Here is a 230,686-nt window from a genome sequence, read left to right as displayed (position 1 = left end):
AATATTGATTAAGATCTAATTAACACGGATATTTTTCATACTAATATCTCTTGCCATAAATCCTTTTCTCCAATGAACACTAAAGCTTAGCTCTCTCCCATGCTGTAGAGCCAAAATAATGACAGCGAGTGCCAAATATAAGTGGTTTTTAAATGTTTTTTTTCAAGGTAACATCAAGCTACCTTGACTAACAGCGACGCATTTATGTTTAAAAGAAAAAGAAGCGGTGGGCTCACTTATATTGCCCAAGGAACCAAACTGACGGGAGAAAGTGAATTCAGCGCCGAGGCATTAGTCTCTGGTGAAGTTTATGGTGACATCCAATCCACAAGTAACATCACCATTGAACAAGATGGCCTAATCGATGGCGTATTGAATTGCCAAGAACTGCGAGTATCAGGCACCTTTCGTGGAAAATTAAACTGCAATAAGCTCAATATAACCAGTACTGGCGTTGTTGACGGTGAAGTGGCTTGTCAATCAATGGAAATTTTTGAAGGCGGCCAGTTTATAGGAATGCGTGTTCGTGACGAAATAGCCTTCTTACCCGCCTCTTCAGTAGACAAACAAGAAGCCGTTAAACCAGCACAAATTGAAGATGCACAATTATCCACTAACTGATGATGAGCTAAGAACTAAGTTTATAAAACAACAAGGCTTTATAAACTTAGTTTTTATATTATTAGTTGTTTTAGCTCTATACTTTTATAGATTGGATATTTATCCGCTTCAATTAGCTCTATTGACCAAAGCCAACCTTTGATACTCGCGCAGTAGCGCCATAAACTCGTCCGCAGGCCTATCTAAAGCATCTGTAGCGATATAAAGATGAAAACCTAAATGACTGCCCAATATACGGCATCGATGGCCAAACATAGCCAGTACGCCTTTATAACGACTATCGTCTTCAATAAAAGGGGTGAACTCTTCACTCATTTGGTTTTCTAATGTCGATAGATCTTCATCTTGCGCCGACGCAGTCATCAATAGCGGCCTTTGCTCCGTCAGCAACCCCGAAGCTAAGCGCAATGAGATGCAGTCTAAGATTGGACCTATTAATTTCAGTTTTATCCCTACATAGGGCAAAGTGAGTGTCTCCACGCCTTGAATCACCCTTGGCTGATCAAATCTTTGAATATTATCCCAATCTATTTTAACCTCACCACGGCGATGAAAGTAGCGGATCCCATCGGGATCAATACTTACCGTCACTTCAGGTTCAAATATCTTAGAGACACCGAGCACCGCTGAAATAGCACCAAAAGCGAAACACACAATACCAGGTGCAAATAGATGGCTACCGTTAATAAAGAGTCCTATCCCGATAGTAAGCCCAGTGATACCGGCAAACGTCAGCGTAAATCCATTACGTTTATTCTCGGGTTTAATGAGCAGCGGTTCTAAATTCAATACTTCCAAAGTGGTGTCTACTATAAGTTGATTAACATAAAATGACTTTAGAGCCATCTGTGGCTCGTCGGGATGACGAGTAACAATCTCGCCAAAATATCAGGCCTTAATATTCACTCCCGACGGTAAGATGAGTAGCCTTACTATGGATTACATCGCGACTCAAATTACACGCTTTAGTTTAAACCAAAGTAAACCGAGATACTCGTGGATAGCACGCTGTGACGATAACAAACTTCCAGCATCAAAATACCACCAATAGGTTTTTCGTTGAGCGAAATCCGTCGGCGCAGCTGTTACATTTAATCCAGCATGTTCAAATATCGCCATAGAACGCGGCATATGACTTGCTGAGGTCACCAAGCGAAAAGGCGCATCCACCACTTCCCATTGCATATACTGTGCTTCTTCTATGGTGTCTTTTGCTAGCGGAAACTTAATAATAGAATTTGGGTTGACTCCAAGCTCTACCGCAGCATCAAACATAACATCGGCATGGGCTCTTTTGTTAGTCCCTCCGCTCCAGCCGCTGACCACCAGCTTACAGTCTTCACCTAAAGAGAGTTGTCTTATCCCTTCACTCAAACGGGCCAATGCAGTATTTGATAACTGTTGCACCGCAGTATGATTGTCAGCCTCGTCATGACCGCTGCCTAACACCATCACTAAGCAACCTTTACCCATAGGCTCATTATTCACAGGGTACATATCTTCTAGCGGGGCTAATAGTGCGTTGCTGCCCATGCTGCTGCACAGAATAATTAATAAACCACCCGCCATCGCTAACAGGCTTTTTGCCAACTTTCGATTACGGATCACAACAAAACTAAGGACAATAAAGATGATCACCAAGGGCACTGGCATAAATAGCTGAGAAACGATCTTCTTTAACAAAAACATGGGATAAAACCAGAAAGGATTAAACAGAACTGTAAGCTTAGCATGCTTCTCAAGTGGTAAGGTTAGCGATTATTCTTGGCCGTCACCTTCAAAAAGGCAACATAAAGCATGTAGTAAGAGATAAAAAAGCCATATATTCGATATGACTTCGTCGTGAGCTTTGGCGGTAAAACATCGCGCGCTCTATATCTCGTGCTTGCTCCAAAGCCAAGCTGCACCACGAACGCCAGATGATCCGCCATACATATTTTGCACTACAGGCGTTCGACATTCACCGCCAAGCACATATTTAGATAGCAGATCTGGCAGCAATGGATAGAGTGCTTCAATGTTAGAGACACCACCACCAAGCACTATCACATCAGGGTCTAAAATATTAATCACATGGGCCAGTGAACGCGCTAACCTATCGATGTACCGCTCAAATGCCTCTTTAGCAAGTACCTCTCCGGTTTCGACTCTTGCAGCGATTTCAATTCCGCTTGTCGCATCGCCGCCCGCCTGCTTATAGTCACGTACAAATCCGGTACCAGAGATAAAGGTTTCAATACAGTTTCGATTACCACAAAAACAAAGGGTCGAATTAAACTCATCAGCACTCATCCATGGCAGAGGATTATGCCCCCATTCGCCACCAATGCCATTACCGCCACCATGAACTTTACCATTGATGGCAAGCCCTCCTCCGCAACCAGTACCAATAATTACGCCAAAAACCACACCTTTACCGGCTGCTGCGCCATCCATAGCTTCAGACACAGCAAAGCAATTAGCATCATTAGCAACTCGCACCTCTCGGTCGAGGCGTTGACCTAAATCGGCATCCAGTGGATGGCCATTGATCCAAGTTGAATTGGCATTTTTTACTAAACCAGAATAAGGTGATACCACACCGGGGATCCCCACACCAACAGTGCCAGTTTCGCCAAGTTGAGACTCGGCTTCATTAATCAAGGCTTCTATCGCATCTAAGGTCGCCACATACTCTTTGGGCGTAGGGACACGTTTACGAAAAAGCTCTTCGCCTTCGTGGTTCAATGCAACCAACTCAATTTTTGTACCACCAAGATCGACGCCAATCCGTAACATTTAACCCTCTCTCATAATCGTAGTGATCATCATTCTAATGATGATATTGAGGCAACATGCATTAGTGCACAAAGCCCTTAAGCCTATCTTATTGAACGCTATTGTTTACACTCTAATACTTAAAAGCTAACCCTCAAACATATGACTTAAACACTCATGTTTAAATCATATTACCTAGACCCAGTGCGGCGCATAAGCAATAAAGTATGGATTCAAAATATCTGACTTTTGGTTGTAATCCAGTGCGGTTTCACTGCCATATTGCAGCACTTTTCCACCAGCACTCTCTAACACGGCTTGGGCCGCTGCAGTATCCCACTCGCTCGTCAGACCTAATCGTGGATATATATCAGCTTCGCCTTCAGCCAGTAAACAGAACTTAAGTGAACTGCCCACACTCTTCATTTCATGCTCGCCAAGTGCTTGCAAATAAGTCTGTAAACCTGGACTAATATGCGAGCGGCTGCCGACAACCCGTGGCACGGTTTGTTTATCCAAGTCTATTTTAACCAGTGGTCGTTGTGTGCCTGCTTGTTTCAACCAAGCACCACCATCATGACTGCCAAAGTAACATTTATCTAAAACAGGAGCATAAACAACACCTGCTATCGCTCGCCCTTGATGAATAAAGGCGATGTTAACGGTAAACTCACCATTTCGTTTTATAAATTCTTTGGTACCATCCAATGGATCTATTAACCAGTAAGACTGCCATTGCTTTCTTTCATCCCATGCTATGGTAGTTGACTCTTCAGACATAACCGGAATATTCGGCGTTAGCTTAGCAAGTGCGGCAACGATGACGTTATGACTTGCTAGATCGGCGGCGGTAACAGGGCTATCATCCGATTTAACATCAATAGTAAAATCATCTGTCGCATAAACCGTCATAATTGCATCACCTGCAGCGACAGCAATATCGACTATTGATTCCAACCAAACGGGATTGAAAATGGCTGTTTTACGGTTGCGTTGTTCTGCTGACGTTTCTGTTTCAATCCGACTCAAGGTGCTCTCTCTTATGCTTAATATTCCCAGCCGACCATTATGCCATCGACCCAAAACAAAATTTAATAACCAATTGCTCAATCTCGGTCTAAAAGATACTAAGCCAGTCTCATAAACAAAAATAGTGTTAGCGCTATGTTGCATTCGTATTCAATCGCTTTATTCAAATTACATCTCGCGATACCTGCCATTTATCGCCATATCAAGCTTAATAGCAAACTCGCCTGTTGGACTTAGCATCGTTTTGCCACCCGCTTTTGATACTTGTAACTCAATGCCATCATAAATTGAGCTGCCACCGGGAAAATCAGCAAGTTAGCATACAACTGAATTATCGAGACCTCGCTTTTGGGGGCGATAAATCAAATAATTGGTTAGCGTTTGACGTCTTACTGGGCTCTAGTTTGGACGACATTCATTTGCGATCTACTTTTACACTAAAGTAAATTTATTCTTACGGATATAACTCGCACAGTAAACCGGTGATCCATTGATGAGTCTGAGTTTGGCTTGAACGTTGATGCCATGCGGCCACAACCTCAAAATGGGGTAATGGCTCAGGTAATGCGACTTCAACTAATTTATCATTTGGTAACATACGTGATGGTAAAAATGCCAAAATCCCCATTGCTTCGATGCAATCTGGCGCGGCTGAAAAACTCGGTAATGACATAATTATATTACGCTGGAAACCCTTGGCAGCGAACCATTCGTCTGCGGAGCCCTTTAGGCTTGCGCGTGAAGGTGAAATAACTAATTGTGGCGCTGCAGCGATTTCTTTTAAACTAAGTCCCTGATACTTTTCAGCAATGCCCTTAGCGGCAACACAAACATGACGTTCTTCATACAGTAACATTGAAGGGCAAGTTATCGGAATAAACGCTGGAAAGGTTAATGCTAAATCAATCTCACCTGTGGCCATTAGCTGATTTAAATTATCAGATTCAAATCGACGAATGATTATTTTTAAATGCGGGGCCTGCTGTCTAATTTCCACCAGTAAAGACGGTAAAACAGCGCGCATCGCATAATCTGAGGCACTGATTTTATAGACCCCATTTAAGCGTTGTGGGTCAAACTCAGCCACTTCAGTTAATTCACCAATGGCCATTAATATCTGTTGAACTTTAGGGGCTAACTCTTGCGCTTTTGGGGTTGGAACAACACCATGACTGCTACGAATGAATAACCGATCTTGGAATATATCGCGGAGTTTTTTCAGTTGTTCACTCACCGCTTGCTGGGTGATCCCTAACTTAACCGCTGCCTTAGTTAAGCTATGTAATTGTAATAGTGCCGCTAACACCCTTAATTGTTTTATTTCCAGCTTACTGATATCAGCCATACTTGTTTCTCATACACACTTTACTTGATTTTCATTGTACCTAAGCAAGTATATAGTTCAACTCATTCGCCACACCATGATAAAGACCCTAATGAACAATGACATTTTATTCACGCCAACTAAACTCGGCGATCACGTTTTAAAAAACCGTATTGTAATGCCACCATTAACCCGTTCACGTAGTACCCAGCCTCACAATATTCCAAATGAATTAATGGCTAAGTATTATACGCAACGCGCTTCTGCGGGGTTTATGGTCACCGAAGGCACTCAAATTGAACCTCGTGGTCAAGGTTATGCATGGACACCGGGGATTTACTCAGATGAACAAATCGAAGGTTGGAAAATAGTCACTAAATCGGTGCATGATGCCGGCGGTATTATCTTTGCTCAGCTTTGGCACGTTGGCCGTGTTTCACATACCAGCTTGCAACCCGATGGCGCAGCACCAATCGCCCCCTCTGCAATCAGAGCGGATAATGTAAAAGTGTTCATTGAAACAGGTCCTGGTGAAGGGGCATTAGCAGATCCAAGCATGCCACGTGAACTATCAACTCCTGAAGTAAAAGAACTTGTCGCCCTTTATGCTCAAGCTGCTCGCAATGCCATGGCTGCCGGTTTTGATGGTGTTGAATTACACTGTGCCAACGGTTATTTAGTGAATCAATTTATTTCTGAGCACAGTAATAAACGATCTGATGAATACGGCGGAAGTTTAGAAAACCGTTTACGATTCTTAAAAGAAATCACTCAGGCGGTTGCAGATGAAGTGGGTAAAGAGCATGTAGGCGTTCGATTTGCACCACTGTTTGCCACTACTGACGATGTGCGTGTTTATCTTGGTTTAGTTGAAGAAAATCCACATAAAACTTATATCGAAGCCATTAAAACTATCGAAAATATCGGTATTGGTTACCTGTCCTTGGCAGAAGCTGATTGGGAAAATGCACCTGATTTACCTGACGCTTTCTATAAAGACGTTCGTGACACATTTTCGGGCATCATCATGTATGCAGGTAAGTACTCGGTAGAAAAAGCCAAGCACATCCTTAATCTGGGTTACGGTGATATATTTGGTTTTGGTCGTCCCTTTATTGCTAACCCTGATTTGCCCGCTCGCATCAAGAATGAGTGGTCATTCAATGATGCGGACTCGACAACCATGTACGGTGGTACAGAAGTGGGCTATGCCGATTACACTGAATACTCAGCTTAACCCCAAATCAAAACAGTCTGCTAAATGAGCATAAAGCCCATCGTTTAAGAATACTTGAGCCATGCTGCGGACAGATCATAACCCTCAATATTACTGATAATATTGAGGTTTTTTTGTTTAAAAAATAAATGGCATGGATTTATGGATTATTTAAAAGGCCGTACTGATGATAAGGAAAGTAGAAGCACATATCCATCAGCGCCAGAGGTTAACCTCAAACGTAAGCCGAATATATGCAAGCAATTAAATCTTCAGAATAGATATTGAATGTTGTTAATGCTAGAGCGCTTAACAACCTTTACCTCTGCACATAAACCAGCGACGTAATCCTTTCGTCTACCTCATCATCAACGTCCTATTCACTGCTTATGTAATAACAATCAACATTATGAATAATTGAGTAACTAAGTGATCGTTATTAGCGCTTATATTGAATAACAAATCACTCTACACTGTTAGCCTTTAGCGAAATACACTAGAATGCGCTTCATTGACATAAGGGATCCCAATGAAACTCAAATTATTAGCAGGACTTTTTCTTTTCGGTTGTAGCTCAGTGCAAGCAGCATGGTGGGTTGAACCGACAGATTTGGCACTTAGAGCCGACATTCAACTACTTTCTGATACAGGGGTTATTGTCCAACCCATTACCACCTACCCATTGATGTGGGATGGTCTAAAACAAGATTTAGATAAAGCCGAACCAACTCAACTTTCAGATCATCAGCGCAGTGCTTTTGACAGAGTTAATCGTGCCTACGATAAAGATCATCGTGCATTTAGCACCAAAGTTGAACTTGCAGGCGCTACTGACACCACCAGATTTATTGGCTTTGGCCAAGATTATCGCGATAAAGGCGAAGGAACCGTTAGCGCCGAAGTCACCCAGGACTGGTTCAGTGGCCGACTTTCAGCCAGCTATCACGCCGATCCTATTGATGGCAACAGTACCCGTTTAGATGACAGTTTTGCCGCTGTTATGTTGGGTAACTGGATAGTCAGTGCCGGTGCACAGCAAAAATACTGGGGGCCTGGCTGGGACAGTGGTTTAATTCAGACCACTAACGCCAGACCTATGCCTGGAGTCACTTTGAGCCGTAATAACAGCCAAGCATTTGAAACGCCATGGCTCAGCTGGGTTGGCCCTTGGACCTTTACCACCGCATTTAGTCAGATGGAAAGCGACCGTTACGTACCAGAAACTAAACACTGGGGCGCACGCGGTACCCTCAGACCTATCTCAAAACTCGAGGTCGGTTTTTCTTGGACGATGCAATGGGGCGGCGAAGGTTATGGTAATGGCCTAGGCGATTGGTGGGACGGCCTGTTTAATGGCGGCGGAACCGAAAGTGAGCTTGAGAACGGCCAAGAAAACATGTTAGCAGGATACGATTTCCGTTGGTCAGATACCGCCTTTGGTATTCCTTATGGGATCTATTACGAGCGCACCCATGAAGATTTCCATACAGAGAAGAATCGATTAATCAACGCCGCTAATATGGGCGGTATTGACTTTGTATTATCCGACTTGAACACTCGCGTATTCTTAGAATACTCAGATACTAAAGTGTCTTGCGGTATTGACCCGCAAAAGTATAACTGTCTGTACGAGCATGGATTCTACCAAAGTGGCTATCGTTACTATGGCCGTAGCCTAGGTAGCACTTATGATAATGACTCAGAAACATTCGTTATCGGCGGTATTACTCAGCTAGGTGGCGGGCAAAATATTACCAATAAACTACGTTGGTTACGCCTTAATACCGATGGCATTGATAATGGACTACCAGAAGGTGGCAATCCAGTGTCACCCGGTGAATATGAGCGTGTTTACCAATATGACACCAGCTACCATAGACCTTTCTATGAAGGCACTCTAAAAGTGGGTGGAACCGTGAGTTACAGTCAATATGTTACCTCTGGCGGCAATGACTGGGATACGACACTCTATGCAGGTTGGGAACGAAGCTTCTAAGCGCTAACCCTCTTTAGCTTAACCGATACTGATGTCGATGCCTTAAGCTAATATCTGAAAAAGGAGTACACCGTTAAGGTTTACTCCTTTTTAATTGCTTAACTTACTCGACACCACAACCCAACAAGCTTTCACCACACTAGTGGCAATAGCGCGATAATACCTATTTGCCACTCAATGCCTGTATGGCTAACATCACTTGTAACTGCTGCTGCCATGAAGCGCGAATTAAACTGTCATGTTCCATTGATATTTCAGCGAGTATTTTATCAGAACATAAGCCGCTATTCGTCGGCCTGGCAGCCAATGGATGAGGGTGCAGCTTTTGCCAACACTCCGTTGATATAGGGGTAACAGTGCAATGCGATTTGCTGTCAGCCTTACCCATTAAGTTCTGAATATGTCTGGAAAAATCAAACCACGAACAATGTCCATGACCTGCGTAATGATAGACATTGTCGCCACAAGATAAAGCATCACCGCTTAAGCAGTGTTTGTTATCTTGCTTGCGTTCGTTCACGGCTATTTTAACTAATTTAAAAATGACTACCGCTAACGGTTCACACCAGGTTGGACTGCCCCTTTGCGTATCAATCACACTAATTTTATCTGAGCTGCGAAACAGCTGTTGCATCGTTTTGACAAAATTTTGTTGCCATGCGCTGTAAAGCCAAGCTGTTCGAACGATATAGGCCTGATTGCCTAATATTTGCAGCACAGCTTGCTCTCCTCCAAGCTTACTTTTACCATACACAGAAATAGGCGATGGACGATCCTGTTCATCATAAGCCGAGCCTTTATCTCCTGAAAAAACAAAGTCCGTTGAGATATGGATAAGCTTAACCTCGTCTCGCTTACATTGCTCAGCAAGTAACTTAGGCCCCTGAGCGTTAATCTGGTAGGCATTATCAACATCTACCTCCGCTTTATCGACAGCATTATATGCAGCGCAGTTAATCAGCACATCTGGCTTTATGTGTTTAAAAGCAGCATCAATTGAAACGGGATCGCAAATGTCTAACTCTTGATGCGCGAGCAGGTATATTTCATCTAGTTCACTTAAACAGCTCGCCGCTTCAGGTAAAAAACCAAGTAATTCACGCTCCGCGCCAATGTTAATAGATCCTGTGCTTCGATCATAAAACGGACTCACTTTAACCTGCGCACCACTGAGATCCGCGATTAATGCTAATGCATGAGCTAATTGCCCTCTGCCGCCTGTAACCAATATTTTCATAGCACAATGTTCATCGTATAACGTTCATAAAATCTATTTTCATGTATACCTCGATGGCCGACATCATGCCCTGTGTGTAGCGCAGATTGACCATATCAACTTGAGTTTCAATGAGAGAATACATGACAACAAAATGCATTGTTAAAAAAGCTTACTCAATTAAATCAGAGTACTCATCAAGGGATGCATGGCCCCTCGCCGATAGAAAGCACAACAAGGCTTCAGGGCTACGGTTAAGTAACCGTTCAATTGGAAACTCCACCGCCTCTATTATCTCAATGGCTTTTTCAAAGTTGCCTAAGCTAAAAGCGACGTGAGAATCAGAGCCCATAACAAGAAGTCCACCAGCCTCTTTGACAGCATTGGCAATGGCGGTACAGTTTGCTTCACTGCCTTTTCTTGAGGTCAAAAAAGAGGAGTTATTAATCTCTAGTGCAACATTATGTTTGGCAGCGGCTGCAGCTACCTTGTTAATATCGATTGGATATACCGTGTTACCGGGGTGAGTAATAATGTCGACATTACCGCTTTCAATACAGTTGATGAGTGCGCGAGTGTGAACCTCTTTAGTCGATGGTGGAAACACTGGTTCATGAAATCCCGCCAATACAATATCGAGCGTTTGTAAGTAATCGCCAAAAAAGTCGATATCGCCTGCATCATTTTTTATATTCGCTTCAATACCACGTAACACACCGACACCATCAATGATGCGGGGTAATACTCGCATATTAACAAAATGCCAAAAATGAGGAGCATCTGCCATATCAGGCCCATGATCGGTGATGGCAAATAACTTGATGCCTTTCTCTTTCGCAACACGAATATAATCATGCACAGTACTATAAGCGTGAGTTGACGCTATGGTATGAGCGTGGGTATCGACTAGGAATTTCATGATTAATCTCGTTCTAAAAAACAAAAAGAGTAGACTCAAAGTCTACTCTTTTTGCAGTTTTTTCTCTATGTTCTATCGATATAAAAAGTCACTAGCCCTCTTGAGTTAAGCTACCCTCAACCTCTTCCCAACTCTGTCTTTTTCTATAGATTGTCGAAGCGCTAATATCCAGCAGTGCAGCCGCTTTAGGCACATTGCCGCCACAAAATGCAATCGCATCTTCAATGGTCTGCTTCTCGGTGATCCATAGCGGGACAATATCAACTGGCACTGCAGGTGTTGCTACTTGCTCAGAGAAATCCCCCTCAACCTCTGCAACCCCTTTAACCACCGAAGAGGCATCAGCATTAACATCAGCAAAGGTCGTCGAAGCGCTCTGAACTTTAGGCGCGATATGTTTCACATTAATATCCGCGGTGACCTGCACCGGTAACATATCAAACTCAACCATTTCAGCATCATTAAGCACCACCACTTGTCTAATGACATTCTGCAATTGCCTAACATTGCCCGGCCATTGATAATTTTTAAGGCATTGCTTAGTCTCGGCGCTAAAGCCTTTAAACTGCTTGCCCTCTTCCTTGTTGTACTCTTTGAGCAGCTTATTCGCTAGCAGCGAAATATCATTACCGCGCATTCTTAATGGTGGCAGTTCAATTGGGATCACATGTAATCGATAAAACAGGTCTTCTCTAAAACGACCCGATTTGACTTCATCCCAAGGAGTACGGTTAGTCGCACTCACAAAACGGACGTCAACTTTTTCCTCTTTAGTGCCGCCAACGCGCTGAAAAACACCAGTCTGGATAAAGCGTAATAACTTACTTTGCAGATCCAAATCCATTTCGCAGATTTCATCAAGAAACAGTGTCCCCTTGTGGGCGCGAGTTGCCGCACCATCACGGTGTGCTATAGCCCCCGTAAACGCCCCTTTTGTGTGACCAAAAATTTCACTCTCGATCAGGTCTTTCGGAATAGAGGCACAGTTTAATGCGACAAAGGCTTCATCTCGGCGACTACCAGCATGATGAATAGCATCGGCGCAGACTTCCTTACCAGTACCACTTTCGCCCACGATAAAGACAGACGCTTTACTATTGGCAACGCAGTCAATTGTTTTATAAACGGTTTGCATCGCCAACGACTCACCAATAAACCCCAAATAATGAGGTTTGGGTAAACTGCTTTCATATTTAGCCACCAAGTTAACCAGATGTCGTTGCTTAAGGGCATTTCGAACGGTAATCGATAAACGCTTGGCATCGAATGGTTTAACCAGGAAGTCAAAGGCGCCAGCTCGCATAGCATCAACCGCGAGACCAATTGTGCCATGAGCGGTGATCATAATAACGGTAATATCAGGATACTGTTTTTGAACAATATCAAGAATATCCATACCAGACATATCGGGAAGTTTAATGTCTAACACTAACAGGTCCGGTTGCCACTGCTTTAACTCATTTAGCGCATCCTCACCATGATTAACATGAGTAACCTTCGCACCGTCCGCACGTAAGTACTCCGTGTATAGCGCTCCGAGCGACATGCTATCTTCTACGAGTAATGCACTGAACGAGCTCGTTATATCCATATAAACAATCAACCTTTAATAAATTATCAAACCTTAATATGTTGTCATCATCGTATCAATTACGCTAAGAGAGACAAAGGTTAGTGAGTAAAGTCTAGCAGTTATCAGTCAGTTTTCTTACATACTCGCAGATGACGTTACGTTAAACGGGCATTAAACACCTGTAGGGTTTTCTCACCAATATCAATAACATCACTAAGTAACTGGACTACTTGATTAATATCACCTTCTTTGGCACTTAATTCAAGCCCTTTAGCTGCCACGCTTAACGCTTGAGCACCAAAACTGCCCGCACTACTTTTTAATGTGTGCGCCTGTATGTCAACTTCATCTAGATCACATTCACCTAGTGACTGATAGGCTTTTAACAGTGATTTTAATATACCGAGTCGCTCCTCGGCCTCGTTAATAAATACGCTGAACATTCTTGTCATCGCCTCTTCACCGAGCATACTGGTTAACTCTTTAAGCGTGGCTTCATCGAGTAATTGACTATTTATCTCTTCAACAACGTCACTTGCTGAACCCTGATCTCGTCCGTGTTTTTCAGTCAAACTTTGTCCCTCAGTTTGATAACCATCTTTATTCGGCTCTTGACTGATTGTAGACGCAGAACTCGATATTGATGGAGTCCTCTTTGATACGCACTCGATTGGATCTTTATCTGCTTGAGGAGAAGCCGTATACAGAGGGGACTCAGCTCTAACAGGATCATCCCATTCAGCCGCTAAAGATTGACCATAACCGTTCACTTGATGATTAGCTTGGTAAGACACCCGAGTCATCGATGGATCCTTTGTCACCCACCGATTAACCGCTTTAATTAATTGTGCGCGATTGACTGGTTTAGGGACAAAGTCCTTCATGCCCGCATTCATGCATAATTCTACATCCTCTTTTTGTACATTCGCCGTCATTGCGATGATGCGTTGCTGCGGCTTTTGCAGCAAAATATGTTCAGTGGCTTCAATACCATCCATTTCAGGCATTCTCATATCCATTAAAATCAACGCATATTCTTTATTCGCTGCCATAGCCACGGCTTCTTTACCATTATTAGCAATTTCAACTTTAAAGCCTGATTTATTTAATAGCGCGCTGGCCACAATTTGGTTTGCAGGGCTGTCTTCTGCTAACAAAATCGGTAATTGAGTTTGGCTTTCATTCATCAACATATCTTCAGCGCTGCTTAACTCAGTATTAAAGCTGTGATCACCACTGAGCATGCCAAGCATCATGTCTCTGCTTAGTGGTTTATTAACCACTTGCTCAAGGCCCACCTCTGCCAATAATTTTGACGCTTCAGGCACAACCACCGTCATGAGTGCCGCCATTAGCGCCTCATCATAAAGAAATGATTGTTTAATCTCTTTAGCCTGCTCCACTTTGAGATCGACTAAGCAGCGTTCATCAATCAACACTAAATTAAAACGACCTTGCACCTTTAATACATTGAAGATGTTGTCGATGCTATCGACACAAATAGCGGTTACCCCATATTGCCTATATTGTTTGGTAAACAATTCACAATAGGTCGTATTGGGATGTACCAGCAACACACGAGCATGAGCGGGTATATGAGGCGTTAACAGCACTTCGGTGTTGTCCAACTCAAGTTTGACATCAAAACTAAAGCAACTGCCTCGTCCTTGTTGACTCCGTACTGCAATATTGCCTTCCATACGGTTGATAAGTTCTGCGCAAATGGCGAGGCCCAGCCCCGTGCCGCTATAGTTGGTATTGTAGCCATCATGAACCTGGCTGAACTCCTTAAATAACGTGCCTTGTGCTTCTTGGGGAATACCAATACCTTGGTCCGATACAGTACAGCATAACTGCACCTTGCTAGAGGTACCTTCAAGCAACCACATCTCGACAGCCACGCAACCACCGGATGAAAATTTAATCGCATTATCAACTAAGTTTTGTAGCACTTGGCGTAATCGCTGACCATCTCCAATCAGACTTTCGGGTATATTAGAATTGACAAAGCTGGCTAAGGTAACCCCTTTATCTTGTGCTTTAGGTGACAAAATCTGTAGCACTTGACTGACCAGTTTTGCTGCCGAAAAGGCACTTTGCTCTAACAACATCTGCCCAGCTTCAATTTTAGAAAAATCCAAAATATCGTTAATGGTACTTAACAGCGCCGTGCCCGCTTCTTTTGCCGTATTGGCATAGATACGTTGCTCTTTATTCAGCCGTGAATCCAGCATCAGCTCAACGCTTCCCAGCACAGCATTAAGAGGAGAGCGAATTTCGTGGCTCATGGTAGCCAAGAATCGGGATTTTGCTTTACTGCCCTGTTCAGCTTGGTCTTTTGCCAGCTTAAGCTGAGTTTCGTACTCCATACGTCTTGAAATATCACGAATAAACGCGGTCAACAGCATTTCGTCGCCTAACTGCACCGGGATCAAAGTCAGCTCAATTGCGATAGGCTTGCCACTAAAGTCCGTCGCGTGCATTTCGGTGGCATTTTTAATGGCCTTGCCGGCACCCGTGCGACGATACTCTTCTAACATGCCCCTAAACGCGATTTTCGCCTCACCTCTAAACAATAGAGTTTCCATCGATTCACCAATCAAATCAAGCTGATGGGCATGAAACATTAAACAAGCGGAGTCATTTACCTCTTGAATGTTACCGGCAATATCGATGGTGACTAATGCATCTTTACTGCCTTCTAAGGTGGCTAACAAAATAGACTCTGTTCTTTGCGCCGCCACCAGCGCCCGTTTTACATCACTAAGATCTTTGACTAATCCTAAAAACAGTAGCTCGCCATCGAGCATCATTTTTGAGATTGATAGCTCAATGGGAAACAGCTTCCCCTCTTTGTGTTGCGCCAGTAACTCCCGACCTTTGCCGATGATTTTAGCGTCACCACTCTCAAGATAGTTACGGATATAACCGTCATGCATGGGCCGTTCAGATAAAGGTAAAAGTAACGATACATTTTCGCCTAATAACTCACTGTCTTTATAACCAAAAAGGCGGCTAACAGCAGGGTTCACTTCGCTTATCTCACCACGCGTATTGATGATGATATAGCCATCTAATGCGGTGCCTAAAATGGTACTCAGGCGTGTGTTGGCATTCTCTAGCGCATGGGTTTTAATATCGATCTGTTCAACCATCTGATTGAAAGCATGGGCAGCTTGGCCTATTTCATCCTCTGATGTTACCGGTATTTTGACTTGTTTCTCCCCTGCAAACACACGTGTTGAGGCCAATTTCAATTGCTGTAGATTTCGGGTTAAATAGTGACCCAATAACCAAGAGAAAAGCGCAACAAGCAGCATTTCCAACGCGGCAATAAATAGAAATCGTTTGGTGGCATCAGCAATAAAAATATCAAGCTTTGATATTTCAACCCCAAGCTCGACTCTGCCATAAACAATGCCAGACTCGGCGACCATGGCCTCGATATCCAAAATGCCATCATCAACATAAGTCACGCTGCTATCACGCGCCGCTAAATGAGCGCCATCAGTCACTCCTGCGGTCACTAACAGGTCATCTCTATTAAAGACATTCACATACAACACCTGATTAGTTGCAATTAGCTCATTGGCTAAATTACTCAGCGTTGATAAGTCGGTACTGAGCACGGCATCTTTTGCGGCGGCAGCAAACAATAATGCCGTTGATTGAGCCCGTTTTTCTATTTCAGATTCATTAGAGGATTTTAAATAGTCGATACTGGTATACACCAGAAGCATTAACAGCAAGCCTTCAATAATGGCAATGCCAAGAATAGTTTTTAATCTAAAAGACATTAGTTACCCTCCTTTAGCGGAATGGATAACTCACCCAGTTTTAATGCTCTAACATCATCCCAATCACTATTTTGAGCCGCTTTAAATGCACTAAAACCAAGCGTGTCGAGCAGGGCCTGACCTTGCGGCGACGCCGACAAAGCCTCTAGCTCTGCCGTCAATATTTTACGTGTGCTTGCAGACACTCTCGGATGCACAGCAATGGCGTGAGGCGTGTACTTTGGGGTGGTCCAAAGAATGCGTAACTTAGATTTAATTTCAACGGGTAAATTATTGAATGTTCTACCAACGCCGCCACCCGCTTCAAATAACCCCTGTGATACGGCTAAATAGACAGAATCATGCGAGCCAACAAACTTAGCTGTAAAGTCGATATTTCGCTGCTTTAAGTTCGCCCTTGGGATCATACTGGCCGCAAATGCACCTGGCGCGGGAAACGCTATCGTCTTTCCTGCTAAGGCATCCAGAGTGTGATAAGGCCCATCCTTAGCCACCACAATAATACCTTTGAGCTTTTTATCTTTTTCTTTAACAAGAGCCTGATAACCCTGTGATTGATGAAACTGCGCATAATGGTAAGGATTCATATAAGCGATGTCATATTCCCCCCTTGCAAGCCTAGATTCAAAAGTAGGAATGTCGGGCGCAGTTGCAAAACGCAAATCAAGCTTTGCATTTTGCGACACTGCAGCCAACAGCGGCCCCCAAGCTTTAGCGAGTGTACTGGCCGCTTGCTGAGGCACAACGCCAAAGACTAATATGTCCGTTGAGCGACGGCTCTCAACCTCAGCAATACAGGTCTGTGCAAAGCATAGTAGCAAGCTAGCCATCACTATTTTTGAGCCATGCATCAAAAGCCTTTGTTCTCTATAGAAGAGTGAAAACATGCCGTTCCATCCTTGAGCTAAATCTATTTTCATTTTACTAATACCAGCAATAAGTACGCCAAGATTAAGAATAGGCGAAATCAAACAGAGAATTTAAAATCTCTTTCTATGACAAAGACTTATTGTTTATTAATGCTTGACCCCAATATGGAACAGCCATTCGCAATTTGCAACAATCTCAATTGCAAAATAGCACTCAAGGCAGCCACCAAAACCTTTAAAAATGCAAATGATCACTATATACAAATAGATAGCTCAGCTATCGTCGATGATGGCATAGCCTTTGCTTTCTCACTGCATAGCCCAACAATTTTGCGAATTGAGTAATGACAGTGTTGACCGCTTCAGAAACAAAGCAACCGTTTAAAATCATGCTTGTCGAAGATTGTGATAGCGAACGCTGCTTGTTAAGCGCTTTAATCACCGCGATGGGACTCAATAGCGTTGATTTCTCCGATGCCGAATCTGCTATTGATTACCTGAGCGATCACGATATCGATCTCGTTATTACAGATTGGATGATGCCAAACATGAACGGCATCGAGTTTTGCAAAATACTCAAATGCTCAATCAATAACCCGTATACCATACTACTCACCGGGAACAGTGATAATAGCCATATTGTTGAGGGGATAAATTCCGGCGCAGATGATTATGTTGCTAAGCCCTTTAATAGTGCCGTGCTCAAAGCGAGGATCAATGCCGGACTGCGAATAATAGAGATGCAGCGCCAACTGGCACAAAAAAATAAGTCACTCAACCACTTGCTTGAAAAAGAGCAACAATACCTCCGTTTAGTCAAACAAGATCTTGCGTTGGCAGCCCAACTGCAGCAAGCGCTGCTGCCAGACAACGGTCAGCTCAATCAACAATGGCAAGTGACCTGTGAGTTTAAACCTGCACACGACTTGGCTGGAGATATTTTTCAATGCTTTAATATTGACGAGCAGCATATTGGCTTTTATCTACTTGATGTCAGTGGCCATGGTACAGCGGCTTCTATGCAAAGCTTCACCTTGGCACAGCATTTAACGAACAACCAAGATGCCTGGCGAGCATTAGATGTGTGCACTCTCATCAACACGCTTAACAATGAGTTTGATGACCCACAAAATAGCGGCTGCTTCGCGACGATGGTGATAGGCATCGCCAATACTGTCACTGGCGCAGTTGAATTAGTTAACGCGGGTCACCCAGCACCCATTGTGATTAACTCGCAGCAGGCTTACTTTGTCGATAAAACTCAGCTCAACGTTGCGACTCAACTGCCGGTAGGGATCCGTAAGAATGTCCAATATAACAGCAGTTATTTTTCATTAGCACAGCAAGAACATTTATTACTCTATTCCGATGGCATATATGAATGTCGTCATCCAAAACATGGTTTTTTGGGCCAGCCGCGTCTGCTAAAGATAATCAATGATGCCAGAACACTAACGCCAGATTCATTACTGCATCACCTAACCCATAGCTGTGATCTTTGGCAACAGAAGCAAGCTCAGGATGATGTTTCATTAATGCTGATCTCCACACAATCTGCGACCAATAACCCATTCACTTGCCTATTAAACTAATCAAGGAAAGAACATGAATAGCATACAGATCAACCTCAATAAATCCGTACTCGCCAAGCACTCTCTTTGTCTGGAAATAGAGCAGTTTATGTTGCAGAACCACATAAGCTCCTCGCAACGATTTAAGATTGTCACCTGTGTACTCGAAGCTGTCGCAAACGTAATGGATCACGCTAACAATGGATCCGCAGATATGACCCTCATTTTACACAATCGCGATAATAAAGTGATTGTCGACCTGCTGGACCACTCCACATTACATTGCAGTAAAGCACCACAGCAATGCCCTGATACTGATGCTCAGTCGGGTCGTGGTTTATGGATTATGCATAGCTGGATGGATAACGTCAGGGTGCAAAAATCTGTCGCTGGGACTCATCTGCAATTGAGTTTATCAATCCAATGACGCAGGCATATTTACAGACAACACTAAACTCAAGCTCAACATTAGGGAGCAGGAAAACATCGTTGTGCTTTGGATAATCAGTCAAGTCAGTGTCCCGCGCATAACACAACGTATTGTTTTTCATTGTTAAATAGTCAACGACATTAAGCTGTTTCTTACATCACATTGAGTTATTCGCAGATTGCTCATTTTGCTTTGCATATTAAGACTCCCTTCCAAACAGACCCCAGCCAAAACCACTAAAACAGATTAAACCGATTAATAACAACCACTTAAAAGTTGGCACCAGAGTTGCAAATATCTAACCCAATAAAGATGAATGACAAAACAAATCGTTATTTTGTCTTCATTAGCAACGATTCATTAGCAACGATTCATTAGCAACGATTCATTAGCAACCAGCCCAAAGCATATTAAGGAGCTTCCTATGAAATTCTCTCCACTAGCACAGAATAATGCCTGCAAAATCACCTTACCGGTCGAAATGGTGATGACACAGACCCCGACTCTTCGTGCCGCCATTTTGCAAAAAATCAACAGCGGGATGATTCAATTAGTCATCGACTTACATCAAGTGCAATACATCGACTCAAGCGGCCTTTCAGTGTTGATTTCAGCGCTTAAAAAAGTCGAGGAGCAAGGTGGCGAAATAGTATTACTGTCACCCACTGCTGGTGTGCGGGCACTGATAGAGCTGACCCGTCTGCATCACGTTTTTTCTATCTATGAAGATGAAACAGCCGCTATTGACTATATATGCAATGAACTTGTTAGCTAACAAGTCAGGTATTAAGGAAGACGCTATGAACCCCAATCACTGCTTAAACTTATCCGCCACAGTCCAACACTCAGCATTGCCGCAGAATATACAGCTGAGTCCAGTGAGTAAGGTAAAACAATTGAGTGCTTTATCTGGGCTACTCATCATCGCCATAGCGACGGTATTATCGGGATGCGTTCTGCCCCATCACCCAGAAGAAGCAGACATCTGTGACAACATAGAAGATGACATGACCCAATGCCACTTCTACGATAACGACACCCCTTACATGCGCAGCAAAACCAGCGAACGTGCGCCTAAAAATATAACTCAAAGGACAAATGATCCAATGGGAACCACCTGGTTAATGCAAACGGGTCAAGCACAGCAAGCGCTACATTTGCCGCAAAATATTCGTTTATCGGTCGGTGATCGTTTAAACGTGAACGTCTTAAATGGACTCGAGTTCAGTGGTAAAATCGAAGTCAACAACGACGGATATATCTATCTACCCTACCTGCAACCCATTCATGCTAAAGGGCTTGATGTTCAGCAATTATCAGCCGCCATTGCACAACATTTGGTTGAGCAAGACTTTATGCTCAAAGACAGCGTAAGGATAAGTATTACCCCATTAAAGTGGGCGCCAGTGCAGGTCACCGTTTCAGGTGGCGTATTTGAACCTGGACAGCACAAAATCAACAAGAAAACCGATACCGTCATTATCGATGATAGCGGCAGCCACAGTGGCGACCAAGCAGTAGAAAGAAGCATTGCTGCTGCGCTTCGAGCCTCTGGTGGAGTTCGCCCCGACGCGAATATAAGCGAAATTATTGTTATTCGTGATCAGCACAGTTTCAAGCTCGATCTTTCGGGGGTGATCCACGGTTACCCAGTACCATCAATGACCCTCATGTCAGGTGACCATATTCATGTACCACAGCACGATTATTTTGATGATGCACTGGCTAGACCCTCGCAAATAACAGCGCCAGGGATCCGGGTGTTTCTATCTAACCTCACGCAACCAGCAAGCAGTAACTCGCAATCTGCAGTCGATACCGACGCCACTCGTTTTCCCTATGGTACGCGCCTGCTGAGTGGTGCAATAGCGGCAAACTGTGTCGGCGGCGCGCAGTCAACCAATGCCAGTCGACACTTACTGCTGATCACTAAAAATCCCTTAACATCTGAAATGGATGTGATTGAACGCTCTATGGATTCGTTAATTAGACACTCTTGGGAAACGGGCATGAATCCAATATTAATGCCCGGTGACGGCATTGCTTGTTATGACTCACGTGTGACCAATATGCGGGAAATCGCGCGGACTATGACCGAAATATTAGTCCCTGCAACGCTACTTGAATTACTTTAATCGTCCTTAACGGAAAGGAGGCTATGATGGAAAAAAAACAATCAATAAGACCTCTACTGTGGATGAAGCGTTTGTTCGTCGACGGTAGCATGATGCCCATTAAGCAGCGAAAAAGTGCTTATCTGAAGCTAACCTTTACCCTTGTCGCTTGTATTTGGCTACTGGTACTGCTGTTTATTCTCATGACCCCTAGCCGCTATGTAAGCCAATGGACTCTCATTTTACCCGGCGCAGGGGCTGGCGCCGTAGTGAGTTTAGACAGTATTGGCCAAGCCAATAGTAGCGCGAGTTCACCCTATTTAAGCACTGCAATTGACCCTAGAATCAATTACCAGTCAATCGCCACCAGCAAAACCATACTCAATGCTGCGGCCAAAACCATGAACATTAAAAACAGCGCATTTACTAAACCAAAGCTAAAATTGCCAAATCAAACTGGCTTGATGCAGTTCAGCATAAAATCATCCACGGCTCAAGACGCACAACAACGAGCATGGGCGCACTATCACAGCTTACAAGCATTACTGTCGCTGCTGCGTAACGATGAAGTACAGCAACGAGAAGATGCTATCCGCGTAGGTATGGCGAGTTTTGCCAATAAAGTCAGCTTTACCCAAACCAAATTACTTGAGTTTCAGTCGGAGCATGGTCTGGTCTCGCTTGACCAATTTAAAGAGCTAGCACTGACAATGGAGCGCCTAAAACATAGTAAAGTCACCTTGGTATCAGAGTATCAAGGCATTATCGCAAGTCAAAAAATGCTTGAAATACATCTGTCATTGTCACCAAAACAAGCTGCCGGTTTGCTAACCCTTAAAAATGACCAGTTGTTTCAGCAATTACTGGTAAGCTATACCAATGTAACGGCAAAACTCACTGAATATTCAAGTCGATATGGTAAGCGCCACCCACAGGTGGTTACCCATAGAAATGAGCAAAAATCGATACTAGCGGCGATATCAAAGCGCTGTAAAGTACTGCTTGGTTATGCTGATAAACGCCTAATGTTGATGATATCAGTCGATGATCTTGATGGCCGAGCGCAATTAATGCAGCAGCTAATAACACTCGATACTCAGGCCAAAGGACTCAATCGTCGAATTGCCTCGCTGACGCAGCAGATCCATGACTGGGATCACCGTTTATACGACAGTAACGATGATGCTGCAAAGCTAGAAGATCTACAAAGAGAACACCAGGTAGCCACCGCCGTATTCACCTCAGCACTGGCTAAAATGGATGTTGGTAAAGCTGATATATATTCGTCATTTCCTTTGATACAGTTAATGTCGTCACCAACAATGCCAGAGGCATCAGATAAGTTAGCAATATTGTTGGCATTGGTTGGCGGATTTGCCGCATCGATATCATTAATCGCAGGGATGGGAATGTTATGGATCCGCAAGCCTATACTCCAGAAAATTCTGATGAACGACTAGTTTGGTACTCCATCACAGGCACCTACCTATTTTGGTTATTGGGTGCCATGTATGTAGTCGCGCCGGTGATTGGCTGGATTTTATTGCTAAGGTTTGCCAAAAGAATCCTTGTGAACCAGCAGCACTTTGTTGTTTCCAATACGCAAAAATTCTGGATCGCGGCCATGTCGTTGATGTTACTCGCACTGGTCGTTGCGCATCTCACTGAAGGCTTAGGGGTTGCCAAATTAATTAAGTCGAGTATTGGTTGGGCCAAAGGTTGGGCGCTGTTAGCTATTTTTCCTTTAATTGGCTCACTTAATATCCGCCCACAAATCATCTATCGTGCCTGTTGCATCGTCTGTAAACACACCCTTATTCTACTGCCTATTTTTATGCTTGCCTGGCTACTAAAACTACCCACTACGCTCTATACCTCACCCCTGAGTATTATTGGTGGACCTGGACCTGAATTTTTCAGCGTCAGTTTATATGAACTCGATCCAGCAAGTGGGATCCCCAGATGGCGCCTGTTCACTCCGTGGGCACCAGCATTAGGCATGATGGGAAATCTGTTTTTTATCTTTACCACCCAAGAGCAATCAAAGCGGTATCGGTTTTATGGTTTCGCTGGCAGCTTAAGCATGATTTTGTTGTCTCAATCTCGACTTGCGCTGGTGACTTACCTGTTACTCATTGGCTTTTTCATGTTCATACGTTGGTACCGTTCGCCATGGCTGTACTTTGTTGCTAGCCCAGCCCTGCTATTTCTCGGATTCTCTGGCTATAGCGTGCTTGAAAAAGTACAACAAAGTGTCGACGCATTTAAGAACGCACGCGCAGGTTCAACCCGAGTTAGACAAGAGTTGGGCAACATTGCACTCGAACGTTGGGCTAACGAAGCCGTTATTTGGGGTCACGGCATTGTTGAAAAAGGTCCGCATTTAGTGGAATACATGGTCATTGGCTCCCACCATACTTGGTATGGGTTGTTGTTTGTTAAAGGGCTAGTGGGCGCTTTAGCGTTAGCCTCAGCGATGTTAGTCACTTTCATTAGCCTACTGCGTTTTATTTTTAGCAATGCGATTTCAGCCGTAGCAGTTGCCATTCTGTTGCAGATGTTTCTATACACTTTTGGTGAAAACTTAGAAATCCTCGCCTACCTATTCTGGCCAGGACTCATCATTATTGGCATAGCACTGAAACAAAATAAATCCACAAGCTAAAGTGACAACTCCACCCCGCTCTTACCGGCTCTTATCCGTCTTTTATCCTGCTCTCAACCGGCTCTTACCCGCTCTCCCCCGGCTCTATCCCTTTTCCTTTCCGGCCCTCATCCGGCCCCACCCCGCTCTTACCGGCTCTCATCCGTTTCCTTTCCGCCTCTCCCCCGTCTCTATCCGTCTCTATCCGTTTCCTTTCCGGCCCTCATCCGTCTCTATCCGTTTCCTTTCCGGCCCTCATCCGTCTCTATCCGTCTCTATCCGTTTCCTTTCCGGCTCTCAACCGGCTCTATCCCTTTTCTATTCCGGCTCTATCCGGCTCTTACCGGCTTCCATTCTGACTCGCAATATGCAAAATCCACAGACATAACCTGTCCTAACATAGCGGCACACCGATAGCTCTTTCATCCCAACGGATCAATCACAATACACTTCAAACACTTACATTCTTCCAGCGTTAAAGCACAAGGTTGGCACGATATCTGTAACCCTCTGTATATGACAAGAGGAAAAGTCACCTCCAATAACCCTTAGCCAAAGACAATAGATCTAACGCTAAGAGTAGATGACAGATGACAGAAGCAGAGTGTGACGATGCGATTAACAGCTTAATCCTAGCGCCTCTCGAATTGAATAACAGGTGGTTGCATGCAAGCTATTTCACAACTTAAAAGCACCCTAACTACCCTCTTTGGGAGTGCGCTGGGCAAGAGTCTATTTTGGCTCGGCTCCGCTCAAGTACTCGGTCGTATTGTGCGTTTAGGTTCTAGCATTATCATTGCTCGCTTACTCACACCTGAAATATTTGGTCTGGTCGCCATCATTCTCACCAGTTTTGAAGTTATCTGTACTCCCACCCGCAGAATATCATCCGCCGCATTAATACAGATGGATGATGAACAGTTTAACAATGCACTCACCAGTGCTAATCAAGTTAACTGGTTAGCTGCGATTACCGCCTTCGTTGCCATGAGCTTACTCAGTTTGCCGCTTGCTTTCTATTACGATGACTTGCAGCTCATACCTCCTATGATACTCATGGCAACAAGCTATTTACTGCTGCCGCTAGGCATGCTTTACGCCGCAAAGAACCTACGCCTCAACCGAATGAGGGTAGTAGGACGAGCGGTACTTTGGCAGACCGTTTTTGATGGACTGCTCACCGCAACATTGGCTTTACTCGGGCTAGGGATCTGGGCAATTATTTTGCCTAAGATTATTGTGATATTTATTTGGATTGGGGTTCATCGATATCACAATCCCCTTCCCGGGGCTTTATCAAAGACACTCAAATCAGCATCGAGTGCGATTAACGCCGGTCAATGCGAAACGAGTCCCAAAGAGCGTAAGCTGGGTTTAAACCCACAAGCAATTGAGATCTTAAGGTTTGGTATACAGGTAGGTTTAGGTGACTTGGCAATCGCCATGCGCCAGAACATCGATTATATACTTGTTGGCTATTTCCTTGGCATAGAAGCATTGGGGATCTACTTTTTTGCTTTCAATGCCAGTTTAGGCATTAGTCTTGGTTTGATACAAAGCTATGGCACTGCGCTTTACTCGCATCTATGTCAGAAACAATCCAACGATGCTCAAAAAAACACTTCACAGCAGCAAAAGTACTTTCAATCACTCAAGTTTATTATGTTACTCACGGTGCCCATCATTACCGTGCAAGCTGTACTCGCCCCTTTTTACCTGCCGCTAATTTACGGTCAAAAATGGCTTGAAGCCGGCGCACTACCAATTTTTATTTTACTTTGTCTCAGTGGTTTAGTCAGGCCACTTGGTGAAGCCGCTAGCCAATATTTAATTAGCTCAGGACAAAGTCGATTCAACCTTATCTGCAATAGCATTTTTACCTTAGTACTCGCAGTGACGATCACCCTCTGCAGTTTCTCAGGGCTCACAACGGTAGCACTGGGCATTTTGCTGGTGCATCTATTTATGATGCCCGGTTTCACTATTTACTTACAGTTAACCCAAAAGTCTGAACCTGAGCCTGAAGCTGACAACGGCGAGATTACGGTTCAACAAGCCGATGCAGCTTCAGCGGCCATCACCTCAGCTCAAGTGACAGCCAGCCCGCAATCCAGCATTCATAATCCTAATCAACCGACACAGCCGATAACTGTTGGCTCACGGGAGACACGCTATGACTTCTCATAACCCATACCACAAACCTTTGACTGCAAAAGTCTCTGTTGTTATGCCCATCTACAATGTTGAAGCTTTTGTAAAAGACGCGATCAACTCAGTATTGGCACAAGAATTTAGCCACTTTGAACTAATATTGGTCAATGACTGTTCGCCCGACAACAGCCTTGCCCTGTGCCAGTCGTTTAGCGACCCACGTATTCGTATTATTAGTCATGACGTTAATCAAGGGTTGGCTGCCGCCAGAAATACCGGGATCCGCCACGCTATTGGCCGTTACGTCGCTTTTATTGATTCTGACGACATGTGGCACCCTGAGAAATTAGCGCAGCATGTAGAACACTTGGATAATGCGCCTGAAGTGGGCATTAGCTTTTCTCGCTCACTGTTTATTGATTACCAAGGTAATGCCATTAATGTGTTCCAAATGCCACAGTTAACCGATATCAGCGCCAGTGTTCTGCTGTGCCGTAATCCTGTTGGTAACGGTTCGGCTCCCGTATTGCGCCGAGAAACGCTAGCTGATATCCGTTACCAAGCACTGAACAAAAGCCATCCCCATAGTTGCTATTTTGATGAAAATTTTCGTCAATCAGAAGATATCGAATGCTGGTTAAGGATCCTTGCAACCACCCATTGGAAAATGGAGGGGCTACCGGCGCCACTCACCTATTACCGCCTCAATAATCAGGGCTTATCAGCGGACTCCAATAAACAATATGCTTCATGGGAAAACATGATAAACAAAGCCAGTCGCTACGCTCCTGAGTTATTAGCCCAACACGAAAATCGCGCCCGTGCGTATCAACTGCGATACTTAGCGAGACAAGCCATTCGTAATAATGATGGTAAAGAAGCGGTGGTGCGCATAAACCAAGCATTAAAAACATCACCGTCGATTCTTAAGCATGAAACCGGCCGCACCCTGGCAACACTTGCCGCCGCCTACCTGTTAAAGATATTGCCGCGCAGCGTCTATAAAGGCATTGAGCTAGCTGCTCAAGCCGTTCTTGGGCGTATGCAACGTGCACGAATATCTAAAGACGGCGTGACCGCCGAGCTAATGAACAGCTTGTAAAGCAGAGCGACTTTCCTCTAGTAATGGCTTGTAAAAGCCTTGCTAGAGTCTATCTATAGCCATATACCCGTATATCCCCTCTTCAACGCCCAACAATTGCCCTATCAAGCGTCATAAATCGTTTGCAGCACGCGATGCAAGTTGCAAATCGTTTAAAAACACACACGACAAAACCCACCGAAAAACACCGTAAACACATGATTATAAAGTGTATATAAGTATTGGCCTATTACCTGCAGTAACTCTATATAACCTAGATTGATAACCACGATTGATGACAACGAGGCCGATGATGACGAAAATACAAACGCGCGCTCCCCGCACTACGGCATTCGCCATCCGTGTTGTCGATGCACTTGCCGCAATCTTGATGATATTACTCACGAGTCCATTACTTGCTTATGCCATGCTCAGAAGCGCTGCCACGCATAGCCATACGTTTGAATCGGTGTTTATTTCTGGACCTAACAATAGTGTTATCGCGCTATATCAGTTTACTTACGCTGGACACTTTAAATCGCTGCCTATGCTATTGAACCTGCTCAAGGGTGACATCAGCCTACTGGGTAGCAAAATCGAATTTGCATTTGATGCCAAACAAGCTTGCCATCAAACAGATAAAAATTACGCCATAAACCCCGGGATCACCTCGATTGAGCAGATAAACAGTGCCACAGGCCTTGGCTTTGAAGCTGCACACCGCTCTCTCAACAAAGCCCACAGCAGCGTGGTTAACTACATATCAGCACTAGTAAGAGCCCTATTCGTGTTGGTTATCACCGGTATATTTATGCCAAAAACCAAACGTACAACCGCAACAATCTCTGTGTTTGGCATAGCGTTAGATAACTGGACCATGGCGGATCTTTTAAGTGATTTACAGCAACAGTGCCAAAGCGATACTCCATCAGTAATGAAACAATACAGTTTTGTGAATGCGGACTGTTTAAACATCAGCATGAAAAATGACGCTTATCGTCAGTGCTTACAACAAAGCGGGCGCGTATTTGCTGATGGGATGGGTGTCAGGTTGGCTTGCTTAACCAAAGGGCATGCGCTGAAAGACAATCTCAACGGTACCGACATGTTCCCAAGATTGTGCCAGCTCGCCGCCGAGCAGCAGTTGTCTATTTTTCTACTGGGGGGAGCTGATGGAGTGGCCATTGATGCTGCCAGCAATATGCAAAAAAGCTACCCAGATCTAAAAATTGCAGGCACTCATAGCGGTTATTTCAATATGAGCAACAAGCATGCCGACACCAGAGGCAACAACACCAATAACAAAGAGCCTGATAATGATGAAAACAAGGCCGTTGTTGATTGCATAAACCAATCTCAAGCAGATATTTTGTTGGTCGCAATGGGCGCACCACTGCAAGAAAAATGGCTTAAAGAGAACAAGCATCAACTCAACTGCCATGTTGGCATCGGTGTCGGTGGTCTGTTCGATTTCTATTCAAATCGGATCAAACGAGCCCCTTTATGGTTAAGACAAATGGGAATGGAGTGGACCTACAGACTGCTGCAAGAGCCTAGCAGAATGTGGCAACGTTATATCATCGGCAATCCAAGGTTTTTGCGACGTGTTTGGAACGAAAACCGTCAACTGAGGAAAATGCAGCCGACGCAGCCACAAAAGGTAAAGGCTAAAACAAATACTCACTACACCCCAAATTTTGATGCTAAGCGAGCAAATGCACGCCGCGCAGCACATAACTTAGGTCGACGCTTAAACCGCGGCACTAAACGTATGATCGATATTTCGGTATCAGCCACCTTGCTTACGTTACTTATGCCTTTGTTCATTCTCATTTCACTCTGTATCCGCATTGAGTCGAAAGGCGCTGTGTTGTTTTGCCAAACGCGTGCAGGACGACATAACCAACCCTTTACCATGTGGAAGTTGCGCTCCATGTATCAGGACGCAGAGCAAAGACTCGCAGTGATAACAACAGACAATGAAATGCAAGGCGGCGTGCTGTTTAAGATGAAGCGAGACCCAAGAATCACCCTGATAGGTAAGTTTATTCGTAAAGCATCAATCGATGAGCTACCACAACTTTGGAATGTCTTAAAAGGCGATATGTCGTTAGTCGGTCCGCGCCCCGCGCTGTTAAGTGAAGTGAAACAATACAGCCAGCATGATAGAAACAGACTGCTGGTAAAGCCTGGGATCACCTGTATTTGGCAGGTCTCTGGACGCTCAAATATCCCTTTTGAGCAGCAAGTTGAACTCGACATTGACTATATCTACCAGCAATCAATTACCGCCGATGTTTGGCTATTGATTAAAACCATTCCAGCCGTGTTATTTGCTCGTGGCGCATATTAAGGAGCTGACTATGCAAGCAATCATATTCGCTAATCGAAACGGTAATGAACTCGCCCCCTTGAATGCGCATTACTGCCCTGCACTCTTGCCTGTAGGTAATAAGGCCGTGATTGAATTTACCTTGGAAGATTTAGCCGAAGCCCAAATTGACCGAGTGAGAATTGTTATCTCTGCTCAATCTGCAGCAATAGAAAAGCTCATTGGTAATGGCGAGAAATGGGGATTAGACGTTGAGTATTTTTTAAGTCGTGAGCAAGAAGCAGTATCCAACATTCTGCCACGGCTAGCGCTTAACCCAAATGAAGCAATATTGCTGGCGCGAGCCGATATGTTGAGAAGCCCTTGCATCAAATCATTTGTGCAATTTAGCCAACGGATGAGCACTAGCCACGTAGTCGCAAAAATAGCGAACAAAAATGCAGGCCTAATGATGCTCCCTGGCGCCAAGCATTTTACTGAAGATCTCAACTGGCCATTAGCTAATAGCCAAAACGCTAACCAGAGTTCTGAGCAATCGCAAAGTGTCACTCAAATTCTGCACGGCGACTGCTTTATGCTCGATTCTCTGCAAGATTACATGAGTGCCAACCAAGCAATTGCGTCAGCAAAGCTTACAGGCATAACCCCTAAAGGACGATACTTTAGCAGTGCTTCCAAGGTACAGGGTTTTTACCTTGGTGCTAAAACCAAAACCGGCCAACTTAGAATGCACGACGCATGGGGTGTGATAGGTAAAAATACCTGGATAGATGAAAGTGTTGATATGCAGCAAAGCATTATCATTGGCAAAAACTGCTTAGTTGAGAAAGCTTGCAGCCTAAATAACTGCCTTATTTTAGATAATACTTATATTGGTCAAGGGCTCAATGTCAGTAACGCAATTGTCTGTGAAGACTTACTGATCATGCCAGAAAATGGCGGTCACTTAACGCTCACAGACCCGAGTATTATCTCTGACAATAGCAAACTCGCTAACCGTTTGCAGCCACTACTACACGTCTCCACACTGGATAGATTACAAGCATTGGTCATGTTCTCTATCGGTTTGTTTTTTGCCCCGTTATTAATGTTGATATCGCTAATCACCCAGCCTAAGCAACCTTTGATCAGAGAATATATTTTTATCAAAGGTGGAAAAAAAGCAACTTGGCGTTGGAATCTAAGCCCGTTATTTATCGCCCGTCTACCGCAGCTTTATTGGGTATTTACCGGCCGACTAGCCCTATTTGGTGCGACGCCATTTGAGGCAAAAGTACAGACAACTAAACAGCATAACCCAATCGACTTAGCAGCATCATTAGGGCTATACGGCCCATTGCAATTGGTTATCGACGCTGCAGCACCGATAGAAGAGCGTGAATTTGTTGAAGCCGAATACCTTTGTATTAACCAGCGCAGTAAATATTGGTCGTTAGTCAGCATGTCCATATTTACCAAATCTGTTAAACACAAAACACCGATAAACACGGTTAAGCAATAACCATCATTAGCGAGTCATCAACAACTGAAACTAATGTCGATTGATAACGAGTCCCTATTTAGCGCTCACCTAGAGAATATAAGAGAGAACATTATGAAAACGATTATTACTTACGGCACCTTCGATCTATTTCATTTTGGCCATGTACGTCTGTTCAAACGCCTTAGAGCCCTCGGTGATAAGTTGATAGTGGCCGTTTCAACGGATGAGTTTAATGCGTTAAAAGGTAAAGCCGCATTTTTTAGTTACCTGCAACGGGCTGAAATTGTTGAAGCGTGTAAGTACGTCGACATGGTGGTGCCTGAAACCCATTGGCAGCAAAAGGCCAAAGATATCTGTAAACACGATATCAGCATTTTTGGGATGGGAGATGATTGGCAGGGAGAATTTGATGAACTGTCAATACTGTGCGATGTTGTTTATCTAAGTCGCACTGGAGAGATCTCCTCAACCGAGATCAAAAATAGCCTCGCGGCCAAAATGCCAAACAATGACATTAATAAGGTACAAAAATAAGGTACAAAAACAATGCAGAATTCGGATTTACAGTGGGCTAAAGCAGCGACAAGAAAGCTGATCTATAAACTATCAGCGCTTGCGCCTCGAAATGCCAATAAAGCCGTATTTGGCAGCTATAAAGAGCTATTTTCCGATAACAGTAAATACCTTTATAAACACTGGCAACAGAGTCAATTCATCCGCTGCATTTGGATCACTGCTAACAAAGATATTATCAAGCAGCTCCAAGGTGATGGCTGTGAAGTCTATTACCGCTGGTCAATCCAAGGCGCGTATCATGCATTAACCGCCAAATACTATTTTTACAACAGCTATATAGGTGACATCAATCAATGGCTGGCAAAAGGCGCTGTAAAAGTAAACTTGTGGCATGGTCTGCCGATGAAGAAAATTGAGTTCGATATTACGTCAGGCCCAATGGCGAAGGTATTTAATCCAACGTCACGATTTCAAACGTTTATTCAGAGCATGCATGCACATCAACAACGGATTAAACCCGACCTCATGCTCAGCCCCAGCCCGCTAGTTGATAAATTGTTTAACAGCGCATTTAGACTCAAAAGTAGCAACTTACTTCGCTGCGGATATCCCAGAACTGATTACTATCGATTAACCCCACATCAGGCGCAATCCATCAAAACAGGCGTGCTACTAAAAAATGTAAAGTGTAGCGAAAGAGGCGCTGAAATTGAGAGTAAAAGTATTCGCCAAGGCTATCAACAAGTCATTTTGTATGCCCCGTCATGGCGTGATGCTTTTGAAAGTAAGCGCTTTGAAGATGAAACGCCCTATACAGCCGCGTTTAACTGGGAAGCGCTATCAGAACACCTGCAGAAAAATAATCAATTGTTTTTACTGAGATTACACCCGAACGAAGCCGAGCTGGGCAATAATCTTGCAAGTCTACCTAACATATTGAACATCAGTGCGATGGAAGACGTGTATGGCATATTGCATGAAGTCGATTTGTTGATCACCGACTATTCATCACTGTTTATTGATGTACTACCACTGAATATTCCCATCTGTTTTTACCGATTCGATAAAGCGCAATATCAACAAAACTGCCGAGAAATGTATGAGTATTCCAATTCAATGCCGACACTAGGACCAGAGTGCCTGACGTTCAACGAGTTATTACTTCAGATAGAACCTGCTTCAGTTAACGCTCTGACCAATAAATACAGCGCAAACTATCAAACAGCTAACAAGATGCTTTGGGGAGATGAAACCGAATCGTTTAGTGTATTGGAAGAGTGGGTGCAAGCTAAGACGGTTTAAGCCGATCAAGAGCCGGGGGAAAGCCGGGTAAAGACCGAATAAGCTGAGACGGTTTAGGCTGATTAGAAGCCGGTTAAGAGCCGATCAAGAGCACGGGTAAAGCCGAACAAAATGAGAAGGTCAGCATTTATACCGTCGCTTTGCTCTTTTCTAATTTTTACCGTAAGCGAAGCGTTCCGTAGTGACAAAGTCACGTGCCGTGAGGCCGTAGGCTGTTCGTCTAAGATTTTACCGTCTTTGCTAGTTTTTACCGTAAGCGAAGCGCTCCGTAGTGACAAAGTCACGTGCCGTAGGCCGTAGGCCTAAGATTTTACCGTAAGCGAAGCGCTCCGTAGTGACAAAGTCGCGTGCCGTAGGGCCTTAGGCCGTTCATCTAAGATTTTAGGCTTTTTTAGTTTTTACCGTAAGCGAAGCGTTCCGTAGTGACGAAGTCACGTGCCGTAAGCGAAGCGCTCCGTAGTGACGAAGTCACGTACCGTAAGGCCTTAGGCCGTAAGCCATAAGCCGTTCGTCTAAGATTTTACCGTCTTTGTTTCCTATCTTTATCCGATAATATAGGCACAACACCCGTCTCTAACGGCCACTTGATCGCTATATCAGCATCATTCCAAGCAATGATCCCTTCATCACCTGGCACATAGTAATCAGTGCATTTATAGATAATGTCAGCATGCTCACTTAAGGTTAAAAAACCGTGTGCGAATCCTGCTGGAATATACAGTTGCAGGCGGTTTTCAGCTGACAGAATTTGACCCACCCATTGGCCGAAAGTCGCCGAGCCTGCACGAATATCAACGGCCACATCAAAAACCTCTCCGGCGACCACTCGAATAAGTTTGCCTTGGGGATGGTTCTTTTGAAAATGCAGTCCCCGCAACACATCCTTTGCAGAGCGACTCATGTTTTCTTGCACAAAAGTGGGGGCTGTTAATCCTAGCCCCTCAAACAATTTGTCAAACTGAGATTGGCGAAAGGTTTCCATAAAAAAACCACGCTCATCACCGAAACGTTGGGACTCGAATAACAACACATCAGCAATAGCGGTAGAAATGAGTTTCATAATATCTCATGGTAAAAAAACGCGAAAAATAACTAAAGTACAGCAAAAGAAAAACTCGGTGCTAATGTTCAGCAACGAGAGCAACAGTGGCCATCATTAAAATAACACCCATTAAGCACCTTTGCTGCTCGTTATATTTGCATCCTATTATATTTGCATTACTCTAGTTTAATCCATGGAAGGGTATATCCAAATGGCTTGTGTATAAATACGGAGATAAAAAATGCAAATAATCCATCACGGTGCAGTCAACGGAGTCACTGGCTCTTGCCATCAACTTGATATCAACACTCAGTCGAGCATTCTGATTGACTGTGGATTATTTCAGGGCGCTGAAACCGCAGGCAAAAGCGCTATTGAACAACTGCCGATAGAGTTCGAACTCAGCAATATCCAAGCGCTAATTGTGACTCACTGCCATATCGACCATGTTGGCAGAATACCTTACCTGCTTGCAGCAGGCTTTAACAAACCTATCTACGCCACCGTGGCCACAGCAGCGCTACTGCCAATGGTTATTGAAGACGCACTCAAAATTGGTGTGACCCAAAACCACCGTATGATAAAGCTCTACTTAAAAAAACTGCAACAACTCATCACACCGATTGAATATAATCAATGGTTTGCCTTAGAGCTTAACTCCCCTCTCAGCACCAACGCAGTGAATCACGCGAAGCCAGACCATCAAGCCAATACCTATAACCAAGCCAAAGCAAAGTTTAAACCTGCGGGTCATATTCTTGGCTCCGCCTATGTAGAGATAGAGCTATCCAATAGTGCTGCCTCTAAAAATAAGCACACAAATAAGAACAAAGACAAGAGCCAAAACAACAGCCAGAACAAAGCTAAGCACAGAGTGGTATTTTCCGGCGATTTAGGGGCGACTAATACTCCGTTGCTTGCAAGTCCCAAAAGCCCTTATAGAGCGGACACTTTAGTTATAGAGTCCACATACGGCGATAAGAACCATCAAGGACGTAAACAGCGGAGCGAGAGTTTAAGAAAGGTAATAGAAAAGTCTGTTGCAGATAATGGCGTGGTACTTATCCCAGCCTTTAGTATTGGCCGAACACAAGAGTTACTTTATGAACTAGAGCAGCTGATCCATCAATATCAGCATAAGAATGAGATGTGGCAACATATTGAAGTGATTATTGATTCGCCAATGGCCGCAAAGTTTACCGAGCACTACCTACAGTTTAAAGCGCTGTGGGACAACGAAGCTAAACGTAAGCTCACTCAACACCGGCACCCGTTAGACTTCGAGCAGCTTTATACCGTCGGCAGCCATCAAGAGCACCTAACAACAATAGATTACCTTTGTAAACGCAATAAACCGGCGATAGTCATTGCCGCAAGTGGTATGTGTACTGGTGGAAGAATTCAAAACTATTTAGCGAGACTGCTAAGTAATCCTACGACCGATATCATATTTGTAGGTTATCAAGCACAAGGAACAACAGGACGAGAGATCCAAACCTACGGACCTCGCGGAGGTTACTGCACCATAGATGGCAAGAAAATCGCCATTAAAGCCGGAATCCATACCGTCAGTGGCTATTCAGCCCACGCAGACCAACACAACCTAATTAACTTTGTAAAAGGCATGCGCGTTAAACCAACACTCATCCGCATAGTCCACGGCGATAACGAAGCTAAAGCAGCACTCGCCGAGGAATATAAAAAACTACTCCCCAATGCGAAAATCGAAATAGGTGCGAGCGGAGAAGGAACAAGTTGAGAAGGAACAAGTTGAGAAGGTGATAATCGGTTAAGAGCCGATTTAAAGCCGGATAATGCTGAGACGATAGAAGCTGAGACGATACAGGCTGAGATCTACAAACCAAAACGAAGCAAACCAAGACGGTTCGAGCTAAGACGGAGTAAGCCGAGACGATGCAAACCAAGAATACACACAACGTTCAACCTTACAGTCTTTTCTTTTCCGAGCTTTTATCTAAGATTTTAACCGTCTTGGCTCTACCGGATCTGAATCGGTCTTAAACCTGCTTTTAATCATCTCAGCTTTTATCGGCTCTAAACCGGCTCTAAACCAGCCCCTAACCTGCTTCTAACCAATTTTTACCCCTTTAAAAACAAAAAAGGCCAACTCTAAGAATTGGCCTTTAAATAAACTTGAGGACGAATTAAGAAACTAACGGGATAACTTTTGCAGTTTCTTTTATAGAATCCGTCTCTCTTTCTGACACACCTTGTTGCCATACCAAATCGCAGATACCGTCAGTTGGATTAAAGCCTGTCGGCGTAGTAAGCAAAATATCGCGAATCACTTCGTGTTGGAATGCATGACAAGCTTTATCAAGTCTGTCCAATATTAGAGAATATTCACTCCAATCTAAAAATGACTCATTAGCCGTCATAATACGTTCGTGCTCGGTCCCGGTAACATCATCACCAATAAGTAACTCTTCGTAGAGCTTTTCACCTGGACGTAAACCGCTAAACTCAATCGCTATATCACCATCTGGATTAACCTCGTTTCTCACTTCAAATCCACTCAAGCGGATCATCTTCGAGGCTAAATCTACAATTTTTACTGATTTTCCCATGTCTAAAACAAAAACATCACCCCCTTTACCCATAGCACCCGCCTGAATAACAAGTTGCGATGCTTCTGGAATCGTCATGAAAAAACGAGTGATTTCAGGGTGAGTAACAGTAACAGGGCCACCATTAGCGATTTGATTTCTAAATAAAGGGACTACAGAACCTGATGAACCTAGAACGTTACCAAAGCGAACCATGCAAAAACGAGTGTGCTTATTTTCTTTAGCGAAAGCTTGCAATACCAATTCAGCCATACGTTTAGTGGTGCCCATGACATTAGTTGGGCGAACTGCTTTATCTGTAGAAATTAAAACAAATGTTTCGACCTTGGCAGCAATTGCAGCTCTTGCGGTATATAGAGTCCCGAACACATTATTTCGAACCCCTTCCACTACATTGTGCTCAACGAGAGGTACATGCTTGTAGGCAGCTGCGTGGTAGACCGTTTGAACGTTAAAAGACTCCATCACAGCTTGAATTCGATTCTCACGCTGGACCGATCCCATCAGAGGGAAAATAGGTACATCTAAATTAAGTTCTAAAGCAATCGTCCTTAATTCCCTCTCTATCGCATATAAAGCGAATTCTGAGAGTTCAAACAAAACCAATTTAGCAGGTGATTGCTTTATAATCTGGCGACAGAGTTCAGAGCCAATAGAACCTCCAGCTCCGGTTACCAGAACAACTTTGTTGGTAATATTGGCAGACAGAAGATCCTCACGAGGAGAGATCGAGTCCCTTCCAAGCAAATCCTCAATCTCAACTTCTTTAATATCACTGTATAGCTTTTTGCCGTTCACCAAATCAGCCATCGCGGGGATAGTGAGCACTTGAACAGCCAAAGATTCGAGTGTTAACAAAATATTCTGACGCTTACTCCTACTAGCACTTGGGATCGCTAATAGCACTTTAGTGGCTGACTTTTGCTTTATCAGTTTGCGAATAATTGAAGGTGAATGAACATGCACCCCTTGAATAACCGTTCCATGCAAACTTTCATCATCATCGACAAACGCAAAAGGATGATATTCATGGCTCTGCACTAAGGAGCTTAATAGTTGACGCCCACTAACACCCGCGCCGTATATAATCACAGGTTCGCCGACACGCTTGATCCCTGTGCCGACCAACGAGCGAACCATTGCTCGTGAACCACCAATAAAGACCAGCGCGAAAGCCGCGTAAATGAGGGGGAAAGTCCGAGGTATATTGGCTTCAGTATAAAATGCAACCAACACCAGCGTTATCGTCGATACAATAACACCAGAAGCTATAGCGATCAGCGCTTGCAAGCCCATATAACGTAATACCGCACGATAGAGGCCAAACTTAGCAAACACAAATAGACTCACAGGCACAACAAATAATAAAACAAGCCAGTAACCACTATCCGACAAGACAGAAACATCATCTAAACGAACTAATAAGGCAGTCCAAAAAGCAAAGATTAAAAATAAAGAGTCAACCGTCAAGCTCACCATACGCTTTTGAGCACGAGGTAAAGTAAATATGCCTTGCAAAAAGTCCATTTTCCGCCCCAAGTTCATAAATTTCATATTATAAGAGATCTTAAAAAAGATTTATGCTGTTATATAGCATAGACAATGCAGGCGATTTTAACATAATCGTTGTTATACATATACTCATTTAGCAGTACCCGACTAGAGTTCACCTCGGGTCATACCCTTTAACGTATGGTGTTTTTGATTCATATAGTGAAATTTACTAAGCATAATATCTTAAATAGACAATTCTTCTCTAGTATGAATATAAAGAACAGGAATTATCGAAGGTAAATTAACCACATTATAACGGCCAAGATAGAGCTGATGGGGGAATATTTTGACCAGGAGCATACACTGCCCACTTTAGTCATTACTTAAAGGCATAAAAAAACCAACTCATGCTAAGTTGGTTTTTAGTTTTAGAAAAGCTAACTAGAGTAATCCACTCACAAGTTTTTTAAATTCATTACCGAGTTTTTTATCACGAAGTCCATACGCAACAAATGCCTTCATATAACCTAGTTTGTCACCGCAATCATGTGATTCGCCGGTCATATGGAATGCTTCAACGGTATCTTGTTCAATGAGCATATCAATAGCATCAGTTAGCTGTATTTCACCACCCGCACCCGCTGGTGTTTTGGCTAATAAAGCCCATATTTTCTCTGATAATACATACCGTCCCACGACAGCGAGGTTGGACGGTGCGACATCGACAGCAGGCTTTTCAACCATTGCAGTAATTTCAGCCACCTCACCAGGAGCAAGATCAACTCCAGCACAATCTGCAATACCGTATTTATTCACTTCATTCTTTGGGACTGGAGCAACCATAATTTGAGTAGCAGAACTCTCTTTATAACGCGCTATCATCGCAGTTAAATTATCAGTCTTTTGATCAGCTGTATACTCATCTAGAATAACATCAGGCAATACCACTGCAAACGGATGCTCACCGATGCAAGGTTTAGCACATAATACCGCGTGACCTAACCCTTTAGCCTCACCTTGACGCACATGCATAATGGTCACGCCTTTAGGGCAAATAGACTGCACCTCTTCAAGCAACTGACGCTTAACACGCTTTTCTAACGTCGACTCAAGTTCGTAAGATGTATCAAAATGGTTTTCAATCGCATTTTTACTCGCATGCGTAACCAAAATAATCTCAGTAACCCCTGCCGAAATACACTCATTCACAATGTATTGAATCAGCGGCTTGTCAACGATCGGTAGCATCTCTTTAGGAATAGCTTTTGTCGCAGGCAACATGCGTGTACCCAAACCCGCAACCGGAATAACAACTTTCATAAATGATCCAAAAACATGTAATTATATTAAGTAAGTTTTGACTGTTAGCTATCAATGAAGGCAGTTTGAATAAAGACCCAAACGGTAGGAAATAAACTAAAAGCAAAACAAAGGAAAAAGCTTGATGAGTCAGTTGATCTCGTCTAAAAACATTCTTGAGACTAAAAGACCAACTGAGATTGCAATTAAATTAACAGCTTAAACTTCAATTTCAAATAAAAATTTCTATTTATTATAAAACTCGCGGTACCATTTTACGAATTCTGCAACACCTTCTGTTACGCCTACTTTAGGTTTATATCCCGTAGCTTCAAATAAGTCAGCAACGTCAGCATAAGTTTGGTACACATCACCAGCCTGCATCTCTCTAAAGTTCTTCTTAGCTTTAATGCCCAATTCATCTTCAATGGCCTTTACAAAGCCCATTAAGTTAATAGGTGAACCATGGCCTATGTTATAGATAGAGTATGGAGCTGAACTTGTCGCAGGAGAACCTTTCTCCACAGTCCAAGTATTATCTCTACTTGGTATAACATCAGCAATACGAACGACACCCTCAACGATGTCATCTACATGGGTAAAGTCACGCCACATATCTCCATTGTTATTAATGTCTATTGTCTCACCATCCAAAATCTTTTTAGTAAAGATAAACGGCGCCATATCGGGACGTCCCCAACTACCGTATACGGTAAAGAAACGTAAACCGGTTGTAGGTGTATCATACAAATGCGAATAGCTATGGGCCATCAACTCATTGGACTTTTTGGTTGCAGCATAAAGCGAAACAGGATGATCGACGCTGTCAGAAGTTGCAAATGGGGTTTTAGCATTTAAGCCATATACAGAGCTTGAGGATGCATACACTAGATGTTTCACTTCAGTGTGACGACAACCTTCTAAAATGTTCAAATGCCCAACAAGATTGGAATCAGCATAGGCTAGTGGGTTTTCAATCGAATACCTAACACCTGCCTGTGCCGCTAAATGAATAACGCGATCAAACAGCTCATTTTCAAATAACTGTTTAACCGCTACTCTGTCTGCAATATCCAGTTTAATTAATCGAAAATTATCATGTTCGATTCGTTTTAAACGTGCATATTTTAAATTAACATCATAGTAATCATTGATATTGTCAATACCAATAACTTCATGACCAGCGGAAGCTAATTTTTCTGCTACAGCACTACCAATAAAACCTGCTGCGCCTGTGACCAAATATTTCATATCATTATCTCAAAAAATTAATCTGAACCAAAAAGGTCACGAGTATATACTTTAGTTGCCACGTCACTAATCTCATCTACCATGCGATTTGATACAATGACATCGCATGATGATTTAAACTCATCTAAACTCTTAATAACCTTTGAATGGAAAAATTCATCTTCTTCAAGTACAGGCTCATAAACCACGACCTCAATCCCCTTCGCCTTAAGTCGCTTCATAATCCCCTGAATACTAGAAGCTCTAAAATTGTCAGAACCTGATTTCATGATCAAGCGATAAATACCAACGCGCTTAGGGTTACGTTTCAAAATACTATTAGCAATAAAATCTTTACGAGTGGTGTTGGCGTCAACAATCGCACCAATTATACTGTTAGGTACATCTGCATAATTGGCACGTAGTTGCTTAGTATCTTTAGGTAAACAATAACCACCATACCCAAAAGAAGGGTTATTGTAATGCGAACCGATCCGAGGGTCTAAACCTACACCTTCAATTATTTGTCGGGAATCTAAGCCATGACTTTCAGCATAGGTATCTAACTCATTAAAATAAGCTACTCGCAGAGCAAGATAAGTATTTGAAAACAACTTTACAGCTTCCGCTTCAGTCGAGTCGGTAAACAAAACTTCAATATTTTCTTTTAATGCACCTTCAACTAATAGGTTAGCAAATACCTCAGCACGCTCAGAACGCTCACCGACTATAATTCGCGACGGATGCAGATTATCATACAACGCTCGGCCTTCTCGTAAAAACTCAGGTGAGAACATAATATTGTCACAGCCGAATTTTTCTTTCACCTGCTTAGTATAACCTACTGGTACCGTCGACTTAATGACCATTACCGCATTAGGGTTAATCGAGATAACATCTTTTATTACTGCTTCAACTGAAGAGGTATTAAAGTAGTTAGTTTCTACATCGTAATCCGTTGGGGTGGCAATGATCACGTACTGTGCATCGGTATAAGCCAACTTTTTATCAAGCGTAGCGGTAAAGTTAAGCGTTTTATTTGCCAAAAAATCTTCGATTTCCGTATCCGCGATAGGTGATCTTTGCTTATTTAACATATCTACTTTTTCAGGAATAATATCGACCGCAATCACTTCATGTTTCTGAGATAGCAACATTGCGTTTGATAATCCAACATAGCCAGTTCCGGCAACTGCAACTTTCATTATTTTTAATTCCAACTATTTAAATATTCTAAAACATTATTTAGGTTCAACCGCATCACCACTGCCACTGCCAGTAGCCGTCATGATGATATATTTGAAGTAATCTTTAATGGTCAGAGTATCAATCATCTTCTTGTCGGTTTTTGCCAGCAGCTGAGGGGTAGACATATCTATGTTTTGTACTTGTGCTAAACCCGTCACTCCTGGCAACACATTATAAACACCAAGTGCATCACGCTCTTCAATTAACTCTTCTTGGTTAAACAGGTTTGGTCGCGGGCCAACTAAACTCATTTCCCCCTTTACCACGTTAATAAGCTGCAGCAGTTCATCAATTTTAGTTTTGCGGAGAAAATTTCCAAACTTGGTAATAGATGCATTATTTGCAAGGTGGCTGGCTACTGACTTAGTATCAACCGACATAGTGCGGAATTTAATAAGTTTAAAAGGACGCTTATTTCTACCAACTCGCTCTTGTATAAAGATAGGAGAACGGGTGTCAAAATAACCAATAACGAAAACAATAAGTAAAATTGGAAATGTAGCGAGCAGCCCCAGAAAAGCGATGACGAAATCGAGGATACGGATTAAAATATTTTTCATGAATTAATGACTTCTCTTATTTAAATTATGGCTTTCAATAAAAGCATTGGCTGTTTTTTTCATGCTTTCAGTACAATTATAGGGTGGCTCCCAGTTTAACATCTCTTTAGTTTTGGATATATCAACTTGTAATGAACCGCATAAACGTTGCGATATAGCTGGTTTACCAATCAATTTACTCACCAAACCGAACCATGAGATAGGAATAGGTATTAAACGCTTCGGTGCATTTAATGCTTTTGCCATGTTTTCTAATAAACCTGTAGTTGAGATATCTTCATCATCTGAAACTAGAAAAGTTTGATTCCCTGCATTTGGATGATCTACACAAGTAACAATCAGATCAACAAGGTTGTATACTGATACCAAGCTACGCTTATTCTGTTTAATGCCACCCAATGGTAAAGGTAGCCCAATATTTACCCATTTCATCATAAAAGCAAAATTAGCTTTAACCCCTGGGCCATAAACTAATGGAGGACGAATAATCACAACTTCCATTTCTGTTTCTTTTGCTATCCTACGCAAACCAACTTCAGCTTCCTGTTTACTTAATCCATAAGGATCTGTAGGAATAAAGCTATCATCAGGTTTAAAAGGCTTACCTAATTCTGTAGATTCGCCATTAACTTTAATTGAGCTAATAAAAATAAAACGTTTCACACCTGCAGCAGCAGCTTGCCGTGCAAAATTGAGTGTGCCGTAGGTGTTTACTTCTCTAAACTCTTCTAAAGGGTTAGTAGAGTTGTCATTCATAACATGTACACGGGCAGCACAGTGTATAATCTGAGAAACTAACTTCATGGAGGTAGGGTAAATTGTTCGGTCGTTAATATTTAATTTTACAAAGTTATTATTAGCCACACAAGAAGGCTTTTTTCTTCCCCAAACGACAACATCATTAACCTTTAGTAATTCAGCTAATAGCTTTTTTCCTAAAAAACCTGTAGAACCTGTAACTGCAATCATTTTAACTCCTAGGATCCAACTTACTAGCAATAGCTACTAATTTCACCTGTAAAAACTGAGGTAGCATAGCTCTAATTAATGGATATAAAAGCCCCAAAAACGCTAGCAATCTAGGATCATATTTACAGACAGCTTTGAAGCCTATTCGAGCACGATTTATTCCAACCATTACAGTATTTTTTTTGTATGCATTATCTGGTATCCGATACTGGATTAATGTTTTGGGAATATTTGCAAATACAGCATTGTTATTAGCTGCTCGAATCCAGAGCTCATAATCATCCTGTCTGTGGGGGGCTGTTTCACTGTAGCTACCAATCTCTAGAATTTTTGCTTTTCTGAACATTACGGATGGGTGGATAATCGGGCAAGCCCAAATATTTTTCAAAATATCATCATGTGAAATAGGCACTTTTCTAAGCCCTAATATTTTACCAGACTCAGAAATATCTTCTGAAAAGGTTCCAACAATATCAACATTTTCATTCAAGGTCATGAATTTTACTTGTTCTTCAAATCGGTAGTAGGTCGATATGTCATCAGTATCCATACGAGCAACTAAATCATAGTTGCAAAAAGAAAGACCATAATTTAGCGCTTTCGATAAACCAACATTATGTTGTAATGGAAAAACTTTAATATTGAGTAATTCAGCCCAATCATTAATAACTTGATGCAATTCAAAACTAACTTCACCATCTAAAACCAAAACGACCTCATCAGCTCTTAACTTCTGCTCATACAGACTAGTTAAGCACAAATTTAGGTGATTTGATTTCTCGGCATGATATAAAGAAATTAAGACACTAAACGGTGTAACACTCATTAAATACCCATCGTTTTCATTAATAAAACATTGTAAATAGACTGATAATTATTTGACATTATTTCTGCACTTAAATGGTCATATATTATTTTCTTACTAGCGACACTCATCACTTCATAATCTTCAACTATTATTCCTTTAATTTTATCCACCAACTCATTTATATTATTTATTTCAAAAAAAAGTGATGATGATTTATTGAATTGAGCGATCTCTCTGTGTGGAGGAATATTTGACAATATACAAGGGACACCACAAGCCATGGCTTCAAGAACAGTATTGGGGAGTCCTTCCGCTAACGAAGCAGATATAAAATAGTCACTAGCACCTAGATACTCATCTACATTAGCCACTTTACCAACGAGTTCTATGTCTTGAAAATCTAAAATTTCTTTTTCACACTCAGCGTAAAGATGACCATCTCCTAAAAATAATAATTTACTATTTTCTAGATTTGCTTTTTTAAATGCTTTAATAATAAGTAAAGGGTCCTTTCGATTAGATAAATCTCCGACTGAAATAAAAACTCTTTTACCTACATTAATACCAAGCTTTTCTCTAAGTGATTCTTTATCCAAATTCAAAAATCGGTCTAAATCAGTACCATTCTGAAGATGGCATATGTCATATTTATGATTTTCCATCAACATATTAGAAGTAGATAAAGAAACAACTCTAGGCTCATCTACCTTTTTTAGAGAATTGAGATGAAATTTAGCCATTAAATTTCCTTTTATTTTCCCATAAGTCATAGGGTAGTCATAAAAAGGGTAGTTTCTAAGCGTAGCTACTTTGGGTATTTTTAGACTGCCAACCAAACTATCAGCCCGCAAACCTTGAGAATGCACCAAATCTATTTTATTTTCTCGTATAAATTTATTAAGACTTGATTTTGCAAAAAAAACCCCTGCTATTCTAGACAGATTTAATGTTTCAACTCTTACACCTAAACCATCAGTGAAGTGACTTTTAATGCTATCATTTTCAAGTTCTTCAGAAAGTGTCAAGACGATAGGTGTATATCTTGATTTATCTAGATACTTTATAATATAAGATAATTGATTAGTCGGCCCACACCTTTTCAGTGTGCTAACTAGATATAATATTTTTTTCATTTACTTCCTTAAAAAATTGACAATTCATATGGGTACCGCCCAGATTTTATAAATAAATTTAAGTATAAAGTTATAAATGCATAAAGAATTATCACTGTTGTTACCAGTATTTTTTGGCGAAATATGGTTACAAAATATGGTATAAGTATAACTTCTACCATTGCAAAAAAGGTAGAAATCCTTGCTGCTATAACGCCTAAGTCCCAAAATGCGAGTCTTATTCCAACGGCAAGTAAGTAAAACAAAACTAAAGTTGCAAAGTAAGGCACCTTTTTTTCTAATCGTTCCCAAAAAATGAGTATAAATATCAGTACAAAAGAATTTTTCACATTGGTTACATCAAAAAAAGACACTGCGTTTGCATAACTACCATTGGCGGTATAACTGTGGAGTTTACTGGCAAAAAAACCTCCTCCAGGGACTACAGAAAGAGCAATTTGCGATATACCAATAGCCCCCATTAAGAAAGATAAAATATAAGCAATTAAGACCCTTTTTCTTGTAACCTTTATGAAGCTTAATATATATGCAACAGCCACTGATAACGACGCGACATGGAAAACACTAGCAAAAAAAAGTGTAAGCCATATTTTCATATGCTCTTTTTTGTGAATTTGAGCAATTAAGAACAAACATATAGCGGCAGCTACAGCTGAACGAATTTGATTCATATCTCTATAAAGATAAGTATGAACAAAGAAAAGCAGAAAAGTTAAAAAAACGTACTTTGAATAGCGTTTATAGTTATATGCCGCAATACCAACAGAAAGTGATGAAATGACAAAAAACAAAACAATATAACTATCAGTAAAAACCCTTATAACACTATTTATAAGAACATAACCAGGCTCCATAAAGTGTTCACTGATATCATAAACATAACTTCCAAAAACCCATTGATATAGATCCGGCGTTCTTTCCAAAAAAAAGTTGTAATATGATATATCATCAGCTCCAACTCCATTTTTTCGTAAGCCAGCAAACAGAACCAATAACAAAGAACAATAAATGAAAAAGAATAACTTTTTTTCCTTCAAACCTTTTATGAAATGAGAAAAAGAAAGAATTGATAACATTATAAATATAAACACATATGGGAACACTGCGTCGTCCTATAATTACGGAAGGGTAGAAACACTCATTTAATAACACTTCGCCCAAACCGATAAACAGAGCTATAGCTTCTTCCTTTTAAGGAATTAATACAATCTACCCAACCTAAATCATTATTTTCTTTTTCAGCTTTAATGTTGTATTTATCCGCAAAAATCGATAGCGAAACCATCCAAGACACTCTTTCATCAAGCCTATCCGCACTCTCTGATTTAGACTTATACCAGTATGACTTTAAAGAGTTAATAGAATATGGGTTAAATAAGTTCAAACTTTCTAACACTCCTGAATTTAATGCTGTATTTACAATGTCGGAGCATTCGTTTCGTAACCAAATTCCATATTTATTATAAGCTGAGGGTATGTTGTCTAAAGCATTACCGACACCTGGATAAATCTTACCATCTCTTGCCCAGGGGATATTTAATAAATCACCTGGTAATATTTTCAATAATTCCACATACACATAGTCAGTTCTACACTTAGGGTCCAGAGACCACATATAATTAAAAACAGAAGGTTTAGTAAAAATTTGATACAGAGGGACACTATTATCTATAATACTCATACATGCACCAAGTTGCCTTCTCATGTAATGACATTGTCTTTCTATCTCAAAATGCTGCCAATCTTGTTGACGAGGAAAAAGCTTATGGTATTTTTGAAGTTCTATCTGAACCTCTACACCGAACTGTTTTCTCACTGATGAGGAGATAAGCCCAAATTTATCGAAGTCGTTACTCAATAAACCAGAAAGGTCCTTAACTTTAGTGCCTGAATACTCTGCTCTACCAACACTATCTCCGTAACTAGCTGCTATGATACCATCAATACCCTTAGTTTTTGCAACGCTATTCATTGCATGCAAATGTAAAGGTGAAAATTCTGCTCCCATATCTGCAGCTAAATGAATGTTTTCAATTAAACTTTCAGCTGAAAGGGGGAAATGTAATGATTCCCAAGAAAATTGTTTAGCGATTCTTCGTGCGTAAACAACATCCCTAGTAGATTCAACGCCCCAAGTTAAACAAACGACATCACCAGAAAACGCCCCAGACTCCTGGAGTTCTCGTAACAGACCAGCAACTACACGGCTATCCATCCCACCAGAAAGAAGAATTCCAACAGTATTTTTTCCATCAACAAAACTTAAAACCTCTTCTAACAGAAGATTTTTCAAATTGCAGGCTATTTGACTCTGACTTTTATCTAGTTTTCCATGAGATGGTAATTCACAAGGGATAAAATCTTGTTTTAAATAATCAAAACAATGCATCCAAGGCTCTTTTCTAATGCCATCAACCATTGTGTTATCGCCAACAATGTAGTTTTTCATCATAACGCTAAGAACTGACGATGGCTGGATGAAGTTTTCTTTATTCGGATGTAACAGATCAGTTATTTTGCTATAACGATTAACAATATCATTTGTTTGGTAATATTTATAAGCTTTACCCAATGGCTCTAATTTCATTCCAGTCCCCTCCACTCTAATTATGTCCATGTTTTCAAAAACTGATTGGCAACTATCACATGAGAGTGAACATCTTCAGCATATTGCCTTGATTTATAACCTATATCGGTTATTAAGTGTTTATTTGCAAGAATGCGCTCGAGCGTCTTAAAAATATCATCTACATTCGCGTCTATTGGTATCAAAGGTGAATCTTCCAAACCAAATTCATTTAAACATTCAGTCTCCCCTCCACCGACACAAACCTTACCTAACGCTAAGTTATAAACTGAATTCATTCCGTATGAAACCGAATAGGTTTGGTCAATTATCACGTTAGCACGCGCTGTCACCTTCAAATATTCAGCTAATGGTAAATTCCCCACAATGTGTATTTCAACATCATTGGGATATTTTCTCTTAAGTTTTTCCATCGCATCTTTAATTAAATGACTGCCCTTTTCTGCTGCTCTAGTTACACCATGACAAAAAACAACTTTCCCGTGACAGATATTATCCCTATACATCACTTTATTTATATTCATCGGGATTGGAATTGTCTTTTTTTGTTTTTGGTAATTGATATCCCTATACCCTTGAGCATACTCATACATTATTGGGATATAACCATCAATAACATCTAGTAGGTAATCATTGAAACTGCGCCCACTTGTAGAAAGGCTCCATTCAGATTTAACTCTTTTTATTACCTCTTGATAGTGCTGAGGGTACTTAAATCTTTCTTTTAAGAATTGAGCAATTGCAGTATTTTCTGTTGAGCCACCGGCTCCAAGTAAAAATGTTTTACTATTATTCTCGGTAATAAACTTCAGAAAGCTTTTATTTATGCCCAATTTTGTCGGTAATATAACAGGTGATACTAATTGTACTGCATCATAGCCTTCAAATTGTCGATATACCTTTGAAACATTATATAAACGTTCAATTTTCCCCCCGAGCCCTTTTTTAGCACTTCCCCAGTTAATATCGGAGGGTATCTGTTTCCAACCATCTCCGCCAGAGGCTGTAACTACATCTACGCCTATTTCTAATAAGCCTTCAGACAAGTTTTTGTGGAATCCACTGTATTCCCCTAGCAATAATACCTTCATTTTTTAGCGCTCTCTTTTTGCGAAACATATACTCTAAATCAGTACTAGGAGATTAATATAATTATCAAACAGGGCCAAACTAGGCCGACAACCCAAATATTTAAAAAATGCGTTCTGTGAAAGCTATTTTTTATCAACACAGAACATAGTTAGATGGCTCATACCTGTTTTCGAGGTGGCTAACCCGTTAGGTTTATTACCCCTCTCAAACACCTGATAAAAAATAGCTATGATCAATCATCTACCCTGTACTGATTTACAGCATCTATCACCGAACTGATATCTGACTCGCTCATTGTTGGGTCAACTGGTAAGGATAAAACTTGGCGATGAATTTTTTCTGTCAATGGTAAGTCAATATTATTCCATTGCTCATAAGCCAATTGCTTATGAGGAGGAATAGGGTAATGAATCAAAGACTGGACATCCTTCCCTTGTAAATATTTTTGTAATCCGTCTCTGTCACTGCATTGGACAACAAAAAGATGCCAAACGTGGGAATCAACGTCTCCAACCGTAGGCAGTTTTATTTTTGAATTCGTAATTTCATTTAAATAACGACTGGTAATATACTGCCTTTGCTTTGTTTCGGCTTGTAAATAGGGCAATTTAACGCTCAACATGGCGGCTTGTATTTCATCTAATCGACTATTAACTCCTTTGTAAATATTTTCATACTTAATTTTTGAACCATAATTGCCAAGCGCTTTTATAGTATCAGCTAACTCTTGATCATTTGTAGTAACGGCACCTGCGTCGCCTAAAGCGCCTAAATTTTTACCTGGATAAAAACTAAAAGCTGCTGCATGCCCCCAAGCACCACATTTTTTACCTTGGATCATTGCACCATGAGACTGAGCGCAATCCTCGAGAACTAAAAGGTTATTAGTTCTCGCAATTTCCATAATTTCATCCATAGGTGAAATCTGGCCATACAGATGTACAGGTAAAATCACCCTAGTCCTATTAGTAAGAGCCGCTAGAATATTTTTACTATTTAAGTTAAAAGTGTCTTCGTCGGGCTCAACTAAAATAGGTTTCAAACCATTTTCTGTTATAGCTAAGATGGAAGCTATGTATGTATTAGCTTGAACAATAACTTCATCACCAGTCTCCAATTTCCCAAGCTCCATCCAGGCTCTTAGCGTCAAAGTTAATGCATCTAACCCATTAGCTACCCCAACAGCATGTTTAACCTCACAATAGTCTGCAAAACCCAGCTCAAAGCATTTAAGTTCAGAACCTGAAATATACCAACCAGAATCTATAACCCGACTACAAGCATCTTTAAGCTCTTGTTGGTATTGTTGATTTATTTTTTTTAAATCTAAGAATTTAATCATATTGATATACTCTTTAGGAGTATCACCTTTATAAATAGAACTGAAATAGCTAAAACGAATAATAAATTTTTTTAAACAGGGGGTTAAGAATGTATACGATTAACTATGCCCACTTTATTATTGATGCTCCATATGCCCAACCAGAGCCTACGGCTGCAAACAATATAATATCTCCCTTTTTAATTCTCCCAGACCTATGCATTTCATCTAAAAGAATAGGTATAGTTCCACCACTAGTATTTGCATACTTGTCCATATTGGTCATTACCTTATCAAACGGCAAACCAATAATTTCAGCTGTTTTCTGTAAAATCCTTATTGATGGTTGATGAGGAATCATTAAATCAATATCATCAACTTTCAGACCTGTGTCTTCTAAAACCTGATTAATCGCTTTAGGCAATGCTTTAGTCGCAGTATCGAATACTGCCTGACCATTCATTTGGAAAAAATGTAAACCTTGTTCAACCGTTTCTTGAGTTGTGGGTATTTCAGAACCACCTGCTGGAACAGTAAAATTAAACTTTCCCGAACCATCTGTATATAGTCTAGTGGCGAGAAACCCTTCAGTCTCTTTTGTATTTGTTAGCACTGCAGCACCTGCTCCATCACCGAAGAAAACTGCATCACGCCTTGTCCAGTCAGTAATTTTTGAAAATGTGTCAGCACCAATTACTAGTACATTGTCATATACACCCGAGGATATGAAAGCAGAAGCAACGGACATCCCATATAGAAATCCGCTGCAAACAGCCGAAATATCAAAGGCTACAGCGTTAGACGCTGAAATTTTATCTTGAACAATTGCAGCAGTAGACGGCGCAGGTCTATCGGGTGTCGCTGTAGCAACTATAATTAAGTCAATATCATCTTTAGTTAAGCCTGCATTATCTATTGCGCTTAGCGCTGCTTTTGAAGCTAAGTCACTAGTGCATTCGTCCCCTTTAACTATTCTTCGTTCTTTAATGCCTAAATTTTTTTCTATCCAGTCTGGTGTTGTAGATACCATTTTAGACAGTTCTTCATTTGTTAAAATATATTCAGGAGTATAAGACCCTGTACCTAAGATCTTTACATTTCGAACGATTTGTTTCATTTTATTTTACCTAATTTATTATCAAACTTTTCCATTAAAAATTGCGCAGCATTTAAAGGTGTTATTTTACTATCAATAACTTGACGCTCAATTGACTCGCAATCTTCATTATTCAATACTTCTTTCACTTTAATGTCTATCATTTCATGAACAATAGACCACATCCAATTCTTATTTTGTTTTGCACGTTTCTGATTGATATAGCCTGAATTCTCACCAAAGATCCAATATTCACAAATTAAATCCCAAACAGCATCTATATTAATATTCTCAATTGCTGAGCATGTTTGAACTCTTGGTTTCCAAATAGCTTGGGAATTTAAAATAGAAAGTGCGTTTTCGTATTGTAATTTTGATAGGTTAGCGGAAGTTTCATTAGTGCCATCACACTTATTTACTACAACAGAGTCAGCTAATTCAATAATCCCTTTCTTAATACCCTGAAGTTCATCCCCGGAATTAGGCAACCCCAAAACAAGAAAAAAATCAACCATATTAGCTAATTGAAACTCTGATTGTCCAACTCCTACAGACTCAACTAAAACAACATCATATCCTGCAACTTCACAGGCTAATATAGTTTCTTGTGTTTTGCTGGCAGCCCCGCCAAAAAATCCTAATGAGGGGCTTGTCCTGATAAATGCATTCACCTCTTTTGAAAGTGAGTTCATCCGAGATTTATCTCCGAGTATACTCCCTCCATTAATAGGTGAACTAGGGTCTATTGTTATAACTGCAACTTTTTTATTCAAGCCAATTAAGTACATACCTAAAGCTTCGATAAAGGTAGATTTTCCAACGCCAGGTATTCCTGTAATACCAACCCTTATACTGCTACCAGAATATGCAAAAATATTCTCAAGAATTTTTTGAGATAATAGTTTATCTTCAGGAAGAGTGCTTTCGATAAGAGTTATAAGTTTAGATAACACGCGCCTATTCCCAGATCTTAACTGTTGAACATCAAATATAGATTCCAACTATTCATACCTAATATTTGTTGTTTCATTAATACAATCAATTACAGCTCTTGCAGCCAAAGGAATTTTTGTCCCTGGGCCAAATATGCCTTTGACGCCTATATCTTCCAAAAACTTATAATCTTGTTTGGGGATAACACCGCCAACAACGATAATAATATCCGTTGCCTCTAATTTTTTTAATGCCTCGAACAATTCAGGTACAAGCGTCATATGGCCTGCGGCTTGTGATGAAACCCCAATAATATGAACATCGTTTTCAATAGCTTGGTTTGCAACCTCGTCTGGAGTAGAGAATAGAGGTGACAAGTCTATATCAAATCCAACATCAGCAAATGCAGAAGCTATAACTTTTGCACCTCTATCGTGACCATCCTGGCCCATCTTGGCGACAAGCATTCGTGGCCTTCTGCCATGTTTCTCTTTAAACTTATCAATATCAGCACTTATATCCAACCAGTTTTCATCATTTTGAAAAGCAGCTCCGTAAATAGCGCTGTTAATCTTAATCTCCGGTTGATAACGCCCCCAGACCTTTTCTATTGCAGAAGATATTTCACCAACAGTACAGCGACATCGTGCAGCTTCAATAGACAATGCTAATAAATTTCCTTCACCTGTTTGTGCGCATTGCGAAATATTATCTAAGGATTTTAATGCCTCTTGCTCATTTCTTTTATTTCTTAATTCTTTTAAGCCTTCAATTTGCATATTTCTTACTTGGTGATTATCTATTTCCAGCGCATTCACTTCAGTAGGAATATCGGAAATATGCTTATTAACACCAACGATAACATCTTCAACTTTATCAATCTTAGCCTGTTTTTTTGCTGCAGCTTGTTCTATTCTAAGTTTAGGCATACCGGTTTCAATTGCCTTTGCCATTCCCCCTAAACCTTCAACCTCTTGAATTATTCCCCAAGCTTTATCTGCCAATTCTTGAGTTAGAGTTTCCATAAAGTAAGAGCCCCCCCAAGGGTCAATTACATTTGTTATGCCAGTTTCTTCTTGTAAAATAATTTGTGTATCTCTAGCAATTTTTGCCGTAAATTCAGTTGGTAACCCGATAGCCTCATCAAGCGCATTAGTATGCAATGATTGAGTACCACCAAAAACAGCAGCCATGGCTTCTATAGTAGTTCTAGTCACATTATTATAAGGAGACTGCTCAGTCAGTGACCATCCAGAAGTTTGGCAATGTGTTCTCAACATACTTGATTTAGGGTTTTTAGGACTGAATTCATCTACTATTTTACACCAGAGCAAACGTGCAGCTCTCAACTTTGCAATTTCCATATAGAAATTCATTCCGATTCCAAAAAAGAATGATAACCTTGGAGCGAAAGAGTCGATATCTAGTCCTGAAGACAAAGCGGTTCTAATATAATCTTTACCATCAGCTAAAGTAAAAGCTAACTCTAATGCACCATCAGCCCCTGCTTCTTGCATATGATAACCAGAAATAGAAATAGTATTAAATTTTGGCATATTAACTGTGCAATACTCAATAATATCACCTACAATTTTCATTGACTGTTTAGGTGGGTAAATATAAGTATTACGAACCATGAACTCTTTCAAAATATCGTTCTGAATAGTCCCCGATAAATGTTCTTTAGAAACCCCTTGCTCTTCTGCTGCAACTATAAAGTTTGCTAATATTGGTAAGACCGCTCCGTTCATTGTCATTGAGGTAGAAACTTTATCTAATTCAATCCCATCGAAAAGAGTTTTCATATCCTCTACATGATCGATTGCAACCCCTGCTTTACCAACATCGCCCTTAACTCGTTCATGGTCAGAGTCATACCCTCGATGCGTAGCTAAATCGAAAGCAACTGAAATGCCTTGTTGACCTTCTGCTAGATTCTTCTTATAAAATTTATTTGATTCTTCAGCTGATGAAAAACCTGCGTACTGCCGAATTGTCCAAGGTCTTCCTGTATACATGCTAGGCTGCGTTCCACGTACATAAGGAGGATAACCAGGCAAAGTGTTTGAATATTTCAAATCGCTTGTATCAGCTTTAGTATAAAGAGCCTTAATATCAATTTCTTCTGGTGTTCTCCAGATAAACTCTTTGTAGGGGCTTGTTTTTGATTTAGACTTAATTAACTCCTGCCAATCAGCAAGTGTTGTATTTGTTCTTTTCGACATCATATGACTCTGAAAGTTATTTGGAATATATTTCTAACATAAAGGGAACACTGTTTTTTCTTTATGCTAATTAGAAAATGATAATATATGCCCAGCTTGCCCAAATTTAAAACCTAATGTCTCATAGGTATGAATAACAGCTCTGTTTGTCGATGCCGGATGAAAATATACGTAATCTGTGCCTTGTTCTTTCAGGTGATGGGTCATTTCAATAATTAGTTTCTTGTACCAACCTTTACAAGTTGTATTAGAAACAGCAGACAGTACCATTTGAGATGCATTGCAACCTAAATCTTCCCAACTACCTTTCAAATAATTTGCACTAACAAAAGCATCCGGTTGAGTGCTTTTTTCATTTGGAACTAATACAACATCAGCAAAACCTTTAATTGATTCTTCTACATAAGTCGCTAAAAACTTATCTGCTAAATTATTATCAATGGCGGGATCAGCATGTACACGGTCATATTCATTAACCATCATGCTAGCTACACGCTTTAAGTTAGGGATGTCATTTTGAGTCGCTTCGCGAACGTCAAAACGCTCACTTGTAAAGTTAGATATATTGGCACCATAGTAAGTTAACCTAGTTTCAATTAATTTAAATTTTGCTAAGGTTAATGCCTGTAATACTAGGATGTCTTCGCTAGGTATGAACGTAAAGCAGTATTGCCCATGTTCTTTAAAGAAAGATTTTTGAAAAAAAATAATAGCTGCTGCTAATAAATTAACATCACCATGGTCAAATAATATAGCTTGCAGTTTAAAAGTGGGCAGTTGAAAATATTCACTATCCCACTTTAGCTCTTTAACGATAAAGTAATGTATCTCATCTTCCACAATTATTTTTAAAAGTAAACTTTCGTTACTTTCCAACTCAGAGAACAAAGGTTCAAAGACTGTTTTATTCAAAAGTGTCGATGCATCCACATTTCTCAAAAAATTACACTGAGAATAAAAAAACATTTTATCTTTACGTTTTTCAAAAATAGCTTTTGCGTTGCTAATGTCTTCTACTTTATTGTTAACATTCATTATACAAGACCTGCAGACAAATCAATCGAAGTACCATTTAAATAATCTGTATCAATTATGTATTTAACTGTACTTAAAATATCTTTTGGTTGACCGAAACTTTTACTTGGAATTGAATTTAGAATTGCAGGATGAAATTTTTCCGGTACTTCACTGATCATACCAATATCAAAATATCCTAAATTGATATTATTGATAGTTATGCCTTTGGTAGCATTTTCAATGGCAATACTTTTAGCCAAGCCCGACAGTGCAGATTTTGAGGCTGCATATGCACTTGTTCCTGCTACCCCTTTTTGACCAACTACGGATGAAAAATTGATAATTCTACCGTAACCGTTTTCTCTCATTAAGGGTAAAGCACAGTGAATAGCATTAAATGTCCCAATTAGATTGACATTAATCACATTTTTCCATGCGTCTAAATCAGCTTTATGTGCTAAAGCTGAATAATTTATACCTGCACAATTAATTAAGATATTAGTGCCTGTCTCATCATGATTATTAGCGAGCCAATTTCCAACACTTTCAGGGTTGGTGATATCAACTTTTGATAACTGATCAGTAAATTTTGAATCTGGCACTGAGTTATTATATGTACCAACAACATTTAAACCTTCATTAGAAAAATGTTCAAATAGAAACTTACCTATGCCACGAGCCGCGCCGGTGATATAAATCATAATTATCCTTAAATTTTTTATAAATTAGCTATATTGAGTCTAAATGACTATTTTGCTAGTTGAATAAACTCGTCGTAGTTACGAATGTAATCACTCTCTTCGTAGCAGTCACTTGCTAATACAAGTAAAACACAATCATGACTGAAGTCATGCATTTCATGCCATTGCATCTTATCTATGAGTATTCCTTTAGTCTGATTATTCATTACGACTTCTTGCTTTTGAACACCGTCATCCATAATAAACTTGCAGCGACCAGTAATACAAATAGCAACCTGTTTTAATTGTTTATGAGCATGAAACCCTCTAGCAACACCAGAATCTGTTCCCGATATATAATACACTCGCTTGATATCAAAGGGGATATCTTTATGAGCTTCCAAAGCTACCAACCCACCACGTTTATCACCAAGCGATTTAAAGTCAATAATATTAATTAGACTCATACATTCTCCTTAACCATTTCAGCTAAGTAACAGCCATAGCTATTTTTCATCATAGGCTTTGCCAACTCTCTTATTTTAGAAGCTGTTAACCAACCATTATTGAATGCAATTTCTTCTAAACAGGCAATTTTATAACCTTGACGACGTTCTATGGTTTCCACAAACATTGCAGAATCTAATAGTGTTTCATGAGTTCCTGTATCTAACCAAGCAAAGCCACGACCGAGCAACTCCACATTAAGCAAGCCTTTATCCAAATAGGCTTGATTGATACTCGTAATTTCTAATTCACCACGTTCAGATGGTTTAACCTGTTTGGCAATTTCAACAACATCATTATCGTAGAAATAAAGCCCTGTTACTGCATAATTTGATTTGGGCTTTACTGGTTTTTCTTCGATTGAAAGAGCTTTCATATTTTCATCAAAATCTACCACTCCAAATCTTTCAGGATCTTGTACTTGATAACCAAAAACCGTGGCACCACTTTTTTTAGATGCAGCATTTTGTAACATAGGAGAAAAACCTTGCCCCCAAAACAAATTATCACCTAATACTAAGCAAACAGAATCATTACCAATAAACTCTTCACCAATAATAAAGGCTTGCGCTAAACCATCTGGACTTGCTTGAATCTTATAACTTAGGCTTATTCCAAAATCACTCCCATCACCTAATAGACGAATAAATCCATCTAAGTCATCAGTTGTAGTAATGATTAATATATCTTTAATACCTGCAAGCATAAGTACCGATAATGGATAATAGATCATCGGTTTGTCATAAACAGGTAATAGCTGTTTTGATACACCTTTTGTAATTGGATACAGTCGAGTTCCTGAACCACCAGCCAAAACAATACCTTTCATATTAAGCTCCTAAACGTTCACGTTGATAAGAGCCATCTTGCACCCGATGGCACCACTGACTGTTTTCTAAATACCATTCCACTGTTTTTCTTAAACCTGTTTCAAATGTTTCAGTAGGTACCCAACCAAGCTCTCGCTCAATTTTACTTGCATCGATAGCATAACGAATATCATGACCAGGTCTATCAGTCACAAAAGTAATTAACTCTTTGTAATCTGTTTCTTTGGGTACCAACTCATTTAAAATATTACAAAGTGTTTCAACAACCTCGATATTCTGCTTTTCGTTATGACCACCTATATTATAGGTTTCACCAACTTTTCCTTCTGTCACAACTTTATATAATGCGCGAGCATGATCTTCTACGTATAACCAATCTCGAATTTGATCACCTTTGCCATATATTGGTAAAGGCTTGCCTTCTAATGCATTTAAGATAACTAATGGGATCAATTTTTCAGGAAAATGGTAGGGTCCGTAATTGTTTGAACAATTTGTTATAATGGTTGGCAAACCATAAGTTCGCAGCCAAGCTCTGACCAAATGGTCACTCGACGCCTTAGAGGCTGAATAGGGGCTACTTGGCGCATAAGATGTTGTTTCTGTAAATAGGTCTGTTGTTCCCTTTAAATCACCATACACCTCATCTGTTGAGATATGATGAAAACGGAAAGCTAATTTTGCTTCCTCACCTAATACCAGCCAATATTGACGAGTTGCTTCAAGTAAAGTGTATGTGCCGACAATATTAGTTTCGATAAACGCTGCTGGGCCATCAATCGAGCGATCAACATGAGACTCTGCAGCTAAATGCATTATTGCATCAGGTTTATGGTCTTTTAAAACCCTGTCAAGCTCAGAACGATTGCAAATATCAACTTCTTCGAAAGAATAACGAGCTGAATTAGATATGTCTAATAATGATTCCAAATTGCCTGCATATGTCAGTTTGTCTACATTGACCACTGAGCATTTTGTATACTTTATGAGATGACGAATAACTGCAGAACCAATAAAACCCGCACCACCTGTAATTAATATTTTCATATATCTAACTTATCTCAATATTTAAGCATTGTAATAGTATTATTTGTGGCACATGAAACCACGCTATCTCTAGGGATTTCTCCTGAAATAACACACCCGGCCCCAATAACTGAATTATCACCTATTATACTGCCTTTTAAAACAGTCACATTCGCCCCTATAAATACATTATTACCAATAAGAACCGCCTTGCTTTTAGCTTCGGCTGGTATAAGTCTTTTAGTAGGATCTAATGAATGAAAGTTACTATCAAAGCACATAAAGTTGGGTCCAATTAAGGTGTTATCACCTATCGTAATTGTACTAGTATTAGCAATAATAGCTGCATTGTTATTAATACTTACATCAGAGCCTATTTTTATAGCTGAACAGTGTTTATTCGCAGCCATATAAAACTCACCTGTATTGAGAAATGGGGATGTGCGTATTCCTAACATTACAGATTTCCCAAGTTCAATTCTCCCAAAACCAGCTATTCTCGTTTTTTGTGTCAATAAAGGTAACGTTTGAAAGGTAAGCCTAACTGGCATTAATCTTGTGCGAATGTAGAGAAAATAAAACGTAAATAATTTTCGTTTATAAAGAGATAATCGGTTAATTATTTTAAATATCATAATTTTAATAAAGAATGTTCCTACGAGTGAAATATAACATAAATAGCAAGTGCCCCATATAATTTACGACATAAGCATATGACATACCAACTAAGCCATAATTATTAACAAAGTAAACCGATAAACAACAAAAAGTAACAGAAAAGAAAATCTCACTAAAAATAGTAAGCTTAACAGCCCCCCGTGCAATTAGCAGAAACCCACTTAACCAGGAAGCAACTTTAACCACATCACCAATAAGTTGCCATTTAAAAAGCTCAATCATTGGTTTGAAATCATCAGTGAATAGTAACCAGATAATAAATTCACGTAATAAGTAAATAGTAAAAGATAAAACAATCACAATTGGAATAATAATTAAATATCCATTTTTAAGTTCTGTTCTCAACTCAACTTTTGACGTTATCTCCGATAAGCGTGGTAAATAGTAGGTAGATAAAGCAGTCGTCACAACCATCAAGTACATTGAGGATATATACCACATAGACTGCCAATAACCCGCAGCATCCCAAGATAAGTTTTCGCCAATGTAATCACGAATAAATAAGAGTGAAACAGGCACGGTACATGCAGATGTTAATGCGATTGCCGAGTATGAAAGTAACTTTTTACCTTGCTCATTATCGAACTTTTGCTTAAAGTTTTTTATTATAATTAATTTATGTTTACGCAACCGCCATAGCACTGTAATAAAAATTATTGATTGATTTGTTACCAATGCAATCAATGCCCCGTCCAATCCATATAAGGCAACTAATAGTGTCGTGAAAATTAATGCGTAAATACTTTGTGATATGTTAATTGCAATGAAAGTTCTTATTTCTTTTAAACCATTCAATATTGATAGCAGCAATTGATTAATTGTAAAGAAAATAATCGTAAAACCAAAAGTAATGAACACATAACTATATTCATCTGTTTTTAATGTATATTCAGAAATATACTTAGAACCGAAAATCAAAAAAAGACCAACACCCACAGAGCAACACAATACTATTCTTGCAGCTGTACTCCATAGCTTTGGAAGAAGATCACTTTTAACGCCATATTGTGCAGTGTATTTTGTTACACCTGTATTTATCCCGCCCTGAGCTACTGTCATCGCTATTTGTGAGCTATTTTGAAATTGACCGATTAAAGCAATACCTGATGGTCCGATATATATAGAAACAGCTTTATTTATAACTAAGCCTGCTAGTACCTTAATTGCAGTTGCGATGAATGTTAAAAAAGATGTTTTGAGTAAATTCATATTTTATATTCTATTTTATTTTATTTTATTTTAAATATCTTTGAATAAATCGTTGAAAAATAAAGACTCTAGATATTTAGTTCTCATTCACTCCAGCTTTTTAGTTAATCTACTATATGTATTAGGTGTAAATATTATATCCTTGTAAAATTAAATGGTTAGTCCCCTGACTCAACCCTCCTTTATATTGGAGAGGAAATACTAAAAGGAGTTATATCTCTGTAAAAGCTCTAGCCCGTCAAAGATAAGTACATTTCAACACCTTAATATATAAATTAAACGATCGCATATACTAAATGTATAAGTAATAATTACTCATTATCCTTGACTGCCACTTCTGCTGCCAACCCGATTACTGGGCCATAGCAACCAACAGATACATCTTTTAATACTCTACCATCATGCACCATTTGCGGGGCGATTAACGCATTTTCCTAAAAGCACTTCACCTTTCGGGTTATAAACAACGAGATCAATAGAGACTAATGGTGTATTTTTGATAATCGTTTTGAAGGTATTAAAAGGTAACATTACTTTTATTCTTATTAGTTATGACTACAGCAAACCCTAATTGAGCTTTACTACTTTTACATCTTAGCCTATCGAACCCAGCTCAGACACTGTTTATCCCTTTTTAGATAGCGACCTGCCGCTATCTCATATAAACCCCAGGTTTCGCTGTTTTCTGCTTCTTTGTTTTCTTTAGGCAGTCCCAATAGGCTCTTCTTTTCTAATCTTCTTTTTTAACAAAATGTCTTATTAGCACTAGCATTACCGCTAGCATGCCCCCGAGCAATGTACCTAAGACACAAATCAGCGCGCGTTTTGGCCCCGCTTTTTCTTCGGGGACCAGTGCTGGGTCGATTGTTTTAAATACATATTCATCACGGACTTCTGCAAACATAATTGTTTTTGCTTGTTCTTCGATGAGTTTATAAAGAATTGAACGAATATCTGCGACGTTAGTGAGTGCTATTTGCTTATTTAAAAACTCACTACTCCGATTTGCTTCCGCTACATCCCGCTCTTTCATCACTTTATTAATATCTTCAACTAACCAGCTCACCCACTGTTGTGCGATAGCGGGTGATAAATGCTCTACTGAGACCGTAACCATCCCGGTCTCTTTTACAGAGTTAACAGAAATCACTTTAGTGAAGACTTTATATGCCTCTTGCATTGAAGGTTCTGGCTTAAAAGGTGCTTTTACTTCACGAACCCATGACTTTTTACTGACGTCATATAATTCATCATCGTATATTAATCTGTTTTCTTGCATGTTCCATTTATCAACGGCCATTAGAGCAGGTAAAATATTGTGCTTTTGGATAAATTGACTAGTAAATTGGCGTGACTTCATGACCTCTATCGCCATTTGAGTTTTATCAACTCCGCCTCCACGGCCAAGATTAATACCGGCCATACTTGCAAGGCCGCCAAATTGGCCCGCTAACGCACTTAATCCCCCGCCCTGTTCTTCACTTGCTGGTGCTAGCAACGCTTCTGACTTATAGGTATTAGGCTGCATAAGGGCAAAGATTACTGAGCCAATGGCAAAAACGGCAGTGATGGCGATGATTAACCATTTGCCTTGCCAGATGACAGAGAACAGTTCGCGAAGGTCGATTTCGTCGTCGCTTGTAGTTTGAGAAAAGGGTTGATCTTGTGTGTACTTATTCATTTCATTGGACATTTAAAACTTATCTCATTATTTAAGTTTTTGAATACGGTTGACGGAACGTTCGCAAGCTCACTTACAGAACACTTCGTTTACGGTTCTAAGCTAAGATCTGAACGCTGCGCTACGGTTTACGGAACGCTTTGCTCACAGAACACTTCGTTTACGGTTACAGCGTCAAGCTAAGATGATTGATTGCGTACTTTTATACTTTTAATCAATCCCGCTAACATAGCTGATACTCTCTCAGATTTTTCTAATAGCTCATCAACAAAGTCCGATTCAAAGTAACCTATATCTTTACCTATCATGGCCTGTGTCATCAATTCAGCAAGTGATGCTTTAGCAATGTACAAAAAATGTACTTGCTCTTTTAGTCCCTGTCGCTCTATTCCCTCCGCTATGTTCGAAGGAACAGATAAACCAGAACGCGTTATTTGATCTTTGAAGCCCCAATCTCGCAGTTCTTTTGTTTCTAAATAAATAGAACATGAAAGTTGATAGCTAAGTTGCCAGACTTCTAACTTTTGAAATTTCATAACCATCCTTGGTTTTTAAATAACGAACGTTACACTTACTGCTAACAGAACGTTCGTAAGCTCACTCACGGAACGCTTCACTTACGGAAAGAACCTAAAAGTCAGTAAGCGTCAGCGTTCGTCCTGACTTTATAAATTAGCGACTGTGGCGAATGCTACTGCTGTGTTGTATATGATGCTGGTGACTTGGGTCCAAAGCGTTAGGCTGTCTTTGTATTCAGTATCTAACGGTACGATAATAGTATCGCCTGGTTGCAGGCTTGATTCGCTGCTGAACCACATTGAATGACTTGGAAGCATTACTGAACCGTCGGCTTTAATGACATACGTTCTGTCATCATCCGCACGTTCTCTAGCACCACCCGACATAGCAAGATATTGGTCGATGGTTTGGCCGTCTTTGAATCGATGCGTAGCTGCGTGCTGGACTTCACCCATAACCGAAACAGTCTGCTTAGTCGATGGGATGTATAGAACATCTTTATCTTCCAATTGCAGGTCTGCTTGCTCAATGCCTACGGATACAGCAGAGAGATCAACCACTAAACGACCCACTGCTTTAATGGTTTCGAGATCGGTTAACATTAACTGCGCATCGCTGTAATTTACAACGTTACCGTCTTTAGAAACACCACGAGTAGCGATATCACGACGTAATTGGTCAGCAAGCTTTTTAATTTCTAATTGCTCTTGTTGACGCACAGACTCGCGGACAAATACTGATGAAGGTAGGTATGCATATGAAGTAAATCCACCGGCACGATTTAGTACATCAGCTAACGTCTCACCGCGGCGGATATTGTAAGTGCCTGGGAACTTAACTTCTCCACGTATTTCAACTGACTTATTTTCTTGCCAATCAGGGGTTGTCATTACCGTTAAGATATCGCGGCCTTTCAGCAACACATTTTGTTGTGCGTCGCCCTGCAGGGCAAGATCAAGTGCTATATTCTTGTGGTTAATAGAGGAACCATCAGCAGTAGTGAACGTGCTTGTGAGTTCAGCGCGTATTGTATAAGCCCCCTCTTCTAGGCCTCCGGCAGCATTAACTAAGTCTTGAACTCGCGCATTAATGGCAAGAGGATAAATACCTGGGTTATTCACTTTACCGTTGATGGCCACAGCCTGAACACCTGTACCGGCTCGACCTTGGTTATTAAGCTTCATGATCACTGGATAAAGCAATTCACTGCGATTCATCACACTGCTGAGCTTGATTAAATCTCTATCTTCAAACAGGTTGACCAACATCTTGTTGACCTCACCTTTGATTGCGGTGTTTTCGTTTTCTTCAGCTTTACTGTTGATTGCGATACCGCCTAACTCTGAACGGTCGGCAAATTTCTGTTGATTCAGTTGAGAGAAACCCGCTTTAAACAAATCGTTGCCAATAAGTGAGTCACCCGCTAACGATTGTACTTTCTTAACCCGTTCTTTAACTAACTTATTCAGTTCATAGCGGTTCTGAGTCATATCGCTGAAGTTAAAAAAGATGACCTTGTCACGCGGTCGAAGCATTAGGTCTTGAGATGCGACCTTGCCGTTAATCGCTTTAGAGGGCGAGAACTGATAGACTTGAATATCACCCTGCTTATTCATTTCGCGCACTATAATAGCGTACTCTAAATCAGCTGAAACCGTTAAATCGCCCCAAATAGATGGGACTAAGTCACTGACCTTTTGTCCTTCAAACCACTGATACTTTCCAGGTCTGACAACTGCACCGACAACGGTGAGTGCGTCTTCATATTGTGATGCTGCACTTTTCACACGTATTACATCACCTGCAATAGCTGGAGTCGCTTTGCCTTTTTTAGAGGTAAGATCGACATTAACGATGGTTCTAAGGCTATTAGTATTAAATCGCTCTACACTGCTACGTTTTGGATAAGCGCCAGGTTTAATACCCGCCGACATCTCAATAACCTGCGCCATTGTTTCGTGCTTTTTAAGCTCGTAAATAGCCGGACGTCGAACTTCGCCAGTAACGCTGACTAATCCGCCTACCGATGGAATAAATACCACATCACCAGAGCGCAAGCGCATGTCACCAGAGGCATCACCTCGAAGCAACAGGTCGTACAAATCCATGCTGCCGACCAGCTTACCAGCACGTTTTACTTGAATATTACGTAGCGAACCGATTTCATTAACACCACCTGCGACAAATAAGGCTTGAGTAATGGTCGATAGGCTCGAGACCGTATACGAACCCGGCTTATAAGCATCACCTGCAACAAAAATGCGAATGGAGCGAAGTTCGCCCATGGTGATATTTGATTGAATACCAATCATCTGCTTTTTAATGCGTTGGGATAGGGTTTTTCGTAACTGGCTAAAGTTTAATCCGGTTACAGTGATAGGCCCTAGTTCAGGGAATTGTATTACCCCTTCTCTGTTAATGACTAGGTCATATTCCTTGTTATCTTTACCATAAAGCTGAACTTTGATGTTATCGCCTGGACCAACAAGATATTCACTCGGGACTGGCACATCTGATACTGGCGCAAAAGTCGTCGGCTCGCCTGCAAAGAGATCATAACCAAATCGTTTTAGTTCGTTTTTAGCAGCTTCATCTTCAAAAGTAAGTTCTTTGTTTTTATCTTCTTCGTCTGTAGCTCTATTACCCTTACTACGTCCATCACCACGCGGATTTACCAACTGAGGGTTTTCTAACTGTTGTTGGGCAGAGGCTGAGCCTCCTAACATCGATGGACTAATACCATATTGCTTAGCAAGACGTTGTTGTTCTGATGCTGGCAGAGTTTTAAATTGCTCTATCATTTGCGGAGATGGCATTGCCGCTTGTACTTGACCGCTTAAAAGCAGCAAAGCACTTGCGCCAGCTATAATAATTTTTTTGGTTTTATGTAACACCGCGATTAATCTCCGAAGAAAGCAAAAATAATGAAAAAGTCAGCAATCGCTGACTAGCCAGGCCAATTTATAGTAACCCGATGTAATAGAACAAGTGGCCTTGCGACTCAATGGCTGAGCTAACTGACAAAGCTAACGTATAAAGTGTTTAAAGTCGAAAAATCATATTGCTCATTCTTAATGTTCAAGTTTAGTGTTCAAGCCAATAACTGAGCGCACCCGATGTTGAATTTCTTAGGGGAACGCATAAAAAATAACACCGAAATGTAGGATTTTAGGGGTTTTAGACACGCTACCGCCCATGGATTACGGCTTCCAACATGCCCATCCGCGATGCGGACATTCCCAATTCACTGACAAAAACACTTAGCAACTTACGTAAAAACTAAATTAACACTTAAGCAAGTCGCTAAATAAATTTAGAAAAAATAAAAGTTAGGATTTTGTAAAATATCTCTACTCAATCTGTTTTCCCGTTTTTCTAAATTAACTTATTGCTCTCTACCCTTTTACACAACAAATACTAACCCTAGCGTTTAATATTTTTTTACAACTCGGCCACAAAGCTGAATAACACCTCAGAATTGCCTAAGGTCAACAATACCAGCTGTAAATTTTCGTAAATACTATACAGCAATGAAAAGAGTTGAGCAGCAACTCTAAGAACCTGCATTCGCCAAGTGCTCAAACATTCCGCTACCCACGCCATTAAAACTTGCAGTGCTATGTACTGCAACCATGGTCTTGCGTTAAAGATATTGCCTTAGATATCACTCACCACATGACGAATCGCATAAGCGGCACATGTTCGACCGATACATAGCGTCATTCCACTTTGCTTTACAGGTCAAAATATAGTCTCGTACTATAACGCAGGCTTCTTTGTCGCTAGTAACACATAAGTTGTACTTATCGAAGCGCTATAGCCAATCTCCTACAAAAAAAATCGTATTTCACGCACAGAGTTCACACCGCCACTTATGATACAAATATATTCAGTTTGTTATGCTTTTTACTTAAAGATATCAATCTAGACGGGTAACATCAGCTTTATCGACAGCAACCCTTTGTTGCTTGCCCATAATGTCGAAGAGTACAAAACAGCGCTTTTCACCATTTTTCTCTTCGAAAACACCCTCGAGTTCAGCGAAAGGCCCATCGACAAACTTCACTTTATCGCCACATTCAATAGCAGCTTCCGCTGTATTTTGCTGTTCTGAGTCGGTGTTTGGTAGTAACTCGTTTAACCAGCAATGTTCGCGCAGTTTAATGGCTTGAATGATACCGTCATCAACAGCTGTCATCAATTCTTTACAGCCGATGATACGAATAACGCCTCTGGTGCTATGTATACGCGCAACGCTGGTGATTTTAGGATCAAAATGGACAAAGAGATAACTAGGGAACATAGAGACACGACGAACAGTTACTATTCCTTTATGTAACTTTTCTTCAGGGTAGGTAGGGATATAGGTTTCAATTTCTTGAAGTGCTAGATTCTGCTGCGCTCGAACTTCGCCTCGAGGCTTACAATACAACAGGTACCAAGCTTTCATTAAAACCTCTCCAATATTAAACTTAACAATAGTGAACTCCATTCACGGCGAGAGATTCTAGCAAAAACCACTGTCACAATGAAAGTAAATTCTATCTGTTTTTCCAATACTGGTCTCAAGTCTAGCAAGATATAAATGCATTCGCTTTGAGTGGTTATTATCTCAGCAGTCACTTCCTTAAAATTGACTTAAGGCCCCTTAAAAGGGTATATAAGGTGGGCTTTATCGCATTTGGCGCTATTTTTAGCTTCAAATAATAAAAATTAGAATATAAGCCCGTAACAGTGCGATCAAATACGTTACATATAGATGCTGAAGATAACATTTACAGCGAATATATCTCACGCATTAGGTTAAGCTAATTTAAGCAAAACTATTTCTGTGGTTTTTATTAACCCACAGGTAATCACAAGCTGAAGGTGGAAGAACAAATGAGCGGAATAAAACCCCAGGGGACGATGCTTGGGCATCCGAAGGGACTGTTCCTGTTGTTTACAACAGAATTATGGGAACGATTTAGTTATTACGCGATGCGCGCCATTTTGGTGTTATATCTTGTAGATAAAGTACAAGGCGAAGGCGGTCACGGTTTAGGTTGGACGAGTGCAGATGCCCTCTCTCTTTACGGTACTTTTACTGGTTTAGTCTATTTCACTCCTCTTATCGGTGGCTGGTTAGCGGATAATGTGCTTGGTCAACGTAAATCTATCTATATTGGTGGCGCCTTAATGGCCATCGGTCAATTTACTCTAGCTTTCCCCCATAGTTGGATTCCTGGTTCAGAAACTATGGCCTTTTATATAGGTCTAGGCACACTGATTATAGGTAACGGACTATTTAAGCCAAATATCTCTACCATGGTTGGCGATCTCTATAAAGAAGGCGATCATCGTCGTGATGGTGCATTCACTATCTTTTATATGGGTATCAACGTGGGTGCTGCACTCGCGGGCTTTGTTGTTGCTTGGGCTTATACTTCATTTGGTCAAACAGTCATATTTGAAGGACAAGAAGTCTTCATTAACAACTGGCAAGCAGGTTTCTTCTGCGCTGGTGTAGGTATGATTTTCTCTTTGATTATCCAGTACATATTTGCTCAGAAACTGCTTGGTGATATCGGTCGCTACCCTGCTGCTAAAGTTGATAAAGAAAAGTCAGCGGCAAGCGGTATTGTGCGAAAAGAACCATTAACCAAAATTGAACGTGATCGCATTAAGGTGATTATGGTCATGGGTCTGTTCACCATCATTTTCTGGGCGGGTTTCGAACAAGCCGGTGGTCTACTTAACCTATTCACTAACGAATTTACCGACCGATCAATTGGTAGCTTTGAAGTACCAACGACTTGGTTCCAGTCTCTGAATGCTATTTTCATCGTTGTTTTTGCCCCAGTAATTGCTTCTATCTGGATCCGCTTGGGTAAGAACGAGCCTAACTCTCCGGTTAAGTTTGCCCTTGGCTTAGTTCTACTTGCTGTCGGTTTCCTATTTATGATGGGTGCTGTTATGGAAATGGACGGTAGTGCTGATGTTAAGTCAAGCATGTGGTGGTTAGTCGGTGCTTACTTCTTCCATACAATGGGTGAACTATGTTTGTCTCCTATTGGTCTGTCTATGGTGACTAAGCTTGCTCCATTGCGTATTGCTTCGTTACTTATGGGTGCATGGTTTCTCTTTATTGCAGCGGCCAATAAGATTGGTGGTATTGTTGGTTCATTCATCGGCCACGATGGTACTAAAGAAGAACAATTGGCTAACGCCATGGGGATCTTTGCTGGTATAGCAATCACTGCAACAGTTTCTGGCATCATCCTTTACTTCATGGCTGATAAACTTGTTAATTGGATGCACGGCGCTGAAGGCCATGCTGACACTGAAGAAGAAATTCTTGAGCAAGAGATTGCCGTTACTGCAGAGCATGAAGCTATCAAGAGATAGTTAAAAGCCGGATAAGTGTCGAATGAGCTGAGAGCCGGATAAGTGCCGGTTTAAGCTAAGACGGTTAGAAGCCGAGTTAAAGCCGGATGAGCTAAGACGGTTAAAGCCGAGCTAGAGCCGGAAAAGCTAGAAAACAGCAAAGCCAGAAGAGTTTATCTTCTGGCTTTTTGTTTGGGTAAAGAAAATCCGATTGTAAGATGAGAGAAGGTTAAAAGCCGGTTTGGAGCCGAATGAGCTGAGAGTCGGATAAGTGCCGGTTTAAGCTGAGAAGGTTTAGAGCCGGTTTGGAGCCGGATGAGCTGAGAGTCGGATAAGTGCCGGTTTAAGCTGAGATGGTAAGCAGAGACGGTTAGAAGCCGAGTTAAAGTCAAAATCGATTAAGAGATGGTTTAGAGCCGGATGAGCTGAGAAAGTGACAAGCCGATTTAAGCTGAGACGGAAAGAGCGAAGGTCCTGGGAGCCGAAGAGTGCTGAGATGGTAAGCAGAGACGGTTAGAAGCAGAGTTATAGTCGAAAATCGATTAAATGCCGGTTTAGGGCCGGATGAGCTGAGATGGTAAAAGACGGTTTGGAGTCGGTTAAAAGCCGAGTTAAAGCCGAGATAAAAGCCGGTTAGAGCTGGATAGAACTGAGATGAAGTAAGGTTTGATAAAATATTTGAGGTTTTTTGGTTAAGTGAGTAATCTTTTCTTTGTGCGAATAAGGGCGGCTGTCATCATTATTATACTTTCTGTTTCTCTGATTAATTGAACACCTGAATTAGATTCAAGATAGCCGATTTTAATTCCTATTGTTAATTGGGTGATAACTTCAGCAGCTGAAGCCTTTGATATGTATAGAAAACGGATCTGCTCTTTTATTGACTCCCTTTCTATTCCTTCTGCAATATTGGAAGGGATTGATAATCCCGCTCTGGTTATTTGATCCTTAAAGCCGAAATCTCGTGTGTCTTTCGTTAACTCATAAATCGAACAACTGAGCGCACACGATCGCTCCCAAATTTCTAACTTCTTAAATTTCATATTATTCATCCTTGAATACCCATTCCTTATTTTAATCTCAGCTTATTCAGCTCGTAACCTTCTCAGCCTGTATCGTCTCAGCCTGTATCGTCTCAGCCTGTATCGTCTCAGCCTGTATCGTCTCAGCCTGTATCGTCTCAGCCTGTATCGTCTCAGCCTGTATCGTCTCAGCCTGTATCGTCTCAGCTTGAATCGTCTCAGCCTGTATCGTCTTAGCACTATCCGGCTCCAAACCGGCTCTCAAGTCTCTGCTCGAACCGTCTTTAAACCTGCTCTTAACCGGCATTTATCCGGCTTCTAACCGTCCTAGCTTATCCGGCTCGTAACCTTCTCAGCTTGAATCGTCTCAGCCTGTATCGTCTCAGCCTGTATGGTCTCAGCCTGTATCGTCTCAGCCTGTATCGTCTTAGCCCTATCCGGTTCAAACCGGCTCTCAAGTCTCTGCTCGAACCGTCTCTAAACCGGCTCTTAATCGGTATTTATCCGGCATTTATCCGGCTTCTAACCGTCCTAGCTTTCGACCTCAAGACGCCGAAAGCTGAATATAACCGCCTGGGGGGGTGTTGGTGTCATGGATAAGGCCGTGGAATTGGTCGTTCAGCAGTTGTCGTTTGTGTTCACTGACGTTGGTAGATATACACAATTGCTCACCTGGCATCAGGGTTCGAAACTGAATGGAGGGGTTTCCCCAGTTTACCATGCCAAGTTGCAGTGTTTCGGCTAATGCCAGTGGCGACAACCCTTCACTGTTTCGCAGATAACAACGAAACTCTGCGCCAGCTTGGGCTATTGCAACACGGTAATTACTGAGATTGATCACCACGTAAGTCATATCAACGTAAATATCTAAACCGGATTTTAGCATGCGATCATTGAGATAACTTAGCATATTGAAAGGCTCTGCTATCACTGTCGACAATTTGTTCTGATAGCGCTTAAGCTTATGATTGACAAAACTCTTTAGCAAAACACTTGCAAAGGCTGCACGATTATCGTGAGGCTGAAAATGTGCCATATACATCATGATATGGCTATCGTCTAACATGGCAGTATCGATAAAATGGGCACTGACTTCGTTAGTATTAAACAGACTATAATCTATGGCTGCTTTACTGTACTCGATTCGACTTGGCGGGAAGAGTTGTTGCTGTACGCTTTTAGCCGCTTCCTCGCTTTGCTCTAACAGCTCAAGGTTCTGATTTAACTCCATGTAAGACAGCGATTCCAATTCATCAATTTGTAATGACTCCTCCAATGAGCCATTTAAACACTCTTGAATCGCATTTTCGATGAGGTACAGATCCGCTACAGGTTTTACCAGATAATCACTGGCGCCGTTTCTGAGTGCATCAACCACATTAGACATTGCTTGATTGCCAGAAATGATAATAGAGGGGGTACCTGGACGGTATTTATTCATGGCCTTTAGCATTTCTAAGCCGCCAAGGTTTGGCATGCTCAAATCAGCGAGTACAACATCGAAATCTTGTTTTTTAAAACAATTTAACCCTAGTTCGCCATCATCTGCTTCGATAATAATGGCACCTCGGCTCTCTAAAAAAGCCGTAACAATTTTGCGGAAGACGGGATCGTCCTCCACGAACAGAATAGTTAGTTCTTTTAGCGCCATTTGCTGCCCTTAACTCACAACAGCGTAAACTCACATCCTTGTTTGTATGTTTCCGCTTTATGTCGGCTCACTTTTCTATTCATGACCGACAATATAATTATTTACTCAAGTTCCTGCATGTATTCATCAAGTAGATCGTCGTCATCTTCATTTTGAGGAATATCGCCATCATATACTTTGTAATCCATATGCTGAAAATATGCATCCTTGACAAAAATATATGGATCGAGCGCATTATCAACCAATCTCTCCTGATCGATTGCAGATGCCCTTTGGTGCAGGCTTTTAAGACCCCACTTTAGCACTGTCTGCCAAAATGTTAGCTCTGATAAAGGAAAGTATAGATCATCAACCCAATCAGATGCGAGTTCTCTTGTAACATAGGGACCTATAAAAGGCGCCATGAAATAGGGACCGTTAGGAACGCCGTAATAACCTAGCACTTCGTTGAAGTTATCTTGCTTACGTGTCATGCCCATCATTTCAGCAACATCTACCACGCCTAATAAGCCTAAAGTGGTGTTGACGGTAAAACGACCACCTGCATTTGCGGCCCAGCCCCACTTGCCTTGCAACGTATTATTGACAATACTGCTTGGCTCCTCGAGGTTAAGCACGAAATTATTAATGCCACTTTTAACCGGGCGCGGCACATAGTCGTTATAACCATGCGCGACTGGCCGATAAAAATATCGATCCAGATACAAATAGTTGAGATCCCACATGGCTCGGTTAAACCCCTCAATAGGGTCTCGCGGGTCATTGTAGGTGACTGTTACTTCATTACCTTCCGTGGTGTTATCTTCTGCAGCTATGGTAGAAAATCCAACTATCGCCAGAGAAAGCACAATCCATTTACACTTCATAATTGTCTCTTTGAAAAAGGGGCTAAATTTCTTACTGCGACTGTTCGACTAAAGTCTTTTCAGTTTGCTGCCGATACAGTGATAAGACCGCATCATTAAGCTATATCTAACGTTATTAACGATAAATATTATGATTGCCCGAGTAAGACGGCATAGGATACTCAGTACAGCCGCGAGGTCAAACATAATATTGTGATAATACATATCGATTTATTGGCTAAAACAGGACCGACTTTTGGAAAACGTTGTTAACTCAGTTTCAGCTGCTGTAAAAGGGGATAAGGCGTCCATAAATGTGCCGTTATCAGCCAGTTCAACTTCGCTTATTCCTGTCACTGCGACAATGAGCAAAAATGGTACGCTGCTGCAATTTTCAGGACAAACACATACCGTCATACTGGAAACGCCGCATGCTGCACAACTGCTGACTAAAGCGCATTCTTTCCTACTTAATATAGTGCAGCAAAATACGCTTGCCACTAATGCGACCCAGATGCAGTTGCTTACCATAGGTCAATCTCTCTATTTTCCTATGCCTAAGGCGATGTTAGCACTCGCAAACCGAAATAATATTTCTGAACGAAAGCTACTCAATCTTGGCAGAAAAGCTGAGGGGTACTTGTTACCGAATGCCAAAAACCAAGGGACTGAACTGCAGTTTAATAATGGACCCAATCTAACGCTGCTGATGCTAGCCTCGCTACCCGATGGTGAGTACTCCGTCGCCATCAAAACGAAAGAGCAGCAACTGTTACTCAAACTGTCGCCTATTCAAGCTAAGCTCCCCATCAGTTTTGACGGTCAACTTAAGCATAATAACCTGCAGCAAAATGCACACGACTTGGCTCAATCCACAGTGCAAACAGGTAAAGCTAAAACCAATGTTAACTATGAATATCAACAGCTATTCAAACAACTTGAAAATACCCCATTACCCAGAACACTTGCCTCATCACCATTAGAGTCAAAAAGCTCAGCAAGCTCATTGGCTGTGAGTCATAGCAAAAACCAGCCCAATATCCAGAGTCCGTCCACCAATCAAAACCACAACCTTTATTTGGCGTCAGCATTAGCAAAAGCGGGCGGATTGCCAAGAGCATCCGTTAAGCACTGCTCGCCGCTAACAAGCTTGGCAAGTTCACTGTTTAAATTAATACCAAAACTGACCCCTGAATCAATACCATTGTTAAGTGAGCCCAAAAGGCTACAACAAGCACTGTTGAGCCTCACTAAACTCAACGTTGACCCTGCCACATGGAATACGGCACCTACCACCCATATCAGCAGCTTAAGTTTACTGTGCCAGCTTATGCTCGGCCATGCAGCCATAAACCAAGGGTTAAGCCCCGCATTGCAAGACAGGCTGGCGTTATTACAAGCCCAACTTGGACTTTCACCGCAGCTATTGTCATTACTTGAAGCAACGAGCACCCATACCTCTTTGGCAAGTTTACTCAACAACCTAAATCTATATCAGCAGCAATCTGGCACACTCGACGGTGTTAACCATTGGTACTTTGCCTTGCCCTACTCCATCAATCATTATCAAGAGCAGTTTGAAGGCCATTTTGAGCAGGTAGAGGATCAATCTAAACGCAGCGATAAATGGACACTTAGACTCAAATTTAACTTGTCTGGCGGCCCCTTATTGATCACAGCCACTGCGCATGCTGCTGAAACAACAGACCATCAGTTACGCTTATCGGTCGATTTCGCCAGTGATAGTGAGACACTGTTAAACAAAGTAAAATTACTCAGCCCAAGTCTTAGCTGTAAAGTAGAGCAGTTAGGAATATCAATTAGCAGCGTAAACACCCACAAGCAATCGGTACCTGCCACTTTACTTCCAGGTGAGCACTACCTAGTTAAAGTGAAAGTGTAATTATGGCAATAGAAAATTAAAAAGGTGTTAGATGAGTAACCATGAACAGCCAACCAAAGCCGTTGCATTAAAATACGATAAAGGCTCAGCTCCAACGGTATCCGCTATAGCTGAAGATGCATTAGCGCAAGAGATGATTGCTTTGGCTGAAGAAGCTGGCGTTTATATTCATCAAGATGAACACTTATGTGATTTTCTACACAAGCTGGAAGTGGGTGATGCGATCCCTAAAGAGCTCTACTTGCTTATCGCAGAGCTGATCGCGTTTGCTTATGTGCTTGATGGCAAATTTCCAGAGAAATGGAACAACATGCATCAGAAAATAATGGAAGAGGTTTAAAGCTAAGACGGTAAAGTCTTAGACGAACGGCCGATGGCCTTACGGCACGCGACTTTGTCACTACGGCACGCTTCGCTTACGGTAAAAACTAGCAAAGACGGTAAAGTCTTAGATGAACGGCCTATGGCCTCACGGCACGCGACTCCGTCACTACGGAACGCTTCGCTTACAGTAAAAACGAGCAAAGACGGTAAAGTCTTAGATGAACGGCCGATGGCCTTACGGCACGCGACTTCGTCACTACGGAACGCTTCGCTTACGGTAAAAACTAGAAAAGAGCAAAGCGACGGTATAAATGCCGACCTTCTCAGATTGTTCGGCTTTTCCCCTGCTCTTAATCGGCTCTTAATCGGCTCTTAACCGGCTTTAATCAGCTTAAACCGTCTCAGTTTATTCGGCTCTAACCCGGCTTTTAACCGATTCTCACCGTCTTAGCTCTACCGGCCCTTAATCGACCTTTAATCAGCTCTAACCCGGCTTTTAATCAGCTTTTACCGACTCTTACTGTTCTTTCCATGCAAATGGATCAGCAATTCGGCTTCCGCTTTTGGTAGCTCACACTCTTGGATCAGCTCGTCAATTCCAGCGCCAAGACTGACCATTTTCATCGCCCGGGAATACAATCGGGTTTGTGGATCTTGTTGATTGGCTTCGTCAAGTTTGACATCTTGCTGTTGCAGCTTCTTTTCCAGCTCTAGCACTCTGCGACCCACGCCAATAGTGCCACTTCTGAGCTCTTGAAGTTCTCGCTTAACCGCTTCTCTTTGCTTATCGCCATCTTTAACCAATAAGGTTAACGCCTCGACTTTTGTGCGCAGCTTTTCCGCCTGTTTTTGTAAAAACAGGCCGAGCAAGATACAGGTAACGACAAATAATATCGCAGCAGCAATAAGCAGTTCAGTTGTGATCATTAATGGCTCTTTTATTAAAAGGGATTAAAATCTAAGACGAACGCTTCGCATACGGATAACGGAACGCGACTGCGTCACTACGTAACGCTTCGCTTACGGAAAAAGCAGAAAAGCTTAAAACAAAATACAGCTAAGCTCCAGCAAACTTCTTCCATCTCTACTTCATCGTCTTAGTTTGTACTGGCTTTTCCATCTCAGCTTATACCGTCTCAGCCCGAACCGTCTTTAAACCGGCTCTTAACCGATCATCGTCTCAGCACTATCGGCTTTTATTCGGCTCTTTACCGGCTTTCAAGTCTCAGCTCGAACCGTCTTTAAATCGGCTTTTAACCGTCTCTAAACCGGCTTTTATTCGGCTTTCAACCGTCTCTTTACCGGCTTTCAAGTCTCAGCTCGAACCGTCTCTAAACCGGCTTTTATTCGGCTTTTTACCGGCTTTCAGGCCTCAGATCGAACCGTCTCAGCCCGAACCGTCTTTTACTTCATTAAATCTCTGTCAATTCCATCCACTCTTCATCTGACAGTAGCTTATCTAAATCAACTAAGATTAATAGCTCGTTCTCACGATTGCTCACGCCTTGGATAAACTTAGTACTCTCTTCAGTACCCACATTTGGTGCATTATCAATCTCTGAACGGCGAAGATAAACAACTTCTGCAACGCTATCGACCAAAATGCCAATAACTTGCTTTTCAGCTTCGATAATCACAATACGAGTAGCATCATTAACGTCTGCCGAGGCGAGACCAAAACGTGAACGCGTATCGATAACTGTCACTACATTACCACGTAGATTAATGATCCCGAGGACATAGAGCGGTGCACCTGGAACGGGAGCTATGTCGGTATAACGCAGCACTTCTTGTACCTGCATTACATTGATGCCATAAGTTTCGTTATCTAACTTAAAAGTCACCCATTGTAATACTGCATCGTCATTACTGCCTGCTACAGCTGCACTATTTGAACTTTTCATAATCGCCTCAATCAATAGCACTATGACTATCTATTTAAATTTCAGAATAAGCATATCTTTCTATGCACTTCAAACCAATCAATTTAATATCGAAATATTACCGACCTAACCCTTTTATCGGCCTTTGGTCGTATTTCTAAACTGGCATTTTAAAATAATGCCAGCCTACGCTATTTATCTTCAAACTAGCCTTGGCTACCGAGACCTGAATCTAGCATCGCGACCAAAGCTTCTACATTTAAAATGCCACACATTTGCTCTTTAACCACGCCCGCAAGCCAAGGTCTTTTCCCTGCTTGGCTGCGCCAATTAACTTGAGACTTATGAATTTTCACGGTATTGACCAGTGATTCACACGTTAAGCCCCAGTTGCTGTCTTGCAGTACCACGATGTATTTATAGGCAACATTTTGCGCTAATGTTTGATCATACTTTTCAGGCATCACCCAAACACAGGTATCCACTATATTAAGTTGTGCTTCCCGATATTGCTGTACGCCTAAATACCAATGAGGTCGGCCCATCAAATGATTAATACGTTCAATATTGACTATCCCGCCTAAACTCACTAACGGTACCGCTAATGTCAGCCCGGCAACTTTAAAAAATAGCACCTGGAACTCATCATCTAATTGTTCAATCAAGTCTGTAGTGATACTGGCCGCCACTGACGGCGCTGCAGCATGCTTAACTTTTTTGAGATCAATGCTTTCTGCTAATGGGTTGAGGGCTGTTTGTTCTGGTAACGCAGGCTTTTGCGGCTGAAGTATTGTTGCTTGAGCTGAATTAACGATTGTATCTTGATGACTAAGTTCAAGCTTTGGTTCAAATTCAGGTTTTGGCTCTATCTTGAGTTCTAATGCCGACACTGGTGCTAATAACTGAGCTAGCGCTTGCTGATTGATACGTGCTTCAACCTCTACAGGAGCAAACTCTTTACTCTGCGCCGCAGTGTCATTTTGTCGCAGCCGACTTGGCTCAGCACGCAAATGGGAACTGTCTACACTGCTGGTGTCTGTGGCTGCGTCATCAACCGTTGGAGCATCATTAAGCAGTAAAGCGAAATAATCACATACCGCGTCATCAACCATTTTTGACATGGGAAAAATCCTTCGCGAGCAAATAATCAAGTAATCGCTCGTAAGCTTTAACGCCACGGCTGCGCGGTGCATAATGTGAAGCAGGTAAATGACTCAAGCTTGCATCTCTAAATTTAGTGTCTACGGGAATAACATCATCCCAAAGATTGTCATGGTAATCTTGATTCAATTGCAACAACGCTGCGGTACTTGCGCGGGTGCGTTTATCAAACATGGTTGGCACGATGGAATAGCTATATTGGACTTTTTTAGATCGCCCCATAAGGATCATGGTTTTAACCATGCGATCAAGTCCCTTAATCGCTAGATATTCGGTTTGCACTGGCACGATAATATGCTGACTGGCCGCTAAAGCATTCACCATCAACACACCTAACACTGGCGGGCAGTCGATTAATACCACATCATATTGGTCGTCTAACAGCGCGAGAGCCTTCGTTAAAATCAGCCCCATGCCCTCTTGATGACCCAAGCTCCTATCTAAGGTCGCTAATGCCATCGTTGACGGAATTAAGTCGAGTCCAGCAACATTTGTAGGCACAATATAATTGCCTATATTTTGTTTGGTTAAACTTTTATTTGCTAAGAACAGATCGTATAAGGAACAAGGGATCTCCTCACTATCAATCCCTAAATAGTAACCTAAAGAGGCATGCGGATCGGTGTCGACCATCAATACGCGCTTACCTCTTTTGGTAAATACGCCAGCTAAACTAGCAACAGTCGTTGTTTTACCAACGCCGCCTTTCTGGTTTGCTATGGTCCAAATTTTCAAAATGATCCTTATGATGGGTCAGCCATCGCCTTAAGAGGTACTTTAACTCGCACTTAACCGACTGTTACTCTTCTAGCGCTCGAGTTGTGATCCTGATCCCACCATGAGGGAGACTTATCAGTTTCACCCCATCTTCAGCGATGGTTACCCTCTTCGCTTTTACAGGAAGAGTCAGTTGCGGCTCATCAAGTATCACCTCAGCGCCTTTACTATCGGCATCTATTATCGCTAACGGCGGGGTTTCCCCCTTAATATCAACTGCGACTCGGTCTTTGGTAATATTTGTCGCAATCTTGTCGCTATCACTCGCTCGTTCATCGATAGTATTAGCGGTAACCTCTTGGCTTATTTGTTTAGCAATATTCACAGCGCCGAGTTCTGTTGTTGCTGTATTGATCGTGATAGCGCCATTATCTGGTGCAACACTTTCCAAACGAGCGACACTTTCGGCACTACCATCACCTAGCGGCATGGTCGTTATCTCGCCCTTGCGGGCTCGCTCAGCATATGACTGCACAAAAACGGGATTATTCGCCATCCATTGAGCCATAACTTCGGCTTGTTCATCTGGCACCATAAACAAAATTTGACTGTTTTTTAATTCTGTAACTTCACCAACGAGCAACTGATGTTTATATCTGAGTTCCAAATAAAGCGAACCCAAGGTAAATACAGCGATACTGAGTAAAAAGATCAGCAACAATGACACTGTATTAACTGCGCCTTTGATACTTTTTTTACCCCGTAAATGCTGTAATTGACTAGCCATGGAACGTCTCTCTTAGTATCGATTCCGCCATTTGGTCGATGCTAATGGACTTTGTTGAGATACCGCTATTCGTCACAGCCTGAGGCATGCCGTAAACCACACAACTTGCTTCATCTTGCGCCCAGATATTGGCACCTGCTGTTTTCAGCATGCGTGCCCCTTCTCGCCCATCTGCGCCCATGCCCGTTAATACCACTGCTAGCACATCGCCACCAAACACCTTAGATGCTGAGGCGAAGGTTATATCAACGCTGGGCTTGTAATTCATTTCAGGCTTACCAGCCAGCACTTTAATGCGGCCAAAACTGCCACCACGTTCAAGCATCATCTGCATACCGCCTGGCGCCAAATAGGCACAACCCGCACGCAGTTGATCGCCGTTTTGAGCCTCTTTGACCTCGATCTTACATAGGCTATTGAGGCGGGTTGCAAAAGTCGGTGTAAACGCCGCGGGCATATGTTGAATAAGGATGATCGGGTACGGATAGTTTGCCGGCAGTTGGATTAACACTTTTTGAAGTGCAACGGGTCCGCCGGTTGAGGTGCCGATAAGCAACGCTTTGTATTTCTTGCCACTGGCACGCGCAACGACCGTTGAACGGCTACTTGCCCGTTCAGCTACCACTGGTGATGGCGATGAAGCACTCGCTATAATTCCTGAGCGCATAGGCGCTAGCGGTTGCGCCGTGCTAGTGCGTGTTCTTGTAGTAACAGTTTGTGGCCTCACTGCGGGTCTGAATAAACGACGACGCCCTAAGGTTTTAATCCGCTGCTGTAATAATGCAATTGCATCATCTTTATTGGTTGCGATGTCTTCAAAACGCTTGGGGAGAAAGTCGAGCGCTCCCGCTTCAAGTGCATCTAATGTCGCTTTAGCGCCGTCGTGAGTTAATGATGAAAACATCAAAATGGGGACAGGGCGATTGGCCATAATCTGCTTAACGGCAGTGATCCCATCCATGACTGGCATCTCAATATCCATTGTTATCACATGTGGATTAAGCTCGGCAGCGAGTTTAACGGCTTCTGCGCCATTGACTGCGGTACCCACGACTTCAAGCTCTGGATCTTGACTGACTATCTCACTAACGCGTCGTCGAAAAAAACTCGAATCGTCGACAACTAGTACTTTAATGCCCATTTAAATTCCTATAACGCATGGGGTTACTGCTTTGCCACTATACAAAAAGGAATAAGTGAAAGTAGACTTTCTGCTTATTCCCTTATTGAAACGCTAGCTTTTATTGCGAGCGTAGTGCTTTAGTAGTCCTGGAACGTCCAAAATCAGCGCGATACCACCGTCGGAGGTTATTGTTGCCCCCGCCATTCCCGGCGTACCATGTAACAAGGTGCCCAGTGGTTTAATGACCACCTCTTCTTGTCCTATTAATCCATCAACTACAAACCCTATTTGCATCGTTCCCAACTGCACTATCACCACGTGTCCATGTTGTTTGTCACCATGGACTAACGTTGAGCGACTGTGAGCAAGCCAATGCTCTAAATAAAACAGCGGTACTGCTTTATTACGCACGATAACCGTTAATTGGCCATCAACTACATTGGTTTTAGTGAGATCTAAGTGGAATATTTCACTCACGCTAGACAGGGGTAATGCAAATACTTGTTCGGCAACTTCAACCATAAGCGTGGGCATAATAGCCAAGGTGAGCGGCACTTTAATCTCTAAACGTGTCCCTTTACCTTTGAGCGAGTCGATGTAAACCGTACCGTTCAATTGAGTAATACGAGTTTTAACAACGTCCATGCCAACGCCACGACCGGATATGTCCGAGACTTCTACTTTAGTAGAGAAACCGGGGGCAAAAATCAGATTATAAGCTTCTTCGTCAGTCATTCGCGCTGCGGCATCCGCGTCAAGCACACCGCGGCTAATGGCGATATCTTTAAGCTTTTGCGGATCCATTCCCGCGCCATCATCCTCAATTTTCAGTAGGATATGGTCGCCTTCTTGGCTAGCAGAGAGCGTAATAGTGCCTGATCGAGGTTTGCCGCTTGCCTCACGTTCATCTGGCATTTCAATACCATGATCAACGGAGTTTCTGACCAAATGCACTAACGGATCAGCTAACGCTTCAACTAAGTTTTTATCAAGGTCGGTATCTTCACCCACCATAATAAGGTCAATTTCTTTATTGAGGGTACGAGCCAAGTCTCTCACCACACGAGGAAAACGGCCAAAGACTTTCTTAATCGGTTGCATACGCGTTTTCATTACCGCGCCTTGCAAGTCAGCGGTAACCAAATCTAGGTTTGCCAGTGCCTTCGACATCTCTTCGTCATCACGGGAGACTCCAAGGCTCAGCAAGCGATTACGAACCAGTACTAACTCACCGACCATGTTCATTATCTGATCAAGTCTTGAAGTATCGACGCGTACCGTCGTTTCTGCTTGCGGGGTATTAGCCGCAGGCTTAGCTTTGGCTTGAACCACGGGTTTTGGTGCTGGAGCGACCACAGCTGCTTGTTGTGATGTGGTAATGGCTTGCACTACGGGCGCAGAACTTGCTTGTGATGCTTGAGTGACTTCAGTCACCGCTCCTGGACTACTGCCAGCACCATGAAGTTCATCAAGTAAGCGTTCAAACTCATCGTCGCTGATTTCATCAGAATCCACAACGTGCGCGGGTTCTGCTACAACGGCTGGCGCTGAGGGGGCTTTAAACTGACCCGAGCCATGCAATTCATCGAGTAACGATTCAAACTCGTCGTCGGTGATGTCACTAGTACTTGCGCTCGCTACATTAACGCTATCAGCCGCGGCATTCGCGCTAGGGCTATTACCATTGCCATGCAAAGCATCGAGCAAAGCTTCAAATTCAGCGTCGTTGATGTCGTCAATACTGCCGCCACTGGTAATGTCTACTGCCGCTGTAATAGGGGCAACTACGGTTTCGATAATCGTTGCTTCTTCAACATCAGCAGTTGTTTGATCCGCTTGAGCATCCGCTAACTCTGAAGGCAATAATTGCCCTGCACTGAGTGTTTTAAGCTGCGCTAACAAGTTCGGATCCGCTGGAGACTGAGGCTGATCCGCCTGAGTTTCAGCAAACATAGTATTGATGGCATCGACGGCTTGTAAAATAACGTCCATTAAATTAGCACTGACTTGTCGCTTGCCAGTACGCAATAAATCGAAGGTATTTTCAGCTTCATGGCAAACATCTACCATTGGAGTCAAACTGAGGAAACCTGCACCACCTTTTACCGTGTGGAACCCTCTAAAAATGGCATTGAGCAGATCGGTATCGTCAGGGTTATTTTCTAACGTGACTAGTTGTTCTTGTAGAAGCTCTAAAATCTCACCGGCTTCGATCAAAAAGTCCTGCAGTATCTCTTCATCAACATCAAAGGACATTATTTTGACTCCTTTAAAAACCTAAGCTCGAAAGCAGATCGTCAACTTCATCTTGACCCGTCACAACATCCTGACGTTTTTCTGCATTCATAATAGGACCTTCAGCTTCAACATCGAGCAAGGGTGTACTTTCTGCAATTGACGCAGGTTGCTCACCAAAGACGGTTAACATAGAAACCAAGCTACTTTCCACTTCTCTGACGAGTTCAATTACACGACGGATCATTTGGCCAGTTAGGTCTTGGAAGTCTTGTGCTAGTAGTATTTGATTAAGCAGTTCTCTGACTCGACTTGCGTCCGATTCACTTCTATCGACAAATTGTTGAATATCATGGCACAGAGCTTTAAATTCATTTAATGGCAGTTCACGGCGCATGAGTTTGTCCCATGCTGGTTTCACTGCCTGAATATTATCACTTAATGCATTTGCTAAAGGTAAACACTCTTCAACCGCATCCATGGTCTTATTAGCCGCTTGCTCTGTCATCTCGATGACATAGGTCAAACGCTCTTTGGCATCTGGAATTTCGGTATTCGCTAGCTCTACCAAGCGGTTGTCCACTTGAAAGTCTACGATAGCACTGTGAAGTTGGCGCGTTAAACGACCCACTTCATCGAAGAGTTCTTTTTGAATAGGTGAAGCTATTTCTCTCACCAATTCATCGGCTTGTGCTTGCTCGCCATCACGAAGTAACGCGACGAGACTCTCAGCTTGCTCGAGAGTAATGAGCCCTGAAGTATATTGCTGCATTGCTCATCCTTGCTTAACCTAAGCGCTCAAAAATCTTCTCTAATTTTTCTTTTAGCGTTGCTGCAGTAAAGGGTTTAACTACATACCCATTTACCCCAGCTTGCGCGGCTGCAATAATCTGCTCGCGTTTAGCTTCCGCTGTCACCATCAGTACTGGAAGGTGCTTTAAGTTATCATCAGCACGAATCGCCTTTAATAAGTCAATACCTTGCATTCCAGGCATGTTCCAGTCGGTGACGACAAAATCGAAATCACCCTTCTGTAACATAGGTAAGGCTGTCGAACCGTCATCTGCTTCTTGGGTATTATTAAATCCCAAGTCTCGCAACAAGTTCTTGATGATACGTCTCATTGTTGAAAAATCATCAACAACAAGAATCTTCATATTCTTGTTCAAGGTTTCCTCCGCGGAGCTTATTTTTTATGTTCGTTTATTGTTATGTTTGCGTCCAGTGCTTGAGTTTACCTTTGAGTCTTAGCATCGCCTGACTATGGATCTGGCTAACTCTAGACTCACTGACCTCAAGAATGGCCCCAATCTCTTTTAAATTTAATGCTTCATCGTAATACAATGACAATACCAGCGCATCTCGTTCTGGTAATAGCTTTATCCCCGCCACTAATGCTGAATGAAATTCAACTTTAGCTAACGACTCATAGGCTACATCATCTTGGTTATCGTCGTGGTTAACCACATCAACGGCAACGCCTAAATCTTCTATCCCGACCACTTTACCCACAGACACATCATTCAAAATTCTGTAGTAATCTTCGAGCGGCATCTCTAGTCGCTCGGCGATTTCGGGATCACGTGCATCACGCCCAAGTTCTTGGCCTAATTCATCAATCACTTGTGCAACGCGACGTTGATTACGATGTACCGATCTAGGTACCCAATCGCCGCGTCTTATTTCATCTAACATAGAGCCACGAATTCTGATCCCGGCAAAGGTTTCAAATTTCGCGCCTTTACTACCATCAAACTTCGATGAAGCCTCTAACAGCCCCATCATACCCGCTTGCAGTAAATCATCTAACTGCACCGACGCCGGTAAGCGCGCCAATAAATGATGGGCAATTCTTTTTACTAGCGGTGCATACTGTTCAACGATAGAGGTCTTATTATCAAAACGAGTATACGCGGCCGCTTTATTCACCAGACTTATCCTCTTGATAATCAGGACGTTGCACCAATCGTTCAACAAAGAACTCTAAGTGTCCACCTGGTTGAGAAGGTATAGGCCAGCTCAATATTTTATTCGCGAGTCCATGATAAGCAATCGCTGCTGGAGACTTAGGAAACATCTCCACAATCAACTTTTGCTTTCTGACAGACTTACGTAAATTCTCATCGAAAGGTACAGTCGCGACCAACTCAAGGGCAACATCCAGAAATCTGTCTGTTACTTTACTTAACTTGGCGAATAGCTCCATCCCTTCTCGCAAACTCCGCACCATATTGGCGACAATTTTGAAACGGAACACACCGTGTTCGCGGCTCAAAATTTTAATCAATGCATAGGCATCGGTAATCGACGTTGGTTCATCACACACCACAATTAACACATCTTGTGATGCACGAGAAAAACTCAGCACCATGTCGGAAATACCCGCTGCGGTATCCACAATTAAGATGTCAAACTGGGTTTTCATCTCACTAAAGGCACGAATTAAACCCGCATGCTGTGCCTGAGTCAGTTCGACCATAGATTGAGTGCCAGAAGTCGCTGGAATGATCCCAATGCCTTTTGGTCCTCTTAAGATGACATCATCTAATTCGGCATCTCCAGACAAAACATGAGATAAATTTTTATCTGCGCGCAAACCTAGCATCACATCGACGTTCGCTAGACCCAAATCCGCGTCCAAAACCACGACACGTTTGCCCTTTTCTGCTAACGCGACAGCCGTGTTAATTGACACGCTGGTTTTACCAACGCCACCTTTACCACCTGATACGGCGATAACTTTTACTTTTGCATTGTTTGGCTGATTCATCATACGTAAACCGCTTGCTTGATCGGGAGTCATGTTTTTACTCGAATGCATGGGTCATCTCTTGTGACCGTTCACTATTATGTAATGGTTCTAATTGTTCGTTATCTAACACCGCTAATGCTCGATTGGCTAAAGCTAATGTGTCAGCCACTTGCATATCTTCTGGAACGCGTTGTCCATCGGTCACATAACTCAAAGGTAACCCACTTTGGATCAATACACTTAGCGCTGGCGCTAATGACACTGATTCATCTAACTTCGTCAGTACCGCGCCGGAAAGCGGGATACGGGTAAACTGTTTTACAGCATCTTCTAATACGCGACGCTGACCAGTGGCAGACATTACCAGATAACTACGGATAGGTATTCTGCTATTTGCAGTTAAATTATCGAGTTGCTGGAAGAGTCGCAGATCTCGCTGCCCCATGCCTGCGGTATCAATCAAAACCAACTTACGATTTCTAAATTGATACAGAATCTGTTCTAACTCATGAGAATCATGAGCCTGCTTAACTGGACAGCCCATTATTTTGCCATAGGTTGCCAATTGCTCAAAGGCACCAATGCGATAATGGTCCGTGGTAATCAGTCCGACTTGATCTGAGCCATGATGCGCGGCAAATCTGGCCGCCAATTTGGCAATTGTCGTCGTTTTACCCACCCCAGTTGGGCCCACAAATGCCACAACACCACCTTGACGCACAATATCGTCGCCTTGGTTGTCGAGTAAATTCGCTAAACTACGCGGTAAAGAGGCCACTAATTCTGCTGGACTGTAATGTTCACTCAAACTTGACAATTTTTTGGCGATTGCGGGTGAAAACTCAGCTTCAAGCAATTTGCTTTCTAACATTGCGCCGACAGGATCGATACGTTTCTTTTGCTCAGACATTAACGCGCTAACTTGATGAGTCAATAAGCTACGAATTGACGCGAGCTCCTCTTTCATCACGTCCATTTCTGCACTGTTATTTTGCTTTTGAGGACTAAAGCTGTCTGGTGCCCTATTCGGCGTAAATTCTGCCTTAAGCGGTTGCTTAGTTTGCGGAACTTGGGCTTGTAATCCCTTAGCCCATTGCGGCATATCGAGCTCTTCGCTGCGCGTTGCCGATGTTTGCTGGCTCATGCGGCTTTGCTGACGTTCAAGCAGGGCTTGCAGTGAATCGGGAGCCAGCGCTGGCTTAATGCGCGTTTCCGTCTTTATATTCGCCCGCGAACCTAAGGTCACTTTTTCATCGCTAAGGTCGGTAAATGCTGCAGGAGACGGCGCTGCTGCAGGGATCTGTGGTTTTGGATCGTCGTAATCTACCGCCGCGACAATTTCAATGCCGCCAGTCACTTTCTTATTCGACATGATCACAGCGTCTGAACCCAAAGTTTCTTTAACTTGAGCTAGGGCCGAGCGCATATCTTTTGCAAAAAATCTTTTAATCTTCAATTATTCGCCCTCTACTGCCCAACAGCGGATACGATGCGTATCTGTTTTTCATCAGGTACCTCTTGATAAGAGATCACCCTCAGGTTTGGAATCGTATGCTTAACAAATCTTGATAACGTCGAACGTAGCATGCCAGATGTTAATAATATTGCGGGTTGACCGACCATTTCCTGGCGCTGTGTGGCATCAACCAATGACTTCTGCATACGCTCTGCAAGGCTGGGTTCAATATTAGGACCGTCGCCTCCCGTTGCTTGCATAGACTGATGCAACATCTGTTCCAACTCTGGCGCCAAAGTAATGACAGGGATTTCCAGTTCTGGTCCGCTGATCTCTTGTACGATCATTCTCTTTAACGCAATTCGCACAGCGGCAGTGAGCACTTCGGTGTCAGCGCTCTTAGGCCCATACTCTAACAATGTTTGTACGATGGTCTTCATGTCTCTAATAGACACGCCTTCATTTAATAAGTTTTGCATCACCTTAACCACGGTTCCCAGAGGCATTACATCAGGAATAAAGCCATCAACCAACTTAGGTGCGTTTTTAGCCAACATATCCAGTAGTTGCTGAACCTCTTCATAACCCAATAACTTAGAGGCATTATTGGTAAGCAGCTGGCTGATGTGAGTGGCCACTACCGTGGCAGCGTCTACGACGGTATAGCCTAGGGTCTGTGCATGCTCTCTAAGCTCTGGTGCAATCCATACGGCTTCTAAACCAAAGGCAGGATCTGTGGTTTCAATACCATCGAGCTTGCCAAAAACTTGTCCGGGGTTAATCGCTAGCTCGCAATCATGACGAATTTCGCCTTCACCAGATGAAACCCCCATTAATGAGATCCGATACGCGTTAGGCGACAGGTCTAAATTGTCGCGAATATGTACCGCTGGCACTAAAAAACCTAACTCTTGCGACAACTTTTTACGCACGCCTTTAATTCTGCCAAGTAGTTCGCCGCCCTGGCCTTTGTCTACCAGCGGGATCAAACGATAACCGACCTCAAGACCAATGGTGTCAACGTGTTGAACATCATCCCAGCTTAATTCTTTAGGTTGGGTATCACGCTTTTCAACGGGGCCAGTTTTCGCCAACTCCAATGCTCGCTCGCGGTCAGTCTCTTTCTTTTTCTTAATTAAGTAAGCTGAGGCGCCAGCAACAATAGCAAGCGATATAAACACCAAATGCGGCATGCCTGGCACGATACCCATTACAAACATAACCGCTGCGGCAATGGCAAGCGCTTTGGGGCTGTCAAACATCTGGCTCATCATCATTTCGCCCATATCGCCCGATTCATTTTGGCGAGTCACCATTAAGGCGGCGGCAATTGACAACAAAAGACCAGGGATCTGAGCGACGAGACCATCACCAATGGTGAGTAGCGTATAAATTTCGATAGCATCGGAAAAACTAAGCCCGTGCTGCGCCATACCGATGACAAAACCGCCAAGAATATTAATCACTAAAATCATTATTCCTGCAATCGCATCACCTTTTACAAATTTTGACGCACCGTCCATCGCACCATAGAAATCGGCTTCACGGGTCACTTCTGCACGTCTGACACGGGCTTCCTCTTGGCTTAACAGCCCGGCATTGAGGTCAGCATCAATGGCCATCTGCTTACCCGGCATGGCATCTAGCGTAAAGCGAGCACTAACTTCAGAGATACGGCCAGCACCTTTGGTCACTACCGCGAAGTTGATGATAATTAGAATTAAAAACACCACTAGACCCACGGCATAGTTACCGCCAATCACCACAGAGCCAAAGGCTTCAATGACTTTACCTGCGGCATCACCACCATTGTGGCCTTCAAGTAATACCACTCGGGTAGAGGCAACGTTAAGTGCGAGTCGAAGTAAGGTTGCGATCAGCAAGACTGTCGGGAATGCGGCAAAATCAAGTGGACGGTCACTATAAATAGCAACAAGCAACACCACTAAGGCAAGTGCTATGTTAAACGCAAACAGAATATCCAGCAGAAAAGCAGGCATGGGTAACGTGATCATAGCCAATGCGGCTAAAACCAATATAGGGGTACCCAATCCTTTAAAATGTGCGGGCTTTAATTGCTTTAATTGCCCTAGTCTTGCCTTAAGTTCCATTCACCCTGAGTCCAATCTTTGACGCTTGTTAGCTGTATTGCAAAATTAGTACCAATATTAACAAGATCAATCTGCTCACACCATAGAGCGGCGCACACTATAACCTGAAACGAATAACCAAAGAATGGACAACCAAACAACTGACTGTTTATTATACAATTTATAACTGAGAAATGTGAGTTATAGCCGCTAGTGCTTCAACTCATCAGGAATAGGCTGTTTTGTGGGGACGGCATTAGGGCGACGCCCTTTACCTTTTTGGAATTGCCGGAGCTGAAATACATACGCAAGCACCTGAGCAACCGCGGTAAATAGACCTTCCGGGATCTCTTGATCTATTTTAGTCGTATGGTAGATAGCACGCGCTAATGGCGCTGCAGTGACAATAGCAACATTATGCTCTCGGGCTATTTCGCGGATCTTAAATGCCACTTCATCGACCCCTTTAGCCACCACAAAAGGGGCTGTCGATTTAGTCGCATCATATTTAACCGCAACCGCGTAATGTTCGGGATTAACCACAATAACATCGGCATTGGGCACTTCGCCCATCATACGGCGCTGAGCCATCTCTTGTTGTAACTGGCGAATACGTCCCTTAACTTCCGGCTTACCTTCGGTATCTTTATATTCGTCTTTCACTTCTTGCTTGGTCATCTTCAGCTCTTTGCTGTGATTCCAAATTTGGTAGGGAACATCAATGGCAACAATTAAGAATGTTGATGCGCACAGTAAGATGAAAATCCATGAGACGAGATCAAGCGCGTGATAAATATTGCCGGGCAAGTGATCTTGCGACAGCATCAAAATATCATTCAGATAAATATTAAGGACTAAATAAGCCGTTATTGCCACAACGGAGAACTTCGCGATACCTTTAGTCAACTCCACCACAGCTTGCACACCGAACATGCGCTTTAAGCCTTTAGCAGGATTCATTTTACTGGATTTTGGCATGCACGCTTTACCAGAGAAAGACATGCCACCAAGTGCGATGTTGCCCACGAAAGCTATCAGGGCGAGAAATGCAATAAAACCCAACAACGGCGACACTAACTCGTTACCGACCATGCTCCAGATATTCATCATCTGCCGCGTGTCAAAAATCTCTTCACGGGTCATAGTCAAGAGGTTAATCATGATATTACTCATCGCCTTGGCAATGCTCGGCCCAGTCATAACCAAGCCAACGGAGGCTGCAATGAGAACCGCTGAAGTGCCTAAGTCTTTAGAGCGTGCAACCTGCCCTTTGTCTTTGGCCTGTTGCAACTTCCTGGCGGTTGCTTCCTCTGTTTTTTCTTGGCTGCTGTCGTTCTCAGCCATTGTGACTGACCAGAGTGTTATCTTTGAAGCGACAAGGCTTCAAAGTGCAAGGTCGCCAGCCATTAAGGCTTAATCCCTGTATAAGTCCCGCTATTAATACAGCCATTAATTGATTGTGCCTTCTGAATTACACTGCAGCTCTAGTACATTACACAGCAAAATCTGCGTTTCACGCCAAACCTCATCAAAGTGAGCCATGATAGGCGTCAATGTAAGCCATAGAATAAACAGGCCGCTTACCATGGTGACCGGGAAACCAATAGAAAAAATGTTTAATTGCGGTGATGCACGGGTCATGACACCAAATGAGAGGTTGATGGTGAGCAGTGCGACAATAGCTGACAGCGACATCGTGAGCGCCGCGCCAAACATGTAACCGACAAATTCAGTGAACAGCCGATAACTGGCTAAGCTGAGGCCGTTCATCGACACTGGAATGGAGTCAAAACTGGCAACAACCATTTTAATTAAGACAAGGTGCCCATCTACGGCCAGAAATATCAGAGTGGTCAGCAGCAGGAAGAAGTTAGCCACTACGGGGGTCTGTTGACCTGAGCTGGGATCGATCATCGAAGCAAAACCCAAACTGGTTTGCATACCGATGATTTGCCCTGTTAACACAAAGGTCTGCATCAACAATAAAGAGCCAAAGCCCATTGATACACCAATAATGATCTGCTGGAACGTGACAAAAACAGCACTTAATGAAAACAGGTCAATGTTTGGCATTGGAGGTAAAACAGGCACAACGGCAGCGGTAACGGCCAGTGACAGCATTAATCTCACTCGCGAGGGCGTGGTATTGGCGCCGAAAACAGCCATCACCATAAACATACTGGATATGCGTGTTAGTGGCCACATGTAACCGGCAATTCCGCCCATAATAGTATCGAGTAAAATATCCATAGCTACAACACTACGCCTAAATGCCTATTAAGCATCGGAATAACATGTTGTCGTATAGTAGGCATGATTAGCCTATGACCTGCGGGATCATATTCACCATCTGCAAAAAGAACTCCATCATGGTTTGCACCAGCAAATGGCCCATGAACATCAAGCCAAATAACGTCGTCAGTAGACGAGGTAAGAAACTCAATGTTTGTTCGTTAATTGAGGTCGCCGCCTGAAAAACGGCAACAACCAAACCCACAATCAATCCTGGTACAATAATCATCGATACCATGGTGACAATCACGGTAAGGGCTTCTCGAAAGATATCAATCAGGGCTTCTGGAGTCATAAGCTACCTTCAATAAACAAGCGAGAAACTATGGCTGCTAATGTTTCATGGCAGATATCTACAATATTAATGAGCGCCTCTGGGGTCATAGCCTACCTATAATCCGAAACTATTCGCTAACGTACCCATGACTAAGCTCCAGCCATCAACCAATACGAACAGCATGATTTTAAACGGCAAAGAGACAATCATCGGCGACAACATCATCATACCCATTGCCATCAAAATACTGGCCACCACCAAATCTAATACCAAGAATGGCACGAATAACATAAAACCAATTTGGAATGCGGTCTTCAGCTCACTGGTGATAAAGGCAGGAATAATCACGCTCATTGGCGCATCTTCAGGCTCGTTAATATTTTGATAACCTGATATTTCAATAAAGGTATCTAAATCAGTTAAGCGAACCTGCGCTAACATAAAGTCTTTTAACGGCCCTTTACCTGTATTGAACGCCTGATCGATTGGCATTCCCTGTTCAATATAGGGCAATACTGCTTGATCATAAATTTTATCGAACACCGGCGACATAATAAAAAATGTCATAAACATACTGATGCCGATTAGAATTTGATTCGACGGTGCCTGTTGTAGACCAATCGCTTGTCGCAAAATAGATAAGACAACAATAATACGAGTGAATGAAGTCAACATAATGACCGCTGCAGGAATAAAGCTTAACGCTGTCATCAACAGCAAAATCTGCATTGTCACCGAATATTGGGTCGAGCCATCAGCCCCTGTTGACACCGTTACGGCAGGTAAAATCCCCGTTGCAGCAAGGGCCGTCGGTGAGAGCAAAGACAGCGCCAGCCCAACAAACAACATATTCCATTTTATCATTGTGACGACTTCACTTGACGTAATCGATCCGCAAAGGAGACTTTAGGCTGCTCAACTGGCGTGGTGAGTTTATCGACCAAATTGACTTGATGAGGTGTGACGCCGAGCAGATATTGCTGGCCATCGACTTCAACTAACACTAGTTTTTCTTTTTGGCCCAGCGGCGTAACGGCGATGGTTTTTAGCACCCCTTGGTTACTAGGCACTAGATTCAGTCGCTTCACCATATAAGCTAAGGCAAAAATCAGCAATAAAACAACAATTAGGCCTCCCACCATACTGGCAAGCGTAGCAACACTTGAGGGCGCTGCCGATTTCTCTGCTGTAGCGGCAACGCTAGCAAGACTTGCTAATACCATCTGAAAACTCATTACTCATCCTTTCTATTTAAGCTTTTTAATGCGCTCAGTTTGGCTAATAACGTCGGTTAAACGAATACCAAACTTGTCATTGACCACAACCACCTCACCGTGGGCGATTAACGTACCATTGACCATGACATCCAATGGCTCGCCAGCGATACGGTCTAATTCAACCACCGAGCCTTGGTTTAACTGCAGCAAATTACGAATATTGATAAAACTGCGGCCTACTTCCATCGAAATAGTCACCGGAATGTCCATTATCGCATCGAGTTTTGACGCTTCCTCTTGACTGAAATGAGCAGCATCGCTACTAAACTCATCAAGTTCAACTGCTTGTGCTTCTTCAATTGCTTGCTCAGCCATTGCTGCAGCCCAATCATCACCTGTATCTGTACTCATCGACGTATCACCTTATATCTCAGAACGTTCGCGTGGCTTACCTTTATGCGTAACCAACTGCAACTCTGTCTTAGCCGTTTCCGGTCTAGGAATTTTTTCGCAAATCTTTAATGCAAGATTCTCTTTTGTTTTCCCCATCTTACAACGATAAGTGGGAAGATCTTCAACTTTTAAAACAATATATTCAGGCAGTTCAACGGGAATAACATCGCCCGCTTTGAACTCAAGCACTTCACGCAGGGTCAGTTGATGTTCCACCACGGTGGCATCAATACCCACATCTACGTCCATGATCTCATCTCGTAGCGCCTGAGACCAACGCATGTCCGTATCTTGAGTATCACTTTGCACGCCCGCATCGAGTAACTCGCGGATAGGCTCAATCATGGAATACGGCATGGTGATATGAAAATCTCCGCCGCCGCCATCCACTTCGATATGGAATGAACTCACCACCACGACCTCCGTCGGGCTGACGATGTTCGCCATAGCTGGGTTAACTTCAGAGTCGAGATAATCAAACTCAACATCCATTACTGGCGCCCACGCTTCTTTATAATCTTCAAAAATGATTTTTAGCAGCAATTGAACAATACGGCGCTCAGTTGGGGTAAATTCTCGACCTTCAATTTTGGCGTGGAATCGTCCATCACCTCCAAAAAAGTTATCGACCAAGATAAACACCAATCTCGCTTCCATGGTGATCAACGCCGTGCCTTTTAATGGACTAAAGCGCACCATGTTTAAACTGGTCGGTACAAACAGGGTATGAACGTACTCACCAAACTTGAGCATTTGCACACCATTGATCGACACTTCCGCCGCTCGGCGCATCATGTTAAACATGCTAATGCGCAAGTGGCGAGCAAAGCGCTCGTTAACAATCTCAAGCGTTGGCATTCGGCCACGTACAATACGGTCTTGCGAAGAGAAATCATAAGAACGTGCATCAAGCTCGTCGTCCTGAATCATGTCCTCTTCAACGTCATCTACACCGTGTAGTAGCGCATCAATTTCGTCTTGGCTTAATAAATCACTCACGATATTGCCTTTGCCTATATAAAAACGTTTGGTTTACAAAAAGCCGTGCAAACTTACTGCATCACAAAGCCGGTAAATAATACTTTTTCAACCACTTTACGACCAACAATGGGCTGCAAGGTGTTTTGCACATTCAGCAGGGCTAACAAACGCATCTCATCTTTGCCTGCTTGGGTACTGAGTTTTTGCACATCCGCACCACTAAATGTGGTCAGTAGTGCGTCTTCAATCAGTGGAATGTGCTTTTTAATCAATACATCATCGTCCTTACCGCGCACCATCAACTGCACTTTGATTTCAACAAGTCGCGTGCGGCCGTTGCCTGGCAAGTTAAATAAGAACGGTCGTGGCATAGCAGCGTAAAAGGCTTCCCCCTGATTTGCAGTCTCTTCTGCTGCGGTAGGTTGACCCTCCGAGCTCTGTTCAGCATCACCGCTCAATAACATCCATAGCGTCACCGCTATAACAATGAAAAGTGCCACAGCAATACTGCCAAACAAGATTAACTTTTTCTTACTTTTGGGCTCGTCATTAACCTCGAGCTCTAATGATTGTTCTTCTGCCATCTGCTTTCCCTAACTCGAGCATTTATGCCCTTACTTTACAGGTTCAAAGACAACCTATAAAACCAAAATTATAATGTGCGCTATAGGGTACCTGCTTATGCATAATAATCTATACCTGATGCGGCACTAGAAGCTAGATTTGTGCCAACAACTCGATCTTCTGCTGAAATTTCGTCCATTTCAGAGTGACTTTGGCCTTGGCTGTCTCTATCACCTTGGAAAGCTTGTTCATTGCCACCGTTATCTTGAGACACCTGACCATCGGTCAATTGCATACCCTGTTCAGCCAGCATTTCACGTAATCTTGGCATTGCTTGCTCAATTAAATCACGTGTTTGATGTTGTGAGACTTGAAACTGTACTTGGGTAGTATCGCCTTGCACCTGAATGCGTACAATCATGCTGCCAAGCTCCGCCGGATCTAAGCGAATTTCAGCGTGTTGAACACCTTGACTCACCATGGTGATTAATTGCTGCTTCATTACCGGCGAAAATCGCTGGATCATCTCCTGCATCTGTGTGGCTTGGTCCGCATGCTGTTTAAGTGAAAGTTGTATTTGTTGTGGCTCAGCACGGGTTAAACTTTGCTGTATTTGTAAATTATGTGCCTGTAAGCCTGCAGCAGTTTTAATCTCTTCAGTCGATAACGTTGCACTGCCACTGGCGAGATTGGCCTCTAGCCCCATCTGAATGGGCGTTAACCTAACGGAAAGCTCGGCGCCTTTTAACTGCTCTGTCGCGGCAGTCATATTGTTAGCATCGCCCAGCGCAGATTTAGCGCTCACCCCTTTTTCTATCTCAGCTCGTTGCGTTCCGCCCTGCTCTGTAGCTGCTTGCATCGCCGCTTCTTTGCCTAAAATATCTCGACTATCGGCTTTACTCGTTGGGCTTGTCAGTTCATTGCCCGTTTGAACGGCATTGGCGAGTTTAGGATCGTCGTTGACCGCTTGGGCTCTTGCGGCATCGGTTGATGTTGATGTTGATGCTGATGTTGCAGTCAATGGCGCTGATGTGATGGCGTATTGCGATAAAAGCTCACCATCAGCACCCAGTATTTGACTCTGTGCTAATAAATCGTTGAGATCTTGTGCTGGCATATTGCGAAGTGCAACTTCAGAAATACCACTTTGAAAGCTTAACGCTTGCAATATTTCATCAGACATTTCATCGGGTAAGTCAGTGCTCGTATCGGCAGATAAATCCCCCTCTTTAACGCCCTTTTCTTGCGCTATTTGCATATCATCGACTAACGGCAAGGTTTCGCCGTCAGCGGCAACCATCGATTGACTTTCTGCATCGCTGGGGAAGTTATTGGCAAGGTTAATTTGTGCTAGCACTTGGCTAACGTCATCACTCACCTCAGCGTCTTCTGCCTTACCGTTTGACGCTGCTACCGTACTGTTTTGAGTGGTAGCATTTGTTGATGGGGTGTCAGTGTTACCTTGCTCATTTTTGTGCTCTGCATTTGGCGCAGGATCCATTTGGCTGGCTTTTTCTAAGGCTGCTGAGAAATTGTCGCCATCGGCATTAAGTTCAGGCTGACTGTTAGGGCTCACCTTTTTTGCAGCACTGGCATCAGCGCTACTGAGTAATATATTGGTCATCTGCTGCATAACTTCTCCGTCAGCGTTGCCTTAACAAGCACAAAGTGTCTATCTTATTCTGCTATGAGTCTGATATTAGGCGTCAAAATATCGGCTTGATACTTGGCTTTCATTACCATACTTAGCAATTATAATGCCAACAAAAGTGACAGAGGAAAAACTATCGACGGGATTTTTGGTAAAACTGTTGCGATGCAAACTCGTCTACCATTTTTTGTTCTCTACGTTGCTCTGCAAGTTGTGCTGCATCGGCTTTTTTAGCCAGCAATAACTCTACCGCCTTACGTTTTTGTTGTTTCTCTTGCCAATAGCTTTGACGGTGTTGTTGTTGAGTGAGCGCTTCTTGCACCGTGTTAACTTGCTGCACAATGGCGTTATCAATTTGGCGCACAAACTGGTGGAACTGATGGTAATAGCTCGCGCTAATTTGTTTTCCTTGCTGCAGCTCCATCTGTTTCATGTAATCTAAACGATAGTCCTGCAGCGCTTTTAATTGCGTTTGCCTACGCTGCAGCTCTAACTGAGCGGTACGCAGTTGTAGCGATGCTTGCTCTTCCGCATCTTTAGTGAGCTTAAGTACGGTAAGAAGTGGATCCACTTTAGCCATTTTAGTATTTACTCATCAGCGCTAGACATGACATTGTGCACCGAGTTGACTCAACATTAACTCACTACTTTCGAAGGTAATGGTATCTTTCATGGTTTGTCGCAAAAATGCATTCATCGCAGGTTGCAAGCGGATAGCGTTATCGATACGAGGATCGCTTCCCTGAGTGTAAGCACCAATTGAAATCAGATCTTTATTCTGTTGATAAAGCGAATACACCTGCTTAACACGGCGCATAGCTTCTAAATGCGCGGTGCTAATCACCATAGGTGCAACACGGCTAATTGACGCTTCAATATCAATAGCAGGGTAATGCCCTGAATCCGCAAGCGAGCGTGACAACACAATATGGCCATCAAGAATGGCGCGCGATGCATCAGCGATTGGATCTTGCAGATCATCGCCCTCGGTGAGCACGGTGTAAAACGCCGTTATTGAGCCTTGCTTGCCGCCGCCGTTTCCTGCGCGTTCAACAAGTTTGGGGAGTTTAGCAAATACTGAAGGCGGATATCCTTTCGTCGCAGGGGGTTCACCCACCGCTAACGCGATCTCTCGCTGCGCTTGAGCATAACGGGTTAGGCTATCCATCAGTAACAGTACGCTATAACCCATATCACGAAAATACTCGGCAATTCGAGTCGATGTTTCACAAGCACGAAGTCGCATCAGGGGCGAAGTATCAGCAGGCGCTGCCACCACGACTGAGCGGGCACGTCCTTCTGGCCCCAAGATCTCTTCGATGAACTCTTTGACTTCTCGGCCACGCTCGCCCACTAACCCCACCACAATAATGTCAGCGTTAGTGCCTCGCGTCATCATGCCTAACAGCACACTTTTACCCACACCAGAACCGGCAAACAAGCCCATTCGTTGGCCTTTACCGACGGTCAACATCGAGTTGATCGCGCGAACACCAACATCGAGTGGCTCACTTATCGCTCGCCTTGCTAGTGGATTGATTGCGGTTGTATGTGTAGGGGCTTTTTGATCGGTTTGTAGATTGCCTAAACCATCTATTGGTACGCCACTGCCATCGAGCACTCGCCCTAACAATGCCAAACCCACACTCAGGCCAGACTGCTGACCCAATGGCGTCACTTTAGCGCCAGGCAACACACCGTTGAGTTCTTCGATTGGCATCAGGTAAAGTAAATCATCGTCAAAACCAATCACTTCAGCGACTAAATCACCCGTCATGGTTTCGATGGAGCAAAGACTGCCAACCGAAGCCCGACAACCCGTTGCTTCGAGCGTCAAACCCACCACTCGCACGAGTTGCCCGCTGGCTTCTGCTACAAAAGGGTTAATTTTTTTGTGGTGCTGCGCCAGTTTACTGCGCAGTCGGTGTTGGCGTGTTGGCATGTTCACCTTCGGTTACTGGAGGCTGATCTTGTGAGGGCTGTACCGTCGCAGTGGCGACTTCTGCAGCCGCTGCGGTTTGACTGCTCAGACGCTGGTTAAGTAACGCCTCTTCTTGTTGCTCTTTGCGCTGCAACAGATCTTGTTGGCTTTTCTCTAGTTCAAAAAATACATGCTGAATACGCGTATCCACGGTCATATCAATATGGCTACGGAGACTATGGATGATGCAATCACCTGCCGATAAACTGGGGTCGGCTTCAATGTCCCATCGGTTGCGTTCCAATTGCGCAGCAGTGTATAAATCGGTGACTAAAGATTCATCGTCTGGTGACAATCGAATATTCACTTTCTGCTCTTTGATCGGCAGTGAGTCAACGCCTTGACGCAGCGCGCTCAAAATATGCTCAGGATGCGTTTTAAGCTCATGACCAATCACCGCTTTAGCCAAGCTCATTGATGTCGACAACAGCTCTTTTTCAATTTCAGTATCTAATATACTCAGCGGCTGTTCAAATTGGGTGAGTAATGCTTCGAATCTTTGTAGTATCTCAGCAGATGCCTGCAGACCCGCTTCATAACCTTGCTCTTGTCCCTGCTCAAAACCTTCAGTATGGCCTTGCTCCAGTCCCTCTAAGCGGCCCTTTTCAAGCCCTTCGGCATGGCCATTTTCTTGACCCTGTACAAAGCCTTCTTGCTCGGCGTGAGCACGGATATCTTCAATTTCGGTCAGCGTTGGCGGTAAAATCGCTTCAATTTCGGTCTCATTGTCTACGTCAACATGCAAGCCATGTCGACCAAACATATTCAGCGATGAGCTATCAATCTCTTCTGTAATATCGGGAAGGTCCCAATGACCAAACTCATCAGTGGTATTGACGGTTACCCCTTTGGGCTCTTTAGGATCAGCCATTATAAGAACTCTTCACCACTGCCGCCACCGAGCATCAACTCACCACTTTCACTCAGACGTCGTGCAATTGATAAAATCTCTTTTTGAGCAACTTCCACTTCACTAATTCGAATTGGACCCATCGCCTCTAAATCATCACGCAGCAGTTCAGCGGCACGTTTAGACATGTTACTCAGTAACTTCTCTTTGAGTTGATCATCTGTGCCTTTTAGCGCCTTCATCAACACATCTTGCTGCACTTCTCTAAGCAATACCTGAATGCCCATATCGTCCACATCGCTTAGGTTTTCAAAGACAAACATTAAGTCTTGGATCTGCTGTGCCATCTCTTCATCAGACTCGCGCATGGTTTCCATCAAGTGACTTTCAACGCCAGTATCGAGGTAGTTCATAATGTTAGCAGCCGCTTTCAGGCCACCCATCTTGGCGGCTTGTGCGCCACCTTGGCCAGCAAACTGTTTCTCCATAATATCGTTAAGCTCTTGCAGCGCGGCAGGTTGCACCTCTTCGAGGTTGGCAATACGCATCATTAAGTCTAAACGAGTATTTTCTGGGAACTGGGCAAAAATTTCTGCCGCTTGGTCGGGCTCAAGATAAGACAACACAATCGTTTGAATTTGTGGGTGCTCATTTTGGATAATGGTCGCGACTTGACGCGCGTCCATCCACTTAAGTGAATCGAGACCTTTAGCCCCACTGCCCATAATAATCTGTTCGATAAGATTGCCGGCTTTATCTTCGCCAAGCGCAGCAGTAAGCGCCTTACGCACAAACTCTTCACTGTTAAAACCGATAGAAGAGTACTTTTGGATGTCATCCAAGAATAGCTTATGCACGCCAATGACTTTCTCTTGTCCAAAATCTTGCATGGCTGCCATTGCCATACCCACCTTTTGTACCTGCTTAGGCTCAAGGTGTTTCAAAATAGAAGCTGCATCACTTTCACTTAGGCTCAGGAGCAATATGGCCGTTTTTTCAACACCCGTTAAATCTTGAGCTTTAAAACCTGCAGCAGGCGCAACGGTTTTGCCCTCTACACCAATATTATTTGTCATCTTCTAATAACCAATTTTTCACGACTTGAGTCGATAGTTCAGGTTCATTCGCGACAATGGCGCGGATGGCTTTAATCATGTCATCATCTTTATGCAGATCGGGGATTAAAATCGACCCATCATCGGCATAACTGTATTCAGCTTCGGGTCGCTCGAGCATGCCTAATGTGTCTGCGGCATACTGATCTTCAATCTCAGCAAGCTCATCACCCACCTTTGGCTCGTCAAGCATTTTGGCGCTATCAGGGTAAACAATACGTTTAAGCATCGGGCTGATAACAAACACCACAATAACCAGCGCAACTAAAGTACCCAAGCCCAACTTCACTCCACGCCAGAACCAAGGTTGTTCCCAAACTTCAACTGCTGGAGCATCTTCAATGAGTTGGTCCATAAACGGTACGGTAACCACTTCAATCATGTCGCCACGTTGAGTATTAAACCCTACAGCACCTTCAAGCAAGCGACGAATGTTAGCCAATTCTTGCTCGGTGCGTGGCACTCTGGTCACACTGCCGTCTTCGGCAACTGGGGCGTTTTTAAAATCAACGGCAACCGACACACTCACACGTCTTAACGTGCCTACTTGTTGGCGGGTATGGCTAATCGTTTCATTGAGTTCATAGTTTCTGGTGGCTTCTTTATGGTTGCTACCAGATCTAACCGAGGTCGATTCGCTAGCAACTTCTTGTGGGATATCCGCGTTCATTGGCGGTTGGTTAGACAGCGCCCCTGGAATACCGCCACTGGTGTTACCATTTGAATTATTTTCCACCACCATTTCACTGCGCAGTGCGGGTAAATCGGGGTTGTAGCGCTTAGCGGTTTGTTCTACGGCGGTAAAGTCCATGCTAACGTCCACTTGAGAAGTAAAGTTCTCAGGCCCCAAGATTGGCATCAAAATAGACTCAACCTTGTTACGATACTCAGACTCTTTTTGCTGAACAATTTCGAGTTCGCGGCGCGCAATAGCCGATACGCCATCTTGACTGCCGGAATTAAGCAAGCGACCGTTTGCGTCTGTCACAGTGACTTTATTCGGTTCTAAGTTGTGTACCGCTGACGCCACAATATCGACAATAGAGTCGACCTCTTCTTGGCCAAGGCCGCCACGTCGGGTACTCACTACCACTGTCGCACTCGGCTTTGAGCGATTGCGAGCAAATACGTTTTCTTTTGGTAAGGCTAAGATAACTTTAGCGCGGCTAACACTTTTTAACTCTTCGATGGTTCTTGCAAGGTTTTGTTCTTGGCTATGTTTAAGGCGGGCTTGTTCCATTCGCTGGCTCACGCCAAACCCACTGTCTTTACTTAAATAGTCGTCATTTGTAGCGGCTTGATCTAAACCTGCGCGGCTTAGCATCATCTTCACATCTTGATATTTGTCTTCTGGGATCTTAACCACATCACCTTGGATCTGGTATGGGATTTTATTCTTATCAAGTTCATCGAGTACTTGTACCATCTCCTGGGTATTCATTTGCCCCAAAGGACGATATTCAGGCTCTTGCGCCCAAATCATCACAAAAACAGCCAATGCCAAACAGATCGCTAATGCCAAGATCATGGTCACTTGGCGTAACATATCGATATTACCAATAGAGCCCATCACACCAGATTTATGTTCCTCTTGAACGCCACCTGATTGTCCACTGGTTGCGACATTTGAACCTGTTCCTACGACCATTTCTGTACTCACAATTGCTACCTGCTGTTAGTTTAGGCCTAAACAGGCATACTCATAATGTCTTTATAAGCTTGTACCAGCTTATTTCTTACTTGCACTGTTGCCTCAAAAGCAACGCTAGATTTCTCACGCGCAATCACGGTATCAGATAATGTCACTGTGGTGTCGCCCATATCAAGGCGAGTGGCCAAATTACCTGCATTCGATTGAAGTTCGCTCACATTTCCAACAGCTTGAGAAAGAAGTTGCCCAAAATCAGCGCCAGAAGTGTTATTCACTTGGCGAGCAATACCTGTTTGGATCCCAGGTGAGCCAATTTGGCCGTTAAGTGACTGCATCTCTTGCAGTAAAGAATTAGCGCCGATTTGCATTACTATCTCCCAATGTCGTTTTCTTGACGAAAAACTTATATTGAACTAGATAAAGCAGTAATCGTGCCAGTATTTAAATTAACGGTGAAAAACGGATAGAGCTAAGACGGGACAAGCAAAGACGGACGCTTCGCTTACGGGAAAAGCAGGAAAAGCAGGAAAAGCAGGAAAAGCTTAAAACAAAAAGCAGCCAAGATTCAAACGAAATACCTCTAGGTATCCAACAAAGTTCTTCATCTCTGCTTAAATCGTCTCAGCTCGAACCATCTCAGCACTACCCGACTTTAAATCGGCTCTTAACCGATTCTCATCGTCTCAGCTTGAACCGTCTCAGCCCTATCCGGCTTCTATCCGGCTCTTAACCGATTCTCATCGTCTCAGCTTGAACCGTCTCAGCCCTATCCGGCTTCTATCCGGCTTCAAACCGGCTCTTAACCGATTCTCATCGTCTCAGCCCTATCCGGCTTCAAACCGGCTTCTATCCGGCTCTTAACCAGCTCTTAACCGATTCTCACCGTCTCTGCTTGAACCCGCTATTAAGCCGGTATTTGAATCCCGGAGTCGCGCATTTTGGCCATTTTATAACGTAAAGTTCGAGCACTGATCCCCAGTTTTTCGGCGACGGCTTTACGGCTGCCATTACACTGAGTCAAGGTTTCTAGAATTATCACATGTTCTTGTGCTTTAAGTTCAGTCCCTAAACCGTCAAGCTCAGTGGGCTTTTCCTCTTCGACAGGAAATGACTCTGCGTTAAGTGAAATATCGCAATTATCGATAATAATATCAGCGAGGGTTATTTCGTTAGAAATATTTAAAATCAGCGCACGTTGTACCACATTGTCGAGTTCGCGCACATTGCCTGGCCAACGATGAGTTAACAACCTCCGCGACGCACATTCAGCCAATACCGGTACTTCGGTTTTATTCATCGCTAAAGAGTGACGATTAATAAGGTGTCTTGCTAAGGGTAAAATATCCGCGGGACGTTGATTTAGCGCTGGCCAAGTTAGCGGAAAGACATTGATCCGATAATAAAGATCTTCTCTAAACTCTCCCGATGCCGCCAACGCTTTTAAATCACGGTTTGAGGTCGCCAATACTCGTACGTCTAGCTTAATGGTCTTACGGCCACCGAGTCGCTCCACTTCACGCTCTTGCAGCACTCGCAGTAACTTAGCTTGCAAGCCCACTTCCATCTCTGAAATTTCATCAAGCAGTAGCGTGCCGCCTTGTGCTTGCTCAAATTTACCTGGGCAGGCTTGATAAGCCCCCGTAAACGCACCTTTTTCATAACCAAAAAGCGTTGCTTCAAGCATGTTCTCAGGAATTGCGGCGCAGTTTATCGCGACAAAAGCCCCTGTAGAGCGATTGCTGTGCTGATGAATATAACGCGCCAAGACCTCTTTACCACTGCCACTTGGGCCCATGATCATCACTGATGCATCTGATGCTGCCACTCGCTGAGCCAGAGATAGCAGGGCTAAACTCTTTTCGTCTGCGACAACGGGTGTGCCCTCTGTCGATTTAGCGGGCAAGTATCTTGATACTTGGTTAAGCAGCACTTCGGGTGAAAAAGGTTTAGCCAGATAATCGACGGCGCCTAACTTCATCGCATTGACCGCGTTATCAATCGTTGCGTAAGCCGTCATCAATAACATGGGCACTTTAGGGTGATTATGCTGCAGGTAATTAAGCAAGCCTAAGCCGCCAATCCCTTCCATTTGCACATCGCTTATCACCATATCAAATGAGTCACTTTTTAATGCCAAAATGCCGGCTTCAGCCGATTCAACATCGACGCATTCATATTGCGCTAGCATCAGCGTGTCTAATAGAGCTTCTCGTAATGAAGCATCATCTTCAACTAACAGTAATTTACCTTCAGACATGCCCTTAAGCTCCTACGACTGATTCAGTGATATTGGCTTTAGCCACTAAAGGGAATTTAAGCGAGGCGGTACAGCCTTCACCAACATGACAACTCAACTGCATCATGCCACCATGATTATTCACCACTGATTGCACCACTGCCAACCCAAGCCCCGTGCCTTGTGGCTTAGTGGTAAAGAAGGGTTCAAGCACTTGTTGCTGCATATCGGCATCTAACCCTTTACCGTTATCGATCACATCAACATGCAGTGCTGTGGCCGTATCGTAGGCCTTTATCTCTATCTTGGTCGCGCCAGCTTCAATGCTGTTCACCACCAGATTATTTATCGCAGAACTTAACGCTGAGTCATTTGCGCGAATGCCCTGTGTCGAATGATTGATAAAATCCAGCTGGCAGCCTTTTTGCGCCGAGATCGGTTGGCAGTTATTCAATACGCTATCAATCACCTCTTCAATAGAGACAATCACGTCCAGCTCCTGCTTGCGGCCTTTTGCCATTAGCAGCATATCGTTAACTTGGTGCTCTAACTCGTTGAGTCTATCGACCAGCTTTCCCTGAAAGCGCTTTCTTGCGGTATCGGAAATTTTAGGGTTGGCAAGATTAGAGGCATACAACAAGGCGGCACTCAATGGCGTACGCACTTGGTGTGCCAGTGTAGCCACCATTTTGCCTAATGCTGACAACCTTTGTAGATGTGACAAATTCTTTTGCAATAAACGTGTTTCAGTCAAATCAGTTAACACGATAAGCTGACCTGGTTCTGGCGTTAATGGCGTAATTGCCAGTTTAACGCGGCGCCCATTACGCAGTGACACTTCATGACCATCATCATCTTTAGGTGAGAAAGCCTGATTGATCACTTTAAACCAGCGTAGCCCTTCTAATGGACCGCCAAGCAACTCAATGGCTACCGGATTTGCGTCTGTCACAATACCATCACCATTGATGATCACTACGCCAGATGGCATCGCCTGCAGAATATGATCCATACGATTGGACATATTTGCGGCTTGCTGAACGTCGACCTGTTGTGGACGATAGCTTGTTAGTGCATCAAATTGTGGCTGAGGGACTGCGGACATTATAACTCCGTCAAAAAAACTGCATTTGATGGGGTGAAGCAGGTTTTGTGCCAACTTGGAAAGGAACGAGGAAAGCAGAATAAAGCTAAGACGAAACAAGCTAAGACGAACGGCCTTCGGCCTTACGGTTAAAAAACGAATAGAACTAAGACGGAACAAGCAAAGACGGACGCTTCGCTTACTGTAAAGCGGGGAGAAAGCTAAGACGAACGCTTCGCTTACGAGAACAGCAGGAAAAGATTAAAGCAAAAAAACAAAAAAAGCCAGAAGCTATGCTTCTGGCTTTCTAATTTTAAATCGGTGCATACAATTAGCGTGGCTTTAATCGTCTTGGCTTCACTGTCGCTTGTACCATCTCTGCACTATCCGGCTTTAAACCGGCTCTTAACCGATTATCACCATCTCAGCACTATCCAGCTCTAAACCGGCTCTTAACCGATTATCACCATCTCAGCACTATCCAGCTTTAAATCGGCTCTTAACTGATTTCCACCATCTCAGCACTATCCAGCTTTAAACCGGCTCTTAACCGATTTTCACCGTCTCAGCTTGTACCATCTCTGCACTATCCGGCACTATCCGGCTTTTAATCTTTACCTAAACCGTATTTACGCATCTTCTCAACGAGCGTTGTACGGCGAATACCGAGCATTTCAGCAGCGCGGGCAACCACATTATCTTGCTGATCTAATGCTTGTCTAATCATGTCGATTTCAAGCTCTGCCAGCAGATCTTTTAGGTTAACCCCTTCAGGAGGCAGCTCACTTGGGAAACGAGACTCTGGTATATCAATAGGCTCGTCATCATTAAAGATAGAGGCTAGGGCATCACGCTCAAGTTCCTCTTCACTAACTTCTATACAATATTCTGGTACATCAATATGACGATACTTAATCGGTAAGTCATTAACATCAACCAGTCCACCGGGGTACAAGATGGTTAAGCGCTCAACTAAGTTGGATAACTCACGAACGTTACCAGACCATGCATGCTCTTTAAGCGACTCGATGCCTCTTTGAGTAAAACGCACTCGGCCACGGCCTTCGTTATAAACTCGGCTAACCAGTTCTTGCAGTAATAATGGAATATCTTCTTTGCGTTCACACAAAGCAGGCATTTCTATTGGAAACACATTCAAGCGGTAATAGAGATCTTCTCTAAAGCTCCCCTCTTCAATCATGTTTTCAAGATTTCTATGTGTCGCCGCAACAACTCGAACGTCAGCCGCAATAGACTTACTGCCACCCACACGTTCAAATACTCGCTCTTGTAATACACGTAGCAGCTTAACTTGCATTTGCAGCGGCATGTCGCCTATTTCATCCAGAAACAGAGTGCCTTTTTCTGCTAATTCGAATCGACCTTTACGGGCACTAATTGCACCGGTAAATGAGCCTTTCTCGTGGCCAAACAACTCGCTTTCTAACAGTTCTGCCGGTATTGCACCACAGTTAACTGGAATAAACGGTCCATCGCGACGCTCTGAAATATAATGAATATTTCGTGCTACGACCTCTTTACCTGTACCTGATTGCCCAAGGATTAACACTGTGGCTTCAGAACTGGCAACTTGGCTAATGAGGTGGCGCACGTTGGCGATACCTTCACTGCGGCCAACGAGGCTGCGAAACAGTTTTGTTTGATTGGCACTAGTAGGCACATCAGCTCGCTTCACTTGGCCAAAAACTTGGCAGAAGTGAAGTAACTCAGTGAGCTGAGGATAATTTAGTGGTTCTTCGATACAGCCAAGAATATTCGAGGCTTTAACATCGGCAACGTCACCCAGCAGCAAAAATGGCTGCCACGGAAGCGCTCCAGCCAAAGACTGAATAAGTTCTTTTGATTGAGCTTCAGCGGGCAAAACAATCGCACGAAAACGCGCTTGTTTTGTATACAACTCAAGTTTGTCGAAACCGACTAACTCGACTTGCTCACCTAAAAACTCAAAAACACATGACAAGCGATTAATTCGCTCTGACTGGTTACCGACAAGTAGAATTCGTTGATCTTTTTGCATCATTCCGAAGGCCGTTAGGCTTATATGTATCAGCGCATTAATTATTAGTGTTAGTTGCTTATTATTTAAAGCCGGTAGCTTCTCTCAAAGAAATACCTTTAAATTCACTACCAAACTGAATAGTGTATTATCGGCTCGCTATAAGCAAGCCTCTGATGAAGTTTATGATAAACAGGATCTGTTTTGCTTAAAAACTCAGCACTCGTTAATTTAACCACGACAATTTTTTGGCAGAAGTCAAAAAGGAGTGGCTCGCCACTCCTTTTTCGGTGGAAATTACATAGCACCGGCATGTGAATCGATATGGTGCTTATCGGCGGGAATTGCGTCCCAACCTTCTTTAATCGTTCGAATAATGTTACTTACATCGTCCAAAGCATTGACATCGTTATTCACATTTGCTTCGGTAATACGACGTAACATGAAGTCATATAAGTCGCTAAGGTTCTTGGAAATATCAGCACTAGCATCCATGTTCAGGCTGTTATTTAAGCCTGTAATAATACCTATAGCCTTACCAATATAAAGACCTTTATTCTGTATATCATTATTTTCAATCGCATAACGACTTTGCGCAATACGCTGCAGCGCCCCGTCAAACATCATCTGAATAATGCGATGTGGTGTAGCGATTGAAATTTCATTGTCTAATGAAACCTTGCGATATGATTGAAGAGAACTTCTCATTAAAACCTACCTATTTTCATCTATAGCTTTGTAAACATTTAGCTGCCGTTTGCTTTTACGTCCGGCGTACAATAATGCTTGACGATGTTCCTGGATGACTTTTGCTTGCGCCTCAAACGATTGAGTGAGTGCCAGCTGCTTTCTTAATTCAGGTTCATCTTCATCCGTTAGGTTAGCAAAAATGTTCGTGAGTAAAAGTTGACGCTTCCCGACTAACGTCTGCAAGTATGATACCAACTCATCGGTTGATTCATCTTCAGCTGGGGTTTGCTTAAGAGTTGCTAGCACTTCTGCTAGTTTAAAGTTTAATTCTGATAAATACTGCAAGCAAAACTCCTAAAGCAACTTACGATTGGATAACGACACCCGGTAGAGAGCTCAACCGATCAGAAAGACTAGAACTCTGTTGATTTAGCTGGCCAACAATGAGATCCATTGCATTAAACTGTTTAAATAGGCGCGCTTGCAGCATTTCCATTTTCAATGAAAAGGATTCTCGTTGATCATCTAATCTATGTTTATCACTGGTCAATGCGTTGTTGCGACTATCGATTGAACCGCCAGATTTAACATAACCATCCACCAGCTTATCTAAGCTATTGGCAATACCTGTATCTGGGGTAGAAAATAGTCCTGACACTAAGTCCATGTCTTCAGCAATTACTTTATCAAGCTTAGTATCATCAATCGACATTTTACCGAAACGGTCGACTTCGACACCTATATCATACAGAGCAACGGTTTCACCATCGACATCGACGCGATTGCTGATCATATTACGCATTTGCGATTCGATCGAACGGATCATTGAATCACCTTGAAGCGCAGCAGCTTCTTTTTTATCAACATCGTAATTCGACAGCTTATCGATAGAGTCAATTAAAGTGTTATAGGCTTCAACAAAAGCTTCAACATTCTCTTTTACCGCTTCATTATCTTGCTCTATTTTAAGAGTTGAAGTCTTAGTTAAGTCTGCATCCGTTAAGGATAGGGTCACGCCAGTGATTGCATTTTTTACCTCATTACTTTGAGAGGTAACTTTTTGACCATCGATATAAACCACTGCATTTTGAGCGGCTTGCAAAGTTGATAAGTTTGCGCCACCAAACATATTATTGAGATCGCTGCCGACGGTGTCTGTTGCTGTGATATTGACTTGATTATCAAGCCCCGACTCATCAGAGCTAAATATGAGTCGACTGCCCCCGTCACTGGTAATAATTGTGGCGGTAACACCAGAGTTATCAGATGCGTCATTTATTTTTTTTGCGATAGTTTCTAACGAATCAGTTGCCTCGACAGCCACTGAAAATGATTCACCATTAACTGATAGGTCAAGAGAGCCTTGTCCAACAGGTAATGTTGAGTCTGCGACATTAGCTCCTGCAACTTTATGGAACTTTGCCAGCTGTTCGACTTCAATTTGATAACTGCCCGATTGCGCATTCTCGTCGGCTTTAGCGGTAAAATAGCTGCTGTCACCAGTAGACACTTTTCTGATATTTAATGCAGCTGGGTCGCTGAGCTTTTTAAGCGCGTCTTGGAAACTTGAAAGCTGGCTCTTTAATGTCCCTATTGCTGAGACCTTTGAGTCAATCGTTTGCTCTTTTTTATCAAATATGGCTTCTTTAGGTATTTTTTCGGCATCAACTAACACATTAACAATCTTGTTAATGTCTAACCCTGAACCAATACCTGTTGCTGTTAATGCCATACTTATCTCCTAGACAACATAAAATTTTATTGACACTTCATTTACGCCTCAGTTTCAAGCAAGAATCCTGCCACTTCAGCGAGTTTCTTAGCTAACTGTAGCGCCTCCTCATTGGGGATCTGCCGGAGCACATCACCTGACTCAATATCCATCACACTCACCACATTTCGGCCTGAATGTTCATCGACTTTAAATGCAAGTCCTTTTCGCATTAACGACATCATATCGGTAAGTTCGGCTGCAACAGCTGTTAATTCTTCAGTTTTGTGTTGCTCGCCCTTTTCGGTTTGTTGTACTTCCTCGACATTTTCAGCCTTAGACACCATTAGTGCGCTTTCGTTTTCCAACGTTTGGGACGGTTCCGTAACAGGCTTACTGGGCGCGATACTAGCCGTTGCTGCATTATTGGAACCAGCGAAACTTACATCCATTGTCATACTTCACCTCCGCAAAAGTTATTTAGAATTCTTCCACTTACCATTTTATTTTGAATTACAGATACAACAAAGGGAGATCCATATCGAATCTCCCCTTAAACCATCTATACGTTAACTAGCCATATTAAAGGAGAGATAGCGCAACTTGTGGTAGTTGGTTTGCCTGAGCCAGCATAGCTGAGCCTGTCTGCTGTAGTACTTGGTTCTTGGTCATCTCTGCGGTTTCTTTAGCAAAATCCACATCAACAATACGACTCTTTGCATCAGCCACGTTCGCCTGAGTATTAGCACTGTTGCTAATATTGTGGCTCAATTGGTTTTGCACCGCACCCAATGCAGAACGGGCGGTGTCTACCGCTTTAAGCGCAGTATCAACGTCGCCAAGTCCTGCTGCTGCCGTAGAAGCGGCAGGAACAAAAGTACTCATATCCGCAACTACGACACTCGTAGATTCAGCGGCAGTATGCCCAGTTTGGAAAGCCATAGTTTGGCCTGATAATTTAGTCTCACCAAACGCGGTGTTTGTACCAATTGCAGCAATTTCAGTTTTGAGAGCAACAAATTCAGCGTCTAACGCTAGTTGATCGCTGGCAGATAACGAGCCGTTAACTGATTGCACGGATAAGTCACGCATACGCTGCAACATGTTGGTCTGCTCTTGCATCGCACCTTCAGCGATTTGTGCGATTGAAATACCGTCATTGGCATTACGCATACCCACATCTAGACCACGAACTTGAGAGTCCAAACGGTTAGAAATAGCCAAACCAGCGGCATCATCTTTTGCGCTGTTAATGCGCAGACCACTGGATAAACGTTCCATAGATGTAGCCAAACCTTGGCTAGAAGCATTGAGGTTCTTTTGCGCTTTCATTGAAGTGACGTTGGTGTTTACTGTAATAGCCATGATTTGATTCCTCTTGAGTGCCTGGCTTAAAAACTTGCCTGTCTACTTATGCCAGGCGGGTCTATTGGGTTACAGTAACTTTAACGGCAGCGCTTTTTTATTCTTTAGTTATTTTTTTAAAATTTATTGCTTATTTTTTATTAACATATAAATCAAACAGTTATAACGATGCGGTAGTGATTGTAAATGTCTATAAAACAGAAAATCCATATCCCTTGCTTTCACATTGGATATGGATAATTCTATCGAACATAGTCTTACCTACTAAATAGCGTTAATACACTCTCCGTAGATTGAAATTAGCCCAATAGCGACAACGCAACTTGTGGCAACTGGTTTGCCTGAGCCAGCATAGCTGAGCCTGTCTGCTGTAGTACTTGGTTCTTGGTCATCTCTGCGGTTTCTTTAGCAAAATCCACATCAACAATACGACTCTTTGCATCAGCCACGTTCGCCTGAGTATTAGCACTGTTGCTAATATTGTGGCTCAATTGGTTTTGCACCGCACCCAATGCAGAACGCGCGGTGTCTACCAATTTAAGCGCACTATCAACGTCGGCAAGTCCTGTCGCTGCCGTAATTGCGGCAGGAACAAAAGTACTCATATCCGCAACTGTCACAGTGGTCTTTTCAGCGGCTGTATGCCCCGTTTGATAATCACCAGATAGGCCACTTAATTTAGTCTCACCAAACGCAGTGTTTGTACCAATTGCAGCAACTTCACTTTTGAGAGCAAGAAATTCAGCGTCTAACGCTAGTTGATCACTGGCAGATAACGAGCCGTTAACTGATTGCACGGATAAGTCACGCATACGTTGCAGCATGTTGGTTTGCTCTTGCATTGCACCTTCAGCGATTTGTGCGATTGAAATACCGTCATTGGCATTACGCATACCCACATCTAGACCACGAACTTGAGAGTCCAAACGGTTAGAAATAGCCAAACCTGCGGCATCATCTTTTGCGCTGTTAATGCGCAGACCGCTGGATAAACGTTCCATCGATGTTGCCAAGCCTTGGCTTGATGCATTCAAGTTTTTTTGCGCTTTCATCGATGTAACATTGGTATTAACAGTAATAGCCATTTTTATTTCCTCTGTCTTAATTGATTGCCAAGACTTCAGGCTTGGCTAATTTTGGTTAATTTATACTCAAATTCTTTAGGTGCTACTAGCCATTAGATATAATCAAACAGCGATACAGTGCCCACTTTAGTAAATACGCTTGATGCTGCACTAAGAGCTTGTTGCTGCAGCTCTAACTGCGTTATCGCCTCCGCATAATCCAAATCTTCCAACATGGATAACGCCGAGTTGTTTACAATCTTCTCTTCATCATGTGACGCCCCATAGCTTTCTAAACTCTTTAAGCTATTTCCGGCAACACCCCTTGCAACATTGAGTTGATCCATACCACTGTCGATATTATTCAACATTTGTGCCAACTCTGACTTTCCAGCTGGAGACTTCACCTTATTAGGATCTTCAATCAGTGCGATGGCACTATTAATGGTATCGAGCAGACTCACTTCAGGCTTATGTTCCATGGTGAAAGCATCACCAGTTGCAGGCATACCGTCGATCTTCACTTCGATACCATTAAACGAGACCGGGTTTTTGGGATCGAAATTAGTCTCTGTTGTCACTAGTGCATTTGTCGAATCTCTGACTTCTAAATCATTACCAACCATTGTGAAGGTATATGTATCAGCAATATGTGTTGCAGAATTTGTCACTTTAGCGCTTTGAACCGTAAACTCATTGGTTTGTGAGGCCAAATAATTGACACCATAATCACCTAAGCTATTTGCAGCGTTCATAAAAGCTAAATCACCAGGAATATTGGCTCCGACAGTCACACCAGTAGCCACAATACTGCCACGTACACCGCTGTCACCGTTATAAATGGCATTGCCACTGGCATCGAATTCAAACGGTTGATTATTAGTATTGAAGCCGCCGAATAGATAGTTACCAGACTCATCTTTGCTGTTAGCAATTGCCATCAACTCTTCTAGGCTGCCACGCATCTCATCGGCAATTGTTTGCCGGTCGGAATCCGACAATGTGCCGTTTACCGATCGCAACACTTGCTCTCTGATACTACTGGTCACCGTTTCAGCACTGCCAAGCTTACTTTCTGATACAGATAAGCGATTCGTCGCGTAATCGATATTTTTTAGAAACTGATCAACGACGGAGTTCTGTTGTTTGAGGTTATCGATACCAACCGCTGCTACGGGATCGTCTCCGGCGGTATTCACTCTCTTGCCCGTTGATAATTGTTCAATAATCTGGCTGGTTGCAGACTGCTTTTGCGTCACACTATTGAGGTTTTGATGAAACATTTGCGCCGTAGAAATTCGCATAATTTTAATCCCTAAGTCCTGTTTCTAACGTCAGTTTGCAGTATTAGCGCAGCGAGCTAAATAGTGTGTTAAATATTTCCGTCGCGGTGGTCATGATCCGCGCCGACGCTTGATAGGATTGTTGAAAGCGCATTAAATTGGCCGCTTCTTCATCAAGGTTGACCCCTGACACGCTTTGAACACGGCTATAGGCTTGATTATAAATCGCCCCTGCTGAGCCCACTGATATTTCGGCTGACTTGGTTTTACCACCAATATCAAGTTTGGTGTTTTCAAAAACATCCGTCAGTGTAGTACTACCGCCGTTCATCATTTTGGTTTCGTTTAACTTGGCCATATTGATTAGGTTACTGTTATCGCCGTCTGCGGCAGGACTTGTCCCTGCGGCAGCAATACCTTTGCCGTCGGTCATGGTGACCGATAACGCCGTGGCTGCACTTGAGGTGGGGCGAATTTCAAATTTGTCGCCCGGCGACATCACGCCACTGGCTATATCAATACTAAAACCGTCTGCACCTTCAAGCGTATTACCGTTAACGGTCAGCGTGGTGACTTTGCCAGTATTGCTATCTTTAAGTTCATATTGAGATGTGGCAGAAAGACTTAGCTCATAGCTGCTGCCGGTAAGTGAGCCAACATCATCAATATTGACACTCAAATTAGCATTACCGGTATTGGTTGATAGCGCGCCGACCCGGCCGAGTTGCATTGAAGGGTCGTTGATATCGGTAAAGATATTAGCGCCTACTTGGCCATTAAGATCAAAACCTTGAGACTGCGCCTGATTAAATGCATCCGCAACGCCAAGCGCAAATTGACCCAGCTCAAGCTGTGCAGGGATCAAGGTGTCATCACGGAAGTCAACCAACGCCCCCAACTGCCCGCCGACTTTTGACGCATCAACCACTAAACTTTTGCCCCCCGCAGAAGCGGTTATTTGCAGTTCCTGCCCGTGAGGATCCCCCGGTTTTGTACCAATTTGCATTGATACTTCACCAGACACCAGCATGATTGAACCACCAAGCATCACACTCTTAGCGCCTGATTCTAATGGCACAACATTCACTTCAGCATATTCACTAAGCTCAAGGATCAGTGCGTCTTGTTTATCAAGCAACTGCATATCTTGACCCTGAGACTTCATTAGCTCACGGTTTAAATTGCCAAGTTCATTACTGATCTCATTGATACGGTCTGTGACAGCCGAGATTTGATCGTTGCTTTGACTCATTTGTCCATCAAGATGCTGCTGCATCTGATTAACGTTATTAGCCAACTGATTGGCATTGGTCAGTAGAGAGTCACGCAGCCCCAAATCGTCAGGAATATCTGCCAAGCTGTTTATGCCCGCAAAAAAACTGTTTAGCGATGCCGGGACAGCCGAGCCGATTTGAGAAAACAGTTGGTCGAGCTCAGACATTTTGCTGTAAGTGGTTTGAGCTTCACTTACCGCCGTTTGACCTATACGCAACTCACGCGCGGCGTAATCGTTATAAACGCGTTTTACGTCAGAGACATAAGTACCCGCACCATAAAATTCGCTGCCCATTCTCTGTGACTCTAGGCTCGATTGTGAAACAACCTGACGGTTGTAGCCATCAGTATTCGCATTGGCGATATTGTTACTGGTAATCGCCAGTTGAGATTGTGACGCTAGCACCCCGGTGCGAGCAATGCTCAGCAAGTCCATTGACATTATTTACAACTCCCCATTACAAACGGTTGCAAAATTGGGTTTATCATTGCTTAACCCCTTGTAAAACTTCTTTAAAATCTCGAGTGATTGTTTTCATTACCTGCATGACTTTATCGGTATACTTTGGATCAGTGGCGTAACCCGCATCTTGCAGTGACTGCACAAAGGCTTGTGGATTAGCGGCCTTTTTCATCGCGTCTTGGTAACGTTCGCTATTGGAGACAAATGACACAAAATCGTTAAAGCTCTGACCTATATCGTCATACACTCTAAAATCTGCCTTTTGCTTGACCGCTATGCCTTGCTCGTACTCCAGTGTATTAACCTGGGCTTTGTCGCCCTGCCAGCGGTTGTCAGCTTTGATATTGAATAAATTATTACTTTGCTGTCCAGCAACGCCCTTGACCATTTTCTGGCCCCAACCGGTTTCCAGTGCTGATTGTGCGATGAGCACTTCAGGTGTGGTGCCTAATTGTTTAGCGGCTTTTTCAGCATGGGGGTATAAACGACTCACGAATTCATCTTGACTGGTAAAGTCTGCTTGTGACTTGTCGACATTCAGTGCTGCCGACGGCAAAATATTGCCACTTAAAAGAGAATCTAATGTTTGCGGCGCGACGCTAACACTAGTGCCAAGACCCAAGGGTGAACTTGCGGTCGTGCGTGAGGTTGGCATCTGCATCGCATGGCCGTTATCGAGTGTAAAACCATTGGATCTAGCGGAACTGTCACTGTCACCTCTTAATACTGAGGCCGGTGTCATTGGACTGTTAGTGGGGTCGAGTTGTTGTACCATCAAGTCAGCTAATCCGAGCATGCCTTGGCCTGAGAGGTTCAAAGACATCTGCTGATCATGCATCTGCTCGTAAAATTTGGTGTATTGGCTGTTCATCGGGCTGTCGGATTCAAACACAGCATTAGCATCTCGCATGCTCTTCATTAGCATCTGTACAAAAATACCTTCAAACTGTTGCGCCACTTCTTTTAGCGCACTGTTTTCACCTTTCTGGGCTTTGGATCTGAGTGAGTCTAATCCCCCCAGATCCAAAAATTGCGATGCATTCGACAACTTATCCATGACTCATTCCCACTCAAACCGACAATTTTTAGATTATTATCAGTTCACCATGCAAAGCGCCTGCCATCTTTAACGCTTCAAGTATTGCCAGTACATCTGAAGGTGCTGCCCCAACGAGGTTAACCGCCCGTACTAACTCATCTAGCGTGGTGCCAGGGTTAAACATAAACATGCGACTATCATCTTCAGAAACATCAATGGTGCTATCGGAAGTGACTACGGTTTGACCATTGCCGAAAGGATTAGGTTGAGAAACTTGAGTTGCTTCGGCAATCGTCACTGTCAAGCCACCATGAGTGACCGCTGCTGGCAATAATTTGACGTTTTGCCCGACGACAATGGTGCCCGTCCTTGAATTAACAATCACTTTGGCTGACTCTTCAGCAGGTTCGATTTCGATATTTTCAAGCGTGGCTAGAAATGACACTCGTTGTGATACATCACGTGGCGCACTCACTTGCACAGACGCAGCATCGAGCGGTCTTGCCATACCAGGGCCTAATAAGTCATTGATTGCGTCTGACAATCTTTTAGCCGTTGAAAAATCAGCACGACGGAGGTTAAAGGTGAGGTAATCACCTGTCGAAAATGGCGTAGCAACCGTACGTTCGATAATCGCGCCATTAGGAATACGGCCAACGGTGGGGGTATTTTGGATAACTTTAGAGCCATCGAGCCCCTCAGCACTAAAGCCACTCACGACCATGCTGCCCTGCGCAATCGCATACACATTACCATCGATCCCTCTAAGGAAGGTCTGTAGTAGCATGCCGCCACGTAAACTCTTAGCTTCACCTAAACTTGACACTGCAATGTCTAAGGTCTGCCCAGGTTTGATAAAGGGTGGCATGTTGGCACTCACCGCAACCACGGCGATGTTTTTAATTTTAGGTCTGAAATTATCCGGCAAATTAATACCAAAGTTCTTCAACATGGTTTTAAATGTTTGCTCGGTATAGCGTGTCTTTTCGCCGGTGCCAGGTAGGCCAACCACTAAGCCATAACCAATCAATTGGTTACTTCGTACCCCTTGGACATTGGCTATATCTTTAATGCGCTGCGCCTGTACCGGTGAGGCAATCACTAATATCGCACAAAGTAATGCCAGTTTTATTTTCATCATGAAAAGTCCTTAGCTAATGTAAGCGAGCTTATTGCCGCTCCACAGCTGCCCTCACAGGCGGTTAAATGTCGCAGTCCGCGCGGCACCTTGGCTTATTATTGTTGTTATGAGTTATCAATGACGACCTAAAATGGCCACCAGCTCCCCATAAAGAATGAACTGAGCCATCCCACTTTTTGTACTTCGGCAAACGTACCCGTTCCGCTGTATTGGATACGAGCATTTGCCACTCGCGGCGAGTCGATGGTGTTATCAGGACGAATGTCTTGGGCACGCACAATGCCAGTAATACGCACAAACTCATCGCCGTTATTAATGCTTATCCACTTCTCACCACGAATAACTAAGTTGCCGTTATTGAGTACTTTCATCACGTTTGCAGAAATACTGCCCGACAAGCTGTTGCTTTGGTCTGCGTCTGATTCTCGCTTAGTGTTCATGCTGTCTTTATAACGTAAATCGATGGGTTTACCCCCGATGGTAACGTTACCGCCACCTGCATAAATCGGGTCAAGAGACAGATCAGTACCTTTTTTAATTTCGTTATTGGCACTCTTTTTAGCTTGAGTCGATTCCATCAGTATTACGGTAATAATATCGCCCACTTTCAATGCCTTAATGTCTGAATAAAGGCTTGAGGCTTGGCTGTCTTGATACATAGACCCGGTTGCGGCAATTTTTGTTGGCGGCGCTTCAGGGTAAACCGGTGCGTAATACGGATCGTCAGCAATCGGCTTTCCATTGGTTGAACTACAACCTGAAAGCGCAGCAATAACGATTAACATCCAGTAACGACTCATACAAAAACTCTCTTCACATTTAAGGCATATTGAGTGCCATATACGTTGAAATTAACAGTGGCGAATAAGCCACTTAAACTGATTTTACGCTTACAAATTCTGGTTCACGTACGACAACATCTGATCAACCGCAGAGATAACCTTGGAGTTCATCTCGTAGATCCGCTGACTTTCAATCAGGTTCACCAGCTCTTCTGTTACGTTAACGTTTGAGGTTTCTAATGCGCCTTGGCGAATAGCGCCCATCCCATCAAGGGATGCCGTACCTTGGATAGGCGTGCCGCTGGCTCCGGTTTCCATATAAAGGTTTTGCCCCATAGGATCCAGGCCTGCAGGGTTAATAAAGTCAGACATTGAAAGCTGGCCAACCACTTGGTTTTCAGCATTACCAGGGGTTTTAACCGACACTTCGCCTTCAGCCGATACCGTAATACTGCTGGCATCATCAGGGATGGTAATGGCAGGTTGCACCACATAACCCGAACCTGGCGTTACAATTTGTCCTGTGTCATCCAAGCTAAATTGACCGGTGCGAGTATAAGCCGCAGTGCCGTCTGGCATCTGCACTTCGAAAAAACCAGGACCTTCGACCATCAAGTCTAACGAGTTATCGGTCGTCAGCATGTTGCCTTGGGTAAAGACTTTTTGAGTCGCCACCACTTTAGTACCGGCGCCGATGTTCAAACCATTGGGTAATTTGGTATTTGACGCACTAATACCACCCGCTTGATTCACGTTTTGATAGAGCAGATCTTCAAAAACGGCACGGCTCTTTTTAAAACCAATGGTGCTGGCGTTAGCCACGTTGTTTGAAATTACAGCAATGTCAGTTTGCTGAGCGTCTAAACCAGTCTTACTTATCCATAAAGCGGGATGCATAGTCTTTCTCCTAGCTTATGCGCATTAATGAGGCGGAAGCTTTATCGATTTCTTCTGCTGTCTTCATCATCTTGACCTGCATCTCAAACTGACGTTGTATGTCAATCATCGATACCATTTCATGTACTGCATTAACGTTACTGCCTTCAACAGCACCGCTAAGTAACCCAACGCTAGGATCTGCGGCGGCTACTTGACCCGATATTTGACGGAATAAACCATCTTGGCCACGCATCATATTTTCATTACCAGGCTTGACCAACTTAATACGGCCCACCTCTTCAATAACCTCAGCTGTGGCACCCGATGGACGGACAGAGATAATGCCATCTTGAGATATTTCAATTTTTTCGATAGGCAGTGGCAACACGATGGGGCCATTGTCACCCATCACAGCCGTGCCTCTATCATTGCGTAAAACGCCTGTGGTATCGAAGCTTAAGCTACCTGAACGAGTGTATGCTTCGCTACCATCTGCGGCTTGAACCGCAATCCAGCCATCACCTTTTACGGCAATATCTAGATTTCTACCGGTGGTTTTCATCGGACCACTGGCAAAGTCAGCTGACGGGTTTTCGGTCATTGCGAACACGCGCGTTGGCAAACCTTCACCAAAGGCTTGCATCGAACGCGCCTGAGCGAAATCCGATTTAAATCCGTCAGTACTAGCATTTGCCAAATTGTTGGCACTGATAGCCAACGCATTCATATTCTGTTTCGCGCCGCTCATGGCGACATAGAGTAACTTGTCCACTTAACGCTCCGTCAAACTTCCGTCTAACGTATTAGATAGCAAGCATCGTGCCAGAAATGTAAGTGTTGCAATGGGATATAAAAAGAGGGAGTTGCAGCAAGAATATAAACAATGGGACTAAAAGAGGAAACACGTTGCCGTGCGGCAACGTGTAAACGTATAACGCGGCTAAAAACCGCGTTAACAGACCTTAATGATTATCGGATCTGCAGTATGGTTTGTTGTAGCGTATTGTTGACTTCCAGCGTTCTCGAGTTAGCTTGGAAGTTACGCTGTGCAGAAATAAGGTCAACCAACTCGGTGGTCAAATCCACGTTTGATTGCTCTAGCGCTGAAGAACGAATGCCACCAAAAGTGCCACTGTTTGCCTCACCCGCTAATGCTGGCCCCGAATCAATGCTCGCTTTCCAAGAGGTATTACCCGCTTGTGATAAGCCCTGCTCGTTGGCAAAGCGGACTAATGCTACCCGTGCCAATGGCACTGTTGAACCATTACTGTAACTGGCGTTAACAAGGCCATCAGCACCCACTTCAACGTTCGTTAAACGACCTACTGTAGTACCGTCTTGGGTTAATTCAGTGACTTCAAATGGTGATGAATATTGAGTTGGTTGATTAAACTTAAGGTTTAATGTTTGCGTACCATCTGCGCCAGCGCCGAGCACATTCGCGCCACCAACACCCAAGGCTTCAGTCTGAATAGTCGCAGGATCACTCCCCTCATATCCACCCGTATCGTTAAAAGAGATTGCTGCGCCTTTCCAGCCACCGGTCGTTTCAGCCGTTGCCGTGCCATCTATCACACCGTTGCCACTAGTATCGATATTATAAGTCCCTGCTGCGGGATCGACATTCACTTTTTTGCCGTCAACTGCGTAAAAAGCAACCCAGTTACTTTCGCCTGTGTGCGCCGCATTGGGTGGGCGAACAAAATAGCTTGTCATAATATGTGGCTCACCTAATGAGTCATACATGGTGACAGACGTTGAATTGTTAAATGTATCAGGGTCATCGGGGTTGAAATTTGCTGGGTCTAAGGTCTTATCACCCGCATTCAAGTTCATCTGCATACCGATATTTTCAGTTTTTACTGGGCTACCTGCCGTATCCGGAATTTTGACTGGCTGCGTGGTGGTTAAACTCACTGATGTTGAGTTGCCATCTTTATCAACCGGGAAGGTTTGCAGAAAGTTACCTGCTGAATCAACCATGTAGTTGTTTGAGTCAAACTTAAACGCACCCGCACGAGTGAATGAATGATCTTGTGATCCCACTTCTGATGAAGTGACGAAGAAACCACCGCCGTTAATCGCCATATCAAGTGAGTTATTGGTAAATTGTAAGCTACCTTGCTGGAACTGCTGCGCCACCTGGCTGGTTGCAACACCGCCACCGACGGTTGTTTTGCTATTAGCAAAAATAGAGGTCGCGTAAACATCGGCAAACTCAGCACGTGATTCTTTAAAACCAGTGGTGTTAACGTTAGCGATATTGTTTGCGGTTGTATTGAGATCTTTTTGCGCAGCAGATATACCGCTCAGAGCAATGTTAAATGACATAGTTCACCTCTATCCTTGTTCAATTCGTTTTAGGAGAGGTTTATCTGCCTCTCTTATTAATATCTGTCGTGCGTTTACGATTCTGACACCGCTAATACATCACTAATCTTAATACCGCCAACGCCGCGCAAATTCAAAATAGCGCCGGTAGCTGCTGTCCCTAACGACACGCTCGTGACGTGAGCGTAAGTTGAAACGGGTAATTCTTCACTCTTGCCATCAACTTTACCCGTGACTTTTAGGGTGTAACTCCCTTCAGCAACAGGCTCGCCATTTTTACCCATACCGTCCCAAGTCACCTCAACGTTGCCGCCCGCACTGCCATCCACTTGAAAAGTAGATATCAGCTGACCAGATTCATCTTCGACGCGAACGGTTAAGTCTTTAATCGTTTCAGGTGTACTGACGACACCCTTTATGACCGGCTCTTCAGCTGAGATATAGCCGGTATCCGATGGGATAAGTACTTTTTGCCCAACCAGACCTGACGCTTGCAAGGCTTGGCTTGATGTCGTTAGCGCATTGAGGTTAACAATCTCTTCGTTAAGCTTGCTAATACCGTCAACGGTCGAGAACGATGCCATCTGTTGGATCATTTGATCATTGTCGACTGGCTTAAACGGATCTTGCATCGACAACTGTTGACTCAACAGCGAGAAGAAATCTTCTTGCGATAAGTCCTGACTATTGGCTTCAGGTATTGAATTTTCTGCAGGCAAACGCAAACTGTCTAAAAACGGATTACCCGTTGTCGGAGTCGACGTTGCTGCCGCGTTACTTTGTACCGTCGTCTGCGTCGCAGCTTGCGGCGTAACAGTGCTAGCACTTTGTGGCTGGCCTGTTGCAGATTGCGTGTTATTGAGCGGATTAATAAGGCTCAAAATTTACCTCCAGCTTTCACTGAGTTTATTTACCAATTCTAAGGGTTTGCTGAAGCATCGATTTTGCAGCTTCAGTCACTTGTACATTCATCTGATATGAGCGAGAGGCAGAGATCATGTCGGCCATCTCCTCCATCACATTGACATTGGGCTTATAGATAAAGCCATCAGTGTCGGCCATTGGATGACCTGGCGAGTATTCTTTATTTAACGGTAAGTCACTTTCAACAATTCCCTTAACGGCAACGGCTTGTGAAGCACTTTGATGCTGTTGAGCTTGGTTCATTTCAGCTTCAAAAATAGGATGGCGAGCACGATAGGTCTTACCCACACTGCTAGATACAGAGTCTGCGTTGGCAATATTACTGGCCGTGGTATTGAGTCTGACCGATTGCGCCGACATACCTGAACCTGCGACGTTAAAAATATTAAATAAACTCATAATTATTCGCCTCTAATCGCTTTTTTCATGCCTGAAAACTTGCTGTCGAGAAAACCGAGTGACATTTGATACTCAAGGGCATTTTTCATGAAGGCTGATTGCTCCTCTTGAATGTCTACTGTATTACCGTCACCGGTGTCTGGCTGATTCGGTACCCGATAAGCGACATTTTGCTGCGTTAACGCGGCTAAATCGAAGTGCTTGCTATCGCTCTTGGTCATGGACAAGCCCGATTGACGTGACTGCGCTGAATTCATTGCTTTAGCAAAATCAACATCGCGGGCTTTATAGTTTGGTGTGTCGGCATTGGCAATATTTGAAGATAGGACCTCTGCACGTTGAGAGCGTACGCCCAAAGTGTACTGATGAACGCCTAATGCACTATCAAAATTAATCGCCATAAAATTGCCTCCTCAGCTCGATAGCTAGAATAAAGCAATTGGTGTGCCAAATTAGTCTAAAAGAATGAAAATAGACGATTTACTTAGAGGGTAGCGCTATAGCGGCGGGATGATGCGGATAAACAGGGTGTCAAAAATGCGTTGATTGCACTTCAACACCCACAACAATAAGCTTAAGTTCGTTTTTGGTAATAGATGCCAGGATTACAGCGCACCATATCAAACTCATCAGACAAACCGGCAATAGACTCTGACGCACCCAAGAAAAGAATACCTTTAGGGTTCAGTGCGGCAGCAAATTGCCGCAATATTTTCCGCTTTGCCTCTGGAGAGAAGTAGATCAATACATTGCGGCAAAAGATAATGTCGAACTTGCCGAGCAAGGTATAATTTTCGAGCAAGTTGTGAGCTCGAAAATTAACCAATTGCTTCACATTGTTCTTAATCACCATATTACCCGATGGCAATGCATCAAAAAAATGACGTTTTCGTTCATCTGATAAACCACGGGCTAACGCTAAATTGTCATACTCCGCTTTTTTACAGCGCTCAAGCATCGTCGGCGAGAGATCCGTCGCCAATATACTCGCTCCACCGGGCAGTGTTCCAGGTTTACGCTGCTGATATTCCAGAATCGTCATGCTTAAAGAATACGGCTCTTGCCCCGACGAACAGGCAGCTGACCATATTTTTACCGGTCGACCGAGTCGGCTGTAATTGGGCAAAATGGAATTAAACAGCAACTCGAAAGGATAGCGGTCGCGAAACCAAAGAGTTTCGTTGGTTGTCATGGCATCGATAACTTCAGTGCGAAGTTGACGCTCTGTGGGTTTCATTGAATGCTTTACAACATCCGATAAAGAGGGAAGATTATACTTGCCCATTAGCGGCGCCAATCGACTGCGCACAAGATATTGCTTGCTGTCACCGAGCACAATACCGCTGTGCTGCTCTAAAAACAGTCTAAACTGATGGTACTCGTTTTCAGCAAGTGATTTATTCGGCACTCTGTATCCTAAATATCAATAAAACAAGTCGCATAAAAGGCGCAACTTTACAACAATCGCTGGGTTATACATTAGCCATCTCGGAAACACAAGCAAGACTTGGTTTCCGCTGGCTTTGCTGTGAACTTAGCCCTACGCGTTATAAACTTAAATGTTTGTTTACCGCGGCGGCTAACTCATCAGGGTTAAACTTAGCAATAAAGTCATTAGCGCCCACTTTTTGCACCATCGCCTGATTAAACACGCCACTAAGCGAAGTATGTAACACCACTTTGATGTTTCTAAGCTTAGGATCATCACGTATTTCAGCGGTGAGGGTATAACCATCCATTTCAGGCATTTCAATATCTGAAATAATCAACGGAATTTCAGTCGACACGTCGTCGAGTTCCGCCGCTATTGCACGTAACTTTTCTAATGCTTCTTTACCATCTTTGGCAGTATCGATTTGCAGATCAAGCGAGGCTAACGCACGAATAATCTGTTTACGGGCCACCGATGAGTCATCTATCACCATAATGTGATAATGCTTATTTCTATCGATTGTCAGCTTCTCGTCTAACTCTTTACTGATGTTGGTATTGACGGGTGAAATCTCATCTAAGATTTTCTCAACATCCAAAATCTCCACTAACTCATTATCAATCTCTGTCACGGCCGTCAAATATGAGCCACGTCCGGCGCCTTGTGGTGGCGGCATGATCGCTTCCCAGTTCATATTGATAATACGTTCAACCGAACTGACCAAGAACCCCTGCACACTGCGGTTGTACTCAGAAATGATAATAAAGCTGTTCTCAATGTTCTCAATTGGGCGGCCGCCTGTTGCAGCACTCAAATCAATCACTGAAATGGTCATGCCGCGTACATGGGCAATGCCACGCACACTAGAGTTAAGTCTAGGTAAGCTTGTTAACGGAGGGCATTGCAGCACCTCTTTTACCTTAAATACGTTAATGCCGAATCGTTGACGTCCATTAAGTTTAAATAACAATAACTCAAGTCGGTTTTGCCCAACCAATTGCGTTCGCTTATTTACTGAATCAAGAATGTTCGACATAAAATTTGCCTTGTACTTACTTTTTATCGGTTAAATCTAAAAGATTAAATTTAGGTGTAGTTAACGCTTATTTCGTTGTTCTTTCGCATCCATATTGTCAATACTGATCAATATAAACTCATCCCTACATTTAGGCATACTACTTGCTTAGTTAGCACTATCTGATTCAAACGTTGCGACATCAGTCAACTTTATGACGCCCAACGATTTAATGAGTTCGCTACCGACATTCTACAATTAACACGACTTAGGTGCATTCTAGCGAATCAAGCTAATGTATTCATTATGAAAATAAATTTTTGGTTACTTTCTACCGTACTTTATTTCCCTGTAATCACTATTGCAGATGCCAATCAGGTTGCTAGTGTTCCCTCTTTATCGACCATTTCTCGATTAGCTATAGCGGCAGTTGAAGAAAAAATTGAAGCGCCAGAAAAAGCGAAGGTCAATATCACGCCGCAAAAATTAGATACCCGCGTCAGCTTGCCTAATTGCTTTCTGCCGATAAAAGCAGAAATAGCCAGCGATCGAGCAATAAGGCGTAACAATACGGTCAAAATAAGCTGCGACAGCCCAGACTTGAGTTACCCATGGCAAATATTTTTATCGGTAAGGGTCGATATTCTCTACCCGGTAGTGGTGGCTAAAGCCACCTTAGGCCCTGGCGATTTAATCTCACAAAGCGATGTAGCCATTGACTATGTCGAGCAAAGCACGCTGCGAGGTCAACAGTTTGACCAATTAAGCCAAGTGGTCGGCGCGCGGCTTAAACGTCGAGTCGCACCACAGCAACCTATTTTTAATAACCATCTGTGCGTTGTTTGTAAGGGCGACACTGTCTCTATCATTGCACGGTCTCAAAACTTCGAAATAAAAACCGTCGGCGAAGCATTACATGATGGCAATTTAGGCGACAAGATTCGAATTAAGAACAGCCATTCACATAAAACCTTAAACGCAAAAGTCATTGCGGTTGGCCAAGTTGAAGTAAGAATGTAAAATAACATTAAAGTTAACGGTTATCGCGCCGATAGCATGTGTAAGAAAGTCTCTTTATTCAATGTTGGATACCAAAATGGCTATGGATATTAAACACGTAAATAGCGCTGCTACAGCGCGCATCAACACCAGTAATGCCGGCAAAGGCTCTGCATCACAAAGCGCGACAGCAGCGCCAGTGCAAACTGCGGTGGCACAAAAAACTGACTCGGTGTCAATTACACCGCAGGCACAACAGATCCAAAATGTGCAAACTAAGATTGCCGACATGCCCGATATTGACCAAAAGAAGGTTGATGAAATTAAGGCTGCAATCGCTGAAGGTCGTTACAAAATCGATCCAGAAAAACTTGCAACTAATATCGCAAACTTCGAGAATGAACTTAGCGATTTAAACTAATGTCTCCGCAAACCGCGGATTAAGGCATAAAAGATAAGGCCATTATGACTAATTTATCTCATCTATTGAGCTCACAACATACCGTGTTGACTGAGCTTAAAGCCGTTATTAGCCAAGAAACAAAAGCGCTACAGTCTCAAGATGCTGACACATTGTTGTCACTTGCCAGTACTAAAGCGACCTTACTTGACAGCCTAAAGCATAACGATGAGATGATAGCGACTCAGCCAGATAAAAGTACATTAAAGACCGACGCCACATTATCTCAGCAAGTTAGTGAAACAAAAGCCCTGCTAGCCGAGTGCCAACAGCTCAACGCTGAAAACGAGTCTTTAATTGAATTGAGCTTAGCCAGCTTAAATCGCTTCTCTCAGGCGCTGCAAGTCAGTCGTAATTCAGCCAGCCTCACCTACGATGAAAAAGGCCGCACATCCAGTATTTCTAGCTTAGGTAATAATTTAAGTGCTTAGAAGCCGGTAAAATTCGATAAAAGCTAAGACGGCAGATGCCAAGACGGTAGAAACCTAGATCGTTAGCTTTATAGCCTTAATAATATTAAGTGACTAAAACCCTCAAACTACTTCTAACACTCTTTTGATCTTCCCTGCTCGAACCGTCCCCGCTCGAATCGGCTTTAAGTCGGCTCTTAACCGATTATCACCGTCTCAGCCCGAACCGACTTTAAACCGGCTCTTAAAAATAAGTGATCTCTTTTACCTTCTGCGAGCGGTTTTGCTGCTGGTACAAAGCCCAAACTTGTTCAAAGTCCAATTCCAACTCAGTGACATAATGCTCGCCTGCAGGATAACTATTGACCACTCTGGCACCACGGATCACACCAGAAACTGAAGCTTTAATGTTATCGCTCGACAACATCCAATCACTGACTTGGCTTGACGCTGCCAGGTGTTGTCCGTAGACCTGCTCGGCCAACTCGCGATACGCCGCAATTTTTGAAGCTTGCATCGCCATCAACACCCGTTGAGCGGGGTCGCTTGAGGGTTGATTCGCCAGCGTGGCATAACCAATAGCTGTTAACGTCGGAAAAGACTCAGGCGCTTCGGTCTCGTACTGCACATAACGATCCTGCGCTGAGCAGCCACCTAACACAACCAGCAATAACGCCGCACATACCATAATTGCTTTCATCTACTGGCCTCCTTCAATCGTTACCGTACGTTGCCCTGAATTTTCAGAGCGATACAACAAACCGTTTTCAGACACCACTTTTTGCGAGTGAGTTAACATGCCCGGCATTGCCGCAATGGGTACAAAGCTCTGTGCCACAGACACCACACGGTTATTGCTCACATCAACAATGCGGCTATAAATAGCCACACCCTCTTTGTCTGGGCTCATGGTGGTAACCACAACATGCCTAACGTCGATATCGCTGGGTAACTGCTGCCAATCTCGGCTCAGGATAAAGTCACCGGCGGGCGTCACTCGTAATGTTTCAGCCACATTCATGTCGACCAAATTAAATTGATGATCATGCAATGCCGCAATGAGCCCTTGCTGATACTGTAAACCCAATTCATTGGTGGTCGCTAAATCTGACAACATCACTGGCGTTGCCACTAATAACGGCTCTGTAGGCTTTAAACTGTCATTTTGCCTAACTAACTCGTTCACCATCTGCTGTGACAGATAGTTAATCGATGCCAAATGCGGCAAACCATTGCCGCTCACGAGCGTCTGCTGATCAGATGCTACAGGTTGCAGATTTTCACAGCCAAATAACAGCAGTAACGGTAGTAAAATTAATGTCTTATACATCTTTTCATTCCTGTTATACAGACACAGAGATTGGCCTATTCAACCCCAAGCGCTTTGCTTTAAGTCAGTAGCAGCGTGCTTTGCTCAAACGGCGGCCAATCGAAACGAATATGTTTATCTAATGCTGTTATCGGCGCTCGCATCAATAACTTTATGACTAATACTCATCGCTATCGCTTCATTCATTTCTAATCACTCAAGCATTGCACTTCTAGTGACACTGACTAAAACCAGACTCGCTATTATCTCGTTGATGCACCTTGAACTGAAAAGCCTGTGCCTTTCCCAATTGACAACGTGTTTAATGCAATCGCATTATATTTAGTCTAATGCCCATGAATCTAGCACCATCAGCAATAAAGGGCATAGATATTGCTTATTAGAAGCTTATCGATTCAGACTGTCATTTTGTCGGCAAACCATTGCCTCCTCTTTTTGGCAAACAGTCACCTTTATAATTGCGCCTTAATGTTGGCGTAAAGACTTGGAAAAATAATATGAAACTTGGCTCATGCATCATCAAGGTTATTCTCGCTTGCTCTTTGGTTCTCACTGCGCCCGTGCAAGCAAAGTGGACCCAAGCAACAGGCCAAGCCAAGATTGTAGACAATAACCTTGCTAAAGCCCGAGAAGATGCCATAGAGCAAGCAATAAGCTATGCCACCTTGAAAACAGGCGCACACTTTTCAAGTGAACAGACCGTCAGTAATGGTCAACTCGTGAATGACAGCTTCACCCTAAGCCGCAATGCACAAAGCCAACAGGTTGAGATGGTCAGCGAGCTGGTAGAAGACGGCTACATAACAGTGAATATTCGCATCGACATGATTGAACCGTTTGAGCAGGCCTGCCAAGCCAGTGAGCTAAAAGCCTCTATTCTGGTACCGCAAGCCTCAATAAAAGACCGTTCACAACTCAGATACGGTAACCTAGGCCTATTCGAGCAAAACCTGTCCGAACAACTCGCTCAAGTGATTGAAGCAAACTCAAGCAGCAGCTTTACCCACCTGCATGCAAACGAGCGCTTAGATGTCGACCAGACGTTAGTGGATGTTCGCGGTTATAGGCTGCCAAGCTGGTTAGGTGAAATCACCGACAGCCAATACATACTGCTGCCAGAAATCATCGATATATCACCCGAGCCATCAACCCGCACTTTTGGCTTGTGGGAAAACGACCCCATGCGAGTGTTTCAGTTTAAGTTATCGCTGTTTCATGCGATTAGCGGGGAAAAGGTCTGGAGTAAACAATACTCGAAATCTGCTGAATGGGAATTTTCACTGCAGCAAACCGTAAACTCCAATAGTGACCAATTCTGGCGTTCTGAATATGGCGCCATGATTAGCACTGTATTGCTCGACGCTAGCCAAGATATTGACCAAGCCCTTAACTGTCGCCCCTTGTTAGGCCAAGTGATTGCTAAGCAGGCTAATAGGATCATTCTCAACATAGGTCGACGCAACGGTATTCGTGTCGGCGATACACTGCAATTGGTACTACAACAGAATATGCCCGACAGACTGGATAACATGCGTGCAGTCGCTGGAAAGAGCAAAGCAACTATCACTATCGACCAAGTCACCGAAGAAAGTGCCACGGCAGTGCTTAAAGGCCTCAGCGCATCATTAAATATTCAGATCAATGATCTGGCCATAAAACTCTAACCGAACAATAAACAAGCAAATGAATTCAAAGACTTTATATGTACTCTGTTCATCTGGAGTAAAACCAGTATAATCACTGACGTCTCCCTATAGCTCAACAGGATAGAGCAGTCGCCTCCTAAGCGATCGATCGGGGTTCGAGTCCCTGTGGGGAGACCATATATATAAGATTCTGTATATGCAATTCAACAAGTTCCAGTTTCAACAACACCCTGTGCCGTCATAACAACAGCACGCTTTAGCACTTTTTTTATCCTCTCTCTCAGTATTAGTGTTGGCATTAGTCGAGTAACCTCAGTTTTACGTCGTTAATTCCTGCTATTAACCAAAAACTGTAAACTTTACAGCCTAACCATTCCTAAACGCCTTATTACCTTATTCAAAAGAACCTTTTGCAGCTTATTGATTCGACACTCGCCTTAACAAGCAATAGCGGTCTCTATATCTGTATTTGAAACCAGAAAAACCATCGCTTATCGAGTCGTGGTTCTTTGACACCTGTAGTGAACATTCCAACAGACGCCTCTCTGGTTAACGTTGCTGACAATGAAAGCAACCCAAATGGATCAAGCCGTTGAGCAGCTGAATAGAACAGATTTAAGCTCACATTATTAGGGACTCTGCATCTAAAATGGGGGGGGGGGGCAACAAACTCCTCTTACGCCTATATTTTAATAAATACTTATAAATAAGTTTGAATATTAGGCGTTTACACTAGAGTTATTATTCAGGTATATTATCCATGACAAGGAAGCTGTCATTTCATTAAAGGATTTTAATCATATAAGAGGTAACACCTCTTAATACTTTATTTTATCCAGCTTCCTTGATAATAATTCAAACAAGGAAGTCACATGAACAAGAAAACCCTATCTCTTGCAGTACTATTAGCGCTTGTCGCTACGTCTGCCAACGCAAACGATAACTCGAGCAATACTTATCAGCATGAAGCCAATGTTACTTTTGGTAGCCATACGGATGATTTTGATAACGGACTCTGGAGCGTAGATTACCGCTTTTATTTCAATCCAGTCGATACTCAAAACGGTCCCTATGCACTCAATGGTTTTCTGGCACAAGAATCTAATATTGGGGCTCAATACGCTCAAATTAGCATACTCGATAATAGTGCATCTTATCGTATCGACGGCAGCTATGTATTCGATTCAACTTGGTTTGTCGCCGCCAATTATAGCGAGGTCGACTTAGACGATGATGCATTCATTGTTCCTATTGAGGATGATATTTCTGAGTATGGATTTAGCGTCGGCTACTATTTCAATCCGACATCTGAATTCTCACTGTCCTATCAAACTGGCTCAGCATCTGGCAGTAGCTCTTTTGACAATGATATCTACTCCCACTCAGCGAGTTCAGAATCCGACAATAAAAAATACTCTGCTCAAGTGCATAGTTTTGTTCCATTAGCATCATTTTCAGGCTTGGATTTTCTCGCCAAATGGAGTTATATCGACAGCAGCTCTGATTATATTAGCCAAGTAATTGATAACAAAGGTACTAGCAACTATAACCGGAACTCTCAAGTAGATAGCAACATAGTGAACTTAACGGCTGATTGGTACATTACAAAGTCATGGTCTGTTGGCGCTGGTTATTTATGGGGTCAATATGATGCCGAGAATAAGTTCATCTCTACTGATGGTGATTATCATCAATACAGTATTGATGACAGTAACAGCTCCTACTCTATTTCAACTTCATATTGGTGGCAGATATCACAACTCTTTGCCGCTAATTTCAGTGCCGCAAAACAGTTTGGTTTAGATGGGGACAACACCCCCGATGGTTTTGCGATTGGCGCCTCTATAAACGGCCGCTTTTAGTCCCAGTGACATCCCACTAACATGACTAAGTTAGCGGGATGTCTTTTAAACCAGCGCGCTATTCACTCCTTACTTAGCATTTCGAATAACCTTCGCTGTAGCTCTGCCTGTTCTAGATAATGGTGTCAATCAAACATCAAGTCTTTAGCTATCTGGCAGACAAAATCACCACAATACGCGGCTGCAAAACCAGCTTACTCTAGTGTGCCAAACAAACTGCTTCGAACAAGACCGCTACCAAACAGATCGAGTAATAACATAATCGTTATCGATTTACTGCGTGTTATCTCTTTTAGCAATCGAAAAAACCATTCCAAGACGGGTTTAACATTCTGTTAGACTAGAGCCAAATACTTATAAAAAATGAAATGTCATGCTTGGAACACTCAGAAAAATGCGCAGTCACCTTGATGAGAATCAGTTGGTGCAATATCAATTGCCCGTCGGCGATGAGTTACTCGATTTAAATCCACTTATTGGCTCTGAACTTACGCTGACCCATACAGGGAAGATCCTCTGTTGTAACTGCGGCAAGAAAACGAAAAAGAGCTACTCGCAGGGCCATTGTTATGTGTGTATGCAAAAGCTCGCTAGCTGCGATATGTGCATCATGAAGCCAGAAACGTGTCACTTTGCGGCGGGAACTTGTCGCGAGCCATCTTGGGGAGAAGCTAACTGCTTTGTACCGCATTATGTCTACCTGTCTAACACTTCGGGCATTAAAGTGGGCATCACTCGCCATACCCAATTGCCAACACGATGGATAGATCAAGGCGCAACTCAAGGTCTACCGATCTTTAAAGTTGAGACCCGTTTCATCTCAGGTTTAGTCGAAATAGCCTTAGCGGAAATGATTGCAGATAAAACCAATTGGCGCACCATGTTAAAGGGCAATGCTGACAATTTAGATCTCAAGCAGCAAGCCGCGATCTTAATCCCACAAATCACTGAGCGTTTGGCTGAAATCACCGCTGAACATGGTGAATTTGCAGTGTCAAAACTTGATGAGCCCATCCAACAGATCCACTTTCCAGTGAACGAGTTTCCCACTAAGATTGCCTCACATAACTTTGATAAGAACCCTGAAGTGTCGGGTGTTTTAAAAGGTATTAAAGGTCAATATCTGATCTTTGATACTGGAGTGATCAATATTCGTAAGTTTGGTTCGTATGAAATCAGCGTAGCTTACTAAGTTAACTTGCTGAATCTTGGGGGCTTACATTCGCACTTACATGATCGGCACAACTAAAAACGCCCTGCAACTGCAGGGCGTTTTTATGGATTTGATCATCGATTAAGTCACTTGAGGCAATTAATTCACGCGACGTCACTCGTCTTTTGGTTAAGGCATGACCCTTTAAAGGCGAGCACATAGCCGCATTAGTCAGAGGCCGTATGAAAAGTTAATCTTATACTGTCGGGATCGGTTTTAGCATTCGCGATAATAGCTGCTCAAAGCGTTGCTCTCTCTCTTCGGGTTTGTTATCGAGTTCGGTAAAACCTTGCGCTAATACTCGCCAAATTGGCATAGGACTATACGGCGAAAAGAAAGCCACCAGTACCGAACCTTTTTCATATTTATCATCAACCCCATGGGTTGATAATCCTGGCACTAAACCCGCTCTTTTTAAGATCTCTTTATCATCCATTTCAGATTCAAGCGCTAAACCAAAGCCAACGATAATACTGGGTGTTTCATATTGAGTCGCAAGACGGTATCCCTTCGCTTGCAATGCTTGAGTTATGGCGTGGCGCATATGTGCAATCACGACTTGGTCATCAACTTTGTCGCTCGCGTGAACCGCAGACATCGTTGGGTGCCAACCGAATACTTTTGAAGAACTAGTAAGCAGAGATAGATCCCCGCTAGTGACCATAGTGGTCCGAGTGGTGGGGATATCCGTTGCTGCAGAAGTGCTGCAGCCCGATAACGCCATTAACCCCATCAACATAACTGCTACATAGTTTTTTATCATCATGTTTTAAAATCCATCTCTAAGATTACGTCACAGATTAACATTTGAAACATTAACCTAACCTGACCTAAAAACAATTGCACCCATTATCTGTTCTAGCTGTCTCTATCACGAAGCCAATAACAGCATTTCGCTGAAGAGACCGGGCTGCGATACTTTGTCGAACACAATAAAAAAACCGACTCATAGTGAGTCGGTTATTTTTTGGATCTAACCATGGAATATCAATAATGGGTTAAGTCACTATTTAATATCCACAACTAAGCTTGCACCGTCACTTGATGGTGCGCCATCTGCACTAATGTAGTACCAACCTTCAACAGGCGCTGTAATCGTAAGACTTTCTACGTTACCTTGGCTTTCAGACTTCACCTCATACGAGCTTGAATTCGCCCAAGATTGGCTATTTCCGTAAAGGTTTACATCGCCCGTACCATGGCCACTTGCCACACTAATCTCTTCTGTTCCCGAGGGGACATAGAAGTAATAGCTTGAGTGCCCATCGGCAATACAAATTGCTGCACCGTACTCCACACTGCCATAGCTATAGGGAGATTGAGTTGCACAAGCATCTGCAACAGCGACGGGGGTTATACCTACGTCGCCGTCAGTCAAACTAACGTTTAGGCTAACACCTTGATACTCTTCGCTGGCAACGAGGCTGATATAGACCCAACCACGGTTAGCAATTACATTTAGCTGTTCATTATTGCCCACTGTGTCAGCTTTTGCGGTGTAAGCCGATGGCTTTGCCCAAATGTTTTGGTTGAAGTAAACATCGACATCACCTTCACCACCAGCAGTCGAGATATAAAGCGCGGTATTGTCTTCTTCGATGTAGGTATAGAAGTAGTTAACACCACCGCCACTAACACACTCGATCTTATCTTTGGTTAAGTTTCCATCACTAATGGTTGCCACGCCGCAATGTTCAACGGGCTCAACAGGGCCGTCTGTGTCGGCATTATCACCAATACCGTCACCGTCAGAATCGGCCCACTCTGTGGGATCACTTGGGAACAGGTCACCATTGTCACCGACACCGTCACCATCGCTATCTACAGTTTCATTTGGATTTGATGGGAAAACATCAGCGTTATCACCAACACCATCGCCGTCAGTATCCGTGGTTTCGCTTGCATCAAATGGGAATGCATCTTGGCTGTCAATCACGCCATCACCATCTGAATCCACGGGGGCTACAATACCGGTATCGATTGAATCGTCATTACTGCCTACAGACGCCAACCAAGTATTCCATTCACTGTTATAGTTTTGACCCACTGTATTGTCGATATAAGCCAACCAACCATCAGCATCACCGCCACGAGCAAGCACCAGCAGTGCATCTACGTCCGTTCTGTGATTTTCAAATAAGAAACGTACCGCTAAGTAGCCCCAGCTATAAACACGCTCCGAACCAGAGTCATAAGTATTAGACAAAATTTCACTTAAGCTGTAAGCCTGAGAGCGGCCTAAATCGATAGCACCGTCATTGCGATTTTGCTTAGAAATATATTCAGCTAATCCTTCAGACCACCAAACAGATTTACCCGTATTAATATCGAAGTAATTAAATGCACCATATTGATTAAATCGGCCATCGAGGTAGTGCACGTATTCATGGCGCAGATTCCACACTAGAATTTCATCTGTCCACGTTGCCTCGTGAGCAATAAATCGAGCTTGGTTACCGACTTCAGATGGCGTGCCTTCCAAGTACATACCACCGTTGTCAGTGCTAATACCAAAAATCACCCCCGCATACTGTGCATAATCATCATAGCTATCGAAAATGTTCACTTCTAAACTTTCATTTAAGTCATCGGCAACAGGCTGATAGCCCGTGGCTAACACATTATGAAATAGCAATTCTTCACTGCCCATTAGATCACAAGAGCTTTGCAGTTCGTCGTTTGAGAGCTGCTGCGCGCGAATATAAATCGTGTCGCTACAACTGTAGTTGATTGGTAACGCTGTTTGTTCTAACTCTTTTTCCCAGCCACAAATACCAAACTGCTCACACTCACCAGGATTGTAATAATCGAGGTAACCCGCGCCATCGGCCCACTCAGCCGACATGCGCTCAAATTTTCTCATGTATAACTGCACGCCCTCGTTGAGGCGTGTTTTTAGACTCTCTGGCAAGTTCCAGTACTCTTGATATTCATAGAAGCGGCCAAATTCATGAAATGCGTCGGTCGATTCATATTGATAAGCTGAACTGTAAATATACTCAGAGGTGGCGATGTTGAGTAGCCCATCAATCAACTCATCGTGATCCATGGTCTTCTTGTTGTATTCTTCTTCCCAGCTACCGTAATAAAGCGTAGTAAGTGCACTGGTCAGTGCTGCACGGTGACGGTTACTTGCCAAAAAGTCTGCATTAAACCTCTGCAAATAATCGGTAATAACAGGCACACTTTCTAAGATATGATCGGCACTTGCCCATGAAGTGAAAAACTCCGACAGCGTATCGCCAGCCGATTGGCTAAGGTCAAACAGATAGGGGTTCTTAGAATACTCAAGCAACGCACTGTAAATAGCATCAGCCGCTTGAGTATCACTGTAAGTTAAGTCATCGTTATAGAACTCAATGTAAAATGCACCGCGTAAGAAGTAAAAAAGGTTACGCATTTCATCGCCGTTACGGCTGTCATAAGTCGCAGCCATACTGCTTACTTGATTAGCCACCGCTACCACATTTTCAGGTTGGTAAGCTGCAACGGATACGGCATCATTTCTTGAATAAAGCTCAGAGATACAAGAAAGTTCAGCTTGCCTAACAAAATCAAAAAGTGCTTGGCCACTTAAATCTGCAAATTCACTACTACAGGCATTATCTTCAGCTTCCGCTGTTGGACCAGATACACCCATCGGCCCTTCAATCTTTTTTGCTTGCTTACTCTTTGCAGGCATCTGTCGCTGACTTTTCTCAATGCCCTTTTTCTGACCGGGAATATTGGCCCCTTTTTCAAAACGGTTGTTGAGCTCTTTTCCATGCGCAGGCTTTGAAGCCTCTTTAGCAGTGGGGGCGATTTCTCCGTTCGCTAGCGCAGCACCAGGGAAAATGATGGCTGAGCAAGCTAATGCTAAAACGTGAATTTTAAACTTGCCTCGTTGAGCTTGAGGCTTAGATGATTCTATTGACATGTTTGACTCCAATTATTCGCGACTATGTCGTCAAACCACCTGATTCAGGGAAGTGATAAGCAGACTTTTATAGGGCATGACGTTGATATTGTTACTGCATCATTTTCATATTGTTAATCTTTTGTTAAAAAGATAATTAAGTTTATAATTTATACAGTATCCAAAATCAAGTGTAAAAAACGTACAAGAAGTGACAGATAGTCACATTTAACGATCTGCACTGAATGAACAGTCAAGAGTCAAAAAAATGACTGAGGTAGTGGGAGTTTGAGGATGGATAGTCAGCGCTTATAGCCCGTTATATTACGACAATGCTGGTATATTTATAGAACATCATACTTTCGTACTCAGGCTGTTAGTGTGCTTTTAGGCCACAAAAAAATCGTGAGTACCAACCAAAAGTAATAAAGAATTCGCAATATTTATGAAAAATGAAAGTTGATGTTTTTTAGTGTTTTACCCTTGCAATGTTCCATTTCAATCAAGTGACTAAACTACATCGGTTAAATCTTCCCCAAGGTGCCAATAACCGATGTCAAAAAAATCACTCCTAAATATTTACCGCCAACATTCGCATAATAAATTAATGTTATCGACTTATTATGCAATATTGGTTTTTTTGTATTTTGTATATAACAAAAAGATATGGTTTAGTTGATTAATGGTAAACGACCTTAATCCACTCATAATGGTTTTGATCGGTGCACACGATCACGTTAGAATACGCGCCTTTCTATTCTGATTTTCGGACCTATGGAACTCATTTTAACGATTGCATTATTTGCATTCTCATCGGGAATAACACCTGGCCCAAACAATATTATGCTGATGTCATCTGGGGTTAACTTTGGTGTAAAACGCAGCTTGCCGCATCTCTTCGGCATCTGCATTGGCTTTCCGGCAATGGTTTTAGCCATAGGTTTGGGCTTAAGTGCGGTATTTCAAAGTTACCCTATATTGCATGTCATTGTTAAATATGTGGGCATTAGCTACTTACTGTATTTAGCTTGGCTGATTGCCAATAGTAGTGCCAAGATGAACGGTAAGGTTACCGTCGCCCCACTCACTTTTATCCAAGCGGCGGCGTTTCAGTGGGTCAATCCTAAAGCATGGATAATGGGCATTGGCGCTATAGCCACCTTTACCACGATGCAACAAGCACTTGCGCCACAAGTTATCACCATTGTCAGTGTCTTTTTCTGTGTTGCCCTGCCCAGTGCGTTTGTCTGGCTAGGGTTTGGCGTGGCATTAAAACGCATACTAAAGAATCAAAGACAGCAAAAAATATTTAACGTCAGCATGGCGCTCTTGCTTGTGCTTTCAATCATCCCTATGATCGCGCCATAACCCGCTATAGGCAGTATGTAATGACCAACAATATCGACCCAGAGCTGCAACAAGTCGCCACGCAAACCGAAAATTGGGTTAAGCAAGTGATTATGAAGTTCAACATTTGCCCTTTTGCGCGTCGTGAAGTTGAACGCGCGAGCATTCGCTATGCGGTTATCGATGAGTCAAAGCTTGATCAAGTGCTACAGGCATTGATCCAAGAGTGTATTTATCTTGATGAGCATAAAGAGGTAGAAACCACACTATTTATCTTACCGCGCGGGTTTGAGGGCTTTTATCCCTATCTAGATCTTGTCGATATCGCCACTGACCTATTATTTGAACAGGGATATGAAGGGCAATACCAATTAGCGAGTTTTCACCCTGATTATTGTTTTGACGGCGAAGCACAAGATGCAGCTGCAAACTACACTAATCGCTCACCCTATCCAACGTTACACATCATTCGCGAAGTCAGCATGGAGTTAGCGTTAGCCAATTACGATGACCCTGAAACGATACCCGAGCGCAATATAGCCTTTGCCGAGCGTAAGGGCAGCGAGTTTTTTGTACAATTGCTAGCACACTGCAAAAAAAGTTAACAACAATAGCCCTTACGGGGGTGGTTAAGGATTAGAAACCAGATGGCAACAAAGTACTATGTAGTGTGGGCGGGACGTGAAACCGGTATTTTCACTAGCTGGGATCACACCAAAAAACAGGTCGATAAATTCCCGCAAGCCAAATATAAGTCGTTTAAGACCCAAGCTGAAGCTGAAGCTGCATTTAAGCGCGTTCCCAGCTATGGCGGCGCGGCGCAAAAAAAATCGACCACGGCTAACACTGGCTCAAAAACTGAAAAAGCCAGTAAAGCAATCGACCTAAGCCAACATGACGTATCGATTTTTACTGATGGTGGCTGCGAGCCAAATCCAGGTAAAGCAGGTTCAGGCATTGCAATCTATCAAAGCGGTGAGCTAACAGAACTTTGGTATGGGCTATTCAACGCCAATGGCACCAATAACTCTGCCGAGCTTAATGCACTGCACCAAGCTCTGCTGTTAGCGGACAAAGCAATTAAAGCTGATAAATCGGTACAGATCTTAAGTGACTCTCAATACTCAATTAATTGCATTACTAATTGGGCATATGGTTGGAAAACCAAGGGCTGGAAACGCCAAAAGGCAGGCGATATCAAAAATCTCGATATCATTCAACAGGCTCATGAACTGTATGACAAACTTAAAGAACAGTTGTCAATTAAGCATGTATCCGCCCATGTGGGCATCGAAGGTAATGAATTAGCTGACCGTATGTCAATTTATGCAATTGATAAAAAAGACAGCAAATTTTGCCGTTATCAAGAGCCGATCGTGTTATCAAGCATCCTCAGTCTGCGCACTGGTTAGCCTATCACCATCCTACCTGAAGATTCAGGATTCAGTGGGAGTTTAATGGGCTTTAATCACAGGTTCATTGCTCCAGGCTGAACCTAAGCACCTACATCCATGTAGGCGAGGCATTGATTGCCACTAATGGTCGCTCCCTTAGTAAAATCAACAACACAGAGTAAAGCCTACTCTTAGTATAAAAAGCATACCTATCGCAGAAGGTGTTGTGCAAGCCCACTTCGTTGTTGCACTTACTTAAAAGGGAATAACCATTTCTACGTTAATGCGCCTAGAATTGAACTCGCACAACGCCTCTGAAACGAGCATCTTCAAGATAGGATGGGGATATATAGTTCGCGGTCAGTTTAAATCCAACTAAACTGACTGTTATTTACCTTTCTTTAATAGGTTTAATCTAGCTGCTATGCGACAATCGCGCCCATGAATATCTACCTGCTTTTACACAAGGCTCCTATTCGCGTTATCCGTATTGGAAGGCGTCGTATTTGGCTGCGTATAAAACTGGATATGCTGGTTGTTAAAGAAGCCTTATCTCAGGAAAAACAAGAAACCAAAGAGATGCTGGTGACTTACAAACGCTATACTCGTAAGCAAGCCAGTAAAGAAGAGTTAGTCGAGGCCAATAAGCAATTCGCCGACCTACTCAAGGGCCTAGGGTTAGGAGTATTTGCCGTTTTACCTTTTGCGCCAATTACCATTCCATTAGTGTTAAAACTGGGGAAAGTAGTTGGTGTTGATGTGTTACCTAGCTCGTTCAATAATATGTCGGAGCGAAAAGCGAATGCGCGCAGAACCTCAACCAAAAACCGCGTTAAAGCCCACAATACCCAATCTAAATAACCTCAGCCCAAGCCACCTCGGTTCGACTTAAGCAATCTAAAACAATCACTGTAAAATCATCTCTTTTCTTTCTAGAAAGTGACTAGCCTGATATTCTTGGGGCTATCTTTTAAACTCGTCACTATAAAGAGTCCCTACATGAGTAATATCATCGTTTCAGGTGTTTCAGGCATTCCCCTTTCCATTTTTAACAGCGAAACATTTTCACAGTGGCGCGAAAAGCAAGCTAAAAGCGTGATCAACTGGCTAACCACAACCCAGTTTTCAGGCAAAGGTGTATGCTTAATTCCCAATACTGAGGGTGAATTATCTGAGGTCATTTTTGTCAGTAACAATGACAACTCCTACTGGCTTTGTGGTGATTTAGTCGGCCAACTACCCGCGGGGCAATACCAATTAACCGCTGACGAGAAACAGATTAAAACCGCAGCCTTTAGTTGGGGCTTAGGGGCTTATCAGTTTAATCGTTATAAAAAGAGCGATAAGCAGTTTCCAAAGCTTGTGGTTCCAACACAAGCTCAAGCCGATGAAGCCAATAAATTCATCCGCTCGGTGTCATTAGTACGTGACTTGGTCAATACGCCAGCAGCCGATATGATGCCACAAGATTTGGCTGAAACAATGTCAGCAATGGCCACCGAGTTTGGCGGCAAGATCAGTCAAATAGTGGGTGACGAACTACTTGAGCAAAACTACCCAACCATTCACATGGTCGGCCGCGCGAGCGAGAATGCCCCGCGTTTAATCGACCTCACTTGGGGTGACGAATCCGCGCCTAAAGTCACTCTTGTCGGTAAAGGTGTGTGTTTCGATTCAGGTGGACTCGATTTAAAACCTGGCGCTGGCATGCGCTTTATGAAAAAAGATATGGGCGGCGCCGCGCATGTTATCGGTTTAGCGCAGCTTATTATGGCTAACAACCTGCCTATTCGTTTACGTGTATTAGTCCCTGCCGTTGAAAACGCTGTTTCAGCGAATGCCTTTAGACCCGGTGACGTGATCACCACACGCAAGGGTATTACCGTTGAGATTGATAATACTGATGCCGAAGGCCGCTTAGTCTTGTGTGATGCACTTGCAGAAGCCAATAACGACAAGCCTGAGCTAATGATAGATTTTGCCACCTTAACCGGCGCGATGCGCATTGCGTTAGGCACTGAGCTACCTGGGTTCTTTAGTAATGACGACCAAGTGGCTGCCGATATTACCGCCTCTGGTTTAAGTGTCGATGATCCTGTTTGGCGCATGCCTCTGCATAAACCTTACTTTGATCTCACCGGCAGTGATATTGCCGATTTAGCCAATTGTGGTAAAACACCCTTTGGCGGCGCAATCACCGCAGCGCTTTATCTAGAAGCCTTTGTTGATACAGACATTAGCTGGAGCCACTTCGATGTTATGGCGTGGAATAACCGTAAACTACCGGGTCGCCCAGTAGGCGGAGAAGCCTTTGGTATTCGAGCTGTATTTGATTACCTGCAAAATCGTTTCGCACCCGTTGATTGCAAGTAACGATTTGTAATAATACGATGCTTGTCATTCGACTGCCTATACAGGGAATTAAACTCCACTTTAAAGCAGCGCTATAACACACTGTAAAGTAATCATCCTTTACAGTGTGTTTCTTTAAATGTCTTTTATCTAAACGTAAACTCACCTAAATTTTCATTAAGCCAATCGATTGGCTGACAACAAGCCTTTTTACCCACCGACGCACAGCAACAAAGAATATCACCTCTTACCCACTCGTTTTCTTAAAGTAATTTAAGCAGTAAAAACGTAAACGACATCAATTAAACACCTCAAATGAAAGCGAATTGTTAACAGTCAGTTGGGCATATTAAGCAAAACAAACTCGTATTAAAAAAATAATGTGATCTATACCTAACTCTCGATTCGACTGTTAATTAGCCATTGAAAAAACATTATTTATTTTCTATGCTGGGATTTGGTCCTAAATTCAAATGTATCAATTCGTATCAGTCATTATTTAGAGCGAATAAATACATCAACGAGTCTATTTTGCAGAAATTCAGCAGTGCTTTATCTTACATTATTATCTTGATTGCCATATTCATGGTCGGTCAAGTTATGTCGAGTAAGAGCGAAGTCGAGATTGCTTCATCTTCAAAAAACCAATCGTTACAGTCACTACATAAGCACGAAAACCTATTGTTTACAAAAGGTTTTTGCCTGCCTGAAATGGTGATCCTTGCACCACTTTGCCGTTTATTAACAATACCCGTTAATGATAAAGCCATCGCTAACATCGTTATTGGTATACAAGATATTGATCTAAATACACTATCTATTGAAGCAGCATTTTATTGTCTACTGCTCCTCTTTAGCAGCTATTTCATCGTTAAAAAATCAAAATTTAAAACGCCAAAAATTATTATAAATATGATATCGATTGTCCTCAGCTGGATAAAGCCGATTAAAGGTTGCCCTACTTAATTCACCTCAAATTATGTGTTTGCTCTAATCCACGACTAAACACCTATCAATAATAAGTAAATAGTTTCTCGATAACTTGGCCGCTGCACCGTTAGCTGAACAAGTTATGCCATCAACAACTGAACTCTCATAGGATGGAATAATGCCGTCACTGAATAACTGTGCCTTATTTTCGAATAAGTCCCGTTCAAAACATAAAAACACGTTAATTTACAGTACAGCTATCGGACTTTCACTGGCATTTACGTCTACAGCATTTGCTGATAATGAAAATGTATCCGCTGCGAATACGTCCAGCAAATCCCATTGGTCCGGTTACATCAGCGCTACGGCAACTAGCAATATCTTTGAACAATCTGCACCAAGTTCATACCAATCAATTAGCGGAAATGGTCGCATTGCTTACCGTGACGACTGGGGAAGCCTACGTGTATCTGTCGGTGGTGAAGTAGAAACGCACCACGACCAATCCTATTACTACGACACCTTTCTTGAATATCGTACACCGAGTAAGGAACTCGCTAATGATTGGACTCTGCTAGGCAGTGCCGGTGTATTTCTACCCACCAGCCACACCAGCCAAGAAAACAAACTGCAAGCGGCGCCAAGAGTCGCGGGTTACCTATTTTATAGACCGAGTAAAGATTGGAATTTTTACCTATCTCCCAGGTTTAAATACAACGCATATAAATATGAAACCGGACGCCAAGGCGAACACTTTGTAGAGCACCAGATTGACATATTAGCCGATGCAACTTGGCAGTTTATAGACAACTGGTATGTGGATGTCAGTGGCTCATATCGCATGGCAAAAAGCTTCAATACTAATCGATATGACAACTTATTTACCGCGAGCGAAGAGATAGGCTGGGAGTTTTCTCCCAGTTGGATCGTCGCAGTAGGCCATAACAACAGTGGCGGATTCTATGACCCAGAAAGAGGTCAATCACATAGCTTCGAGCTTTATGACAAGCGAAGCTCAGTTTTTTATTTGTCGATGACAAAATATCTATAACAGTAATTTGAGGAGAGGTTTTCATGAATAAATCGACCATAACGTTGGCCGTACTAAGTGCGTTTGCACTGAGCGGCTGCGGGGCAGATGAACCGTATCAAGAAGTAAAAAAAGACGAGAAAATGGTTTCAGTCCAAGATCTCAAAAATGCTGCGACTGACAATACCGTCACGACAGGTCAACAAACAACAGCAACTTCATTATCTGAGTTAGCGGTAAAGCAGCCAGAACGCCTGTTTTTGTATACTCGTAGCTTAGGCGATGCGCCAAGATATTCAGCTCCAATTCATGGGTTTTCTCAAGGCGATGAAAAACTCGTAACCTTACGTATGACAGAGAATGGCATACAGGTCAGACAAATAGATAGAGACAACATAGGCTTAGGCCATGAATCTCGCTATGATAATGAGTATAACAAGGCACCAGTATTAACTATTCCAGGAAATTATGTCGATTTCCAATGTGAGAAAGACAACTGGGATGATTGCACCAACAAAGAGGAGGAGATCAATGACCGAAACGTCACATGGGATCAAAAGAAGTACTTCATTCCTCACTTTGAAGCCGCAAAAATTGCTGAAGAGAACTACACAGATCTTGTGACATTCAAACAATGCACCACTGAGACCGAATCTGCACATTTAGTGAAAGACGGTAACTGGCAAGGTTATGAGATGGACTTGAGCACCGGAGTGATCAATTTTGAAATTGAACACACCTATCAAGCTAACCCTGCCTGTTTTGGTCAATTTTTCAAAGGCAACTTTGACAACTTATCTTTTACGACCACAGAATATATTTCTATCGTTGCACTTGATCAACTCGCGAGCAAAGACTTTGACGTTGTGCCCTACAGTGAAGATGAAAACGGTAGCTATGGTTTCTTTAGAACCCAACATAATTACCGCGATGGCAACCACTCTGACGGTACCGACGGCTATGTACGTCAATACTTAAATCACTACAATCCTAAAAAAGAAGCTATTACCTATTACCTCAGTAATAACTTTTTTGAAGATAAAAACAAGCCATTCTTAGATGCTGCCAATGAAAGCATCACGGCGATGAATATCCAAAATAAAATGTTCAACACCGGTTTGCCCCCAATCAAACTAGCGCAAGCGAGTCAGCATCGTCATGGCGATCTGCGTTATAGCAACATCACCCTATTTGATGAGCCACTAGATAATGGTTTAGCGGGTTATGGCCCATCTGCTGCCAACCCACTGACCGGTGAAATCGTTAGCGGTCGAGTCGATCAGTACAGTGCCAACTTAGAGCAAGGATCTACTCGTTACTATCGTCGTGTTCAACTCGATTATAACCGCGGTATGCTCGATGCTAATTCGGTAAAAGCATTAACGGGTGTTGACTATACGTCGTCACCAGAAGCGCTAGCGCGTGCAACTGCAGTTGCAGCCAACAAGCTAGTGGCTGAACAAACTGCGACAAGTGACAACTCAATGGCGCAACAGCCATCGCAAAAAGAGCAGCCACAAGCGTTAATACCTGCACTTTCCACCACTGATGCCAATACCGCATCATTTGAAGAACTTGTTAGCCAACAAAGTAAAACGGAAGACTTTTGGGCTGAACATAACCTAATGAGTGTCAACGAAGCCTTTGGTTTAGGTGGCGGTGCACTGCGAGAGCTGCCAAGAGGCATTAAAGGTCATGAAATTGACTGGACAGACAGCCAGTTCTGGGTCGATGGTAATGTCGGTGATCAGTTGAAAGACATAGAAAAAATGCCCACTGCATTTCAATCAGAGCTTGTGACTAAGCTTGCGGCGCAAGCCTTCGCTGGCACCTTAACCCATGAACTTGGGCACAACTTTGGCTTACGTCATAACTTTGCAGGTAGCCGAGATCAAGCTAACTTTTTTAACGAACAAGAGATTACTGATTTTCAAACTGCCTTTGCCGCTGCTGGTTACCCCAATTTAACCGCAAAAGCTGACTTTTCCAGCCAAATGGATTATAACGCCGATCGTTTTGCGACCACATATCAAAAGTACGATCTTGCTGCACTACGCTTTGGTTATGCACGTAATGTAGAAACTGCCGATGGGTCTTTAGTCTCACTAAAAGAGCAAGATGCGAAACGTCGTGAAGAGTTAGCAAATGGCAATCTTACTGGCATAACACAATATGGTGCACTGCATAATGTTGCCGCAGAAAATGACCTGCGTTACTTTGCCTTTTGTACTGATGGCCATGTCTCATTAAACAGTAACTGTAATCGTTTTGACGCAGGGACAAATAATGACGACATCGCGCAATATTATGTCGATAGATACAATGATAGTTACGACACAATGAATGTACGCCACAACCGTCAAACACTATTTGAAGATAATGTACTGCCCTACACCATTAATCGTTTGCAAGGCTTTAATGATATTCGCCAGTTCGTCGAAGACACGGCCACAGCTGAAGAGTTATTCTCGTTTGACCAAAATGGTTTAGCCGATTTCTGTCCGTCTCATCAAGCTTATTGGTTCTGTGCGTCACAGCGCGCAGTCAATAAAGCAGCTGATACATTTTTAAAAGTTGCAGGCTTGAATGACATTAATCTACATGTCACCTATAGAATGAAAAGCGACAACAGTGTTGGCTTAACCAAGGTTCATTCACTAGAAGATGTGCTATCACGTATTTACCGCCTCAATGGGAGTAAGCTAGCGGAAGGTATCGATATTGGCAAAATCATTACCCATTTTGACCAAGATCCACAGAAGCTAAAAGAGTTACTCATTAAAGCGGATTTAACTCCTGCCTACCAAGATAAAGTCATTGCTGAAGTAACGGTCAATAAAGGCCACCTGCTTAATGGTCTTAAAGCACCACAGTCAAACCCAAATCATCCTTATGTAAATGAAAGAGATGTATTAGGAATGTGGCCTGACAAGCTATTAGCGGTTCGCCAACTATTGACACGTACGTCGCCAAGAAGCACCACCGGGCGCACATACTATGCATTGGCAGATACCGCAAAAGTACATGACCAACTTGAGAATATGCTGTGTCAGATGACAATGGGAGATACTGTAAACTCAATCAACCGCTACTTAACTAAGCCAGTGTTAACCGAATCCTGCGGTGACGTAAACCCTGAGTATTACACTCAAGATATTGATTACGCTGACCAACAGATTGAAGCATTACCCAGCTATGCGACCTCGTTAGGTCGATATTTTGGATTTACTCATCGTTCAGGAGAGATGAAGGGTAAGAGTAATTTACTGCAAATGATGTTAAAGCAGGTTGTACTTGCTTCTCATGACAATGACTACCGCGGCGAAGAAAAAGCACGGGTGTGGCGCGAGTTTGCAGGTATTCACTTAGCCAATGATGCAGTAAGTTCGGTGGCGACAATTTCGTTACAGGGCAAAAATTATGCTGCAACGGCTGAAAATACCTTAGCACTTGAGTTGATTGAGCAACTGACTAAATTGAATGCTTTGATCACTGATAGCCCAGGCTTGATGAACCATGTTATGAACGCAGATGGTGCGACTTTCAAAGAGCTTATTGTTGACCCTCTTATTGCCAGAGATGAGCGAGTGTTGACCTATCTTCCAGTCATATCATAAAAAGCTAAATAGATATTGGCATAGAGTGTTGAACGACATTCATCGCTAAAACAAAAAATGGCAGTTAATCTGCCGTTTTTTTTATCGCGAATAAGTCACACTATTATATGAACAATTTCTTGAACAGCCCTTAATCTCAAGACACAAAAAAGCCCGACGAATCGGGCTTTTTTTATTGCAGAAAGTTACCCTTCAATACCTTTACTCGCAAGGAACTCATCATAAGTTCCTCTGAAGTCATTCACGCCGTTTGGCGTCACTTCAAGAATACGGTTAGCAATTGATGATACAAACGCACGGTCATGGCTGACGAACATTAATGTACCTTCGTACATTTCAAGCGCGTTGTTCAACGACTCGATTGATTCCATATCCATGTGGTTAGTGGGCTCATCAAGTAGCAAGATGTTTGGCTTTTGCATAATGAGCTTACCAAACAACATACGACCTTTCTCACCACCAGAAAGCACTTTGACTGACTTCTTAATATCGTCAGAACCAAACAGCATACGGCCTAAGTAGCCGCGTACAGATTGATCATCATCTTCTGGTTTGCGCCATTGGCTCATCCAGTCAAATAATGTCATCTCGTTCTCAAAATCTGATTCATGATCCTGCGCGTAATAACCAATCGCTGAGTTTTCAGACCATTGAATCGTCCCTGAATCTTGTGGGATATCGTGTACTAACGTGCGTAACAATGTGGTTTTACCCACGCCGTTATGACCCAAAACAGCAATACGTTCACCGACTTCAACAATCAGATTAAGATCTTTAAACAGTTGAACGTCAAAGCCTTTCGTTAGATCTTCAACAATCAATGCATTACGGAACAATTTCTTTTCTTGTTCGAAACGAATAAAGGGATTCACACGGCTTGAGGCTTTAATATCATCAAGCTTAATCTTATCGATTAGCTTAGCACGTGAGGTTGCCTGCTTTGCTTTAGACGCGTTAGCAGAGAAACGAGCAACGAAGCCTTGAAGCTCAGATATTTGTGCCTTCTTCTTAGCATTATCTGAGATCAAACGTTCACGTGACTGCTGTGCAGCCATCATGTACTCATCGTAGTTACCTGGGAATACGCGCATTTCGCCGTAATCCAAATCAGCCATGTGAGTACAAACAGAGTTCAAGAAATATCTATCGTGCGAGATGATAATCATAGTGCTGTTACGTTGGTTCAGCATATCTTGCAACCAACGAATGGTGTCGATATCCAAGTTGTTGGTGGGTTCGTCAAGTAGCAGTACATCTGGATCTGAGAACAAGGCTTGAGCCAATAGCACACGCAACTTAAAACCAGGTGCGATTGCGCCCATAAGACCAAAATGCTGTTCGACACCGATACCGACGCCCATTAACAGTTCACCAGCACGAGATTCGGCGGTATAACCGTCCATCTCAGCAAATTCCATTTCAAGATCGGCAACTTTGATGCCGTCTTCTTCAGTCATTTCAGGCAAAGAGTAGATACGATCTCGCTCTTTCTTCACTTCCCAAAGCTCGGCGTGCCCCATGATAACGGTATCAATGACGTTGAACTCTTCATAACCAAATTGGTTCTGGCTCAACTTACCTAAGCGCTCATTAACATCCAGTGAAACGTTACCAGACGTTGGCTCAAGATCGCCCGCAAGGATCTTCATAAAGGTTGATTTACCACAACCGTTAGCGCCGATAAGACCGTAACGGTTCCCGCCGCCAAACTTTATTGAGAGGTTTTCAAACAGTGGCTTAGCGCCAAACTGCATGGTGATGTTAGCTGTAGTAATCAAAGTGGCATTCCGCTTTTGGTTATATGACTTATAGAGATCATAGATAAAACAAAAACCAGTAAATTAAAAAAGAGCCATTAACCCTAAATCAACTTACTGGTCGAAGACTCGCGCAAGTCCGCGCACAGCCTATAAAATTAAGCGCGATATTATAGCATTTTAGCCTAAATTATCAACTGTGATTAGTTATGTCAGATGACGATCTTATTAAAAAAGTGCGTTCTACGCGATGCTAATACAAGATGATAATCAAACAAGCTTAGTTTTACGCAATCGATTGGCATTACTCACCACGGTTAGTGATGACATGGCCATGGCTGCGCCCGCGATTACTGGGCTGAGTAACATCCCCGTAAAGGGGAACAATACTCCTGCCGCTAATGGGATCCCTAAACTGTTATAGATAAAGGCACCAAATAGATTTTGCTTGATATTTTTCATACTGGCTTTTGCCAGTAATAGTGTTTCAGCTACTACCATGAGCCTTGCAGATAACAAAGTAAAGTCTGCACTTTCGATGGCGATATCAGTGCCACTGCCCATCGCAAGGCCAATATCGGCGCTCATGAGTGCTGGCGCATCGTTAATGCCGTCACCGACCATAGCAACCACTTCACCCGCTTGTTGCAACTCAATCACTTTTTGCTGCTTCTGCTGTGGTAAAACATTGGCAAATACGCTGGTAATACCAACAACATTGGCAACCGCTTGCGCCGTTTGCTCGTTATCCCCCGTGAGTAGCACCACCTTTAGGCCATTCTTTTTCATGGCGGCTACTGCTGCAACAGCATCCTCTTTTATCGGATCGCTTATCCCTATGATGGCAATGAGCTTTTGATCTCTTGCCACAAAGACAGGAGTTTGCCCTTGGCTTGCAAGTAACGACACTTGCGCTTGATAAGCAGAAAAATCATCTAGCCCAATCTGTTGCATCAGGCTCATGTTACCAATGGTATATTCGATACCAGCCACAATCCCGGTTATTCCTCGGCCTTGCACATTGGTAAACTGTTCCGGCTCTTTAAGCAAGATAGATGACAGCTTAGCCTTGGCAATAATCGCACTGGCAAGCGGATGTTCAGAGTGTTGCTCTAACGCAGCGATATCACTGAGTAAGTCATGCTTGTCCACATCCGATTGCAACACGATAAACTCAGTCACCTCAGGTGCACCTTGGGTAATGGTGCCCGTTTTATCAAGCACCACAGTGGTGACCTTGCTTGCCGTTTGCAGCGCTTCGCCATTTCTCACTAAGACGCCCATTTTCGCTGCGCGGCCCACTGACACCATAATCGACATTGGCGTCGCGAGCCCCAAAGCACAAGGGCAGGCAATAATCAGCACACTGGTCAACACCACTAATGCATGTGATAGCGCAGGCTCTGGCCCGAATAGATACCAAATGGCTGAACTTAACAGCGCAATAACGATAACCACTGGAACGAAGTAAGCTGATATTTTATCTGTTAAGCGCCCTATTGGCATTTTGGATGTTTGCGCTTGCTGCACGAGCTCAATAATTTTTGCCAGTTTGCTCTCTGTTGCCCCCGCGGTCACTTGATAGATGATACTGCCATTACCGTTAACAGTGCCCGCACTGACGCTATCTGCAGGCGCTTTGTGAACTGGCACCGGCTCGCCGGTTAACATGGATTCATTGATCAGTGTTTGCCCACTGACGATCTCACCATCAAGCGCCACTTTGTCACCCGGTCGCAAGCGCAGATGATCACCTAAGCTAATCTGATCAATTTCGACCTCTTCATCGCCGGTATCGGTAACGCGTATTGCGGTATTAGCTTGTAGGCCCAGTAAACGCTGCACCGCTTCACTGGTTTTACCTCTCGCTCTAAGCTCCAATGCATGGCCTAAGTTAATCAAACCCAAAATCATCACGCTGGCTTCAAAGTAGACATGACGCGTATCAGCAGGGAACCACTGAGGCGCGATGACTACCAGCATCGAATAGATCCATGCAGCAGAAGTCCCTAATGCGATGAGAGTGTCCATATTGGCGCTACGGGCTTTTATTGCACGCAACATGCCCTGAAAAAAGTGACGCCCAGTTGTGGCCATCACGATAAAGGTCACCAAACCAACAACACCCCAAGCGAGTTGCTGGTTGGCGTTGTTGACCATCATTTCACCACCGAGTAAGCCCCACAGCATTAGGGGAACACCCAGACCTAAGCCAATTGAGGCTTGTATCACGCGCGTTCGATACTCTTTAACCTCATCAGCTTCTTTCTTCGCCGCGCCTTTTCGAGCGTCGAGCATCTGTTCGCTGTCGTATCCCACACCTTTGATGAGTTCAATCGCTATTTCAGGCGTAATATCACCGAACACCTGCACTTGCTTGTCCGCAAGGTTCACCCTGGCGCTAATCGCATTACCGTTGCCCCCTTTAAGATTCACTTTGGAGAAAGCTGACTCAATTTTTGCCACACAACTTGCACAGCTCATGTTAGGGACATATAGATTAATACTTTTCATAAAAAACGCTCCCGCTTTAATTATATTGTATCTTTGATGTACCAAGGGTAATGTCTCCTATAGGGGGAGAGTCAAACGTCAATTAAAATTATTTTGCACCGGAGAGATTATGAAAATTGGTGAAGTAGCAAAACTGACCGAGTTGTCAGTAAAAAGCATACGTTATTATCATGACATTGGTTTAGTCGAAGGCCGAAAGAGTGATAACGGCTATCGAGAGTATAGCCAAAAAGAGGTGGATGCCTTGAGTTTTATACAGCACTGTAGAGCACTTGGTTTTACGCTAGAAGATTGTAAAGCATTACTCGACTTACAACAAAATACCCGCCGTAATGCCGCCGATGTAAAAGCGCTCGCGCAGCATCACCTCGATGATATTAAACAAAGAATTGATCAACTGAGTAATTTAAGGAACCAACTACAGCATTTAATTAAGGACTGTAAAGGTGGCAGCCAGCCCAACTGTGCAATTCTTAACGGTCTCAGCAATTAGCACTATGCTATAGACTGCAGCTTACCTACGCCTTAAGTTCTCTATATTTTCAATCGTAAGCACTGGAATATCTCCTGCGGGAGTAAAGCCAAAAACTTGGCCGTAGAATGAAAGTTCAGACTCTAAAGCGCGCTTCTTGCTTTGTGGGGTGACCCGATTAACAGCATTGTCATTAAGCTCAAGATAGGCTACCGGCCTGCCCTTTTTTTTCACAGCATTATAAAGCTGCAACGTTTGCTCTGCAGGGATGAGTGAATCGTTGCCCCCTTGAATAAGCAGCAAAGGTTCATTGACCCCTGAGAGGTTATTCATTGCAGAGCGGCGCTTATAGTTATCAAATCCACCAATGAGCGTCTCTAAATAATGACTCTCAAACTTATGAGAGTCACGCCTAAATAACTCAACGTCGCTAATACCTGAGTAACTTACCGCTGCACCAAAGGTGCTGTAATAAGCAACGGCTGACAGCGCAGTAAAGCCACTAGCACGAGTCCCTCTTATTGCCAGTTTTCGGCCATCTACATCGCCATTATTGACTAAGTATCCTGCGGCTCTGACCGCATCTTCTACATCTGACTTCCCCCAATTACCGTAAAGGCGATTGCGATAGTCCCGACCAAAACCTGTACTACCACGATAATTGAGGTCAAAGACGGCAAAACCACGGCTGGTCCAATACTGAATATCTCGTCTAAATGCTCGGCTTGCCTGTGCAGTTGGGCCAGGATGCAGAAACATCACCAGCGGTGGCTCTTGCCCTGCTGGCGCTTTAAAATCTGGATTTACGGGTTTATATAAATAACCATGGGCCGTATCACTGTTGCCCGTTGTAAAGCTGACACTCTCGGCTCTAGAGATAAAATTAGGGTCCATCACGGTCAGTTCTGGCGCATAGATCAGCTGAGCAGAGCGGCCTTGAACTTTATAAATGCCTTTTTCAGGCGTCTCTTTAGCCCCAACGAAAACCACGCCATCGTCACTTTTAGTCACATAGGTAATCTCTGCAAAGTCAACCGCGATAGGATCGGTCACACCACTTTCAGTATCAATACGAATAAGCCCAGCTTCGCCTTCGTGGTTATAGCTTGCGATTAACGTATGTTCATTTTCGAATGCGTAATTGTGATGGCCTAGTTGCCAATCAGCAACGGCAAACTCAGCCTCTTGCGCTAGCACCACCTCAGTTTGCTCAAACTCGTTTAGGCGATAGATATTCCACCAGTTAGTGTAATCCGCGACAAAATAAAGCTGTCCATTAGGGCTAAAAAGAGGTTGCGTGATTGAACCCTTTTGCTCTGTAGCGACTTGTTTGACATTGACTACCGCGCCTTTGTTATCCAGTTCTGCAAGCCATAGTTTGGTATTATCCCACGGCATGTTTGGGTGATCCCATGTTATCCATGCCAATTTAGTTTGGTCTGGAGAGATCACTGGAGTTGAGTAAAAATCCGCGCCGGTAGCGAGTACGGTACCTTCGTCTGCATAACTTAAGTTAATACCCACCAGCTGATTAACCACTTTGTCTGCATCTCGATGATCTTCCCTGACACAGATTAAACGCGAAGCTTTGGAATTGGATATACAGTCAGCATGTCGGGTGCCTGCGGGGGTTAATGGAAACGGTACTTGATTGGGTGCAATGCGGTACAACAGCTGATCTGATCGCTTGGTGGCAAAGAGGCTGTTTCCTATCGCCACAAAAGGGGCTCCACCATATTCATGTACACGACTGCCAATATCAAAACTGGAAGGAATGGCATCAACAACAGTACCCGCTGTTTCTATTCGTTTGACCCCACGTCGCCCTTCATTGCTCGCATCAAGAATGGTAAAATAGAGGCTGCCAGCAGTGACTTGGATTTCACCTATACTGTCTGATAAATCATAAACATGCTCAGCGGTAACGGGAGAATTCCAACTACCGAAATCCGCTATTTTTACGCCTGCAGGTAATGATTCTGAGACGACTGCGTCCGTATCCTTTGGCTTAGATACATCGCAGCCAACGGTTATCAATAACGTTGCAAACGTCAGTATCGATGCAATTAAAAATCTCATTAGCTGCCTAAGTATTGTCAGAGTAAAATATAAGTAATCGAATGCCATGATGTTTTAAAGCGCTAATAGCAATGATAAAGCTAACGTGACTATGATATCAACTCCATTACGTATTGGTGAATCCCCCTTACGTTAAATGCGCTTAATCCAAGGCATATCTGCGGCTATCTCAAATACAGTCACTTAGGTCCGCAGAGGATGGGAAAATTGATATAACACTTTCCGTATAGGCTGCACTAAGCGCTGTGTAAGAGCGGCATTACTTACGCGTAAACTTTTTGATAAACCACTGCATGATCTCAAATTGAATACGTTTGTTTAATCCAAAATAGATGCAAACCCAAGGTGATAATAATATGTACCAGGGAATAATAGCGGTACTTTTGCCGCTAAACATCAAATAAAAAAAGCCTAAATAGATCACTAACACTCCACAACAGCCGACCACGAGCATCATCACCTTGGTTATTTTCTCTAACCAGTCCATTGTAACCTTGACTCCTCTTTTAAAATAAACGCAATTTGATGTACTTCTATTATGACGTAAATCCTAGCTATTGTTCAAATTCAAACGCTTAGTCACTCTCATAAAAAAACGGGCAAAAGCCCGTTAGTTGTTATTGAGTGAGTCGATATTACAAACGGATACCGCCATCGATCTCAAACACGCGGCCGTTGACATAATCGTTTTCAATAATAAAACGCACGGTAGACGCTATCTCTTCCGCTTGACCTAAACGTCCGACTGGCACCATTTTTTCAAGACGTTCAAGCGCTTCAGGCTTCATTGCAGCCGTCATTTCAGTTTCAATCACGCCCGGTGCTACCGCTGCGCTACGAATATTGTGACGTGCAAGCTCTTTAGCCCAGCCTACACTCATCGCCGCCACACCCGCTTTAGACGCTGAGTAATTTGACTGACCCATGTTGCCTGCCCGAGCAACACTAGAGATGTTGATAATCACACCTTGTTGCTTGGTTTCAATCATTGCTGCTGCCGCTTCGCGGCCACACAGAAATGTGCCGGTTAAGTTGACGTTAATAACAGATTGAAACTGCTCATAAGACATACGGTCTGTGACTTGGCCATCTTTGGCTTTTACCATTAAACCATCACGTAGAATACCCGCGTTATTTATCAGTACGTTAACTTGGCCGAAGTCTTCTTTAATAAACTGAAAACCCGCTACGACATCTTCTTCATCTGTAATGTCTAATGCGTAACCTTGTACTTCAGTTGTGTCACCAAGGTTTGCACAGGCTTTTTCCAACTTCTCTTGGTCAACATCGATAAGTGCTAACTTGGCACCTGCTGCCGCAAAATTCTCCGCCATCGCGTAGCCTAGTCCGCCCGCACCACCAGTAATAACAACAACCTTATCTTTTAAATCCATCGAATTACCCTTTGTTTTTTATCTGTTGAGAATTAGCAAACTGCTCAAAAATACTCGAAAAATCGCGTTTACCGTGACCCTGACGTGCATGGTTCACATAAAGACTGCGCGCTAAAGCTCCCATTGGCGTGCTTGAATTTGATAACAAAGCCGCTTCTTGAGAAAGTCCCAAATCCTTCACCATCAAGTCGACCATAAAGCCGCCTTGATAATCGTTTGAAGACGGTACCGATTCCATAACACCCGGGCAAGGATTATATTTATCTAATGTCCAATTACCACCACTACTGACTTTCATTATATCTGAAAGCACTTTAGGGTCGAGTCCATGGTCAACGCCCATCTGTAAAGATTCAGATGTGGCCACCATCAACACTGAGAGCAGCATATTATTACAAATCTTAGCGACTTGCCCAGCACCTGGGCCACCAGCATGGAATATATTGCCTCCCATAGCATTCAGTGCATCCTGCGCGCGCGAAAATGCGTTATCACTGCCGCCACAAATAAAGGTCAGCGTGCCTGCTGCTGCGCCTGCGGTGCCGCCCGAGACTGGCGCATCGATAAACTCTAGACCCTTGTCTGCAGCATGCTTTGCCACAAAACGTGCACTGTCGGCATCGATGGTCGAGCAATCAATGAGTAATGTCCCTTTTGCAACCACATCCACGATACCTTTATTATCGGCATCGCCAATGTAGAGGCTACGAACATGTTTGCCCGCTGGCAACATAGTCACCACAATGTCTGCGCTAGCGGCTGCGCCACACGCGCTGGTTGCCGTTAGTGCGCCTTGTTCGGCTAGCGCTTGCATTGCAGCGGGAACCAAATCAAACACTTTAACGGTGAAGCCCGCTTTAATCAGATTAACGGCCATTGGGCCGCCCATGTTTCCTAAACCAATAAATGCAACAGTACTCATCTTTTGCTCCTGTGCACTTTGACAAGTGCAATAACGTATCCGTGTAAACCAGTCGTATTATTTAAAGCATATCGCTTAAAGGATGGCGACTTTCAGCCCAAGGGGAGATCATCAGTGATGACACAAAATCGCTCGGTATTGAAGCCACATCCTTATATAACCACTTCGGGCTTCTATCTTTATCAATCAGCAACGCGCGCACACCTTCAGCAAAATCAGCGCGAGCACAGCAATTAACACTCAAACCTAATTCGAACTTAAACACCTCAGCTAAACTCATCTGAGTGCCAAGTTGTGATTGTTTGTGCACCAACGCCAGGCTGATAGGGCTACCGGCCAACATCACTTTGCAGGCTTTAGCTAACCAAGGCTGCGCTTGTTTAAGTGTGTCATCTAATGCACTTACCCGCTCAACGATGGCAGTTAACTCGCCGTCCATTAAGTCATCAATCAGTACTTGATGTATTTCAAGCTGACTTGGTGCCAGCGGCGTCTCGCAGTCGAGTTGCATGTCATCGATAAGCGCATGCAGCATTTCATGGTTAAACGCTTTATCGTCTGCCCATGCAAGCGTTGCCATTGCATCAAACAGTAACTCTTTATCATCGCGATTTAAGTAGTGATTGCCGATGCCAACATAGTGTGCATCAGCACCATTCATATTGTAGGCGGTCATCCCCAAAAATAGGCCTGCTTTACCTGGCATACGATTGAGGAAATAACTGCCGCCAACATCAGGGTATAAACCAATAGTGACTTCTGGCATCGCAATACGCGAATGCTCAGTCACGACTCGGTGGCTTGCGCCCGCCATTAGGCCAAGTCCACCGCCCATAACAATGCCATCGCCCCATACCAATACTGGTTTAGCAAAAGTATGTAACAGATAATCTAACTGGTACTCTTGCTTAAAAAAATCCGTGGCTTGGGCAGTCACTTCACCTGGCGTTGCCAACGCGGCATGATAAATAGCGCGTACATCGCCACCGGCACAGAACGCTTTTTCGCCTGCGCCATCTAACACCACAGCGACGATATTGTTGTCATTGCGCCATGCTGTTAACTGGCTAGTTAACGCCTGCACCATCTCAATATTAAGCGCGTTAAGCGCTTTTTCGATATTAAGTGTTGCTACGCCAATATGTTTGCCTGATGCGGTGCCCAACGTTTGGAACACCACACTGTTGCTGTTTGCGTTTGTCGTTGCCATTAGCCGTTCTTCCAAACAGCTTTACGCTTATTTAAAAAGGCACTTACGCCCTCGGTTTGATCTTCTGTATCAAACAGGTTAGCAAACTCTTCACGCTCTAGCGGTAATGCTTGCGTTCTTGGCATAGTGCGGCCCGCTTGGATCAAGCGTTTACAAGCGGCAACACTGCTAGGGCTTTGGTTCGCCACTCGCTCTGCCAGCGCCATTGCGGCATTAAAGCTCGTGCCTGTGGCAACCACCTCTTCTACCAGACCTATCGCTTCAGCTTTAGCCGATTTAATACGCTCACCGCATAGGATCATTCTCTTAGTCCAGCCTTCACCCACTAATGCGGTTAAGTTTTGGGTGCCACCCGCACAAGGAAGTAGACCCACCGTTGCTTCTGGTAATGCCAATTGCGCTTGCTCTTCGCAAATACGAAGATCACAGGCTAACGCCACTTCAAGACCGCCACCCATCGCGTAGCCATTGATGGCTGCTATTGATACGCCGCGAAAGGCACTTAACGCCTCAAATGCTTCACCAAAATAACGTGCCATATCTGCTGCATTATTTTTATTACCATCGGCAAATAACTTTAAATCTGCACCCGCGGAAAAGAACTTGTCTCCTTCACCAGTAATCACCAGTGCGTAAACAGCTTTGTTATCATTGAGTTTGAGCACTTTTGCTTTAAGTTCTTGTAAGCTTTCTGCAGTCCATGTATTCGCTGGCGGGTTGTTCATGCTAATAACCGCGGTATGGCCGACGATTTTCTCTAATAGTAGTGACATGGAAACTCCTGTTAAATTATCTTAAATCTGTGATACAAAGGTTTTCAAATAAGCGGCTTATAAAATCGCGCCGGCGTTTTCATCCAATAAACGACGAGAAATAATCAAACGCATAATTTCGTTGGTGCCCTCTAAGATCTGATGCACACGAACATCTCGGACATAACGCTCTAGCGGGTATTCACGGATATAACCATAACCACCGTGGATCTGCAGTGCCGCATCACACACCTGAAAACCGATATCGGTAGCAAAACGTTTCGCCATCGCGCAATACGCGGTTGCTTCAGGATCTTGCTGATCCAGTTTAAATGCCGCCAAACGCACTAATTGTCTGGCCGCCACTAACTCTGTTGCCATATCGGCTAATTTAAACTGCAGTGCTTGAAAGGTCGCTAAAGGCTTACCAAACTGTTTGCGCTCATTCATATATTGGGTGGCACGTTCAAGCGCCGCTTGTGCAGTACCAATCGAACAAGTGGCAATATTAATACGGCCGCCATCAAGTCCTTTCATTGCGAACGTAAAGCCTTGGCCCTCTTCACCGAGCAAATTGCTCATGGGTACGCGAACATTGTCAAAAGTAATTTGACGTGTGGGCTGCGCGTTCCAGCCCATTTTATCTTCCGCTTTACCGTAGATAACACCCTCAGCGTCCGCAGGAATAGCGATAGCAGAGATCCCTTTTGGACCCGCTTCGCCTGTACGGCACATCACGATTAGCAGCTCTGTTGCGCCCGCGCCTGAAATAAACACTTTAGAGCCGGAAATAAGATAGTCATCACCATCACGCACCGCTTTGGTTTGCAGTGAAGCAGCGTCGCTGCCTGCGCCAGGCTCTGTTAAACAGTATGACGCTAGATTTTGACCGGTAGTCAATGATTCAGACCATTCGCTGCGCAGCGCTTCTGAGCCAAAGCTGGTGACCATCCAAGTGGCCATATTGTGAATCGTCAACATGGCCGTCGTAGCGGTACATCCCATGGAGAGTTGTTCAAAAATAATGGAAGAGTCTAAACGAGATAAGCCCATGCCCCCTTCAGATTCAGGTGAATACAAAGAGCAAAAACCCAGCTCACCGGCTTTTTGAATAACATCTTTTGGAAAGTGGTGTTCGGCATCCCATTGAGCCGCAAAAGGCGCAAGCTCTTCTTTTGAAAATTGAGCGGCTAAGTCGGCGAATTGGCGTTGATCGTCATTCAGATTGAAATCCATCGGGTGCTCCTGTTGTACTGTCGAGTGCCTCAATATTTTAGCGCTAGCTAGTCACTCTAGGGTGGTCAGCGCTAACAAGGCTGTGGGTCTTTGCATGCGTTTATCGCTGCCGACCTCTATTCGTTATTTGACCGGGTGCGGTGTAAGCCCCACCCTCATTAACGCTAATTGCCATCTAACGGAATTAGATGGCATCTCTGGCATTACTTAAGGTCAATCGTCATATTGGGTGCTGATGCAACCGCAATATCAGATTCAAACCAACGTGCTGTAATGGTTTTAGTTTCAGTGTAGAAACGCACTGCTTGCTTACCGTATGCATGTTGGTCACCATAGAAACTGCCCTTCCAGCCGGTAAATGAGAAGAAAGGTAGCGGCACTGGAATTGGCACGTTAATACCGACCTGACCCACTTCAATTTCATGCTGGTATTTACGGGCTGCGGCGCCACTGGCAGTGAAGATTGCGGTACCATTTCCGTAGGGGCTACCGTTAACAATCTCAATAGCTTGTTCCAATGATTCGGCATTCATACAACACAGTACCGGACCAAAAATCTCTTCTTTATAGACGCTCATTTCTGTGGTGACTTTGTCGAACATGGTTGGGCCAACCCAGTTACCCGACTCATAGCCCTCAACCGTAAAGTCTGTACCATCGAGTAAGCAGTCAGCGCCCTCTTTAATACCTTGTGCAATGAGGCTCACCACGCGTTGCTTAGCCGCAGGGCTAATGACTGGTCCGTATGCCGCCTCTTTGTCATCCCAAAGACCCGGTTTAACCTTGGCAATCGCTGCTTTAAGTTCAGGGATCCACTCTTTCGCGGCGCCAACAAAAATCGCGACAGACAACGCCATGCAACGTTGACCTGCAGCGCCAACCGATGCGCCCACCAAGTTATTGATCACTTGCTGCTTATTGGCATCAGGCATAATAACGCAGTGGTTTTTAGCGCCTGCAAAAGCTTGTACACGCTTAAGGTTATCGGTACCTGTCTTATAGATGTATTGACCCACATTAACGGAACCGACAAAAGAGATGGCTTTAATGTCTGGATGACGCAAGACAATATCCACTGCCGTTTTGTCACCATGAACTAGCTGTATAACGCCTTTTGGCGCACCGGCTTCGACAAACAACTCAATAAGGCGTTGTGGTGTCATTGGATCTTGCTCTGACGGCTTAAGCACAAAGGTGTTACCGCAAGCAACGGCAAGTGGGAACATCCATAACGGGATCATCGCAGGGAAGTTAAACGGTGTAATGCCCGCACAAACCCCAAGAGGTTGGATGTAGCTATAAGTGTCGATTGAACGCGCCACGTTTTCAACCGTTTCGCCCATCATCATCGACGCAATAGTACATGCATGTTCTGCCACTTCGATACCACGCCAAACGTCACCCTTGGCATCATCAAATGTCTTACCCGTCTCTTGTGCCAGAATGGTAGCGATCTCATCATGATGCTCTTTTAGCAAATGCTGATACCTAAGCATCACCCGTGCACGCTCAGAAACAGGCACCTCTTTCCAAGTTTTGAATGCTTTTTTTGCGCTGGCAATTGCCGTTTCAACTTCGCTTGGTAGCGCGGCGTTAACGACGGCAATGGTTTCGTTATTAGCGGGGTTTGTGACGGCGATCTGTTGCTCGCCATTACCTAAGATCCATTCGCCATCGATGTAGTGCTTAACTTGAATAGTCATATCGCTTCCTAAATTTTCATCAACTATCATTGATAGTGATGAGCAAAATGATGATTTAAGCGCGGCCATTATTATTTTATGTTGCGGAGCATCACTGATGTATACCGCTGGCTCACACTTAAATCGAGTCTTGTTGATTACAGTCTATCTATCACTTAATGAATAATTTATAACTCAATTGCCATCGCAGTAGCTTCGCCGCCGCCAATACATAAAGACGCAACACCTTTGTTAAGGCCGCGCGCTCTAAGTGCATGGATTAGCGTTACCAGCAAACGTGCTCCTGAGCAGCCGATAGGGTGACCTAAAGCGCATGCACCGCCGTTGACGTTGACCTTTTCAATATCAAGTCCAAGCTCAGACACTGCCAACATGGTGACCATGGCAAACGCTTCGTTTATCTCGAATAGATCAACCTCTTCCTTACTCCAGCTTACTTTTTCTAGCAGCTTATTCATCGCACCTACTGGCGCCGTAGTAAACATTGAAGGCTCTTGAGCATGGGTTGTATGGCCTTTGATCGTTGCCATCACGTCAAGCCCGAGTTCAGTTGCCTGTGCACGTGTCATTAGCATCAATGCGGCTGCACCATCTGAAATTGAACTCGAGTTTGCGGCAGTGATAGTGCCGTCTTTAGCAAATGCAGGGCGTAGTGTCGGTATTTTGTCTGGACGGGCATTACCTGGCTGTTCATCAGTATCTACCACGATATCGCCGCGACGGTTTTCCACAGTCACGGGGGTGATTTCCGCTTCAAAAGCACCGGCATTAATGGCGACATTCGCTTTTTCCAGTGAACTCAGTGCAAAGTCATCCATCTGCTCGCGGGTCAATTTGAAATCATCAGCGGTATTTTGAGCAAACGTGCCCATAGCGCCACCGGTATAAGCGTCTTCTAAACCATCAAGGAACATGTGGTCTAACACTTTGCCATGGCCCATTCGCATACCGCTACGGGCTTTGTCGAGTAGATATGGCGCTTGGCTCATATTTTCCATACCGCCCGCAATGACGATGTTGGCACTGCCGGCTTTAATTAAGTCGTGAGCAAGCATTACGGTTTTCATACCTGAACCACAGACTTTATTGACTGTTGTTGCGGCGACAGAAAGCGGCAAGTCAGCTCCCAAAGTGGCTTGACGTGCAGGCGCTTGACCAAGACCTGCAGGCAATACGCAGCCCATGAGTACTTCATCTACCAGATCAGCATTTAAGCCACTGTGCTGTATTAACCCTTTAATCGCAGTCGCTGCAAGTTTTGGAGAAGCGACGCTTGAAAGTGCACCTTGAAATCCACCCATAGGGGTGCGCTTAGCGGCAACAATAACGATGTCTTGGTTTGACAGTTCTGAACTCATATATACTCCAGTAATACTTTAAGGCTTGTTTTTTGTGCTCGGTCAGCGATGTACTTCAATGGTATAAGGAGACTTTATCTACGCTATTACAGCGACTTACCTTAAGGTGATTCGCTCGGTATAAATACCGCATTGCCGTAAAACCGCTAACCCATTAAATGTGATCTCGCTCAACATTTTCACACTGTGACGTTTACGCGAACGTAAAGCAAGCCAAGTTAGCCAAACATCTACCAAAGTATAAGGTTGAGATGTCACTTAAAATTTACACAAAGCAGAGCGAGGTAGGGAGCAAAGGGATTAATACTGGCGACAAAGCGTAACGGCGGATAATAGTCGGTGATGATGTTTATCAAAGTCGTAAAAATTAAGACTTAAACTTGCCTTATGACCTCTCTACGCTAGCCTATTATTAGGTCATTTTATTATGCAATCAAACGTGATACGACCTTAATGACTAAAAATAACAATCGATTAAGAGTAACGACAGCTCAATCAAAAAAGAGAGGTATTCCTATGAGAAATGTATTTTTGATGAGTTTTATCGCGTTATCATTGTGTGCTTGTATCGCTGTAGGCGCTGCAACATTAGGCGCTGTTACCTATTATAAAAGCGCAAAACATGAAGTTGCCACGGTTAATATTAATGCGACACCGGACAATATTTACCGAGTCGCATTACAAACTATCAAGAGTAATTCGTTGTTGAAGGTGGTGTCTCAAGACGAGAAAAATCATTTAATTGAGTTAACCAAAGGTGACCTTAGCGCCAGCCTTAAAGTTTTCAGGGTTGATCCACAAGTATCGCAGTTGCTTATCACCTCAGAAATAAATGCAGACCGAAGCACTCGATTGGTATTAGACGGTGTATTTAGAATTTGCCAACAGTTAAAAGTGGATTGCACCTTAGTGGTCGATGGCAGTTAATACCCAGCAATATAAGCCGCGCCTTTAGTCTTTAGACTCCAAAGGGGTAATACCGATCATATCGTCCAAATTGTAAGGTGTTAACTGATAAACATAATAGTTTAGCCAGTTACTGACTAACAAACTGCCATGGCTATGCCAGCGCGCGATAGGCTGTTGACTCGGATCGTCATTGCGAAAGTAGTTCTGCGGCACCTCAGGTGATAATCCTTGCGACAAGTCTCTAGCGTACTCATCTTTTAATGTCGATTTTTGATACTCTGGGTGACCCATGACAAACAAATTACGGCTATTTTTGCTGAGTACCATATACGCGCCCGCTTGCTCTGACTCTGTTAATACCTGCAACTCAGGATGCTCACGCAGTTGTTCTATATTCATTTCAGCAAATCGAGAATGTGGCGCGTAAAATTCGTCATCAAAGCCACGCAATAATGGAAAATGTTCACTGGTACGTTTATGGACAAAGACCCCTGCACGCTTAGATTTTAACAGTGTGCGATTGAGTCCAAACAGGTGATAAAGTGCAGCATGAGCCGCCCAGCATAAAAACAACACTGATGTGACATGCTGCTGTGACCAGTCAATAATCTCTCGAATGTGATCCCAATATGAGACGTCTTCAAATTCAACCTGACCTAACGGCGCCCCCGTAATGATTAGACCATCATAATTTTTATTTCGTACCTGTTCAAAATCACGGTAGAAATTATTCATGTGATCAATTGAGGTATGCTTTGACTCCTTGTCATGAATACGCAGCAGATCAACATCAACTTGCAGTGGCGTATTGCCCAATAAACGCAGTAATTGGGTTTCAGTTTCAATCTTGTTTGGCATGAGATTGAGAATAAGCACTTTCATTGGTCGTATGTCCTGATTCGCAGCGCGCGTTTCAGACATAACGAATATATTTTCAGACTCCAAGATCTCTGCCGCGGGCAGATTGTCAGGGATTTTAACCGGCATACAGCGCCTCTTATTCAATGAGAGTAATAACAGAAAGAGGCGCTTGTAATACTAGCTATGCTAGTTAATTTAGCGCGCTACTTTCTGTAGCAAAACTGACATAGGCTCGGCAGAGTCCAAATCAATTCTATAAGCTTGTTCGTTGATAAACATAAGCTTGTCGTTAAGGCTAATACGAGCCCCAACCGTATAAGTGTGCCCTGCCTCAAACTGATCTCGGTTGATCAAAAACTGAAAAGGCGTAGGCGTACTGATATCACTGCGTTCAAATTCTGCTATAACAACTGCAGGTGCATCCATTAACGACACGTCTTGCACTTTAATGCTGATAACAGCTTCAGGTGGTAATGCTATACGCTCTTTGTACCAAACCTCTCCCTGGATCTCTACCACGGCATTTGAGGTCGCACAGCCCGATAATAAACCCGCTGCGATAACAAAAGATAATAAAGGCTTAAAGTAGTTTTTCATGTTAACACTCCTAATAATACATCAAGACTTCTAGAAGTCTATATGTCCGAACTTGAAATTTATATAACTTTACCATGAATATCACTCTGATTAGCTCGTGATCCTCTATTCTGTTTGGCTGAACTCAGCATCCTTGTCACAGCAACAAACAATTAATCTTGTTCTAATACACTTATGTTCCTATGATAAGTAACCTATTTGAAGTCGAATATTTATATGACACAAGCAACTGCAATAATTGTGGGCGCAAGCTCATTGCTCAGCCGTGAAATAGCAAAACAGCTTGCTGACGATGGTGTAGAGCTCGCCTTATTAGCACAAGATCCACAATCTCTTATTGAGTTTAGCCAATCGCTTCCGACTAAGTCTGAAGTATTTCCACTGCAAATAGATGATCCTCAAGCTATTATTTCAACTCTTACCGCAGTTTGGCACTCTCTAGGCGGTGCTCATCTTGTACTGGTCAATACAGGCTTAAATAGCTATGACCCTGAACTGCCTTGGCAGCCAGAGCAAGATATCATCACCGTTAATGTGCAAGGGTTTTCAGCCATATGCAATACAGCTTTTAGGCTATTTCGTGATCAAGGTTATGGCCAACTAGCGGCAATTAACTCGATTGCAGGCCTAAGAGGCGGACCAAACGTTGCCTATCATGCGTCTAAAAGTTACGCCGAAAACTACTTCGAAGGGCTGTGTATGCATGCTCAGCGACTAAAGCTGCCCATAACCCTTACCGACATCCAACTGGGTCTGCTCGATAAAGCTGCCTTACAGCAAAGCCGTATTTGGCTTTCTCCTCCGGCTGAAGTTGCCAGCCAGGTCATTAAAGCGATGAAAGCCGGTAAACGTAAAGTCTATGTCACTAAGCGCTGGCGTCTCGTAGCATGGCTGACCAAATTGCTACCTGAGTTCGTTTACAATACGCGCCATTGGAAAACCAAAGAACAAAAGCAAGCAGAAAAAGCCGCTAAAAAAGAATAGCCGAGTCACGGGAAGTTCCGTTAATCGATAAAAAAAGGAGCCTTAAGGCTCCTTTTTTTAAGGGGGAAATCCAAGTCAATCTGCTGACTAGAAGGTATAACCTATGCTGACCATGTAAACCCATGGATCGATGTCAGTTTCAATGGTCACTGGCACAACAGTGCTTGACTCAAGTACCTTATAGTTGAAGTTAGCATCAGTGCTAATTTTTGCATACCAAACCGATGCATTTACAAGCCAGCTATCGTTGATTTGATAATCTAAACCAACTTGACCCGCTATTCCCCAAGAGTTAGATAAACTCAAATCAGATAGGCGCCCGCCTACATCATTAGTAATTTCATTATCGTAAAAATTGGTAAAGTTAACACCGAGGCCGATGTAAGGACGTAATTTTGAATCCGCTGAACCAAAATAATATTGCGCAACTAAGGTTGGCGGTAACTGCTTAGTTTCAGCGACTTTACCCACGCCAGCTAGAGAGATGTCATGTGTAAATGGCGATGCCGCTAGCAGCTCAATACCAATGTTATCCGTGAGCATGTAACCAAAGTTTAAACCTAACTGGGTATTGTTGCTTACAGAAAACTGACCTAGATCTCCAAGATCTGGCGTTATGATATTTTGGCTTGATTCATTTGGCGCTACGACTGCAACACCTGCTCGTATAATAATATCACCAGCTTGATGTGCTAGTGCAGAAGAGGTAAAACCGGTAGTCAATAGGGCTGTAGCAATCAATCCAGAAACGATATTTTTGTTCATCATATTACTCCATCAATACAACATGAGCTGCTGTTTTTATTATCAATATCCATACATTTGCGTGTACCCTGCCAGAATAATCGAGCCGCGAATTTGATCTAGATCAACGCTGACGTGAAATACCCAATTAGTGGTACCTACAAGTGACTAAGATCACACTTCCATAAGGTATATTGAAGTTGCAGCTTATAGTTGTGTGACAAAAGACCACTTAGACCGTATATCGCACGAACTAACGCAACCGTTTGGATTAACAATTAATTAACTTTTTAATATTATAATAAGTGATAGATATTGAACCATTGATAAAGGTATTAGGCAGTGAATAGGTACTTAATGATGACACTGTTTTTCATTAATTTTATGCAGATAATTAGGGGTAGATATTAGCGGTAGATATTAGCGGTAGCCATTAGTGTTAGTCGTTATAGGTAAGCAACTGTTGCAATTATGGCTTGAGTTCAACATTCGCATTCATTCACTGACCACTTGCAGTAGAGGATAATCTTGTAACCACTGTTTGTTATCCACTCGATGTTGGAAGAGTTGCTTAGATTTTTTAGGGTTATGGGTTAACGTCAATTGAAATAATCTTTGGCTACAAAAAGGTGTCACGACTTGCAGCGCTAATGGTAAAGACGCTATTGATACGACTCTACTTTCCGTCATTGTCTGATTGATAGTCACAGCAATAGCCGTTTCTTTTTCTGGCCAAAAACTCATCGCATCTAAACAAGAAGTATAAGCTTGGTCATTATTCTTAAGGTGCATTCGAGCTTGATTCTTAACCGACCAAGGGTAGTCGGGTGCAAGTGCACGTAACTGCTCTTCATAATCACGGTCTTGGCTCGCACAGAGATTGCTGGCATCAAAATAGATAAGGTCAATATCGTTAAGCGGTCTAGGCGCTGTCTCATGCAACTTATCCCATACAAGATTACGCACAAAGCCTGCAGCCAACATCCATTGCGGTAATTGCAGCTTTTCCGCCATCAATAGGGCTTGGTAGCGGTATTTATCCTCTCTAAGCCATTGAGCAATTTGTTGGCTCGGCTCAATCATGGCAAAAGCCTTTTATCATTCAGAGTGAATCCACTTAACACGCTAGCTGTTCAACTATCATCATAATAAAAGGAGCCTAAGCTCCTTTTATTAAATAATCAGTATTATGACTTAGGCGCGGGCACAGCTTTCATCAGTACTTCAGTGGTGAACTTATCATTGCTAATGACAGGGAAGCGATCATAGGTTTGGAAAATAACTTGGTTATTGAATTGGATCATTGCTACCACCCCATAATGAATTGAATCATCAATAGACTCCTCGGGTAACAAGAACTTAAACGGGACTGGCGCCCTTACAATGTTAAAGCTCTTCTGTGCAACAATAACCCCTGGAGTGTCTAAATCGATGATAGCGATCGTAATAGAGCATCCCTCTGGCAACGCTATTTTTTCCAGATATCCTGCGGCACCATTAACCATCACAGGGGGCGCTTCTGTTACTGTTACACATGCGGTTAGTGTTAATAAACACAGTAAAACGGTCCATTTCTTTAATGCTGAAATCATCTTTTTATCCTGAATATTTATCTTTAAAATAGCCTAAATTACGCTTTTTTAGTGGTCATGCGGATCAGGCCTTCTTGAGTTGCAGAGGCCACCAATTGCCCTTGTTGATTAAAAAACTGACCCGTTACAAAACCACGTCCACCACTGGCATTGGGACTCTCAATACTATAAAGCAACCACTGGCTTAAATCGAACGGACGGTGGAACCACATCGCATGATCGATGGTTGCCATACGCATACCTGGGGTGAGAAATGACACGCCGTGGGGTTGAGCTGCCGTGACTAAGAAATTAAAGTCAGATGCATAAGCCAGCAGATAATCATGTACGCACAGATTCTCTGGTACTTCACCATTTGCACGGATCCAAACGTAGCGCACAGGCTTAGAGGCTTTGCCTGCTAACGGATTGCTAGGATTAACTAAGCGCATCTCTATAGGAGTATCTGCCATAAACTTCTCTAACACATTAGCAGGTACTTTATCTTGCAGCGTCATGGCCAGTTCTTGCTGATTAAGCAAGCCTTCTGGTCCTGGCACATCAGGCATAACGGCTTGATGCTCATAACCCTCTTCATGGGCCTGAAATGAGCATGTCATATAAAATATCGGCCGGCCTTTTTGAATCGCTTTGACACGTCGAGCACTGAAACTGCCACCATCACGCATATTCTCTACGTCATAGACAATGGGTAATGTCTCATCACCAGCACGTAAGAAATAGGAGTGCAATGAATGCACTTTACGATCGGGAGAGACGGTTTGTTTAGCGGCACTTAGAGCTTGGCCCATCACTTGCCCACCAAACACATGACCAAAGCCTATATCTTGGCTTTGTCCGCGGAATAACCCCTCTTCGATTTTCTCTAAAGAAAGTAAGGCGAGTAAATCATCTAATACTTGACTCATTGGAACCTAAAATATTGCTACCATTATTGGCTAGCTTAACCCAAGACCCCAACGCTCGCCAGCTATTACTCTATGTCGATATTACGTTGCTCTGCCGAGGCTTTTGCCCATGCTAACACCTGTGCTTCACCCGAAGAACGGCCTCTATAAGGCTTAGAACGGTAGATATCACTCCAGCGGCTATGAATAATTTCCGGTGTACACTCTTCAGCTGTAAACCGGCTTGCTGCAAATTCAACAACTTCCGCGTGACTTATCCCCCCCGCTGCGGCAAAAATATGCTTTCCTGAATGGCATGCGGAGCTGCATAGATAGAGCATTGCAGATAGAACTGTGGTCTTGGAAAAAAGCGGTCTAACCGCCGGAGCAAGGTGCTCTGCTGTCATTTGAGTGACAGCATGTGGTGTAATCGTGTTAACGGCAATCCCGAACTCTTCACCTTCTAGGTGCAGGCTATTGACCAGCCCAATCAACGCCATTTTGCTGGCACTAAAGCTCGACTCATACATATCGCCAAATATTGAACTGGCACACGTCATAATCACTCGGCCATAACCGCTGCGCTTCATACTCGGCCATACTGCTTTAGTCATATTAAAACTGCCATGTACATCAACATCAAACTGACGTTTCCATGTCGCTTCGCTTAAGTGTTCAAACGGACATGAGTGATGTATGCCTGCATTGTTGATTAAAATATCAACTCGCCCCCAAGTTAACAGCACTTCATCAACCATCTGTTGCACCGCTGAAGAGTCACTGACGTCTAAGCAAAACACTTGCGCCTCGCCCCCCAGCGCTGTAATAGCGGCAGCGCAACTGCGCAGCCCTGAGTCTTTATTCGTTAATGCTTCATTGTCTATAATCACAACCCGCGCGCCACGCTCTGCTAACGCTATAGCATAAGCTCGCCCTAAGCCTGAAGCTGCACCAGTAACAATGGCAACTTGGTCTTCAAAACGCATATCCCTAGACCCTCAAACGTTATATTTAAGTTTTAGGTGGTGACTTCCCTGTAACACAATCAACAGCTCCAAGTACTCACAACCTATATATCGATACTGCTATTCAAGCTCGAAGCTCAATATTGCATACAATACTCATCGGAGGGTGTGCGCTAGATCTAAAATTTTAAACCGCTCTGCTCACCTAAGCCTCAAGTTAACGATAATGTTAACTTCGCCGCCATTAGCGACAGAAAATCCACTTTTTAGACGCTGTTAATTTTGCTATGCTATGAGGCCAGCACTCCTTTGTTACGTCGTAATCCTGCGATATATATCTCTGTAAAGTAATTATAAATAATGAATCCATGGATCCTAGCAATACGCCCTCGTACCTTACCTGCGGCGATTGGGCCATTATTGGTCGGTAATGTTTTAGCACTGCAACTTGAACAATTCAGTGGGTTCATCGCTGTCACTTCGATGATCTGTGCCGTGTTATTGCAAGTTGCTGTTAACCTAGCCAATGACTATTTTGACTTCAAAAGTGGTGTCGATACAGCAGAACGTGTAGGGCCTATTCGAGTGACACAAAGCGGGTTGTTAAGCCCCACAGCGGTGCGTAATGCCATGCTCTTATCCCTTGCGTTAGCCCTCATTGTGGGCTCATTTTTAATCGCCCACGGTGGATGGCCTATTGCCCTGCTCGCGGCGGCAGCGGTTTTAGGTGCATTAGGCTATAGCGGCGGCCCTTACCCGCTAGCCTCACATGGACTAGGCGAAATCGCTGCATTTGTCTTTTTTGGACTTGTTGCAGTGGTCGGTAGCTACTTTCTGCAAGCTAATACAACCAGTACTAGTGCATGGTTACTCGGCTCGGCTATCGGTTTTCTTAATGCAGCGATTATGCTGGTCAACAACACCCGAGACATGGATACCGATATAAAAGCGGGTAAGAAAACACTCGCTGTGCGCATCGGCTTAGCGCAAGCACGGATTTTTTATCAAAGTTTAGTCTACTTACCTTTTGCCATTATTATTACAGGGTATTTGATGGGAGCACTCGCGGGTTTACCCGTGCTGCTTGCCGGTCTTGGATTTATCTTGGCGCGTAACCTGTGCCGTGATTTTAATGAAGTCACTGGCGCTGCGCTAAACCCTTTACTAGGGCGCACAGCTAAACTCACCATGATTTTTAGTGGTTTGTTTAGCATAGGCCTCATTATTGATTTGCTCTTCTAGCCACTGTCTCGTCGTAAAAAAGCCAGCTTATCTAAGCTGGCTTTTTTAACGAACACAATCTCAAGTTAATCAGTAATTGATATCTAATTACTCGTAGCCATGACGACTCACTTCAGACCAATTCTCATCCACTTCCTCTTTGATAAATATCTTCTTCGCTTCAGTCAGCTTGTCAAGCTCAATGCCGACCGCTGCATGGGCCGATGCTTTCGAGCTAATATCAGGGTAGTTAACACTCTTTACATCAAACTTGTTGAGAATTTCAGCTAACGAAGTACGCGCATATTTAACTTGTTTAAGGGCTGTATCAAGCAGTGCATTGCCCTCTTCTGGGTTATGGGCATATAAACCATGAGATGCCATAGCAAAATCCCAGCGCCATTGAGAGTGACGAATGGCCATGATGGCGTCATTCATTAGAGGCCAAGTTGCGCCAGCATCCCACGCCGCACCAGCTTCGTAGTGCGCTTTTACCAATAACCCTTCAACTTCACGCGCTTTAGCATTAATCGTTGCCTTGTTCTTTGCCAGTGAACTAATGATTTTTTGCTCACTCTTATGGCAGTTTTGACAAACTTGGTCAAAATGTTCCAATGCCTTACCCACTTTATGGCTGGTAAAGGTATTGCCGTGCTCATCTTTTGTTTCAGGCATATGACAAGTAATGCATGTCACACCCGCCTCAGCATGTTTACTGCGACTCCAGTGTTCAAACTCTGGATGACGAGCTTTTAAGATGGGTGTTTGAGAAATAGGATGGATCCATTCATAGAAACGGCGAGTATCGTAATATTTCTCTATATCATCGGCACTATTGCCAAAAATCCAGGGGATATTAACTTTGTTGCTGCGTTCTGGCTGAAAGTAATAAGTCACATGGCACTGGCCACACACTTGAGCACCTTTCATATTTTCATTTTGTTTATCAAAAGGAAGATGAACTTTCGCCATAGCGTCTTGAGCATGCGGGCGCGGTAACGCCAGCTCTGCTTTACCGTCGACATGACAATCGGTGCAATACACAACGCTGTTTATTTCAGTGCCAAGATCTGTAAAGTTCTTAGCAGAAAAGCCTTCGATACCGAGTTCATTCATTAACCGCGGTGCATCTGGTGTTTTACAAGTCCAACAACTAGCAGACAAACCTTTATCACCGGCTTTGGGTGGTACACCCGTACGCAGAGTATGAGTTATATCTGCCACCGCAAAATGGTGACCTCGCGGGCTATGGTACTCTTTAGCAAACGATGAACCGGCCCACAAAATAATAGCGGCTGGATAGCTGGCCAACATATCTTCACGCTCTGTTTGCTCTGAAGTTTCTAGCCAGCTTTTATATTGGACAGGAAACTTTTCTTTTAAGCTTATATCGCGCGCAGCTTGCTCTTTTGCTGCAACACTGGGCTCTGACGCCTGTGCTAAACTCGCAACGCTGGTCAAGGATATAAACAAAAAAGCACAGACCACTTTACCTAACATTTTTACACTCATCTAATTCTCTACTTACCTTAATTAATATTTGAAATTACATTTATAAATAACACTAAAAATAACAACGCCTAGCCTGGACGACCATCAACTCTTGGTTTTGATAGTATCGAAGCATAATTGACGACAAACATTGCAAACGCTAAAGACCAAAATGCGCCAGCCAACCACAACCATAGTTGATAATGCTCAGGTGAAATGATTGGCATTAAAGATCTTAATACCGCAGCAATTGGGATACATAAAAAGGCAACCGTCATATTTGGGCCTTGGTAGATATTTCGGCTAGTGTGGCCAAGCGAAACTCTTGAAATCATCGACAGGCAAATGCCCGCTAATGTACCGATACCAAATAGGTGTATCAAATGATGGTACGCCATGGTGTCGTGAATTTTTGCTGCAAGCGCCAACAAGGCTATCGGCAAAAAGAGGTACGCAATGTGTAATGACCACAACATCGGTTCTTTAAGGGTTTTATGTGGAAACCAACGTAACCAACGAATAAGGTGTAACACTCCAGCGATAAGTAAAAGCGCTTGTTCAACAGCCACTGGTAGCACTTTACTCATCGCTTGAATAACTAATATAACCATAGCCACAATAAGGCTTTTTTCAATCAAGGCGATTGGCGTGGGTTTAGTTTGCTTAATTCTTATTGCCGTAAAGAACGGAATAACCCGACCGCCAACAATAGTGATCAGTAGCCCTAACCACCATATCATCGCTTGCCAGATCTGTAGGCTAAGTGAAAAATCTCTCGTGCTTAGCGCATAATAACTAAGTAGGTTTATCGATAAAGCGGCCACCAGCATGATTGGAAAGCCAATATTTTGCCATTGTTTCACTTTATAGATGCAGCGCCAAAGTTTTAACGCTGTGAGCCCTAAAAATAATGAGTCAAATATTGCCGGCAGCCAAAGTGGAATAGAAACCGGCAACAGCAACATGATTCTTGCTATCAACCAACAGCCAAAGGTCAACGCCAACGCCCAACCTTTCATCCCCGGTTGGTTAGTCCACGTCTGTACTGACGTCAACAAAAAGCCACACACAATGGCAAGTGCAAAGCCAAACAACATCTCATGCGGATGCCACCAAAGCGGTACAACTTTAACCCAAAAGTCTGTTTGGAATAGGCTATGTTCTGGGAAAAACCATGTCAGTAGCCAAAGCGGTACAAACAACATGGCAACCAAAGCGCCGCCTAGAAAAAAAGGTCTAAAACCTAGCCTAAACAAGGCGGGAATTTTTTCTGTCGCTGCTGGGTCGTCAATATTTAACATCGTTTTGCTTTACCTTAAAAATGCATTTTATATATACCTTATGTAATACCTTTAGTGTATCGACCAACAAATTCGATAACAATTGATATCCATGTTGTTTTTTACTTCTGTGAACTCTGTAGTTATCCCTCTGATCTTATTATTCCTTTAGAGGTATTCATTGGATGTTAATAAACATTAAATGAATAACTACCAGACTTAACCTTGCTTTACCCGAGAACCACTAACAAGTGATCCTCTGTAACTTTTGATTTTTATTAAAATATCGACGAGTAAAACTCGATAATGCAGCGTAAAAGACCAAATCAGCCTTTCTGTTGAGCCACCCTCCTGCAAATATTAGTCTAAACTAGGAGCAGCAGTTCATATACAAGGATGTATTATGTTAATTCTAACCCGCTCAGTGAACAGTGCGATTATTCTCAGCAATATCTACGATGAATATGGCAACTCTTTAGGCGAAATAGAGATCAATATTTTTAAAGATAACCGCATAGGTGTTAAAGCAGATAAATCAATTGATATCATTCGTGCCGAAACCCTAGAAACAGAACGAAACTTAGGCATATAGCCATCTCTAATAAAGCTCAATTCAATAGCACGCTTATCCACGGACAGGCGTAATAAAAATGACCTAAGTATCAATCTACATTCAAAGTTTGTTAATGCTTCTAGTTCTCTGTGCTAAATTAAATAACAGATAGTTAGGATGATTAAATTGGACAAATAATGGTTGATGCTGCAAAAAAGATCCTCGTACTTTACGCCCACCCCTCTCAAGAGCGTTCTGAGATAAATAAACCACTATTTCGTGCCACTCAACAACAGGAACATGTCACCGCAGTTGATCTATATGCCGAATATCCCACATTTAGGATTAACATCGACAAAGAGCAACAACGACTCCGAGATCACGATGTTATCGTATTCATGTTTCCACTGTATTGGTACTCTACGCCCGCGATTTTGAAAGAGTGGCAAGATCTCGTACTTGAATACAACTTTGCTTATGGTGCAAACGGTAATGCCCTTGAGGGGAAAACATTTTTGTGTGCCATTAGCGCGGGAGGTAGTGAAACTGCTTATCAGGCAGATGGTTATAACCATTTTACCTTAAGGGAATTACTCCATCCGCTAGAACAAACAGCGAGCCTCACAGGGATGACTTACCTCGCCCCTTTTGCCCTTTTTTGTGCCCGCAGTGCTTTTGACGAAAACCGCGTACATTCACATATCGAAGATTGGCTGAGAATCTTATCCGCATTAAGCAATAATACCTTAGATATAGCGCTCGGAAAGTCACTCGAAAAACTAAATGAAAATCTCAATATTTTGATAAGGGACTGATAATGACCGCTTATTTTATACAAGCTTTTATCTACCTAGCGGCCGCCGTTATTGCCGTCCCGCTGGCTAAGCGGTTAGGTTTGGGGTCGGTATTAGGATATTTAATTGCCGGAGTCGTCATTGGACCCATAGCGGGTTTAGTGGGCAATGAAACAAGTACCTTGCAACACTTTGCTGAGTTTGGCGTGGTGATGATGCTATTTTTAGTCGGTTTAGAGCTTGAACCTCGCATGTTGTGGAATATGCGTCATAAACTCATCGGCTTAGGCGGTCTTCAAGTTGGACTATCTACATTGGTGGTTATGGGCATTGCATTTGCTTTCGGCTTTAATTGGAGTATTGCACTTACTATCGGTATGATTTTTTCACTGTCATCAACCGCGATCGTGCTGCAAACCTTTAATGAAAAGAACCTAACCAAAACAGAAGGCGGTAAAAACGCATTCTCTGTACTGCTATTTCAAGATATCGCTGTCATTCCTATGTTGGCGCTAATTCCACTGCTAGCGCTGCCAGAACTCATAGAAAAGGCACAGTCAGCCGCAGCCACCGCGGCAGAACATCATGAACAGATGTCTTTGGTCGCTGGCCTACCGGGTTGGGCGTATGGCATTGTTGTTTTAAGCGCTATCGCTATTGTGGTTGTCGGCGGCAATTACTTAAGCCGGCCATTGTTTCGATACGTTGCCAGTTCTAACTTGCGGGAGATTTTTACTGCGACAGCATTAATGTTGGTCATCGGTATTGCGGCGTTAATGAGCCTTGTTGGATTATCTCCCGCTTTAGGTACCTTCTTGGCCGGCGTCGTATTGGCCAACAGTGAATTTAGACATGAACTTGAGTCCGTCATCGAACCTTTTAAAGGTTTATTGCTCGGCCTGTTTTTTATCACTGTAGGGGCGGGTATCGACTTTGATGTACTGGCCAGCAATATTGGCCCAGTAATGGCGATGACTTTAGGTGTTATTCTCATTAAAGCAACGGTATTACTGTTACTGGCAATGATCTTTAAGATCAAAAATAGCGACCGCTGGTTATTTGCATTAAGCCTTGCACAAGCTGGTGAATTTGGTTTCGTACTTCTGAGCTATACCGTACAAAACCATGTCATTCCGGTTGATTTAGCCCAAATACTGTCTCTAGTGGTAGCTATATCGATGTTCCTCACGCCTGGACTCTTTATTTTGTTTGATAAAGTCATTTTGCCTCGCTACGAGCAAACGGAAAACATGCGAGAGCCTGATGTTATCGATGAGAAAGGGACGGTCATCATTGCGGGGGTTGGTCGATTTGGTCAGATAGTGAATCGCCTTTTAGTGACTAATGGCTTTAAAACCGTGGTGCTTGATCATGAGGCTCAACAAGTTGAAAACCTCAGAAAGATTAATACCAAGAGTTTTTATGGTGATGCAACTCAACCCGACTTGTTGCATACCGCGGGTATAGCAGAAGCCAAGATGTTGGTGATTGCCATTGATAATCCAGACCGAGCGGTTGAACTCACCGAATACATCAAACATACCTACCCTAACGTAATTATCCTTGCCAGGGCGTTTGATAGAAGTAACCTCTATCGACTGCGTAAAGCGGGTGCCGACTTTATGGTGAGTGAGACCTTCCATTCAGCCCTACAACTGGGTAAACACGCATTAACTCACCTTGGGGTTCACCCTTTTAAAGCTGAGCAACAACGCGCGATATTTTTTGAAACTGAAATGGCCCACAAAGACACCCTTTACGAATCATGGAAGCAGGTCACTGGTGATGATAAACACCTAGTCCATTACCGAGACATGTTTATTCAATTGGAAGAGACATTAAGCGCTGCGATGAAAGATGAGCGCTACCGTAGCTTTTCGAGAATGGAGCGAGGCTGGACCCCACCGCCAAAAGAAAATGATACTGCTTTTTCAAAATCAGAAACCGATTAGACATAGCGCTGCTTAGGCATTTTTGCAACTAAGCAACACCCTATCTTATGTCGTTTTTTTCAGTTTTTAATCAAAAGTGTAAGACATAAAAAAGCCCCCGCGCTAATCATTTTTAGCAGCGGGGGCGTTATACTTTAAATCGGCTAAGTTACGTTAAGTTCATCTCTTGAACTTTTTCATGAGCAATCTCAGGAGTAGTAACAACAGGCTTTGAATGTAGATCAGCCTTTAGTTGGCCTTTACGATGCTTTAGTGCCGCATCGAGTTTTCTAGCTGCGCTGGTTATCGCTGGGTACATAATGGTATCGCTACCCGACGATGATATTCGACTTCCCTCATAATTGGTTCTAATTTCAACCTGGAATTCGCTATGCTCTTTAGAAATAATAATATCGAGTGCGATCAGGGTTGGAAAATGACTCTCTATCTTCGAAAACTTCTCTTGGACATGCTGCTTAACAACATCAGTAACATCAACGTGGTGACCAGAAAGATTTATTTTCATAGGTTTTCCTTTTTACAATGACTTCTACCTAATACACTTGGGGTTAGCGCTTTAAATTACAAGCTTTATTAATAAAAATTTATCTCATTAATTGCTCATAAAAAACACATAAACCGCTGTAGCCCAGTATCCATCAGTAAAGTCAAAAAAATAATATTTTCAGTTTTTAATAAATTCGTCATCTAGCTATGGTTAAAACATATACTAACTGGGTAATAAGTGACTCGCGCGCCAAAAAGCAATAAATCGCGTACTTGATTACCTTCTACAAATTTAGACAAAAAAACCAGCTTTAGCTGGGTTTTTATCACGCTTTTAGCAAAAAAATTAAAATATATTTTCTGGTTGTTATGACATCAATCACTTAGCGCGACATCTGCGCATTATTTTACCTTGTTCACATTAAACACTGGTGCTTTAGGCTCTGGGCGCAATAGCGTAAATCAGCGCCTTTTGAGGCGAGAGTTTGTACCATATCGGGCGCTACATCCTCTTTATTTTCCGTCACCGCTAAGTCGATCGTAGACCACTCTCCTGTGGCAACTTTACACTTATTGTCACCGATATATTGACTACGGAGGTAAGGTGGCATCACTCACTATAATCACTTAATTTTTATCGTAAATAGTCTTTCACAATGAAATTTGATGGTTAGCTATAGGCAGATGATGCAGCATTTTTTGCGACACATATCCCAAGATTGTCACTTTCGCAGTTAAATACGAATAAAAATAGTTATCAATTAAGTTTATTAATGTAAAATACAGCCCTATTTTATGAAGATTAGGCGCACCGTTAATGACGCCTAACATTTAGGTGTCTGTCTCTGTGATCTCAGTTAACTCTAATTTCAAGCATTTGATTAGCTTGCAGCTATTCAATATTACTTCGCGTGCTCTAGCCGCGATATTCGGTGGTTACCTCGTCGCTGCAACTGCATGTGGGCTATTTGCCATTATCATTCCATTGGTAGCAGTTCAGAGCGCATTAACCGCTATGATGCTGTCATTTGCTGTTTATGCTACTGCAATCATTTGGGTTTTTAGCGTTAAGCATCACCTATTAGCATGGCGAGATCTACTCGGGTTGAGCAGCCTTTTCTATCTGATTATTTTACTGGTAAGCTAACAATGAAAGAGAATTTTTTCCGCAGCATGACTTGGCTACATACTTGGGTTGGCTTGCTTGTATGTTGGGTGCTATTGCTAATATTTTTCGCGGGTACGATGAGCTATTATCGACATGACATTAGCCTGTGGACTAAGCCTGAGCTACATCAAAACGTGATTCAAGATTATAATGCCAGCAAAGTTCAGTCTGAGCTGAGTAAGGCACAACGCTATCTCAGTCAGCACGCGAACAATGCTCGCGATTGGCGCATCAGCTTTCCGACAGATCGTAAACCTTACCTAAGTTACAGTTGGCAGACTCAGCCTGAAGCGGGACAGCGTCGCGGCAAATTCATTGAACATGTGGTGATGCAAGGACAAGATGAAGTCATAACCGATGTTCGTCAGTCAAAAGGCGGCAACTTTTTCTATCGATTGCATTTTGATCTGCATTACATGCCAGCAAAAATTGCTCGCTGGATTGTCGGGTTTTGTAGCATGTTTATGCTGATTGCGTTAATCAGCGGCATTGTCATTCATAAACGGATCTTCAAAGACTTCTTTAGCTTTAGACGTAACAAAGGCAGTCGCTCTTGGCTCGATGCTCATAATGTCAGTTCTGTACTCGCACTGCCTTATCACTTAATGATCACTTATACCGGGCTAGTGACGCTTATGGCAATGTACATGCCTTGGGCGGCTATCACAGCTTACGACGGTGATACTAAGGCTTTTCGTCAGGAGTTAAAAAACCGTCCTGCACAAGTAATACCACTGGGCGAATCCGCAAAAACTATTCAGTTAACCACCCTACTACCGCAAATTAATCAGTTATTTGACAACAAGCCTATTAGACAGATTGTTGTGACGAACCCCGGTGATAAAAACAGTCGAGTCAGCGTCTATAAAGATACCGGTGAGACGGTGACCGACAGAAGAGTCGCCACAATATTTAACGCGGTAGATGGTACTCTTTTGAATAAAGGGATTGAACCTGATTCTGCCGCTCAAAATACCCATGACACTTTAATAGCGCTGCATACCGGACGTTTTTCAGGGCCTGTATTACGTTTCTTTTTCTTCATCTGTGGTGTGATGGGCTGCGCAATGATTGCGACTGGGACACTGCTTTGGGCAAATAAAATTCGCCAAAAACAGCATAAACAGATAAACCAAGGCGAGAAAGCCAGTTTTGGTCTGCGATTAGTCGAAGGGTTAAACCTGACTTTCATTGCAGGTTTACCGCTTGCAGCAAGTGTGTTTTTCTATGCTAACAGGCTGTTACCCATCGATATGATCAACCGTGCTCAATGGGAAGCTAATAGCTTTTTCATCGCCTTAACTATAATTGCTTTAGTCGCCTGCTTTAAGCGGACATTAGCGGTATGGCGTTATGTGTTGGCCTTATCGGGCTCTAGCTTGATTGCGATCCCGCTGCTCAATGCAATGACCTCAAATAGTGATCTGCTAAGAAATATTAATCAAGCACAATGGTCTTTAGTGGGTTTCGACATCATGTGCGTAGTGATAGGAGTTAGCATTTTGTTTGCTCGACGTAAGCTTTTGAGTCAGCAACTTAAACTGCCTACTGGTCGCCGCGCAGCGACTCGTTTGAAAGACCCTATTGTAATACAAACAACAGCCACTACAGGCAAAGAGGCTTAATAGATGATGTTAAGTTTATTGGGATTTAGTTACATCGCATTTGGCTTATTAGCGTTAGCCATGTTCTCTCACCATCGAGAAGTCTTAGGCAAAGCACCAAGCGATAAGCAAAGCCGCAGATTGTCTATCACAGGTTGGCTTGGACTGGCGCTCACTTATTGGGGTTGTACTCTTGACCAAGGTGTTGCTTATGGCAGCATCATCTATTTTGGTTTACTAGCCGCATCGGGGCTACTAGTGATTATGACACTGAGTTACCGCGCGAAATTTATGCCCTATGCTATGGCGTTAAGCGCGATATTTAGCACGACACTGTTTGTGATCCGCTAATTTCCCCGCCAGCTTAAGATCCATACTCCCAGCCAAGATAATTGGCTGGGTTTTACCTCTAAGACAAATTCTTGAGCCCTAAACACATCGTCTCTGTTCGCATAATCACTGAACAATCGGCCTTAAAGTTTCACCGCGAGTTAAACTAATGCCTTGTTATGGGATCAAAAAATTGCCTATCTTCTAACTGGTTCAGTTCACATTCAGCTTTAATCGCTTAAAATCTTGTCTATTAAGACATGTTTTTGATGATTGAGGTTTTATGCAAGTTTCACAAGCGCTCTCCAATACTGCGGCTCAGTCCAAAACACTAAACAGTCAAAACCTACAGCAAAGTACTGCGGACAGTCATTCTCAACTTGCCAATACCAGCAGCGATCAACCAATTTCCCCTGTCGCATCAAGCGATACAGTGACATTATCTGCCAGTGCCATTGAGCTAGCCGCTCAAGGTCGTTCTGCTGAAAAAACGAGTTCAGTCGCCAATGAAGCAGAAATATTACCTGTAACACCAAAGTTACCCAATGAAGGTGAGAAAGTTGACGACTACGTTGACTATAGAAAGGCCAAAGCTCAGTATCAGTTTTATGCAGATATAGCAGGAGTGGCTACAGGCAGCAGCAATCTAACCCCAGCGTCAGCTTATTATCTATCAAACAATGATGATGCACGAGCCGCTGTCGTCAATAATAAAGCCCAACAGCAGCAAGCAGCGGTTATGCAGACCTATGTAGAAACATCGCAAAGTATTAACGTTTACAGCTAACATTTTATTTATAGATAGCAAAGAAGCCGCATTAAGCGGCTTTTTTGCTATCTATAATTTAAGCTGGACAATATGACAAGCAATACAGATTTAAACAGTCTATCAATAACCTAGAAATTTAATCTACTCTTAATCGGTCTTCTCTATATTACCGACTTTGTGAGCTTAATAGCTGCTAATCATTTAAGGGTTAGCCCGCTTTAATACTATCCATGTCATACCATGGCGTTGGGTTAATTGGACATCTAAATCGAACACCTTCAGCGCTGACTTCAACCACGTCGCTACGAAGCGTTTTTCCTGGTTCAATTGGAAACATATCTAACGCTTCATGAGTGGTGAAGTTTTGCAGTTGAAAACCCACCAGCTTGCCAGCCTTATTGGTGATAATAAATTGATACTTTCCGGGCTTTAGTGATGCGAGTGTATCTTTAGCACTGAAATAGCCGCCATGCTGGTCGAGATAGATCTCGACAACCCCATCTGCATTTTGAGTCGGAGTTGCGGCTGAAGTTGCAAAGCTAAACACGAGTGCCGTCATTAGCATTATCTGAGTGATGAACTTATTCATTTTATATTCCTTAATGATGTGTTTGAACTAACAGAATAGGTAAATTAACGTCAGCTTTGTATGCCTTAGCGTCTGCGCTTTATGTCTCATCGTCTAATCTTATCATTAAGGTCTTCTGGCATAGTGCTAACGTCTGTATCAATGGAACAGTCATTCGTTAGTGGGTGAGTTAACAGCACCAAATAACAAGATGAATTGCCACAATAGATGGGGAACCATGTTTAACATTAATAGCTTACTTTCAAATTTTCATCTTCACGCCACGATATTTCATCGTTCGTTACTGTGTAAAACATGGAGTACTGACACCTCAGGAAGCGGTCTGGCGAGTTTTCATTTGGTCAGTCAAGGGCAAGCATTTCTCTATTGCGGTGATATTAAAGCGCTAGAGCTTACCGCTGGTGACTTAGTGGTATTTCCCCATGATGCACCGCACATTATCAGCAGCAGTAATAGTGAGCAGGCCGCTGCAACCATTAGCCGTTTTGTGGCATATCCTATGGTTGATGAGCCATCAGATTCGACGGGGTTAATCTGTGGTTATTTTGATTTTAGTGAAGACAAAAATCACCCGCTTATTTGCCAGCTACCCGCATGTATGGTGATCCGTAAACAGGAACAAAGCGGTGCACTCACTGGAATTACGCAGAGTTTAATTGAAGAAGCCAAGCTAGGTTCACTCGCTAATGATGTGATTTTGTCTCGTCTTAGTGAGGTATTCTTTCTAAGTTTATTACGGAAGTTATCGAATGATGAACATAGTAATATTGGCTTATTTAAAGCACTACAAGATCCAAAAATGAGTAAAGTACTCAATGCTATTAGCCAAGACTTGTGTCAATCATGGAGTGTAAATACCTTAGCCGAACTGGGTGGTTACTCACGAGCCAGCTTTGCCAGCTATTTCAAAGCCTATCTCGATATGACACCGATAGAGTACATCACTCGTTTACGTTTATCACAAGCACAAAAACAACTACGCGCTGGGGACAGTGTGTATAAAACAGCGCTTGATGTGGGTTATCAAAGTGATATCACTTTTGCTAAAGCATTTAAACGCTATTTCGGCTATGGCCCAGGCTCTAGCAGAAGAGCCAATACCGAAGCTTAATCGAGAAAAAACATCATCTTTCAATAATGCTTATTGACCCAACAAGAACGCAGCATTATTTTCATTTTTTATAAGCGAGCAATCAGTATGAGCTTTAATATACACTTAAACTGGAGCAGCGAAGCTGCTGTAAACGAGCCAACTGCATTTTGCCGTGACCATACAATTAACTTTGGTAGTGGCCAACAAGTTAATGCATCATCAGCACCTGAGTACAGTGGTAATAGCCAATTTATTAATCCTGAAGAGAGTCTACTGGCGGCATTATCTTCCTGCCATATGTTGACGTTTTTAACGATTGCTCACTTAAAACGTTTGGCTGTTGTCTCTTATAGTGACCACGCTAAAGCTGAGTTAGGTAAAAATGCACAGGGGAAGTTATTTGTAAATAAAATGACGCTAAACCCCAAAATCGTATTTGCTGCGGGCATTGAAGTCAGTGATGAGGTCATTAAAAAAATCCATGAGAAATCTCATGCCAATTGCTTTATTGCCAATAGCCTTAACAACGAAACCCTTGTAGAGATCACGACCGACAATACCGCAAGTACCGATAACGAGTGAAGATAACGAGTCTTGAGTCATACACAGACCCCACAATTCCCTCAAAAACACTCAATGACTATGACTGATATTATTAAGCTGCTAACGAACAGATTATCGCGTTAGTAGCAGCTCGCGGTGATTCATCATCGCTACTTTCCAGCAGAAAATGACATAATCGACACTTTGATATCCCCCGTTTACTGTTGCGGATATAGCACTCATTCAATTTGTTATTTCCAACTCAACATCAACTTTGACGGTTAATAATTTAAGCTAATTAAACCCATTCCATGTTGTAAAACTCAGCACAACACTCATCACCTCCCTTGATAAAAATGTCTAATCACAGGCTTAATTGGCAATATTGTTATACCCTTTCCTGTCAGGAAACGATCACTAATCATCGAATAATATTGATTTAAATCAATTAATTCATATCACTATGAAAATAATTTAATTCCAGCGTACACGCGTAAGCTTATGAAATTTTTATAGTTAATTTTATTATTTAAATAAAAATCCAAACAAGTGTTTAAATTTATCGTTTGAAAATTTGATCTATGGCGCATTTTGTGACGTAATGTGACTCATACTTCTGGTCGGATGAGCATCAAAATGAGCATAAGAACTAAACTAAAAAAAGTACTACCAAGCATTTCTACCACTGAGCAAGAAGCACTCGACGCTGGTGATGTATGGCTAGAGGGTTCTATCTATCAAGGTGTTCCTGATTTTGCTGCGCTACGTGACATTCCGGTTGCAACACTATCCGCTGATGAGCAAGCCTTTCTCGATGGCCCAGTGCAGACCTTAATTGAAATGGTCGACGACTTTGAAATTCAGCGCAGTAAACATCTACCAGAAAATATTCTTAACTTTTTAAAAGAGAATAAATTTTTCTCTCTTATTATCCCAAAATCATTTGGTGGTCTTGAATTTAGTCCTTATGCCAACTCAACCATTGTTGGCACCATTGCTGCTAAAAGCTCGGCCGTAGCCGTTACCGTTATGGTGCCTAACTCATTAGGCCCTGGCGAATTGTTGATGCATTACGGTACATCACAACAACAAGATTATTGGTTACCCCGCCTTGCTAAAGGCCAAGAGATCCCATGTTTTGCCCTAACGAGCCCAGAAGCGGGCTCAGACGCTGGCGGTATTCCAGATGTCGGCACTGTGACTATGGGTGAATATGATGGCGAGCAAGTACTCGGTTTGAGTGTTACATGGGACAAGCGCTATATCACGCTAGCCCCTATCGCGAGTGTGTTAGGCCTCGCCTTTAAAGTCGAAGATCCAAACGGAATACTCGGCGGTAAAGAAAACCTTGGTATTACCTGTGCCTTAATCCCTAAGTCTCACCCAGGTGTGCAACTAGGTAATCGTCATGACCCAATGGGGATGAGTTTCTACAACGGTACTACGCGTGGCGAAAATGTCTTTATCCCAATGGATTTCATCATTGGTGGCCAGAAAAATATCGGTCGCGGCTGGGCAATGCTCGTAGCATGTCTAGGTGCTGGTCGCGGTATTTCACTGCCTGCACTGGGTGTCTCTGTTGGCCAGTGCTCATTTAAATCATCGACTGAGTACGCAGCAGTGCGTGAGCAATTTGGTTTATCGATTGGTAAATTTGAAGGTATTCAAGAAAAGCTTGCTGACATTGCTGGCAAGACTTACTTACTAGAATCAATGCGTGTATTAACCACCGAAGGATTAGGTTTAGGCCTGAAGCCATCGGTTGTGACTGCAATTGCAAAATATCACATGACAGAGCTTGGCCGCGACGTACTTGATTCAGCAATGGATATTCAAGCCGGTAAAGCGATTCAAAATGGCCCACAAAATACATTGGCTTCTGGTTATATCGCCCAGCCAATTGCCATTACCGTGGAAGGCGCCAACATTCTTACCCGTAACCTGATGATTTTCGGTCAAGGCGTTATGCGTTGTCATCCTTATTTGCAAAGCATGGTTGAGTCTATTCACTCAAACGAAAAGCATGCAGATAAAGAGTTCAACAGTATTTTACGCAAAACCGTTGGTTACAGTGTTGGCAACAGCCTACGTGCATTCAAATTAGGTTTACTGCCTTTCACTGCTGGCGCGAGTTCTCAACTTGCAGAAGTTAAACCCTATGAGCAATCTGTTCATAAACTGGCATCAAAACTCGCCGTTTATGCAGACTTTTCACTACTGGTGCTTGGCGGAAAGTTAAAGCAAGCAGAGATGCTGTCAGCCCGTTTAGGCGATGTGATGAGCTATCTTTATGCTGCAATGGCTTCTATCCGTTATTACGAGCAAAAGCTACCTGCAGAGCAGCGTGCTGAAGCGGCGCCATACTTCCACTACGCCACTCGCTGGTCACTATGCCAAGCCGAAAAAGCGCTATTGGACTTTTTGGACAACTTCCCATCATCATCGACACGTAAGTTTATGCGCCTGATCACTGTAACTTATTCACCTAAGATGCAGAAAATAAACGATAACTTAGTGCGCGAACTTGCTGAACAAGCACAGCTAAATACAGCGTTTAAGAAAAACCTAACCCACTTGGTTAAACCTGTTGCGGGCGACGGTAACTACATCAATGAACAAGCCTATCTGGCTAAGATGGAATGTTTGCCAATGTTAGCTAAGGTAAAGAAAGCCATTAGAGCACGTACCTTTAAGCCTGGTATCAAGTTCTCGTTAACACTTGATGCAGCGTTAACCGCTAAGGTGATTAATGACAGCGAGCACAAGCAGCTGCAAGACTATAACTTGAAGCGTGAACGTGCTATCCGTGTTGATGAGTTTGATTTTGATATGAACTTAATCACAGAAAAAGCCGACCTAAAAATCGCTAACTAAATCTAAAAAAATCAAAAAAGCGGTTGTATTGCTCATGTAGCAAACAACCGCTTTTTTATATCCGTTATCTAAGTGACTCGCTATACGTACAAATAAGCACCGACACAAACATCTCATTAACCAGAAGTTAGCCGCCAAAACGGCTAGTATATTGCAGTCCTATTACCCATACATCTTCAGCGTAAGATACCCATTCAAGTGCCAAACCATTATCTTGATTAAATCCATAATATAGCCCAGCACCGGCAGCAAACTGCTGATCACTATTATCATCAATATTGATCGGCCCACTACTTTTAGTCTCTAACCAGCTAACTCCAGCCAAACCATAAATTTCAAAGCCTGAGTCAGTAAAGATAGGCATCTGGTACTGAGCAAATAGCGCTACACCTTTATAATCAATCTCAGCACTAACACGGCTATTTTGACTCAAATCCACTTGGCCAAGATCGACACCTCTTAATTTAAGCCACCAGTTTTTTGAAAAACCATAGCCAAGCTCAAGATTGTAAGAGAAGTCGTAATCATTATCTTTGTCTATCTCAGTGTAAAATGTAGGTTCAAGATTAACAGCCCCAAGTCCAGCACCTATCGAGTACTCAGCCTGGGCAGGTAAAGCCACACCCATTGTAATAAGCACAAAAATCGGCACTATTTTTAAAACATATACTTTTCGTTGACGTAGCATCGCAAGCAGAACAAGTACCATAAGACCCGAGTACCCCATAGAACCACCACCGGTAATTGTTTTACCATCGATCCCATTATTATTAGCCAGATCATTAGTATCCTTGATACCGTCGCCATCTGAGTCAATATCTAAATGATCGGCCAAGCCATCATTATCAGTATCTAACATTTCTCTATCATCCCTGACTCCATTACCATCATTATCAGTGCCTGAAATAACACCGTTGACATCATAATCTACCCCATCGTCAATCCCGTCAGCATCTGCATCAAACCCAGTGAAGTACTGCTGTTGTGGATTCTCTTCAATATCAGGGATTCCATCTCCGTCATCATCATCATCAGCATGGTTTGCGTAACCATCGCCATCGAGATCCGGTAAGCTACCAAATGCCCCAACGGCGCCATCAATCACATCCACTAAGCCATCGTTATCCATATCGATGGTGTCATCAAGGATACCATCTTGATTTGTATCTAATGATTCCGGCAAACCCGCATTAATTAAATCAAATTGCTCACCGTCGCTACTCAACTGCAATAGATCCGGATGACTATCGCTATTAGTATCAATCAGCTCGCCTATTGTTTTTATCAGCTGATCAGAATAGTCATTGAAACCATCACTGTCAGCATCTTCTAGCCCTGCTTCTAATACATCTGCAACACCATCATTATCAGAGTCCAGATCAAGATGATTTGGGCTTAAGTCTATGTCCATATCCAACTTAGCCAACTTTTTAATGACAGCATCAAGTGAGTTTAACCCGTCATCGACGCCATCAAAGTTAATATCCACTCGCCCTTGATCAATGACATTATCGCCATCGACATCCGCATCGAAGAAATCAACAATACCATCTTGATCGCTATCAGATGTTCCACTATTACTTTCTGCTGCCCTTGTACTGGACTGCTGCACTTTTGCTATCGATACAGAACTCGCACTGCTTTGCTCAAGTACCATTACAATCGAAAATTCAACCCCATCACTCACACCATCATTATCTGAATCCTCATCATTAGCATCATCGATTCCATCACCATCGGTATCGACATCTGTTTCCACCAAGTTAGGCATACCGTCACCATCACTATCTTGCCCAAGCATAATAAGCATAATCAGTGCCTCGACTTCAGCCACTTCGTCAATATCTGCTGTTGCATAGTGTGCTACTGCATTATTTAGCAATGCCAAGATTGCATTCAATTGTTCTAGTGAAACACTGCTTACACCTGCATCAATATAAACTTGCGCAATGAGATCTACGGTTTCACCGCCAAGCTCGGCATATTCACTAATCAATGACAATGCATACTCAGGTATCGTTTGCACAATTGTGGATGCCTCCGACATAACAATTTCAGCCCTACCAGCATCATCAACATAATTAGCCTCGACAGATAGGCTACTACCAACATCTTCAATCGATAACACATAGAAATCATCATCGGTGCCTATCAATGATGTCTGTTCATCTGAATGTCTAAACCATTGATAGCTATGTTCTGTTGCTGTCGTTCCATCAATGTCGTCAATCACAGCAGTTATCGTTTGCTCTTCAACCAGATAACCGTCAATACGGACACTACCAGGGCTGTTGGTTGCGTAGGCAAAGTTAGTTGATGCCAGATTACCGTTCTCAGCACTATCTTGAACAGCATCAGCAGGTAACTGGACCAGTACATCACGACCAACAGTCAGTACAGAGCCTTTCAGTACATATTCCTGTTCATCACCCGTCAAACTCACTGCCGTACCGTTTTCTATTTGTAGGTCCTCTAGTGTCAACCCTGTAACTGGCTCACTAAAGTGCAGCTCTAAAGCAAACTCTTCACGCACCTCCATTTCAAGTATTGCTAATGTCACTTCAGGTTGAACACTATCAAAATTAACTTTAAAAATATCTGAGGCTAAATTGGTTCTGCCGCTCTTATCTGTTGCAACACTCTCTTTGACTTGCAATGACACCTCACCTTGCTCTATCGGAGTCACTAGAACGGTAAAGTTTAATCGCTCAGCACTCCACTGAGATAATGTCGCATTGGTAAGTTCAATATCGGTAATATCAAAATCTTCAACGTCCTCGCTAAAGCTAAAGGTCGCGATAAACGCCGCATTGATATAACCCGAAGCACCACTAATAGTGAGGCTTGGCTGGCTGGCATCATAGATGGCGGTTAACTGCACAGCTGCGGTATTGCCATTACTGGCTGAATCGACAGCTATATTAGCTGCCACATCGACTGTGACACTGCCTGCTGCAGTGGGTGTGATCAGCGCGCTATAAGCTTTACCCGAACCACTGAAGTTTGACACGCCAGCATTGCTGGCAGCGATATCGATAGCATCAAAACCAGTGACCGAGTCACTGAAAGTGAAAGTTGCGGTAAAGGCGGCATTGATATAACCCGAAGCGCCACTAATCGTGACACTAGGTTGACTGGCATCATACGTTGCCGTTAATTGTACCGCTGCGGTATTGCCGTTACTGGCACCATCGATAGCGGCATCTGCTGCGACATCGACCGTGACACTGCCTGCCGCACTTGGTGTGATCAGCGCCGAATACGTTTTACCACTTCCAGTAAAGCTTGAAACTGTTGCATTGCTCAGCGCAATATCAGTAGCATCAAAACCGGTCACGGATTCACTGAAAGTGAAGCTCGCAGTAAACTCTGCGTTGATATAACCCGAAGCACCACTAATAGTGAGGCTTGGCTGGCTGGCATCATAGGTGGCGGTGAACTGCGCCGCTGCAGTATTGCCATTACTGGCACCATCGATAGCGGCATTAGCTGCCACATCGACCGTGACACTGCCTGCAGCAGTGGGTGTGATAAGCGCTGAATACGTTTTACCACTTCCAGTAAAGCTTGAAATTGTTGCATTGCTCAGCGCAATATCAGCAGCATCAAAACCGGTCACTGATTCACTAAAGGTGAATGTTGCGGTAAAGGCGGCGTTGATATTACCGCTTGCCCCCGCAATCGTAAGGCTTGGCTGGCTGGCGTCATAGGTGGCGGTGAATTGCACCGCTGCGGTATTGCCGTTACTGGCACCATCGATAGCGGCATCTGCTGCAACATCGACCGTGACACTGCCTGCTGCGGTGGGTGTGATAAGCGCTGAATACGTTTTACCACTTCCAGTAAAGCTTGAAATTGTTGCATTGCTCAGCGCAATATCAGCAGCATCAAAACCAGTGACAGATTCACTGAAAGTGAAGCTCGCAGTAAACTCTGCGTTGATATTACCTGAAGTACCACTAATCAAAACACTCGGCTTACTGGCATCATAGGTGGCGGTGAACTGCACTGCTGCAGTATTGCCGTTACTGGCTAAATCCATTGCGGCATTGGCTGCCACATCGACCGTGACACTGCCTGCTGCGGTGGGCGTGATAAGCGCACTATAACTGCCACCCGAACCACTGAAGTTTGAAACACCTGCATTGCTAACAGAAATATCTGCAGCATCAAAACCAGTGACGGATTCACTAAAGGTGAATGTTGCGGTAAAGGCGGCGTTGATATTACCGCTTGCCCCCCCAATCGTCAGGCTTGGCTTGCTGGCGTCATAGGTGGCGGTTAATTGCACCGCTGCGGTATTGCCGTTACTGGCTAAATCCATTGCGGCATTGGCTGCCACATCGACCGTGACACTGCCTGCTGCGGTGGGTGTGATCAGCGCACTGTAACTGTCACCCGAACCACTGAAGTTTGATACACCTGCATTACTAACAGAAATATCTGCAGCATCAAAACCAGTTACGGATTCACTAAAAGCAAAGGTTGCGGTAAAGGCGGCGTTGATATTACCGCTTGCCCCCGCAATCGTCAGGCTTGGCTTGCTGGCGTCATAGGTGGCAGTTAACTGCACTGCTGCAGTATTGCCGTTACTGGCTAAATCCATTGCGGCATTGGCTGCCACATCGACCATGATACTGCCTGCTGCGGTGGGCGTGATAAGCGCACTGTAACTGTCACCCGAACCACTGAAGTTTGAAACACCTGCATTGCTAACAGAAATATCTGCAGCATCAAAACCAGTGACGGATTCACTAAAGGTGAATGTTGCGGTAAAGGCGGCGTTGATATTACCGCTTGCCCCCCCAATCGTCAGGCTTGGCTTGCTGGCGTCATAAGTGGCGGTTAACTGCACCGCTGCGGTATTGCCGTTACTGGCACCATCGATAGCGGCATCTGCTGCAACATCGACCGTGACACTGCCTGCTGCGGTGGGCGTGATCAGCGCACTATAACTGTCACCCGAACCACTGAAGTTTGATACACCTGCATTGCTAACAGAAATATCTGCAGTATCAAAACCAGTCACTGATTCACTAAAAGCGAATGTCGCGGTAAAGGCGGCATTGATATTACCGCTTGCCCCCGCAATCGTCAGGCTTGGCTTGCTGGCATCATAAGTGGCAGTTAACTGCACTGCTGCAGTACTGCCGTTACTGGCTAAATCGATTGCGGCATTAGCAGCCACATCGACCGTGACACTGCCTGCCGCGGTAGGCGTGATAAGCGCACTGTAACTGTCACCCGAACCACTGAAGTTTGATACACCTGCATTGCTAACAGAAATATCTGCAGCATCAAAACCAGTGACAGACTCACTAAAAGCAAAGGTTGCGGTAAAGGCGGCATTGATATTACCGCTTGCCCCCGCAATCGTCAGGCTTGGCTTACTGGCGTCATAGGTGGCGGTTAACTGCACTGCTGCAGTATTGCCATTACTGGCAGAATCGACGGCTATATTAGCAGCCACATCAACCGTAAAACTGCCTGCCGCGGTGGGTGTGATAAGCGCACTATAACTGCTACCCGAACCACTGAAGTTTGAAACACCTGCATTGCTAACAGAAATATCTGCTGCATCAAAACCGGTCACTGATTCACTAAAGGCGAATGTTGCGGTAAAGGCGGCGTTGATATTACCGCTTGCCCCCGCAATCGTCAGGCTTGGCTTGCTGGCGTCATAGGTGGCGGTTAACTGCACTGCTGCAGTATTGCCGTTACTGGCTAAATCGATTGCGGCATTAGCAGCCACATCGACCGTAACACTGCCTGCTGCGGTGGGTGTGATAAGCGCACTGTAACTGTCACCCGAACCACTGAAGTTTGAAACACCTGCATTGCTAACAGAAATATCTGCAGCATCAAAACCGGTGACGGATTCACTAAAAGCGAATGTCGCGGTAAAGGCGGCGTTGATATTACCGCTTGCCCCCGTAATCGTAAGGCTTGGCTTGCTGGCGTCATAGGTGGCGGTTAATTGCACCGCTGCGGTATTGCCGTTACTGGCACCATCGATAGCGGCATTGGCTGCCACATCGACTGTGACACTGCCTGCTGCGGTGGGTGTGATCAGCGCACTATAACTGTCACCCGAACCACTGAAGTTTGATACACCTGCATTGCTAACAGAAATATCTGCAGCATCAAAACCGGTGACGGATTCACTAAAAGCGAATGTCGCGGTAAAGGCGGCGTTGATATTACCTGAAGCGCCACTAATCAAAACACTTGGCTTGCTGGCATCGTAAGTCGCGGTTAATTGCACCGCTGCGGTATTGCCGTTACTGGCACCATCGATAGCGGCATTAGCTGCCACATCAACTGTGACACTGCCTGCGGCCGTTGGCGTAATGAGCGCACTATAACTTGCGCCACTGCCAGAGAAGTTCGTCACTGAAGCATTACTCACTGCGATATCTGCCGCGTCAAACCCTGTGACTGACTCATTGAATGTGAAACTTGCAGTGAAGGCGGCGTTGATATTACCACTTGCCCCCGTAATACTGAGACTTGGTGCGCCATCATCATTAACATCAATAGAAAATGCGATTTGGTAAGTAGAAAGAGCATCACTCACTTGCAGGCACAATTTATAACTGCCTGAATCTACAACAGCTGCAGTTTCAAGAGCCGTACCCGTAACTTGGAACAAAACGTTATTGACATCATTACCCGTACCACAACTGCCCGAATCCGATACTCCCTGAGCAACCAAACTGTAAATAAAACTGACATCATCAACGTCGACAGCATTGATGGTGCCAATATCTGCACCTGCAGCGGTATCACTTTGGTTGATGCTAGTGCCCGTCAAGCTGATATGAGTCGGTGCATCGTTTACCGCAGTGATGTCTATATTAATGCTGCCAATAGTGATATTGCCACCACCGCCGCTGCCAGTATTACCGCCATCGTTTACCTCGAGGGTTAATACCGCAACATCATTCCCTGCCGCATTCAATATCCCTAAATACTTTAGGTTGCTGGCTGTATCGAGGTAAGTATTAACGTTGGTCGGCGTACCGGTTAACGTTATGATATTTGTACCACTGCCGGTTTCAGTAACACTGCCTGCAGCCCCATCGGCCACTAATAGAGTGCCAGCGTCTGTAGTAAAAATTAACGTCAGACTAGTGCCATCGGCATCGCTTACATTCACAGCGCTTAAATCCAGATTACTGGGCACATCCTCTGTCACGCTAAGATCAGTCGGTAAAGAACCTGTTTGCAGCGGGTCATCATTTTGTGCTGAGACGCTAATAGTGCGGGTAGCACTTGCGGTGCCAGCATTGGTATCGGTGGCGGTTACCGTAATAGTCCGATTATTGGTACTCGGATTATCAGAAACATTACGGTAATGCAGTGATTGCAGTACTTCCTGTACCAGTGTGTTGGTAGCATTACTGTTGAAGGTGATGGTCAAAGCGGCGCCATTATTCACGACCCCTCCAGACACACTCAAACTACCAATGTTTGTACCATTACCCAGTATGTCATAGTCATTAATGGTTATTACGCTGCCATCGCCATCTAAATCACTCACACTAAACTCATCTGCTGACTCAGCGGTAAGCTGTATTTTGAGCGTACCGCCATCCCAATCCGCGTCACCGTCACTGTCTAACACTGTGGCCGCAGGATCGATTTGGGTTACAGAGTCATTTTCAGTGTAACTCAGCGTTGAGCTTGCAAGAGAAATGGTAGGAGGGGTATTACTCACCACAGCAGAGACTATACCGGTTTGAGACAGAGTTGGATTGCTACTACCACCAGGAAATGTGCCGCCATGCCCCCCCGTATCATCGCTATCAACCAAAGGAGCAACGACATCATTCATTTTCCAATAGGAAATTAACCCTGCGGTATCTGCAGCAATTTCTTGTGGATTAGCGCCATTATAGAGCGAGCTAATATCCGCAGCTGATAAAGTGGTGTTGTATATTTGGAAGTCATCAATATCACCGGAAAAACTAGAATACCCCGCTGTAACGCTATAGCTTGACGGCTTACCAAGATGTACAATTTCACTCGCTAAAATGTCTATGAACGTCGCTCGAGAATACTGGCCGTCATCACTTAATAATCCTCCGTTACGATAGATTTTAAAATCTCCGTTTCCAGCTACTTCGAAAGTTATCGCAAATTGGTACCAAGTTCCTACTGCCCAGCTTAGAGCAGGGCTCTTACTGAGAACTCCTGGTTCAGAAACTACGATCGCATTGGCTAAATCATCTTCACCGTTAAAATCGACACACAACTCCAAACCGGCATCCGAACTAGAGAAGAAACACTGTGATTGGCTGACATTATCAAACTTAACCCAAGTCACTATCGATAAACTCGTTACCTCTGTTAACTCCGGAACAATACCAGTCATTTCGACATAATCACCACCATCAAAACTGATAGCCTCCGTTACTGCATGAGCCTGTGTCATTAACATTAACGATAATAATAACGCGCAGTGAGCAATAATAAGTTTCATAATTCATTCCGTTGAAAATAGAGTTACATTCCGTTGAGCAATTTGAACCCGTTTAAATCCATTTATTTTTACATTAGTTCAATCAAAACTCATCCCAGCATCAAAGCAAAAGTGCTCAGCAAAATTTAGCCCGCTAAACACTCCCTCTTTCAAATTCATTACATCTAACCGAATAGCCCCATCGAATGTGGCGATAACTAACCCATGAGGTTCACCGACATACACTACCGTTCCGGCATTGACACCGAACGTCGGCAATGCAATCTCAGTGGCTTGATATAGCCCTACCGTGACACCGTTAAAACATAAAAGCGCCCCGCCATACGTGGGATTACAAGCTCTAGCTAACGCACATATTTGTGCACTGCTCATAGTCGCCCAATTGACCTGCACATCTTCAGTCTGAGGCCGCGGCGCGTGGCAACCCCGCCCCTGCTGCAACCTTGCATCAATTGCGCCGTTGGCCAGTTGCTGTAAAAAGCTAACCACCACACTTGGCACTATCGACATCACCCGGCTGGTCAAACTGTTTAAGGTATCTAAAGGGGTTATCACTAGCGGCTGTTGCCAAACAATCGGCCCCTCATCTAACTTTTCCTCCACCTTAATGATGCTTATACCACTGTTAGTTTGCTGATTTTTTAGTTGCCAAAATAGGGGGGCCGATCCCCGATAATCAGGCAACAAGGACGCATGAACATTAAATAATGCCCCTGAAAACAGTGCTATTATTGATGGAGGCAGTCTGTGGGGAAATGAAAAAATGAGACCTATATTGGCTTGCCAGCTCTGTATTGACTTTGCCACTGTGGGATTTGAGCCCTGTACGTAGGCGAGCGTCTGAATATTGGCCTCACTTAATGTGGCCAATAACTGCTGGGCATCGCCGTCCTCACGATTAGACACCACAACACCGACTAACATTTCTAGCTGATGTAATTGTTCTATCAAGGGAAGACTGGCGCAACTTGAAGCAAACAAGGCGATACGATAGCGAGGAGAGATAGTCATTGCTAAGCATTACCTTTTGTTGCAAGAAAGCCAGGTAAGCCATTTAAACGGTAGTAAAACTTAATCTGATCACCGCTTTCTAAAAGTAAATCTCCCGCCTTGGGGTCGCTGGGCGTAAAGTTAATGCAGACCTGAGAGTCTGGCAGTGGATGGGTGATCCCAGATTGATATTCATCAACTTTGTCTAAACCAAAGGTAAATACTTGGGTACACACAAGCAGCAGTTGCGGGCCAAGATCCGCGGCGATTATGGGAATGGTCACTTGGTTACAAGTCACTAGCGACGAATCAACGCCCAAATTCAAGGTTTGCAGCTGTGAGACACTCTCTTTAGTGAGACTCAAGATCTCCCCCAGCTCAATCCGCTCCACCGACAAAGGCAGTTCATTAGCACTGCGATTACGCCAGCGCTCGATGAACTCATATTGCCCCACAGCCAACTGCGCTGTGATCAACACCCTCGCAGGGATCATCAAACCATGAGGAGATAATTGCGAGACAAGGTGTTGAACGAGTGGCAAGTGACCTTCTCGGCTAAAGCCGTGTTGCATAGCCTCTACCACGAGCAGGTCAAAAGGTCGTTCACTGTAATAATCACATCCATCCATACACAATATGGACTCGATAAATGACTCAATTTGCAGTTCTTGCACCAAAGTTTGTAAGCTAGCCACAGCCCCAGGTTGCATATCGATAAGGGTAACCTGCAATCGCTGCCGCCCAAAACGCTCGTTAACTCGATAGTAAGTTAACAATGGCAGCAGTAATGGTGCAAATGGACCACACGCAGGGTACAACAACCGCAATGAACCTTCTGGTTGTTCTCGATCCAGTTTGGTCAATGCAGCATCAATACCGCGAATAAATGCCTGCACTCGGTGAGTATCAGTTTGGGTGGTGACACATTGATCCGGCGCCATGACCAAACCGTGGGCTGCAATATACTGTCGTTTGCGATCGGCGATGCTTATATTGGCTTGTTGATATATGACTAATAATTTTTCAAACAGTTGCTGAAGCTGGATTTGCACTTTTTTATCGTCATTGGCCAACAACATTGAAGTGACGACCTCTGTCGCGCAATCGCTTACAGATACCGTGGTTTGGCTGGGCTCCGTAACGACAACCGAAGACGGTGTCGGGGAGGCATCATCTTGAGCGAGCTGCTCACGCAGTAAACGATTGAGTTCAGCCATGGAGTCCATTGGACTCAATAACGTAGCAGGTCCACTTTGAGCCAATATCAACTCACCATTCTGCCGTGTATCTTTTTCCATCATCTTTGATTGTCATCCTTGACTTGAAGATCCATTTTTAAATTGCTTCACGGCTTAAACAGCAAGCGAAATTTAAACGACCTTGTATAAAACGATTTTTAGTGCCAAATTTAACGAACTGACAACATTATCGTCTAAGAATTCATCATTAGCCAGCGGGGAATCAAACTGAATTATTATAAAGTTCAAACGAGCCTGCCCTTTAAGCGACTGTTCCTAGAAAGTTTTCCAAATGGGTTGGCAACAGATATTGCCCGCATAACCCATGAGCATTGGCACTGTCATGTTAATAAAAGGCAATATCAAGGCCAATGGCAGGCCATCGCTCTGCGGTGCCAACAGCAACATCAGCAAGCACACCCATTGTTGCAAAACTTTTCGATCGAGGCTGATAACGAAAACTGGGTCAACTTGCCAGCTTTAAAAAATAGTCCCAATGTCTTAGCGCTTCTTAACGCTATTACAGCGCCTATTCGAAGCGTTCGACTGATGAAATTAGCGCCTAACAGCAGTATTTTGCCTCATTGTGACTCTGAGTTAGGTGCTCAATTTGGTGCTGCACGATTACATGTGCCGATTAGCGGACAACTGGGAGTAGAGTTTTGGTTAGAGGGGGAGTTAGTCCCCATGCGCACCAATGAATTGTGGTACCTCGATACGAATAGACCTCATTGGGTCGACCACAGAGGTTCAGAACCACGCATTAATTTAGTTATCGATTGTTTGATGTCTCCTTGGTTGCAACGTCAACTCGATGGGTCAAAGACAATCTCCCCCACAGTGCCTTAGGCACTTTTAAACAAGGAACGTTTATGGAAATCATGTTAGGCACCAGTATGATCTTCGCTGGCAATTTTGTCCCAAGGGGCTGGGTTGGATGTAATGGACAAATGCTGTCCATTTCCGATAACCAAGCGATATTCTCAGTACTGAGTAACACCTATGGTGGCGATGCCCGCACCACATTTGGCATTCCGGATCTTCGTGGCCGAGCCCCTGTGGGTACGGGACGAGGACCAGGCGCACAAGTAACGGTTAATTTAGGTGACAAACTAGGCCGCGACACCATTGCGCTCGACCTACAGCATATGCCTACCCACAACCATAGCGCATCGTTTAATCCTCAAACCTCACCAGGATCAAAGCTCTCCGCTACGGCAACTACCACTGTCAATGCCGCAAATGGCAAGGGCAGCCAAGATGATGCAGAAGGCGCCTACTGGGCGACGCCTCAAAACGGGTCTAGGCCTGCTACCGATAGTTATGCTGGCACAAAAACCACCCGAATGGCGAGTGATGCCGTTGAGGTTGACGTACAGATCACAGGCTCTGGAGCAGGTATAACAGGTGGAACTGTTACCGTCGAGAATAATGGCAGCAGTGTGCCATTCCCGGTTTGGCAGCCCACCTTAGGGCTTCAGTACATTATGTCGATAACGGGTATTTACCCCAGTCGCAACTAAGCGCTTCCAACACATAAACGCCGCTCTATCTGCGGCGTTTATGTGTTTATATAGACACGTTGTTAAGGGGCAATACAGCCTTGACGGCACCTATCACTAGTGATTAATCGTCGCGACTTAAAGCTTGCTCAATGTCCGCTCTTCACTGCTCCAGTTAAGATGATATTTCTCACCGACGGGTTTATCGGTACGCTCAAAGGTGTGTGCACCGAAAAAATCGCGTTGACCTTGAAGCAGACTCGCCGGCAGGGTCGCACAGCGATAGCTATCGTAATAACCCAATGCAGAACTTATGCAAGGCGTTGGAATACCACTTAATACCGCGTGAGATACTGCAATGCGCCATTCGCCTTGCTTACGCGAAAGAGCCTCAGCAAACACATCTGCCATCAGTAAGTTTTCAAGATCAGATTCTTGCTCATAGGCTTTAGTGATTGACTGTAAGAAGGTCGCTCGAATAATACAACCGGCACGCCAAATCTTAGCGATGGCAGCAAAATCTAACGTCCAATTTTGCTCTTTTGCCATCATCGTCATCAGTTGGAAACCTTGCGCATAACTCGATATTTTGGCGCAGTAGAGTGCACTTTCAAGTTGGTCGATGAAGGTCTGCTTATCAACCGCTTGTAACTGTGTCTTGCTCGGCCCTGCAAGTATTTTACTCAGTGCAACGCGCTGTGTTTTTTGAGTGCTCACCGCGCGGGCGTAAACCGCTTCTGCGATTGTTGGCGCTGGGCAGCCTATTTGTAGGCTACTAACCGCCGTCCAAAGCCCGGTGCCTTTCTGGCCCGCTTTATCTAAAATCATATCCACTAACGGTGCCCCGGTTAATGGATCGGCTTGCTTTAGCACATCGGCGCTAATTTCCATTAGATAGCTATTAAGCTCGCCTTTATTCCAGCGTTCAAACACCTCACCCACTTCAGCGGGGGTGAAGCCAAGTCCATCTCGAAGTAACTGGTAAGCTTCACAGATCAACTGCATGTCGGCGTATTCAATGCCGTTATGAACCATTTTCACATAATGACCGGCGCCAGCAGGACCGATGTAAGTAGTACAAGGTTCACCCTCTTTAACAGGGTTGCCGGGTTCAAAACGCTCTATAGGTAAACCCGTTTCAGCATCGACTTTGGCCGCGATTGCTTGCCAAATAGGCTCGATACGGTCCCATGCCTTTAAACTGCCGCTTGGCATTAATGAGGGGCCAAAACGTGCACCGACTTCACCGCCAGACACGGCGCAGCTAAAAAAGAGAAAGTCGTCTGCGTAACGCTTTTCACGCTCGACCGTATCAGTCCAAAGACTATTACCTGTATCGATAACGATATCATCGGACTCTATGCCCGCTTCGATTAATGATTTACACACGCCGTCGACTGGAGCGCCTGCGGGAACAGAGAGTAAAACAATCCGTGGCTTTTCTAATTTAGACAACATTTCAGAAAGATTATTACAGCCATCGATACGTGCCTTGACTGTACTGTCTAAATATTTAACGCGTTCTAATTCTTCTTGCCCTACAACGTCTTGTACTTTGGCAGTATCAAGGTCGAATGCTGCAACTCGGTATTGGTTATCCGCTATATTGAGCGCTAGGTTCTTACCCATAACACCTAAGCCAATCACACCAATATCGTAAAGCTCGTTTTGGTTATTCATTTAAGTTTTATTCCGCAGGTCACAGAGGATTTTCCTATCTATTTTAGTCGTAAATTCAAACTATTTTACTCACTTGATAGGGTTTGTTTTGTTGTAGATTATACAGACTTTGGTAAGTAAATTACTAGCAACCTTAATCTTAGTCACGAGAAATTTACGATGTTGACGCTATCAACTTTGTACAAACCGCAGTCATACCTTATTGTTCACGAGTAAAAAATTACCGCAATAAGATACTGTTCCTTCGCATTCTCCGTCTGATAACACAACAAAAACGTTCTATTGATAAAATTTAAAATTTACAGAAGTGGGTTCTGGGAATAAGTACAAGCATGAACATAAAAAATGGCAAAGCCGTTTAACGACTTTGCCATAGAGTTTACTATTTAAATACCCATCCGCTTATATGTGCGCGTCGGCATACCCCATACGGGTCAAGGTGTTACGAACAATATCTAATGTGGCTGGATCTTCAATTGTGGCAGGCACATTGTATTTTTTGTTGTCGGCAATATTTCGCATTGTACCTCGCAAAATTTTACCTGAGCGTGTTTTAGGTAACTTTTGTACCGCGCTGACTAACCTAAAGGCGGCAACGGGGCCAATTTCTTGCCGTACTAGCGCCCTTAATTGTTGATTCAGTTCAGCTTCATTTAGGGTGACACCTTTTTTTAGTACCACTAATCCTAACGGCACCTGGCCTTTAAGCTCATCAGCGACGCCAATCACTGCAGCCTCGGCAACCGCCTCATGCTGGCATAACACCTCTTCAAATCGACCCGTCGATAAACGATGTCCAGCCACATTAATGATGTCGTCAATGCGACTCATGATATAAAGATAACCATCCTCATCTTTATATCCTGCATCTCCAGTGAGGTAATAACCCGGATACATCGACAAATAACTGTCTTTATAGCGCTGCTCGTTTTGCCAAAGCGTGGTTAAAGTACCTGGGGGCAATGGCAGCTTAATCACCACATTACCAGACTCGTTCGAGGCGACTTGGTCACCCATCATATCAACCACTTCAATTTGATAGCCAGGTACGGCCAGTGCAGGTGAACCCGCTTTTACCTCAACAGGCGCATATCCCATCAGGTTTGCCGCAACAGGCCAACCCGTTTCTGTTTGCCACCAATGATCGATAATCGGTTTTTTAAGCTTTTCTTCTGACCAATGCAGAGTGTCTGGATCGCAGCGCTCACCGGCCAGAAACACATATTTCAGACAGGATAAATCAATACCTTCAAGGTACTCGCCATCAGGGTCGTCTCGCTTAATGGCTCTTATTGCGGTCGGCGCTGTAAAAAAGCTTTTCACATTGTACTTTGCAATCGTGCGCCAAAATGCTCCAGGATCGGGCGTACCAATCGGCTTACCTTCATACATTAAGGTCGTAGCGCCTACCAGCAATGGCCCATAAACAATATAAGAGTGACCCACTACCCAGCCCACATCTGATGCCGCCCAAAAGCTATCACCAACGCCAATGTCATAAATATTTTTCATCGACCAAGCAAGCGCTACACTGTGGCCGCCATTGTCGCGAACAACACCTTTAGGTTGCCCCGTCGTCCCCGAGGTATAGAGGATGTAGAGTGGATCGGTGGCCTCTAACACCACGCAGTCGATGTTTGGCGCTGCAGCAACGCCTAGCTGCCAGTCAACATCTCGGCCTTGCTGTAATGAAGCTTCTAACTGGCTGCGGTTTAAGATTAAGCAGTGCCCTACTTTATGAGTCGCCTGCTCAAGCGCGTTATCCAGTAGCGGTTTATAAGCAACAACGCCTGACGGCTCAATACCGCACGACGCTGACAAAATCAGTTTAGGTTTGGCGTCGTTTATCCGCGTCGCCAGTTCATTGGCAGCAAAGCCCCCAAACACCACTGAGTGAATAGCACCAATGCGCGCACACGCCAGCATCGCATAGGCCGTTTCAGGCACCATCGGCATATAAATCAGCACTCGGTCGCCCTTTTTAACGCCGATAGAATCCATATAGCCTGCTAAGCGGCTGACTTGAGCTTGTAGCTCTAGATAAGTAATCCCATATTCAGTCTCTGTCACAGGGCTGACGTACTGAATAGCAATTTGAGATCCGCGCCCGGCAATCACGTGTCTATCAACCGCATTGAAGCAAGTATTCATCTTGCCGCCTTTAAACCAATGGTAAAAAGGTGCTTCGCTGTCATCAAGGACTTTATCCCAAGGTGATATCCAATCAATTGCTTGTGCAGCTTGCCCCCAAAACTGTTGTGGATTTGAGATTGAACTTGCATGTAATTGCGTGTTTTTATCTTTCACTATGCATACTCCAGTTAACGTCACCGCAGCGTAAACGTTGCCACATCGCGATGAGCCTTGTCCTTTTATTGCCTTTGAAACATTATGCTCCGCCGCTCATAAAATCCCCATTAGACCTTAGAATGAGTGGGTAAAAGAGTCATCCACAGCAATTTAAAGCAAATATAAAAATAGTTAACAACATGTTAACTAAGGATTTACCGAGCGATAAACCCTCTTAAAATCAAACGTATGTTTATCGAATGTGACTGTTATGGCACGCACAATTGACATGAAAACAGCGGTTACACCGCACCGCAAACTTTACCTTTACGTAAACTTCCTATATCGTGCAAGAAAAGTTAATAAATATGGTGTTATTAATGACTGAAAAACAGTTACCCCAAACGACGTACTCAATTAGTGATCTATCAAAAGAGTTTGATATCACGACTCGTAGTATTCGTTTTTACGAAGATCAAGGTCTTCTAAAACCTAAACGTCGTGGTCAAACTCGGATCTACAATTTGACCGAACGGGTCAGACTCAAACTCATTTTACGAGGTAAGCGTTTAGGTTTTTCATTAGCAGAAACAAGACGCTTATTCGAACTATACGATGCAGACAAAAACAGCAGCACACAGCTGCACACCATGCTCGAATTAGTGGAAGACAAAAAAGTCGCCCTACAGCAGCAAATGGACGATATAAAAGTGGTATTGATGGAGCTCAACTCGGCAGAACAGCAATGCCGTGATGCACTCGTGAACAATAGTCAGTAAAAACAGCACTTGATAACACCAACAAAATAACAAGCCTACGAGTATCACGACATAGATCAGTGAACTTGAATAAATGGACACATTGACAGGACACAAGCACATGACTCAACTCTACTCATCTCTAAATTTCGACCTTGGCGAAGACGTCGACATGCTACGCGACGCGGTACAAAATTTTGCTGCTAACGAAATAGCACCAATAGCCGCCAAAACGGATATCGATAACGCGTTTCCTAACGAGCTTTGGCCAGTACTCGGTGATATGGGTCTGTTAGGGGTCACCGTTGCAGAAGAGTACGGTGGTGCTAACATGGGCTACCTCGCACATGTCGTTGCCATGGAAGAGATTTCACGCGCATCAGCTTCTATCGGGCTCAGCTACGGCGCTCACTCAAATCTTTGTGTTAACCAGATAAACCGTAACGGTAGTAAAGAGCAAAAAGACAAGTACCTACCAAAACTGGTGACAGGTGAACACATTGGCGCCTTAGCCATGAGTGAGCCCAATGCCGGTTCAGATGTGGTTTCAATGAAACTGCATGCACGTAAAGAGGGTGACAGATACATTCTCAACGGCAACAAGATGTGGATCACTAACGGCCCAGATGCCCACACCTATGTTATCTACGCAAAAACGGACCTCGATAAAGGTGCACACGGAATTACCGCTTTTATTGTCGAACGCGGCTCTAAAGGCTTTAGCCAAGCACAAAAACTCGACAAGCTCGGCATGCGTGGTTCAAACACTTGTGAGCTTGTTTTTGAAGATTGTGAAGTCCCAGCAGAAAACATTCTTGGCGGCCTAAACAATGGCGTTAAAGTGTTAATGAGTGGGCTTGATTATGAGCGTGTGGTGTTGTCTGGTGGCCCACTTGGGATCATGACGGCGTGTATGGATATCGTCATACCTTACGTTCACGAGCGTGAGCAGTTTGGTAAATCTATTGGTCAGTTCCAGCTAGTACAAGGCAAACTTGCCGATATGTACACTGGCATGAACGCCGCAAAATCTTACATCTACAACGTCGCTAAATCATGTGACCGCGGTGAAACAACCCGTAAAGATGCCGCCGGCGCTATTTTGTATTCTGCGGAACTGGCGACCAAAATGGCACTCGATGCGATTCAACTGCTCGGCGGTAACGGTTACGTCAATGACTACGCCACTGGCCGCTTGCTGCGTGACGCTAAGCTTTATGAAATTGGCGCAGGTACATCAGAAATTCGCCGTATGCTCATTGGCCGCGAACTGTTTAACGAGTCAAAATAAACCAATAATAAGACTCGTTTAGCGAGTCATTAGAGCCCTAATTTGGAATAAGGGCGACAGCCACAACGTCGCTCTGGTTCCAACTTAAAAAGGATTGAAATTGTGACTCAACTCAGCAGTCGTATTAATTCCCGCAGCGATGAATTCAAAGCCAAATTTGATGACATGGCCGCCGTCGTTCAAGACCTAAAATCAAAACTACATCAAATTGAACAAGGTGGCGGCGACGTTGCTCGTGAACGTCACCTTTCACGTGGAAAGCTACTGCCGCGTCAACGTGTTGAGAAACTACTCGATCCTGGTTCTCCTTTTTTAGAAATATCACAGTTTGCCGCTTTCGAACTCTATGAAGACCTCGTCCCTGCTGCCGGTATTATTGCCGGTATAGGCCGAGTGAGTGGTGTTGAATGCATGATTATCGCCAACGATGCCACAGTTAAAGGCGGTACTTACTACCCTGTGACGGTGAAAAAGCATCTGCGAGCGCAAGAGATTGCCAGCCGTTGTCACCTACCCTGTATTTACCTTGTCGATTCAGGCGGCGCAAACTTACCCCGTCAAGATGAAGTGTTTCCAGACCGAGAGCATTTCGGGCGCATTTTTTATAACCAAGCGAAAATGTCGGCTAAAGGTATTCCGCAAATTGCCGTGGTGATGGGGCTTTGTACTGCAGGTGGTGCGTATGTTCCCGCGATGGCAGACGAGTCAATTATCGTTAAAGAGCAAGGCACCATCTTCCTTGCAGGTCCTCCACTGGTAAAGGCCGCCACCGGCGAAGAGGTCACTGCTGAAGAACTTGGCGGCGCTGAAGTACACACTAAAATATCCGGCGTTGCCGATCATCTGGCCCAAAACGATGACCATGCTTTAGAGCTTGCTCGCAAAGCCGTCACTCGACTCAATCATCAAAAACGGATTGAAGCACTACTGACGCCAACCAAACCACCAAAATTCGATATTAACGAACTTTATGGCATCGTCGGGACTGATCTTAAAAAGCCATTCGATGTTAAAGAGGTCATTGCTCGCGTCGTCGATGATTCTGACTTTGACGAATTTAAGGCCAATTACGGCGCCACCTTGGTGTGTGGTTTCGCGCGTATTCATGGCTACCCCGTCGGCATCATCGCTAACAATGGCATCTTGTTCTCTGAGTCTGCACAAAAAGGCGCCCACTTTATTGAGCTTTGCTGTCAACGCAAAATACCCCTGTTGTTTCTACAGAATATTACTGGCTTTATGGTCGGTAAAAAGTACGAACATGAAGGTATCGCCAAGCATGGTGCCAAGATGGTGACCGCAGTGTCATGTGCCAATGTGCCTAAGTTCACTGTCATCATCGGCGGCAGCTATGGCGCCGGTAACTACGGCATGTGCGGCAGAGCGTTTGATCCAACCATGATGTGGATGTGGCCCAATGCGCGCATATCGGTCATGGGCGGCGAACAAGCTGCCGGGGTGCTAGCCACCGTTAAACGTGATGGCCTTAAACGGAAAGGCATGGATTGGTCAGCTGAAGATGAGCAAAACTTCCGCAAGCCCATCGTTGAGCAATACGATAAAGAGGGTCACCCATATCATGCCAGCGCGCGTTTATGGGACGACGGTATTATTGACCCAGCACAAACTCGAGATGTTGTTGGTTTAGCCCTTTCTGCCGCATTAAATGCGCCAGTAGAAGACACTAAATTTGGGGTGTTCCGTATGTAATGGCTCGGCCATTGCTGCGACAGAAAGCAGAAGCTAAACCTTGGACCTAAACTGGGAACAACACAATGACTAATGAAACCCTACAAATGACCACTGAAAGACTTGCGCAGCAATGTCAGTATGTCAGCTGCACACTCGATAATGGCGTCGCTGAGCTTATCCTTGATCGCCCCGACAAACATAATGCGTTTGACGAAGTGATGATAAGCGAGATGATCCAAGTGCTTGAATACTTCGCTCACACTCCGCAATGCCAAGTGCTTGTCGTTAAAGCCAATGGTAAAAACTTCAGTGCTGGCGCCGATCTAAATTGGATGCGCAAACAAGCAAAAATGGATTTCGCGCAGAACCTTAGCGATGCCAACGAGCTCGCCAAGTTAATGTCAGTACTCGACAAATTCCCTAAGCCGACTATCGCTAAAGTACAAGGCGTCGCTTTTGGTGGCGCACTTGGCCTCATTTGTTGCTGCGATATCGCCATTGCCAATCCACGAGCCAGTTTTTGCTTAAGCGAAGTGAAGCTTGGACTCATGCCTGCAGTGATCAGCCCTTATGTCACTCGCGCCATGGGTCAACGTGCAGCGCGTCGCTATATGCTGACCGCCGAGCGATTCAACGTACAAAAAGCCATTGAGCTGCAAGTGATCCACGAAGTGGAAGATGACTTAGATGCTGCAGCAGCCCCTATCATTGCTGCGCTGCTCAGTAATAGCCCCCAGGGGATGGCATGGGCTAAGCGCTTACTGTCAACACTTGAAGACGGCGTAATAGATCAAACCACACTCGATTACACCAGTGAGCGTATTGCTAGCATTCGAGTTTCCATTGAGGCTCAAGAAGGCCTCAATGCATTCTTTGAAAAGCGCAGTCCCGACTGGTCTATCAGTCAAAAAGATGTACTCGATAACGCTGCTACCGCGCCAGGAGCCAAATAATATGTTTACCAAATTGCTAATTGCCAACCGTGGTGAAATTGCTTGCCGTATCATTAAAACAGCTCAAGCAATGGGCGTACGCACTGTGGCGCTGTATTCAGATGCCGACATTGACGCTCGTCATGTTGCCATGGCCGATGAGTCATTTTATCTCGGTGGCAGTGCGCCAGCGGATTCGTACTTAAAAGCAGATCTGATTATCGAGATTGCCAAGAAATCTGGCGCTCAAGCTATCCACCCAGGTTATGGTTTTCTATCTGAAAACGCCGAGTTCGCTTTAAAATGTGAACAAAGTGGTATTGCCTTTGTGGGCCCAAGTGCCGCAGCCATTGATTCTATGGGCAGTAAAAGCGCGGCAAAAGAGATTATGGGTGCCGCAAATGTGCCGTTAGTGCCGGGTTATCATGGCGATGCACAAGATGATGCCTTACTGATCGCCGAAGCCAACAAAATGGGATTTCCGCTGCTTATCAAAGCGGCCTATGGGGGGGGCGGTAAAGGCATGCGCATTGTTGAAAACAGTGGTGAAGTGCTTGAAGCAATTCAATCAGCAAGGCGCGAAGCCATAAGCTCATTTGGCAACGACAAGCTATTAATGGAGCGTTATTTACGCCAACCTCGCCATGTTGAAGTGCAAGTGTTTGCCGACAGCCAAGGTGACTGTATCTACTTATCCGATCGCGACTGCTCCATTCAGCGTCGCCATCAAAAAGTCGTCGAAGAAGCGCCCGCACCAGGCCTTAGCGATGCACTGCGCGTCAGCATGGGCGAAGCCGCCGTTGCTGCAGCAAAAGCCATTAATTACGAGGGTGCAGGCACGGTCGAGTTCCTACTGGATACCGACGGCAGCTTCTACTTTATGGAGATGAACACTCGTCTGCAAGTAGAGCACCCAGTCACCGAAATGGTCACCGGCCAAGACCTCGTCAAATGGCAGTTGATGGTCGCCAGTGGCAGTAAGCTGCCGTTAACACAAGATGAAGTGCGTATTCACGGCCACGCGTTTGAAGTGCGTATTTACGCCGAAGATCCACAAAATGACTTTTTGCCAGCCAGTGGCAAACTCAACTTTTTACGTGAGCCAGAGCAGAGCAAGTTTGTCCGTATTGACTCAGGTGTACGTGAAAATGATGTGATCAGTAACTTTTACGACCCGATGATCTCAAAGCTTATCACTTGGGATGAATCGCGCCCGCGTGCACTACAGCGCCTTGTTCATGCCCTTGCCTCATATCAAATTAGCGGCTTAAAACACAATATCGAGTTTCTGGCCAACATTGCTGAGCATGACGCCTTTAGTGACGCCAATTTTAGCACCGACTTTATTGCGCGTTATGGCGATGCATTAATTGGTCATGGTCTTAGCAACACTAAAACCAATGAACGCCAAACAGCCTTGGCATTAGCCGCGCTTTATCAGTTATGCGCCCGTAAAGAGGACGCTAAACGCTGTGCTATCAATAGTCACGACCCTTATTCACCTTGGGGAGCCGTCAGTGGCTTTAGACTCAATAGTGCCAGTGTGCATCAAGTCGCCTTGCTCGATGATGAGCAACAAGTTAATCACCTTGAGCTCACTGAAACTCAGCTCGGCGGTCAATCGGTCTACCAGCTCAATTTGAATGATAGCCAGTTAACGCTATCTGGTGAGCTCATCGGCGAAACCCTGCATGCTGAAATAGCCCTGAGCAGCAACTGCGCTCAAGCCATTAAGCGCACAGGGCATAAGATAAAAGTGCCCGTCAGCCAAGTAAGTGAAGACTTTACCCTATTTATCAACTCAAGCAGTTATCACTACCGCGCCATTCAGTCTGAAGTGGTCGAAGAGCAAGACAACTTAGAAGATAAGCTCAAAGCACCAATGAACGGCACTATCGTGACCCACCTAGTTGAAATGGGTGATAGCGTGGTTGCCGGACAAGGCATTATGGTGATGGAAGCGATGAAGATGGAATATACGATTGAAGCGCCATTTGATGGCACCGTCAGTGCGTTCTTCTTTAAAGCCGGAGAGCTGGTCAGTGACGGCATGTTACTCGCCGAAGTTGAGCCCACCTTTGTTGAATCGTCTTTAGCAGAGGAGCCAGCGTAAATGGCCTCTAATTCATACGCTAAACAAGTCAGCATATTTGAAGTCGGCGCCCGTGACGGTTTGCAAAACGAAAAGCCCGTCACCACGGCAGATAAGATTGTCTTGATTGAAGGTTTAGCCGCAGCGGGTGTAAAACGCATCGAGGCCGCAAGTTTTGTGTCGCCTAAATGGGTACCGCAAATGGCCGACTCGGCTGATGTGCTTAAAGGAATTACCCGTAACACTGGCGTGACCTACAGTGCCCTCACCCCTAATCTTAAAGGCTTGGAACTTGCACTTGCCGCCGGCGCCGACGAAGTTGCCATTTTTGGCGCGGCGTCAGAAAGCTTTAGCCAGCGCAATATTAACTGCTCGATAGAGGAATCAATTGAGCGCTTTATCCCAGTAATGGAGCTGGCTAAAGCCAATAATATCAGGGTGCGCGGTTATGTATCGTGCGTGCTGGGTTGCCCTTACGAAGGTCATATCGCCGTTAGTGAAGTGGCTCGGGTGTCTGAATTACTTTACAAAATGGGCTGTTATGAAATTTCGCTCGGCGACACCATAGGTGTTGGTACTGCGCATAATGCCCGGAAGATGGTGGAAGCTGTCGCCACTGTTGTGCCCGTTTCGCAACTGGCGCTGCATTTCCATGACACCTACGGTCAAGCACTCGCTAATATATTGGCCTGTTTAGAGACTGGCGTCAGCGTCATTGACTCATCGGTGGCAGGTCTTGGCGGTTGTCCTTATGCCAAAGGGGCATCGGGTAATTTAGCCACCGAAGACCTCGTCTATATGCTCCATGGTCTCGGTATTGAAACCGGTATCGATCTAAACAAACTTGCACTTGCAGGTAACAAAATTAGCCAAGCACTTGGACGCACGAATGGCGCCAAGGTCGCACAAGCACTCGCCGTTTAACGCAGAGTTGCTTACATATTTTAAAGAACTAGATTTTAAAGAATTAGTTTTTAGAGAGCCGCCTACCCTACAAGTTTTAAAAGTGGCTCTTTTAATAAGGAGATTATAACAATGGCAGGACTAAACAAGGTTGTCGGTAGTTATGAAGAGGCATTAAAAGGCCTCAGTAATGACATGACCGTCATGGTCGGTGGATTTGGCTTATGCGGTATTCCCGAAGGCTTAATCGCCGAGATGGTAAAAATGGGCGTAACAGGCCTAACGGCTATCTCTAACAACGCAGGCGTCGATGACTTTGGTCTAGGGCTGCTATTGAAGAGTCGCCAAATTGATACCATGATCGCCTCTTACGTTGGCGAAAATGCCACCTTTGAGCAGCAAATGCTCTCGGGAGAACTGAACGTGATCTTAACGCCTCAAGGCACTCTCGCAGAAAAAATTCGAGCTGGCGGTGCCGGTATTCCCGCGTTTTTTACCGCTACAGGATACGGTACGCCCGTCGCTGAAGGTAAAGAAACCCGCGAAATAGACGGTCGTCACTATGTATTAGAGCCTGCACTTAAAGCCGACTTTGCCTTAGTTCGCGCATGGAAAGCCGATACTATGGGTAACTTGGTGTTTCGTAAAACTGCCGCCAACTTTAATCCAATGATGGCTACGGCCGGTAAAATTACCGTGGTAGAAGCGGAGCACATTGTTGAGCCTGGTGAACTCGATCCAGACCATGTTCATACCCCTGGGATCTATGTAAACCGTATTATCCAAGGCACGTTCGAGAAACGTATCGAGCAACGTACCGTTAAAGCCGTCACTGACGCTAAAAGATAAGGAGGCTACACTATGGCATTATCAAGAGAGCAACTCGCGCAACGTGTAGCAAAAGAACTCCAAGACGGATTTTACGTCAATCTAGGCATAGGCATTCCAACATTAGTCGCCAACTACATTCCTGAAGGAATAGAGGTGATGCTGCAATCTGAAAATGGTTTACTCGGTATGGGCGAATTCCCAACCGAAGACACCATAGATGCCGACTTAATCAATGCCGGTAAGCAAACGGTAACCGCTGTTGATGGCGCCTCATTCTTCTCATCCGCAGAGAGCTTCGCTATGATCCGCGGCGGCCATGTTGATTTAACGGTACTGGGTGCATTTGAAGTCGACGAGCAAGGCTCTATCGCCTCTTGGATGATCCCAGGTAAGTTGATTAAAGGCATGGGCGGCGCGATGGATTTAGTCGCAGGCGCTGACAATATCATCGTCACCATGATGCACGCTGATAAAAAAGGTAACTCTAAGCTGCTCCCTAAATGCGAACTGCCACTCACCGGTTTTGGCTGTATCAAACGGGTACTGACGGATTTGGCCTTTATGGAAATAAAAGACGGCGCTTTCCATCTGCTTGAACGCGCTCCAGGGGTATCGGTTGAAGAGATCGTCTCTAAAACAGCAGGTAAGCTCGTTGTGCCAGAGCACGTGCCTGAAATGAGCTTCTAGACATTTTATGAGGTAACTTAGTGATTTGTTTACTAGGTGGCTTGTTTATTTAGTAATTTTGTCTTTAAGTAAAGTAGATTGCAGCGGTGCTTTACAGGATCTCAGCAATAAAAAACGCAGCTCATTAGCTGCGTTTTTTGTTTCGAGCAGAATTGAATATCGGCACATTGGATCAGGCTGCTGTTCGAGCACCTAAATACCACTAAGCAGCGGCTCTTCAATTCATATCTGGACAGAGATGAGATAGCTTAGCAGAACAACTTGGGAATAATTGGGAGTCATCCCGGCAAGGCTTCTGGGCCGGGTTCTAGTGCCATTACCTAAAACATCTACTTATGATGGAAAGCAGCTCATCCACTATGTTCCTTTGCAAGCCGCCGTGAATACCTCCATGTAGGCTCTGCTGAAAAATCCCTTTTTCAGAAGCTTGCACGTTCCACAGCAGATGATCTGCCAGCGAGTTTAGAGTAGCGTCTAGCTCATTTCTGGACAGAAACGTTTTAGAGATTCGAATCTAGCTCGTGAGGTTTCATTAGGAAACGTATGCTCAATAGCGCGACACTTTATCGCGTCATGTGTTATTGAGATGAACTGAAGCGGTCACAAGTTTGACATAAGTCTTCAATAACAAGTCTATTATTTCTATTTGCTAATTTAGTGAATGAAATATCGATGTCCTCACCACATGATGGGCAAGGCCTTGATTCAAAATCAAAAGTTGATATTGGTAGAATGGCGGTATTACCACCAACCTCATCATTCTCTCCACTTTTAGATCCCATTAATTCAAGCTCAGAAAGAGGTACACTCTTTCTTTTTTTGTTTTCAGGATCATTAATAATAACAAGATTGTTAGAAATGTTTTTAACTACTGAAAAATGTCCAGCAATACGATCTTCAAAAGACTTATGATTGATAATTGGTGCTATTCCTTTTTCATTACAGAATAACAGAAACGGCTGTAATGAAGAGTACCTAACAGTACAAGAACGAAGTCCAACCTTAGAAAGGTAAGCTCCTATTCTATAAGTTCTACAATACTCACGATGTAATTCTGGACTAATTGCTGAAACATTCTTCCAAACGTCATCAATGTCAGATTTTTTCCCTAAATAATGTTTAATGAGCATAACTGCACACGCTGCACCACATTTTGCAGAGTTCTTAGGTTGCTGAAAATAAGGTACGTCTATTAATTTCCCCATTAAATCCTCTCACACATAAACAAGTGGGGGCAAAGTAAACTTTTATAGAGAGATTGATAGGCACATATGATTGAATGACTTCTTCCCTAAATGGCGTACTCGATGATTGTGTTCGAAATCACCTAACTCTGACCTTAAGTTGTGATACTTTAATCTAACTTGTAGTTTTAGTTCAATAATTCACTCGAAGTTTTATTGGCTTTTTCGCTTCAAATAAATCATCTGTAAAATTGACAGGGCACTGACCACACTTTGCTATAAGTGAGTCTATCGCAATCTAGACAACTCAAAATTGGACAAAAGCGAGTTAGTGCTAAAGCTCTGAAAATGACTTTTGCCATTAGGGAAAGTATTGGGTAACGCCCACTTAAACGGAACATAGCCAACTGTTTATGTTCCGTTTAAAGTTCTTGTTAAATTGCCCATATTGAACAAGTAGTTTTACGGCCATTGTTATCAACCGCAGCTTGATTAGCATCTTGCTCTTTAATTTCTAACACTGATGAGTTTCTTTGTAGCCACTTTCCAAAATTAGCATTAAAAGAAATACTAGCTGGTATTCCTTTATTGCTGTGAAAGCCACCTTGATATAGCTCTAGAATATTTATAGTACTAGCCTCAGTAACACCTTCACTGCGCATATCATTAAGAACAGCTATCACTTTATCTTCGTAAACAGGGATGCTGTTCATAAGTACTTCTTCCATCGAAAGCAATTTATCGCCGCGCTAAGCAGACTAAAATTGTGGGTTGTAATTAGTAGCGAAGTTAAGTTTAACCTACTGTTTTAGTTCCGTTTTAAGCGCCTTGTTAGATTTATGTTTTAAGTACAGAGACAAGACCAATTGTTGCACCAATTAACCCTGTAAATATAGTAAAGTAGAAAGCTATAACCTCACGAGTTGCTTTTTGTTCTTCTCTTATTTTTGTACTCAAATAATGAATGCCATTTAAAGTTAATATTTTCACATCCCCACTTTTATCACCAAAATCATGATTAGTGTACATTGATGTATCTGTTTCACTTGGCATAGGGATAAGCAAAGAATCAGCTTTATTTTTGAAATATGATGTTTTTCTATATTCAATCCACATATCTAAATCGTGTTGCTGTGAAGCTAAATGAGAAAGGTGCCCTTGATCATCTTTACCATCATAACTTTTTTCAACTTCAACATACCCTTGTTCAAGTTTAGCAAGTCTCTTTTTTAAAAAATGTAGCTCTTTTCGATATTTTATATACGCGAACATATAATCTCCGAATTAATCTAACGCCAAATTAAGGTGTGAACAACGCTACCACCTTACCCAAACCATTGTGCCATAAACACCAAACTGACTTGAAATGAAGGCGCCAAGCGTTGTGAATCACTCTTAAATTTCTTGTTGAACGAAGCCGCTCTGCGGCAGAAAAGATAAAAGCCCTCTCTATCTCCCATCCTAAATACTTATTAGTACAGACCCTGTTAGGTCTTTACTACTAGGAGTATTATCATGGACACATTCGAACAACACCGCTTTGATTCTCTTTATGAACAACATCTTACCAACTTAACCCTACAAGGCAAGCGACCCGCCACCATCGATGCATATAGCCGTGCAGTACGGCGTATTGCCGCCTTCTTTGACCGTTGTCCCGACAACCTTACCACCGATGATTTAAAGCGTTACTTTGCTCAACTGATAGCATCACACTCGTGGAGCACCGTTAAGCTTGACCGTAACGGCTTACAGTTTTTCTATCGCCATGTGCTCAACCAACACTGGGAGTGGCTCAACATCGTTAAGCCTCCACAGGTCAACCGACTGCCCGATATCCTAACCCCAACTGAAGTTGCCATCGTTATAAGTCTCACACATAAGTTGCGATATCAGGTCTGCTTTCTGACCCTATACAGTATGGGGTTGCGCCTCGGCGAGGCCATTTCATTGCAAATAGGTGATGTGGATTCACAGATGATGCAGGTGCATATTCGCAATGCTAAAGGCGGTAAGGATAGATTGGTTCCTCTACCACAACGCACCTTATTAGCGCTGCGATATTACTGGCAAACTCATCGCCATCCACGCCTGATGTTTCCTGGTAAAGACGGTAAACCGGATTCGATGATAGATAAAGGCGGCATTCAGAAAGCCTTAAAACGAGTCATTGCTGAGTGCAATATTCATAAATCCATCAGTCCGCATAATCTGCGACATAGCTACGCAACCCATCTGCTAGAGCAAGGACTAGACCTGCGCTCAGTGCAAAGCCTGCTCGGTCATAACAGCCTCAACACCACCGCTCGTTACACCAAACTGACCCACATCACCCGTAAAAATACCGCTGAGGCAATTAACAAACTTGCTGATGATTTAATCTTGAAGTGGGAGTGCGACGTATGAAGTTCATCGATATTTTACGCGACCATCTTGATACCTTTAATCAGGCTTTTGATCAACAAATCACAACCTCGATGCGGCAAGCTATTTTCGCCATGCTCAGTTGTCGCACCAATACTGAGAGAACGAGTCAGTGGGCGTGTCAGAGTTGCCCTCATCATGCTGACTTTCCGTTGTCTTGTGGTCATCGCAGTTGCCCGCAATGTCAGCACAACACCACGAGCGACTGGCTGGCAAAACAGCAGGCTAAACTGTTGCCCGTGGAGTATTACATGGTCACTTTCACTCTGCCTTATGAGCTTAGAGTTACCGCCAAACATCAGCCTGAACTTGTCTATCAAGCCATGTTCACCGTCGCTGCTAGCGTGCTCAAGGAATTTGCTAAAAACGCAAAAAAACTCGGTGGTGACATCGGTTTTACGGGCGTGCTACATACCCATAATCGGCGACGCGACTACCATCCTCATATTCACTTCATCATTCCCGCGGGGAGTTTCAACAAAGCCAAACAACAGTGGCACAAGAACAAAGGCAAGTACCTGTTTAACAGTTTTAACCTCGCCAAAGTATGGCGAGCACGCTTGCTTGAGCAATTGACAGACAAGCTCAACATCAAGCTGCCAGCAGCCATCCCGAAACAGTGGGTTGTCGACTGCCAGCATGTTGGCAAAGGGCTACCTGCGCTAAAGTACCTGTCGAGATACCTCTATCGCGGCGTTTTGTCTGACAAAAGCATCATTAGTGCAACCGAAGATCAAGTGTCCTTCGAGTATCAAAATAGCCAAACCAAAGCCACTGAAATACGCACTTTACCTACGGTGGAGTTCCTATGGTTAGTGCTTCAGCATGTGCTACCGAAGGGATTACGTCGAGTGAGAGACTATGGATTACTGCAAGGAAGTTGCCGAAAACTAAGACTGCAAATACAGCTCATGCTAGCGGTTGCGGGAACGATGTTTGCGCCGTTCGAAAAAGCTACCAAAACCAAAGCTATACGACCTTGTCCCTGCTGCCAGCAGCCGATGACATTTATGGGAGTGCACGCACGACTGACAAGCTTTCTTAGGCAAAAACCAACGACACCTAACGCCACTGTTTAAGCGGAAGGATAAAAAAGTTAACACTTAAGATGCGGAACAAGAAAAGTATAAGGAGGTGCTAAGGCATTGATATGTTGAGGTAACGAAATTAGCTGGCGATGCTAAGGGATAGATGCGGCTAGTAAAAAATGCTACTGCTCAGCACACATCGAAAAAGCGTAAGATCTTACGCCGATATTTACACAATAAAGGTATCACTCGGGCTTGTTCAACAATCGGGATAAGGACGCGGCTACGCGCGGCCTATCCTTATTCGTTAGAATTTTATATTGCAGTTTTCGACAAACCAGAGCTAGAGAACTTAAAAATCATAGCTGTTTGAGCTGATTCTGTGAGTGAATTTTTACTGGCTATTGGCGACAAGTGCTTGTTATTATTAGTTGATGATACGAAAAATTTCACTTTTGAACATTGATCAAAATGGTGATGCATATCTATAGATGGATAACCTCCAATGTTAATATTTCCCGAATTTCTACCATGATGTGATGGCTTAAATAAAAATTCTTCATCTAACTTAGCTGCATCAAAATCAATGTTACTTCCTGCAACATTTTCCGCATCACCAAAGAAGTTAACAGAGTACTTTCCATCTTCACCAGAAATATATAAACAATGGCTAGAGTCATTGCTACTTATATTATTTGTTACACACTGAGTTCGGTAATCATTATAAGGCCACATCCAAGTAATGCGTAATGACGGTATTAAACAAGACATGTCTCTTAAGTTACTCTTTTCTGGGATTAGAACATATTTTGATATTTTACCATCACATGCTAGATTATCGATTCTAGCTAGACCATTAACCCAAGACGGTTTAGAAAATGAAGATAGATAGTTGTAGTACAAGAAACAATCTTGAGTTGTATCTATCTTATCAATAGCCTCAATCACACCTCTAAAATGGTCTCCATCACAATGAGATATGAAAAAACCGCTAATTTCTTTGGAGACATTTATATTCTGGTTTTCAAAATAATTTATAGCTTTTTTTATCTTTGAACAAACATCCTGATTTAAACGTCCTCCGTCAAAAAGATATAGCTTTCCATCGGGAGCGACTAAAAGGTTACTTTCACCATTTCCAACGTTGAATATACACACATACCAATCTTTTCCTAAACCAGTATTTGCGTTGTTTTCTTCAGATAATTCAAGCAAGTTTGCCTTATTTTTTTGATTAAGGTACTGAAGAGAACTCCTCAATGACCGAGCACGAGGATCATTGCCACCTTTAACAGCATTTAGGAAGCCATTCTGACTAATGTCGAACTGTTCTTCGAAGAGCATAAACCTATCTACATACACTTTCGGACTTGCGTACATTCGGCTCAATGGTATTCGAGCTTCTAGCTCCTCAATATCCTCAACATCCTCAACATCCTCAACATCCTCAACATTGAGAATATTGTCTACCACTTCCCTAGTGACATCTTCATAGCGAACCACAAAAGAATCACCATCTTCGTAGCAATCATTTATGTATATTAATTTACTGTCGTCCATACTATCTCTTTAAAATTCTAACGCCGCACTAAGCGGATTAAAACAGTTGGTTATAATTTGTGAGGAACGAACGGAACCAACTGTTTTAATTCCGTTTAAGTGCCTTGTTAGCCCTTAATACCGACAATCGGATTTATTTGCTCTCTAAAAGCATCTTCTACATACAATGAAATAAATTCATAATTCATTTTCGGTAACTCGAAAAAAGATACTCTGAAATTTTCAGATTCATAAATCCCTCGATCTATTAACTTAAGTGCCTGATAAGCCTCCTTAAAAGGAGTATTTTTATGCAAGTCAAGTCTAGATCTAACGTCAAGACTACGTCCAATATACAATGGAACCCATTCACCTGCTAAAATATCATTATGCCTCTGAAAGCGAATTTTTTTACTACTAGGGGTACGACATCCTTTGCCTTTATACATATCCCAGTGTTTAACAAAATCTATCTTCCAACTGTCTTTTTGTTGAGTGAATGATGATGCTCTAATTTCTATTTTATAAATACCTGGGACAGAAATATCTGTTCTAGTTAGGAAATCTTCATAAAAGCTTTGTTTACCAAACTTTAAAGTGTCGACGTATTTTTTCATTTGGTTTTTAGATTCGTTTAACTGAACTTGTAATTTTTCTAAAGGCATTACTAACTCCATTCAACTGTAGGGCTAACGCCGCAATAAGCGGACTAAAACTGTGGGTTATAATGTTTAGCGAAGCGAAACCTAACTCACTGTTTTAGTTCCGTTTAATTGCCTTGTTAAATGCCTAGTTTGAGTAATTTACTTGAACAAGATAGTCCATAACTAGGTCTTGTTCATCGTTTGATAAATAAGTTTGAATGAAATCATCACCCTTACTATCAGCTATGTAAGTGCTAATTCTCGATCTAATATTAAACTGTGGGCTCAAAAGCTCACAAATTTCATCGATTAATTCAATACTCAACTTAAATGCATCGCCAACATATTTTTCATTCTTTTCAACTTCTTCAAAAAAATCGCATTTAAACTCACCAAATGTGTAGTTTAAATACTCTCGTTCTTCTTTTAAACCTTGCATTAATGATGAGTAATATTCAGATAACAAATTAGGGGTAATAAAATAAGTTGTTATCAATCCTTGCAGTGTGCTGTGCTTTAGCTTTTTAAGCTTAATCTCTTCAATTTCAGGATGAAGCCAACATAAAGCAACTGACATATGGAAAATAGAGTAGTAATAACCAATAGGAGGAAGTAAGGCGCTATTAGTTTTTTCAAAGCTAACTCTTGATGTCACTCTAAAGGCTACAGCCGTTAATAAGTGTTTTGCTGCTTTTTCAGCTCTATCCCAACGTTGCTCTTCAGATAGTTCTTTATATAAACGTTTAATTTTGTCTGATTGCTTTTGATTCATTTTCTTCTCGAGGCTAACTGGATAAATTGGTTCTGGCATTTAACGCTTAGCTAAGCGGATAAAAAATGGTTGGCTATAATCGCGAAGCGATGGCCAGCTGTTTTTATTCCGTTTAAGCAACTTGTTAGCTGTGCTTATTTAATTACATTCCATTCTTTAAGAACTCGATCATTAATTACTTTAGAGAAGCTATTTAGTTCATCCCTGTAATTCTTAGTATTGGTCGATTCCGCGGCCTTTCTAAGGCTTTCAGATTTTTCTGTAAATATATTTTTTTCAGACTCATCATGGGCAAATAAAAAGAGTAATTTATGCTCTTTCGTTATAAAATTTGACATGGTTTTAGGGGCAAGTCTTTGAACATCACTTGATGCTTCTGCATATATTAACTCTGCAGCACCTATCAACTCTGCGCCAGCCCCCTCAAATTATCCATCCACCTTTCACGAACATTGTTCTTCCATGATCTAATACCCCATATAAAACCTATAATATTTAATATCAGAATATAGAAAAGAGGATTTTTAAAAACTTCGTTCATTTACGTGTACTCCAGTACAGCTAACGCCACCTTAAGCGGCAATAAAATAGCTGGCTAAAATTAGCGAGGAACGTGCAAAAGCCAGCTGTTTTTTGTCCGTTTGAAGGTCTTGTTGAACGAAGCCGCTCTGCGGCAGAAAAGATAAAAGCCCTCTCTATCTCCCATCCTAAATACTTATTAGTACAGACCCTGTTAGGTCTTTACTACTAGGAGTATTATCATGGACACATTCGAACAACACCGCTTTGATTCTCTTTATGAACAACATCTTACCAACTTAACCCTACAAGGCAAGCGACCCGCCACCATCGATGCATATAGCCGTGCAGTACGGCGTATTGCCGCCTTCTTTGACCGTTGTCCCGACAACCTTACCACCGATGATTTAAAGCGTTACTTTGCTCAACTGATAGCATCACACTCGTGGAGCACCGTTAAGCTTGACCGTAACGGCTTACAGTTTTTCTATCGCCATGTGCTCAACCAACACTGGGAGTGGCTCAACATCGTTAAGCCTCCACAGGTCAACCGACTGCCCGATATCCTAACCCCAACTGAAGTTGCCATCGTTATAAGTCTCACACATAAGTTGCGATATCAGGTCTGCTTTCTGACCCTATACAGTATGGGGTTGCGCCTCGGCGAGGCCATTTCATTGCAAATAGGTGATGTGGATTCACAGATGATGCAGGTGCATATTCGCAATGCTAAAGGCGGTAAGGATAGATTGGTTCCTCTACCACAACGCACCTTATTAGCGCTGCGATATTACTGGCAAACTCATCGCCATCCACGCCTGATGTTTCCTGGTAAAGACGGTAAACCGGATTCGATGATAGATAAAGGCGGCATTCAGAAAGCCTTAAAACGAGTCATTGCTGAGTGCAATATTCATAAATCCATCAGTCCGCATAATCTGCGACATAGCTACGCAACCCATCTGCTAGAGCAAGGACTAGACCTGCGCTCAGTGCAAAGCCTGCTCGGTCATAACAGCCTCAACACCACCGCTCGTTACACCAAACTGACCCACATCACCCGTAAAAATACCGCTGAGGCAATTAACAAACTTGCTGATGATTTAATCTTGAAGTGGGAGTGCGACGTATGAAGTTCATCGATATTTTACGCGACCATCTTGATACCTTTAATCAGGCTTTTGATCAACAAATCACAACCTCGATGCGGCAAGCTATTTTCGCCATGCTCAGTTGTCGCACCAATACTGAGAGAACGAGTCAGTGGGCGTGTCAGAGTTGCCCTCATCATGCTGACTTTCCGTTGTCTTGTGGTCATCGCAGTTGCCCGCAATGTCAGCACAACACCACGAGCGACTGGCTGGCAAAACAGCAGGCTAAACTGTTGCCCGTGGAGTATTACATGGTCACTTTCACTCTGCCTTATGAGCTTAGAGTTACCGCCAAACATCAGCCTGAACTTGTCTATCAAGCCATGTTCACCGTCGCTGCTAGCGTGCTCAAGGAATTTGCTAAAAACGCAAAAAAACTCGGTGGTGACATCGGTTTTACGGGCGTGCTACATACCCATAATCGGCGACGCGACTACCATCCTCATATTCACTTCATCATTCCCGCGGGGAGTTTCAACAAAGCCAAACAACAGTGGCACAAGAACAAAGGCAAGTACCTGTTTAACAGTTTTAACCTCGCCAAAGTATGGCGAGCACGCTTGCTTGAGCAATTGACAGACAAGCTCAACATCAAGCTGCCAGCAGCCATCCCGAAACAGTGGGTTGTCGACTGCCAGCATGTTGGCAAAGGGCTACCTGCGCTAAAGTACCTGTCGAGATACCTCTATCGCGGCGTTTTGTCTGACAAAAGCATCATTAGTGCAACCGAAGATCAAGTGTCCTTCGAGTATCAAAATAGCCAAACCAAAGCCACTGAAATACGCACTTTACCTACGGTGGAGTTCCTATGGTTAGTGCTTCAGCATGTGCTACCGAAGGGATTACGTCGAGTGAGAGACTATGGATTACTGCAAGGAAGTTGCCGAAAACTAAGACTGCAAATACAGCTCATGCTAGCGGTTGCGGGAACGATGTTTGCGCCGTTCGAAAAAGCTACCAAAACCAAAGCTATACGACCTTGTCCCTGCTGCCAGCAGCCGATGACATTTATGGGAGTGCACGCACGACTGACAAGCTTTCTTAGGCAAAAACCAACGACACCTAACGCCACTGTTTAAGCGGAAGGATAAAAAAGTTAACACTTAAGATGCGGAACAAGAAAAGTATAAGGAGGTGCTAAGGCATTGATATGTTGAGGTAACGAAATTAGCTGGCGATGCTAAGGGATAGATGCGGCTAGTAAAAAATGCTACTGCTCAGCACACATCGAAAAAGCGTAAGATCTTACGCCGATATTTACACAATAAAGGTATCACTCGGGCTTGTTCAACAATCGGGATAAGGACGCGGCTACGCGCGGCCTATCCTTATTCGTTATGTAGCTTGCTGTAAAGTTAAAACGTATGTAAGTTGCCCATGACGTCCTGATTTCTGTTCAGCGATATTTAATACATCACGATCATTACTCCCACCAATGCAACGGAATTGACCTTTATAACGGTAATGCTTACTGTTCATGGCTGGCTTAGTAAATACAGGAAATACATTTTCTTGTTGTGTTAATAACAACTCGGCTTTTATTTTTACTTGTGGTTTATTTCCAGCCTGTACTTCATTTGGACATTCAGGGTTTAGCTCTTCGTTAAAGCACCCTGCAAGTATACGTTTATCTTTTTGTGGTAAGTAAGTTTGTAATTCACCACCCACTAATCCTTGTATGTCAGCTCGTGTATACTCTATATTTTTATCAAACATAATAATTCCTTATATGATGGTGGAGATAATTGTATAGCTACATAACGCCCCGCTAAGAGGCTAAAAATGCATGGTTATAATTAGTGAGGCACGAACGATCACCATGCGTTTTACGTTCTACTTTAGCGCCTTGTTATATGTCGATTAACTCTAAATCTTGCCAAACATCTTCGTAACTTTCAGCTACTAAAAATCTATATCCCGGTGGCAACGCGAGGTATGGCTGAACTTCGGGTAGGTATTTATCTATATGACTTACGTGTAGGGGTTTGAAGAAGTCAGGATCGTCACTCCACTCTTCACCGCACCAAATATACCAACCACAAGTTCCATTTTCAGCGACATGCCTTAAACCATTTATGGGAAATTTACCGATAGTTTCAATAGCAATACCTAGTTTGTCATAATCACTACAAGGTGAATAATCCGCATCAAATTTAGTGCAAATATATTGCTGACTACTCATCGGCTTCCTTAGGCATATAACGCCTTGCTAAGAGGCGAGTAATTGTTGGCTAAAATGTGAAGCGAAGCGAAACCGAGCCAACTGTTACGAGTCCTGCTTGAGCAACTTGTTATACGATACCTAATTCGTTGCGCATTTCTAAAAATATTTTATTTTGTAAATCAATAAGTTTCTTTCCTTCCCCATTCAATTCTGTAGCCATATATTCTTGGGAAATTCTATTAGTCTCTTCGGGATCTGTAATGAATTTAGTTGCATTTGCGTTCATCCATTGTAGGAACTCAACTGTCTTTTCTTGAGTTATCTCTAAAGAAACAACATATTCATCTAATAGATGTAGGAGGTTTTCTCCAGCCTCAAGTCTTAAACCGTTGATTTCATTTTTAAAAGTGAGAAATACCTCTGATACGTCACCTTGAAGTGCAAGCATGTTCCGAATGTAATCGGCGGTATTACCATCCGATGGATCATTTATAAGATCAATAATTCCAGTTTGGAAACCATCAAAGAGTGCTTTACGAGATTTAGCAGTATAAGAGTCCATCAAAGTATAATATTTCTTATAAATAGATAATTTACCTTCGTACAGCTTCTTTTGTTTGTCTAAGTCGAATTCAAGTTCACTTTTTAGCTTTGCTAAATCTTGGTCGTACTCATGCTTAATTGACTGTTTCAACCGTTCCTTGATCCAAAAAACGCCAATAACATTGATTACAGCAGTAACAAGAGCTGAAGTGCTAATTATTGCGACTAAATCCATTTGGAACACCTATTCGTATAACGCCGTTTTAAGCGGCAAACTGCAGTTGGCTAAAATAAGTGAGGCACGAACAAAAAGCCAACTGTAATTTGTCCGTCTTGAAAACCCTTGTTAGGTGAATAGATACCGAGCTATTCTTTATTGTTATCTTCTTGGATTTTAACTCTAACCCTATGACCACGACCGCCACCTGACGTATACAAAATTAAAAATAAATATCCATTTTTTGCTTTTTCAACCATATCTTCAGTTTGTATAGCCATACCAATCCATTGATCGCCAATATCAAAACGGTATGGAATTCGTTGAGCTTGAGATGGTTCAGTTATAATAAAAGCTTCTTTAGGTTTCCTTCGTGTTATGTATGCACCCCACCAAGAATCAAAATACATACCTCCCACGTTTGTAATCGTTGTAGGTCTATCGCCAACGTTATATGCAGTAAGTGAGAAATATGTATTTGGGTCTTCGACCATACCACCAATCATTTTCATCTCGGATGAAGTTGATAAATCAATTTTAGCTCCCGATGCTAACCACTTATATGCATCCCATCCTAAAACAAATGTGGCAATAATTGCAGCATACGCAGCTATCCCAAGAGTTAAAAATTCATTGGGGTTAGATAAATAAGATTGAGCAGATTCTATCGCCATAGTTTTGATTCACCTAACATTTGTATACACGCCTTGCGCGTTTACCAGGTTAGACCAGTCAAAGTGTATGTACTTAATCGTCTAATTTATAATCATTTACAACGATTAGTCCAAACACACCTTCTGGAAAAACGAGAATGCACACTTTGTTTGCCTCGTATCTCCTGCAAACCGAGCAAGCGCGTTTTTAGTTACTTGAATTTACTCTTCTTTTTATTTTAGCTCAATAGCAAACCGCGAACTGATTGCGCATAATTTGGTGATTATCCACACAAAACCAATAATACTGTATAAAAACACAAAAACAGCTCTTTCCAACTGATGAGAAAAAATATTGCAAAGAGGTTCGTGCTGTATTGGACTAATTGCTGGCGTAAACTCATTTTGGGGCATAAATGCGTTAGATTTTTAGCTCTAACGCACTATGATTAGATAATGGAAAGTATTTTGATGCCTTAAACGCGTGTATGTAATTGCTCACACAAATTCCAAATCCTATTTGAACAATTGTCCAAAAGACTTTTCCGAAACGATCGAAGATAACATAGAAGAGAAAGAATCCAGCATCGCTTCATGTAAAAAGTTACCCATACTAATACGTTTTACACCTAATCTTTCTAACATCTCAAAGTCCGGAAGGTCGGGCACACACATAACGTTAATCGGTAGTTCAGTGCTTGCTACGACAGCCCTGATATCATTAGGAAATTTAAGGCATGGCAAGAAAATACCATCTGCACCTGCACGTTGGTACAACGCTATTCTGTCTATACTCACTTCGAGAGCGTCTTCAATATTGAGTAAATAAGTATCGCTCCTTACATTAACAAACATTGTAATATTCATTTGGTTTAGTATAGCTTTAACCGATTTTAGTTTGTTGGCGAACTCAATTTCATCACATAATAGCCTTTCACCTTGAACAACGGTACTGTCTTCTATGTTCACACCTACAACCCCGACCTTCGCTAATTCAATTATGTTTTCAGCGATTACTTCTGAAGAATCTCCATAACCAGATTCAATATCTACTGTTAGAGGCAAACTAGATAGGTTAGAAATCGCAGTCACAATCGACAACAACTCCTCGAATAAAACATGTTCACCATCTTCTTTTCCTAACATTTTTGCTATCGCTGCGCTAGAAGTTCCAATCGCTGAGAAGCCGTTCCGTTCGGCAATGAGAGAACTAGAGACATCCCAGACATTGCAGATAAGTAGGGGCAGCTCTTTTCTATGTAGATCTTTAAACATAACTTTGTATCCCTTTCGCAGTTTTGAATTTATGTATTTCAAATTGGAGACTACTACAGGGAAGGTACGGTAATTGGCCACATTCGGAACTCAACGTTAATTAAACAACGCAAAACCACTACACTCACCTTCAGATAACTTTTGGTGGGGTAAACTGGGCATAAGTGAGTTAGCTTCTGCCCATAATAGTTCCAATGACCTACGGTCAGCGCATGTGCAGACGCAACTGAGACTTGCCGTAAGCACATCTGACTTCCATGAACACTCCTGGTCGCATCAGCACTGGATTAGAAAGCACCATCTTCCAACATCTGAATTGATAATTGAAAGAACACAAATCCCAGCCCCATCAAACTCGGAAATATAGGCGTAAGTAATACGTTGAAGAGCCATCTCATTTAGCCATATTCGGCCATGTCGCTTTTACTGACTCGCTTTTCCGTTATGATGCTCTATCAGTTATATACGCGTATTGAAGAGGTATTGAACACCATGGATATCAATGGAACCTGTATCTCATCAACAATGGATGATCACGGCCCTATTTATGTTTATCAAACAAGAACCAGCCGCATCCTCAGCTTCGATGGAAAAATCTATCAAAGCTCTATGAAAATCAAAGACATTAATGGGTTAACACTTGGCTACACTCAGGCCATGATGGCGGGGTTATTGTTTATCCCCACCGTCAAAATAGCCACCATTATGGGGCTGGGTGCAGGCTCAATGGCAAAGAATTTGCTCAGTAGTTTTGCCGAGATAAACGTGCACGCGATTGAATACCGTGAAGCTGTGGCGCAGACGGCCAAAGAATATTTCTACTTGCCCGACACCAAGCGTCTTTTAATTCATATAGACGACGCGGTGAACTATATGAAAAACACCGAGATGAAGAGCGATATTATCTTTTCAGATCTATACAACTCAGATGGGATGGAGCCGAAGCAAGTACAATCAAGCTACTTGCGTGATTGTAAAAATGCACTTAACGAACAAGGTGTTCTGGTGCTCAATATCTGCCATACAGGGCTTGAATTACGACAAGAGTTAGATGAATTACTCGCGCATGAATTTGAAAACCGACGACTCAGTTTTGAAGTTGCAGGTGGGAACACTATCATACTCGCATTCAAAAATGACATTCCCTCGATGACAAGAGAAGCGCTACTGGCTAAAGGCCAATCCTTGCAAGAGAAAATGAACATTGCGATGGAACGTTATGCCAATTTGCTTTGTGATATACAAGATATCAATTAGCCATCGATAACGTATTAGCTCAATTCATTCCAACTTCAAGTGCAGCTCCAAGTCAAAATAGGTCCAACATCAACTCACTCAAGTTGATGTTGGAAGCGACATAAAATTATCAAACAGATTAGGGGCTGTTAATGATACTGATACTTTTAGTTGTTTCTAGACCTTAGCCAAACAACCAAGCCTGCAATACCAAAGAGAAATGGCAACAAGAATAATATCACCACTACTTGGCGTTTTTGTTTGCTGGTTAAATCTAACCGTTCTACCTTTACTGCTTTTGAGCTAAGAAAAACCTGATAGTCTAATTCTGCTAGCCAATTAACAACATTAAGCCCCATCTGTGCATTACTATACTGATTAATATAGACATTTGTTAAAAAGTCAGCATCAGTGAAAACAATCATCCGCGTGTTTGATGGCTTGCTGAGCTCTTTATCCTGCGCGCTAGGCTTAGCGGGATGCTCTTCAAGAACAACATAAGAGATGGGCACAGGGCCTGGAGTGTCGATACCCGGATCAAATTGAATATCTAAGTGTCGATTCGTTTCCGCCCAGCTTTGATCTTTCGATGTAGTCAAAGCGATAGCAGCAAGCTTAATGTTGGGGCGACGCTGTTCTAATACTCGGATAGAACGCGGCCGAACGTAAAAGGTGTAATCTAAACCTTGGGTAATGGCTTTGTGCTTTTGATAATTCTTGGTCGCTGGGCTGCCAACATCATTACCAATATGATTGGTTAAATCGACCACAACATCTGACTGAACGTTAAGCCCCCATTGATTGATAATGCCGTTTAATGACGGGTTTAGCTGTTGTTGCTCTGCTGTCAGTGGCTTATCGGGTGTGGTGACCAGTGTTTGCTCAATCAAAAATAATGCATTTCCACCAGACGACAAGTAATCAACGATTAACGTTTCTTCCTGCTGCGTGAGTTCCGTACGCGGCCCCGCAATAATTAACACATCACAATCCTCAGGGATCGACTGTGTGATGCCTAACATCAGCGGTTTACTTTGCATATTGTTATCGGCTAACAATTGCTTAAAGGTGGATAAGCCAAGATTATCTTCATTTGAAATCGAGTATTCACCATGGCCACTGAGAAAGTAAACTTGCCTTGGTGAACGACTAGCACGGGCAATGGTATTAGTCAGTTTTTCTTCCGTCAGCGGTTCATCAGTGAAATCAATATCTTTACGCACATCACCCGACTGTACGATAACTTTCCTTTCCTTGCCGCTGACCACATTACCAAATTTAGCCGCAAAAGAAATATTCTCAATCGGGTCGATTATTTTCGTGCTAATTAGACCTGCAGATAGTCGTTCGTATTCGTTAAACAGATCCTGTAAATATTTTGGCGGCATCCCCACATAAAATGCGGTTAATTCGACTTTCTGGGTTAACGAACTGATAAAATCGACAGTGTTTTTAGATAAGGTGTGTTGCTTGGCTTTTGTCACATCCCAGCGCATAGGAATGCTGTTAGCAGCATAATGACTGATACCAAGAAACGCTAAGCTCCCCATGACCATAGATAAAATAATGAAGACTTTTTTCCATCGTCCACGATTGGCAACGGATGCCACTTTCGTTGAGTTAGCGTCAGTGTTTCTTAGACTCTTGCTTAAAAGCAGCAAGCCAATAAATGAAATTGCGCCACTGAGCGTTAAGAAACTGGCGAGACTCAAGCTTAATAGGGCAAATTGGCCTTCAATATAAAATAACGATAATCCTACGGTGAAGACAAACACGGTTATCCCCACCAAGGCTGGGAATAATTTATTAAGCATCATGCTAATTTTATTTTTAAGCGTCATTTATTGCCACACCCTATGGTCAATACTTATACGGGTAAGTACTAAGCAAAGTAAAATTCCCGCTAAGTAATAGATAATATCACTGGCAGTGATCATGCCGATGGCAAAGTTTTCGAGGTGAGTACGCGTACTAAACTGGGTAACAAACGTTTCAGCAAAGCCGGTGACATATTTAGTAAAGGTGCTTGAAAAGTAAAGTATAAATAGAATTAAGTAAGAGGTCATTGCGGCAATTATTTGGTTGCGTGTCCATGAAGAGGTCAGTAAGCCGATGGCAATGAAGAGTGCTCCCTCTAACCAGATACCAATATAGCCTGACAAAATACTGTAAACGTCGGGATCACCATAATATTCAACAATAAAATAGTAAACGCTTGTTAGAGCAATTAATAGCGAGTAAAAAACAAGCATACTTAAATACTTACCTAACACTATCATGGTCGGTGTTAGGGGGGATGTTAGTAAAAACTCCATCGTGCCGTTGGACTTCTCTTCTGCAAATAGCTTCATCGTGAGTAATGGAATTATGAAAATAAACATAAACTCCATCACTTGAAAAATATCACGTAATGATACTTCCCTATTTTGATCAATGATCATAAAGAAAAGCATATTAAACAAAGATAACGAAGCGATTAGAACGAGATAAGCAATAGGGCTACTAAAATAGCCATGCAGCTCTTTTTTGGTTAATGCGAGGACTTTATGCATCAGTAATCACCACCATTGTGCATTTGCGGCTGTTGATGATAATCAATAAAAATTTGT

Annotated in this window: 201 protein-coding genes and 1 tRNA gene (2 of these 202 cut by a window edge); 64 read left to right on the top strand and 138 right to left on the bottom strand. The window is 43.4% G+C overall.

The genetic code is table 11. The features are described from left to right. Together napF and CXF83_RS09450 are read left to right on the top strand one after the other, a co-directional pair. Window positions 1-19, top strand: the 3' portion of a protein-coding gene (gene napF, locus CXF83_RS09455; RefSeq protein ID WP_101089301.1) for a ferredoxin-type protein NapF. 458 nt of this gene lie to the left of the window's left edge; the window shows 19 of its 477 coding nt (coding positions 459-477); its start codon lies beyond the left edge, outside the window; its stop codon occupies window positions 17-19. 185 nt (window positions 20-204) lie between these two features. Beyond that, a complete protein-coding gene (locus CXF83_RS09450) occupies window positions 205-621 on the top strand; it encodes a bactofilin family protein (RefSeq protein WP_101089302.1) in 417 nt (138 codons plus the stop codon). Window positions 622-729: 108 nt separating this feature from the next. Here CXF83_RS09450 and CXF83_RS09445 read toward each other — a convergent pair whose 3' ends face one another. From CXF83_RS09445 to CXF83_RS09425, 5 genes are all read right to left on the bottom strand, one after another. Next, window positions 730-1,467, bottom strand: coding sequence for a DUF2982 domain-containing protein (locus tag CXF83_RS09445; RefSeq protein ID WP_180961022.1), 738 nt, complete (start codon window positions 1,465-1,467; stop codon window positions 730-732). 105 nt (window positions 1,468-1,572) lie between these two features. Next, complete coding sequence (locus CXF83_RS09440; RefSeq protein WP_101089303.1) at window positions 1,573-2,310, bottom strand: YdcF family protein; 738 nt, start codon at window positions 2,308-2,310, stop codon at window positions 1,573-1,575. A gap of 183 nt (window positions 2,311-2,493) precedes the next feature. Then, complete coding sequence (gene mak / locus CXF83_RS09435; RefSeq protein ID WP_101089304.1) at window positions 2,494-3,399, bottom strand: fructokinase; 906 nt, start codon at window positions 3,397-3,399, stop codon at window positions 2,494-2,496. A gap of 174 nt (window positions 3,400-3,573) precedes the next feature. Next, window positions 3,574-4,353 carry a 3'(2'),5'-bisphosphate nucleotidase CysQ gene (gene cysQ, locus CXF83_RS09430; RefSeq protein ID WP_232775183.1) on the bottom strand — a complete coding sequence of 260 codons (780 nt, stop codon included), beginning with the start codon at window positions 4,351-4,353 and terminating at the stop codon, window positions 3,574-3,576. Window positions 4,354-4,861: 508 nt separating this feature from the next. Then, window positions 4,862-5,752 (bottom strand): LysR family transcriptional regulator, encoded by an 891-nt coding sequence (locus tag CXF83_RS09425; protein ID WP_101089306.1) that lies wholly within the window; start codon window positions 5,750-5,752, stop codon window positions 4,862-4,864. A gap of 91 nt (window positions 5,753-5,843) precedes the next feature. Here CXF83_RS09425 and CXF83_RS09420 point away from each other — a divergent pair, with 91 nt between their 5' ends. Together CXF83_RS09420 and CXF83_RS09415 are read left to right on the top strand one after the other, a co-directional pair. Next, on the top strand, window positions 5,844-6,968 hold the full coding sequence (locus tag CXF83_RS09420; RefSeq protein ID WP_443018844.1) for an alkene reductase: 1,125 nt from the start codon (window positions 5,844-5,846) through the stop codon (window positions 6,966-6,968). Between the two features lie 508 nt (window positions 6,969-7,476). Then, the gene (locus CXF83_RS09415) at window positions 7,477-8,943 is read left to right on the top strand and encodes a capsule assembly Wzi family protein (RefSeq protein WP_101089308.1); all 1,467 of its coding nucleotides are present in this window, start codon (window positions 7,477-7,479) and stop codon (window positions 8,941-8,943) included. A gap of 163 nt (window positions 8,944-9,106) precedes the next feature. Here CXF83_RS09415 and rfbD read toward each other — a convergent pair whose 3' ends face one another. The 5 genes from rfbD to CXF83_RS09390 form a co-directional block, all read right to left on the bottom strand. Next, window positions 9,107-10,180: a dTDP-4-dehydrorhamnose reductase gene (gene rfbD / locus CXF83_RS09410; RefSeq protein WP_101089309.1), complete on the bottom strand. Its 1,074-nt coding sequence runs from the start codon at window positions 10,178-10,180 to the stop codon at window positions 9,107-9,109. Window positions 10,181-10,331: 151 nt separating this feature from the next. After that, entirely contained in the window at window positions 10,332-11,078 is a 747-nt protein-coding gene (locus CXF83_RS09405; protein WP_101089310.1) for a phosphatase, read from the bottom strand. Between the two features lie 91 nt (window positions 11,079-11,169). Next, window positions 11,170-12,669, bottom strand: coding sequence for a sigma-54-dependent transcriptional regulator (locus CXF83_RS09400; RefSeq protein WP_101089311.1), 1,500 nt, complete (start codon window positions 12,667-12,669; stop codon window positions 11,170-11,172). 137 nt (window positions 12,670-12,806) lie between these two features. Beyond that, window positions 12,807-16,448: a PAS domain S-box protein gene (locus CXF83_RS09395; protein ID WP_101089312.1), complete on the bottom strand. Its 3,642-nt coding sequence runs from the start codon at window positions 16,446-16,448 to the stop codon at window positions 12,807-12,809. Continuing rightward, window positions 16,448-17,278, bottom strand: a complete 831-nt coding sequence (locus CXF83_RS09390) for a phosphate/phosphite/phosphonate ABC transporter substrate-binding protein (RefSeq protein WP_443018845.1) — start codon at window positions 17,276-17,278, stop codon at window positions 16,448-16,450. Before CXF83_RS09390 ends, CXF83_RS09395 begins: the two co-directional genes overlap by 1 nt. A gap of 383 nt (window positions 17,279-17,661) precedes the next feature. Here CXF83_RS09390 and CXF83_RS09380 point away from each other — a divergent pair, with 383 nt between their 5' ends. The 12 genes from CXF83_RS09380 to CXF83_RS09325 all read left to right on the top strand — a co-directional run bounded on the left by CXF83_RS09380 (window position 17,662) and on the right by CXF83_RS09325 (window position 32,941). Next, complete coding sequence (locus tag CXF83_RS09380) at window positions 17,662-18,909, top strand: SpoIIE family protein phosphatase (RefSeq protein ID WP_101089314.1); 1,248 nt, start codon at window positions 17,662-17,664, stop codon at window positions 18,907-18,909. Between the two features lie 13 nt (window positions 18,910-18,922). Beyond that, on the top strand, window positions 18,923-19,315 hold the full coding sequence (locus tag CXF83_RS09375; protein ID WP_101089315.1) for an ATP-binding protein: 393 nt from the start codon (window positions 18,923-18,925) through the stop codon (window positions 19,313-19,315). Between the two features lie 427 nt (window positions 19,316-19,742). Continuing rightward, window positions 19,743-20,093, top strand: coding sequence for an STAS domain-containing protein (locus CXF83_RS09370; protein ID WP_101089316.1), 351 nt, complete (start codon window positions 19,743-19,745; stop codon window positions 20,091-20,093). Between the two features lie 25 nt (window positions 20,094-20,118). Further along, on the top strand, window positions 20,119-21,453 hold the full coding sequence (locus CXF83_RS09365; RefSeq protein ID WP_101089317.1) for a polysaccharide biosynthesis/export family protein: 1,335 nt from the start codon (window positions 20,119-20,121) through the stop codon (window positions 21,451-21,453). Between the two features lie 26 nt (window positions 21,454-21,479). Then, window positions 21,480-22,892: a GumC family protein gene (locus CXF83_RS09360; protein WP_198553532.1), complete on the top strand. Its 1,413-nt coding sequence runs from the start codon at window positions 21,480-21,482 to the stop codon at window positions 22,890-22,892. Beyond that, window positions 22,847-24,097 (top strand): O-antigen ligase family protein, encoded by a 1,251-nt coding sequence (locus tag CXF83_RS09355; protein ID WP_101089319.1) that lies wholly within the window; start codon window positions 22,847-22,849, stop codon window positions 24,095-24,097. Before CXF83_RS09360 ends, CXF83_RS09355 begins: the two co-directional genes overlap by 46 nt. Before the next feature lie 645 nt (window positions 24,098-24,742). Further along, a complete protein-coding gene (locus CXF83_RS09350) occupies window positions 24,743-26,263 on the top strand; it encodes an oligosaccharide flippase family protein (protein ID WP_101089320.1) in 1,521 nt (506 codons plus the stop codon). Next, the gene (locus CXF83_RS09345; RefSeq protein ID WP_198553531.1) at window positions 26,250-27,329 is read left to right on the top strand and encodes a glycosyltransferase family 2 protein; all 1,080 of its coding nucleotides are present in this window, start codon (window positions 26,250-26,252) and stop codon (window positions 27,327-27,329) included. Before CXF83_RS09350 ends, CXF83_RS09345 begins: the two co-directional genes overlap by 14 nt. Before the next feature lie 289 nt (window positions 27,330-27,618). Next, a complete protein-coding gene (locus CXF83_RS09340; RefSeq protein ID WP_232775082.1) occupies window positions 27,619-29,661 on the top strand; it encodes a WecB/TagA/CpsF family glycosyltransferase in 2,043 nt (680 codons plus the stop codon). A gap of 10 nt (window positions 29,662-29,671) precedes the next feature. Beyond that, entirely contained in the window at window positions 29,672-31,141 is a 1,470-nt protein-coding gene (locus CXF83_RS09335; protein ID WP_101089322.1) for a sugar phosphate nucleotidyltransferase, read from the top strand. 93 nt (window positions 31,142-31,234) lie between these two features. Beyond that, window positions 31,235-31,657 (top strand): adenylyltransferase/cytidyltransferase family protein, encoded by a 423-nt coding sequence (locus CXF83_RS09330; RefSeq protein ID WP_101089323.1) that lies wholly within the window; start codon window positions 31,235-31,237, stop codon window positions 31,655-31,657. A 12-nt stretch (window positions 31,658-31,669) separates the two neighbouring features. Next, the gene (locus CXF83_RS09325) at window positions 31,670-32,941 is read left to right on the top strand and encodes a CDP-glycerol glycerophosphotransferase family protein (protein WP_101089324.1); all 1,272 of its coding nucleotides are present in this window, start codon (window positions 31,670-31,672) and stop codon (window positions 32,939-32,941) included. A gap of 520 nt (window positions 32,942-33,461) precedes the next feature. On the opposite strand, the gene rfbC is transcribed toward CXF83_RS09325, so the two are convergent. After that, window positions 33,462-34,001 (bottom strand): dTDP-4-dehydrorhamnose 3,5-epimerase, encoded by a 540-nt coding sequence (rfbC, locus tag CXF83_RS09320; protein WP_101089325.1) that lies wholly within the window; start codon window positions 33,999-34,001, stop codon window positions 33,462-33,464. 223 nt (window positions 34,002-34,224) lie between these two features. On the opposite strand from rfbC, the gene CXF83_RS09315 reads away from it, so the two are divergent. Then, entirely contained in the window at window positions 34,225-35,742 is a 1,518-nt protein-coding gene (locus CXF83_RS09315) for an MBL fold metallo-hydrolase RNA specificity domain-containing protein (protein WP_101089326.1), read from the top strand. 406 nt (window positions 35,743-36,148) lie between these two features. On the opposite strand, the gene CXF83_RS09310 is transcribed toward CXF83_RS09315, so the two are convergent. The 26 genes from CXF83_RS09310 to rfaH all read right to left on the bottom strand — a co-directional run bounded on the left by CXF83_RS09310 (window position 36,149) and on the right by rfaH (window position 67,163). Next, window positions 36,149-38,098, bottom strand: a complete 1,950-nt coding sequence (locus CXF83_RS09310) for a nucleoside-diphosphate sugar epimerase/dehydratase (RefSeq protein WP_101089327.1) — start codon at window positions 38,096-38,098, stop codon at window positions 36,149-36,151. Window positions 38,099-38,506: 408 nt separating this feature from the next. Continuing rightward, a complete protein-coding gene (gene galU, locus CXF83_RS09305; protein ID WP_101089328.1) occupies window positions 38,507-39,385 on the bottom strand; it encodes a UTP--glucose-1-phosphate uridylyltransferase GalU in 879 nt (292 codons plus the stop codon). 225 nt (window positions 39,386-39,610) lie between these two features. Then, the gene (locus CXF83_RS09300) at window positions 39,611-40,615 is read right to left on the bottom strand and encodes an NAD-dependent epimerase (RefSeq protein WP_101089329.1); all 1,005 of its coding nucleotides are present in this window, start codon (window positions 40,613-40,615) and stop codon (window positions 39,611-39,613) included. A 17-nt stretch (window positions 40,616-40,632) separates the two neighbouring features. Further along, a complete protein-coding gene (locus CXF83_RS09295; protein ID WP_101089330.1) occupies window positions 40,633-41,799 on the bottom strand; it encodes a nucleotide sugar dehydrogenase in 1,167 nt (388 codons plus the stop codon). Window positions 41,800-41,835: 36 nt separating this feature from the next. Continuing rightward, window positions 41,836-42,402 carry a sugar transferase gene (locus tag CXF83_RS09290; protein ID WP_101089331.1) on the bottom strand — a complete coding sequence of 189 codons (567 nt, stop codon included), beginning with the start codon at window positions 42,400-42,402 and terminating at the stop codon, window positions 41,836-41,838. Between the two features lie 3 nt (window positions 42,403-42,405). Then, the gene (locus CXF83_RS09285; RefSeq protein ID WP_101089332.1) at window positions 42,406-43,371 is read right to left on the bottom strand and encodes a UDP-glucose 4-epimerase family protein; all 966 of its coding nucleotides are present in this window, start codon (window positions 43,369-43,371) and stop codon (window positions 42,406-42,408) included. Between the two features lies 1 nt (window position 43,372). Then, window positions 43,373-44,197: a glycosyltransferase gene (locus CXF83_RS09280; RefSeq protein WP_101089333.1), complete on the bottom strand. Its 825-nt coding sequence runs from the start codon at window positions 44,195-44,197 to the stop codon at window positions 43,373-43,375. Further along, window positions 44,197-45,312, bottom strand: coding sequence for a glycosyltransferase (locus tag CXF83_RS09275; protein ID WP_101097998.1), 1,116 nt, complete (start codon window positions 45,310-45,312; stop codon window positions 44,197-44,199). Before CXF83_RS09275 ends, CXF83_RS09280 begins: the two co-directional genes overlap by 1 nt. 8 nt (window positions 45,313-45,320) lie before the next feature. After that, entirely contained in the window at window positions 45,321-46,415 is a 1,095-nt protein-coding gene (locus tag CXF83_RS09270; protein ID WP_101089184.1) for an EpsG family protein, read from the bottom strand. 35 nt (window positions 46,416-46,450) lie between these two features. Further along, window positions 46,451-47,899 carry an asparagine synthase-related protein gene (locus CXF83_RS09265; RefSeq protein ID WP_157822863.1) on the bottom strand — a complete coding sequence of 483 codons (1,449 nt, stop codon included), beginning with the start codon at window positions 47,897-47,899 and terminating at the stop codon, window positions 46,451-46,453. Window positions 47,900-47,919: 20 nt separating this feature from the next. After that, window positions 47,920-48,990, bottom strand: a complete 1,071-nt coding sequence (locus tag CXF83_RS09260) for a glycosyltransferase (protein WP_101089186.1) — start codon at window positions 48,988-48,990, stop codon at window positions 47,920-47,922. A 233-nt stretch (window positions 48,991-49,223) separates the two neighbouring features. Further along, complete coding sequence (locus CXF83_RS09255) at window positions 49,224-50,333, bottom strand: DegT/DnrJ/EryC1/StrS family aminotransferase (protein WP_101089187.1); 1,110 nt, start codon at window positions 50,331-50,333, stop codon at window positions 49,224-49,226. A 103-nt stretch (window positions 50,334-50,436) separates the two neighbouring features. Continuing rightward, window positions 50,437-51,429, bottom strand: coding sequence for a 3-oxoacyl-ACP synthase III family protein (locus CXF83_RS09250; protein WP_101089188.1), 993 nt, complete (start codon window positions 51,427-51,429; stop codon window positions 50,437-50,439). Continuing rightward, entirely contained in the window at window positions 51,426-52,409 is a 984-nt protein-coding gene (gene meaB, locus CXF83_RS09245; RefSeq protein WP_101089189.1) for a methylmalonyl Co-A mutase-associated GTPase MeaB, read from the bottom strand. Before meaB ends, CXF83_RS09250 begins: the two co-directional genes overlap by 4 nt. Beyond that, window positions 52,410-54,569, bottom strand: a complete 2,160-nt coding sequence (gene scpA, locus CXF83_RS09240) for a methylmalonyl-CoA mutase (RefSeq protein ID WP_101089190.1) — start codon at window positions 54,567-54,569, stop codon at window positions 52,410-52,412. A 63-nt stretch (window positions 54,570-54,632) separates the two neighbouring features. After that, window positions 54,633-55,601: a hypothetical protein gene (locus CXF83_RS09235; RefSeq protein WP_101089191.1), complete on the bottom strand. Its 969-nt coding sequence runs from the start codon at window positions 55,599-55,601 to the stop codon at window positions 54,633-54,635. Beyond that, window positions 55,601-56,284 carry an SDR family NAD(P)-dependent oxidoreductase gene (locus CXF83_RS09230; RefSeq protein WP_101097997.1) on the bottom strand — a complete coding sequence of 228 codons (684 nt, stop codon included), beginning with the start codon at window positions 56,282-56,284 and terminating at the stop codon, window positions 55,601-55,603. The genes CXF83_RS09235 and CXF83_RS09230 overlap by 1 nt, the downstream gene beginning before the upstream one ends. A 47-nt stretch (window positions 56,285-56,331) precedes the next feature. Beyond that, complete coding sequence (locus CXF83_RS09225) at window positions 56,332-56,730, bottom strand: sugar 3,4-ketoisomerase (RefSeq protein WP_101092177.1); 399 nt, start codon at window positions 56,728-56,730, stop codon at window positions 56,332-56,334. Further along, window positions 56,727-57,599 carry a glucose-1-phosphate thymidylyltransferase RfbA gene (gene rfbA / locus CXF83_RS09220; RefSeq protein WP_101092178.1) on the bottom strand — a complete coding sequence of 291 codons (873 nt, stop codon included), beginning with the start codon at window positions 57,597-57,599 and terminating at the stop codon, window positions 56,727-56,729. Before rfbA ends, CXF83_RS09225 begins: the two co-directional genes overlap by 4 nt. A gap of 1 nt (window position 57,600) precedes the next feature. After that, a complete protein-coding gene (gene rfbB, locus CXF83_RS09215) occupies window positions 57,601-58,647 on the bottom strand; it encodes a dTDP-glucose 4,6-dehydratase (protein WP_101092179.1) in 1,047 nt (348 codons plus the stop codon). 14 nt (window positions 58,648-58,661) lie between these two features. Beyond that, a complete protein-coding gene (locus CXF83_RS09210) occupies window positions 58,662-59,084 on the bottom strand; it encodes an acyltransferase (RefSeq protein ID WP_232775081.1) in 423 nt (140 codons plus the stop codon). A 181-nt stretch (window positions 59,085-59,265) separates the two neighbouring features. Next, window positions 59,266-60,513 (bottom strand): O-antigen translocase, encoded by a 1,248-nt coding sequence (locus CXF83_RS09205; RefSeq protein WP_101092181.1) that lies wholly within the window; start codon window positions 60,511-60,513, stop codon window positions 59,266-59,268. A 730-nt stretch (window positions 60,514-61,243) separates the two neighbouring features. Next, window positions 61,244-62,206 carry a Wzz/FepE/Etk N-terminal domain-containing protein gene (locus CXF83_RS09200; protein WP_101092182.1) on the bottom strand — a complete coding sequence of 321 codons (963 nt, stop codon included), beginning with the start codon at window positions 62,204-62,206 and terminating at the stop codon, window positions 61,244-61,246. Window positions 62,207-62,373: 167 nt separating this feature from the next. Next, window positions 62,374-62,730, bottom strand: a complete 357-nt coding sequence (locus CXF83_RS09195) for a four helix bundle protein (RefSeq protein ID WP_101092183.1) — start codon at window positions 62,728-62,730, stop codon at window positions 62,374-62,376. Window positions 62,731-62,859: 129 nt separating this feature from the next. Further along, window positions 62,860-65,607 (bottom strand): SLBB domain-containing protein, encoded by a 2,748-nt coding sequence (locus CXF83_RS09190; protein ID WP_101092184.1) that lies wholly within the window; start codon window positions 65,605-65,607, stop codon window positions 62,860-62,862. 1,025 nt (window positions 65,608-66,632) lie between these two features. Beyond that, the gene (rfaH, locus tag CXF83_RS09185) at window positions 66,633-67,163 is read right to left on the bottom strand and encodes a transcription/translation regulatory transformer protein RfaH (RefSeq protein ID WP_101092185.1); all 531 of its coding nucleotides are present in this window, start codon (window positions 67,161-67,163) and stop codon (window positions 66,633-66,635) included. Window positions 67,164-67,594: 431 nt separating this feature from the next. Between rfaH and CXF83_RS09180 the strand changes: the two genes are divergently transcribed. Beyond that, window positions 67,595-69,100 carry a peptide MFS transporter gene (locus CXF83_RS09180; protein ID WP_101092186.1) on the top strand — a complete coding sequence of 502 codons (1,506 nt, stop codon included), beginning with the start codon at window positions 67,595-67,597 and terminating at the stop codon, window positions 69,098-69,100. A gap of 671 nt (window positions 69,101-69,771) precedes the next feature. Here CXF83_RS09180 and CXF83_RS09175 read toward each other — a convergent pair. The 4 genes from CXF83_RS09175 to CXF83_RS09160 all read right to left on the bottom strand — a co-directional run bounded on the left by CXF83_RS09175 (window position 69,772) and on the right by CXF83_RS09160 (window position 72,618). Further along, window positions 69,772-70,122: a four helix bundle protein gene (locus CXF83_RS09175; protein WP_101092187.1), complete on the bottom strand. Its 351-nt coding sequence runs from the start codon at window positions 70,120-70,122 to the stop codon at window positions 69,772-69,774. A gap of 46 nt (window positions 70,123-70,168) precedes the next feature. Continuing rightward, entirely contained in the window at window positions 70,169-70,408 is a 240-nt protein-coding gene (locus tag CXF83_RS22820; protein ID WP_101092188.1) for a hypothetical protein, read from the bottom strand. Window positions 70,409-70,645: 237 nt separating this feature from the next. Beyond that, a complete protein-coding gene (locus CXF83_RS09165) occupies window positions 70,646-71,752 on the bottom strand; it encodes a response regulator (RefSeq protein ID WP_101092189.1) in 1,107 nt (368 codons plus the stop codon). Window positions 71,753-71,853: 101 nt separating this feature from the next. Next, window positions 71,854-72,618 (bottom strand): MlaA family lipoprotein, encoded by a 765-nt coding sequence (locus CXF83_RS09160; RefSeq protein WP_101092190.1) that lies wholly within the window; start codon window positions 72,616-72,618, stop codon window positions 71,854-71,856. A gap of 235 nt (window positions 72,619-72,853) precedes the next feature. Between CXF83_RS09160 and CXF83_RS09155 the strand changes: the two genes are divergently transcribed. Beyond that, entirely contained in the window at window positions 72,854-74,500 is a 1,647-nt protein-coding gene (locus CXF83_RS09155) for a hypothetical protein (RefSeq protein ID WP_101097996.1), read from the top strand. Window positions 74,501-74,531: 31 nt separating this feature from the next. Then, the gene (locus CXF83_RS09150; protein ID WP_101092192.1) at window positions 74,532-74,840 is read left to right on the top strand and encodes an EscU/YscU/HrcU family type III secretion system export apparatus switch protein; all 309 of its coding nucleotides are present in this window, start codon (window positions 74,532-74,534) and stop codon (window positions 74,838-74,840) included. A gap of 491 nt (window positions 74,841-75,331) precedes the next feature. Here CXF83_RS09150 and CXF83_RS09145 read toward each other — a convergent pair whose 3' ends face one another. The 50 genes from CXF83_RS09145 to CXF83_RS08900 form a co-directional block, all read right to left on the bottom strand. After that, complete coding sequence (locus CXF83_RS09145; RefSeq protein ID WP_180961017.1) at window positions 75,332-75,748, bottom strand: DUF2802 domain-containing protein; 417 nt, start codon at window positions 75,746-75,748, stop codon at window positions 75,332-75,334. Window positions 75,749-76,236: 488 nt separating this feature from the next. Continuing rightward, on the bottom strand, window positions 76,237-76,728 hold the full coding sequence (locus tag CXF83_RS09140; RefSeq protein ID WP_101092194.1) for a chemotaxis protein CheW: 492 nt from the start codon (window positions 76,726-76,728) through the stop codon (window positions 76,237-76,239). A gap of 185 nt (window positions 76,729-76,913) precedes the next feature. After that, window positions 76,914-77,828: a chemotaxis protein CheW gene (locus tag CXF83_RS09135; protein WP_101092195.1), complete on the bottom strand. Its 915-nt coding sequence runs from the start codon at window positions 77,826-77,828 to the stop codon at window positions 76,914-76,916. Next, entirely contained in the window at window positions 77,812-78,603 is a 792-nt protein-coding gene (locus tag CXF83_RS09130; protein WP_101092196.1) for a ParA family protein, read from the bottom strand. Before CXF83_RS09130 ends, CXF83_RS09135 begins: the two co-directional genes overlap by 17 nt. Window positions 78,604-78,667: 64 nt before the next feature. Then, the gene (locus CXF83_RS09125) at window positions 78,668-79,372 is read right to left on the bottom strand and encodes a hypothetical protein (RefSeq protein ID WP_101092197.1); all 705 of its coding nucleotides are present in this window, start codon (window positions 79,370-79,372) and stop codon (window positions 78,668-78,670) included. After that, entirely contained in the window at window positions 79,365-80,513 is a 1,149-nt protein-coding gene (locus CXF83_RS09120; protein WP_101092198.1) for a protein-glutamate methylesterase/protein-glutamine glutaminase, read from the bottom strand. Before CXF83_RS09120 ends, CXF83_RS09125 begins: the two co-directional genes overlap by 8 nt. Before the next feature lie 93 nt (window positions 80,514-80,606). Then, entirely contained in the window at window positions 80,607-82,751 is a 2,145-nt protein-coding gene (locus CXF83_RS09115) for a chemotaxis protein CheA (protein WP_101092199.1), read from the bottom strand. Between the two features lie 13 nt (window positions 82,752-82,764). Then, a complete protein-coding gene (locus tag CXF83_RS09110; RefSeq protein ID WP_101092200.1) occupies window positions 82,765-83,502 on the bottom strand; it encodes a protein phosphatase CheZ in 738 nt (245 codons plus the stop codon). A gap of 13 nt (window positions 83,503-83,515) precedes the next feature. Continuing rightward, a complete protein-coding gene (gene cheY, locus CXF83_RS09105; protein WP_101092201.1) occupies window positions 83,516-83,899 on the bottom strand; it encodes a chemotaxis response regulator CheY in 384 nt (127 codons plus the stop codon). 40 nt (window positions 83,900-83,939) lie between these two features. Then, a complete protein-coding gene (locus CXF83_RS09100; RefSeq protein ID WP_101092202.1) occupies window positions 83,940-84,659 on the bottom strand; it encodes an RNA polymerase sigma factor FliA in 720 nt (239 codons plus the stop codon). Further along, entirely contained in the window at window positions 84,652-85,533 is an 882-nt protein-coding gene (locus CXF83_RS09095; RefSeq protein ID WP_101092310.1) for a MinD/ParA family protein, read from the bottom strand. The genes CXF83_RS09100 and CXF83_RS09095 overlap by 8 nt, the downstream gene beginning before the upstream one ends. A 4-nt stretch (window positions 85,534-85,537) precedes the next feature. Further along, complete coding sequence (flhF, locus tag CXF83_RS09090; protein ID WP_101092203.1) at window positions 85,538-86,938, bottom strand: flagellar biosynthesis protein FlhF; 1,401 nt, start codon at window positions 86,936-86,938, stop codon at window positions 85,538-85,540. 11 nt (window positions 86,939-86,949) lie between these two features. Further along, window positions 86,950-89,049 (bottom strand): flagellar biosynthesis protein FlhA, encoded by a 2,100-nt coding sequence (flhA, locus tag CXF83_RS09085; RefSeq protein WP_101092204.1) that lies wholly within the window; start codon window positions 89,047-89,049, stop codon window positions 86,950-86,952. A gap of 189 nt (window positions 89,050-89,238) precedes the next feature. Further along, window positions 89,239-90,372 carry a flagellar biosynthesis protein FlhB gene (gene flhB / locus CXF83_RS09080; protein WP_101092205.1) on the bottom strand — a complete coding sequence of 378 codons (1,134 nt, stop codon included), beginning with the start codon at window positions 90,370-90,372 and terminating at the stop codon, window positions 89,239-89,241. A 105-nt stretch (window positions 90,373-90,477) separates the two neighbouring features. Further along, window positions 90,478-91,278 carry a flagellar biosynthetic protein FliR gene (gene fliR, locus CXF83_RS09075; protein WP_101092206.1) on the bottom strand — a complete coding sequence of 267 codons (801 nt, stop codon included), beginning with the start codon at window positions 91,276-91,278 and terminating at the stop codon, window positions 90,478-90,480. A gap of 67 nt (window positions 91,279-91,345) precedes the next feature. Next, the gene (locus CXF83_RS09070) at window positions 91,346-91,615 is read right to left on the bottom strand and encodes a flagellar biosynthetic protein FliQ (RefSeq protein WP_101092207.1); all 270 of its coding nucleotides are present in this window, start codon (window positions 91,613-91,615) and stop codon (window positions 91,346-91,348) included. A gap of 96 nt (window positions 91,616-91,711) precedes the next feature. Continuing rightward, window positions 91,712-92,446, bottom strand: a complete 735-nt coding sequence (gene fliP / locus CXF83_RS09065; protein ID WP_374702323.1) for a flagellar type III secretion system pore protein FliP — start codon at window positions 92,444-92,446, stop codon at window positions 91,712-91,714. Window positions 92,447-92,457: 11 nt separating this feature from the next. Continuing rightward, the gene (gene fliO / locus CXF83_RS09060) at window positions 92,458-92,832 is read right to left on the bottom strand and encodes a flagellar biosynthetic protein FliO (RefSeq protein WP_101092209.1); all 375 of its coding nucleotides are present in this window, start codon (window positions 92,830-92,832) and stop codon (window positions 92,458-92,460) included. Window positions 92,833-92,844: 12 nt separating this feature from the next. Next, the gene (gene fliN / locus CXF83_RS09055) at window positions 92,845-93,225 is read right to left on the bottom strand and encodes a flagellar motor switch protein FliN (RefSeq protein ID WP_101092210.1); all 381 of its coding nucleotides are present in this window, start codon (window positions 93,223-93,225) and stop codon (window positions 92,845-92,847) included. A gap of 12 nt (window positions 93,226-93,237) precedes the next feature. Further along, window positions 93,238-94,266: a flagellar motor switch protein FliM gene (gene fliM, locus CXF83_RS09050; RefSeq protein ID WP_101092211.1), complete on the bottom strand. Its 1,029-nt coding sequence runs from the start codon at window positions 94,264-94,266 to the stop codon at window positions 93,238-93,240. 53 nt (window positions 94,267-94,319) lie between these two features. Continuing rightward, window positions 94,320-94,832 (bottom strand): flagellar basal body-associated protein FliL, encoded by a 513-nt coding sequence (gene fliL, locus CXF83_RS09045; protein ID WP_101092212.1) that lies wholly within the window; start codon window positions 94,830-94,832, stop codon window positions 94,320-94,322. A 95-nt stretch (window positions 94,833-94,927) separates the two neighbouring features. After that, window positions 94,928-96,445 (bottom strand): flagellar hook-length control protein FliK, encoded by a 1,518-nt coding sequence (locus CXF83_RS09040; RefSeq protein WP_101092213.1) that lies wholly within the window; start codon window positions 96,443-96,445, stop codon window positions 94,928-94,930. 151 nt (window positions 96,446-96,596) lie between these two features. Further along, window positions 96,597-97,043, bottom strand: a complete 447-nt coding sequence (gene fliJ / locus CXF83_RS09035) for a flagellar export protein FliJ (protein ID WP_101092214.1) — start codon at window positions 97,041-97,043, stop codon at window positions 96,597-96,599. Window positions 97,044-97,064: 21 nt separating this feature from the next. Then, window positions 97,065-98,405: a flagellar protein export ATPase FliI gene (gene fliI, locus CXF83_RS09030; RefSeq protein WP_101092215.1), complete on the bottom strand. Its 1,341-nt coding sequence runs from the start codon at window positions 98,403-98,405 to the stop codon at window positions 97,065-97,067. Beyond that, window positions 98,374-99,315: a flagellar assembly protein FliH gene (gene fliH, locus CXF83_RS09025; protein WP_101092216.1), complete on the bottom strand. Its 942-nt coding sequence runs from the start codon at window positions 99,313-99,315 to the stop codon at window positions 98,374-98,376. Before fliH ends, fliI begins: the two co-directional genes overlap by 32 nt. Next, the gene (gene fliG, locus CXF83_RS09020; protein ID WP_101092217.1) at window positions 99,315-100,370 is read right to left on the bottom strand and encodes a flagellar motor switch protein FliG; all 1,056 of its coding nucleotides are present in this window, start codon (window positions 100,368-100,370) and stop codon (window positions 99,315-99,317) included. Before fliG ends, fliH begins: the two co-directional genes overlap by 1 nt. Then, window positions 100,360-102,057 (bottom strand): flagellar basal-body MS-ring/collar protein FliF, encoded by a 1,698-nt coding sequence (fliF, locus tag CXF83_RS09015; RefSeq protein WP_101092218.1) that lies wholly within the window; start codon window positions 102,055-102,057, stop codon window positions 100,360-100,362. Before fliF ends, fliG begins: the two co-directional genes overlap by 11 nt. A gap of 38 nt (window positions 102,058-102,095) precedes the next feature. Further along, complete coding sequence (fliE, locus tag CXF83_RS09010; protein WP_101092219.1) at window positions 102,096-102,428, bottom strand: flagellar hook-basal body complex protein FliE; 333 nt, start codon at window positions 102,426-102,428, stop codon at window positions 102,096-102,098. 536 nt (window positions 102,429-102,964) lie between these two features. Next, window positions 102,965-104,317: a sigma-54-dependent transcriptional regulator gene (locus tag CXF83_RS09005; RefSeq protein WP_101092220.1), complete on the bottom strand. Its 1,353-nt coding sequence runs from the start codon at window positions 104,315-104,317 to the stop codon at window positions 102,965-102,967. Between the two features lie 4 nt (window positions 104,318-104,321). Beyond that, window positions 104,322-105,401 carry a sensor histidine kinase gene (locus tag CXF83_RS09000; RefSeq protein ID WP_101092221.1) on the bottom strand — a complete coding sequence of 360 codons (1,080 nt, stop codon included), beginning with the start codon at window positions 105,399-105,401 and terminating at the stop codon, window positions 104,322-104,324. A gap of 586 nt (window positions 105,402-105,987) precedes the next feature. Further along, entirely contained in the window at window positions 105,988-107,421 is a 1,434-nt protein-coding gene (locus CXF83_RS08995) for a sigma-54 dependent transcriptional regulator (RefSeq protein ID WP_101092222.1), read from the bottom strand. A 273-nt stretch (window positions 107,422-107,694) separates the two neighbouring features. Then, entirely contained in the window at window positions 107,695-108,105 is a 411-nt protein-coding gene (fliS, locus tag CXF83_RS08990) for a flagellar export chaperone FliS (protein WP_101092223.1), read from the bottom strand. Between the two features lie 6 nt (window positions 108,106-108,111). After that, on the bottom strand, window positions 108,112-108,432 hold the full coding sequence (locus CXF83_RS08985; RefSeq protein WP_101092224.1) for a hypothetical protein: 321 nt from the start codon (window positions 108,430-108,432) through the stop codon (window positions 108,112-108,114). Window positions 108,433-108,451: 19 nt separating this feature from the next. Next, window positions 108,452-109,819 carry a flagellar filament capping protein FliD gene (gene fliD / locus CXF83_RS08980; protein WP_101092225.1) on the bottom strand — a complete coding sequence of 456 codons (1,368 nt, stop codon included), beginning with the start codon at window positions 109,817-109,819 and terminating at the stop codon, window positions 108,452-108,454. Between the two features lie 41 nt (window positions 109,820-109,860). After that, window positions 109,861-110,250 carry a flagellar protein FlaG gene (locus tag CXF83_RS08975; protein ID WP_101092226.1) on the bottom strand — a complete coding sequence of 130 codons (390 nt, stop codon included), beginning with the start codon at window positions 110,248-110,250 and terminating at the stop codon, window positions 109,861-109,863. Window positions 110,251-110,380: 130 nt separating this feature from the next. Next, on the bottom strand, window positions 110,381-111,163 hold the full coding sequence (locus tag CXF83_RS08970) for a flagellin N-terminal helical domain-containing protein (protein WP_101092227.1): 783 nt from the start codon (window positions 111,161-111,163) through the stop codon (window positions 110,381-110,383). Between the two features lie 299 nt (window positions 111,164-111,462). Beyond that, window positions 111,463-112,248: a flagellin N-terminal helical domain-containing protein gene (locus CXF83_RS08965; protein WP_101092228.1), complete on the bottom strand. Its 786-nt coding sequence runs from the start codon at window positions 112,246-112,248 to the stop codon at window positions 111,463-111,465. A 92-nt stretch (window positions 112,249-112,340) separates the two neighbouring features. Beyond that, window positions 112,341-113,531 carry a flagellar hook-associated protein FlgL gene (gene flgL / locus CXF83_RS08960; RefSeq protein ID WP_101092229.1) on the bottom strand — a complete coding sequence of 397 codons (1,191 nt, stop codon included), beginning with the start codon at window positions 113,529-113,531 and terminating at the stop codon, window positions 112,341-112,343. A gap of 43 nt (window positions 113,532-113,574) precedes the next feature. Continuing rightward, a complete protein-coding gene (gene flgK, locus CXF83_RS08955) occupies window positions 113,575-115,227 on the bottom strand; it encodes a flagellar hook-associated protein FlgK (RefSeq protein WP_101092230.1) in 1,653 nt (550 codons plus the stop codon). Between the two features lie 43 nt (window positions 115,228-115,270). Further along, window positions 115,271-116,305, bottom strand: coding sequence for a flagellar assembly peptidoglycan hydrolase FlgJ (flgJ, locus tag CXF83_RS08950; RefSeq protein ID WP_101092231.1), 1,035 nt, complete (start codon window positions 116,303-116,305; stop codon window positions 115,271-115,273). Window positions 116,306-116,333: 28 nt separating this feature from the next. Further along, window positions 116,334-117,425, bottom strand: a complete 1,092-nt coding sequence (locus CXF83_RS08945) for a flagellar basal body P-ring protein FlgI (protein ID WP_101092311.1) — start codon at window positions 117,423-117,425, stop codon at window positions 116,334-116,336. 128 nt (window positions 117,426-117,553) lie between these two features. Further along, window positions 117,554-118,228, bottom strand: a complete 675-nt coding sequence (flgH, locus tag CXF83_RS08940; protein ID WP_101092232.1) for a flagellar basal body L-ring protein FlgH — start codon at window positions 118,226-118,228, stop codon at window positions 117,554-117,556. 90 nt (window positions 118,229-118,318) lie between these two features. Beyond that, window positions 118,319-119,107, bottom strand: coding sequence for a flagellar basal-body rod protein FlgG (flgG, locus tag CXF83_RS08935; protein ID WP_101092233.1), 789 nt, complete (start codon window positions 119,105-119,107; stop codon window positions 118,319-118,321). 10 nt (window positions 119,108-119,117) lie between these two features. Further along, window positions 119,118-119,861 carry a flagellar basal-body rod protein FlgF gene (flgF, locus tag CXF83_RS08930; protein WP_101092234.1) on the bottom strand — a complete coding sequence of 248 codons (744 nt, stop codon included), beginning with the start codon at window positions 119,859-119,861 and terminating at the stop codon, window positions 119,118-119,120. 197 nt (window positions 119,862-120,058) lie between these two features. Further along, window positions 120,059-121,420 (bottom strand): flagellar hook protein FlgE, encoded by a 1,362-nt coding sequence (flgE, locus tag CXF83_RS08925; protein WP_101092235.1) that lies wholly within the window; start codon window positions 121,418-121,420, stop codon window positions 120,059-120,061. 74 nt (window positions 121,421-121,494) lie between these two features. Next, a complete protein-coding gene (gene flgD, locus CXF83_RS08920; protein ID WP_101092236.1) occupies window positions 121,495-122,301 on the bottom strand; it encodes a flagellar hook assembly protein FlgD in 807 nt (268 codons plus the stop codon). Window positions 122,302-122,326: 25 nt separating this feature from the next. After that, window positions 122,327-122,743: a flagellar basal body rod protein FlgC gene (gene flgC / locus CXF83_RS08915; RefSeq protein WP_101092237.1), complete on the bottom strand. Its 417-nt coding sequence runs from the start codon at window positions 122,741-122,743 to the stop codon at window positions 122,327-122,329. A 2-nt stretch (window positions 122,744-122,745) separates the two neighbouring features. Next, the gene (gene flgB / locus CXF83_RS08910; protein WP_101092238.1) at window positions 122,746-123,144 is read right to left on the bottom strand and encodes a flagellar basal body rod protein FlgB; all 399 of its coding nucleotides are present in this window, start codon (window positions 123,142-123,144) and stop codon (window positions 122,746-122,748) included. 173 nt (window positions 123,145-123,317) lie between these two features. Further along, window positions 123,318-124,151 carry a CheR family methyltransferase gene (locus CXF83_RS08905; RefSeq protein WP_101092239.1) on the bottom strand — a complete coding sequence of 278 codons (834 nt, stop codon included), beginning with the start codon at window positions 124,149-124,151 and terminating at the stop codon, window positions 123,318-123,320. A gap of 139 nt (window positions 124,152-124,290) precedes the next feature. Beyond that, window positions 124,291-125,211: a chemotaxis protein CheV gene (locus tag CXF83_RS08900; RefSeq protein ID WP_101092240.1), complete on the bottom strand. Its 921-nt coding sequence runs from the start codon at window positions 125,209-125,211 to the stop codon at window positions 124,291-124,293. Between the two features lie 285 nt (window positions 125,212-125,496). Here CXF83_RS08900 and flgA point away from each other — a divergent pair, with 285 nt between their 5' ends. The 3 genes from flgA (at window position 125,497) to CXF83_RS08885 (ending at window position 127,080) form a co-directional block, all read left to right on the top strand. Beyond that, window positions 125,497-126,210, top strand: coding sequence for a flagellar basal body P-ring formation chaperone FlgA (gene flgA / locus CXF83_RS08895; protein ID WP_101092241.1), 714 nt, complete (start codon window positions 125,497-125,499; stop codon window positions 126,208-126,210). 76 nt (window positions 126,211-126,286) lie between these two features. Beyond that, window positions 126,287-126,610 carry a flagellar biosynthesis anti-sigma factor FlgM gene (flgM, locus tag CXF83_RS08890; protein WP_101092242.1) on the top strand — a complete coding sequence of 108 codons (324 nt, stop codon included), beginning with the start codon at window positions 126,287-126,289 and terminating at the stop codon, window positions 126,608-126,610. Between the two features lie 44 nt (window positions 126,611-126,654). Beyond that, window positions 126,655-127,080 (top strand): flagella synthesis protein FlgN, encoded by a 426-nt coding sequence (locus tag CXF83_RS08885; protein ID WP_101092243.1) that lies wholly within the window; start codon window positions 126,655-126,657, stop codon window positions 127,078-127,080. A 223-nt stretch (window positions 127,081-127,303) separates the two neighbouring features. Here the strand turns inward: CXF83_RS08885 and CXF83_RS08880 are convergent, their stop codons facing one another. Both CXF83_RS08880 and CXF83_RS08875 read right to left on the bottom strand, forming a co-directional pair. Beyond that, window positions 127,304-127,759 carry an LPP20 family lipoprotein gene (locus CXF83_RS08880; protein WP_101092244.1) on the bottom strand — a complete coding sequence of 152 codons (456 nt, stop codon included), beginning with the start codon at window positions 127,757-127,759 and terminating at the stop codon, window positions 127,304-127,306. Next, window positions 127,760-128,389, bottom strand: coding sequence for a FlgO family outer membrane protein (locus tag CXF83_RS08875; RefSeq protein WP_101092245.1), 630 nt, complete (start codon window positions 128,387-128,389; stop codon window positions 127,760-127,762). A 497-nt stretch (window positions 128,390-128,886) separates the two neighbouring features. On the opposite strand from CXF83_RS08875, the gene CXF83_RS08870 reads away from it, so the two are divergent. From CXF83_RS08870 to CXF83_RS08855, 4 genes are all read left to right on the top strand, one after another. Further along, window positions 128,887-130,053: a flagellar assembly protein FlgT gene (locus CXF83_RS08870; RefSeq protein ID WP_101092246.1), complete on the top strand. Its 1,167-nt coding sequence runs from the start codon at window positions 128,887-128,889 to the stop codon at window positions 130,051-130,053. An 83-nt stretch (window positions 130,054-130,136) separates the two neighbouring features. Next, window positions 130,137-130,212 (top strand) — tRNA-Arg (locus tag CXF83_RS08865). 695 nt (window positions 130,213-130,907) lie between these two features. Continuing rightward, on the top strand, window positions 130,908-131,897 hold the full coding sequence (locus CXF83_RS08860; protein ID WP_101092247.1) for a putative porin: 990 nt from the start codon (window positions 130,908-130,910) through the stop codon (window positions 131,895-131,897). Between the two features lie 373 nt (window positions 131,898-132,270). Beyond that, complete coding sequence (locus tag CXF83_RS08855) at window positions 132,271-133,089, top strand: DUF2797 domain-containing protein (RefSeq protein ID WP_101092248.1); 819 nt, start codon at window positions 132,271-132,273, stop codon at window positions 133,087-133,089. A 217-nt stretch (window positions 133,090-133,306) separates the two neighbouring features. Here CXF83_RS08855 and CXF83_RS08845 read toward each other — a convergent pair whose 3' ends face one another. After that, a complete protein-coding gene (locus CXF83_RS08845) occupies window positions 133,307-133,876 on the bottom strand; it encodes a DUF4136 domain-containing protein (RefSeq protein WP_232775080.1) in 570 nt (189 codons plus the stop codon). Between the two features lie 240 nt (window positions 133,877-134,116). Beyond that, window positions 134,117-137,026 (bottom strand): M9 family metallopeptidase, encoded by a 2,910-nt coding sequence (locus CXF83_RS08840; RefSeq protein WP_101092250.1) that lies wholly within the window; start codon window positions 137,024-137,026, stop codon window positions 134,117-134,119. A gap of 753 nt (window positions 137,027-137,779) precedes the next feature. Here CXF83_RS08840 and CXF83_RS08835 point away from each other — a divergent pair. The 8 genes from CXF83_RS08835 to CXF83_RS08800 all read left to right on the top strand — a co-directional run bounded on the left by CXF83_RS08835 (window position 137,780) and on the right by CXF83_RS08800 (window position 147,675). After that, the gene (locus tag CXF83_RS08835) at window positions 137,780-138,373 is read left to right on the top strand and encodes a LysE family translocator (protein ID WP_101092251.1); all 594 of its coding nucleotides are present in this window, start codon (window positions 137,780-137,782) and stop codon (window positions 138,371-138,373) included. 20 nt (window positions 138,374-138,393) lie between these two features. After that, window positions 138,394-138,957 carry a DUF1415 domain-containing protein gene (locus CXF83_RS08830; protein WP_101092252.1) on the top strand — a complete coding sequence of 188 codons (564 nt, stop codon included), beginning with the start codon at window positions 138,394-138,396 and terminating at the stop codon, window positions 138,955-138,957. A gap of 42 nt (window positions 138,958-138,999) precedes the next feature. Continuing rightward, window positions 139,000-139,764, top strand: a complete 765-nt coding sequence (locus CXF83_RS08825) for a ribonuclease H family protein (RefSeq protein ID WP_101092253.1) — start codon at window positions 139,000-139,002, stop codon at window positions 139,762-139,764. A gap of 423 nt (window positions 139,765-140,187) precedes the next feature. After that, on the top strand, window positions 140,188-140,607 hold the full coding sequence (locus CXF83_RS08820; RefSeq protein ID WP_101092254.1) for a hypothetical protein: 420 nt from the start codon (window positions 140,188-140,190) through the stop codon (window positions 140,605-140,607). A 138-nt stretch (window positions 140,608-140,745) separates the two neighbouring features. Next, window positions 140,746-142,119 carry a leucyl aminopeptidase family protein gene (locus CXF83_RS08815; protein WP_101092255.1) on the top strand — a complete coding sequence of 458 codons (1,374 nt, stop codon included), beginning with the start codon at window positions 140,746-140,748 and terminating at the stop codon, window positions 142,117-142,119. Between the two features lie 510 nt (window positions 142,120-142,629). After that, window positions 142,630-143,064 carry a hypothetical protein gene (locus CXF83_RS08810; RefSeq protein WP_157822932.1) on the top strand — a complete coding sequence of 145 codons (435 nt, stop codon included), beginning with the start codon at window positions 142,630-142,632 and terminating at the stop codon, window positions 143,062-143,064. Between the two features lie 142 nt (window positions 143,065-143,206). Beyond that, window positions 143,207-144,079 (top strand): hypothetical protein, encoded by an 873-nt coding sequence (locus CXF83_RS08805; protein WP_101092257.1) that lies wholly within the window; start codon window positions 143,207-143,209, stop codon window positions 144,077-144,079. 23 nt (window positions 144,080-144,102) lie between these two features. Continuing rightward, on the top strand, window positions 144,103-147,675 hold the full coding sequence (locus tag CXF83_RS08800; RefSeq protein WP_101092258.1) for a zinc-dependent metalloprotease: 3,573 nt from the start codon (window positions 144,103-144,105) through the stop codon (window positions 147,673-147,675). Window positions 147,676-147,860: 185 nt separating this feature from the next. On the opposite strand, the gene CXF83_RS08795 is transcribed toward CXF83_RS08800, so the two are convergent. Both CXF83_RS08795 and CXF83_RS08790 read right to left on the bottom strand, forming a co-directional pair. Further along, a complete protein-coding gene (locus tag CXF83_RS08795; RefSeq protein WP_101092259.1) occupies window positions 147,861-149,453 on the bottom strand; it encodes an ABC-F family ATPase in 1,593 nt (530 codons plus the stop codon). 249 nt (window positions 149,454-149,702) lie between these two features. Next, the gene (locus tag CXF83_RS08790; RefSeq protein ID WP_101092260.1) at window positions 149,703-151,946 is read right to left on the bottom strand and encodes a heavy metal translocating P-type ATPase; all 2,244 of its coding nucleotides are present in this window, start codon (window positions 151,944-151,946) and stop codon (window positions 149,703-149,705) included. A gap of 109 nt (window positions 151,947-152,055) precedes the next feature. Here CXF83_RS08790 and cueR point away from each other — a divergent pair, with 109 nt between their 5' ends. Continuing rightward, entirely contained in the window at window positions 152,056-152,439 is a 384-nt protein-coding gene (gene cueR / locus CXF83_RS08785; RefSeq protein ID WP_101092261.1) for a Cu(I)-responsive transcriptional regulator, read from the top strand. 21 nt (window positions 152,440-152,460) lie between these two features. Here cueR and CXF83_RS08780 read toward each other — a convergent pair whose 3' ends face one another. From CXF83_RS08780 to CXF83_RS08740, 9 genes are all read right to left on the bottom strand, one after another. After that, a complete protein-coding gene (locus tag CXF83_RS08780) occupies window positions 152,461-154,497 on the bottom strand; it encodes a S9 family peptidase (protein ID WP_101092262.1) in 2,037 nt (678 codons plus the stop codon). A gap of 259 nt (window positions 154,498-154,756) precedes the next feature. Beyond that, a complete protein-coding gene (locus tag CXF83_RS08775; protein WP_101092263.1) occupies window positions 154,757-154,984 on the bottom strand; it encodes a hypothetical protein in 228 nt (75 codons plus the stop codon). Between the two features lie 148 nt (window positions 154,985-155,132). Further along, window positions 155,133-155,891: an SDR family oxidoreductase gene (locus CXF83_RS08770; protein ID WP_101092264.1), complete on the bottom strand. Its 759-nt coding sequence runs from the start codon at window positions 155,889-155,891 to the stop codon at window positions 155,133-155,135. Window positions 155,892-155,895: 4 nt separating this feature from the next. Further along, entirely contained in the window at window positions 155,896-156,813 is a 918-nt protein-coding gene (mmsB, locus tag CXF83_RS08765; protein ID WP_101092265.1) for a 3-hydroxyisobutyrate dehydrogenase, read from the bottom strand. A 61-nt stretch (window positions 156,814-156,874) separates the two neighbouring features. Beyond that, on the bottom strand, window positions 156,875-158,023 hold the full coding sequence (locus CXF83_RS08760; RefSeq protein ID WP_101092266.1) for an enoyl-CoA hydratase/isomerase family protein: 1,149 nt from the start codon (window positions 158,021-158,023) through the stop codon (window positions 156,875-156,877). Further along, a complete protein-coding gene (locus tag CXF83_RS08755) occupies window positions 158,023-158,796 on the bottom strand; it encodes an enoyl-CoA hydratase (protein WP_101092267.1) in 774 nt (257 codons plus the stop codon). The genes CXF83_RS08760 and CXF83_RS08755 overlap by 1 nt, the downstream gene beginning before the upstream one ends. Window positions 158,797-158,853: 57 nt before the next feature. Next, entirely contained in the window at window positions 158,854-160,011 is a 1,158-nt protein-coding gene (locus tag CXF83_RS08750; protein WP_101092268.1) for an acyl-CoA dehydrogenase family protein, read from the bottom strand. Between the two features lie 203 nt (window positions 160,012-160,214). Further along, window positions 160,215-161,714: a CoA-acylating methylmalonate-semialdehyde dehydrogenase gene (locus tag CXF83_RS08745; RefSeq protein ID WP_101092269.1), complete on the bottom strand. Its 1,500-nt coding sequence runs from the start codon at window positions 161,712-161,714 to the stop codon at window positions 160,215-160,217. Window positions 161,715-161,881: 167 nt separating this feature from the next. Next, window positions 161,882-163,072: a thiolase family protein gene (locus CXF83_RS08740; RefSeq protein WP_101092270.1), complete on the bottom strand. Its 1,191-nt coding sequence runs from the start codon at window positions 163,070-163,072 to the stop codon at window positions 161,882-161,884. A 516-nt stretch (window positions 163,073-163,588) separates the two neighbouring features. Here CXF83_RS08740 and CXF83_RS08735 point away from each other — a divergent pair. Further along, window positions 163,589-163,999 (top strand): DUF3568 family protein, encoded by a 411-nt coding sequence (locus tag CXF83_RS08735; protein WP_101092271.1) that lies wholly within the window; start codon window positions 163,589-163,591, stop codon window positions 163,997-163,999. Between the two features lie 24 nt (window positions 164,000-164,023). Here the strand turns inward: CXF83_RS08735 and metA are convergent, their stop codons facing one another. Continuing rightward, entirely contained in the window at window positions 164,024-164,968 is a 945-nt protein-coding gene (gene metA / locus CXF83_RS08730; protein ID WP_101092272.1) for a homoserine O-acetyltransferase MetA, read from the bottom strand. A gap of 69 nt (window positions 164,969-165,037) precedes the next feature. Continuing rightward, a complete protein-coding gene (locus tag CXF83_RS08725; RefSeq protein ID WP_101092273.1) occupies window positions 165,038-165,439 on the bottom strand; it encodes a YbaY family lipoprotein in 402 nt (133 codons plus the stop codon). Between the two features lie 216 nt (window positions 165,440-165,655). Between CXF83_RS08725 and CXF83_RS08720 the strand changes: the two genes are divergently transcribed. Further along, window positions 165,656-166,423, top strand: a complete 768-nt coding sequence (locus tag CXF83_RS08720) for an SDR family NAD(P)-dependent oxidoreductase (RefSeq protein ID WP_101092274.1) — start codon at window positions 165,656-165,658, stop codon at window positions 166,421-166,423. 87 nt (window positions 166,424-166,510) lie between these two features. Here the strand turns inward: CXF83_RS08720 and ompW are convergent, their stop codons facing one another. The 5 genes from ompW to CXF83_RS08695 form a co-directional block, all read right to left on the bottom strand. Next, a complete protein-coding gene (ompW, locus tag CXF83_RS08715) occupies window positions 166,511-167,191 on the bottom strand; it encodes an outer membrane protein OmpW (RefSeq protein ID WP_101092275.1) in 681 nt (226 codons plus the stop codon). Between the two features lie 471 nt (window positions 167,192-167,662). Then, a complete protein-coding gene (locus CXF83_RS08710) occupies window positions 167,663-168,250 on the bottom strand; it encodes a nucleotidyltransferase family protein (RefSeq protein WP_101092276.1) in 588 nt (195 codons plus the stop codon). A gap of 104 nt (window positions 168,251-168,354) precedes the next feature. Beyond that, the gene (locus tag CXF83_RS08705) at window positions 168,355-168,759 is read right to left on the bottom strand and encodes a YbaY family lipoprotein (RefSeq protein WP_101092277.1); all 405 of its coding nucleotides are present in this window, start codon (window positions 168,757-168,759) and stop codon (window positions 168,355-168,357) included. A 38-nt stretch (window positions 168,760-168,797) separates the two neighbouring features. Beyond that, a complete protein-coding gene (tesB, locus tag CXF83_RS08700) occupies window positions 168,798-169,667 on the bottom strand; it encodes an acyl-CoA thioesterase II (RefSeq protein ID WP_101092278.1) in 870 nt (289 codons plus the stop codon). Between the two features lie 65 nt (window positions 169,668-169,732). Beyond that, entirely contained in the window at window positions 169,733-170,632 is a 900-nt protein-coding gene (locus CXF83_RS08695) for an SDR family NAD(P)-dependent oxidoreductase (protein WP_101092279.1), read from the bottom strand. 339 nt (window positions 170,633-170,971) lie between these two features. Between CXF83_RS08695 and CXF83_RS08690 the strand changes: the two genes are divergently transcribed. Further along, a complete protein-coding gene (locus CXF83_RS08690; protein WP_101092280.1) occupies window positions 170,972-171,853 on the top strand; it encodes a 1,4-dihydroxy-2-naphthoate polyprenyltransferase in 882 nt (293 codons plus the stop codon). Window positions 171,854-171,940: 87 nt separating this feature from the next. On the opposite strand, the gene CXF83_RS08685 is transcribed toward CXF83_RS08690, so the two are convergent. Together CXF83_RS08685 and CXF83_RS08680 are read right to left on the bottom strand one after the other, a co-directional pair. Continuing rightward, the gene (locus CXF83_RS08685) at window positions 171,941-173,344 is read right to left on the bottom strand and encodes an ammonia-forming cytochrome c nitrite reductase subunit c552 (protein ID WP_101092281.1); all 1,404 of its coding nucleotides are present in this window, start codon (window positions 173,342-173,344) and stop codon (window positions 171,941-171,943) included. Between the two features lie 68 nt (window positions 173,345-173,412). Then, the gene (locus CXF83_RS08680) at window positions 173,413-174,624 is read right to left on the bottom strand and encodes an NnrS family protein (protein WP_101092282.1); all 1,212 of its coding nucleotides are present in this window, start codon (window positions 174,622-174,624) and stop codon (window positions 173,413-173,415) included. Window positions 174,625-175,006: 382 nt separating this feature from the next. Here CXF83_RS08680 and CXF83_RS08675 point away from each other — a divergent pair, with 382 nt between their 5' ends. The 3 genes from CXF83_RS08675 to CXF83_RS08665 all read left to right on the top strand — a co-directional run bounded on the left by CXF83_RS08675 (window position 175,007) and on the right by CXF83_RS08665 (window position 177,902). Then, a complete protein-coding gene (locus CXF83_RS08675) occupies window positions 175,007-175,195 on the top strand; it encodes a carbon storage regulator (RefSeq protein WP_101092283.1) in 189 nt (62 codons plus the stop codon). A 158-nt stretch (window positions 175,196-175,353) separates the two neighbouring features. After that, window positions 175,354-175,971 carry an NAD(P)H-dependent oxidoreductase gene (locus CXF83_RS08670; RefSeq protein ID WP_101092284.1) on the top strand — a complete coding sequence of 206 codons (618 nt, stop codon included), beginning with the start codon at window positions 175,354-175,356 and terminating at the stop codon, window positions 175,969-175,971. A 2-nt stretch (window positions 175,972-175,973) separates the two neighbouring features. Continuing rightward, window positions 175,974-177,902, top strand: coding sequence for a monovalent cation:proton antiporter-2 (CPA2) family protein (locus CXF83_RS08665; protein ID WP_101092285.1), 1,929 nt, complete (start codon window positions 175,974-175,976; stop codon window positions 177,900-177,902). Between the two features lie 148 nt (window positions 177,903-178,050). On the opposite strand, the gene hpf is transcribed toward CXF83_RS08665, so the two are convergent. Both hpf and CXF83_RS08655 read right to left on the bottom strand, forming a co-directional pair. After that, a complete protein-coding gene (gene hpf, locus CXF83_RS08660; protein WP_101092286.1) occupies window positions 178,051-178,407 on the bottom strand; it encodes a ribosome hibernation-promoting factor, HPF/YfiA family in 357 nt (118 codons plus the stop codon). A gap of 397 nt (window positions 178,408-178,804) precedes the next feature. Further along, the gene (locus CXF83_RS08655; RefSeq protein WP_101092287.1) at window positions 178,805-178,999 is read right to left on the bottom strand and encodes a hypothetical protein; all 195 of its coding nucleotides are present in this window, start codon (window positions 178,997-178,999) and stop codon (window positions 178,805-178,807) included. A gap of 236 nt (window positions 179,000-179,235) precedes the next feature. Between CXF83_RS08655 and CXF83_RS08650 the strand changes: the two genes are divergently transcribed. The 4 genes from CXF83_RS08650 to CXF83_RS08635 all read left to right on the top strand — a co-directional run bounded on the left by CXF83_RS08650 (window position 179,236) and on the right by CXF83_RS08635 (window position 182,277). Next, complete coding sequence (locus CXF83_RS08650) at window positions 179,236-179,535, top strand: hypothetical protein (RefSeq protein ID WP_101092288.1); 300 nt, start codon at window positions 179,236-179,238, stop codon at window positions 179,533-179,535. Window positions 179,536-179,537: 2 nt separating this feature from the next. Continuing rightward, window positions 179,538-181,181: a PepSY-associated TM helix domain-containing protein gene (locus CXF83_RS08645; protein ID WP_101092289.1), complete on the top strand. Its 1,644-nt coding sequence runs from the start codon at window positions 179,538-179,540 to the stop codon at window positions 181,179-181,181. Between the two features lie 3 nt (window positions 181,182-181,184). Then, a complete protein-coding gene (locus tag CXF83_RS08640; protein WP_101092290.1) occupies window positions 181,185-181,511 on the top strand; it encodes a DUF3325 domain-containing protein in 327 nt (108 codons plus the stop codon). A gap of 262 nt (window positions 181,512-181,773) precedes the next feature. Next, window positions 181,774-182,277, top strand: coding sequence for a hypothetical protein (locus CXF83_RS08635; RefSeq protein ID WP_101092291.1), 504 nt, complete (start codon window positions 181,774-181,776; stop codon window positions 182,275-182,277). Window positions 182,278-182,467: 190 nt separating this feature from the next. On the opposite strand, the gene CXF83_RS08630 is transcribed toward CXF83_RS08635, so the two are convergent. Further along, entirely contained in the window at window positions 182,468-182,848 is a 381-nt protein-coding gene (locus tag CXF83_RS08630) for a hypothetical protein (protein ID WP_101092292.1), read from the bottom strand. Window positions 182,849-183,065: 217 nt separating this feature from the next. On the opposite strand from CXF83_RS08630, the gene CXF83_RS08625 reads away from it, so the two are divergent. The 3 genes from CXF83_RS08625 (at window position 183,066) to CXF83_RS08615 (ending at window position 187,358) form a co-directional block, all read left to right on the top strand. Next, window positions 183,066-183,959 (top strand): AraC family transcriptional regulator, encoded by an 894-nt coding sequence (locus tag CXF83_RS08625; RefSeq protein ID WP_198553529.1) that lies wholly within the window; start codon window positions 183,066-183,068, stop codon window positions 183,957-183,959. 87 nt (window positions 183,960-184,046) lie between these two features. Continuing rightward, the gene (locus tag CXF83_RS08620) at window positions 184,047-184,523 is read left to right on the top strand and encodes an OsmC family protein (RefSeq protein WP_101092294.1); all 477 of its coding nucleotides are present in this window, start codon (window positions 184,047-184,049) and stop codon (window positions 184,521-184,523) included. A gap of 597 nt (window positions 184,524-185,120) precedes the next feature. Next, on the top strand, window positions 185,121-187,358 hold the full coding sequence (locus CXF83_RS08615; protein WP_101092295.1) for an acyl-CoA dehydrogenase: 2,238 nt from the start codon (window positions 185,121-185,123) through the stop codon (window positions 187,356-187,358). Between the two features lie 127 nt (window positions 187,359-187,485). On the opposite strand, the gene CXF83_RS08610 is transcribed toward CXF83_RS08615, so the two are convergent. The 3 genes from CXF83_RS08610 to CXF83_RS08600 form a co-directional block, all read right to left on the bottom strand. Beyond that, entirely contained in the window at window positions 187,486-195,843 is an 8,358-nt protein-coding gene (locus CXF83_RS08610) for an Ig-like domain-containing protein (RefSeq protein WP_101092296.1), read from the bottom strand. Window positions 195,844-195,921: 78 nt separating this feature from the next. After that, on the bottom strand, window positions 195,922-196,854 hold the full coding sequence (locus CXF83_RS08605; protein ID WP_101092297.1) for a methionyl-tRNA formyltransferase: 933 nt from the start codon (window positions 196,852-196,854) through the stop codon (window positions 195,922-195,924). A gap of 2 nt (window positions 196,855-196,856) precedes the next feature. After that, entirely contained in the window at window positions 196,857-198,134 is a 1,278-nt protein-coding gene (locus tag CXF83_RS08600) for a hypothetical protein (RefSeq protein WP_101092298.1), read from the bottom strand. Between the two features lie 234 nt (window positions 198,135-198,368). On the opposite strand from CXF83_RS08600, the gene CXF83_RS08595 reads away from it, so the two are divergent. Both CXF83_RS08595 and CXF83_RS08590 read left to right on the top strand, forming a co-directional pair. Further along, complete coding sequence (locus CXF83_RS08595; RefSeq protein ID WP_157822933.1) at window positions 198,369-198,920, top strand: aspartyl/asparaginyl beta-hydroxylase domain-containing protein; 552 nt, start codon at window positions 198,369-198,371, stop codon at window positions 198,918-198,920. A 23-nt stretch (window positions 198,921-198,943) separates the two neighbouring features. Further along, on the top strand, window positions 198,944-199,594 hold the full coding sequence (locus CXF83_RS08590) for a phage tail protein (protein ID WP_101092300.1): 651 nt from the start codon (window positions 198,944-198,946) through the stop codon (window positions 199,592-199,594). 117 nt (window positions 199,595-199,711) lie between these two features. On the opposite strand, the gene gndA is transcribed toward CXF83_RS08590, so the two are convergent. Both gndA and CXF83_RS08580 read right to left on the bottom strand, forming a co-directional pair. Beyond that, the gene (gene gndA, locus CXF83_RS08585) at window positions 199,712-201,253 is read right to left on the bottom strand and encodes an NADP-dependent phosphogluconate dehydrogenase (protein ID WP_101092301.1); all 1,542 of its coding nucleotides are present in this window, start codon (window positions 201,251-201,253) and stop codon (window positions 199,712-199,714) included. A 402-nt stretch (window positions 201,254-201,655) separates the two neighbouring features. Further along, window positions 201,656-203,560: a propionyl-CoA synthetase gene (locus CXF83_RS08580; protein ID WP_101092302.1), complete on the bottom strand. Its 1,905-nt coding sequence runs from the start codon at window positions 203,558-203,560 to the stop codon at window positions 201,656-201,658. Window positions 203,561-203,922: 362 nt separating this feature from the next. On the opposite strand from CXF83_RS08580, the gene CXF83_RS08575 reads away from it, so the two are divergent. From CXF83_RS08575 to CXF83_RS08540, 8 genes are all read left to right on the top strand, one after another. Next, window positions 203,923-204,321: a MerR family transcriptional regulator gene (locus tag CXF83_RS08575; protein ID WP_101092303.1), complete on the top strand. Its 399-nt coding sequence runs from the start codon at window positions 203,923-203,925 to the stop codon at window positions 204,319-204,321. A 100-nt stretch (window positions 204,322-204,421) separates the two neighbouring features. Further along, window positions 204,422-205,591, top strand: coding sequence for an isovaleryl-CoA dehydrogenase (locus CXF83_RS08570; protein WP_101092304.1), 1,170 nt, complete (start codon window positions 204,422-204,424; stop codon window positions 205,589-205,591). A gap of 102 nt (window positions 205,592-205,693) precedes the next feature. Beyond that, window positions 205,694-207,301 (top strand): carboxyl transferase domain-containing protein, encoded by a 1,608-nt coding sequence (locus CXF83_RS08565; protein WP_101092305.1) that lies wholly within the window; start codon window positions 205,694-205,696, stop codon window positions 207,299-207,301. Window positions 207,302-207,387: 86 nt separating this feature from the next. Continuing rightward, complete coding sequence (locus CXF83_RS08560; RefSeq protein WP_101092313.1) at window positions 207,388-208,236, top strand: enoyl-CoA hydratase-related protein; 849 nt, start codon at window positions 207,388-207,390, stop codon at window positions 208,234-208,236. Window position 208,237: 1 nt separating this feature from the next. Next, the gene (locus CXF83_RS08555) at window positions 208,238-210,328 is read left to right on the top strand and encodes an acetyl/propionyl/methylcrotonyl-CoA carboxylase subunit alpha (protein WP_101092306.1); all 2,091 of its coding nucleotides are present in this window, start codon (window positions 208,238-208,240) and stop codon (window positions 210,326-210,328) included. Further along, entirely contained in the window at window positions 210,329-211,231 is a 903-nt protein-coding gene (locus CXF83_RS08550) for a hydroxymethylglutaryl-CoA lyase (protein ID WP_101092307.1), read from the top strand. A 111-nt stretch (window positions 211,232-211,342) separates the two neighbouring features. Further along, the gene (locus tag CXF83_RS08545; protein ID WP_101092308.1) at window positions 211,343-212,059 is read left to right on the top strand and encodes a CoA transferase subunit A; all 717 of its coding nucleotides are present in this window, start codon (window positions 211,343-211,345) and stop codon (window positions 212,057-212,059) included. A 12-nt stretch (window positions 212,060-212,071) separates the two neighbouring features. Further along, window positions 212,072-212,728 carry a 3-oxoacid CoA-transferase subunit B gene (locus tag CXF83_RS08540; protein ID WP_101092309.1) on the top strand — a complete coding sequence of 219 codons (657 nt, stop codon included), beginning with the start codon at window positions 212,072-212,074 and terminating at the stop codon, window positions 212,726-212,728. A 578-nt stretch (window positions 212,729-213,306) separates the two neighbouring features. On the opposite strand, the gene CXF83_RS08535 is transcribed toward CXF83_RS08540, so the two are convergent. From CXF83_RS08535 to CXF83_RS08525, 3 genes are all read right to left on the bottom strand, one after another. Further along, on the bottom strand, window positions 213,307-213,933 hold the full coding sequence (locus tag CXF83_RS08535) for a cysteine peptidase family C39 domain-containing protein (protein ID WP_101089239.1): 627 nt from the start codon (window positions 213,931-213,933) through the stop codon (window positions 213,307-213,309). 413 nt (window positions 213,934-214,346) lie between these two features. After that, window positions 214,347-214,625: a hypothetical protein gene (locus CXF83_RS08530; protein WP_101089238.1), complete on the bottom strand. Its 279-nt coding sequence runs from the start codon at window positions 214,623-214,625 to the stop codon at window positions 214,347-214,349. Window positions 214,626-214,749: 124 nt separating this feature from the next. Beyond that, window positions 214,750-215,184 carry a hypothetical protein gene (locus CXF83_RS08525; RefSeq protein WP_101089237.1) on the bottom strand — a complete coding sequence of 145 codons (435 nt, stop codon included), beginning with the start codon at window positions 215,182-215,184 and terminating at the stop codon, window positions 214,750-214,752. 243 nt (window positions 215,185-215,427) lie between these two features. On the opposite strand from CXF83_RS08525, the gene CXF83_RS08520 reads away from it, so the two are divergent. Together CXF83_RS08520 and CXF83_RS08515 are read left to right on the top strand one after the other, a co-directional pair. After that, complete coding sequence (locus tag CXF83_RS08520) at window positions 215,428-216,318, top strand: tyrosine-type recombinase/integrase (protein WP_101097995.1); 891 nt, start codon at window positions 215,428-215,430, stop codon at window positions 216,316-216,318. Beyond that, the gene (locus CXF83_RS08515; protein ID WP_101089235.1) at window positions 216,315-217,415 is read left to right on the top strand and encodes an IS91 family transposase; all 1,101 of its coding nucleotides are present in this window, start codon (window positions 216,315-216,317) and stop codon (window positions 217,413-217,415) included. Before CXF83_RS08520 ends, CXF83_RS08515 begins: the two co-directional genes overlap by 4 nt. A 264-nt stretch (window positions 217,416-217,679) precedes the next feature. Here the strand turns inward: CXF83_RS08515 and CXF83_RS08510 are convergent, their stop codons facing one another. From CXF83_RS08510 to CXF83_RS08495, 4 genes are all read right to left on the bottom strand, one after another. Continuing rightward, on the bottom strand, window positions 217,680-218,924 hold the full coding sequence (locus tag CXF83_RS08510) for a hypothetical protein (protein WP_101089230.1): 1,245 nt from the start codon (window positions 218,922-218,924) through the stop codon (window positions 217,680-217,682). Window positions 218,925-219,031: 107 nt separating this feature from the next. Next, window positions 219,032-219,568, bottom strand: a complete 537-nt coding sequence (locus tag CXF83_RS08505; RefSeq protein WP_101089231.1) for a hypothetical protein — start codon at window positions 219,566-219,568, stop codon at window positions 219,032-219,034. 124 nt (window positions 219,569-219,692) lie between these two features. After that, window positions 219,693-220,358 carry a hypothetical protein gene (locus CXF83_RS08500; RefSeq protein WP_101089232.1) on the bottom strand — a complete coding sequence of 222 codons (666 nt, stop codon included), beginning with the start codon at window positions 220,356-220,358 and terminating at the stop codon, window positions 219,693-219,695. A 95-nt stretch (window positions 220,359-220,453) separates the two neighbouring features. Continuing rightward, window positions 220,454-220,726, bottom strand: coding sequence for a hypothetical protein (locus tag CXF83_RS08495; protein ID WP_101089233.1), 273 nt, complete (start codon window positions 220,724-220,726; stop codon window positions 220,454-220,456). Between the two features lie 354 nt (window positions 220,727-221,080). Between CXF83_RS08495 and CXF83_RS08490 the strand changes: the two genes are divergently transcribed. Both CXF83_RS08490 and CXF83_RS08485 read left to right on the top strand, forming a co-directional pair. After that, a complete protein-coding gene (locus CXF83_RS08490) occupies window positions 221,081-221,971 on the top strand; it encodes a tyrosine-type recombinase/integrase (protein WP_101097995.1) in 891 nt (296 codons plus the stop codon). After that, entirely contained in the window at window positions 221,968-223,068 is a 1,101-nt protein-coding gene (locus CXF83_RS08485) for an IS91 family transposase (protein WP_101089235.1), read from the top strand. The genes CXF83_RS08490 and CXF83_RS08485 overlap by 4 nt, the downstream gene beginning before the upstream one ends. A 256-nt stretch (window positions 223,069-223,324) precedes the next feature. Here CXF83_RS08485 and CXF83_RS08480 read toward each other — a convergent pair whose 3' ends face one another. The 5 genes from CXF83_RS08480 to CXF83_RS08460 all read right to left on the bottom strand — a co-directional run bounded on the left by CXF83_RS08480 (window position 223,325) and on the right by CXF83_RS08460 (window position 226,841). Continuing rightward, the gene (locus CXF83_RS08480; protein WP_101092853.1) at window positions 223,325-223,705 is read right to left on the bottom strand and encodes a hypothetical protein; all 381 of its coding nucleotides are present in this window, start codon (window positions 223,703-223,705) and stop codon (window positions 223,325-223,327) included. Window positions 223,706-223,838: 133 nt separating this feature from the next. Next, window positions 223,839-224,171 (bottom strand): immunity protein Imm33 domain-containing protein, encoded by a 333-nt coding sequence (locus tag CXF83_RS08475; protein WP_101092851.1) that lies wholly within the window; start codon window positions 224,169-224,171, stop codon window positions 223,839-223,841. 109 nt (window positions 224,172-224,280) lie between these two features. Next, window positions 224,281-224,931, bottom strand: a complete 651-nt coding sequence (locus CXF83_RS22815; RefSeq protein ID WP_232775079.1) for a hypothetical protein — start codon at window positions 224,929-224,931, stop codon at window positions 224,281-224,283. A 131-nt stretch (window positions 224,932-225,062) separates the two neighbouring features. Next, complete coding sequence (locus CXF83_RS08465; RefSeq protein ID WP_101092849.1) at window positions 225,063-225,587, bottom strand: hypothetical protein; 525 nt, start codon at window positions 225,585-225,587, stop codon at window positions 225,063-225,065. Between the two features lie 495 nt (window positions 225,588-226,082). Next, complete coding sequence (locus tag CXF83_RS08460; RefSeq protein WP_101092847.1) at window positions 226,083-226,841, bottom strand: isocitrate lyase/PEP mutase family protein; 759 nt, start codon at window positions 226,839-226,841, stop codon at window positions 226,083-226,085. Window positions 226,842-227,333: 492 nt separating this feature from the next. Here CXF83_RS08460 and CXF83_RS08455 point away from each other — a divergent pair, with 492 nt between their 5' ends. Continuing rightward, on the top strand, window positions 227,334-228,098 hold the full coding sequence (locus CXF83_RS08455; RefSeq protein WP_101092893.1) for a spermidine synthase: 765 nt from the start codon (window positions 227,334-227,336) through the stop codon (window positions 228,096-228,098). A gap of 146 nt (window positions 228,099-228,244) precedes the next feature. Here the strand turns inward: CXF83_RS08455 and CXF83_RS08450 are convergent, their stop codons facing one another. The 3 genes in view from CXF83_RS08450 to CXF83_RS08440 are tightly spaced (each overlapping or abutting the next) and all read right to left on the bottom strand, a layout consistent with a single transcriptional unit that may run on beyond the window. After that, complete coding sequence (locus tag CXF83_RS08450) at window positions 228,245-229,918, bottom strand: GldG family protein (RefSeq protein WP_232775078.1); 1,674 nt, start codon at window positions 229,916-229,918, stop codon at window positions 228,245-228,247. Further along, the gene (locus tag CXF83_RS08445; RefSeq protein WP_101092845.1) at window positions 229,919-230,629 is read right to left on the bottom strand and encodes an ABC transporter permease; all 711 of its coding nucleotides are present in this window, start codon (window positions 230,627-230,629) and stop codon (window positions 229,919-229,921) included. It lies immediately after the preceding gene. After that, window positions 230,629-230,686 carry the final stretch of an ABC transporter ATP-binding protein gene (locus tag CXF83_RS08440; RefSeq protein ID WP_232775077.1) on the bottom strand. Its footprint extends 752 nt past the window's final position, so the window shows 58 of its 810 coding nt (coding positions 753-810); its start codon lies beyond the right edge, outside the window; the stop codon is at window positions 230,629-230,631. Before CXF83_RS08440 ends, CXF83_RS08445 begins: the two co-directional genes overlap by 1 nt.

Source organism: Shewanella sp. Choline-02u-19, assembly GCF_002836205.1.
In the GTDB taxonomy this organism is placed as follows: Bacteria; Pseudomonadota; Gammaproteobacteria; order Enterobacterales; family Shewanellaceae; genus Shewanella.
Note: the sequence above shows the minus strand (reverse complement) of the source record. Positions and strands in the feature narration are given on the sequence as shown.

Coding starts and splice junctions, on each gene's coding strand:
- CXF83_RS09450 (WP_101089302.1), top strand. CDS start 205: ATGTTTAAAAGAAAAAGAAGCGGTGGGCTCACTTATATTGCCCAAGGA.
- CXF83_RS09445 (WP_180961022.1), bottom strand. CDS start 1,467: ATGGCTCTAAAGTCATTTTATGTTAATCAACTTATAGTAGACACCACT.
- CXF83_RS09440 (WP_101089303.1), bottom strand. CDS start 2,310: ATGTTTTTGTTAAAGAAGATCGTTTCTCAGCTATTTATGCCAGTGCCC.
- mak (WP_101089304.1), bottom strand. CDS start 3,399: ATGTTACGGATTGGCGTCGATCTTGGTGGTACAAAAATTGAGTTGGTT.
- CXF83_RS09425 (WP_101089306.1), bottom strand. CDS start 5,752: ATGGCTGATATCAGTAAGCTGGAAATAAAACAATTAAGGGTGTTAGCG.
- CXF83_RS09420 (WP_443018844.1), top strand. CDS start 5,844: ATGAACAATGACATTTTATTCACGCCAACTAAACTCGGCGATCACGTT.
- CXF83_RS09415 (WP_101089308.1), top strand. CDS start 7,477: ATGAAACTCAAATTATTAGCAGGACTTTTTCTTTTCGGTTGTAGCTCA.
- rfbD (WP_101089309.1), bottom strand. CDS start 10,180: ATGAAAATATTGGTTACAGGCGGCAGAGGGCAATTAGCTCATGCATTA.
- CXF83_RS09405 (WP_101089310.1), bottom strand. CDS start 11,078: ATGAAATTCCTAGTCGATACCCACGCTCATACCATAGCGTCAACTCAC.
- CXF83_RS09400 (WP_101089311.1), bottom strand. CDS start 12,669: ATGGATATAACGAGCTCGTTCAGTGCATTACTCGTAGAAGATAGCATG.
- CXF83_RS09395 (WP_101089312.1), bottom strand. CDS start 16,448: ATGTCTTTTAGATTAAAAACTATTCTTGGCATTGCCATTATTGAAGGC.
- CXF83_RS09390 (WP_443018845.1), bottom strand. CDS start 17,278: ATGGCTAGCTTGCTACTATGCTTTGCACAGACCTGTATTGCTGAGGTT.
- CXF83_RS09380 (WP_101089314.1), top strand. CDS start 17,662: ATGACAGTGTTGACCGCTTCAGAAACAAAGCAACCGTTTAAAATCATG.
- CXF83_RS09375 (WP_101089315.1), top strand. CDS start 18,923: ATGAATAGCATACAGATCAACCTCAATAAATCCGTACTCGCCAAGCAC.
- CXF83_RS09370 (WP_101089316.1), top strand. CDS start 19,743: ATGAAATTCTCTCCACTAGCACAGAATAATGCCTGCAAAATCACCTTA.
- CXF83_RS09365 (WP_101089317.1), top strand. CDS start 20,119: ATGAACCCCAATCACTGCTTAAACTTATCCGCCACAGTCCAACACTCA.
- CXF83_RS09360 (WP_198553532.1), top strand. CDS start 21,480: ATGGAAAAAAAACAATCAATAAGACCTCTACTGTGGATGAAGCGTTTG.
- CXF83_RS09355 (WP_101089319.1), top strand. CDS start 22,847: ATGGATCCGCAAGCCTATACTCCAGAAAATTCTGATGAACGACTAGTT.
- CXF83_RS09350 (WP_101089320.1), top strand. CDS start 24,743: ATGCAAGCTATTTCACAACTTAAAAGCACCCTAACTACCCTCTTTGGG.
- CXF83_RS09345 (WP_198553531.1), top strand. CDS start 26,250: ATGACTTCTCATAACCCATACCACAAACCTTTGACTGCAAAAGTCTCT.
- CXF83_RS09340 (WP_232775082.1), top strand. CDS start 27,619: ATGATGACGAAAATACAAACGCGCGCTCCCCGCACTACGGCATTCGCC.
- CXF83_RS09335 (WP_101089322.1), top strand. CDS start 29,672: ATGCAAGCAATCATATTCGCTAATCGAAACGGTAATGAACTCGCCCCC.
- CXF83_RS09330 (WP_101089323.1), top strand. CDS start 31,235: ATGAAAACGATTATTACTTACGGCACCTTCGATCTATTTCATTTTGGC.
- CXF83_RS09325 (WP_101089324.1), top strand. CDS start 31,670: ATGCAGAATTCGGATTTACAGTGGGCTAAAGCAGCGACAAGAAAGCTG.
- rfbC (WP_101089325.1), bottom strand. CDS start 34,001: ATGAAACTCATTTCTACCGCTATTGCTGATGTGTTGTTATTCGAGTCC.
- CXF83_RS09315 (WP_101089326.1), top strand. CDS start 34,225: ATGCAAATAATCCATCACGGTGCAGTCAACGGAGTCACTGGCTCTTGC.
- CXF83_RS09310 (WP_101089327.1), bottom strand. CDS start 38,098: ATGGACTTTTTGCAAGGCATATTTACTTTACCTCGTGCTCAAAAGCGT.
- galU (WP_101089328.1), bottom strand. CDS start 39,385: ATGAAAGTTGTTATTCCGGTTGCGGGTTTGGGTACACGCATGTTGCCT.
- CXF83_RS09300 (WP_101089329.1), bottom strand. CDS start 40,615: ATGAAATATTTGGTCACAGGCGCAGCAGGTTTTATTGGTAGTGCTGTA.
- CXF83_RS09295 (WP_101089330.1), bottom strand. CDS start 41,799: ATGAAAGTTGCAGTTGCCGGAACTGGCTATGTTGGATTATCAAACGCA.
- CXF83_RS09290 (WP_101089331.1), bottom strand. CDS start 42,402: ATGAAAAATATTTTAATCCGTATCCTCGATTTCGTCATCGCTTTTCTG.
- CXF83_RS09285 (WP_101089332.1), bottom strand. CDS start 43,371: ATGATTGCAGTTACAGGTTCTACAGGTTTTTTAGGAAAAAAGCTATTA.
- CXF83_RS09280 (WP_101089333.1), bottom strand. CDS start 44,197: ATGAGTGTTACACCGTTTAGTGTCTTAATTTCTTTATATCATGCCGAG.
- CXF83_RS09275 (WP_101097998.1), bottom strand. CDS start 45,312: ATGAAAAAAATATTATATCTAGTTAGCACACTGAAAAGGTGTGGGCCG.
- CXF83_RS09265 (WP_157822863.1), bottom strand. CDS start 47,899: ATGAAATTAGAGCCATTGGGTAAAGCTTATAAATATTACCAAACAAAT.
- CXF83_RS09260 (WP_101089186.1), bottom strand. CDS start 48,990: ATGAAGGTATTATTGCTAGGGGAATACAGTGGATTCCACAAAAACTTG.
- CXF83_RS09255 (WP_101089187.1), bottom strand. CDS start 50,333: ATGATTAAATTCTTAGATTTAAAAAAAATAAATCAACAATACCAACAA.
- CXF83_RS09250 (WP_101089188.1), bottom strand. CDS start 51,429: ATGAAACAAATCGTTCGAAATGTAAAGATCTTAGGTACAGGGTCTTAT.
- scpA (WP_101089190.1), bottom strand. CDS start 54,569: ATGATGTCGAAAAGAACAAATACAACACTTGCTGATTGGCAGGAGTTA.
- CXF83_RS09235 (WP_101089191.1), bottom strand. CDS start 55,601: ATGAATGTTAACAATAAAGTAGAAGACATTAGCAACGCAAAAGCTATT.
- CXF83_RS09230 (WP_101097997.1), bottom strand. CDS start 56,284: ATGATTTATATCACCGGCGCGGCTCGTGGCATAGGTAAGTTTCTATTT.
- CXF83_RS09225 (WP_101092177.1), bottom strand. CDS start 56,730: ATGAGTCTAATTAATATTATTGACTTTAAATCGCTTGGTGATAAACGT.
- rfbA (WP_101092178.1), bottom strand. CDS start 57,599: ATGAAAGGTATTGTTTTGGCTGGTGGTTCAGGAACTCGACTGTATCCA.
- rfbB (WP_101092179.1), bottom strand. CDS start 58,647: ATGAAAATATTAATTACAGGTGGTGCGGGTTTTATTGGTTCTGCAGTT.
- CXF83_RS09210 (WP_232775081.1), bottom strand. CDS start 59,084: ATGTTAGGAATACGCACATCCCCATTTCTCAATACAGGTGAGTTTTAT.
- CXF83_RS09205 (WP_101092181.1), bottom strand. CDS start 60,513: ATGAATTTACTCAAAACATCTTTTTTAACATTCATCGCAACTGCAATT.
- CXF83_RS09200 (WP_101092182.1), bottom strand. CDS start 62,206: ATGTCCAATGAAATGAATAAGTACACACAAGATCAACCCTTTTCTCAA.
- CXF83_RS09195 (WP_101092183.1), bottom strand. CDS start 62,730: ATGAAATTTCAAAAGTTAGAAGTCTGGCAACTTAGCTATCAACTTTCA.
- rfaH (WP_101092185.1), bottom strand. CDS start 67,163: ATGAAAGCTTGGTACCTGTTGTATTGTAAGCCTCGAGGCGAAGTTCGA.
- CXF83_RS09180 (WP_101092186.1), top strand. CDS start 67,595: ATGAGCGGAATAAAACCCCAGGGGACGATGCTTGGGCATCCGAAGGGA.
- CXF83_RS09175 (WP_101092187.1), bottom strand. CDS start 70,122: ATGAAATTTAAGAAGTTAGAAATTTGGGAGCGATCGTGTGCGCTCAGT.
- CXF83_RS22820 (WP_101092188.1), bottom strand. CDS start 70,408: ATGCCGGTTAAGAGCAGGTTTAAAGACGGTTCGAGCAGAGACTTGAGA.
- CXF83_RS09165 (WP_101092189.1), bottom strand. CDS start 71,752: ATGGCGCTAAAAGAACTAACTATTCTGTTCGTGGAGGACGATCCCGTC.
- CXF83_RS09160 (WP_101092190.1), bottom strand. CDS start 72,618: ATGAAGTGTAAATGGATTGTGCTTTCTCTGGCGATAGTTGGATTTTCT.
- CXF83_RS09150 (WP_101092192.1), top strand. CDS start 74,532: ATGAGTAACCATGAACAGCCAACCAAAGCCGTTGCATTAAAATACGAT.
- CXF83_RS09140 (WP_101092194.1), bottom strand. CDS start 76,728: ATGAAAAGTTCAAATAGTGCAGCTGTAGCAGGCAGTAATGACGATGCA.
- CXF83_RS09135 (WP_101092195.1), bottom strand. CDS start 77,828: ATGTCAAAAATGGTTGATGACGCGGTATGTGATTATTTCGCTTTACTG.
- CXF83_RS09125 (WP_101092197.1), bottom strand. CDS start 79,372: ATGGCTAGTCAATTACAGCATTTACGGGGTAAAAAAAGTATCAAAGGC.
- CXF83_RS09120 (WP_101092198.1), bottom strand. CDS start 80,513: ATGGGCATTAAAGTACTAGTTGTCGACGATTCGAGTTTTTTTCGACGA.
- CXF83_RS09115 (WP_101092199.1), bottom strand. CDS start 82,751: ATGTCCTTTGATGTTGATGAAGAGATACTGCAGGACTTTTTGATCGAA.
- CXF83_RS09110 (WP_101092200.1), bottom strand. CDS start 83,502: ATGCAGCAATATACTTCAGGGCTCATTACTCTCGAGCAAGCTGAGAGT.
- CXF83_RS09095 (WP_101092310.1), bottom strand. CDS start 85,533: ATGACTCCCGATCAAGCAAGCGGTTTACGTATGATGAATCAGCCAAAC.
- flhA (WP_101092204.1), bottom strand. CDS start 89,049: ATGGAACTTAAGGCAAGACTAGGGCAATTAAAGCAATTAAAGCCCGCA.
- flhB (WP_101092205.1), bottom strand. CDS start 90,372: ATGGCTGAGAACGACAGCAGCCAAGAAAAAACAGAGGAAGCAACCGCC.
- fliR (WP_101092206.1), bottom strand. CDS start 91,278: ATGGATATTTTACTCGATACTATTATGGGCGGAATTGCCGGTTACATG.
- CXF83_RS09070 (WP_101092207.1), bottom strand. CDS start 91,615: ATGACTCCAGAAGCCCTGATTGATATCTTTCGAGAAGCCCTTACCGTG.
- fliP (WP_374702323.1), bottom strand. CDS start 92,446: ATGTTGTTTGTTGGGCTGGCGCTGTCTTTGCTCTCACCGACGGCCCTT.
- fliO (WP_101092209.1), bottom strand. CDS start 92,832: ATGAGTTTTCAGATGGTATTAGCAAGTCTTGCTAGCGTTGCCGCTACA.
- fliN (WP_101092210.1), bottom strand. CDS start 93,225: ATGAGTACAGATACAGGTGATGATTGGGCTGCAGCAATGGCTGAGCAA.
- fliL (WP_101092212.1), bottom strand. CDS start 94,832: ATGGCAGAAGAACAATCATTAGAGCTCGAGGTTAATGACGAGCCCAAA.
- CXF83_RS09040 (WP_101092213.1), bottom strand. CDS start 96,445: ATGCAGCAGATGACCAATATATTACTCAGTAGCGCTGATGCCAGTGCT.
- fliJ (WP_101092214.1), bottom strand. CDS start 97,043: ATGGCTAAAGTGGATCCACTTCTTACCGTACTTAAGCTCACTAAAGAT.
- fliI (WP_101092215.1), bottom strand. CDS start 98,405: ATGCCAACACGCCAACACCGACTGCGCAGTAAACTGGCGCAGCACCAC.
- fliH (WP_101092216.1), bottom strand. CDS start 99,315: ATGGCTGATCCTAAAGAGCCCAAAGGGGTAACCGTCAATACCACTGAT.
- fliG (WP_101092217.1), bottom strand. CDS start 100,370: ATGACAAATAATATTGGTGTAGAGGGCAAAACCGTTGCGCCTGCTGCA.
- fliF (WP_101092218.1), bottom strand. CDS start 102,057: ATGGTCGTAGGAACAGGTTCAAATGTCGCAACCAGTGGACAATCAGGT.
- fliE (WP_101092219.1), bottom strand. CDS start 102,428: ATGCAAATCGGCGCTAATTCTTTACTGCAAGAGATGCAGTCACTTAAC.
- CXF83_RS09005 (WP_101092220.1), bottom strand. CDS start 104,317: ATGTCTGAAGGTAAATTACTGTTAGTTGAAGATGATGCTTCATTACGA.
- CXF83_RS09000 (WP_101092221.1), bottom strand. CDS start 105,401: ATGTCCGCAGTCCCTCAGCCACAATTTGATGCACTAACAAGCTATCGT.
- CXF83_RS08995 (WP_101092222.1), bottom strand. CDS start 107,421: ATGATGCAAAAAGATCAACGAATTCTACTTGTCGGTAACCAGTCAGAG.
- fliS (WP_101092223.1), bottom strand. CDS start 108,105: ATGAGAAGTTCTCTTCAATCATATCGCAAGGTTTCATTAGACAATGAA.
- fliD (WP_101092225.1), bottom strand. CDS start 109,819: ATGGCATTAACAGCAACAGGTATTGGTTCAGGGTTAGACATTAACAAG.
- CXF83_RS08975 (WP_101092226.1), bottom strand. CDS start 110,250: ATGGATGTAAGTTTCGCTGGTTCCAATAATGCAGCAACGGCTAGTATC.
- CXF83_RS08970 (WP_101092227.1), bottom strand. CDS start 111,163: ATGGCTATTACAGTAAACACCAACGTCACTTCAATGAAAGCGCAAAAG.
- CXF83_RS08965 (WP_101092228.1), bottom strand. CDS start 112,248: ATGGCTATTACTGTTAATACCAATGTTACATCGATGAAAGCGCAAAAA.
- flgL (WP_101092229.1), bottom strand. CDS start 113,531: ATGCGAATTTCTACGGCGCAAATGTTTCATCAAAACCTCAATAGTGTG.
- flgK (WP_101092230.1), bottom strand. CDS start 115,227: ATGTCAATGGACTTGCTGAGCATTGCTCGCACCGGGGTGCTAGCGTCA.
- flgJ (WP_101092231.1), bottom strand. CDS start 116,305: ATGGATAAGTTGTCGAATGCATCGCAATTTTTGGATCTGGGGGGATTA.
- CXF83_RS08945 (WP_101092311.1), bottom strand. CDS start 117,425: ATGAAAATAAAACTGGCATTACTTTGTGCGATATTAGTGATTGCCTCA.
- flgH (WP_101092232.1), bottom strand. CDS start 118,228: ATGAGTCGTTACTGGATGTTAATCGTTATTGCTGCGCTTTCAGGTTGT.
- flgG (WP_101092233.1), bottom strand. CDS start 119,107: ATGCATCCCGCTTTATGGATAAGTAAGACTGGTTTAGACGCTCAGCAA.
- flgE (WP_101092235.1), bottom strand. CDS start 121,420: ATGTCATTTAACATTGCTCTGAGCGGTATATCTGCTGCGCAAAAAGAT.
- flgC (WP_101092237.1), bottom strand. CDS start 122,743: ATGAGTTTATTTAATATTTTTAACGTCGCAGGTTCAGGTATGTCGGCG.
- flgB (WP_101092238.1), bottom strand. CDS start 123,144: ATGGCGATTAATTTTGATAGTGCATTAGGCGTTCATCAGTACACTTTG.
- CXF83_RS08900 (WP_101092240.1), bottom strand. CDS start 125,211: ATGTCGAACATTCTTGATTCAGTAAATAAGCGAACGCAATTGGTTGGG.
- flgA (WP_101092241.1), top strand. CDS start 125,497: ATGAAAATAAATTTTTGGTTACTTTCTACCGTACTTTATTTCCCTGTA.
- flgM (WP_101092242.1), top strand. CDS start 126,287: ATGGCTATGGATATTAAACACGTAAATAGCGCTGCTACAGCGCGCATC.
- CXF83_RS08885 (WP_101092243.1), top strand. CDS start 126,655: ATGACTAATTTATCTCATCTATTGAGCTCACAACATACCGTGTTGACT.
- CXF83_RS08880 (WP_101092244.1), bottom strand. CDS start 127,759: ATGAAAGCAATTATGGTATGTGCGGCGTTATTGCTGGTTGTGTTAGGT.
- CXF83_RS08875 (WP_101092245.1), bottom strand. CDS start 128,389: ATGTATAAGACATTAATTTTACTACCGTTACTGCTGTTATTTGGCTGT.
- CXF83_RS08870 (WP_101092246.1), top strand. CDS start 128,887: ATGAAACTTGGCTCATGCATCATCAAGGTTATTCTCGCTTGCTCTTTG.
- CXF83_RS08860 (WP_101092247.1), top strand. CDS start 130,908: ATGAACAAGAAAACCCTATCTCTTGCAGTACTATTAGCGCTTGTCGCT.
- CXF83_RS08855 (WP_101092248.1), top strand. CDS start 132,271: ATGCTTGGAACACTCAGAAAAATGCGCAGTCACCTTGATGAGAATCAG.
- CXF83_RS08845 (WP_232775080.1), bottom strand. CDS start 133,876: ATGATGATAAAAAACTATGTAGCAGTTATGTTGATGGGGTTAATGGCG.
- CXF83_RS08840 (WP_101092250.1), bottom strand. CDS start 137,026: ATGTCAATAGAATCATCTAAGCCTCAAGCTCAACGAGGCAAGTTTAAA.
- CXF83_RS08835 (WP_101092251.1), top strand. CDS start 137,780: ATGGAACTCATTTTAACGATTGCATTATTTGCATTCTCATCGGGAATA.
- CXF83_RS08830 (WP_101092252.1), top strand. CDS start 138,394: ATGACCAACAATATCGACCCAGAGCTGCAACAAGTCGCCACGCAAACC.
- CXF83_RS08825 (WP_101092253.1), top strand. CDS start 139,000: ATGGCAACAAAGTACTATGTAGTGTGGGCGGGACGTGAAACCGGTATT.
- CXF83_RS08820 (WP_101092254.1), top strand. CDS start 140,188: ATGAATATCTACCTGCTTTTACACAAGGCTCCTATTCGCGTTATCCGT.
- CXF83_RS08815 (WP_101092255.1), top strand. CDS start 140,746: ATGAGTAATATCATCGTTTCAGGTGTTTCAGGCATTCCCCTTTCCATT.
- CXF83_RS08805 (WP_101092257.1), top strand. CDS start 143,207: ATGCCGTCACTGAATAACTGTGCCTTATTTTCGAATAAGTCCCGTTCA.
- CXF83_RS08800 (WP_101092258.1), top strand. CDS start 144,103: ATGAATAAATCGACCATAACGTTGGCCGTACTAAGTGCGTTTGCACTG.
- CXF83_RS08790 (WP_101092260.1), bottom strand. CDS start 151,946: ATGAAAAGTATTAATCTATATGTCCCTAACATGAGCTGTGCAAGTTGT.
- cueR (WP_101092261.1), top strand. CDS start 152,056: ATGAAAATTGGTGAAGTAGCAAAACTGACCGAGTTGTCAGTAAAAAGC.
- CXF83_RS08780 (WP_101092262.1), bottom strand. CDS start 154,497: ATGAGATTTTTAATTGCATCGATACTGACGTTTGCAACGTTATTGATA.
- CXF83_RS08775 (WP_101092263.1), bottom strand. CDS start 154,984: ATGGACTGGTTAGAGAAAATAACCAAGGTGATGATGCTCGTGGTCGGC.
- CXF83_RS08770 (WP_101092264.1), bottom strand. CDS start 155,891: ATGGATTTAAAAGATAAGGTTGTTGTTATTACTGGTGGTGCGGGCGGA.
- mmsB (WP_101092265.1), bottom strand. CDS start 156,813: ATGAGTACTGTTGCATTTATTGGTTTAGGAAACATGGGCGGCCCAATG.
- CXF83_RS08760 (WP_101092266.1), bottom strand. CDS start 158,023: ATGGCAACGACAAACGCAAACAGCAACAGTGTGGTGTTCCAAACGTTG.
- CXF83_RS08755 (WP_101092267.1), bottom strand. CDS start 158,796: ATGTCACTACTATTAGAGAAAATCGTCGGCCATACCGCGGTTATTAGC.
- CXF83_RS08750 (WP_101092268.1), bottom strand. CDS start 160,011: ATGGATTTCAATCTGAATGACGATCAACGCCAATTCGCCGACTTAGCC.
- CXF83_RS08745 (WP_101092269.1), bottom strand. CDS start 161,714: ATGACTATTCAAGTTAAGCACTACATCGATGGCGAATGGATCTTAGGT.
- CXF83_RS08740 (WP_101092270.1), bottom strand. CDS start 163,072: ATGAGTTCAGAACTGTCAAACCAAGACATCGTTATTGTTGCCGCTAAG.
- CXF83_RS08735 (WP_101092271.1), top strand. CDS start 163,589: ATGAGAAATGTATTTTTGATGAGTTTTATCGCGTTATCATTGTGTGCT.
- metA (WP_101092272.1), bottom strand. CDS start 164,968: ATGCCGGTTAAAATCCCTGACAATCTGCCCGCGGCAGAGATCTTGGAG.
- CXF83_RS08725 (WP_101092273.1), bottom strand. CDS start 165,439: ATGAAAAACTACTTTAAGCCTTTATTATCTTTTGTTATCGCAGCGGGT.
- CXF83_RS08720 (WP_101092274.1), top strand. CDS start 165,656: ATGACACAAGCAACTGCAATAATTGTGGGCGCAAGCTCATTGCTCAGC.
- ompW (WP_101092275.1), bottom strand. CDS start 167,191: ATGATGAACAAAAATATCGTTTCTGGATTGATTGCTACAGCCCTATTG.
- CXF83_RS08710 (WP_101092276.1), bottom strand. CDS start 168,250: ATGATTGAGCCGAGCCAACAAATTGCTCAATGGCTTAGAGAGGATAAA.
- CXF83_RS08705 (WP_101092277.1), bottom strand. CDS start 168,759: ATGATTTCAGCATTAAAGAAATGGACCGTTTTACTGTGTTTATTAACA.
- tesB (WP_101092278.1), bottom strand. CDS start 169,667: ATGAGTCAAGTATTAGATGATTTACTCGCCTTACTTTCTTTAGAGAAA.
- CXF83_RS08695 (WP_101092279.1), bottom strand. CDS start 170,632: ATGCGTTTTGAAGACCAAGTTGCCATTGTTACTGGTGCAGCTTCAGGC.
- CXF83_RS08690 (WP_101092280.1), top strand. CDS start 170,972: ATGAATCCATGGATCCTAGCAATACGCCCTCGTACCTTACCTGCGGCG.
- CXF83_RS08685 (WP_101092281.1), bottom strand. CDS start 173,344: ATGAGTGTAAAAATGTTAGGTAAAGTGGTCTGTGCTTTTTTGTTTATA.
- CXF83_RS08680 (WP_101092282.1), bottom strand. CDS start 174,624: ATGTTAAATATTGACGACCCAGCAGCGACAGAAAAAATTCCCGCCTTG.
- CXF83_RS08675 (WP_101092283.1), top strand. CDS start 175,007: ATGTTAATTCTAACCCGCTCAGTGAACAGTGCGATTATTCTCAGCAAT.
- CXF83_RS08670 (WP_101092284.1), top strand. CDS start 175,354: ATGGTTGATGCTGCAAAAAAGATCCTCGTACTTTACGCCCACCCCTCT.
- CXF83_RS08665 (WP_101092285.1), top strand. CDS start 175,974: ATGACCGCTTATTTTATACAAGCTTTTATCTACCTAGCGGCCGCCGTT.
- hpf (WP_101092286.1), bottom strand. CDS start 178,407: ATGAAAATAAATCTTTCTGGTCACCACGTTGATGTTACTGATGTTGTT.
- CXF83_RS08655 (WP_101092287.1), bottom strand. CDS start 178,999: ATGCCACCTTACCTCCGTAGTCAATATATCGGTGACAATAAGTGTAAA.
- CXF83_RS08645 (WP_101092289.1), top strand. CDS start 179,538: ATGAAAGAGAATTTTTTCCGCAGCATGACTTGGCTACATACTTGGGTT.
- CXF83_RS08640 (WP_101092290.1), top strand. CDS start 181,185: ATGATGTTAAGTTTATTGGGATTTAGTTACATCGCATTTGGCTTATTA.
- CXF83_RS08635 (WP_101092291.1), top strand. CDS start 181,774: ATGCAAGTTTCACAAGCGCTCTCCAATACTGCGGCTCAGTCCAAAACA.
- CXF83_RS08630 (WP_101092292.1), bottom strand. CDS start 182,848: ATGAATAAGTTCATCACTCAGATAATGCTAATGACGGCACTCGTGTTT.
- CXF83_RS08625 (WP_198553529.1), top strand. CDS start 183,066: ATGTTTAACATTAATAGCTTACTTTCAAATTTTCATCTTCACGCCACG.
- CXF83_RS08620 (WP_101092294.1), top strand. CDS start 184,047: ATGAGCTTTAATATACACTTAAACTGGAGCAGCGAAGCTGCTGTAAAC.
- CXF83_RS08615 (WP_101092295.1), top strand. CDS start 185,121: ATGAGCATAAGAACTAAACTAAAAAAAGTACTACCAAGCATTTCTACC.
- CXF83_RS08610 (WP_101092296.1), bottom strand. CDS start 195,843: ATGAAACTTATTATTGCTCACTGCGCGTTATTATTATCGTTAATGTTA.
- CXF83_RS08605 (WP_101092297.1), bottom strand. CDS start 196,854: ATGACTATCTCTCCTCGCTATCGTATCGCCTTGTTTGCTTCAAGTTGC.
- CXF83_RS08600 (WP_101092298.1), bottom strand. CDS start 198,134: ATGATGGAAAAAGATACACGGCAGAATGGTGAGTTGATATTGGCTCAA.
- CXF83_RS08590 (WP_101092300.1), top strand. CDS start 198,944: ATGGAAATCATGTTAGGCACCAGTATGATCTTCGCTGGCAATTTTGTC.
- gndA (WP_101092301.1), bottom strand. CDS start 201,253: ATGAATAACCAAAACGAGCTTTACGATATTGGTGTGATTGGCTTAGGT.
- CXF83_RS08575 (WP_101092303.1), top strand. CDS start 203,923: ATGACTGAAAAACAGTTACCCCAAACGACGTACTCAATTAGTGATCTA.
- CXF83_RS08570 (WP_101092304.1), top strand. CDS start 204,422: ATGACTCAACTCTACTCATCTCTAAATTTCGACCTTGGCGAAGACGTC.
- CXF83_RS08560 (WP_101092313.1), top strand. CDS start 207,388: ATGACCACTGAAAGACTTGCGCAGCAATGTCAGTATGTCAGCTGCACA.
- CXF83_RS08555 (WP_101092306.1), top strand. CDS start 208,238: ATGTTTACCAAATTGCTAATTGCCAACCGTGGTGAAATTGCTTGCCGT.
- CXF83_RS08550 (WP_101092307.1), top strand. CDS start 210,329: ATGGCCTCTAATTCATACGCTAAACAAGTCAGCATATTTGAAGTCGGC.
- CXF83_RS08545 (WP_101092308.1), top strand. CDS start 211,343: ATGGCAGGACTAAACAAGGTTGTCGGTAGTTATGAAGAGGCATTAAAA.
- CXF83_RS08540 (WP_101092309.1), top strand. CDS start 212,072: ATGGCATTATCAAGAGAGCAACTCGCGCAACGTGTAGCAAAAGAACTC.
- CXF83_RS08535 (WP_101089239.1), bottom strand. CDS start 213,933: ATGGGGAAATTAATAGACGTACCTTATTTTCAGCAACCTAAGAACTCT.
- CXF83_RS08530 (WP_101089238.1), bottom strand. CDS start 214,625: ATGAACAGCATCCCTGTTTACGAAGATAAAGTGATAGCTGTTCTTAAT.
- CXF83_RS08525 (WP_101089237.1), bottom strand. CDS start 215,184: ATGTTCGCGTATATAAAATATCGAAAAGAGCTACATTTTTTAAAAAAG.
- CXF83_RS08520 (WP_101097995.1), top strand. CDS start 215,428: ATGGACACATTCGAACAACACCGCTTTGATTCTCTTTATGAACAACAT.
- CXF83_RS08515 (WP_101089235.1), top strand. CDS start 216,315: ATGAAGTTCATCGATATTTTACGCGACCATCTTGATACCTTTAATCAG.
- CXF83_RS08510 (WP_101089230.1), bottom strand. CDS start 218,924: ATGGACGACAGTAAATTAATATACATAAATGATTGCTACGAAGATGGT.
- CXF83_RS08505 (WP_101089231.1), bottom strand. CDS start 219,568: ATGCCTTTAGAAAAATTACAAGTTCAGTTAAACGAATCTAAAAACCAA.
- CXF83_RS08500 (WP_101089232.1), bottom strand. CDS start 220,358: ATGCCAGAACCAATTTATCCAGTTAGCCTCGAGAAGAAAATGAATCAA.
- CXF83_RS08490 (WP_101097995.1), top strand. CDS start 221,081: ATGGACACATTCGAACAACACCGCTTTGATTCTCTTTATGAACAACAT.
- CXF83_RS08485 (WP_101089235.1), top strand. CDS start 221,968: ATGAAGTTCATCGATATTTTACGCGACCATCTTGATACCTTTAATCAG.
- CXF83_RS08480 (WP_101092853.1), bottom strand. CDS start 223,705: ATGTTTGATAAAAATATAGAGTATACACGAGCTGACATACAAGGATTA.
- CXF83_RS08475 (WP_101092851.1), bottom strand. CDS start 224,171: ATGAGTAGTCAGCAATATATTTGCACTAAATTTGATGCGGATTATTCA.
- CXF83_RS22815 (WP_232775079.1), bottom strand. CDS start 224,931: ATGGATTTAGTCGCAATAATTAGCACTTCAGCTCTTGTTACTGCTGTA.
- CXF83_RS08465 (WP_101092849.1), bottom strand. CDS start 225,587: ATGGCGATAGAATCTGCTCAATCTTATTTATCTAACCCCAATGAATTT.
- CXF83_RS08460 (WP_101092847.1), bottom strand. CDS start 226,841: ATGTTTAAAGATCTACATAGAAAAGAGCTGCCCCTACTTATCTGCAAT.
- CXF83_RS08455 (WP_101092893.1), top strand. CDS start 227,334: ATGGATATCAATGGAACCTGTATCTCATCAACAATGGATGATCACGGC.
- CXF83_RS08450 (WP_232775078.1), bottom strand. CDS start 229,918: ATGACGCTTAAAAATAAAATTAGCATGATGCTTAATAAATTATTCCCA.
- CXF83_RS08445 (WP_101092845.1), bottom strand. CDS start 230,629: ATGCATAAAGTCCTCGCATTAACCAAAAAAGAGCTGCATGGCTATTTT.